The 230,686-nt window shown below is 72.2% G+C and carries 176 protein-coding genes and 3 pseudogenes; 90 read left to right on the plus strand and 89 right to left on the minus strand.

What is annotated here, in order from left to right; genetic code table 11:
* Window positions 1-2,994: type I polyketide synthase (locus ACF08W_RS19595; RefSeq protein ID WP_392279972.1), on the plus strand; the 2,994-nt coding region annotated here is incomplete at its 5' end.
* Between the two features lie 179 nt (window positions 2,995-3,173).
* On the opposite strand, the gene ACF08W_RS19600 is transcribed toward ACF08W_RS19595, so the two are convergent.
* Complete coding sequence (locus ACF08W_RS19600; protein ID WP_392279973.1) at window positions 3,174-3,854, minus strand: 4'-phosphopantetheinyl transferase; 681 nt, start codon at window positions 3,852-3,854, stop codon at window positions 3,174-3,176.
* Between the two features lie 400 nt (window positions 3,855-4,254).
* Here ACF08W_RS19600 and ACF08W_RS19605 point away from each other — a divergent pair, with 400 nt between their 5' ends.
* Complete coding sequence (locus ACF08W_RS19605; RefSeq protein ID WP_385217114.1) at window positions 4,255-4,899, plus strand: hypothetical protein; 645 nt, start codon at window positions 4,255-4,257, stop codon at window positions 4,897-4,899.
* Window positions 4,900-5,110: 211 nt separating this feature from the next.
* On the plus strand, window positions 5,111-5,554 hold the full coding sequence (locus ACF08W_RS19610) for a VOC family protein (protein WP_392279974.1): 444 nt from the start codon (window positions 5,111-5,113) through the stop codon (window positions 5,552-5,554).
* A gap of 387 nt (window positions 5,555-5,941) precedes the next feature.
* Here ACF08W_RS19610 and ACF08W_RS19615 read toward each other — a convergent pair whose 3' ends face one another.
* From ACF08W_RS19615 to ACF08W_RS19670, 12 genes are read right to left on the minus strand one after another with little or no spacing between them, the layout of a single operon-like run.
* On the minus strand, window positions 5,942-8,476 hold the full coding sequence (locus tag ACF08W_RS19615; protein WP_392279975.1) for an MFS transporter: 2,535 nt from the start codon (window positions 8,474-8,476) through the stop codon (window positions 5,942-5,944).
* Window positions 8,473-9,051, minus strand: coding sequence for a hypothetical protein (locus tag ACF08W_RS19620; protein ID WP_385217106.1), 579 nt, complete (start codon window positions 9,049-9,051; stop codon window positions 8,473-8,475). The genes ACF08W_RS19615 and ACF08W_RS19620 overlap by 4 nt, the downstream gene beginning before the upstream one ends.
* Complete coding sequence (locus tag ACF08W_RS19625; RefSeq protein WP_392279976.1) at window positions 9,048-10,751, minus strand: carbamoyltransferase N-terminal domain-containing protein; 1,704 nt, start codon at window positions 10,749-10,751, stop codon at window positions 9,048-9,050. The genes ACF08W_RS19620 and ACF08W_RS19625 overlap by 4 nt, the downstream gene beginning before the upstream one ends.
* Window positions 10,720-11,292, minus strand: coding sequence for a GNAT family N-acetyltransferase (locus tag ACF08W_RS19630; RefSeq protein WP_392279977.1), 573 nt, complete (start codon window positions 11,290-11,292; stop codon window positions 10,720-10,722). Before ACF08W_RS19630 ends, ACF08W_RS19625 begins: the two co-directional genes overlap by 32 nt.
* On the minus strand, window positions 11,285-12,064 hold the full coding sequence (locus ACF08W_RS19635; RefSeq protein ID WP_385217098.1) for an SDR family NAD(P)-dependent oxidoreductase: 780 nt from the start codon (window positions 12,062-12,064) through the stop codon (window positions 11,285-11,287). Before ACF08W_RS19635 ends, ACF08W_RS19630 begins: the two co-directional genes overlap by 8 nt.
* On the minus strand, window positions 12,061-12,801 hold the full coding sequence (locus ACF08W_RS19640) for a 2OG-Fe dioxygenase family protein (RefSeq protein ID WP_385217096.1): 741 nt from the start codon (window positions 12,799-12,801) through the stop codon (window positions 12,061-12,063). Before ACF08W_RS19640 ends, ACF08W_RS19635 begins: the two co-directional genes overlap by 4 nt.
* Before the next feature lie 23 nt (window positions 12,802-12,824).
* Window positions 12,825-13,463, minus strand: a complete 639-nt coding sequence (locus ACF08W_RS19645) for a 2OG-Fe(II) oxygenase (protein ID WP_392279978.1) — start codon at window positions 13,461-13,463, stop codon at window positions 12,825-12,827.
* 2 nt (window positions 13,464-13,465) lie between these two features.
* The gene (locus tag ACF08W_RS19650; RefSeq protein WP_385217091.1) at window positions 13,466-14,239 is read right to left on the minus strand and encodes a tyrosine-protein phosphatase; all 774 of its coding nucleotides are present in this window, start codon (window positions 14,237-14,239) and stop codon (window positions 13,466-13,468) included.
* On the minus strand, window positions 14,236-15,366 hold the full coding sequence (locus ACF08W_RS19655) for an aminotransferase class I/II-fold pyridoxal phosphate-dependent enzyme (RefSeq protein WP_392279979.1): 1,131 nt from the start codon (window positions 15,364-15,366) through the stop codon (window positions 14,236-14,238). The genes ACF08W_RS19650 and ACF08W_RS19655 overlap by 4 nt, the downstream gene beginning before the upstream one ends.
* Window positions 15,363-16,796: a B12-binding domain-containing radical SAM protein gene (locus ACF08W_RS19660; RefSeq protein WP_392279980.1), complete on the minus strand. Its 1,434-nt coding sequence runs from the start codon at window positions 16,794-16,796 to the stop codon at window positions 15,363-15,365. Before ACF08W_RS19660 ends, ACF08W_RS19655 begins: the two co-directional genes overlap by 4 nt.
* Complete coding sequence (locus ACF08W_RS19665) at window positions 16,789-18,195, minus strand: hypothetical protein (protein ID WP_392279981.1); 1,407 nt, start codon at window positions 18,193-18,195, stop codon at window positions 16,789-16,791. Before ACF08W_RS19665 ends, ACF08W_RS19660 begins: the two co-directional genes overlap by 8 nt.
* 54 nt (window positions 18,196-18,249) lie before the next feature.
* Entirely contained in the window at window positions 18,250-19,539 is a 1,290-nt protein-coding gene (locus ACF08W_RS19670; RefSeq protein WP_392279982.1) for an acetyl-CoA carboxylase biotin carboxylase subunit family protein, read from the minus strand.
* 329 nt (window positions 19,540-19,868) lie between these two features.
* Between ACF08W_RS19670 and ACF08W_RS19675 the strand changes: the two genes are divergently transcribed.
* Genes ACF08W_RS19675 through upp form a run of 4 tightly spaced genes read left to right on the plus strand, consistent with a single transcriptional unit; the run spans window position 19,869 to window position 24,627 of the window.
* Window positions 19,869-21,884 carry an amino acid adenylation domain-containing protein gene (locus ACF08W_RS19675; RefSeq protein WP_392279983.1) on the plus strand — a complete coding sequence of 672 codons (2,016 nt, stop codon included), beginning with the start codon at window positions 19,869-19,871 and terminating at the stop codon, window positions 21,882-21,884.
* A gap of 6 nt (window positions 21,885-21,890) precedes the next feature.
* The gene (locus ACF08W_RS19680) at window positions 21,891-22,751 is read left to right on the plus strand and encodes a thioesterase II family protein (protein ID WP_385217073.1); all 861 of its coding nucleotides are present in this window, start codon (window positions 21,891-21,893) and stop codon (window positions 22,749-22,751) included.
* A complete protein-coding gene (locus ACF08W_RS19685; RefSeq protein WP_392279984.1) occupies window positions 22,741-23,931 on the plus strand; it encodes a cytochrome P450 in 1,191 nt (396 codons plus the stop codon). Before ACF08W_RS19680 ends, ACF08W_RS19685 begins: the two co-directional genes overlap by 11 nt.
* 15 nt (window positions 23,932-23,946) lie before the next feature.
* A complete protein-coding gene (upp, locus tag ACF08W_RS19690) occupies window positions 23,947-24,627 on the plus strand; it encodes a uracil phosphoribosyltransferase (protein WP_385217065.1) in 681 nt (226 codons plus the stop codon).
* Here upp and ACF08W_RS19695 read toward each other — a convergent pair.
* The 11 genes from ACF08W_RS19695 to ACF08W_RS19745 all read right to left on the minus strand — a co-directional run bounded on the left by ACF08W_RS19695 (window position 24,606) and on the right by ACF08W_RS19745 (window position 49,170).
* The gene (locus ACF08W_RS19695) at window positions 24,606-27,806 is read right to left on the minus strand and encodes a BTAD domain-containing putative transcriptional regulator (RefSeq protein ID WP_392279985.1); all 3,201 of its coding nucleotides are present in this window, start codon (window positions 27,804-27,806) and stop codon (window positions 24,606-24,608) included. The genes upp and ACF08W_RS19695 overlap by 22 nt on opposite strands.
* Before the next feature lie 1,121 nt (window positions 27,807-28,927).
* Entirely contained in the window at window positions 28,928-30,079 is a 1,152-nt protein-coding gene (locus ACF08W_RS19700) for a hypothetical protein (RefSeq protein WP_392279986.1), read from the minus strand.
* Window positions 30,080-30,363: 284 nt separating this feature from the next.
* Window positions 30,364-35,517, minus strand: coding sequence for an AAA family ATPase (locus tag ACF08W_RS19705; RefSeq protein WP_392279987.1), 5,154 nt, complete (start codon window positions 35,515-35,517; stop codon window positions 30,364-30,366).
* Between the two features lie 1,469 nt (window positions 35,518-36,986).
* Window positions 36,987-38,510 (minus strand): aldehyde dehydrogenase family protein, encoded by a 1,524-nt coding sequence (locus tag ACF08W_RS19710; protein ID WP_352280335.1) that lies wholly within the window; start codon window positions 38,508-38,510, stop codon window positions 36,987-36,989.
* Between the two features lie 100 nt (window positions 38,511-38,610).
* Entirely contained in the window at window positions 38,611-39,858 is a 1,248-nt protein-coding gene (locus ACF08W_RS19715) for a GAF domain-containing protein (protein ID WP_392279988.1), read from the minus strand.
* A gap of 105 nt (window positions 39,859-39,963) precedes the next feature.
* Complete coding sequence (locus tag ACF08W_RS19720; RefSeq protein ID WP_385217049.1) at window positions 39,964-40,557, minus strand: N-acetylmuramoyl-L-alanine amidase; 594 nt, start codon at window positions 40,555-40,557, stop codon at window positions 39,964-39,966.
* A 101-nt stretch (window positions 40,558-40,658) separates the two neighbouring features.
* Entirely contained in the window at window positions 40,659-41,672 is a 1,014-nt protein-coding gene (locus tag ACF08W_RS19725) for an acetamidase/formamidase family protein (RefSeq protein ID WP_352280338.1), read from the minus strand.
* A complete protein-coding gene (locus ACF08W_RS19730) occupies window positions 41,669-43,156 on the minus strand; it encodes an APC family permease (RefSeq protein ID WP_392279989.1) in 1,488 nt (495 codons plus the stop codon). Before ACF08W_RS19730 ends, ACF08W_RS19725 begins: the two co-directional genes overlap by 4 nt.
* A 269-nt stretch (window positions 43,157-43,425) precedes the next feature.
* Complete coding sequence (locus ACF08W_RS19735) at window positions 43,426-44,775, minus strand: esterase-like activity of phytase family protein (RefSeq protein WP_392279990.1); 1,350 nt, start codon at window positions 44,773-44,775, stop codon at window positions 43,426-43,428.
* 160 nt (window positions 44,776-44,935) lie between these two features.
* Window positions 44,936-46,273, minus strand: coding sequence for an SWF or SNF family helicase (locus tag ACF08W_RS19740; protein WP_392279991.1), 1,338 nt, complete (start codon window positions 46,271-46,273; stop codon window positions 44,936-44,938).
* A gap of 5 nt (window positions 46,274-46,278) precedes the next feature.
* Window positions 46,279-49,170: a DEAD/DEAH box helicase gene (locus ACF08W_RS19745; protein WP_392279992.1), complete on the minus strand. Its 2,892-nt coding sequence runs from the start codon at window positions 49,168-49,170 to the stop codon at window positions 46,279-46,281.
* 301 nt (window positions 49,171-49,471) lie between these two features.
* On the opposite strand from ACF08W_RS19745, the gene ACF08W_RS19750 reads away from it, so the two are divergent.
* Window positions 49,472-50,578 carry a fatty acid desaturase family protein gene (locus ACF08W_RS19750; RefSeq protein ID WP_392279993.1) on the plus strand — a complete coding sequence of 369 codons (1,107 nt, stop codon included), beginning with the start codon at window positions 49,472-49,474 and terminating at the stop codon, window positions 50,576-50,578.
* 85 nt (window positions 50,579-50,663) lie between these two features.
* Window positions 50,664-50,846 carry a hypothetical protein gene (locus ACF08W_RS19755; RefSeq protein ID WP_385217027.1) on the plus strand — a complete coding sequence of 61 codons (183 nt, stop codon included), beginning with the start codon at window positions 50,664-50,666 and terminating at the stop codon, window positions 50,844-50,846.
* 73 nt (window positions 50,847-50,919) lie between these two features.
* On the opposite strand, the gene ACF08W_RS19760 is transcribed toward ACF08W_RS19755, so the two are convergent.
* Window positions 50,920-51,780, minus strand: coding sequence for a hypothetical protein (locus ACF08W_RS19760; protein ID WP_392279994.1), 861 nt, complete (start codon window positions 51,778-51,780; stop codon window positions 50,920-50,922).
* Window positions 51,781-51,949: 169 nt separating this feature from the next.
* On the opposite strand from ACF08W_RS19760, the gene ACF08W_RS19765 reads away from it, so the two are divergent.
* Complete coding sequence (locus tag ACF08W_RS19765; RefSeq protein ID WP_385217021.1) at window positions 51,950-52,852, plus strand: oxygenase MpaB family protein; 903 nt, start codon at window positions 51,950-51,952, stop codon at window positions 52,850-52,852.
* 332 nt (window positions 52,853-53,184) lie between these two features.
* Here the strand turns inward: ACF08W_RS19765 and ACF08W_RS19770 are convergent, their stop codons facing one another.
* Both ACF08W_RS19770 and tatA read right to left on the minus strand, forming a co-directional pair.
* Complete coding sequence (locus ACF08W_RS19770) at window positions 53,185-53,760, minus strand: TerD family protein (RefSeq protein ID WP_352280347.1); 576 nt, start codon at window positions 53,758-53,760, stop codon at window positions 53,185-53,187.
* Window positions 53,761-53,919: 159 nt separating this feature from the next.
* The gene (gene tatA, locus ACF08W_RS19775) at window positions 53,920-54,210 is read right to left on the minus strand and encodes a Sec-independent protein translocase subunit TatA (protein WP_385217017.1); all 291 of its coding nucleotides are present in this window, start codon (window positions 54,208-54,210) and stop codon (window positions 53,920-53,922) included.
* A gap of 194 nt (window positions 54,211-54,404) precedes the next feature.
* Here tatA and ACF08W_RS19780 point away from each other — a divergent pair, with 194 nt between their 5' ends.
* Window positions 54,405-55,889 carry an LCP family protein gene (locus tag ACF08W_RS19780; RefSeq protein ID WP_392279995.1) on the plus strand — a complete coding sequence of 495 codons (1,485 nt, stop codon included), beginning with the start codon at window positions 54,405-54,407 and terminating at the stop codon, window positions 55,887-55,889.
* Window positions 55,890-55,913: 24 nt separating this feature from the next.
* On the opposite strand, the gene ACF08W_RS19785 is transcribed toward ACF08W_RS19780, so the two are convergent.
* Genes ACF08W_RS19785 through ACF08W_RS19795 form a run of 3 tightly spaced genes read right to left on the minus strand, consistent with a single transcriptional unit; the run spans window position 55,914 to window position 59,567 of the window.
* Entirely contained in the window at window positions 55,914-56,465 is a 552-nt protein-coding gene (locus ACF08W_RS19785) for a GNAT family N-acetyltransferase (RefSeq protein ID WP_385217011.1), read from the minus strand.
* On the minus strand, window positions 56,462-59,218 hold the full coding sequence (gene mgtA / locus ACF08W_RS19790; RefSeq protein WP_392279996.1) for a magnesium-translocating P-type ATPase: 2,757 nt from the start codon (window positions 59,216-59,218) through the stop codon (window positions 56,462-56,464). The genes ACF08W_RS19785 and mgtA overlap by 4 nt, the downstream gene beginning before the upstream one ends.
* On the minus strand, window positions 59,202-59,567 hold the full coding sequence (locus tag ACF08W_RS19795; RefSeq protein WP_352280352.1) for a metalloregulator ArsR/SmtB family transcription factor: 366 nt from the start codon (window positions 59,565-59,567) through the stop codon (window positions 59,202-59,204). The genes mgtA and ACF08W_RS19795 overlap by 17 nt, the downstream gene beginning before the upstream one ends.
* Before the next feature lie 211 nt (window positions 59,568-59,778).
* Here ACF08W_RS19795 and ACF08W_RS19800 point away from each other — a divergent pair, with 211 nt between their 5' ends.
* The 3 genes from ACF08W_RS19800 to ACF08W_RS19810 all read left to right on the plus strand — a co-directional run bounded on the left by ACF08W_RS19800 (window position 59,779) and on the right by ACF08W_RS19810 (window position 61,952).
* Complete coding sequence (locus ACF08W_RS19800; protein WP_366297081.1) at window positions 59,779-60,192, plus strand: roadblock/LC7 domain-containing protein; 414 nt, start codon at window positions 59,779-59,781, stop codon at window positions 60,190-60,192.
* Between the two features lie 115 nt (window positions 60,193-60,307).
* Window positions 60,308-61,489 (plus strand): DUF6397 family protein, encoded by a 1,182-nt coding sequence (locus tag ACF08W_RS19805; RefSeq protein WP_392279997.1) that lies wholly within the window; start codon window positions 60,308-60,310, stop codon window positions 61,487-61,489.
* Window positions 61,464-61,952 (plus strand): GNAT family N-acetyltransferase, encoded by a 489-nt coding sequence (locus ACF08W_RS19810; protein ID WP_392279998.1) that lies wholly within the window; start codon window positions 61,464-61,466, stop codon window positions 61,950-61,952. Before ACF08W_RS19805 ends, ACF08W_RS19810 begins: the two co-directional genes overlap by 26 nt.
* Window positions 61,953-61,995: 43 nt before the next feature.
* Here ACF08W_RS19810 and ACF08W_RS19815 read toward each other — a convergent pair whose 3' ends face one another.
* Window positions 61,996-64,137 (minus strand): SpoIIE family protein phosphatase, encoded by a 2,142-nt coding sequence (locus ACF08W_RS19815; protein ID WP_392279999.1) that lies wholly within the window; start codon window positions 64,135-64,137, stop codon window positions 61,996-61,998.
* A 262-nt stretch (window positions 64,138-64,399) separates the two neighbouring features.
* On the opposite strand from ACF08W_RS19815, the gene ACF08W_RS19820 reads away from it, so the two are divergent.
* Entirely contained in the window at window positions 64,400-65,470 is a 1,071-nt protein-coding gene (locus ACF08W_RS19820; RefSeq protein WP_392280000.1) for an enoyl-CoA hydratase/isomerase family protein, read from the plus strand.
* A 76-nt stretch (window positions 65,471-65,546) separates the two neighbouring features.
* Here the strand turns inward: ACF08W_RS19820 and ACF08W_RS19825 are convergent, their stop codons facing one another.
* From ACF08W_RS19825 to ACF08W_RS19845, 5 genes are all read right to left on the minus strand, one after another.
* Entirely contained in the window at window positions 65,547-67,025 is a 1,479-nt protein-coding gene (locus ACF08W_RS19825; protein WP_392280001.1) for a rhamnulokinase family protein, read from the minus strand.
* A 16-nt stretch (window positions 67,026-67,041) separates the two neighbouring features.
* Window positions 67,042-69,087: a bifunctional aldolase/short-chain dehydrogenase gene (locus ACF08W_RS19830; RefSeq protein WP_392280002.1), complete on the minus strand. Its 2,046-nt coding sequence runs from the start codon at window positions 69,085-69,087 to the stop codon at window positions 67,042-67,044.
* Between the two features lie 69 nt (window positions 69,088-69,156).
* On the minus strand, window positions 69,157-70,323 hold the full coding sequence (rhaI, locus tag ACF08W_RS19835; protein ID WP_385216982.1) for an L-rhamnose isomerase: 1,167 nt from the start codon (window positions 70,321-70,323) through the stop codon (window positions 69,157-69,159).
* A gap of 264 nt (window positions 70,324-70,587) precedes the next feature.
* The gene (locus tag ACF08W_RS19840; protein WP_352280360.1) at window positions 70,588-70,815 is read right to left on the minus strand and encodes a hypothetical protein; all 228 of its coding nucleotides are present in this window, start codon (window positions 70,813-70,815) and stop codon (window positions 70,588-70,590) included.
* 107 nt (window positions 70,816-70,922) lie between these two features.
* Window positions 70,923-71,423, minus strand: coding sequence for a hypothetical protein (locus tag ACF08W_RS19845; protein WP_392280003.1), 501 nt, complete (start codon window positions 71,421-71,423; stop codon window positions 70,923-70,925).
* 174 nt (window positions 71,424-71,597) lie between these two features.
* Here ACF08W_RS19845 and ACF08W_RS19850 point away from each other — a divergent pair, with 174 nt between their 5' ends.
* The 4 genes from ACF08W_RS19850 (at window position 71,598) to ACF08W_RS19865 (ending at window position 75,199) form a co-directional block, all read left to right on the plus strand.
* Window positions 71,598-72,443, plus strand: coding sequence for a pentapeptide repeat-containing protein (locus ACF08W_RS19850; RefSeq protein WP_392280004.1), 846 nt, complete (start codon window positions 71,598-71,600; stop codon window positions 72,441-72,443).
* 146 nt (window positions 72,444-72,589) lie between these two features.
* Window positions 72,590-73,960 carry a radical SAM protein gene (locus tag ACF08W_RS19855; protein WP_392280005.1) on the plus strand — a complete coding sequence of 457 codons (1,371 nt, stop codon included), beginning with the start codon at window positions 72,590-72,592 and terminating at the stop codon, window positions 73,958-73,960.
* Window positions 73,961-74,145: 185 nt separating this feature from the next.
* Window positions 74,146-74,697: a GH25 family lysozyme gene (locus ACF08W_RS19860; RefSeq protein ID WP_392280111.1), complete on the plus strand. Its 552-nt coding sequence runs from the start codon at window positions 74,146-74,148 to the stop codon at window positions 74,695-74,697.
* 223 nt (window positions 74,698-74,920) lie between these two features.
* Window positions 74,921-75,199 carry a hypothetical protein gene (locus ACF08W_RS19865; protein WP_352280364.1) on the plus strand — a complete coding sequence of 93 codons (279 nt, stop codon included), beginning with the start codon at window positions 74,921-74,923 and terminating at the stop codon, window positions 75,197-75,199.
* Window positions 75,200-75,224: 25 nt separating this feature from the next.
* Here the strand turns inward: ACF08W_RS19865 and ACF08W_RS19870 are convergent, their stop codons facing one another.
* Window positions 75,225-76,529 carry a nucleotidyl transferase AbiEii/AbiGii toxin family protein gene (locus ACF08W_RS19870; protein ID WP_392280006.1) on the minus strand — a complete coding sequence of 435 codons (1,305 nt, stop codon included), beginning with the start codon at window positions 76,527-76,529 and terminating at the stop codon, window positions 75,225-75,227.
* 274 nt (window positions 76,530-76,803) lie between these two features.
* Between ACF08W_RS19870 and ACF08W_RS19875 the strand changes: the two genes are divergently transcribed.
* Window positions 76,804-77,985 carry a S1 family peptidase gene (locus ACF08W_RS19875; protein WP_392280007.1) on the plus strand — a complete coding sequence of 394 codons (1,182 nt, stop codon included), beginning with the start codon at window positions 76,804-76,806 and terminating at the stop codon, window positions 77,983-77,985.
* Window positions 77,986-78,048: 63 nt separating this feature from the next.
* Here ACF08W_RS19875 and ACF08W_RS19880 read toward each other — a convergent pair.
* Window positions 78,049-78,606: pseudogene (locus tag ACF08W_RS19880) on the minus strand (hypothetical protein).
* A gap of 287 nt (window positions 78,607-78,893) precedes the next feature.
* Here ACF08W_RS19880 and ACF08W_RS19885 point away from each other — a divergent pair.
* A complete protein-coding gene (locus ACF08W_RS19885) occupies window positions 78,894-79,352 on the plus strand; it encodes a hypothetical protein (RefSeq protein WP_385216955.1) in 459 nt (152 codons plus the stop codon).
* 82 nt (window positions 79,353-79,434) lie between these two features.
* Here the strand turns inward: ACF08W_RS19885 and ACF08W_RS19890 are convergent, their stop codons facing one another.
* Window positions 79,435-80,667 carry an MFS transporter gene (locus ACF08W_RS19890; protein ID WP_392280008.1) on the minus strand — a complete coding sequence of 411 codons (1,233 nt, stop codon included), beginning with the start codon at window positions 80,665-80,667 and terminating at the stop codon, window positions 79,435-79,437.
* Window positions 80,668-80,803: 136 nt separating this feature from the next.
* On the opposite strand from ACF08W_RS19890, the gene ACF08W_RS19895 reads away from it, so the two are divergent.
* Entirely contained in the window at window positions 80,804-81,733 is a 930-nt protein-coding gene (locus tag ACF08W_RS19895) for a LysR family transcriptional regulator (protein WP_392280009.1), read from the plus strand.
* A gap of 43 nt (window positions 81,734-81,776) precedes the next feature.
* Here the strand turns inward: ACF08W_RS19895 and ACF08W_RS19900 are convergent, their stop codons facing one another.
* From ACF08W_RS19900 to ACF08W_RS19915, 4 genes are read right to left on the minus strand one after another with little or no spacing between them, the layout of a single operon-like run.
* Window positions 81,777-82,934, minus strand: coding sequence for an XdhC family protein (locus tag ACF08W_RS19900; RefSeq protein WP_392280010.1), 1,158 nt, complete (start codon window positions 82,932-82,934; stop codon window positions 81,777-81,779).
* Window positions 82,927-85,092, minus strand: a complete 2,166-nt coding sequence (locus ACF08W_RS19905) for a xanthine dehydrogenase family protein molybdopterin-binding subunit (RefSeq protein WP_385216941.1) — start codon at window positions 85,090-85,092, stop codon at window positions 82,927-82,929. The genes ACF08W_RS19900 and ACF08W_RS19905 overlap by 8 nt, the downstream gene beginning before the upstream one ends.
* Complete coding sequence (locus ACF08W_RS19910) at window positions 85,089-86,081, minus strand: FAD binding domain-containing protein (RefSeq protein WP_392280011.1); 993 nt, start codon at window positions 86,079-86,081, stop codon at window positions 85,089-85,091. The genes ACF08W_RS19905 and ACF08W_RS19910 overlap by 4 nt, the downstream gene beginning before the upstream one ends.
* Complete coding sequence (locus tag ACF08W_RS19915) at window positions 86,078-86,635, minus strand: (2Fe-2S)-binding protein (protein WP_392280012.1); 558 nt, start codon at window positions 86,633-86,635, stop codon at window positions 86,078-86,080. The genes ACF08W_RS19910 and ACF08W_RS19915 overlap by 4 nt, the downstream gene beginning before the upstream one ends.
* Window positions 86,636-86,904: 269 nt before the next feature.
* Here ACF08W_RS19915 and ACF08W_RS19920 point away from each other — a divergent pair, with 269 nt between their 5' ends.
* On the plus strand, window positions 86,905-87,498 hold the full coding sequence (locus tag ACF08W_RS19920) for a TetR/AcrR family transcriptional regulator (RefSeq protein ID WP_352279987.1): 594 nt from the start codon (window positions 86,905-86,907) through the stop codon (window positions 87,496-87,498).
* 17 nt (window positions 87,499-87,515) lie between these two features.
* Here ACF08W_RS19920 and ACF08W_RS19925 read toward each other — a convergent pair whose 3' ends face one another.
* Complete coding sequence (locus ACF08W_RS19925; protein WP_392280013.1) at window positions 87,516-87,965, minus strand: SUKH-4 family immunity protein; 450 nt, start codon at window positions 87,963-87,965, stop codon at window positions 87,516-87,518.
* Window positions 87,966-88,280: 315 nt separating this feature from the next.
* Between ACF08W_RS19925 and ACF08W_RS19930 the strand changes: the two genes are divergently transcribed.
* Window positions 88,281-88,622, plus strand: a complete 342-nt coding sequence (locus tag ACF08W_RS19930) for a DUF5713 family protein (protein ID WP_392280014.1) — start codon at window positions 88,281-88,283, stop codon at window positions 88,620-88,622.
* Window positions 88,623-88,655: 33 nt separating this feature from the next.
* Here ACF08W_RS19930 and ACF08W_RS19935 read toward each other — a convergent pair whose 3' ends face one another.
* The gene (locus ACF08W_RS19935) at window positions 88,656-89,474 is read right to left on the minus strand and encodes an alpha/beta fold hydrolase (protein WP_392280015.1); all 819 of its coding nucleotides are present in this window, start codon (window positions 89,472-89,474) and stop codon (window positions 88,656-88,658) included.
* A gap of 225 nt (window positions 89,475-89,699) precedes the next feature.
* Here ACF08W_RS19935 and ACF08W_RS19940 point away from each other — a divergent pair, with 225 nt between their 5' ends.
* Window positions 89,700-89,912 (plus strand): DUF4287 domain-containing protein, encoded by a 213-nt coding sequence (locus ACF08W_RS19940; protein WP_366297054.1) that lies wholly within the window; start codon window positions 89,700-89,702, stop codon window positions 89,910-89,912.
* Window positions 89,913-89,929: 17 nt separating this feature from the next.
* Here the strand turns inward: ACF08W_RS19940 and ACF08W_RS19945 are convergent, their stop codons facing one another.
* The gene (locus ACF08W_RS19945) at window positions 89,930-92,242 is read right to left on the minus strand and encodes a hypothetical protein (RefSeq protein WP_392280016.1); all 2,313 of its coding nucleotides are present in this window, start codon (window positions 92,240-92,242) and stop codon (window positions 89,930-89,932) included.
* A 174-nt stretch (window positions 92,243-92,416) separates the two neighbouring features.
* A complete protein-coding gene (locus tag ACF08W_RS19950; protein WP_392280017.1) occupies window positions 92,417-93,586 on the minus strand; it encodes a hypothetical protein in 1,170 nt (389 codons plus the stop codon).
* 202 nt (window positions 93,587-93,788) lie between these two features.
* Here ACF08W_RS19950 and ACF08W_RS19955 point away from each other — a divergent pair, with 202 nt between their 5' ends.
* Window positions 93,789-94,355: an O-methyltransferase gene (locus tag ACF08W_RS19955; protein ID WP_392280018.1), complete on the plus strand. Its 567-nt coding sequence runs from the start codon at window positions 93,789-93,791 to the stop codon at window positions 94,353-94,355.
* Between the two features lie 12 nt (window positions 94,356-94,367).
* Here ACF08W_RS19955 and ACF08W_RS19960 read toward each other — a convergent pair whose 3' ends face one another.
* Window positions 94,368-94,895, minus strand: coding sequence for a CGNR zinc finger domain-containing protein (locus ACF08W_RS19960; RefSeq protein WP_392280112.1), 528 nt, complete (start codon window positions 94,893-94,895; stop codon window positions 94,368-94,370).
* Between the two features lie 104 nt (window positions 94,896-94,999).
* Here ACF08W_RS19960 and ACF08W_RS19965 point away from each other — a divergent pair, with 104 nt between their 5' ends.
* Window positions 95,000-96,235, plus strand: a complete 1,236-nt coding sequence (locus ACF08W_RS19965; protein WP_392280019.1) for an MFS transporter — start codon at window positions 95,000-95,002, stop codon at window positions 96,233-96,235.
* Window positions 96,236-96,267: 32 nt separating this feature from the next.
* Here ACF08W_RS19965 and ACF08W_RS19970 read toward each other — a convergent pair whose 3' ends face one another.
* From ACF08W_RS19970 to eccCa, 4 genes are all read right to left on the minus strand, one after another.
* Window positions 96,268-97,086, minus strand: coding sequence for a class I SAM-dependent methyltransferase (locus ACF08W_RS19970; protein WP_392280020.1), 819 nt, complete (start codon window positions 97,084-97,086; stop codon window positions 96,268-96,270).
* Between the two features lie 47 nt (window positions 97,087-97,133).
* Window positions 97,134-98,348 carry a S8 family serine peptidase gene (locus ACF08W_RS19975; protein WP_392280021.1) on the minus strand — a complete coding sequence of 405 codons (1,215 nt, stop codon included), beginning with the start codon at window positions 98,346-98,348 and terminating at the stop codon, window positions 97,134-97,136.
* A 526-nt stretch (window positions 98,349-98,874) separates the two neighbouring features.
* Entirely contained in the window at window positions 98,875-102,162 is a 3,288-nt protein-coding gene (locus tag ACF08W_RS19980; RefSeq protein ID WP_392280022.1) for an AAA family ATPase, read from the minus strand.
* 142 nt (window positions 102,163-102,304) lie between these two features.
* Complete coding sequence (gene eccCa, locus ACF08W_RS19985; RefSeq protein ID WP_392280023.1) at window positions 102,305-106,204, minus strand: type VII secretion protein EccCa; 3,900 nt, start codon at window positions 106,202-106,204, stop codon at window positions 102,305-102,307.
* 212 nt (window positions 106,205-106,416) lie between these two features.
* Here eccCa and eccD point away from each other — a divergent pair, with 212 nt between their 5' ends.
* From eccD to ACF08W_RS20035, 10 genes are all read left to right on the plus strand, one after another.
* Entirely contained in the window at window positions 106,417-107,799 is a 1,383-nt protein-coding gene (gene eccD / locus ACF08W_RS19990; protein ID WP_392280024.1) for a type VII secretion integral membrane protein EccD, read from the plus strand.
* A 7-nt stretch (window positions 107,800-107,806) separates the two neighbouring features.
* Window positions 107,807-109,297, plus strand: coding sequence for a type VII secretion protein EccB (eccB, locus tag ACF08W_RS19995; RefSeq protein ID WP_392280025.1), 1,491 nt, complete (start codon window positions 107,807-107,809; stop codon window positions 109,295-109,297).
* A 171-nt stretch (window positions 109,298-109,468) separates the two neighbouring features.
* Window positions 109,469-109,819 (plus strand): hypothetical protein, encoded by a 351-nt coding sequence (locus ACF08W_RS20000; protein ID WP_352279971.1) that lies wholly within the window; start codon window positions 109,469-109,471, stop codon window positions 109,817-109,819.
* Window positions 109,820-109,856: 37 nt separating this feature from the next.
* Entirely contained in the window at window positions 109,857-110,150 is a 294-nt protein-coding gene (locus tag ACF08W_RS20005; protein ID WP_392280026.1) for a hypothetical protein, read from the plus strand.
* A 13-nt stretch (window positions 110,151-110,163) separates the two neighbouring features.
* A complete protein-coding gene (locus tag ACF08W_RS20010; RefSeq protein WP_385217942.1) occupies window positions 110,164-110,598 on the plus strand; it encodes a hypothetical protein in 435 nt (144 codons plus the stop codon).
* A 49-nt stretch (window positions 110,599-110,647) separates the two neighbouring features.
* Entirely contained in the window at window positions 110,648-112,633 is a 1,986-nt protein-coding gene (locus ACF08W_RS20015) for a pentapeptide repeat-containing protein (protein ID WP_392280027.1), read from the plus strand.
* On the plus strand, window positions 112,633-113,163 hold the full coding sequence (locus ACF08W_RS20020; RefSeq protein ID WP_392280028.1) for a YbaB/EbfC family nucleoid-associated protein: 531 nt from the start codon (window positions 112,633-112,635) through the stop codon (window positions 113,161-113,163). The genes ACF08W_RS20015 and ACF08W_RS20020 overlap by 1 nt, the downstream gene beginning before the upstream one ends.
* The gene (locus ACF08W_RS20025) at window positions 113,156-113,497 is read left to right on the plus strand and encodes a hypothetical protein (RefSeq protein ID WP_385217933.1); all 342 of its coding nucleotides are present in this window, start codon (window positions 113,156-113,158) and stop codon (window positions 113,495-113,497) included. The genes ACF08W_RS20020 and ACF08W_RS20025 overlap by 8 nt, the downstream gene beginning before the upstream one ends.
* Before the next feature lie 46 nt (window positions 113,498-113,543).
* On the plus strand, window positions 113,544-127,916 hold the full coding sequence (locus ACF08W_RS20030; protein WP_392280029.1) for a hypothetical protein: 14,373 nt from the start codon (window positions 113,544-113,546) through the stop codon (window positions 127,914-127,916).
* Between the two features lie 53 nt (window positions 127,917-127,969).
* Complete coding sequence (locus tag ACF08W_RS20035; protein ID WP_392280030.1) at window positions 127,970-129,553, plus strand: hypothetical protein; 1,584 nt, start codon at window positions 127,970-127,972, stop codon at window positions 129,551-129,553.
* 81 nt (window positions 129,554-129,634) lie between these two features.
* Here ACF08W_RS20035 and ACF08W_RS20040 read toward each other — a convergent pair whose 3' ends face one another.
* From ACF08W_RS20040 to ACF08W_RS20060, 5 genes are all read right to left on the minus strand, one after another.
* Entirely contained in the window at window positions 129,635-130,561 is a 927-nt protein-coding gene (locus ACF08W_RS20040) for an RNA polymerase sigma-70 factor (RefSeq protein ID WP_392280031.1), read from the minus strand.
* Window positions 130,562-130,618: 57 nt separating this feature from the next.
* Window positions 130,619-131,830, minus strand: a complete 1,212-nt coding sequence (locus ACF08W_RS20045; RefSeq protein WP_392280032.1) for an NAD(P)/FAD-dependent oxidoreductase — start codon at window positions 131,828-131,830, stop codon at window positions 130,619-130,621.
* Between the two features lie 96 nt (window positions 131,831-131,926).
* Window positions 131,927-132,319, minus strand: coding sequence for a VOC family protein (locus tag ACF08W_RS20050; protein ID WP_385217919.1), 393 nt, complete (start codon window positions 132,317-132,319; stop codon window positions 131,927-131,929).
* A 229-nt stretch (window positions 132,320-132,548) separates the two neighbouring features.
* Window positions 132,549-133,082 carry a chloramphenicol phosphotransferase CPT gene (cpt, locus tag ACF08W_RS20055; protein ID WP_385217916.1) on the minus strand — a complete coding sequence of 178 codons (534 nt, stop codon included), beginning with the start codon at window positions 133,080-133,082 and terminating at the stop codon, window positions 132,549-132,551.
* A 165-nt stretch (window positions 133,083-133,247) separates the two neighbouring features.
* The gene (locus tag ACF08W_RS20060; protein WP_352279960.1) at window positions 133,248-133,901 is read right to left on the minus strand and encodes a ScbR family autoregulator-binding transcription factor; all 654 of its coding nucleotides are present in this window, start codon (window positions 133,899-133,901) and stop codon (window positions 133,248-133,250) included.
* Window positions 133,902-134,042: 141 nt separating this feature from the next.
* Here ACF08W_RS20060 and ACF08W_RS20065 point away from each other — a divergent pair, with 141 nt between their 5' ends.
* Window positions 134,043-134,888, plus strand: a complete 846-nt coding sequence (locus ACF08W_RS20065) for an SDR family oxidoreductase (RefSeq protein WP_392280033.1) — start codon at window positions 134,043-134,045, stop codon at window positions 134,886-134,888.
* A gap of 132 nt (window positions 134,889-135,020) precedes the next feature.
* Here the strand turns inward: ACF08W_RS20065 and ACF08W_RS20070 are convergent, their stop codons facing one another.
* Window positions 135,021-135,875 carry a ScbA/BarX family gamma-butyrolactone biosynthesis protein gene (locus ACF08W_RS20070; RefSeq protein ID WP_392280034.1) on the minus strand — a complete coding sequence of 285 codons (855 nt, stop codon included), beginning with the start codon at window positions 135,873-135,875 and terminating at the stop codon, window positions 135,021-135,023.
* A gap of 470 nt (window positions 135,876-136,345) precedes the next feature.
* Between ACF08W_RS20070 and ACF08W_RS20075 the strand changes: the two genes are divergently transcribed.
* On the plus strand, window positions 136,346-136,993 hold the full coding sequence (locus tag ACF08W_RS20075) for a ScbR family autoregulator-binding transcription factor (RefSeq protein WP_385217909.1): 648 nt from the start codon (window positions 136,346-136,348) through the stop codon (window positions 136,991-136,993).
* A 143-nt stretch (window positions 136,994-137,136) separates the two neighbouring features.
* On the opposite strand, the gene ACF08W_RS20080 is transcribed toward ACF08W_RS20075, so the two are convergent.
* Window positions 137,137-138,870, minus strand: coding sequence for an ABC-F family ATP-binding cassette domain-containing protein (locus tag ACF08W_RS20080; RefSeq protein ID WP_392280035.1), 1,734 nt, complete (start codon window positions 138,868-138,870; stop codon window positions 137,137-137,139).
* Between the two features lie 719 nt (window positions 138,871-139,589).
* Here ACF08W_RS20080 and pip point away from each other — a divergent pair.
* On the plus strand, window positions 139,590-140,549 hold the full coding sequence (gene pip, locus ACF08W_RS20085; protein WP_392280036.1) for a prolyl aminopeptidase: 960 nt from the start codon (window positions 139,590-139,592) through the stop codon (window positions 140,547-140,549).
* Between the two features lie 25 nt (window positions 140,550-140,574).
* On the opposite strand, the gene ACF08W_RS20090 is transcribed toward pip, so the two are convergent.
* Window positions 140,575-141,417: an alpha/beta fold hydrolase gene (locus tag ACF08W_RS20090; protein WP_392280037.1), complete on the minus strand. Its 843-nt coding sequence runs from the start codon at window positions 141,415-141,417 to the stop codon at window positions 140,575-140,577.
* Window positions 141,418-141,503: 86 nt separating this feature from the next.
* Here ACF08W_RS20090 and ACF08W_RS20095 point away from each other — a divergent pair, with 86 nt between their 5' ends.
* Complete coding sequence (locus tag ACF08W_RS20095) at window positions 141,504-142,184, plus strand: sigma-70 family RNA polymerase sigma factor (protein ID WP_392280038.1); 681 nt, start codon at window positions 141,504-141,506, stop codon at window positions 142,182-142,184.
* 70 nt (window positions 142,185-142,254) lie between these two features.
* Here ACF08W_RS20095 and ACF08W_RS20100 read toward each other — a convergent pair whose 3' ends face one another.
* From ACF08W_RS20100 to ACF08W_RS20120, 5 genes are all read right to left on the minus strand, one after another.
* Window positions 142,255-143,046, minus strand: a complete 792-nt coding sequence (locus ACF08W_RS20100) for an ABC transporter permease (protein ID WP_392280039.1) — start codon at window positions 143,044-143,046, stop codon at window positions 142,255-142,257.
* Complete coding sequence (locus ACF08W_RS20105; protein WP_385213253.1) at window positions 143,046-144,074, minus strand: ATP-binding cassette domain-containing protein; 1,029 nt, start codon at window positions 144,072-144,074, stop codon at window positions 143,046-143,048. Before ACF08W_RS20105 ends, ACF08W_RS20100 begins: the two co-directional genes overlap by 1 nt.
* Window positions 144,075-144,177: 103 nt before the next feature.
* Window positions 144,178-145,068 (minus strand): DUF4097 domain-containing protein, encoded by an 891-nt coding sequence (locus ACF08W_RS20110; protein WP_392280040.1) that lies wholly within the window; start codon window positions 145,066-145,068, stop codon window positions 144,178-144,180.
* A 179-nt stretch (window positions 145,069-145,247) separates the two neighbouring features.
* Window positions 145,248-145,778: a hypothetical protein gene (locus ACF08W_RS20115; protein ID WP_385213246.1), complete on the minus strand. Its 531-nt coding sequence runs from the start codon at window positions 145,776-145,778 to the stop codon at window positions 145,248-145,250.
* A 218-nt stretch (window positions 145,779-145,996) separates the two neighbouring features.
* Window positions 145,997-146,350 (minus strand): hypothetical protein, encoded by a 354-nt coding sequence (locus tag ACF08W_RS20120; RefSeq protein ID WP_385213243.1) that lies wholly within the window; start codon window positions 146,348-146,350, stop codon window positions 145,997-145,999.
* Window positions 146,351-146,572: 222 nt separating this feature from the next.
* On the opposite strand from ACF08W_RS20120, the gene ACF08W_RS20125 reads away from it, so the two are divergent.
* Complete coding sequence (locus ACF08W_RS20125) at window positions 146,573-147,241, plus strand: class I SAM-dependent DNA methyltransferase (protein WP_392280041.1); 669 nt, start codon at window positions 146,573-146,575, stop codon at window positions 147,239-147,241.
* Here the strand turns inward: ACF08W_RS20125 and ACF08W_RS20130 are convergent.
* The 4 genes from ACF08W_RS20130 to ACF08W_RS20145 all read right to left on the minus strand — a co-directional run bounded on the left by ACF08W_RS20130 (window position 147,217) and on the right by ACF08W_RS20145 (window position 150,549).
* Window positions 147,217-147,753, minus strand: coding sequence for a hypothetical protein (locus ACF08W_RS20130; protein ID WP_392280042.1), 537 nt, complete (start codon window positions 147,751-147,753; stop codon window positions 147,217-147,219). The two genes, ACF08W_RS20125 and ACF08W_RS20130, sit on opposite strands and share 25 nt — an antisense overlap.
* A 127-nt stretch (window positions 147,754-147,880) precedes the next feature.
* On the minus strand, window positions 147,881-148,645 hold the full coding sequence (locus ACF08W_RS20135; protein WP_392280043.1) for an SAM-dependent methyltransferase: 765 nt from the start codon (window positions 148,643-148,645) through the stop codon (window positions 147,881-147,883).
* Between the two features lie 221 nt (window positions 148,646-148,866).
* Window positions 148,867-149,403 carry a hypothetical protein gene (locus ACF08W_RS20140; RefSeq protein ID WP_352279945.1) on the minus strand — a complete coding sequence of 179 codons (537 nt, stop codon included), beginning with the start codon at window positions 149,401-149,403 and terminating at the stop codon, window positions 148,867-148,869.
* A gap of 141 nt (window positions 149,404-149,544) precedes the next feature.
* Window positions 149,545-150,549 carry a GlxA family transcriptional regulator gene (locus ACF08W_RS20145; protein WP_392280044.1) on the minus strand — a complete coding sequence of 335 codons (1,005 nt, stop codon included), beginning with the start codon at window positions 150,547-150,549 and terminating at the stop codon, window positions 149,545-149,547.
* 145 nt (window positions 150,550-150,694) lie between these two features.
* Between ACF08W_RS20145 and ACF08W_RS20150 the strand changes: the two genes are divergently transcribed.
* Window positions 150,695-151,285, plus strand: coding sequence for an isochorismatase family protein (locus tag ACF08W_RS20150; protein ID WP_392280045.1), 591 nt, complete (start codon window positions 150,695-150,697; stop codon window positions 151,283-151,285).
* Between the two features lie 110 nt (window positions 151,286-151,395).
* Here the strand turns inward: ACF08W_RS20150 and ACF08W_RS20155 are convergent, their stop codons facing one another.
* Together ACF08W_RS20155 and ACF08W_RS20160 are read right to left on the minus strand one after the other, a co-directional pair.
* Complete coding sequence (locus ACF08W_RS20155; RefSeq protein WP_392280046.1) at window positions 151,396-153,306, minus strand: alkyl/aryl-sulfatase; 1,911 nt, start codon at window positions 153,304-153,306, stop codon at window positions 151,396-151,398.
* A gap of 122 nt (window positions 153,307-153,428) precedes the next feature.
* Window positions 153,429-153,902 carry a carboxymuconolactone decarboxylase family protein gene (locus ACF08W_RS20160; protein ID WP_385213225.1) on the minus strand — a complete coding sequence of 158 codons (474 nt, stop codon included), beginning with the start codon at window positions 153,900-153,902 and terminating at the stop codon, window positions 153,429-153,431.
* Window positions 153,903-154,132: 230 nt separating this feature from the next.
* Here ACF08W_RS20160 and ACF08W_RS20165 point away from each other — a divergent pair, with 230 nt between their 5' ends.
* Both ACF08W_RS20165 and ACF08W_RS20170 read left to right on the plus strand, forming a co-directional pair.
* Window positions 154,133-154,543 (plus strand): VOC family protein, encoded by a 411-nt coding sequence (locus tag ACF08W_RS20165; RefSeq protein ID WP_385213221.1) that lies wholly within the window; start codon window positions 154,133-154,135, stop codon window positions 154,541-154,543.
* Window positions 154,544-154,621: 78 nt separating this feature from the next.
* Window positions 154,622-155,206 carry a GNAT family N-acetyltransferase gene (locus tag ACF08W_RS20170; protein WP_392280047.1) on the plus strand — a complete coding sequence of 195 codons (585 nt, stop codon included), beginning with the start codon at window positions 154,622-154,624 and terminating at the stop codon, window positions 155,204-155,206.
* 13 nt (window positions 155,207-155,219) lie between these two features.
* Here ACF08W_RS20170 and ACF08W_RS20175 read toward each other — a convergent pair whose 3' ends face one another.
* Window positions 155,220-155,681, minus strand: coding sequence for a VOC family protein (locus ACF08W_RS20175; protein ID WP_392280048.1), 462 nt, complete (start codon window positions 155,679-155,681; stop codon window positions 155,220-155,222).
* 123 nt (window positions 155,682-155,804) lie between these two features.
* On the opposite strand from ACF08W_RS20175, the gene ACF08W_RS20180 reads away from it, so the two are divergent.
* From ACF08W_RS20180 to ACF08W_RS20190, 3 genes are all read left to right on the plus strand, one after another.
* Window positions 155,805-156,866: a helix-turn-helix transcriptional regulator gene (locus tag ACF08W_RS20180; RefSeq protein ID WP_392280049.1), complete on the plus strand. Its 1,062-nt coding sequence runs from the start codon at window positions 155,805-155,807 to the stop codon at window positions 156,864-156,866.
* A gap of 538 nt (window positions 156,867-157,404) precedes the next feature.
* Window positions 157,405-158,091: a 4'-phosphopantetheinyl transferase family protein gene (locus ACF08W_RS20185; RefSeq protein ID WP_392280050.1), complete on the plus strand. Its 687-nt coding sequence runs from the start codon at window positions 157,405-157,407 to the stop codon at window positions 158,089-158,091.
* Window positions 158,064-158,843 (plus strand): SDR family NAD(P)-dependent oxidoreductase, encoded by a 780-nt coding sequence (locus tag ACF08W_RS20190; protein WP_392280051.1) that lies wholly within the window; start codon window positions 158,064-158,066, stop codon window positions 158,841-158,843. The genes ACF08W_RS20185 and ACF08W_RS20190 overlap by 28 nt, the downstream gene beginning before the upstream one ends.
* A 51-nt stretch (window positions 158,844-158,894) precedes the next feature.
* Here ACF08W_RS20190 and ACF08W_RS20195 read toward each other — a convergent pair whose 3' ends face one another.
* Both ACF08W_RS20195 and ACF08W_RS20200 read right to left on the minus strand, forming a co-directional pair.
* The gene (locus ACF08W_RS20195; protein ID WP_392280114.1) at window positions 158,895-159,260 is read right to left on the minus strand and encodes a hypothetical protein; all 366 of its coding nucleotides are present in this window, start codon (window positions 159,258-159,260) and stop codon (window positions 158,895-158,897) included.
* Window positions 159,261-159,324: 64 nt separating this feature from the next.
* A pseudogene (locus tag ACF08W_RS20200) lies at window positions 159,325-159,552 on the minus strand (DUF397 domain-containing protein); the annotation flags it as partial.
* A gap of 249 nt (window positions 159,553-159,801) precedes the next feature.
* Here ACF08W_RS20200 and ACF08W_RS20205 point away from each other — a divergent pair.
* From ACF08W_RS20205 to ACF08W_RS20215, 3 genes and pseudogenes are all read left to right on the plus strand, one after another.
* A pseudogene (locus tag ACF08W_RS20205) lies at window positions 159,802-160,056 on the plus strand (FAD-dependent oxidoreductase); the annotation flags it as partial.
* Window positions 160,057-160,252: 196 nt separating this feature from the next.
* Window positions 160,253-160,570: a DUF6191 domain-containing protein gene (locus ACF08W_RS20210; protein WP_385213202.1), complete on the plus strand. Its 318-nt coding sequence runs from the start codon at window positions 160,253-160,255 to the stop codon at window positions 160,568-160,570.
* Window positions 160,571-160,609: 39 nt separating this feature from the next.
* Window positions 160,610-161,440, plus strand: a complete 831-nt coding sequence (locus tag ACF08W_RS20215) for a M55 family metallopeptidase (RefSeq protein ID WP_392280052.1) — start codon at window positions 160,610-160,612, stop codon at window positions 161,438-161,440.
* Here the strand turns inward: ACF08W_RS20215 and ACF08W_RS20220 are convergent.
* The 3 genes from ACF08W_RS20220 to def form a co-directional block, all read right to left on the minus strand.
* Window positions 161,427-162,626 carry a HEAT repeat domain-containing protein gene (locus ACF08W_RS20220; RefSeq protein ID WP_392280053.1) on the minus strand — a complete coding sequence of 400 codons (1,200 nt, stop codon included), beginning with the start codon at window positions 162,624-162,626 and terminating at the stop codon, window positions 161,427-161,429. The genes ACF08W_RS20215 and ACF08W_RS20220 overlap by 14 nt on opposite strands.
* A gap of 51 nt (window positions 162,627-162,677) precedes the next feature.
* Window positions 162,678-163,349, minus strand: a complete 672-nt coding sequence (locus ACF08W_RS20225; protein ID WP_392280054.1) for an HAD family hydrolase — start codon at window positions 163,347-163,349, stop codon at window positions 162,678-162,680.
* An 88-nt stretch (window positions 163,350-163,437) separates the two neighbouring features.
* A complete protein-coding gene (gene def, locus ACF08W_RS20230) occupies window positions 163,438-164,103 on the minus strand; it encodes a peptide deformylase (RefSeq protein ID WP_392280055.1) in 666 nt (221 codons plus the stop codon).
* Window positions 164,104-164,236: 133 nt separating this feature from the next.
* Here def and ACF08W_RS20235 point away from each other — a divergent pair, with 133 nt between their 5' ends.
* From ACF08W_RS20235 to ACF08W_RS20250, 4 genes are all read left to right on the plus strand, one after another.
* Window positions 164,237-164,830 (plus strand): ArsR family transcriptional regulator, encoded by a 594-nt coding sequence (locus ACF08W_RS20235; protein ID WP_392280056.1) that lies wholly within the window; start codon window positions 164,237-164,239, stop codon window positions 164,828-164,830.
* A 207-nt stretch (window positions 164,831-165,037) separates the two neighbouring features.
* Window positions 165,038-165,463, plus strand: coding sequence for an ATP-binding protein (locus ACF08W_RS20240; RefSeq protein ID WP_392280057.1), 426 nt, complete (start codon window positions 165,038-165,040; stop codon window positions 165,461-165,463).
* A 1,355-nt stretch (window positions 165,464-166,818) separates the two neighbouring features.
* Window positions 166,819-167,397 (plus strand): helix-turn-helix transcriptional regulator, encoded by a 579-nt coding sequence (locus ACF08W_RS20245; protein WP_352281256.1) that lies wholly within the window; start codon window positions 166,819-166,821, stop codon window positions 167,395-167,397.
* Window positions 167,398-167,617: 220 nt separating this feature from the next.
* A complete protein-coding gene (locus ACF08W_RS20250) occupies window positions 167,618-168,628 on the plus strand; it encodes a 2,3-butanediol dehydrogenase (protein WP_385213185.1) in 1,011 nt (336 codons plus the stop codon).
* Window positions 168,629-168,745: 117 nt separating this feature from the next.
* On the opposite strand, the gene ACF08W_RS20255 is transcribed toward ACF08W_RS20250, so the two are convergent.
* The 4 genes from ACF08W_RS20255 to ACF08W_RS20270 form a co-directional block, all read right to left on the minus strand.
* Entirely contained in the window at window positions 168,746-169,537 is a 792-nt protein-coding gene (locus tag ACF08W_RS20255) for an SDR family NAD(P)-dependent oxidoreductase (RefSeq protein ID WP_392280058.1), read from the minus strand.
* Between the two features lie 434 nt (window positions 169,538-169,971).
* The gene (locus ACF08W_RS20260) at window positions 169,972-170,325 is read right to left on the minus strand and encodes a methyltransferase (protein ID WP_392280113.1); all 354 of its coding nucleotides are present in this window, start codon (window positions 170,323-170,325) and stop codon (window positions 169,972-169,974) included.
* 1 nt (window position 170,326) lies between these two features.
* Complete coding sequence (locus ACF08W_RS20265) at window positions 170,327-170,656, minus strand: methyltransferase (RefSeq protein WP_392280059.1); 330 nt, start codon at window positions 170,654-170,656, stop codon at window positions 170,327-170,329.
* A gap of 11 nt (window positions 170,657-170,667) precedes the next feature.
* Window positions 170,668-170,973 (minus strand): hypothetical protein, encoded by a 306-nt coding sequence (locus ACF08W_RS20270; protein WP_392280060.1) that lies wholly within the window; start codon window positions 170,971-170,973, stop codon window positions 170,668-170,670.
* 370 nt (window positions 170,974-171,343) lie between these two features.
* On the opposite strand from ACF08W_RS20270, the gene ACF08W_RS20275 reads away from it, so the two are divergent.
* The 8 genes from ACF08W_RS20275 to trpD all read left to right on the plus strand — a co-directional run bounded on the left by ACF08W_RS20275 (window position 171,344) and on the right by trpD (window position 182,226).
* Complete coding sequence (locus ACF08W_RS20275; RefSeq protein ID WP_392280061.1) at window positions 171,344-171,544, plus strand: acyl-CoA carboxylase subunit epsilon; 201 nt, start codon at window positions 171,344-171,346, stop codon at window positions 171,542-171,544.
* Between the two features lie 703 nt (window positions 171,545-172,247).
* Window positions 172,248-173,777 (plus strand): acyl-CoA carboxylase subunit beta, encoded by a 1,530-nt coding sequence (locus tag ACF08W_RS20280; RefSeq protein ID WP_392280062.1) that lies wholly within the window; start codon window positions 172,248-172,250, stop codon window positions 173,775-173,777.
* A gap of 377 nt (window positions 173,778-174,154) precedes the next feature.
* Window positions 174,155-177,139, plus strand: a complete 2,985-nt coding sequence (locus ACF08W_RS20285) for a BTAD domain-containing putative transcriptional regulator (RefSeq protein ID WP_392280063.1) — start codon at window positions 174,155-174,157, stop codon at window positions 177,137-177,139.
* A 245-nt stretch (window positions 177,140-177,384) separates the two neighbouring features.
* A complete protein-coding gene (sbnB, locus tag ACF08W_RS20290) occupies window positions 177,385-178,419 on the plus strand; it encodes a 2,3-diaminopropionate biosynthesis protein SbnB (RefSeq protein WP_392280064.1) in 1,035 nt (344 codons plus the stop codon).
* 12 nt (window positions 178,420-178,431) lie between these two features.
* On the plus strand, window positions 178,432-179,973 hold the full coding sequence (locus ACF08W_RS20295; protein WP_385213170.1) for an anthranilate synthase component I family protein: 1,542 nt from the start codon (window positions 178,432-178,434) through the stop codon (window positions 179,971-179,973).
* Window positions 179,970-180,602, plus strand: coding sequence for an anthranilate synthase component II (locus ACF08W_RS20300; RefSeq protein ID WP_392280065.1), 633 nt, complete (start codon window positions 179,970-179,972; stop codon window positions 180,600-180,602). The genes ACF08W_RS20295 and ACF08W_RS20300 overlap by 4 nt, the downstream gene beginning before the upstream one ends.
* Before the next feature lie 191 nt (window positions 180,603-180,793).
* Entirely contained in the window at window positions 180,794-181,087 is a 294-nt protein-coding gene (locus ACF08W_RS20305; RefSeq protein ID WP_392280066.1) for a hypothetical protein, read from the plus strand.
* Window positions 181,088-181,122: 35 nt separating this feature from the next.
* Window positions 181,123-182,226 (plus strand): anthranilate phosphoribosyltransferase, encoded by a 1,104-nt coding sequence (gene trpD, locus ACF08W_RS20310; RefSeq protein WP_392280067.1) that lies wholly within the window; start codon window positions 181,123-181,125, stop codon window positions 182,224-182,226.
* A 127-nt stretch (window positions 182,227-182,353) separates the two neighbouring features.
* Here the strand turns inward: trpD and ACF08W_RS20315 are convergent, their stop codons facing one another.
* The 3 genes from ACF08W_RS20315 to ACF08W_RS20325 all read right to left on the minus strand — a co-directional run bounded on the left by ACF08W_RS20315 (window position 182,354) and on the right by ACF08W_RS20325 (window position 185,890).
* Entirely contained in the window at window positions 182,354-183,670 is a 1,317-nt protein-coding gene (locus ACF08W_RS20315; RefSeq protein WP_392280068.1) for a cation:proton antiporter, read from the minus strand.
* Window positions 183,657-184,193 carry a flavin reductase family protein gene (locus tag ACF08W_RS20320; protein ID WP_385213155.1) on the minus strand — a complete coding sequence of 179 codons (537 nt, stop codon included), beginning with the start codon at window positions 184,191-184,193 and terminating at the stop codon, window positions 183,657-183,659. Before ACF08W_RS20320 ends, ACF08W_RS20315 begins: the two co-directional genes overlap by 14 nt.
* 83 nt (window positions 184,194-184,276) lie before the next feature.
* Complete coding sequence (locus tag ACF08W_RS20325; RefSeq protein WP_352280139.1) at window positions 184,277-185,890, minus strand: tryptophan halogenase family protein; 1,614 nt, start codon at window positions 185,888-185,890, stop codon at window positions 184,277-184,279.
* 257 nt (window positions 185,891-186,147) lie between these two features.
* Here ACF08W_RS20325 and sbnA point away from each other — a divergent pair, with 257 nt between their 5' ends.
* The 13 genes from sbnA to ACF08W_RS20390 all read left to right on the plus strand — a co-directional run bounded on the left by sbnA (window position 186,148) and on the right by ACF08W_RS20390 (window position 208,774).
* The gene (gene sbnA / locus ACF08W_RS20330) at window positions 186,148-187,197 is read left to right on the plus strand and encodes a 2,3-diaminopropionate biosynthesis protein SbnA (RefSeq protein WP_385213153.1); all 1,050 of its coding nucleotides are present in this window, start codon (window positions 186,148-186,150) and stop codon (window positions 187,195-187,197) included.
* Window positions 187,198-187,359: 162 nt separating this feature from the next.
* A complete protein-coding gene (locus ACF08W_RS20335; protein ID WP_352280141.1) occupies window positions 187,360-187,623 on the plus strand; it encodes an acyl carrier protein in 264 nt (87 codons plus the stop codon).
* Window positions 187,620-188,906, plus strand: a complete 1,287-nt coding sequence (locus ACF08W_RS20340; RefSeq protein WP_352280142.1) for a beta-ketoacyl-[acyl-carrier-protein] synthase family protein — start codon at window positions 187,620-187,622, stop codon at window positions 188,904-188,906. Before ACF08W_RS20335 ends, ACF08W_RS20340 begins: the two co-directional genes overlap by 4 nt.
* Window positions 188,907-188,941: 35 nt before the next feature.
* A complete protein-coding gene (locus ACF08W_RS20345) occupies window positions 188,942-190,036 on the plus strand; it encodes a beta-ketoacyl synthase N-terminal-like domain-containing protein (protein WP_392280069.1) in 1,095 nt (364 codons plus the stop codon).
* Between the two features lie 39 nt (window positions 190,037-190,075).
* Window positions 190,076-190,819 (plus strand): 3-oxoacyl-ACP reductase FabG, encoded by a 744-nt coding sequence (gene fabG, locus ACF08W_RS20350; RefSeq protein ID WP_385213142.1) that lies wholly within the window; start codon window positions 190,076-190,078, stop codon window positions 190,817-190,819.
* A gap of 76 nt (window positions 190,820-190,895) precedes the next feature.
* Window positions 190,896-191,618 (plus strand): 2-hydroxychromene-2-carboxylate isomerase, encoded by a 723-nt coding sequence (locus ACF08W_RS20355; protein ID WP_392280070.1) that lies wholly within the window; start codon window positions 190,896-190,898, stop codon window positions 191,616-191,618.
* Window positions 191,615-193,099 carry a condensation domain-containing protein gene (locus ACF08W_RS20360; protein WP_392280071.1) on the plus strand — a complete coding sequence of 495 codons (1,485 nt, stop codon included), beginning with the start codon at window positions 191,615-191,617 and terminating at the stop codon, window positions 193,097-193,099. The genes ACF08W_RS20355 and ACF08W_RS20360 overlap by 4 nt, the downstream gene beginning before the upstream one ends.
* Window positions 193,096-194,268, plus strand: a complete 1,173-nt coding sequence (locus ACF08W_RS20365) for an FAD-dependent monooxygenase (protein WP_392280072.1) — start codon at window positions 193,096-193,098, stop codon at window positions 194,266-194,268. Before ACF08W_RS20360 ends, ACF08W_RS20365 begins: the two co-directional genes overlap by 4 nt.
* 176 nt (window positions 194,269-194,444) lie before the next feature.
* Window positions 194,445-194,660 carry an MbtH family NRPS accessory protein gene (locus ACF08W_RS20370; RefSeq protein WP_352280148.1) on the plus strand — a complete coding sequence of 72 codons (216 nt, stop codon included), beginning with the start codon at window positions 194,445-194,447 and terminating at the stop codon, window positions 194,658-194,660.
* A gap of 72 nt (window positions 194,661-194,732) precedes the next feature.
* Window positions 194,733-199,808: an amino acid adenylation domain-containing protein gene (locus ACF08W_RS20375; RefSeq protein ID WP_392280073.1), complete on the plus strand. Its 5,076-nt coding sequence runs from the start codon at window positions 194,733-194,735 to the stop codon at window positions 199,806-199,808.
* Complete coding sequence (locus ACF08W_RS20380) at window positions 199,805-206,359, plus strand: amino acid adenylation domain-containing protein (RefSeq protein ID WP_392280074.1); 6,555 nt, start codon at window positions 199,805-199,807, stop codon at window positions 206,357-206,359. Before ACF08W_RS20375 ends, ACF08W_RS20380 begins: the two co-directional genes overlap by 4 nt.
* 4 nt (window positions 206,360-206,363) lie before the next feature.
* Window positions 206,364-207,341 carry an ornithine carbamoyltransferase gene (locus ACF08W_RS20385; protein ID WP_392280075.1) on the plus strand — a complete coding sequence of 326 codons (978 nt, stop codon included), beginning with the start codon at window positions 206,364-206,366 and terminating at the stop codon, window positions 207,339-207,341.
* Complete coding sequence (locus ACF08W_RS20390) at window positions 207,338-208,774, plus strand: MFS transporter (protein WP_392280076.1); 1,437 nt, start codon at window positions 207,338-207,340, stop codon at window positions 208,772-208,774. The genes ACF08W_RS20385 and ACF08W_RS20390 overlap by 4 nt, the downstream gene beginning before the upstream one ends.
* 82 nt (window positions 208,775-208,856) lie before the next feature.
* Here the strand turns inward: ACF08W_RS20390 and ACF08W_RS20395 are convergent, their stop codons facing one another.
* Entirely contained in the window at window positions 208,857-209,858 is a 1,002-nt protein-coding gene (locus tag ACF08W_RS20395; RefSeq protein WP_385213120.1) for a hypothetical protein, read from the minus strand.
* A 272-nt stretch (window positions 209,859-210,130) separates the two neighbouring features.
* Between ACF08W_RS20395 and ACF08W_RS20400 the strand changes: the two genes are divergently transcribed.
* The 11 genes from ACF08W_RS20400 (at window position 210,131) to ACF08W_RS20450 (ending at window position 222,844) form a co-directional block, all read left to right on the plus strand.
* On the plus strand, window positions 210,131-210,922 hold the full coding sequence (locus ACF08W_RS20400; protein WP_392280077.1) for a Tat pathway signal sequence domain protein: 792 nt from the start codon (window positions 210,131-210,133) through the stop codon (window positions 210,920-210,922).
* Window positions 210,923-211,270: 348 nt separating this feature from the next.
* Window positions 211,271-212,458 (plus strand): inositol-3-phosphate synthase, encoded by a 1,188-nt coding sequence (locus ACF08W_RS20405; RefSeq protein WP_385213114.1) that lies wholly within the window; start codon window positions 211,271-211,273, stop codon window positions 212,456-212,458.
* A complete protein-coding gene (locus tag ACF08W_RS20410; protein WP_385213110.1) occupies window positions 212,455-213,441 on the plus strand; it encodes an SCO3242 family prenyltransferase in 987 nt (328 codons plus the stop codon). Before ACF08W_RS20405 ends, ACF08W_RS20410 begins: the two co-directional genes overlap by 4 nt.
* The gene (locus ACF08W_RS20415) at window positions 213,438-214,316 is read left to right on the plus strand and encodes a sugar phosphate isomerase/epimerase family protein (protein ID WP_385213107.1); all 879 of its coding nucleotides are present in this window, start codon (window positions 213,438-213,440) and stop codon (window positions 214,314-214,316) included. Before ACF08W_RS20410 ends, ACF08W_RS20415 begins: the two co-directional genes overlap by 4 nt.
* Complete coding sequence (locus ACF08W_RS20420) at window positions 214,313-214,972, plus strand: EboA domain-containing protein (protein WP_352280158.1); 660 nt, start codon at window positions 214,313-214,315, stop codon at window positions 214,970-214,972. The genes ACF08W_RS20415 and ACF08W_RS20420 overlap by 4 nt, the downstream gene beginning before the upstream one ends.
* Before the next feature lie 54 nt (window positions 214,973-215,026).
* Window positions 215,027-215,884 (plus strand): TatD family hydrolase, encoded by an 858-nt coding sequence (locus ACF08W_RS20425; protein ID WP_392280078.1) that lies wholly within the window; start codon window positions 215,027-215,029, stop codon window positions 215,882-215,884.
* 12 nt (window positions 215,885-215,896) lie between these two features.
* On the plus strand, window positions 215,897-217,078 hold the full coding sequence (eboE, locus tag ACF08W_RS20430; RefSeq protein WP_392280079.1) for a metabolite traffic protein EboE: 1,182 nt from the start codon (window positions 215,897-215,899) through the stop codon (window positions 217,076-217,078).
* On the plus strand, window positions 217,075-218,451 hold the full coding sequence (locus ACF08W_RS20435; RefSeq protein ID WP_385213098.1) for an alkaline phosphatase family protein: 1,377 nt from the start codon (window positions 217,075-217,077) through the stop codon (window positions 218,449-218,451). Before eboE ends, ACF08W_RS20435 begins: the two co-directional genes overlap by 4 nt.
* 36 nt (window positions 218,452-218,487) lie before the next feature.
* Window positions 218,488-219,276, plus strand: a complete 789-nt coding sequence (locus ACF08W_RS20440; RefSeq protein WP_385213095.1) for a 4'-phosphopantetheinyl transferase family protein — start codon at window positions 218,488-218,490, stop codon at window positions 219,274-219,276.
* Window positions 219,277-219,491: 215 nt separating this feature from the next.
* Complete coding sequence (locus ACF08W_RS20445; RefSeq protein WP_352280163.1) at window positions 219,492-220,277, plus strand: ABC transporter ATP-binding protein; 786 nt, start codon at window positions 219,492-219,494, stop codon at window positions 220,275-220,277.
* Window positions 220,277-222,844 (plus strand): FtsX-like permease family protein, encoded by a 2,568-nt coding sequence (locus ACF08W_RS20450; protein ID WP_385213090.1) that lies wholly within the window; start codon window positions 220,277-220,279, stop codon window positions 222,842-222,844. The genes ACF08W_RS20445 and ACF08W_RS20450 overlap by 1 nt, the downstream gene beginning before the upstream one ends.
* Window positions 222,845-223,021: 177 nt before the next feature.
* On the opposite strand, the gene ACF08W_RS20455 is transcribed toward ACF08W_RS20450, so the two are convergent.
* Window positions 223,022-224,032 carry a TauD/TfdA family dioxygenase gene (locus tag ACF08W_RS20455; RefSeq protein WP_385213087.1) on the minus strand — a complete coding sequence of 337 codons (1,011 nt, stop codon included), beginning with the start codon at window positions 224,030-224,032 and terminating at the stop codon, window positions 223,022-223,024.
* Window positions 224,033-224,270: 238 nt separating this feature from the next.
* Between ACF08W_RS20455 and ACF08W_RS20460 the strand changes: the two genes are divergently transcribed.
* Together ACF08W_RS20460 and ACF08W_RS20465 are read left to right on the plus strand one after the other, a co-directional pair.
* Complete coding sequence (locus ACF08W_RS20460) at window positions 224,271-225,110, plus strand: 4'-phosphopantetheinyl transferase family protein (protein ID WP_392280080.1); 840 nt, start codon at window positions 224,271-224,273, stop codon at window positions 225,108-225,110.
* Window positions 225,107-225,655 (plus strand): hypothetical protein, encoded by a 549-nt coding sequence (locus ACF08W_RS20465; RefSeq protein WP_392280081.1) that lies wholly within the window; start codon window positions 225,107-225,109, stop codon window positions 225,653-225,655. Before ACF08W_RS20460 ends, ACF08W_RS20465 begins: the two co-directional genes overlap by 4 nt.
* Before the next feature lie 35 nt (window positions 225,656-225,690).
* Here the strand turns inward: ACF08W_RS20465 and ACF08W_RS20470 are convergent, their stop codons facing one another.
* Both ACF08W_RS20470 and ACF08W_RS20475 read right to left on the minus strand, forming a co-directional pair.
* Window positions 225,691-227,532 carry a BTAD domain-containing putative transcriptional regulator gene (locus ACF08W_RS20470; RefSeq protein WP_392280082.1) on the minus strand — a complete coding sequence of 614 codons (1,842 nt, stop codon included), beginning with the start codon at window positions 227,530-227,532 and terminating at the stop codon, window positions 225,691-225,693.
* 161 nt (window positions 227,533-227,693) lie between these two features.
* Complete coding sequence (locus tag ACF08W_RS20475; protein WP_392280083.1) at window positions 227,694-228,197, minus strand: MarR family winged helix-turn-helix transcriptional regulator; 504 nt, start codon at window positions 228,195-228,197, stop codon at window positions 227,694-227,696.
* 38 nt (window positions 228,198-228,235) lie between these two features.
* Here ACF08W_RS20475 and ACF08W_RS20480 point away from each other — a divergent pair, with 38 nt between their 5' ends.
* On the plus strand, window positions 228,236-229,174 hold the full coding sequence (locus tag ACF08W_RS20480) for a DMT family transporter (protein WP_392280084.1): 939 nt from the start codon (window positions 228,236-228,238) through the stop codon (window positions 229,172-229,174).
* A 76-nt stretch (window positions 229,175-229,250) separates the two neighbouring features.
* On the opposite strand, the gene ACF08W_RS20485 is transcribed toward ACF08W_RS20480, so the two are convergent.
* Complete coding sequence (locus ACF08W_RS20485) at window positions 229,251-230,558, minus strand: serine hydrolase domain-containing protein (protein ID WP_392280085.1); 1,308 nt, start codon at window positions 230,556-230,558, stop codon at window positions 229,251-229,253.
* Window positions 230,559-230,686 lie beyond the last annotated feature (128 nt).

The raw sequence follows: 230,686 nt of genomic DNA on the forward strand, positions 1-230,686 counted from the left end.
CACGTCCATACCGGTCTCGAGCCCGACTGGGACGCGGTCTTCGGCCCCGTGGCCGACCGCCGTACCGTCGACCTGCCCACCTACGCCTTCCAACGCCGCCGCTACTGGCTCGACACCCCCGCCGTGTCAGGCGAGGCCGCCGACCTGGGGCTGGGGGCCGCCGGCCATCCGCTGCTCGGGGCCGCGCTCGCGCTCGCGGACGGGCAGGGGCATGTGTTCACCGGGAAGCTCTCCCTGGCAGGTCACCCCTGGCTCGCAGATCACGCGATCTCGGAGAACGCCCTCCTGCCGGGTGCGGCCTTCGTGGAACTGGCCCTGTACGCCGGCAGCCACGTCGACTGCGATCAGGTCGAGGAGATCACACTGGAGGCGCCGCTGGTGATCCCCGAACACGGCACCGTCCAGATCCAGGTGGTGGTCGGAGACGCCGACGAGTCCGGGCGACGCCGGATCACCGTCCACTCATCCGAGGGGCCCGCGACGGGCGCGCGGGATTCGGAAGAGGCGTACTGGACCCGCCATGCCGTGGGGCTTCTGGCGGGATCGGACAAGACCCCTGGTGACCACCTCGGAGCGGCTTCCTGGCCTCCCGCCGGTACCACCGAGGTGCCGGTCGAGGAGCTCTACGCCCAACTCGCCGCGCGGGGCTACACCTATGGCGCGGCCTTCCGCGGGCTGCGGAACGTATGGCGTGGCAAGGACGCGCTCTTCGCGGAGGTGAGCCTGCCGGAGGAGTTGACCGGGGAAGCCGCGGGGGCGTGTGTGCACCCGGCTCTGCTGGACGCCGTGCTGCATCCGCTGGGCCTCGACCTGGCCAAGCCGGGGGTGGAAGTGGGGCCGCTGCGGCTGCCCTTCACCTGGGCGGGAGTGCGGCTGCATTCCGTGGCCGCCACCACCTTGCGGGTGAGGCTGGCGCCCACGGGGCAGGACACCGCCGCGCTCTCCCTGGCCGACGCCGAGGGGGCGCCGGTGCTGAGCGTCGAGTCCCTGACGCTGCGGCCGTTCGATCCGGCGCAGCTGCTCGGCCCCGGGGCACGGCACCGCGACACGTTGTTCGGTGTGGAGTGGGTTCCGGTCACGCCCGTCGGCGGTGACGGAACCGAGCCGATCTCCGCACATGTCGTCGTCGCCACGCCCGGCCCCGTCGCGGATCAGGACGCGGTCGCCGCCGCCCATCAAACCGCGCAACACGCGCTCGAACTCGTACAGCGGTGGCTCGGCGCGGAGCCGCCGCCCGCAGAGCGGCTGCTTCTCGTGACACGCGGTGCGGTGGCCGTACGACCGGACGACGCCGTGACCGACCTGGCAGGGGCAACGGTCTGGGGCCTGCTGCGCAGCGCGCAGTCCGAGCATCCTGGCCGGTTCATCCTGCTCGACGTCGAGCACACCGGTGTGACCGGTCAGGCCGATGCCATCGGCCACGTTGGCCAGACGACTCAGGAAGTCGGTCCGGCGTGGGAGGGGGCTGAGTCACAGGGCGCCGTGCCTGTCGAGGTGATTCAGGCGGTTCTCGCTACTGGGGCGCCTCAACTCGCCCTTCGAGACGGTGCGTTGCTGAGTCCTCGTCTGGTGCGGGCCACGGAGGAGAAGTCCGAGACCTCCACGCGGAGGCTGGACCCTGATGCCACGGTCCTTGTCACCGGCGGGACGGGTGCGCTGGGCAGGCAGGTGGCCCGGCACCTCGTCACCGAGTACGGGGTACGCCATCTGCTGCTCACCAGCCGTCGCGGGCTCGACGCCTCCGGGGCCGGCGCCTTCCGCGACGAACTGGTCGCATTGGGGGCGGCAGTGACCGTGGCCGCCTGCGACGCGGCCGACGGGGAAGCCCTGGCGGAGCTGCTGGCCACAGTCCCGGACGAACATCCCCTGGGTGCGGTGATCCACGTCGCGGGGGTGACGGACGACGGCGTGGTGGAGGCGCTGACCCCGGACCGCTTGGCCGCCGTGCTGCGGCCGAAGGTCGACGCGGCCTGGAATCTCCACATGGCCACACGAGAGAGCGAGTTGGCCGCCTTTGTCCTCTACTCGTCCTACGCGGCGACCATCGGCAATGCCGGACAGGCCAACTACTCGGCAGGCAACGCGTACCTGGACGCGCTTGCCGCCCACCGTCGGGCCCAGGGACTCAGCGCTGTCTCGCTGGCCTGGGGTCTGTGGGCCGACGAGGCGGAGCCGGCGGCCGGGACGGAGCCGCAGGAGGGCAGCGCCGTCACCGCGACCCTCGGTGCCGCGGACCGGGCCCGGCTCGCACGCAGCGGCATCGGTGTGCTGTCGCCCGCCGAGGGCCTGGAGCTCTTCGATGCCGGGCTTGCCTCGGACCGGGCGCTGCTGGTGCCCGTACGGCTCGAACCGGCCGCCCTGCAGGCGCGGGCGGCGTCGGGTGAACTGCACGACCTGTACCGGTCGTTGGTGAAGCAACCGCTGAGGCGAGCGGCCGTGCATGCCGAGGTCGACGCGGCCGAGGCGCTGCGGAAGAAGCTCGCCGCCGTCGGTGAGGGGCCGGAGCGGGCGCGGCTCCTGCTGGAGCTCGTGCAGACCGAAGCCGCCGTCATCCTGGGCCACTCATCGCCGGGTTCGGTGGAACCCGGCCGCGGGCTGCTCGACATGGGCTTCGACTCGCTGACCGCGGTCGAACTCCGCAACCGGCTGGGGGCGGCCACCGGACTGGGGCTCCCCACGACTCTGGTGTTCGACCACCCGACTCCTTCGGCGATCGCCGAACTGCTCCGTTCGGAGCTGGCCGGCTCCGGCGACGCACCCTCACGGGTAGCCGGTGACCTTTCCGTACTCGACACACTGGAGGCAGAGATCTCGGCAATCTCGGCGGACGAAGCGCTGCGGACCCACCTCCGGCTCCGGCTGGAGGCCGCGCTTGAGAGAGTCATCGGACTGGACAGAGAGGGAGGACAGGGCGAGGAGACGGATCTGACGGGGCGGCTGAGCGGCGCGACGGACGATGAGATCTTCGATTTCATCGACAGCGAGCTGGCCTGAGCCCACGGCACCGTCCCGTTCCTCTGGGAGGTGTGCCGAAACGCGACGCGCTCACCGCCGGCCCTGCGGCCGGCGGTGAGCGCACGCCGTCTTCCCGGAGATGTGAGATGGGAGACCCTCCAAGGGCGCCGGGCCCGGGAGCAAGATCAGGGTCCAAGGCCCGCCCGTCGCGGCATCGATCAGGTATGTGGAATGGCCACCGCGGTTGCGACCAGGCCATGGGAGACCACCCACCGTCCTTCGAAGTGTCTGATACGACGGAAGCCCACAACGGGACCGGGAACGAGGAGCTCCGCGCGAAAGCGGCCGTACGTCCCCGTCTCGGATTCCGGGTGGATCTCGATGTCGGCCTCCTCGAAGTCCAGCCGCTTCCCGGTCAGAGGAAACCATGCCTTGTAGACGGACTCCTTTGCGCTGTACAGCAGCCGATCCCAGTGAATCGCGGGCTGCCGGGCGTGGAGCAGGGTGAGGCGCTCCCGCTCGACGGCCAGCGCGACCGAGCGCAGGACGCTCTCCGGGAGTGCGGCGTGGGGCTCGGCATCTATGCCCAGGGAAGCCAGATCGGTGGCGCGGACCAGGGCTGCGGCGCGGTAGCCGGCACAGTGGGTCATGCTGCCGAGCAGGCCTTCGGGCCACTGCGGAGCGCCGCGCTCGCCGGGAAGTATCGGAGCCGGCGGCACTCCGAGCTTCGCCATGGCGCGACGGGCGCAGACGCGCACCGTGGTGAACTCGCGGCGGCGCCTGTCCACCGCCCGGGCCACGACAGCCCGCTCCTCAGGATGGAGCAGGGCCTGGTCGGCCTCGTCGTCGCCGTAGGCCTCCACGGCCACCACCGAGCGTGGGAGCAGCTCATCGATCACTCGTCGAACCTCCATCTGCGCCAGGCGGCGCGGCCTGCCCGGAGGGTGCGGGCGGGCGTGCCACCTTCGGAGGCATCCCACCGACCCGCGACCGCAGCCCGGACACGTCACTCTCAACTCACGGGCACGAGCGACGATGCGGACCACGCCGGCCACCGACCATACCCGCTCCGCTCCGCACCTGTGCCGCACTCGCCGCGCGCCCTGTGCCGCGTCTGTGCCGTGCCTGTGGCGAGTCTGTGTCATTCCCGCCTCAGCCTGAGATGGCGTCGCGGCGCGCCTCGTTGACGCACCGCTGTCGTCGTGCCGCGTCGCCGCGTCAGGTCACATGACCGGGCGCTTCGCCCAGTTGAACGTTCCGGTTGCCGTAGAGGCAGCCCTCACTGACAGTCAGGTCAAAATGATAAATAAGGTACGTACGGTCTCCGCAGTTGCCCTCACCACTGTGCTGCTCGGGCTCACGGCCTGCAACGACGGCGAGGACGCGGCACCGGCGCAGGACTCGCCGTCGGCCTCCGCCCCGGCGCCGTCCGACCCGGGCGGCAAGAGCCCGTCCGCGGACCCCAGTGACGACGCTGCCGCTCCTGCCGGTGGTGACGTCGCCGCACCGGGCACGAAGTTCAAGATCGGTGACCGAGCGGTCCTGCCGTTCAAGTACGGGACCGACAAGAAGGGCACCGTGGCCGTGACCGTCACGGCGATCGAGAAGGGCGCGGAGGCCGACATGGCCACCTTCGGCGACAAGGCGAAGGGCATGACGCCCTACTACATCCGGATGAAGGTGGAGAACGTCGGCGGCACCGACCTGTCGTACGCGTCGCTGAGGCTGCGCGGCAAGCTGGAAGGCGGCGGCCCCACGGGCGTCATCCTGATCGGCGACCTCCCCGGCAAGTGCGACAGCAAGACGGCACCCCGCGACTTCACCACCAAGGGCGCGTCGTACGAGACCTGCTCGCTCAGTGCCACGAAGACCGATCCCATCGCGGTTGCCTCGTTCGAGGAGGGTGACGCGTACAGTGCCAGCCCGGTCCTCTGGACCAGCTGATCAGCCGTTCAATGTCGGCGGGCCTGGCATCCCGTCCTTGACGGCATGCCAGGCCCGCGGCCGATTCCCCCGGGTGAAGTCGGGCGTGAACTCCGCCCGGCCCCAGAACGTGATCCAAGGTGCCTGCGAGGTGCATCGCACTCGGCGACGACGACCCCAAGGCCAGGCCGGCCGCAGCGCACCGGGCGATGCCACGAGACCTTCAGGGCTGATGGGGCGGGCCCCGTCCGTTACACGGCCACCGCGAAACCAGGAGCGACTGCCCGTGAATATCGACCTCGTCGTCATCTACACACCCCGGCTCGACGCCTGCCGGGACTTCTACACCGGCATCGGTCTCGAGTTCGTCCGAGAACAGCACGGCACCGGACCGATGCATTACGCCGCGCCCCTCCCGGGCGGGGGCGTCCTGGAGCTGTACCCGGCCACACGACACCCAGCGACCGGCAGCCTGCGTCTGGGGCTGACCGCGCCGGCAGATGCCGGATCGCCCCACCCCGTGGGCCGGCACACCCTGATCGACCCGGACGGCCGCACGGTCGTCCTCACCATCACGGGTGCTGGGGTCATGCGGCGAGCTCGACGTCCGCGCGGGCGGGCGGGTCGTAGAAGGTGCCGTTGCGGTACGGCCCTTCGAAGTCGCCCTGCGGGCTGAGCGAAAGGAGCCTGACGGCGAATGTCCAGGTCAGGCGCCTTTCCTCGTGCGCCTAGAAGAAGTCGAGCTTCTTCGGCGATTAGCTCACCAGCAAATTCTTCGAAAGGTCGTCGGATCACGGTGAATCGCCCACGCTGCCCATGCCTTCGCAGGCGGCGAAGCCGAAGCCGGTGGTGCCGGTGTGGCGCGCGGGTCTGGCCTGGTCGCCGTTCCGGAACAGTTGGGGAAGGACGGGTGCTGGCGTCTGTCCACGGACTGGCGCAGGACCCGGGACGGATGCCGGGGGACGTGCTGACCTCCTGCCGGTGGAAAGGGGCTGGAGTCTGGTGGCACGGCTCGCGGCCGGGGAGTGCGCGGGGCGCGGACAGCCCCGGCCGCGAGCGGTGGTCAGTGGTACAGCGGGTAGCGGTCCTTGTGCTCGTACCAGTACTCGAACTGGATGAGCAGCCGGGTGGGCGAGCCTCCCGTGGCGACGCGGGACACGGAGTGCCAGGACTTTTCGTTGGGCGGGAAGGCCAGGACCAGGCCCGGCTGCGGTGCGATGGAGAACACCGGCGGGGTGGCGTGGTCCCCGGAGACCCGGATCTCGAACTCGCCGCCGGAGTGCGCCGGCCACTCCTCGTTCAGATAGAGCAGCGCGGTGATGGCCTTGTCCGGCTTGTCCTTGTGGGCCGACAGGAAGTCGCCGTCGTGGTGGGTGTACACGCCGATGTCCAGTGACAGGCCGTCCAGTTTGATGCCGGTGCCCTCCGACAACCAGCGGGTGACCCGGCCGCCGCTGAGGTCGGCGTACAGCTCCTGCCACTCCTCGGGCAGCGACTCGATGATCTGGCTCTGCTGGTTGTTCACCATCAAATACACCAGGTTCATCTGGTACAGCTTCTCGTGGCGGGGGTCGGTCCGGGAGATGGCGGCCGTCCGGTCCATCGGCGCGGTCTCGTAGAGCCGGGCCACCTGCTCCCGGGTCAGGGTGTTCTGCGCCAGGTGGACCTCGTACGGGGACTCGACGCGCATGAAGCGGGTGTCGGTGTTGAACATGGCACCTTCCTTTTCCGTGGGTTCAGTGGAGTCCCGGGGGGTGCCCGGGATCCTTGGTTCTCGGGGGGTGTCGGCGGAGGGCACGTGCGGCAGTGTGCCGAGCCAGCGGCGCACCTCTGCGGGGCTGGTCAGCCGTACCGTCCGGGCGTGCGGATACCGGGCGAGGAACTCCGCCGTCTCCCGCTGCCGTTGCCCGTACCGGGCCCACACCAGGCGGACCGGATGGTGGGGGTTGAACAGCAGGGAACGCCAGGTCTCGACGTTGCCGTGCCAGAGCCGTCGGCCGGTGACGATGCGGACGACCGACCGCCGGACCACCCGGCGCAGCACGATGCGCCGGGGCAGGTCCAGCCAGACGAAGGTGTCGGCGCGGCTGCCGAGGATGTCGCCGACGACCCAGTAGTACGGGGCGTCGCAGACCCAGTCGGGCGCCTCGGTGACCGCCCGGACGTCGTCCGCGAACTCGTCCCGCGTCGACCAGGCCGGTCCGTGGTAGAGGCCGTCCAACTCGACGTGCGGGACGCCGAGCCGCAGCGACAGCCGGGCGGCCAGCGTGCTCTTGCCTGCCCCGGGGACGCCCGCGAGGACGATCCGGCGCGGCACCGGACCCGCGGACCGTCCCGGCTCGCCGGACGGAGGAGCGGCCGAGGAGGCCGAAGGGGCGGGCGGACGCGGCAGGGTACGGAGGACCGGGGGCACCACGAGGGTGCTCACCAGGGACAGCCCGGCCATGACCGCCCACAGCGTGCCGTTGCCCACCGCCAGCAGGGTGGTGAACAGGACCGGCCCAGCGGCACCCGCGAGCCCGAAGGCTGTCTGGAACAGCGCGCTGTACCGGCCCTTGAGGGCCGCGGGCGCCACCTCGTTCGCCATCGCCATCGTGACCGGCGCGTACAGTGCCTCGGCGGTGCCGCCCACCGCCGCCACGGCCAGCGCCAACGGCACCGCCCACCCGGCCGGCACTGCCCCTGCCGGCACCATCGCGAGGAACGCCACGGTGAAGAGCAGGCAGGAGAGCCGCAGGGCGTACGTCCGCGACCGGCGCTCCACCAGGCGCAGCGCCGGTCCACGGGCCAGCACCAGGCAGCAGCAGGCCAGGACGACCAGGGCGCCGGGCAGCCAGGCCGGGCCGCGCAGGACGTTCAGCGTCACGACCGGGAGGATCACCACGAGGCTCTGGGTGGCGAGGGTGAGCTGCACCTGGAGCAGGCACAACAGCAGATACGGCCGGTCGGCCAGCAAGGACCGCCATCCGCCGTCGGCCGTACCGGGGCCCGGCCCGGGGCGGTCCGCGCGGTACCGCCCGCTCCCCGCGGCCGACGCCAGCACGGCCGCCCCCACATAGCTGACCGCGTTGCCGTACGCGATCAGGTGCAGCCCGCCCGCGTCGCCGACGAGACCCCCGCCGAACGCCGCGCCCAGACCCGCCCCCGCCCCCAGCCCGACCAGCCGGGAGGTGCTGAGCAGGCCGAACGCCCAGGTGAGATCGGGCTCGGGGACCAGTGCGCCGAGCAGCGGGGCGTTCGCCGTCCAGAAGAGCCGCTCGCAGCCGGTGAACACGGCCGCGAGCACGCAGACCTGCCAGGCCGAACCGACCGCCGGGTACAGCGCGCAGATCCCCGCCCGTGCCAGATTGCCCAGCACTACGAACCGGGCCGGGCCCCAGCGGTCGACCAGGTTGCCGGCGAGCGGACCGGCCAGCAGCCCGAGCAGGCCGCCCGCGCTCAACGCGGCGCCGACGTCGTCGATCGGGAGGTGCTGGGCCCGGGTGAAGAAGATCAGCGAGAGCGGGGCCCACAGCCCCGTACCCACGTTGTCGATCAGATTGGCCAGCAGATAGCGGCGCAGCCTGTGGTCGAGGTGGCGCACCCGTCCTGTCCTCACGCTTCGCTCCCGGATTCCGGTCCGTCCTCGGTGCGGGGCCCGCCGTGGTCGTCCAGCCGGCACAGCTCGATCAGCAGCGCGTGCGGGACCCGGCCGTCCACCACCCGTGGCGTGCCCGGGACCGCCGCATGCCCCGCGTCCCGCCGCGCGGTCACCACGGCGACCTGGTCCGCGGCAAGCACGGCGGCGAGGGAGCCCGAAGGGCCCGCCGGATCGGGCGGCCCGTACAGGACCGGCACCCGGCCGCCGTCCAGCAGCGCCCGCACCGTGCCGGGGTCCGTGCCGAGCAGCCCCACGGCGGGCGGGCCGTGGGCGCTCACCCGCGCCGGAAACTCCTCGGCCGCCGCGCAGCGGGACGCGGTCCGCACGGCGACCCGCACGCCGACCGTCCGCAGGAAGGCCACGTCCTGGGCGAACGACTCGGCGAGCCGCCCGTTCCCCAGCAGGCCGAAGTCCATGTCCACGATCACGGTCCGGCCGGCCAGCCGCAGCAGCCCGGCCAGGGTCCCGGCCAGGACGCGCGCCTTCTCCGCGGCCTCGCGGTGGTGGCCGGGCCCACCGCGCGAAGTGCTCACTCCCATCGCCGGTAGAGGGTCCCCTCGCTCCAGATCCGGTCGACCCGGCCCCACTCCATGGCCGAGACCACGTCGGGGAAGAAGCCGCTGCCGTTCAGGTTGGCGCTGGTGTTGCAGAGCACCGGGACACCGCTGAGCAGGTGATACTCCGCCAGCACCTCGGCCAGCAGCGGGTCGTCCTCCTCCGCGACGGTCTGCAGCCGGGCGGTGCCGTCCAGGTGCAGCACGGCGGGGATCCGGGAGGTCCACTCGTCCCGGACCCGGTGGTCGAAGAGCATGTGCGGATCGGGGGTGCCGGGATCGAAGATCTTGGCCGCCTCCTCGACCCGGCAGATGGGCGCGACCGGACGGTAGGGCTCGCGGTCCTTGATCCGGTTGAGGATGTCCTTCGTCTCTGGGGCGACCGCCGCGGCCAGGATGCTCCGGCCGCCGAGAGCACGGGGGCCGAGCTCGGCCCTCCCGTTCAGCACCACCACCGGCTCGCCCGTCTCGTGCAGCACCCGGGCCAGTTCGCGGGGTGAGCAGCGGCCCGAGACCCAGCCCGCCGGGATGCCGACGGTCGGCGTCAGGGCCGGGCCGAGCCGGGGATGCCAGTCCAGCGGACGGATGCCGGTGTGCCGGTTCCTGCCGAGCAGGGCGGCGCCGATCGCGGAGCCGGAGTCGTTGGGGAACGGCGGCACCCACATCCGCCGGACCTCCGGCAGCGCCCGCAGCGCGCTGTTCCACTTGATGTTCAGCGCGCAGCCGCCCGCGAAGCACAGGTTCCACGGACCGTCGCCCTGCCAGCCTCGGGCCGTCGCCACCAGCCGTTCGACGAGCAGTTCCTGAAGGAAGCGGTGGACGGAGGCCAGGACGTCCTCGTCGGACACGCCCAGCCGGTCCGTCTCCTCGCGGACCGTCGCGAAGAACTCGTGCAGCGGCGGCATTGACGGCTCGAAGAGGCTGCCGTAACCGCCCACGGTCCGCCGGTACTCCACCGCCGCCCCGGCGTCGCTCTCGAACCGCTCGTGGAACGCCCGCCGCAGCACCGCCAGGACCGCCTCGTCCACCTGCCCCTTGGCGATGTACGCCATGAGCTTCCCGGCCACCGACAGGTCGTCCACCCTGGACGACTGGGTCGCCCGCCGGAACGGCCCGAAGTGGTGGCCGGCCGTGGCGTAGGTGTGCCCGATCAGCGGGAACAGCGCGCCGCCGCTCTCCACCCCGTGCTCCGGGCCGACCCGGTAGAGCCGGGGGAACAGGCCGCCGTCCCAGACCAGCACGAGGGCGGGCTCGCCGCTGCGGGCGAAGGGACTCGAACAGTAGGTGCTGAGCACGTGCCCGGCCGCGTGCGAGTAGCTGGTGTACGGGTGGACGGCACCCTCGATGCTCAACTCGCCCGAGACGTAGGACCGGTCCAGCTCCGGGCACGCCTCCGACTCCCGGTAGGGGCCGACCGGCAGCTCCAGGGCGGTGCCCCGGTCGGAGGTGTGCACCGAGCCCCGCGCGTCGCCGTCCCAGCCGTCGACCACCCACTCGTCCACGTCCGAGGGCCGGAACCCGAAGTCCGCGAGGACGGACCGGACGGCGCCCAGGTCGGGAATCGCGCTGTAGCGCGGGCTGTTGACCAGCTTCTCCATCTCGACGCTGAACACCAGCCGGTCGCCGTCCAGCAGCGCCACCGCACCGTCATGGGTGAGTTTGAGTCCGCAGATGATCATTGCTTGTCGCTCCTCCGAGTGTCTGTACCGACGCCTGCCGGGCGGGTCCGGCCGGCGGCACGTACCCTGCGACCGGCCGCACGTACAACCGCGAGCCCCGGTCCGGCGGTACGAGGCCGGGGTTCGCGTACGGCACCTGCCGCGAAGTGAGTTCGATGAATCCGCGCCGGACGAACCAGGCGCCGCTGTGCTTGGAGGCGGCGATCAGCAGGGCACAGCCGTGCTCCGCCCCGGTTCGGTCCGCGCGGTCGACCAGCCGCGCCCCGATCCCCTGGCCCTGCGCCTCCGCGGCGACGCACAGGTTGTAGACCAGCAGCCCCTGCGGCCGCCGGGACAGTCCGACACAGCCGAGGAGCCCGTCCGCGTCCACCGCGACCAGGAATTCGCCGACGCCGGCCTCGATCCGGTCCTGCGTCCGTTGCAGGAGCAGGTCCTGGGCTGCGTAGCGCCGGGAGAGCGCCACGATGGCCGGTACGTCCGCGGACCGGGCCGCCCGCAGGCGGACCGCGCGCCGGGTTCCGGGATCCTTCGCCCTAGGCACGGCCGGCGCTTCGCGGCCGGCCGAGGCCGAGCCCGAACGGCTGGTCGGTGGGCATGATCTCGACCAGGTTCACATTGACGTGGGGCGGGCGCGCCAGGCACCACAGGACGGTCCGTGCCACGTCGTCCGCGGTGAGCGGGGCCAAGCCGTCGTACAGCCGGTCGGCCTGGTCCCCGTCGCCGTCGTAGCGGACCAGCGCGAACTCCGTGCGGGCCATTCCGGGGGCTACACAGGTGACGCGTACCCCGGTGCCCTCCAGGTCGGTACGCATGCTCAGACTGAGCTGGTGGACGAACGCCTTGGTGGCCGCGTAGACGTTGCCGCCGCTGTAGGGGTAACGGGCCGCCACGGAGCCGACGTTGACGACATGCCCGGTGCCGCGTCCGACCAGGCCGGGCAGGAGCAGCCCCGTCACGTTGAGCAGGCCCGTCACGTTGGTGTCGACCATCTCCCGCCAGTGCTCCGGATCGGCGCCCTGCACCGGCCCGAACCCCCGGGAGAGTCCGGCGTTGTTCACCACGGCTGTGACGTCCGGCAGCTCGTCCAGGACCTTGCCGAACGCGGTCTCCAGCGCGTCCCGGTCCCGCACGTCCGCCACGACCGGGACGATCCGGCCCGCTGGCGCGGCCGCGGCCAGCTCCTCCAGCCGCTCCTCGCGGCGGGCGACGGCGGCCACCGTGTAGCCCTCCTCGGCGAGCAGCAGGGCCGTACGGAACCCGAACCCCGAGGAGGAGCCGGTCACCACGGCGGTCCCGGGCGTCCGGGGGCTCACGCGAGGTCCATGGGGTCGTAGCTCATCAGGAGCATGTCCCGGGTTCCGACGCCCAGGGCGGGATCGGCGATCGAGACGTCCCCGACGCCGTGCCGGATGCGTACGTCCTCCGCGAAGAGCGAGTCGAACGCCTCGGTGAACAGCGTCTCCACGACCGGCTCGCCCTCGGGGGTGTAGACACGGGTCTCGCCGCCGGTGACGTTGGAGCGGCGCACCATGTGCAGGCTGATGAAGGTGCAGCCGTCGCGGTGCATGCCCTCCGGGGTGGGCCTGCCGAGCGCCCCCGGCCGGGCGACGATCCGCACGCAGTGCGCCTGGATCTCCCACCACTCGACGTCCTTGGCGGGCAGCTGGGAGACGTTGAAGGCGAACAGCGAGGTGAGGAACGGGTTGTAGCGGACCGAGTCCTCCAACTCCTCGTACCTGCGCCACTGCCCGCCCGCGAAGGGGTTGTTCTCCAGCGACTGGAAGTAGCCGGGGTTCTCCTTCACCCGCATCTCGCCGGTGCCCACGTGGTACGCGTAGCGGGTGTGCCGCCGGTAGCGGTACCGGCCGCCGTCGGGCAGGTACGGGTCGAGCGGCATGTCGTCGTACGAGTCCACGAAGGGCTGGACGGCGCCGGCGATCGTCTCCGGGATGTGCAGCTGGTCGCCGCGGAGGAGGGCGAACCCGTCGCGGACGATGGTTCCGGGGACGTCGGTCTCCGTGGAGAGCGCCGTGTCGTGCAGGATGTGCATGACATTCTCCTTGTGCAGGGTTTTCACGGGCGGACGAAGTGCACGAGCAGCGCCCGGCGGTCGTCCGGGCACTCCGGGGTGACCGGGGGCACCGCGTGCCACGAGCGGTCGGAGGGGACGATCACCACGGAGGTGCCCAGCAGCGGTGGTACGCGCCGTACGCAGTCGTCCATGTCCGGCCCGCCCAGCACCCGCAGGTCGCCGGCCCATGCGTCGCGCCACGTCTCGTTGAAGTAGAAGAGCTGGGTGACGGCCTTGTCCGCGCGGTCGGTGTGCGGCTCGATCCAGCAGCCCGGCGAGTAGCGGGTGAGCCGCGCCTCGACCGCGCAGCCGTCCAGCCCGACGCCGGTCAGCGAGGCGAGCGCGGCCCGGTACCGGTCCGACAGCAGGTCCTCGACGAGCAGCCGCCACCGCTCGGACAGCGTGCCCGGGGAGGTCTCCCGCGGTTTCCCTCCGTCGATCACGGTCCGGTTGTGGTTCAGGTACTGCTTGCCGCGTTCGGCGGGGCCCCTCTCGGAGCGGACGAAGCCGTCCACGGCGAACTCCTCCCGCAGCGCTCGGGCCGTCGCCCCGTCCCGGAACGACCGCGGGATGACGGCGTACTCGTACGGGTCGTGCTCCAGCTCGGCGCGCTCCAGGGCGTCCAGATCGAGTACGGGCATGGTCACCTCTCCTCTCCAGGGCTGTTCTCCGCCGGCCGGAAGACCCGCCGGACCGCTTCCCGCCGGTCCGCCCGGCGCAGTCCGTGCCGCTCCAGGAACAGCGGGACGGAGCCGTGTTCGTTCTCGATGCCGGTGAGGAGGCTGCGCATGATCCACCCGGGGGAGGCCGTACGGGCCCGCAGGTCCGGCAGGGGGTAGGTGTACGTCCAGGCCGGGCGCGGGTCGTCCGGGCGCAGCGCTCGGTAGGCGCGGCCGGTGAGCGCGTAGTCGTTCACGATGTCCGCCAGGCGAACGCCGAGCCCGCGCAGGACGAGCGCGCTCACCACTCCGGTGCGGTCCTTGCCGACCGTGCAGCACACGTAGAGCGGCGCCAGGCCCGGGGCGGCGAGCAGGCCCAGGACCTCCGCCGCCACGGGTGCCGCCATGGCCAGCATGTCACGGTAGTTGTCCAGGTAGACGCTGGGCGGGGGCCGCCGCACGCCCCTGATCCGGGTCACGTCGCCGTACACCGGCCGTCGCAGAACCCGGGCCGACATCGTCCCCGGCCCGTCCTGCTCGGCCTGCTCGTCCGGGTGGCGCAGGTCCACCACCGTGCTTACGCCGACAGCCTCCAGGACGGGCGCGGTGTCCGCGCTCGGGGCCGGGCCCCGCAGCAGTACCGAGCGCCGCAGCCGGGCTCCGCCGGGCCCCAGCAGTCCGCCGCTGTCGCGCACGTTGGGGAGTCCGGGCAGGGCGATGGTCCGGGTGCGCAGGGCCTCCCGGTGGACCGGGGTCATGGCAGGCTCCGGGCCTGCCGCCAGGCGCTCAGCAGTCGGGAGACCTGGCGCGCGTTCGGCTCGTCGGTCACCGAGATCCGGACGGCCGCCGGCAGTCCCGGACGGCCCGACACGTCCCGTACGACGTAGCCGTGTTCGCGCAGGTACGCGGTGGCGCCGGCGGCCTGCGCCGGGTCGGGCACGTCCCAGGTGACGAAGTTGCCCGCGCCCGCTCTGGACCGCCAGCCCGGCAGCATCTCCTCGATCTCCCGGGCGAACCGCTCCCGCAGCATCCGGACCTCGGCCCAGATCTCCTCGAAAACCGTGTGCTGGGCCAGCGCGGAGCGCAGCAGGGCGAGCGTGACCCCGGACACCGGGGACTCCGGGTCGATGTCGAAGAGGTGCTCAGCGGTCGCGGGGTGCGTGACGAGCACCGCGGCCCGCGCCCCGGAGAGCCCGTAGCTCTTGGAGAAGCTGTTGACCCGTACGACGTGCGGACGGCCCGTCACGTCCCGCACCGTGTCCTCGCCGCCCTCCGCGAAGGCGAGGTAGGCCGTGTCCACCACCAGAAGGCTGCCGTGCTCAGCCACCGTGTCGGCCAGGGCGCCCAGTTCGGCGGCCGTGTGCAGCTGGCCGGTGAAGCTGTGCGGCTGCGTCACCACCACAAAGGCCGGCGGCCCCTGGCGCAGCCGGGCGGCGAGGTCGTCGAGCACGAACCGGCCGGTCCCGGCGTGCGGGCGGACGGTGTCGAGCGCGCAGCCGGCGATGTGGGAGAACTTCTCCCAGCTGTCGTAGTACGGGGTGTGGAGGACGATCCGGGTCGCGGCGGGGAAGGCGCGGGTGAGCAGGGAGAGCCCCGGGTCGCTGCCCGCCGTGAGGACCAGCCAGGAGGCGGGCACGTCCAGGCGCTCGGCCAGCATGGCGTACGTGGACCGCAGCACCGGGTAGGTGAGGATGTCCGCCGGGTCCAGTTCGTCGAGCGTGCGCCGGTGCACGTCGGCGGCGCGGGGGTGCAGCAGACCGGCGCTCTTGAGGTTGACCTCGCCGGGGCCGCGCGTGCGGGTGCTGCGGAACCGCCCGCCGGCGCTGGGCAGCCGGAAGGGCGACTGCTCCGTGCGGGGACCGGCCAGGGCCTCGCGGGCGCTCATGCGGTCCTCGGCAGACCGTCGACGGACGCGGCCGGCGGCGTGCCGGGGTCCGGTGCGCGTCGCGGGACATTCTCGTACACCACGGTCTCGTCGGTCTGGCGGCCGAAGACCACGTCGTACGCCTCGCGCAGTTCGTCCGGGCCCAGGTCGTGGGTGCCGGGGACGAACAGCTGGCGATTGAAGGCGGACATGGCGTGCTCGTCCATGCCCGCGCGCATGGCCTCCCAGGGCGCGTAGACCGTGGGCCGCGAACGGCCGCCCAGCTCCTTGACCTTGGCGATGGTGCGGCGGGTACCGGCCATCGTGGTGCCGGGCAGTCCGGCGATGACGAAGCAGTTCAGCTCCACGCCGGCGGCGGTGCACCAGGAGGCCAGGTCCTCCAGGTCCCGTTCCGACTTCCGCTTGGCACGGGGCAGCGCGTCGTGCCCCAGCGGGTCGAGGGTCTCCAGGCCGATGCTGATCCTGACGCAGCCCGCCTCGCCCATCGCCAGGACCATCTTCTCGTCCAGGTGGTGCAGGGTGGTGGCGCACTTCCACGGGTACGGCGAGCCCAGCTCCACCAGCCGCCGGCACAGCTCGCCGGTCCACTGCCGGTCGAGGGTGAACGTGGGCGCGTAGAAGGCGACGTACTCGAACGGCGCGGCGCTGAACGAGGCACGGATGTACTCAAGCGTCCGGTCCACCGTCAGTCGGCGTTCGCGCTTGCCGAAGATCGGGTGGACCTCGCAGTACGAGCAGCCGACGGGGCAGCCCCGGGCGGCGGGGACGACGAGTTCGCGCCGCTGCGGGATGCCGCAGAACTTGTTGGCGTCGTTGCGGTACAGCTCGTCGTAGCGCGCGTAGGGGATCTCGTCCGGGGCCGGCAGGTGCCACACCTCGGGCGGCAGGACGCCACCCGGGCCGTCCGGCGCGGTCCAACTCCCGTCCGGCCCGCGCAGGTGTACGCCGGGGGCGGAGTCGGTGCGGCCCTGGAATGCCTCGACGGCGGCCACCACACCGGCCTCGAAGTCGCCGTTCTCCACGACGGCGTCCAGGTCGAGCCGGCGGAAGTACTCGGCGTTGACGCCGCTGAGCCGGCCGAAGGTCACGACCCGGGAGCCGGGGCTCAGCGCCCTGATGTAGCGCAGCATGCGGCCGAGCCCGTCGACGCCGTCGAACTCGTTCATGACGGCGATGACGTCGTACTGGTTCTGGAAGAGGTCGTTGCCGATGTCCTTCCAGGTGGTCCGCTCGACACTGGCGTCGAGGACGGTGACCTCGGTGTCCGGCAGGACGGCGCGTAGGTAGCCGGTGACCTGGTAGAGCGCCAGGTGGTGGCCGGCGTTGAAGTAGCTGAGCACCTGCGGCGGCCAGACGACGAGCATCCGCCGGGGGCCGCCGCCGCGCGGCCGGTGGGTGATGGTCTGTGGCAGGAGGACGCGTTCAGGCATGGACCGTTTCCTTCTCGGTGACGGCGCTGCTGGCCTCGATGGACGTGATGTCGGCGCCGAGCCCGCGCAGGTCCGCGGCCAGATCGCGGTAGCCGCGTGCCAGGTGGTGGGTCTCGGCCAGGGTGGTGCGGCCGGGCACCGCCAGCGCGGCGAGCAGCAGCACGGCGGCGGCGCGCAGGTCGGTGGCGCGCACATGCTGTCCGGCCCGGTGCGGCGGGCGGGGCCCGTCGATCCGCAGGCTCCGCCCGTCGTGGGTGACGTGCATGCCGAGGGCGGCCAGGCCCGGCGCGTAGCCGAACCGGTTCGCCCAGACGGCGTCCGTGATGGTGGTGGAGCCGGTGGCGTACGCGCCGAGCAGCGCGAAGAAGGGCTGGTTGTCGCTGAAGACGCCTCGTGACGCGGCAGTGAAGTCCACCGGGCGCAGGGGGCCCTGCGCCGGATGCACGGTCAGCCCGGCTAGCGAGGTGTCCACCCGTACACCCATCCGTTCCAGGAGTTCGAACTCCGGCCCGAGGACCCCGACCGCCCGGTGCATGCCCGGCCCGGCGACGTGCAGCGGGCCGTCGGCGAGGAGCGTTCCGGCGCAGATCCAGGTGACGACCTCGATCAGGTCCGGCACGAGGGTGTGGCGGACGGGGGTGCGCAGCGTCCCGGGGCCGCGGCCCTGGATCACCAGCGTCTCGGGGCCGGTGATCTCGATGTCGGCGCCGAGCTCGCGCAGCACCACCATCAGGTCCGTGACGTCGCTCTTGCGGTAGGGGTGGTGGAGCGTGGTCGTGCCGTGGGCGACCGACGCGGCCAGCAGTGCCGTCTTCGTGGCCCCGCTGTACGTGGAGCCGGTGATCACGGCCCGGTTGGCGGTGTAGTCCAGCAGGTCGACGGTGCAGCCGGTCAGCCGCTCGGCGGTGAGCTCCAGACCGCCGTCGGGCAGCATCCGGCCCGTCGCGCCGAAGCGCTCCAGGACGCTCACGAAGTGCTCGGCGGGTCGGCCGTGCTGCCCCTCACCGAGCCGGCAGCCGCCGCTCGGCGGCATCCGCACCCGCTTCGCCCGGCTCAGCAGGGCGGGCAGCAGATAGGCGGAGCCGTGGATCCGGTGGGCCAGACCGGCCGGGAGGTCGGCCCCTGTGATGCCGGAGGCGTCCAGGACCAGCGTGCCGTCGCCGTGCTCGGCGGACCCGCCGAGCGCCCGGAACAGCTCGCTCAGGACGCTGGTCTCCACGATGTCGGGGCAGTTGTCGATGCGCACCGGCGCGTCGGCCGCCGCCGCTGCCGCGGCGACGGTGACGAGCGAGTGCTTGAAGCCGGAGGTGCGCACGGCTCCGGAGAGCCGGTTGCCGCCCCGCACCGACAGGCCGGCGCCGTCCTGCGGCGCGTCCCGGTGGGGCGTCAGTCCGTGCATGCCAAAGTCACCTTTCGGCTGGAGAGGGAGGAACTCGGGGTGTGCGGGCGGGGATCAGACCGGGATCCGCCGGTGGGTGAACTTCCAGCGGGAGGGAACGGGGTTCCGCCGCCCCTCCCAGACGACGTTGGCGTCCCACCACTCCTCGGCCTCGCGCATCTCGGCGACGATGTCGGGGCCGGAGAGGGAGAACACGAGGTCGGCCAGGGACGGCCCGAGGGCCGTCGACCCGTCGTAGGACCGCCCCTCCTCGCCGAAGGCGGCGTACCGCAGGGTCCGGGGCAGCGGGCATTCCCTCGGGAGCCGGCGCAGCACCCCCCGGGCGGGCGGGAACCGGGCGTAGCCCTGCCGCTGCCCCGAGGGCGAGATCCGGACCTGGTCGCCGCGGCCCGCCTGACCCAGCAGACTCGCCCCGTGCATGTTCACGCCGAGGGTGGCCTCATGGGTGTCGACCGCCATCGAGCCGCCCATCCGGGACGCCGTCTCGCAGACCACCAGCCGGTCATCGGGCGTGTGGAAGAACTCGACCTGGAAGGCGCAGACGGCGGGTACCGGCGGCAGCGCGCCGATCACGTCCGCGGCCGTCCGCCTGAGCCGGTCCGAGAGGCGGTGCTCCTCGGGCATCATCCCGCTCATGCCCGGTGCGTCGTAGGCGACCGAGAACCAGTCGGAGTAGGGGTGGTAGGACGGCTGGCCCAGCAGCACCTTGCCGCTGTCCATCAACCCGTTGATCTGGTAGAACTCGCCCTCCACCCACGCCTCGACGAGCTGCGGCCCGCCGGGCCGCCCGGGCGTCCACCCCCGGGCGAACTCCCGCAGCCCCGCCTCGTCCCACAGGACCCGGGTGCCGTTGGACCCGCCCGCGTCCAGCCGCTTGAGTACCAGCGGGAAGCCCGCCTCGGCGGCGAACTCCGTCAGGTCCTCGGTGCGCAGCAGCCGGCGCATCGGGGCCACCGGGATGCCGTGGGCGGCGAGCGTGGTCTTCATGACGTACTTGTCGCGGTAGGCGGTCGCGCACTCCAGGCTCTGCCCGGGAAGACCGAGCCGCTCGCGCAGCCGGGCAGCCCGCAGGAGATCGCGCTCACCGGTGGACAGGACCCGCTGTACGTCGAACTGGCGGCAGAGCGCGACCAGTTCGTCCTCCAAGGAGGGGCGGTCGAAGTCCTCGACGATGTGCAGATGACGGAAGAGCCGCGCCATGTCGGGGAAGTCGGCACCGTCGAGCGCCCCGCGGCTGCTGACCACGATGAGTTCCTGCGCCGCCTCGGGGAACCACTCGGGCAGCCGGTCCAGGATCTTCTTCGTGTTGAGGACCAGGAAGGTCGGGGCCGAACTCGATCGCACGATGCCTCCTTCGCGTGGTGCCGCCCGCCGCGCCGTACAGGAAATCCGGCTCCGGAAGCGGTGCACTGCCGATGCCGAGGAGCATGTGGGACGGACCCTGCGGACGGCTCGACAGATCGCTTGGACCTCCGCGACAAGCACCGGCGAGCGCGTCGCAGGCGGACCCACCGACGGGACAAGCGCGCCGTCGAGGCCCTCGCAGGGACGCGACCCCATGCTGGGCGGGCACGCCCCGGAAGCAGCGCCCGCCGCCTCTCTCGTGGGGCCTCCCCTCAGCACGACGCCGCTCCGTACGCCGCACATCCAGCACCCGAAGGGGACCGAGAACCGTGGCCAACCCGAATCCTGACGTCGACGGTGGATGCCTGGTCCTGGTGAACGGCGAGGGCGCGCACGCCCTGTGGGCCGAAGGCCCCGCCGCGCCGCCGGGCTGGCGCATCGTGCACCGGGCGGAGAACCGCCGGGAGGCCCTGCGGTACGTCGGCGCCCACTGGACGGACATCCGCCCCGCCGGGCCGCCGGACGACGGGCGGTCCCCGGGCGGCTGTCTGCACGACCTGTTCTCCGCCCAGGCCGCGCGCACCCCGCTGGCCCCGGCCCTGATCCGGGGCGACGAGCGGCTGACGTACCGCGAACTCGACGAGGAGTCCGACCGGCTGGCCGCTTACCTGCGGCGGCGCTCCATCGGGCCCGGGGCGTTCGTGGGGCTGTGCGTCGAGCGGTCACCGCTGATGATCGTCGCCCTGCTGGGCGTCCTGAAGGCCGGAGCGGCCTACGTGCCCCTGGACTCCGAGTACCCGGCCGGCCGGCTGCGCCACGTCCTGGCCGACACCGGGGCCCGGCTCCTCCTCACCCAGGAGCCCTTCCGGCAGCTCTTCCCCGACTACGGCGGCGAGATCGTCCGCCTCGACAGCGAACTCCCGGACACCGGCGCCGCGCCGGACGACCCCGGCCCGCGTCCCTCGGACGTCGCCTACGTCATCCACACCTCCGGCTCCACGGGCCGGCCCAAGGGCGTGCTGGTGACGCATCGCTCGCTGGCCAACCACAGCACGGCGGTGAATCGTCACTTCGCGTTCGGCCCCGGCGACCGCGTGCTCCAGTGCCGACCGCTGAGCTTCGACGCCGCCGCCGAGGAGATCTTCCCCCCGTTGCTGCACGGCGCGGCCCTGGTCCTCGGCGACGATCCACTGCGTCAGACCTTCCGTGCCTTGACCCAGCAGGTGATCGACACCGGCACGACCTTCCTGAGCGTCCCCACGGCCTTCTGGCACAGCTGGGTGGCCGAGGAGGACTGCCTGGTCCGGCTGGCCTCGGAGTCCGCGCTGCGCACGATGATCGTGGCCGGTGAGCAGGCACGGCGGCAGGCGCTGCTGACCTGGAAGAAGTGGGTCGGTGAGGACATCCGGTGGTTCAACGTCTACGGCCCGACCGAGGGGACCATCACCTCGACGGTCCACGAACCAGGACCCGACTGGGAGACGGACGGATACGCCTCCGTCCCGATCGGCCGCCCCGTCGAGAACGTCCGGACGTACGTCCTCGACGACGCCATGCGCCCGGTGGAGCCGGGAACCCCCGGCGAGCTGTACATCGGCGGGGCGGGTGTGGCCGTCGGCTACCTCAACGCGCCGGGGACGACCGCCGAACGGTTCCTGCCCGACCCCTTCTCCGGCGTGCCCGGCAGCCGGCTTTACCGCACCGGGGACCTGGTGCGGGCGGACGCCGACGGCTGCGCCGAGTTCATCGGCCGCCGGGACCACCAGGTGAAGCTGCGCGGCTACCGCATCGAACTCGGCGAGATCGAGTCCGTGCTCGCCGAGCACCCGGACGTCCGGGCCTGCGTCGCCCTGGTGAAGGGGGAGGACCCGGACCGCGCCCTGGTCTGCTTCGTCACCGCGGCCCCGGGCGCCGCGCCGGAGGCGGCCGGGCTGATCGCCCATCTCCGGCGGCAGCTGATGTGGTACATGGTCCCGACGGCCGTCCACGTCCTGGACGCGCTCCCCGTGACATCCAACGGAAAGACCGACCGCACCGCCCTGCTCGCCCTGGAACCGGACGCCGACGAGGCCGCCCACACGGCACCGCGCACCCCCGTGGAAGAGGCCCTGGCAGCCATCTGGGAGGAGATACTCGGCCAGCGGAACATCAGCGTCGACGCCGACTTCTTCCAGGCGGGCGGCCACTCCCTGCTCGCGGCGAGCCTGGTCTCCCGGATCCGTACCCGGTTCGACGTCGCCATGACGGCCCGCGTGCTGTTCGAGTCGCCCACCATCGTCGGACTCGCCGAGGCCGTCACCCGCATGTCGGGCGGCGACGCCGCGGACCGCCCGGGGCGGGGCTGACCGGCCGTGGCGGAGCGAGCAACCGCCGCCGCACGGCCCGGACGCGGACCGGGCACCCCGTGGATCCGCGCCTTCGGGCCGCCGGGCCCCGCCGCCCCGGTACGGCTCGTGTGCTTCCCGCACGCCGGGGGAGCGGCCGGCTACTTCCGGGACTGGGGTGAAGGAACCGGGGCGCAGGTGTGGGCTGTCCAGTACCCGGGCAGGGAGAACAGGATCCGGGAGCCGTTCTCCTCCGATCTGCACGCCCTGGCGGACCGGGCCGCGGAGGTGCTCGGCGGGCTGCTCGACCGGCCCACCGTCTTCTTCGGGCACAGCATGGGCGCCGTCGTCGGCTACGAGGTCCTGCGCCGCCTGGCGGCCGAGGACCGGGACCACGCCGTGCGCCACCTCGTGGTCTCGGGATGCGGCGCCCCGCACCGGGTGCGCCCCTTCGCGGGCCAGGAAGCGGCCCACCTCCTGTCCGACGACCGGCTCGTGGCCCTGCTCAGGAATCTGGGTGCCGGCAACACGGCCCTGCTCGACGACCCCGGCATGCGCCCGGCCCTGCTGCCCGCGGTCCGCGACGACTACCGGATCGTCCAGTCCTACGTCCCCCGCACCGGCGGCCCGGTCCTGCGGACCGACGTCACCGCGTTCGTGGGCCGCCAGGACGAGGTGGTGGGCGTCGGCGACGCGGGAGCCTGGGCCACCGTGACCCGGGGCCGCTTCGCGCTCCGTACCTTTCCCGGTGGCCACTTCTACCTGGGGGAGCCGGACGAGGTGCTGCGCGCCGTGCGCGAGATCCTCGGCCCGCCCGACCGGGGCGCCCACACGGCGCCGGCCGCCCCCGCCGGCACCACCGACACCGGGAGAACCGATGCACGTTGATCTGTCGGACCCGCTCCTCTACCGGGACTCCGATCCGGAACCGGTCTGGACGCGGCTGCGCGCCGAACACCCCGTGTACCGCAACCGGCGGGCGAACGGGGAGTGCTTCTGGGCGGTGATGACCCACGGCCTGTGCACGGACATGCTGACCGACCCCTGCCTGTTCAGCTCCGAGAACGGGATGCGGCTCGACTCCGACCCGCAGGTCCTCGCCGCGGCGGCCGGCCGGATGCTCAACATCACCGACCCGCCCCGGCACGACAAGATCCGGAAGGTCGTCAGCGCGGCGTTCACCCCGAGGATGGTGAACCGGCTGGAGACCAGCATGAGGGCGACGGCTGCCCGCGCCATCGACGACGCGCTGGCCGCCGGGGAGTGTGAGTTCACCCGGGTCGCGCAGCAGCTCCCGGTCTCCGTCATCTGCGACATGCTCGGCGTCGCACCGGCCGACCGGGACTTCATGGTCGAGCGCACCCGCTTCGCCTGGTCCTCCACCGCGCGGGACGAGGCGGAGGAGGCACGCAAGGTGCGGGTCCACACCGAGATCCTGGTCCACTTCCAGGAGTTGGCCGAGGAACGCAGGCGGGTACCGAGGGACGACCTCATGAGCGCCCTGGTCCACGGCGAGGTCGACGGTGCCCCGCTCACCGTCCAGGAGATCCTCTACAACTGCGACGCCCTCGTCTCCGGGGGCAACGAGACCACACGCCACGCCACGGTCGGCGGACTCCTCGCCCTCATCGACAACCCGGACCAGTGGTACAGGCTGCGGAACGAGCCCGGCCTCATGCCCACGGCGATCCAGGAGATCGTGCGCCACACCTCGCCCGTCATGCACGCGCTGCGCACCGCGACCGAGGACACCGAGCTCGGCGGAGCCCGCATCCGCGCCGGCGACCACGTCGTCGCCTGGCTGCCGTCCGCCAACCGCGACGAGAAGGTGTTCGACGACCCGGAACGCTTCGACATCGGCCGCGACCCCAACCGCCACCTGGGCTTCATCCAGGGCAACCACTACTGCATCGGCTCCTCGCTCGCCAGGCTGGAACTGACGGTGATGTTCGAGGAACTCCTGCGCCGGGTCGAGGTCGCCGAACTCACCGGCCAGGTCCGCCGCCTGCGCTCGAACCTGCTGTGGGGGTTCGACTCGCTTCCCGTGAAGTTCGTCCCGAGAACCTGAGGGAGACATACGTCCATGACCGCGCCGACCACCCCGTCGATCGAGAAGTACCTCGGCACGAGCGTCCGCCTGCTGCCTCAGACCGGACAGCTGCGCGCCCTGCACACCGTGATCCGCGACCGGGACGCCGGCCGGGAGGAGTTCGTCCACCACTCCCGCCGGATCATCCGCCTGCTGATCGAGGCCGGACTCGGCCTGCTGCCCTTCGCACCGCACGAGGTCCGCACCCCGACCGGGGAGGCGTACCAGGGGCTGCGCTTCGTCTCCGGGCTGTGCGGCGTGACCGTCCTGCGCGCCGGGGAGAGCATGGAGGGCGAACTGCGGGCCGTCTGCCCGGGGGTCAGGATCGGGAAGATCCTCATCCAGCGGGACGAGACGACCAAACGGCCCCACCTCTACTACACCTCCCTGCCCTCCGACATCGCCGAGCGGCACGTCCTGCTGCTCGACCCGGTCATGGCGACGGGCGGTACCGCGCTCTCGGCGCTCCAGGTACTGGGGGACCTCGGGGTGCCCGAGGAGAAGGTGGTCTTCGTCAACTTCATCACCGTCCCCGAGGGCATCGCCGCCGTGTGCGAGCGGCATCCACGCATCCGGATCGTGACCTCCGCGATCGAGGAGCGGCTGAACGAGAGCGCGTGGATGCTGCCCGGCATCGGCGACTTCGGGGACCGCTACTTCGGCACGGACAGATAGGGCTGCTGCGGCGGCAGCAGCCCGTTGAACGACAGGGTGGGACTGGCGTAGGCCCGTTCCCCACGGGACCTGATCTCCCGCCCCGCCCGGCGCAGCGTCTCCTGCGCGGTCCTGATGCCCCCGGCGCTGTGCTGGGCCTCCGCCAGCAGCCCGAGGTGCAGGGGCAGCCGGATCAGCACGCGGCGTTCACGCAGCTCCGCCACCGCGGACTCCAGCGCGTCGAGCGCGCCCGGTTCCGCCAGCTGCTGCTGCGCCCAGCTCCGGCACACCCGGAGCAGGACGGACCAGTACGTCAGTCCGTGGGCGGTGGCGACGTCGAGCCCCCGGCCGCTGGACGACGCGGCCGTCTGGGGGTCCCCGGCCAACGCGGCGACTAGCGCGTGGAAGTAGTGGGCGCTCGCCCGGTCCACCGGCGTACCGTCCTGGCCGGTCACCGGGAGCAGGTTCTCGCACACCTGCTGAGCCTCGTCGTCGGCGCCGAGGAGGCTCAGGGCGAGGGCACGGTGGTTCATGGCGATGTGCCGCAGGTCGTGGTGGAGGACACGGGTCAGCCCGACGCGGTCGGCGGAGGGGAGGTCCTCGGCGATGCGCGCCGCCTCGGTCAACGCGGTCAGGGCACCGTTCGCGTCGCTGGACAGCAGCTGGATCCCGCGGGCCAGGAAGGCGCAGAGCCGTGCCTTCGGGGCGCCGGACTGCTCCGCGAGGACCAGGAGCCGTTTGACGGACCGGGCGCCCTCCCGGTTCTGGCCGACGACGAGCTGGGTGATGCAGTGGCTGAACAGCAGCACCGACTGCTCCGCCGCGTCGGCCCGCGCGTCGGACAGTTTCAGCAGACGGCGTGCCTCGGACTGCACCGTGAGGTCGGCGTACCCGCGCGTGACGCTGGTGAGGTGCAGGAGCCTCCTGTCCAGGTCAAGGGTGTTCTGGACCGCCGTCCCGGTGGGCGACGGCAGGGTGGACACCAGGGCGCCGACCCGTCCGTACCACTCCTCGGCCATGGCATAACTCCCTTCGGCCGCCGCCTGGTCGCCACCCCGCATCAGATGGGGCAGCGCCTTCTCGGCGGGCAGCGCCAGCGTCGCCTGCCAGGCGTGACGGGCCCGTTCCCGGATCGCCTCGGGGGCGTCGGTGCGGCGCGCGTCGAGGACGTCGAGGGCGCGGGCGTGCAGGTCGGCGCGCTCCTGGGAGCACATCTCCGCCAGCAGCACCTCGCGTACGAGTCCGTGCCGGAAGACGAGCCGGTGGGGGGAGTCGGGAGCCTGCCGCAGCAGACCGGTCCGCAGCGCCTCTTCCACGGCGCGGTGGACCTCCGTACCGCCCAGCAGTTCCGTCAGTATCCGCCGCTCCGCGGCGCTGCCCAGCACGGCGCAGGCTCGCAGCGCCCGCAGGGTGTGCGTCGCCAGTCCGGCGAAGCGGTGGTGCAGCATGGTACGGACGCCCGCCGGGACCCCGGCGAGGGCGGCGTCCTCGCCGGGCCGGGCGGTCAGCTGCCGGACGTCTCCCGCCTGGGCCAGCAACTGCCCGAGCAGATACGGGTTGCCGCCGCTGCGCTCGTACAGTGTCCGTGCGACGGCCCTGTTCACCTCCGGCCCGGCCCGGCCCGCGATCAGCGCGTCCACCTGCTCCGCGGAGAGGGTGCCGAGATGGACGACCTCGGTGCGGGAGTCTGCGAGGAGCGTCTCCAGTGCCCCACCGCGCTCGGGCCCGGCGCCCAGCCCCGGCTCGCGGACAGTGATGACGAGGCCCAGCGGGCGGCCATGGGTACGGGCGGCGAGCATGCCCAGTACGTCCAGGGTGAGCCGGTCGGCACGGTCCACGTCCTCCAGCACGAGCAGTACGGGGGTGCCGTCGGTACGGTCGAGAACCGCCTCGCAGAACGCGTCGTTGGCCAGGAAGCGCAGCCGGGTACCGGGGTCGGTGGCCCCGGCGGGCCAGTCGTCCCGTTCCGACGGCGTTGTCATGGCCCTGGCATTGCGGGAATGCTGTGCGTCGAGGCGGCGCAGGACCTGGTGCCACACCCAGCCGGGCGGCATTCCCTCCGCGCTCCGGCAGTCGAAGCGGATCACCTGCGGGTTCCCTGGCAGGGGTTCCGGTCCGGCGACGGCCCGGGCCAGCAGCTCGGTCTTGCCGACCCCGGCCTCCCCGACGACGGCGGTGAGACGGCCGCTGCCCCGCAGGGCGGAGCCGAGGTACGACCGCAGGGCCGCGAGGGCGTGCTCGCGCCCCTGGAGCGGCGGGGCCGGGACCGGGGAGCCGCCCGGCCGTACCTCCGCGGCCTCCCGGTGGCGGCTCCCGTGCGGCCCGGGCCCGTCGGGGAAGCTGTGTTTCCCGGTACTTGAAACGGCGCTCGGAACAGTGCTTCGAGCGGCGCTCGGACCGATCTCGTGGCGAAGCACGGCCAGATGGACCCGGCGCAGTTCCTCGCCGGGGGCGACGCCGAGCTCCTCCGCAAGATGAGCGCGGGTCCGGTCGTGGAGGCGCAGGGCCTCGTCCTGCCGGCCGAGGCGGTACAGACCGGTCATCAGGCCGGCGACCATGTGCTCGTCGGTGGGGTGGCGGGCCACCTCGGGGCGCAGCGCCGCGACGGCGTCGGCGGTCTCCCCGAGGGCGAGCAGTGCGTCGGAGCGGGCCGCCACGGCGGCGGTCCGCAGTTGCCGTAGTCGCGCGCTCTCCTCCTCCAACGGCGCGTAGGCGGTCAGGTCCAGAAACGGGTCGGCCCGCCACAACTCCAGGGCGTCCCCCAGTAGGGCACGCGCGGTCGCGAAGTCCCCGTCGGAGAGTCGATGTTGACCGTCCATCACCATACGGTCGAACCTGTGGACATCGATCGCGTCCCGCTCCAGGCCGAGGATGTACCCGGGGGCCCGGTAGTGCAGGGGAGTGGCTGCCCTGTCCGCACCTCGGCCGGGCTCCAATGCGCGGCGGAGGTGGGACAGGTACGTCTGGAGGGTCGCGTGCGGTCGCCGGGGCGGGCGGCCCGCCCACAGCTCGTCGATGAGCTGGTCGGCAGGGACGATCCGGCCGGGCCGGAGCAGCAGCAGCCCGAGGACCGCCCGGTGCCGGGGCGGACCGAGGTGGACCGGCTCGGCACCGTGCCGGGCCCTCATCACTCCGAAGGCTTCGAGCTTCAGCTCCGACGTCGACGGGTGCCGCTGCTGCTCTTCCATGATGTACGTCATACCGAGTGCGTATGCCTTTCGAACGTGACGTGCGTGATGTCGCGGTCGAGCTCGGGCCGATTCTGCCGTGAACGCGGTACCGGCGGAATGGTGCACGAATCGCGCCGACGTGGGGCTCCTACCCGCCGAATGGGCGGGGCGCTCCCCTGCCCAGTGTGATCAATGTGGAGCGAATTCCTCTGCCTCGCACCTAAGTTGTCCGGATCTCTCGCTCCCCGGACAGCTTTCGGTCACCGGGGCGCCCTGGTGATGGGTGGTGCGGAACGGGCGGGCCGGTTTCGTCGGGCGGTGGCCGAAATCGGATGACCGTGTGGCAAAGGCAGCACATGCGAACCCCGATGTATCCGTGACGAACACACGCATGAGAAGGGCCTCCCGGCTGAAAGCCATCCGATAGGACAAGGCTTCCGTGCAAGCGTTCCGGAACGCACGGTAGAACCTCGCGAACGACCGGTCAAGAAGTCCGTTCGGGGACAGATGGCCCGCACAAGAACCCGGCGCATGTTCGACGAGCATCAGGTCCTGACCGGTGTGACCGCGTCCGGTCGGGTGGATGTGCTACTGCCCCGCCCGTCGGGCCGTCCTGTGGAACGGAGGTAAGGACCGTAGGTGGATGACGGGTGACGAATCCCGTACCAATGCCGAAGCGGAACCGTGGGAAGTCATGGATCGGCCTTTCCGGTGGCATTGCCGAGTGCTGCTCGGGAAAGACATGGGAATCCTCCTCCGGCACCCTCCGATTGGCCGCATCATCCGTTCCGGATAGAACTCACAGTAAAGCGGTGGGCATTTGTGCGGGCACAGGTTCCACGGGGGAGTCGGCGGGCGTCGAGTTCAATCCCCGTGGCGGGTGAAGTCCTGCTGACGTGTAGGTTTACCGTGCCCTACGGGCGTGTGCCGCACCTGCCGCACTGATTCCGGGGCCAGTCGGCCGGGCAAGGAAAGCCATGGCGGCGGAACGAATCGGAGCGGCGCCGAGTGGCCGTTCACGTTGCCCGGACGAGGCGCGCCGAACTCCGGCCCGGCCCCGCCGCCTCGGCCGCCCCTCCCGAGTTCTCCACCTTTTGTGCGCACGTGGGCGGTACGGCCGGAAGCAAGTCGGGTATCCAGGAGGCGCGACCTCAAGAGCACAGCACGTGCACCAGGGCTTCCAAGGCGGTGTTGTCTAGCGCGGTGCGGTGGGCGAGTTTGTTGCGGGACGCTCGCAGCGTACGCAACCGGTCGGCCTCCGGCTGGCTGAGCCGTACGTGACCCTGCAAGTGGGCGCGCCACATCGCGCCGAGTTCCATCTCTGCCTGTGGGCCGTAGAGGGCGACGAGTTCGGTTCGGCGGATTCGCGACCGGACCTTGATCACTTCGGTGAACTGCTCACGGGCCTCGTCGAGCAGAGGCAGCAGTGCGTGGTTCTGGGCCAGCCAGATGCGGGTGCGCACGCTGTGCTCGTGTTCGGTTCCGCTGTCGGGGCGGCGGCGCAGCCGCCCGTCCCACCTGTCGAGCGTGCCCTGGTCCCATTCAGGGCGCAGGGAGGCGTTCGGATGGAGCGGGGCCGCTGTGGGCTCCGTGGTCCGCGGGCCGGGCACGGGGATTCGGCCGGGTTCCGGTCCGGTCGTGAGCCGCAGCAGGTGGGCGGGGAGGCCGTCCGGGAGCCCGTCCCACTCGACCGCCAGCCGCGCCGCCAGATCGAGGAAAGGACCGCACACCTCGACCACGGTGGCCTGTGCCACCGCTTCGAAGAGTTGGTGGCGGGCGGCCGGGCCAGACGGGCGGGGCCGGGTCATGGCAACCACGGTGGCGGTGTCCAGCCGGCCGAGGGCACCCCACCACCAGTGCACACCGACGTCCTCACGTGCGATTTGCTCGGGCAGCTCCACAGGCAGCCCCGTTGAGGTGGCCAGCACCAGCAGCCGCGGGCGCCGACCCGGAGGCAGGCCCGCAGCCTTGACCGTGGCGGAGAGCCGCCGAAGCAGGTCGGTGGCAGCTGTTGGGGTCGGTTCCTGCCAGCCGCGCACCACGATCACCCGGGCCGCGCCGGGGTCTGTTGGGGAGACGGTGAGGCGATCGAGGAGTCCCTCGGTCCCGCCGTGCCACCCGTCCACGCCGGAGGCGAAGTCACCCAGTTCCTTGACGATCCGATCGGCGAGGGAGTGCAAGCCGCGCTCCTTCCGCCGCACTTCCGGTGCCGGGGCCGCGCGGGTCTGCGGAATGGCGGCGTTCCTCGTCCGCGCGCCGGAGAAAGCGGACAGCCCGTCGTCGTAGTCCAGGATCGGGTCCATGCCCCCCCATGGGTCCGAGCCAGCGGCAGGCGGCGGGGCCGGGGCAGCACCCCCGGAGGGTGTGCTGTCTGCGGGTGCGGGTACAAGGACGAAGTCCGCCAGTTCGTGGAGCAGTTCGTCAAGCAGGGCTTCGGCGGTGGACGGTGAACCGGTCAAATAGGCCTGCGGGAAAAGACAGAGACAGCTCCGTCCCGCCCGCAGGTCGCCCAGTAGCCGTCGCACCCACAACCGCGCTCCGGGCAGCGTGGTTACCTGGGTCCCGGCGATCGCGTGAGACATGGGCGTCACGACGGTTCCGACAGGACCTGGAGCGCCCGGAAGGTAATCCGGTCCAGCGAGCAGCCCTCCGGTCCGTCGTCCAGCACACCTTGGTCGAGCAGCCGGCCCACGAACGATCCGACCTTCTCGATCGGCATGCCGGTGACGGACGCGATGTCAGCGTAGGTGCATCCCTCGCCCGGCTCAACGTACTGGCTCCACTCGGTCAGCACCTCAGTCAGGCTGGTTTCGAGTCCGACCCGCTCCAGGTGCACACGAGCGAAGTCACGCTGCCCGATGAAGTCCCGGGCGTCTTCCAGCGCGGCTTCGAGGGTGGAACCCTCCCTCACGATGCGGTGCACGGTCCGCTCCAGCAGGTGGGGCCACCCACCGGTGAGCTCGATGACTCGCCGTCGCTTGTCCGGGGTGTCGAATGGACACTCCGGCCACGCGCGGAGACTGTCCGCGGTCCACCGCTCGGGGCGCACCACGTAAGTGATGAGTTCGTCCTTCTGGCCAGGCTCAGCCGGGTCCACCAGCAGGACGGCCGTCCGGTGGGGCACTCCGCCATCCGGCGCGGAGGTGTGGGCATGCAGGGTCTTGGCCCAGTCGGCGACCTCGGCGCTCCCGCGGCCCCGAACGTCGGCCAGGATCAGGAACGACCGTCCGTCGGCGTTCTTCACCAGAGCCGCAGGCGGGGTACCGGGGGCCACCTCCTGGAAGTCCAGCCCGCGCGCGGTGGAGTACGACTTCACCGCGCGCTTCACGAGAGCCGGTCCGTGGGCCTGGGTCAGGCAGACCGAGGCCACTCCGGGAGCCGTCACAAGGTGCAGCTGGTGTTCCGTGAGCGGGCTGTAGCGCGCGATGCCCCCGCCGTCCAGCCCGACGAAGCGCCTGGAGAACCGCGGGTTGTAGTCGTAAGGAAGGTCGAATTCAGTCTGCCGCAACTCGAGTTCGAGGTCCTCGCGGGTTCCCAGCATGCTGACGACGTTCGGACTGCGGACGGCGTACAGGCGGGCGTCGGCCAGCCGGATGAGCAGGCCCAGGCCGACCATCTCGTCCAGGTAGATCCGTACGTCGCTGGCGGTGAGCGAGCTGAACCCCTCCCGCCAGCGCTCCTTGGCAGCCCTCAAGAGCTCGTCGGCGTCGTATCCGTACCGGTAGCGGTCCTCCTGGCTACGCAGAGCGATCACCAGGGCGAGGACCCGATAGCGGTCCTCAAGGTTGATCGTGATCCGCAGCCGCTCCGCGATGTGCCGGTGGACCTGGGCGGATCCGGTCACGGACCGGACGTCTTCGTCCGTGACCGTGATCGGCCACTTCGCCGAGGCCAATGACTTCCCGCGCAGAGTCGCGACGAGTCGCTCGCAGAGAATCTGGACCAGACAGGCCTGGTAGTTCGTCGCGGCGAGCACCCGCCAGACCAGTTCGGGCCGCTCGAAGCGGTACCCGAAGGCTGCCATCGGCTCGACGACCAGGCGCTGTGCTTCGGCCGGCTTCAGCGTGCTGATCAGTACGTCCGGACCGCCGTGGGTCAGGGGCACATTGGACAGGTGGCTGAAGCGTTGAACCTGGTGCAGACCTGCAAAGACGATCTTGAAGCGGCGGTCGGTGCGGTCCATCAGCCCCTTGAGCCGGAGCACGTTGGAGAAGGTGGCCTCGCCGCCCCGCCCGCGCACGGCCTTGGAGTCGGCGGTCAGGAAGGCGTCGGCCTCGTCGGCGAGTACCAGCACACGCCTGTCGTGGCTCTCCTCCAGCCACCTTTCCACCCTGGCGAGCATCGCATCCGGAGTCTGGCCGGAATCCGCCGACTCTGCCAGGACGCCGACGCGCTTGAGCTCGTCCTCCAGTACTGCCCAGATGCGCTCGGCGGGCTCGGCCTCGCCCACGCCGCGCGCCTTGAGGTCGACGTAGATGGCCTTGTGGCCCGGGGCGCTGGGGAAGGACGCCTGCACCTTGCGTAGCAGTGCGGACTTACCCAACTGGCGTCCTCCGTAGAGGAACAGAGCGCCGAGCGGGTCCGTGACGGCCGCGATTTCCTCCTGGCGCCCGTAGAAGACCTCCGGTGGCACGAGCCCGGCCACAAAGGGCGTGTACGGATTGTAAGCCGTCCAGGGCAGGGTCACCCGCTGGGTGGCCCGGAAGGACCGCGGGGAGCGCGCCGCGATCCATCCAAACACGGCTGGGTCCACCACCAGCGCCTGCTGGGAGGCGGCAGTGCGTGCACGGGCCGCCATCTCCCGGCGTCCGTTCAGCCCGAGCGGGTACAGGTAGAGGATCACGCAGGCACCGGAGTCACTGCTGTCCAGCAGCTCCAGCGGGCTGCGTCCGCGCTGTTCGTCGGAGACCACCAGGATCGTGTACGAGGACGCCGCCGAACCCAGGGCCGCCACGTAGCCGGGAGCCGTTTCGCTCGCCCGTGCCCGGGCGGTGAGCCGCAGGACACCGCGTACCTCGTGCCGCTGGTCCCGGACGGGCGTCTGCGGGCATTCCAGCCCCAGCAGGCGCAGGACCGACGGAATGTGCCGCTGCCATTCCGATCCCCGGGTCGTGGGGCGGCACAGGGCGTCCCACGATTCCAATCCGCTTTTCGCGCCCTCGGTGAGGGGCTCCCCGTCCAGGTAGAAGTCGGCCCAGGGGCGGGCGGAGTAGCCCTGGGAACCTGCCTTGCGCACCCCGGACAGCTCGATGCCGACGGTGAAGCGCTCCAGCTCCGCCCCCGAGTCCGTACCGCTCCAGATGGGGAGGGGCTTGCCCTCGCGCAGCAGTGCCAGACACTCTTCGGCAGTGACCGTGTCTCCTGCGTTGAGCAGCGAGGTGAGGCGCTGCAGTTCCCCGTCCGGGGGGTTCAGCGCGGCCAGGCTCTCGTGGAGGCTCTCCACGTACTCGCGGACCTTTGCCCGCATCTCCGCTTCGAGGGCGGTGATGCTGGCGCATGCACGGCCGAACGCACCCTCCGGGGCGGGCCTGCGCAGTTCTTCGAGGCGGCCCACGAGCTCCCGCTCCGTCTGCATGTCGAGCTGCTGAGTGCGCAGTTCGGCAAGGAGTGCGCTTGCGGCGGCGTGGGCCTTGCGGTGGACGGCGTTCCAACGCGTCCACTCGGAGTCGCGCGACTGCCGCCAGTCGCGGGGCACGGCCCCGAGGCCCTCCGGGAGGGCGGGGACGAGATCCTGTTCCAGCGCCGAGACCAGAGCATCGGCGAGGTGCAGGTCGCCCCGCTCGAAGTACCGCCGGAGCACCGCACGGGGGTCGACCGGCTCCAGCAGCGTGAGCACTGCCTCCCCGAACCCCTCCTCGTCGGGCCGGGGCGCACCCTCGGCCGACCGGGGGAGTTCCGGAGCTGCGAGCAGGGACTCCGTCCGGGGCTGGTCCGTTGTGCGCACGGGGTCGGGGTCGTGTGCCGGCACAGCGGTGCCGGGCGAGCGGTCACCGTCGATCAGCCAGGTACGGAGACGCAACAGGGCGGCTCCTTCGATGCCCGGCGGAGGCGCCTCGTGACGTACCTGGTCCAGGGCGTGGCGGAGGCCAGTGGCGCTGTCCGCCCGCTCGTCGATGGCGGGAGCGGCCAGTGCCCGGGCCCGGGACAACAGGTCGGAGACCTGCTCGATGCTGCGCAACAGGGCCCGCTTGGCGGCGGCCTCGATCGGCTCCTTCGCCTGCTTCGGCGTCCGGATTTCGGCGTCGGCCTCCTCGATCATGCGCTCCGCAGATCCGCGCTTGCGGAAGAGCTCCCAGACACGGTCGAGGTCAGCCGCCCCGGAGTTGCCGGCCGCCCATGCGCTGACTCCGTCCAGGGCTTTCCCCAGGGGCTGGTCCGAGCCGATCAGACGGGTCCTGACCTGGGTCGCGCGGGTGTACCCGATGCGCTGACGCCGCAGGGCGTCACGCAGTTCGGCGGCCTCGGAGGAGAGCTGCTCCGGTGTAAGCCCCGTCATGTTGTCGGTGGTCAGGCGGGTAGCGCTGAGATCGAGCCGGTGGTAGCGGCGCAGCGCGTCGACGGCACGCTCGAGGAGTTTGCCCCAGTTCCCGGGAACGGTGGAGGAGAGGTCCGCCTGGATGAGGAGATCGTTGGGCCATCCTGCCAGCAGGCCGGCCCGCAGCGAGGCCACGGCGGCCAGCACCAGGGCGGGCCGGTCGGCCTGAAGCAGCTGGATCTCCGGGTCGAAGCCAGTCATTACGGCCACGGCCTCTCCCTCGTCGTCGCACGCGAAGGCGGCCTCGGCGAAGGCGAGGCAGTCCGCGCGGTGAGGGGGCTCGGCCGAGCCGACCGTCGCCCAGTAGGCCTCCTGGAAACGGCCCTGGCCGACCAGCCGGGTCACCGCGGCCTCGCCGTCACCAGGCGCCGGCGGCGGCTTCCAGGGCAGGAAGTTCGGATTGGCCGTGTCTTTCGCAACGACGGAGGCCTCCACGCGGGTCGATCCCGGCTGGGGGGCGGTTTCGGCCGCCAGAACCGGATGCGGAACGACCTCCGCTGCGGGCGTCGGGGCGCTTGCCACCTCCTGGGCAGGGGCGGATTCCGCCGCCGGTGCCGAGGGGGGTGCGGATGCCGTGGCGGGCTCGGCCTCCGGGGAGCGGCTCGTGGCCGACTCGGTGTGCGGAACCGCTTCGGGTTCGGGCTGCGCCGTCGAGTGCGCGTCCGGGCCTGAAGGAACGGCCGACGCCGCGGCCTCGGCGGCCGGCTCCGGGACCACGTCGGGTGCATGGTTCTCATCCGCTGTGGGAACGGGCTCCGGTTCCCCCGCCGGCTCGGCTCCCACGCCCGGGTCGATGGCCCGGGCCTGTTCGGGGACGGCGCAGGACAGGGGCTCGTCCGGCGGCACGGCGGCACGGGACGCCGCCGTCACGAGTTCGCCGATGCGCGCCTCCAGCACGGTCAGCGACTCCTGTAGCGGTATGCGGTGCGGAGCGTCGGGCGCGGTCCTCTCCAACAGGGCACGGAGTCCGTCGCGGTCCTCAACCAGCTTGCGTAGCTCCTCGGCGCGCTCCGCTGCGGATTCCCGCAGCTCCTGCACGATCTCGTCGATTTCGGCGAATCCCGCGCTTCCGGACCACTCTCGGCCGTTGCCGGCGAGCTGGTTCGCGATTCGGGACCGGGCCTGCCGCCATTCCTCCAACTGCACGGTGAGTAGCTCCGGAACGGCCCGTCCCGCCCGGACCTGGTCGAGTGTCTCCTCCAACACTCGGCCCAGTTCCTCCGACCGCTCACTCAGCACCTGCCGTGACACGAGCAGCTGCTCATCGGTGATACCTACGGGCAACGGGTTGTCCTTTTCTTCTGGTATGGCATCAGCATCGACGGCTTCTTCGCTGACGTCGCATCCGTCCTCGGCTTCGCCTGGCGGACGGCACTGCCCGTCGTCGCACTCGCACCTAAACGGACTCCCGGCGGTCGAGGCGGCTGCCCAGAGGTCGCCCCAATGGTCTTCGGCCAACCTGCTGTCAGCGCCGGGACTCATGGAGAGACCGTAGAGCGTGATCTGTGCGAGGACAGGATCGAGCTCTCTCAACATCTGCCGCAGGTGCTCGGCGGAGGACGCCTGCAACTGCTCCGGTGGGTGGACGTTGCACCGCTCCAAGCGGTGCAACGTCCAGTCGGACGCATAGTGTGCGATTGCCCCAAGGCTGCCCGTACTCGCACGGCTCAGCCACGCACGAGCCGCAAGGATCTCGCGGCGCCTCACTCGCTGCAGCCCGTTCGTGGCGTTGGCGATCCCCGGTATGCGCGCCAATATGCCTGGAATCATGAGAAGTTCTCGGAGGGAACGGTCGTCCAATCCGGTCACCCAGGCGCGGAGCCCGTCCCCCTCTACGTGCATGGCATGGATCTTGCCAGACGAGCGCGCCATTGTAGGCGCTTTCTGGCGAATCAGGCGGCTTCGTTGAGAGGCGCGAACTGTCCTGTCGAAATTCAGAGCGTTGGACGAGGCTATGGGGCCGATGTTGTTGCGCCCCTGAGTTCGCCAAGGTCGCCACCGACCTCCTGCCGCAGACGCTCTGTTCTTGCCTGGGGGGCTGGTGTACGCCTCGGAGGTCTTCATCGACGACCTTGTACGACGACGTGCGCACCGTCGCCGACGAGGAAGTCAACGCCGCGGAGCGCCAGGGCGAACGGTGGCCCCTTGACGTAATCTCGCTCCGTTCCGCGTTGAAGTGCGACGGCCCCTTCCTGGCGACGTCATCGCTCTGCCCCGGTTCACGGACGGCAGCTTCCAGCAGCTCGGTTGCCTCGCGGAAGAGCCCTCCTGGAGCAAGCACGCACATACGCCGCACTCGACCTCCACGATCTCATGGACGGCGCGAGTTGGCCGACGTTCTCGTCCGGTGCGCCGACGAGGTCCACGAGGATAGGGGCTTGGAGCGACTCTACGACGACTGAAAGGCTGGTTTGGGCGACGGGATTGACGAAGATGCGCCGACCACCAAGGCGCCATACCCGTGGCCTTGAGCGGATGGTTCACCCCGTTCAACGAGGACAGGCGCGTCCACCGCTACGCCGCCGACGAGGAACCGGGCCACGAGGAGCGCCCCCGGCGGGCTGGGACGGGACAGTGCCATCGGCCCAACCGACCGGCTCCACACTCTCCGCGCTCGGCCTTGCCAACGAGGCGGGCGATGTGATGCGGCTCCGAGCCGCCAAGGGCGAAGGCGCTCAGAAGAAGCCGAGCTTCTTCGGCGAGTAGCTCACCAGCAGATTCTTCGTCTGCTGGTAGTGCTCCAGCATCATCCGGTGGTTCTCCCGGCCGATCCCGGACTGCTTGTAGCCGCCGAAGGCCGCGTGCGCCGGGTACGCGTGGTAGCAGTTGGTCCAGACCCGGCCCGCCTGGATGGCGCGGCCCGCCCGGTACGCGGTGTTGGTGTCCCGGGTCCAGACGCCGGCGCCCAGACCGTACAGCGTGTCGTTGGCGGTCCTGATCGCGTCGTCGAAGTCGGAGAAGGACGTGACCGCGACGACCGGGCCGAAGATCTCCTCCTGGAAGACCCGCATCCGGTTGTCCCCCTCGAAGACCGTGGGCCGGACGTAGTAGCCGCCCGCCAGCTCCCCGTCGTACTCGATCCGCTCCCCGCCCGTGAGGATCTTGGCGCCCTCCCGCACACCGATGTCCAGGTACGAGAGGATCTTCTGGAGCTGGTCGTTGGAGGCCTGGGCGCCGACCATCGTGTCGGTGTCCAGCGGGTGCCCCAGCGCGATCTTCTCGGTGCGGGCGATGCCCGCCTCCAGGAACTCGCCGTACAGCCCGCGCTGGATCAGCGCGCGCGAGGGGCAGGTGCAGACCTCACCCTGGTTGAGGGCGAACATGGTGAAGCCTTCGAGGGCCTTGTCCCGGAAGTCGTCGTCGGCGTTCCACACGTCGTCGAAGAAGATGTTGGGCGACTTGCCGCCGAGCTCCAGCGTCACCGGCTTGATGTTCTCGGAGGCGTACTGCATGATCAGCCGGCCCGTCGTGGTCTCACCGGTGAAGGCGATCTTCGCGACGCGCGGGCTGGAGGCGAGGGGCTTGCCCGCCTCCGCGCCGAAGCCGTTCACGATGTTCACGACGCCGGGCGGCAGCAGGTCGGCCACCAGCTTCAGCCATACGTGGATGGAGGCCGGGGTCTGCTCGGCCGGCTTCAGGACCACGGCGTTGCCCGCCGCGAGCGCCGGGGCCAGCTTCCACGTCGCCATCAGGATCGGGAAGTTCCACGGGATGATCTGGGCGACCACGCCGAGCGGCTCATGGAAGTGGTACGCGACCGTGTCGGCGTCGATCTCGCTGAGGGTGCCTTCCTGGGCGCGCAGCGCACCGGCGAAGTACCGGAAGTGGTCGATGGCCAGCGGGATGTCGGCGGCCAGCGTCTCACGCACCGGCTTTCCGTTGTCCCAGGTCTCGGCGACCGCCAGCTCCTCCAGATGCGCCTCCATCCGGTCGGCGATCCGGTTGAGGACCAGCGCGCGGTCGGCCGCCGAGGTGGCGCCCCAGGCGGGTGCCGCGGCGTGGGCCGCGTCGAGGGCCAGCTCGACGTCCTCGGCCGTACCGCGGGCGATCTCGGTGAAGGGACGGCCGTTGACCGGGCTCGGGTTCTCGAAGTACTGGCCCCGGACGGGCGCCACGTACGCGCCGCCGATCCAGTGGTCGTAGCGGGACTCGTACGAGACGATGGCGCCCTCGGCACCCGGCGCGACGTAACGGGTCATCTCTGTGGCCTCCCGGATCCGGTGCCGCCCGCCGTTGGGCGGCCCTCGGCGCGAGCCTAGGAGGCCGTACGTTGCAACCCCGTTGCGCCGCGCCCGGGGATCAGCGCTGTTCGGCCTCCAGGGCGTGGGCCCTGGCGAGCAGGGCCGGGCGCTGGGCGGGCGGGGCGGCCGAGGCGAGCGCCCGCCAGACCGGGAGGTCGTTCTCGCCCCAGGGGCTGTACGCCCAGTCGGCCAGGAGCCCCGGGTCGCCCCGGGCGATCAGCGCGGCCCGCAGCTGGTCGTCGAGCCGACGCCGCAGGCGGATGACGGACGGCGACTGCGAGGCCGGGAGCAGCGGCCCGGAGTACGCGTTCATCGCCGCGGCCACCGCCCCCGACGCCAGCCTGCGCGCCACCGTGTCGAAGTCCGCGTCGACCGGGGCCGCCAGCCGGTACGGGCGGGAGAGCAGGAGGTCCGGCCCCAGCAGCCGCCGCAGCCGGGAAAGCTCGGCGCGCAGGGTCACCGGAGTGACCGACTCGTTCTCGTACAGCTCGACGAGGAGTCCGTCGCCGCCCAGGCCCTCGGGTCGGCGGGCGAGCGTCACCAGGATCTCGCTGTGCCGTCGGCTGAGCCGCAACCGGCGGTCACCCGCCACCAGCAGGGCCTCGTCCCGGCCCAGCGCGCTGAGCCGTACCCGGGCGTCCGGCGCCGGGGCCAGCAGCGCGAGCTGGCTCTCGGCGGCGCGCGCCACCGCCTGGACGAACGCCAGGCTGTGCGGGTGGGCGAGCCCGTCCCCGCCGGTGATGTCCACCGCGCCCAGGACCCGGCCGGTGTGCGGGTCGTGCAGCGGGGCCGCCGCGCAGGTCCACCGCTGCACCGGGCGCAGGTAGTGCTCGGCGGCGAAGACCTGAACCGGCCGGTCCACGGCCAGCGCCGTCCCCGGGGCATTGGTCCCGGCCACCGACTCGGCCCAGCGGGCGCCCTCCACGAAGTTCATCCGGCCGGCGGCCCGACGGGGTCCTGCGGGGCCCTCGACCCAGAGCAGCCTGCCGTGCGCGTCGCAGACCGCGAGCAGATGCTCCCCGTCGGCCGCGTACGCCCCCACCAGCTCGCGGATCAGCGGCATGACGGGGGCCAGTGGATGCCCGTCCCGGTACGGGCCCAGGTCCTCCGGGCCCAGCTCGACCAGGGGCGCGCGGTCCGGACCGACCCGGGCCCTGGCCGAGCGCCGCCAGGACTCACCGACGACCGGCCGCACCGGTCCCTCCAGTCGGCCGGCCGTGGTGAACGCCTCGTGCGCGCGGCGCAGTTGGCCGATCCGCTCGCCGGGGTCCACGCCGGCGGCCAACGCCACCCAGGGGTCCTTCAACTCACCCTCCGGTCCAGGGGAATCGTGCACCCCCATCGTCACCGCGGCGGGCCGCCGCGACAACCGCCGCGCACCGGAAGTACCGGTTCGGGTGGTGCGGCCGGATCAGCCCGTCGAGTACAGGTTGACGAGCCGGATGTAGCGCACCCAGTCCCACTGGGGGCCCGGGTCGGTGTGGTCGCTGCCCGGCACCTGGGCGTGGGCGAGGATGTGCGCGCGGTCCTTCGGGATCTTGTACCGGTCGCACACCGAGGCGGTCAGCAGCGCCGACCGTTCGTACAGGGCGTTGGTGAAGTAGGAGGGCTGGTCCACCCAGCCCTCGTGCTCGATGCCGATGCTGCGCGTGTTGTAGTCCCAGTTCCCCGCGTGCCAGGCGATGTTCTGCTCCCGGACGCACTGACCGACGTAGCCGTCCGCAGAGCGCACCACGTAGTGCGCGGAGACCTGCTTCGCCGGATTCTGGAAGATCCCGATCGTGTTTCCGTACGTCTCCTGGGTGACATGGATGATCACGTACTGCACGGGATAGGCCGAAGGGCGGCTCGACACCGTGTAGTTGGAGGTGGAGGCGGGCGTCCAGTGCGCGAGGGGGTAGTCCGTGTCGCCCGCCGTGGTCGTCGCCGCGGCGCGGGCGGAGGCGGGCAGCAGGGCGGCGGCCGCGGTGGCGGCGGCTCCCTGGAGAATCCTTCTGCGGTGCATGAGTGCTCCTGTTGTGTGTGGGGGGAGAGAGATGGACAGGGCAGGGGAGGAACGGACGGTACGGGAGGAGGGACGGGCAGGGTGGGGGAGCCCGGCCGGTGTCAGCGGTCGAACAGTGCCGAGGTCTCCCGCAGATGGCGGTGGAGGCCACGATGGGGGTCACCCGCGGGCAGCCACTCCTTGCGGATCTTCGCCACGCTGGTGTAGTTGGTGTCGCACACATTGGCCAGCGGTGCCTCGCCCGCCTGGCTGATCAACTGGTACGCGTCGAGCTCGGACAGGCCGTAGTCGCGCGACAGCCATTGCACCAGGTCCAGCTGGGAGATCCGGAAGGCGTCCTCCAGCGGACGGGCCGATCCGGTCGACATGAGATGGGTGTCGGACTCGATGCGCGGCCACGGCGTACTGACGCCCTTCAACAGCTCGACCAGCACCACCGTGTTCATCGCGCACTCCACGGCCACCCCACAGGTCTCGCCCTCGCCCTGGCGGGCGTGGCCGTCGCCCAGGCTCAGCAGCGCGCCCTCGACGTTGACCCCCAGGTAGCAGGTGACGCCCGCCCGCATCTCGGGCGTGTCCATGTTGCCGCCGTGCGCGTCCGGCACCAGCGCGGACCGGACCTCCAGATTGGCCGGGGCCACCCCGACCGTGCCGTGCATCGGGTCCATCGGCAGCTCCACCTGGATGTCACTGTCCCGGGCGCTGAACAGGCAGGTGCGGCGCGCCCGGTCCAGCTGCCACATCCACACCACCTCGGGCAGCGGGGCCTGCAACGACGCGGTGGTGTGGGTGGAGGTGAGTGCCCCGAAGAGCGGCACGGTCGTGGAGGCGGCCCAGTCCCTGGCCGGTTCGATCGAGACGAAATGGACCGCGACCGTGTCCCCGGGTTCCGCGCCCACCACGTGGAACGGGCCGGTCTGCGGATTGAGGAACGGGAACTCGCAGACCTCGGAGACCAGGTCCTTCTCGGAACGGACCCGCCCGGCGAAGCAGTCCTCCGTGTACAGGTCGAGGAAGGTGCCCGGCTCGATCCGGGCCACCGGGGCCGCTCCGCCGAACGTCCAGGCGTACTCGCCCTCCTGGGGCCGGACGGTCAGGACACGGGGGTCGCTCATCGCTGCTCTGCTCCTGTCGCAGTCGTCCCGGCCGGCGCCGGGTCGTCGTCGAGGTGGATCCGCCCGGTCTCCGCCACCCGCTCCGGATGCCGGCGCATCAGCACCACCAGCACAACGACCCCGATCAGCATCCAGACACCGACGACCGGCCCCGCGTACGACACGGGTGCGCTGAGCTCGGAGACGAAGTCGAAGGCGGGGATCCCGGCGGCGGTCAGCAGCGCGGGCACGAACGCCGCGATGCCCAGGACGGGGAAGAGAAGGTGGAGCACGGGGTTGAAGGCGTCGCGGCACCGGCGCAGGAAGTATCCGGCGCACGACAGGTTCACGACGATGTACACACCGATGATTACGGTGACGATCACCGTCGCCAACAGCGTGAACGCGGTCACCGGGTCGTAGGCGAACCCGAGCCCGAGCGTCGCGCCGACCGCGATCACGAACTGCGCCGCCACTCCCGTGACGGGGGAGCGCCGCCGGGGGTGCAGCCGGGCGAAGCCCCGCGGGAAGACCCCGATACGGCCGAGCGCGAACGCGGTACGGGTCGACACATTGGCACACGCGTTGGCGTTCGCCACGGTCGAGTTGACCACGGCGAGGAAGAGCAGCACCCAGAACAGCCCGAACGAGGCACGGGCCACCCCCTCCCACGAGGCCGCGCCCGAGCTGCCGAACCCGGCGAATTCGTCGGGCCCGAAGTACACCGACATGGCGTACGTGGTCAGCACGTACACCAGACCGATGGAGAGCGCCGCTCCGAGTACGGCCCGCCGCATCGTGCGTCTCGGGTTCTTCGTCTCCTCGGCGAGCGGGGCCGCGGCCTCGAATCCCGCGAAGGCGAGCACGGTGTAGACGGAACCGGCGAAGATCCCGCTCGTACCGCCGTATCCCTCCGCGGTGTGCGACGTGCCGAACACCGAGAGGGTGTTGTCGGAACCGGCCTGGCCGATGAGCAGCGCCGCGAAGACGACGAAGACGAGCACCTCGAAGATGCCGAGCACGGTCCCGAAACGGGCCGAGGCCCGGACCCCGAAGTACCCGGCGAGCGCGATGACCACCGCCCCCAGCAGGGACCACGGCCACCACAGGTCCGCCGGGTAGGAGGACCACTCCTGGTGCAGCGTGCCCGACACGGTGAAGCCGAGCTGGAGCAGCAGCAGCGCGGGCACCAGCGCCTCGACGAAGACATAGCCCCAGCCGACGAGGAAACCGATGGCCGGATGCAGCCCCTGGGCGGAGTAGGTGGCGACGGACCCGGCGGCCGGCAGTCGGCGGGCCAGCTCGGCGACGCACGACGCGGTGAACAGACAGGCGACCAGGGCCACCACCACCGAGAGCGGCAGACTGCCGCCCGCGAAGGCGGCTCCGGCGGGGATCGACGCGGCGATGGCCGCGGCGGGAGCCATCGCCGTGACGCTCTGGAACAGGACCTCGCGCAGCCCGACGGCATCGCGTAACAGTCCGTTGTTCGATTCCCCCGACATCCCTGGCTCCCTCTGTGTCCGATGACCGGAAGGCGGTGTCCGATGTGCGGCTCTGCGTCTCGCGCGCCCTACCGTACGGGGCGCCGCACGGCTCGCGGAAGACGGTGGGAGAGGGAATCGGTTCCCCCGCGCGGGGGAGGACACCGGCATGTACGGCGATGTCGGTACGGACGTCGCGGACGGGGTGGAGCGAGGATCCCGGTCCCCGGCGGGACGGGCCGCCGGGGACCGGGGCGGGGCGGCGCACACGGGCAGGCGCCGCGCTCCGGTCAGCCGCGCAGCGGGCGCGGCAGCTTGATCTGCGTCACCGATGTCCTGATGCCGCTGTCGACCAGACGGCCGGCGGCGTCGAACGCCTCGGGGCCGTCGGTCATCCCGAAGTCGTTGTCGTTGGTGACCGCGACGGTGTCCCGGCCGGTCACCGCGACCCCCTCGATCTTCCCCGGTACGCCGGGCACCTTGCCGAGGTCGACGACCAGGCTCTTGTGGAGCACCGGCACGCCCGCGGCGGCGGGGTCGCCGAGCTGCTCGTAGGACGGGGACGTCGTCGGGTCGTCCCAGGCGGAGCCGAGGATGCCCCGCCCCTGGGGGAGCGTCACCCGGTGCAGCCGGGCCGCCCGGTCCGTGCGCTCCTCGACCAGCAGGTCGTTCCCGCCGAGCGCGACGACCGAGGAGATCTTCAGCTCGGAGGTGTCGTCCTCGCCCGGGTCCACGACGTCCACCGGGTCGAACCGGTAGGCGTACTCCGCGGTGACGGCCTGCTTCTTCGTGGAGAAACGCAGCAGCCGCACATTGCGCGAGGACTCGCCCGCGCCCTGGTCGGGCAGCGAGAGCGGGCTCTGCACCGCGATCACCAGGTCGCCGCCGGGCAGGAGGGCCAGACCCTCGAAACCGCGGTTGACCTTGCGGTGCAGCAGTACGCCGGGCAGCGCCTCCACGACCGGGTAGTCCGCACCGGCCAGATCGAGCCCCCGCGGCACGTAGCGGGTGAGCACCCGGCCGCGCGGCGAGACGTGCACCAGCGAGGGTCCGTACTCGTCGACGAGCCAGAAACTGCCGTCGGCGGCGCGGACGATGCCCTCGGTGTCCAGACCGTCGGGGTTGTACTCCAGCGGCGTCGAGGCGTCGTAGGTGTACGGGGCCTCGTCGCGGCCCGACTGGTTGGAGAGCCCCGTCACCGGGGCGCCGGAGCGGGTGGTGACGGGGATCGCGTCCACCACCCGCAGGTGCTTCCCGCTGACCCGCACCTTGACGATCGACGGGTTGAAGCCGGGCACCGGGAAGGTGCGCCGCTTCTTCCCGCCGACCTTGATCTGCCCGTTCGGCCCCCGGTCGGTGACCGTCCAGAACTCGCCCGGGCGCTCCGCCGGATAGATGTCGCTGCCGATGCCGCCGAGCTTCACCCCGCGGTCGTCCGGGACCGTCCCCGGCAGCAGCCCGTTGCTGAACCGGCCCAGCGGTACGTCGCCCAGTACGGCCGTGCCGGTGACCCGGGCCTGGCGCTCCGGGCGCCCGTGCCCGTCCGGCGCACCGGTCGCCGTTCCGGCCACGCACACCGTCGCGAGCACGGCGAGCGGCAGCCCGGCAGCGAGGGAACGACGGACAACACGCACGGACATGGAACCTCCTGGAGAACGAACAGTCCTGACGGAACAGTCCTGACGGCCGTCAGGTTCCGTGTCCGTTCTCAACGGAAGGTGACATCGGGCTGAACGTGCGGGGGGAACGCGGCGGCGGCCCGGGGGAGCCCGGGGCCGCCACGTCCCGCGTCGTCCCCGCTCAGCCCTCCGCTGGGGCCGAACCGCCCAGAGCGGCCGCCGGATCGTCGTCCGCCGGACCGGCCGGTACCCACCGGCCGTCCTCCTCGCGCAGGGGCCACCACCGCCCGTCCGGCCCGAACCGGAGCTGGACGCCGCCGTCCGCCGAGGTCCAGCGGTTGCCCTTCTCCCGCAGTGCGGGCCGCTCGCCCTCGTCCCAGGCCGCCGCGATCCGGGCCCGCGCCCGGGCCATCGCCTCCCGGTCCGGTGTCCACTCCTCCTCCAGCACGCTGAGCCCGGCGACCCCTCCGTACCGCCACGCCCGGACCGCCGCGTCGAACTCGGCGGGGCTCCGCCGCGAGCCGACCGCCAGCCGCTTCGCGATCCACGGGGCGGGGCGGGCCTCGGCGGCCAGCCGCACGGCGTCCTGACATGGCGTCAGGAGCATGGGTGGCGGACGGTGTTCATGACCCGGCGCGAGCGCGTCGGTCAGCATCCGGTGGGCGCGCGCCGCACCGTCCGCCGCCAGCAGCTCCAGCGCCGCCGGATCGATACCGGCCCGCGGCTCGGTCTCGGTGTCCAGCGAGGGAGCCGGCCCGGGAGCGTCGGGCAGCGGCGGAGGAGCGGGCAGCGGGGGCAGGATGTCCCGGGCCGCGAACGCCTCGTCGGCCGGTACGCCCTCGTCGTCGGCCGGTAGAGGGGAGCCACCGGTGGGCCCGTGTCCCTCCGCGCGGACCGCGATGCGGATCTGGAGTTCGTCCAGGAGCCGCCGCTCACCGCGCCCCCGCATCAGCAGCAGCACGAACGGGTCCTGGTCCAGCAGCCGCGCCACCTGGTAGCAGAGCGCGGCGGTGTGCGGGCAGTGGTCCCACGCCTCGCAGGTGCACTCCGGGTCCAGGTCACCGATTCCGGGCAGCAGCTCCACCCCGGCCGCCTCGGCGTCCTCCACCAGATGCGGGGGCATCTCGCGGTCCAGCAGCGCCGCGATGTGCCCGGCCCGCTCGACGGCCATGCCCAGGAAACGGTCCCACTCCACCGCGTCCAGCTCCTGGAGCAGCACGTCGCTGCGGTACGTGGCGTCGCCGTCGCGGACCAGCGCGGTGATCCGGCCGGGCCGTACGGAGACCGCGCCCACCCGGCCCTCGCGGGCGAACCTCCGTCCCTTCTTGAGCTGTTGGCCGTCCAGCGCGGTGTCCTCCAGCGCCTTCAGCCAGGCCCGGCCCCACCACGTCACGGCGAAGCCCCGGCCCTGTGCGGGCGGCAGCGCGGCGAACGTCCGCTCCTGACCGGGGCCCGTCGCCTCCTCGTCCTCGCCCGGGTACGCGTCGCCTTCGTACGCGTCATGGTCGCTCTCGTGCATGCCGTTCATCGTGCGCCCCCTCGCAGCTCCACCAGCTCGGCCAGTTCCGCGTCGGACAGTTCGGTCAGGGCCGCCTCGCCGGAGCCCAGCACCGCGTCCGCGAGACCCTGCTTGCGGGCCAGCATGTCGGCGATCCGGTCCTCGACCGTGCCCTCGGCGATCAGCCGGTGCACCTGGACCGGCTGCGTCTGCCCGATCCGGTACGCGCGGTCGGTGGCCTGCGCCTCGACCGCCGGGTTCCACCAGCGGTCGAAGTGCACGACATGGCCGGCCCGGGTGAGGTTGAGGCCGGTTCCGGCCGCCTTCAGCGACAGCAGGAAGACCGATGCCTCGCCCGCCTGGAAGCGGCCGACCATCGCCTCGCGCTCGGCGACGGACGTGCCGCCGTGCAGGAACTGCGTACGGATCCCGCGTGCCGCCAGGTGCCGTTCGAGCAGCCGGGCCATCCGCACGTACTGGGTGAACACCAGCACGCTCGCCCCCTCCGCCAGGATCGTGTCGAGCAGCTCGTCCAGCAGCTCGACCTTGCCCGAGCGGTCCGCGACCCGCGGCTCCTCCTCCTTCAGATACTGCGCCGGATGGTTGCAGATCTGCTTCAGCGCGGTCAGCAGCTTGACGACGAGACCGCGCCGGGCGAAGCCCTCGGCGCCGGAGATCGCATCCAGGGTCTCGCGCACCACCGCCTCGTACAGCCCCGCCTGCTCGGCCGTCAACGACACCGTGCGGTCGGTCTCGGTCTTCGGAGGCAGCTCCGGCGCGATGCCCGGATCGGATTTGCGACGCCGCAGCAGGAACGGCCGCACCAGCGCGGCGAGCCGTTCCGCGGCCGCCGGGTCACCGCCCTCCACGGCGCGCGCATAACGGGTGCGGAAGGTGCCGAGCCGGCCCAGCAGGCCGGGGGTGGTCCAGTCGAGGATCGCCCACAGCTCGGAGAGGTTGTTCTCCACCGGGGTGCCCGTGAGCGCCACCCGGGCCCGTGCGCCGATCGTCCGCAGCTGCCTGGCCGTCGCCGAGTACGGGTTCTTCACATGCTGCGCCTCGTCCGCGACCACCATGCCCCACCCGGTCTCCGCGAGCCTCGCCGCGTCGAGCCGCATGGTGCCGTACGTGGTGAGGACGAACTCGTCGTCCCCCAGCGAGTCGAGGCTGCGCGCGGAGCCGTGGAAGCGGCGTACGGGGGTGCCCGGCGCGAACCGTTCGATCTCCCGCTGCCAGTTCCCCATCAGCGAGGTGGGGCAGACCACCAGCGTCGGCCCGGCGGCGGACTCGACGGTCCGGCGGTGCAGATGCAGCGCGATCAGCGTGATGGTCTTGCCGAGTCCCATGTCGTCGGCGAGGCAGCCGCCCAGCCCGAGCGAGGTCATGGTGTGGAGCCAGTTCAGCCCGCGCAGCTGGTAGTCGCGCAGGGTCGCGTCCAGGGCCTCGGGCGGGCCGATCCGCTGCTCGGCCCCGTCCGGATCGGCCAGGCGCCGGCGCAGCCGCTCCAGCCAGCCGGTGGCCTGCACCTCGACCCGGCGCCCGTCCACCTCGGCGGAGCCGGTGAGGACGGCACCCAGGGCGTCGATCGGGGCGACCTTGCGGTCCTGGGTCTCGCGGGCGCGCCGGGCTTCTTCCGGGTCGATCAGCACCCACTGGTCCCGCAACCGCACCACCGGCCGGTTCGCCTCGGCGAGGCGGTCCAGCTCGGCCCGGTCGAGCCGCTGATCCCCCAGCGCGAACCGCCAGTCGAACGCCAGCAGCGCGTCGGCGGAGAGCAAGGTGTCCGCCCCGGACCCCGTACGGGCCGCGCCGCCTCCCTCCTCGTCCCGCTCCTCGTCGGGCGGTCCGATCACGGCCCGTGCGGTGAGCTCGCGGGCCAGTTCCTTGGGCCAGTGCACCTGGACACCGGCCGCGGCCAGAGCGCGTCCGGCGGGGCCGAGGAGCTCGACGAGCTCGTCGTCGGCCGGGTCCACGGCGTCGGGGACCGAGGCGGACAGCAACGGCGACAGCGGGGGCCAGGCGCGGGCGGCCCGGCGCAGTGCCAGCAGCACGTCCATCCGGGCGCGCGGCCCGAACGCGGCGGCCGTGCGCGCGTCACCCGCCCAGACCTCCGCGGCGTCGGCGACCAGCGCGGGGTCGCTGACGCTGTGGATCTGGAGCACCACCCGGAAGGCCGGGCCGCCGGCCCGTTCCGCGTCGGCGCCGTCCGTCTCCGGTGCGGTGAGGCCGGAGACCTCCACCCGCAGCGAGAGGCGTACGCCCGCGTCGTGCCCGGCCGCGACGTCGGCGGCCCAGGCCCTGTCGCCGGGCAGCCGCTGGGGTTCGTCCGCGGCGAAGGCGGGGCCGCCGCCGGCCGCCACGGCCGCCGGGGTCCTGGGCAGCCCGTCCGCCACGGCGTCGAGGAACGCGCGCAACAGCCGTTCGGGCGCGGGGAGCAGAAGAGGCTGCCCGGCCGGACCGTCGATCGGCACGGCGTGGGCCGACGGCGGCATCGAGGCCGCGAGCGTCCGGATCAGCGCCTGGTCGTCGGCGGTCAGCGGGCCGACCCGCCAGGCATCGTGATCGGTGGCGCTCAGCCCCGGCAGCAGCAGCCCCCGGGCGGCGAACTGAAGGGCGAGGAGCGCGGCCGCGCCCCAGAAGGCGGCCGGGGCGGACGCGTCCGCCGAAAGGCGCGCACGCGTCAGTACCGGCAGCGACTCCCGGACCGGGAGGAGCCGTGCCGGTACGGCGTACAGCCGTGCGTCGGCGTCGACGACGGTGAGCTCCTCGACGGCACCGGGACCGTCGGGGGGAGGACTGCCGTCCGGATGCCAGAAGGCGATCCGGCCGGTACGGGCGGGGTCCCCCGGGAGGAAGACCACGGAGCAGGCGGAGAGTGCGGAAACCTCGGAGAGCGTTGCGGCAGGAAGTCTGTGCACAGCGAAGCCGAATTCCTCAAATTTGACTAGTGGGATGTCGGGGCGTCGGGGGCGCCGAGGGTACCCCACCCCCGCCCCGCGACGTGAGCGCGATCGCTGTGACATGCGACATGTTCCGGAGCCCCTGGCTGTGCCCTCATGCCGGAAGGCGCTGTTCCGGGACGCCGGGGGTGGAGGCAGCACCCCCTGGGGAAGGGGGTTTGCCCCCAGGGTTCCGGGGTGCTGGCGCCATGGTCGACGCATCGGTGACAGCCCTACGTTTTTCCAGGTCAACGCAGCTTTTCCAGAGACCGGAGACATCATGCCCCAGGCCATGGCCGACACGGCGGGAGCCACCCGCGACGGTGCGGCAAGCGCTGTTGCGGAAGATCCCGCCACCACGCCTGCGGCAACCGGCGCGGAGGAAACCGCCCCGCCCCGGGGCAGCGACTTCGCGCCCCTGCTCAGGGCGGTCAAGGGGCAGGGCCTGCTGGACCGGCGGACCGGCTGGTACGCGACCGGCATCACCGTCAACCTGGCCGCACTGGCCGCCGTGATCACCGGGATGTTCCTGCTCGGCGACACCTGGTGGACGCTGTTCCTCGCGCTGCCGCTGGCGGTCTTCTGGTCGCGCACCGCGTTCATCGGGCACGACGCCGGACACGCCCAGATCACCGGCGACGGCCGGGCGGGCCGGGCCATCGGCCTCTTCCACGCCAATCTGCTGCTCGGTATGAACGAGGCGTGGTGGAACGACAAGCACGTCCGCCACCACGCCAACCCCAACCACATCGACAAGGACCCGGACGTCGCCGTCGGGGCACTCGTCTGGACGCGGCACCAGGCCGCCCGGAGGGCCGGCTTCGCCCGCTGGCTCACCCGTCACCAGGCCCGGCTCTTCTTCCCGATGCTGCTCCTCGAAGGCATCGCGCTCAAGGTCTCCGGCTTCCAGTACCTGCGACGGCAGCCCGCCCGGGAGCGCCTGCTCTCGGCCCTGCTCCTCGTCGCCCACCTGGGCCTCTACGCCGCGCTCCTCCTCACCGTCCTGTCGCCGGGCAAGGCCGTCGCCTTCGCGCTCCTCCACCACGCGCTGTTCGGCCTCCATCTGGGCATGGCCTTCGCGCCGAACCACAAGGGGATGGAGATGCCCGACCCGGACGGCGAACGATGGGGCCACCTCCAGCGCCAGGTCCTCACCTCCCGCAACGTACGCGGCAGCGCCCTCACCGACTGGTTCCTGGGCGGGCTGAACTACCAGATCGAGCACCACCTCTTCCCGAGCATGCCCCGGCCCCATCTGCGGCTGGCCCAGCCCCTGGTACGGGCCCACTGCCAGGCGCTGGGCATGCCGTACGCGGAGACGGGACTGGTCGAGTCCTACCGGCAGGCGCTGCGGCACATGCACGAGGTCGGCGAACCCCTGCGCTGAACGTCCCTCACTCCTGGAACCGACGGACACGCACAGGCGTTCTCACAGCAGATGCGGCTTCGGGCCGTGAAGGAGGATACGGACGATGTCGAACAGCGCGAAGATCGCCATCGGGGGAGTGCTCGCCGCGGTCGTCCTGATGCCGTTCATCGGCTTCTGGCTGTCGCTGCTGGTCCTGGTCGGAGTCCCGGTCGTCGGCTATCTGCTGCTGGACCCCGGGCAGCGGCGCAGACTCCGCCGGATCACCCGCAAGGAGATAGGCCGCTGAGCCGGGGGAAGGGCCCCGAGCAACGCGTGGCCACCGACGCGGTCCCGCCCCATGGACGGCCGGCGGGGGCCGGTCAGGCGGGCCGGACCGCCAGCGCGTCCAGGGCCGACAGCAGGCCGGGCAGCTCGGCTCCCCGGCCGACCGGCAGCACCTCGCCCGGCTCCTCGTCCAACAGCACGAAGGCGATGTCGTCGGTCCTGGCCACCAGGGACCAGCCGGGGCCGTCGGCGCGCAGCATCCGCGCGTCCTCCGTGGCGAAGGAGGACCGGACGCGGCCGGGCGGCGGCGGGGAGTCGACGTACTCCCGGGCCTCCGCGAGCACCCGGCGCACCCCCGGGTGCGCACCGGACGAGGTCCCGGAGTCGGCCTCACTCTCACCCTTTACCTCAGGGTGAGAGTCGGGCGCCGCCGAGGCGGGGGCGAAGTCGGTCGCGTCGTCGATCTGCTGCCGCCACGCCGCCCACTGGTGGGCGATCTCGTCCGCTCCCATGCGCCGTTGGGCGGGCCCCCACGTCTCCGTGTCCGGCGGCGACAGCGGCGCACGATCGGCGCCCTCGGCCTCCGGATCCGGTGCGGGATCGTGGGGCGCGGCCACGCCCGGTGCGGCGACCGCCAGCGGGAGCGGCCAGCCCGGCAGCGCGCAGACCACCGACCGGTCGTCCGGGGACAGGTCGTACTCCATGCCGCAGTCCCAGGCCGCGATCGCCACGGCGACCAGCGACACGTCCTCAACGACGACGGTCCACCGCGCGCCCGCGCCGTCCTGCCCGAGCACCAGCCCGTACCCCTCGGCATACGGCTCGATGCCGAGCACCGCACACGCGGCCGGATAGTCGTCGCCGAGCGCGGTCGGGAACTGCGCAGGCGTCAGCAGCGCCGCGGTCAGCACATACAGCGCGTCGTCGTCGGCGACCGTGTCGTTCGGCGTGGCCACAGCACCCTCCTCGTCGGTCGTCCTCGGGTCGTCGGCGCACCTTAACGACTGAGCGCCCCGTGCGTCGAGGCCGCAGAGCCGGGTGAACGCGGGCCTCTCCGTATCCCCGTGAGAACCACCCCGCCGCGGCTAGAGTTGGATCTCCGGCCGACGAACAGGGGGCAGCGCGGTGAAGCGGTACGACCGGCTGAAGGAGATCCAGCGTCTCGACCCGGAGCGCGACTTCCTGCGCATCTACCGGATCACGGCGACCTACGAGTTCCCCTGGGACCTCGCCCGCGCCCTCGAACTGGCCCTCTACCGCACCTACGCCGTGCCCAGCATCGGCCGCCTCCTCGCGCGGACCGCCGAGCTGACGGACCGTTCACAGAAGCGCTACGACGACACCGCGCTGCTCCTCGACACGGTCCTGGAGCACGGCTTCGACAGCGGATCGGGCCGCACGGCGCTGCGCCGGATCAACCAGATGCACCGCAGCTACGACATCAGCAACGACGACATGCGCTATGTGCTCTGCACCTTCGTCGTGACCCCGAAGCGCTGGCTCGACAGCTACGGCTGGCGCAGGCTCTCCGACCACGAGCTGCGGGCCTGCGCCGCCTACTACCGGACCCTGGGCAGCCACATGGGCATCAAGGACCTGCCGCAGACCTACCAGGACTTCGAGCGAACCCTCGACGCCTACGAGGCGGAGCACTTCGGCTGGGACGACGGCGCGCGCCGGGTGTCCGACGCCACTCTGGACCTGATGGGTTCCTGGTACCCGCGCCCCCTGGCCCCCGTCGCCCGCAAGGCCGCGCTCGCGCTGCTCGACGACTCCCTGCTCCGGGCCTTCCGCTACCCCCGCCCCGGCTCCGCGGCCCGGAATCTGACCCGGGGCGCCCTGCGGCTCCGGGCCCGGGTGATGCGGCTCCTGCCCCCACGCACCCACCCGCACTACGCCCGGCAGAACCCTGAGGTCAAGGGTTACCCGGACGGCTACGAGGTCGCCGAGCTGGGCACGTTCCCGCGCCCCGGCGTCGGCGGCTGCCCGGTCCGGCACCAGCACCGCCCCGGCGCCCCGGCGGAATGACCACGAGGGTACGGGGAGAGGGCAGGGCGTCCGCGCGGCAAGGGCGAGGAAACCGCCGTCCTCGTCGGTGTACGCGTCGAGCTGGAAGCCCGAACGCGCCAGCAGCGGGCGGGGGTCGGGCCCGGCCCGCAGAGCGCCGTCGGTGACCGGGCGGCCGTGGCGCGCCGCGAGGGCGGCCCGCCCGATCGGGTGGAGGGGCGCCGGCCGCCCTCCCGGTCGCACCACCCGGGCGAGCTCGGCCAGGTCGTGACCGGGCGCGGAACGGCGGCCGTCACCGGCCTGGCCCCGAGAAAGGGGCGGGCCCGCGACGGCCGTCGTCCCGCGCCGCCGCCTCAGACGTTGACGCCGTAGTCCGACGCGATTCCTGCGAGGCCGGAGGCGTACCCCTGGCCGACGGCGCGGAACTTCCACTCGCCGCCGTGCCGGTAGAGCTCACCGAAGACCATGGCGGTCTCCGTCGAGGCGTCCTCGCTGAGGTCGTAACGGGCCAGCTCCACACCGTTCGCCCGGTTGACGACACGGATGAACGCGTTGCGGACCTGGCCGAAGCTCTGCCCGCGGCTCTGCGCGTCGTGGATCGAGACCGGGAAGACGATCTTGGCCACGTCGGACGGGACCGTCGCCAGGTCCACGTTGATGGACTCGTCGTCGCCCTCGCCCTCGCCGGTGAGGTTGTCGCCGGTGTGCTGGACCGAGCCGTCCGGGCTCGTGAGGTTGTTGTAGAAGACGAAGTGCAGGTCGGAGAGGACCTTGCCGGACTCCGAGCAGAGCAGCGCGCTCGCGTCGAGGTCGTGGTCGGCGCCCGTCGTCGTCCGTACGTCCCAGCCCAGGCCGACCGTCACTGCGGTCAGGCCGGGTGCCTCCTTCGACAGGGAGACGTTGCCGCCCTTGGCCAGGGTCACACCCATGAAACATCCTCCATTGATCCAGTGGTCCAGCGGTTCGGTGACGGAGCCTCGGCTGTCGTCACCAGGTCAACGACGGCATCGTGACCATGGTTCCCATGCTTGCGCAAGCCGTGAAGTGATCGTTCCGCGAGTTGCTTCCCGCGGGGGTGGTGCGGAGTGTTACGCGGTCGGTTCGGTGCGGGCGGTGCGCGGATCGGTGTGCGGCGTCGTTGTTCCACCGATGACCTGCGCGCCGGTGCGGGCGGTCTGCGGTTCGGCGTGAGGTGCCTGCGCATCGGCCCCCGGTGTCGGTGTGTCGGTCTCCTTCATGGCCTTCGCCTCACTCTTCAGGATCCGCATGGATTTGCCCAGGGCCCGGGCCGTGTCCGGCAGCTTCTTCGAGCCGAACAGCACGATCACCACAATCGCCACGATCAACAGGTGCCAGGGTTCGAGGCCGTTTCGCAACATGGGGGGTCCCACCCTTCCTTTCGGTTCTTTGGCCGGAGTTTCCGCCCCGCGCCGACTGACAGTGCTTCAGGCTGACTATGGGCAGGTCCGATGATCCACTCGGGCGCTGACACTTGCTACATTGCGCAACTGTACAACCATGAGGGGGTGGCGCACGTCCTCCCTCATGGAAACCGGACGGATGGGGTGGGCCGATGGCGGGACGTCGGAAAGCGGCAGCGAGCAGGGGCGCGGTGCGCCTGAGGCGCACGGCCCTGGTCGGGACATCGTTCATGGTGCTGCTCGTCGCGGGCGCCGGATGGGCCTACCTCAAGCTCGGCGGCTCCATCGACACCTTCAGCGCGGACGGGATCTCGGACAACCGGCCGCCCGGCTCCGCGCAGGGGCAGAACGTCCTGGTCATCGGGTCGGATTCGCGCTCGGGCGACAACAGCGGTCTGGGTGGTGGCACGGGCGAGGTGGGGCGTTCCGACACGGCGTTCCTCCTGCACGTGTACGGTGACCGCGAGCACGCGGTGGCGGTGTCCATCCCCCGTGACTCGCTGGTCGACATACCGCCCTGCAAGGGACGGGACGGCAAGTGGACCGAGCCGCAGCACCGCGTGATGTTCAACTCGGCGTTCACGGTGGGGGAGACCGCCGAGGGCAATCCCGCCTGCACCCAGAACACCGTGGAGCAGCTCACCGGTCTGCGGGTGAACCACACCATCGTCGTCGACTTCGTCGGCTTCTCCGCACTGACCTCGGCCGTCGGCGGCGTCCCGGTCTGCCTGCCCAATGACGTCTACCAGCGGGACCTGAGCCCGAAGCGCCCCACCCGGGGCGAGAAGATCTTCTCCAAGGGGCGGCAGACCGTTTCCGGACAACGGGCGCTCGACTACGTCCGGCTGCGGCACGGAATCGGTGACGGCTCGGACATAGGGCGTATCAAACGGCAACAGGCCTTCGTCGCCGCCCTCATCAAGAAGGTCAAGTCCAACGGGCTGAACCCCACCACACTGCTGCCGCTCGCCAATGCGGCCACCGACGCGATGACCGTGGACCCCGGACTCGGGTCGGCGGACAAGCTGCTGTCCTTCGCCCTGTCGATGAAGAACGTCGACCTGCACAACACCAAGTTCGTCACCGTTCCCTGGCGCTACGAAGGCCCACGTGTCGCGATCGTCGAGCCGGACGCCGGTGCTCTCTGGGCGGCGCTCAAGGCCGACCGCACCATCGACGGGAAGGACGCCAGCGGCAAGAAGTCCGACGGCGGCGACGGAAAGGGAGGCAACCCGGGGGCCGCCGCGAACGCCCCGGTCTCCGGCAGGGGTATCAGCGTCGCGGTCTACAACGGCACCACGACCCCCGGCCTCGCCGCGCAGGCGACCGAGCTCCTGCGCTCCCGGGAATTCACCGTCACCACCACCGGCACGGCGAGCAGCCAGGACCACGCCACGACCGTCGTCGAGTACGGGCCGGGCCTCCGGGAGCAGGCCGAGACCACCGCGCGGCTCTTCGCCGGAGCCAGGGCGGTCGAGTCGACCGCCCCTGGCATCCAGGTCATCCTGGGGACCTCGTACGCCCAGAACCCCACGGCCGCCCCCGGGGCGACGGCGCCCACCACCGTTCCCCCCACCGTCGCCGACGAGGGCCGGTCCGCCGACGACGACCCGTGCGCCAACCTCTCGTACGGCTGACGATCCCCCCAGGGACCGGCCCGGTCAGCGCGACGGCCCGGCCAGCCGGAGCCGCAGAACGGGGTGACGGGGCGGCGCGAAGCCGTACGACTCGTACAGCGCGGTCCCGTCCCCGGTGGCGTTCAGGGCCACCTCGGCGACGGAGGTCTCCGTGCGGAACCAGTCGAGCAGGGCGTCGAGACAGACCCGGGCGTGACCGAGGCGGCGGCGACGGGGGTCGGTGCTGACGTTGAAGACGTGCCCCTGGAGGCCGCCGAGGTTCGTCGGCCCCGGGGCACGCGCGTCGCACGCCCCTGCTGCGCCGGAGACCACACCGAGCTCGGGATCATCGACCAGGAACGCCGCGAACAGGCCGGGCCGCCCCAGTCGGTCGGTGAACCAGTCGGCCGAGGCCGCCCGCCACGGCGCGTCGGGGCCACCGGTCTCCACCCCCATGCCGTCCAGCATCAGCCCCCGCAGCCGCACCAGCGCCGGCACGTCGTCGAGCGTGGCGCGACGGGCACGTGTCCCGCCCGGGCCACCGCGCTCCGCATGGCCGCCGGGCTGCGTCGAGGGGTGGGTGTGCGGTGGGCTCATGACTGGCTCCACTTCCGTTCGTAGCGGTTGCGGGCCGCCCGCAACGCGGCCGCGTACAAGGTCAGCACCGATGCCAGCAGCAGGTAGTACAGCGGCGGCAGCGCGCTCATGCCCAGCAGTCCGCCGAACGGCGTGAGCGGCAGCAGCAGGCCGACCACCGCGAGGCCGCAGGCGGCCATCCGCAGCGGCCCCCCGCCGCGACCGCCGGCGGCCCGACCGCCCGTGCGGAGCAGCAGCATCACCAGGGCCTGGGTGAGGAGGTTCTCGGTGAACCACCCCGAGTGGAACGCCTCCTGCTCGCCGGAGGCCGTGGAGCCGTGCAGGGCGATCGCCAGCACCGCGAAGGTCGCCAGGTCGGCGGTGGCGTTGATCAGCCCGAAACCCGTGATGAACCGGAGGAAGTCGCGTGGCCGGAGCAGCGCGGGCCGGCGCAGCACCTCGGCGGCGGGACGGTCGAAGGCGAAGGCGAGCTGCGCCACGTCGAAGCAGAGGTTCTGCACCAGCACCTGTGCCGGAAGCATCGGCAGGAACGGCAGCATCAGTCCCGCCGCCAGCATCGCGATGACATTGCCCAGGTTGGACGAGAGCGTGATGCGCAGATACGTCGCGATGTTCCCGCTGGACCGTCGTCCCGCGGTGATGGCGTCGTCGATCGCGGCGAGGTCCTTCTCGGCCAGCACCACGTCGGCGGTCTCCCGCGCCACGTCGACCGCGTCGCGCGGGCAGATCGCGACATCCGCGGCATGCATGGCGGGCAGGTCGTTGACACCGTCCCCGAGGAACCCGGTGGTCCGCCCGGTGGTGCGCAGCGCGGAGACGATGCGGGCCTTGTGCTCCGGAGTGCACCGGGCGAAGACCGTGGCCCGCTCGGCGGCCTCGGAGACCTCCGCGTCCGACAGCGCGTCGAGCCGCTCGGCGGGTACGACCTCGCCCGGATCGAGGCCGAGGTTCCGGCAGGCCCGGGCCACGGTGCCCGGATCGTCGCCGGTCAGGACCTTGACGTCGACCCCCTGGTTCCGCAGCGCGTCCAGCGCGCCGGACGCGCTCGGCGCGAGCGCGTCCTGCAGCGTGACGAAGCCGAGGAAGACCAGCCCCCGCTCGTCGGACGGGGTGTACGCGCGCGCCCGGGCGGGCCGGTCGGTCCGTGCCACCGCGAGCAGCCGCAGTCCGCTCGCGGTCTCCCGCGCGGCGAGCGCCCGCAGCCGGCTCCGCTCGGTCTCCTCCAGCACGCACCGTTCCAGCACCGCCTCGACCGAGCCCTTGGTCACGAGGGTGTGCACCCCGAGCCCGCCGGGGCGGCGGACGACCGCGGTGGAGAGGCGGCGCGCCGGATCGAACGGCAGCGCCGCGACACCGTCGTACGCGGACCAGTCCTCGCCGCGTTCCTCGGCCGCGTCCAGCACCGCTTCGTCGAGCGCGTCGGGGGAGGGCAGGTCGGCGAGCTCCAGCGTCCACAGTGCGTTGACCGCGGCCCAGTGCAGTACCTCGGGGTCCTCCCGGCCCGAGGCGTCCAGCGCCTGCTCGACGACCGGGCGGTCCTGGGTGAGGGTCCCGGTCTTGTCGACGCACAGCACGTCGACGGCACCGAGATCGTGCAGCGCGGGCAGCCGTTTGACGATGACCCGGTGGTCCCTGGCGAGCAGCGAAGCGCCCCTGGCCAGTGCGGTCGTGACGATCACCGGCAGCATCTCCGGCGTGAGCCCGACGGCCACCGCGACGGCGAACGGAAGCGTCTCCAGGCCCCGGCCGCGCAGCGCCGCGTTGGCCATCAGGACCAGCGGCGGGGTCAGCAGCATGAAACGGATCAGCGTCCAGGAGATACCGTGCACCGACCGGTCGAAGGCGCTGGCCCCGCGCCGGCGCGCCGAACCGTCGTAGGCGGCGGCGAACCGGGTGTCCCCGCCCGTGGCCGTCACGACCGCCGTGGCGCTGCCGGAGGCCACGCTGCTGCCCTGGAAACAGAGCTCCGGCCGGGTGAACAGTCCCTCGGGGCCGACGTGCGCGTCCCTTGTGGAGCGCGGTCGTGGCACCGGTTCGACGGGATGCTTGGCGACCGGCACCGACTCGCCGGTGAGGGCCGACTGGTGGACGGTCAGCCCGCTCGCCCGCAGCAGCCGCACATCGGCGGGTACGAGATCGCCGGCGGCGAGCCGGATCACGTCGCCCGGGACCAGCTCCGCGACGGGCAGTTCACGGGCCTGCGGCGCCGCGTCCGGGCCGGTGCGGCGCAGGACGGTCGCGGTGGTCGCGACGAGCGCCCGCAGCGCGGCCGTCGAACGGTCGGCCCGGTGCTCCTCCACCGAGCGCAGCAGGCAGCTGACGACCACGAGCACCAGCGTGACGCAGGCCGTTCCCCAGGAGGACACGGCCGCCGAGACCAGGCCCAGGCACAGCAGCACGGAGGTGAAGGGGTCGCGCAGGCTCCGCAGGAAACGCCGGGGCCAGGAGACCGGGCGCCAGGCGGGCAGGACGTTCTCGCCGCAGCGTACGAGCCGGTCGGCGGCCTCTTCCTCCAGCAGCCCGCGCGGACCGCTGTCCAGTGAACGGAGCACCTGGAGAGAGGTGGAACCGGCTTCCGTCCCGGCGGTCGGGACGGAAGCGGCAGCGGCGGCGGGGGCCGGGGCTCTCCGTGTTCCCGGCAACGGCAGGACGACGGCGGACGGGCCGTCGTGACCGGCGCCGCCGGGGAGGGTGCTGGTGGGGTCTGTGCTGCCGGGACCTGCGGCGGCACTGCTCTCAGGCACCGAGTCCACGGAGGCGTGAGGGCGGTGCGGGGGCGTGCCCGGCGCGCTCGGCGAGCTGGCCGACCATCAGCCGGACGACGGTCACCACGTCGGGGTCGTCGACCAGGTACACCTGGCGGCGGCCTTCCCGCCGGGAGCGGACGAGTCCCGCGAGCTTGAGCTTGGTCAGATGCTGGCTCACCGACGGGAGCGTGCCGCCCACCCGGTCGGCGAGACCGGTCACATCGCTCTCCCCCTGGGCGAGAGCCCAGACGATGTGCAGCCGCGCGGGCGTCGCCAGCAGGCCGAAGGCCGCGGCGGCCTCCGCCAGCACCTCCGCGGGCGGATCCTCGAAACCGCCATCGGCAGCTGTCGGCACTCTTCGCTCTCCCTGTCCGCTTCCGCTCCGCGTGGCCCGGGCGACACCGTCGTCCGTCCGTGCGGTCCGTTCGTGTCTTCCGTTCCCGAAGCGTCCAGTGTAGGTGCCGGACCAAGCCACATGAGAGAGGAGTCCTTGCCCCCACGTGACCGGTGCGCAAGGCTTGTACCAACGGGGCACGGGGAACGTATGAGCGGGGAGGAGCGGGGAAATGGCGCTGAACAGGGGACTCGACTGGCTCCTTGACGATCTCACGAGCAGGGTCGAGTACATACGGCACGCGCTGGTGCTGTCGAACGATGGACTCGTCACGGGCGCGAGCGCGGGCCTGGCTCGCGAGGACGCCGAGCATCTGGCCGCCGTCTCATCCGGTTTGTACAGTCTCGCGCGGGGATCGGGGCGCCACTTCCGGGCCGGTAGGGCTCGTCAGACCATGGTGGAGTTCGACGAGGCGATGCTCTTCGTGACGGCGGCCGGCGACGGCAGTTGTCTCTGTGTGCTGAGCGATGCCGAGGCGGATGTCGGACAGGTCGCGTACGAGATGACGCTGCTGGTCAACAGGGTCGGCGAGCACCTGGGCGTCGAGGCACGGCAGTCGGCGGAGGAAGAGGACGACCGCGCCTGACCGGTGCGGCGGTATCCGGCCGGTCGTCGGAGTTATCCACAGGCCCGACGGGCGGATCCCCTTCGGGGTTACGGTGCTCACAGAGAGTAACCGAAACCTCATGGGGGAGAGCGACATGGCTGTTGCCGAAGAAGCGCGGACGGAAGCGGCCGGTCCGGGGGCGGGCGGCGCGGCCGCCGAAGGCACGATGACGGTGGGTGCGGCGGCGCGCGAACTGGAGCTGAAACGTGGTGAGTTCGTGATCGCCGCGCATCTCGGGCTGATCCGCTTGACCTCCTCGCGGGACGGCAGGCGGTCCCGGGTCGGCTGTGGCGAGGTCGAACGCCTCCGGTCGCAGGAGGGCTTTCCGGACGTCCTGCGAGCCAGGGTGCGCACGGTCGGCACGGCGCAGGGGGCCGAGCAGCTCGGGATCAGCCCGGACCGGTTCACCAAGCTCGCCCGCGCGGGATGCCTCACGCCCATCGCGTTCTATCTCAACCGGTACCGGGCGGTCGTCTGGCTGTATCTCGCCGACGAGATCGCGGACTTCGGCGCGCGGGAACCACGGCTCCTGGAAGGCCGGAGTCCGGCCTGGCTGCTCGGCCGGCTCGCGGACGGCGCCGACTGCCGGGCGCGCAACTGGCGTTCACGGCGGGTCGAGCGTCTGTGCGGTCTGACGGAGGATCCGTGGGCCCGCGCGGCCGTGCTCGCGGAGACGCTGGACCCGGTGCAGTTGGCGGAAGTGGTCGACGATCCCTACGAGCGCGCCTACCTCGCCAGGATCGGGCCCGAGCCGGTCTTCGGTCCGGTCGGGCCGCCGTGGGCGCGCGAGACCATGGCGCGTCTCATGCAGGCGGACGAGCCGGACGAACTGCTGTGGCGGCGGGTGACGCTGATCATGGAGTTGGACCATGCCAGGGATGTCCGGCCGGCCCCGCGCCCGGACGGTGCGTGGCGCGACCTCTTCCCTGTGGGCCCGGAAACCGGGGGCGGCGCACCCGGGCAGCATGCTCGGGCCGAAGCCGAAGCCGAAGCCGAAGCCGAAGCCGAAGCCGGTTCCGGGGCCGTGCCGTGTGGGGAGGCGGACCGGGGCGTGGTGGGCCCGGTGGCACCGGCGGGCGGTGGACTGCTCGCCCGGATCGGCCGGTTCCGTACGCGCAGGGCGGCCGACCGCCGGCGCGTCGGGCCACGGCGTGCGTCGGTGGGGCGGCCTTCGGGGGCGACTGCCGTCCGTGACCGCGGGGCGCGCAAAGCGCTCGCGTGCGGAGAGCGGGCACGGCATCCTGACCCGCATGATGATCAGGGAAGCCACACCTGAGGACTGGCCCGCCATCTGGCCGTTCTTCCATGAAATCGTCGCTTCGGGCGAGACGTTCACCTACCCGCTGGACCTCGGGCAGGAGGAAGCCCGCTCCTGGTGGCTCCTCCAGGCCCCCAACCGGACGGTGGTCGCGGTCGACGAGGAGGGTACCGTCCTCGGCACGGCCAAGATGAACAACAACCAGAGCGGCAACGGCGCGCACATCGCCAGCGCCAGTTACATGGTCGATCCGGCACACGCGGGGCGGGGCGTCGGGCGGGCCCTGTGCGAACACACCCTGGAGTGGGCGCGTACGGAGGGGTTCCGGGCGATGCAGTTCAACGCGGTCGTCGAGACGAACGTGAACGCCGTCAGCCTCTACCGTTCGCTCGGCTTCGAGATCCTGGGAACGGTGCCGGAGGGATTCGAGCACCCGAGGGAGGGATTCGTCGGACTGCACGTCATGCACCGCCGTCTGTGATCCGGCCGCGCCGACGGCGGCCCCGGGCGCTGCCGACGCTGGATCAGGGCCGCCCGGCGGTCGGGGAGGACGGCGGGGGAGTACCGGAGGGCCGGGCCGGCGGGCCGATCTCGCACCAGACCGCCTTGCCCTCGCCACGCGGCTCGATCCCCCAGCGCGAGGCCACGGCGTCCAGCAGGAGCAGCCCCCGGCCCGACGTCGCGGTCTCGCCGGGGCTGCGCCGCCTCGGCCAGGCGCTGGAGCGGTCCTGCACGGACAGCCGGACCCTGCGCACGGGCTCCGGCAGCACCTCCAGGGTGAGAACCGCGCCGCCCTCCGTGTGCAGCAGCACGTTCACCAGCAGCTCGCCGGTCACCAACTCGGCGTCGTCCGCGAGTTCGGCCATGTCCCAGTCGGTCAGGGCCTGGCGCACGATGCTCCGGGCGTCGGACAGCCCCTCCGGGTCCGCCTGGTGGATGTACTGATGCAGGCGGGGCGCCCTGGGCGACCCGGGGTCCGGGCTGCGGCGGAGCACCAGGAGCGCCACGTCGTCCCCCGAACCCCAGCGTTCCCAGAGCTGGTCCGAGAGGTGGTCGGCCAGCGCCTCGGCGCCCGCCGGTCCCACGCTCACCTCATGGATCAGGGCCCGCACACCCACGTCGATGTCGGCCCCCGGCTCCTCCACCAGACCGTCCGTGTACAGGACGAGCGTCTCGCCCGGCACCAGGTCCAGCCGGGTCTCGGGATACTCCTCGTCCCCGAAGTCCGTCGAAATGCCCAGCGGCAGACCTCCGCGCACCTGCGGGCTGCCGACCCGGCCGTCCATGTGCCGGATCAGCGGGCTGAAATGCCCCGCCCGTACCACGCGTACGGTCCCCGACGCGAGATCGACCTGGGCGTAGGTGCAGGTCGCGAACCGGTCCGTGTCCAGCTCCGCGAGGAAGCGCGAGGCGCGGGCCAGCACCGTGGAAGGAGGGTGCCCCTCGCCCGCGTACGCGCGCAGCGCGATGCGCAGCTGGCCCATGATGGCTGCCGCGTGCGTGTCATGGCCCTGCACGTCACCGACCACGATCCCGAACCGCTTGTTGGGCAGGGCGATCACGTCGTACCAGTCGCCGCCCACCTGGCGTCCGCTCCAGGCGGCGTGGTAGCGCACCGCGATCTCGCCGCCCTCGATCTCCTGGATCCGTCGCGGCAGCATCGCCGACTGAAGACCGGTGGCGAATTCGCGTTCCTCGTCGAAGAGCTTCGCGCGCTGCAGGGACTGCGCCACGATGGCGGCCAGTCCCAGGCAGAGGTTGCGTTCGTCCGCGTTGAACGAGGTGTTCTCCCGGTAGAAGAGGGCCAGGGTGCCCAGGGGGCGGGCCTGGGCGACGAGCGGGAGATAGGCGGCCGCCCGGAACTCCAGCCGGCCGGCGTGGGGGGCGAGTGCGGGGTAGCGCTCGATGAGCGCCGCGACGGAGGTCAGGAAGCGCGGCCGGCCGTCTAGCACGGTGTCCGCGAGTGGAAACCGGCGGTCCAGCCCGGCGTCCCCGACCCCGTCGATCGCCTCCACGGAGTCACCGCTCAGCACGAGGACGCTCAGCGAGGTGTTCTCGACCAGGGCGAGCGCCACGCCGTCCGCCCCGAGCCGGGTCAGCGCATCCGGGCCGGTGAGCGCCGCGGTGACGTCGTCGACGGTCACCGCCCGCGACAGCGCATTCGTTGTCCGTTCAACGATGCTGGTCTGGCGCTGGCGCTGCCTCTCCAGGTCGAGCATGAAGGCCGAATGGGTGACCTCCGCGGTGGCGTCCTGCACCACCCCGACGACCCGGTGCGGCCGACCGTCGTCATGGCGCAGGATGCGGGCCTGGATATGGGTCCACTGGTCCCGCCCGTTCTCCATCGGCACCAGGAAATGAACACTGCAGGAACTGCGCCCGCTCCGGACCGCTTCGTCGATCGCCATGTCGAGACGGGTCCGCTCCGACTGTTCCAGCAGGTTCAGCACCGTATCGGCCCGTGAATCGAAGGTCTGGGGGTTCAGGCCGAAGACGAGCAGCCCGGCGTCGTCCATGTCCAGCGTCCCGGCCTCCACGTCCCACTCGAAGCTGCCCGTCCGGTTCATGGCAAGCCGCTGCGCCGTCCCGATCTCACTGTTGTGCACCCTCTCGAACAGCAGATGCGACGGGACGGAGGTGCTCGGTTGCTGGTCGTGATCGGTCATACCTGCTCCGGAAGTCGCCGGGCGGGGCTGCCGGTCGGCGCGGCCCGAACGGGGTCACTCAATTGTCGAACCGGTCCCCGCAGGTTGCCACAGCGGGCACCGGGCGAATTTCTCCGGCCGGAGAACGGCGGCGGCCCCGCGTGCCCGGACCCCGACCCCCACCCCTGCCGCCCCGGTCCGCACCCCGCACCGGAGAATGGCGGCGGAAGGATCGCCCGCGGACCGCGAGCGATACGGCACAGGGGCTGACCGGAGCGCAATCATGAACCACGAAGATCCCGTTCTCCTGCACGACGAGGGGCGTGTCCGCCACATCACCCTCAACCGGCCACGTGCCCTGAACGCGCTGAACCACGAGATGGTGGCGCGTCTCGATGCGGCGCTGGCCGAAGCCGCGGCCGACGACACCGTCATCGCCGTCCTGATCACCGGCGCGGGCGGGCGCGGCCTCTGCGCCGGTGGCGACATCCGGTCGATCTACGAGGACGCCAGGGCGGGCGGCAGCGCGTCGACGGAGTTCTGGCGCGACGAGTACCGGCTCAACGCCCGTATCGCCCGCTTCTCCAAGCCCTACGTCGCAATCATGGACGGCATCGTGATGGGCGGCGGCGTCGGCGTCTCCGCCCACGGCGACGTCCGGGTCGTCACCGAGAACTCGCGCATCGCCATGCCCGAGACCGGCATCGGCTTCGTGCCCGACGTCGGCGGCACCCACCTGCTCGGCGCCGCCCCCGGCGAACTCGGCATCCATCTCGCGCTCACCGCGGACGCGGTCGGCGCGGCCGACGCACTGCTCTGCGGGCTCGCCGACCACTTCGTCCCGTCCGAACGCCTTGCCCCGCTCGTCGCGGACCTCGCCGGATGCGACACGGCAGCGGGGATCGAGGAGACGGTCCGCCGCCATGCCGCGCCCGCACCGGCCGGCGAACTGGCCGCGCACCGCGAATGGATCGATGCCTGCTACCGGGCGGACACCGTCGAGGAGATCGTCGACCGGCTCGACGGCAGCGGCATCCCCGCCGCCAAGCAGGCCGCCCAGACGATCCTCGGCAAGTCCCCGACCGCGCTGAAGGCGACCCTCTCGGCGGTCCGCAGGGCACGTGGTCTCGGCAGCCTGGAAGCGGTGCTCGACCAGGAGTACCGGACCTCGTGCGCGGCTTTCACCCGGCCCGACCTGGTGGAAGGCGTACGAGCGCAGATCATCGACAAGGACCGCACCCCGCGCTGGAACCCGGCGACCCTCGCCGAGGTCACCGATGAGGACGTGGCCTCCTTCTTCGCCTCACTGGGCGACCGGGAACTCGGCCTCGCCGCGCCCGCGACGACGGACTGAGCCCCGCGGCACGCCCGCATCCCGTATGCGGCGGTCCGGCCCGGCCGCACCGGGAGCGGGGCCGGTCGGCACCGGTTCAGCACGCGTGCAGCCGGGCGGCGGCCCCGTCCCAGGCCCCCTGGTCCCCCTGCGGCACGTAATGGCGCAACTCCTGTGTACGGGACACCAGTCGCCGCATCCCGGCCAGGTCGCCGACCAGCCCCCGGGCACGGGCCTGCACCAGGATGTTGCCGAGCGCGGTCGCCTCGGCCGGGCCGGCGGTGACGGGCAGACCCGTGGCATCCGCGGTCCACTGGCACAGCAGCTCGTTGCGCGATCCGCCGCCCACCATGTGGATCCGGGTCACCTCCTGGTCGGCGAGCGAGGCCGCCTCCCTCAGGGTCCTGCGATGGGCCAGCGCCAGGCTCTCCAGCACGCACCGGACGTACCCTCCCGGGCCGTCCGGCGCCGCCTGCCCCGATGCGGCGAGCCGCTCGTCGATGCACGACACCATGTCGTCCGGTGCGAGGAACGCCTCGTCGTCGGGGTCGACCAGAGCCGCGAACGGCCGGGCGCGCGCGGCGGCCGAAAGCAGCTCGCCCAGCCCAGGAGCCCCGCCCCGCCGCTCCCAGGACCGGCGGCACTCCTCCAGCAGCCACATCCCCATGATGTTGCGCAGGTAGCGCACGGTCCCGTCGATTCCGCGCTCATTGGTGAAGTTGGCCGCCCGGGACGCCTCGGTCAGCACCGGTGACGCCAGCTCCAGTCCCGCCAACGACCACGTGCCGCAGGACACATAGGCGAACCCCGGCCCGGTGGCGGGCACCGCCGCCACCGCCGACGCCGTGTCGTGCGAGGCGACGACCGTCACCGGCGTAGCGACCGGCAGACCCGTTTCCGCGGCGACATGCGGCAGCAGCGTCCCCGCCGGGTCGCCCGGCTCACGCAACGACGGGAACCAGGAACGCTCCAGGCCCAGACGGCCCATCAGCCCGTCCGACCAGCCGCCGGCCGAGGCGTCGAACAGACCGGTCGTCGACGCGTTGGTGACCTCGGCGCCCACCGACCCGGTCAGCCAGTACGTCATCAGGTCGGGGATCATCAGCACCGTCCGGGCCGCACCCCACTGCGCCCCCGTACGGTGGGCCGCGAGCTGGAACACCGTGTTGAACGGCAGGTGCTGCACACCGCTCACCGCGTACAGCTCCCGCGCCCCGCACACCGCGAGCACCCGCTCGGCCGCCCGCGCGTTCCTGCCGTCCCGGTAGTGGAACGGCAGGCCGAGCAGGGCCCCGTCCGCGTCGAGCAGACCGTAGTCGACCGCCCACGAGTCGATGCCGACGGAGGCCACCGGGCCACCGCGCGCGGCGGCCCGCAGCCCCTCCAGCACCTCCCGGTACAGCCCGAGCACGTCCCACCGCAGCCCGTCCGGCAGCCGCACCGGCACGTTGGCGAACCGGTGCCGCTCGCGCAGCGCCAGCAGCTCCGGGCCGACCCGACCCGTGATCACCCGGCCGCTGGTCGCGCCGAGGTCCACGGCGGCGAAGACCGCGTCGCGCTCCGGTGTCACAGCCATCGGCATCCCCGTCCGGTCATCGGAGGAAGGCCGCGGCCACACCGGCGTCGACCGGCACATGGACCCCGGTGGTGTGCGTGAGCTCTCCACCGGTCAGCGCGAACACGGCGTTGGCCACGTGCTCCGGAAGCACCTCGCGCTTGAGCAGTGTCCGCTGGGCGTAGAACTCGCCGAGCTTCTCCTCCTCGATCCCGTACGTCGCGGCGCGCTGGGCGCCCCAGCCACCGGCGAAGATCCCCGAACCACGCACCACACCGTCCGGATTGACGCCGTTGACCCGGATCCCGTGCTCGCCCAGCTCCGCGGCCAGCAGGCGCACCTGATGGGCCTGGTCGGCCTTGGTGGCCGAGTAAGCGATGTTGTTCGGGCCCGCGAACACCGAGTTCTTCGACGTGATGTAGACGATGTCACCACCGAGCCGCTGTCCGCGCATCACCCGGGCGGCCTCCCGCGAGACCAGGAACGAGCCACGCGCCATGATCGCGTGCTGACGGTCCCAGTCCTGCGCCGTCGTCTCCAGCAGCGGCTTCGAGACGGAGATCCCGGCGTTGTTCACCACCAGATCCACCCCGCCGAACGCCAACGCGGCGGCCCGGAACGCCTCGACGATCTGCTCCTCCCGGGTCACGTCGACCGTCACGGCGACCGCGGTGTCCGGCCCGCCGATCTCTTGCGCCACCGAAGCGGCGCGCTCCGCGTCGATGTCGGCGACGACGACACACGCCCCCTCCGCGGCCAGCCGGTGCGCGATCGCCCTGCCGATGCCGGACCCGGCGCCGGTGACCAGCGCCACCCGGGCGGCCAGCGGCTTCGCCCTCGGCATCCGGCGCAGTTTCGCCTCCTCCAACTCCCAGTACTCGATCCGGAACTTCTCGGACTCCTCGATCGGAGCGTAGGAGGAGACCGCCTCGGCGCCGCGCATCACATGGACGGCGTTGAGATAGAACTCCCCGGCGACCCGCGCCGTCTGCTTGTCCTTGCCGAAGGAGAACATCCCCACCCCCGGCACGAGCACGATCGCCGGATCCGCACCACGCATCGCCGGGGAATCGGGGGTGGCATGACGTTCGTAGTACGCGCGATACGCCTCCCGGTACTCCCCGTGCAGCTCCGTCAGCCGGGCCACCGCCTCCTCCAGCGGGGCGTCCGCCGGCAGATCGAGCACCAGCGGACGGACCTTCGTACGCAGGAAGTGGTCCGGGCACGACGTTCCGAGCGCGGCGAGCCGGGGATGTTCGGTCCGGGACAGGAAGTCGAGGACCGGCTCCGCGTCGGTGAAGTGGCCCACCTGGAGGCGGTCCGTCGAGACGAGGCCCCGGACCAGCGGGGCGAGTTCGGCCGCGCGCTCCCGGCGCCGCTCCCGGGGCAGGGGCTCCCGGCCCGCCCATACGGGGCCGAAGGGCTCGGCCCCGCCCCGTTCCCGGAGGAAGGACTCGGCGGTCCGGATCATCCAGAGGGCGTTCTGCTCGCACTCCTCGGACGTCGCGCCCCAGGCCGTGATGCCGTGGCCGCCGAGCACCACCCCGACGGCCCGCGGGTCGGCCGCGCGGACCGCGGCGATGTCCAGGCCGAGCTGGAACCCGGGCCTGCGCCAGCCCACCCAGGCCACCCGGTCACCGAAGCACTCGGCGGTGAGCCTCTCGCCGTCCGCCGCGCAGGCCAGCGCGATCCCCGCGTCCGGATGCAGATGGTCGACATGCGGCGCCTCCACCAGGGCGTGCATCGCCGTGTCGATGGACGGCGCCGCGCCTCCCTTGCCGTGCAGGCAGTAGTCGAAGGCCGCCACCATCTCGTCCTCGCGCTCCACCCCCGGGTACACGTCCTTGAGGGCGCGCACCCGGTCCAGGCGCAGTACCGCGAGCCCGGACTCGGTGAGTGTGCCGAGGTCCCCGCCGGACCCCTTGACCCACAGCAGTTCCGTCTCGCCGCCCGTGACGGGGTCGGTGCCGCCGGCCTTGACCGAGGCGTTGCCGCCGGCGTAGTTGGTGTTCCGGGGGTCGGAGCCGAGCCGGTGGGCGCGTGCCAGGAGCGCGGCGACTTCGGGGTGCGTCGCGGAGGCCATGTGATTCCTTCGTGGTCGAGGTCGGGCAGGCCGGTGGCGGCATGGGGGAGCGGGCGGGACGCCCGGGGCTCAGGCGCCCCAGCCGGCCTGCTCGCCGCCGACCCGGGCCGCGGCGATCCGCTCCTGGTTCCCCGAGGCCAGATAGGCGGCGAACGGGTCCCTCGCCAGCCCCAGCTCCTCACGGACCTCCGCGAGCAGCGGACGCACATCGGTGTTGTACGCGTCCATCAGGACCGCGTTCGCGGCCAGGACGTCGCCGGACCGCTGCGCGTCGCCCAGCGCGGCCCGGTCGACCAGCAACGCCTTGGCCGTCGCCTCCTGCACATTGGCGACCGAACGGATGACGGCGGGGATCTTCGCCTCGATGTTGTGGCACTGGTCGAGCATGAAGTTGACGTTCGTCTCCGGCCTCAGACCACCGTTGCCGATCACCTCGTGCATGATGCGGAACAGCTGGAACGGGTCCGCCGCCCCGACCATCAGATCGTCGTCCGCGTAGAACCGGGAGTTGAAGTCGAACGCGCCCAGCTTCCCCGCGCGCAGCAGGAACGCCACGATGAACTCGATGTTCGTTCCGGGCGCGTGGTGGCCGGTGTCCACCACCACCTGTGCCTTGGGCCCGAGGGCGAGGCAGTGCGCGTACGCCGTACCCCAGTCCGGCACGTCCATCGTGTAGAAAGCCGGCTCGAACAGCTTGTACTCCAGCAGCATCCGCTGGTCGTCGGCGAGCCTGCCGTAGACCTCGGCCAGCGCCTCGGCAAGCCGGTCCTGGCGTGCGGCGATGTCGTCCTGCCCGGGGTAGTTGGTGCCGTCGGAGAACCAGAGCTTGAGATCGGGCGAGCCGGTCTCGTCCATGATGTCGACGCACTCCAGCAAATGGCCGACGGCCTTGCGGCGCACCTTCGGGTCCGGATGGGTGACCGAGCCGAGCTTGTAGTCGTCGTCCTGGAACACGTTCGAGTTGATCGCCCCGATCCGCACGCCGAGTCCCTTGGCGTGCCGGTTCAGCGCGGCGTAGTCGTCGACCCTGTCCCACGGGATGTGCAGCGACACCTTCGGGGCGACCCCGGTGAACGCGTGCACCTGCGCCGCGTCCTCCAGCTTCTCGAAGGGATCGCGCGGCACCCCCGGCTGGGCGAACACCTTGAACCGCGTCCCCGAATTTCCGTATCCCCACGACGGGGTCTCGATGACCTGGGACTTCAGAGCTGCCTTGACGGCCGAAACATCAGACATGAACACCTCGTGGGTGGAGTCGCCGCCCGGCGGCCGGAGGAGACCGCGCGGATGCATGAAACGTTTCACTCGATACGTACGCTAGGTTTGCCGCAGAGGGACAGTCAAGAACCCCGCCGGGGACCCGACCGTCGTCCTCCGGATGCCCCGAACCGGCGGCGTCCTCGGCCGACGGCCCTGCGGCCCGCAGCCTTCCTGGATCAATTCACCGACGGATCCGGGGCACCGGACCGCGGTGCCCGAAACCGCCTCCGCCGCTCCCGTTCAGCGCGTGGCGCCCGGCGTACCCGGCCGCAGGGAGCTGACCAGGTCGAAGAACCGGGACTCGTTGCCGCGGAAGCCGGCCTGCCGCAGCGCACCGTCCGCCTCCGCGATCGGGCAGGCGAGCAGCGGCACATACCGAGGGCCGTCCGCCGGATCGGCGAGCGCCGCCCGAGTGGCCTCCAGCAGTCGGACGTAGGCCTGGGCCGCGGCGAGTTCGTCAGCACTCATCTCAGCATCTTCCGGTCAGAGGTGTCGGATCCACCAGCATCCCCCATGGGTACGACAACGGCCCTCAGACCGTGCCCGGCGTACCGGGACGGTGGTACCGGACCGGCCTATGACAGGACTTGACGACCGTCCGGCCCCCGCGCACCGGCCGGAGGCTCGACCTCCAGGAATCTTCGACGGCGCGCCCCCCGGTACAGCAGCACCGTCCATCCCGACTCGCGCAGCGCCGTCGCGCACCGCCCCAGCCCGTCCTCCTCCGTACGGGCGGCGCCGCTGCCCGGCGGCCCGAGCCATTCGACTCGTACACCGCCGACGGCCTCGCCCGGGCGCAACCGGTACCCCGTCGCCGTCCGCAGGCCCGTGGCGTCGGTGGCCGACGCGGGCAGGCCCGCCGCTTCCAGCGCGAGGGCGACCGCCCGGACCGGCCGGTTCGCCTCCCAAGGGGCGGGAACGCTCTCCGGGGCGTCATGACCGACGTTCGTCAGCCGACGGATCTGCAGCATGCCTTCGAACGCCGTTCGCACGGACGCGGCGCGCCTCCCGTCCGCCACCGGCGCCGGGCCGTCCCCGGTCGCCGGATCGAAACCGGGATCCTGCTCGGTGCTCATCGGCGTCCCCCTTCACCCGTGCCGTGTTCCCGACTCCTGCCAGTGTGCGACGCGCCACTGACAACGGCACCGGACACCCGGGCGTGGCCCCGAGCGTCAGTAAGGACGGCGAACGGGTGGCGGCTCCCGGTAGGGTCGGCCGTCCGCCCCGCTCATCCGAAGGATCCACCCACAGTGCCCCACAACGTCCAAGGCCCCGGAACCGAACGCGACGAGCTGCGCGCCGACTGCGCCAACTGCTCCGGACTGTGCTGCGTGGCGCTGACGCTGACCCGGTCCGCGGACTTCGCGGTCGACAAGGAGGCCGGGCAGCCCTGCCGGAACCTCCAGGAGGACTTCCGCTGCGGCATCCACACCGAACTGCGGACCCGGGGCTTCCCCGGCTGCACCGTGTACGACTGCTTCGGGGCGGGCCAGAAGGTCTCCCGCGAGATCTTCGCCGGACGGGACTGGCGCGGGGACCGGGAGACCGCCCGGCAGATGTTCCAGGTGTTCCCGGTCGTACGCCAGCTCCACGAGTTGCTCTGGTACCTCACAGAAACGCTGTCCCTCGCTCCGGCCAAGCCCCTGTACGGCGAGGCCCGGCGCCTCCTCGACGAGACGGAACGCCTCAGCCGACTGCCCGCCGACGCCAGTGCGGAGCTGGACGTGGCCGCTCACCGCGAGACCGTGGCCGAACTGCTGCACCAGGTCAGCGCACGCGTACGGGCGACCGCGCCGCGCCCGAAGAACGGGAAGAAGCGCGACCGCCGGGGCGCCGACCTCATCGGAGCCAGGCTCCGGGGCGCGGATCTGCGGGGCGCCGACCTGCGCGGCGCGTACCTGATAGCGGCCGACCTCAGCGGGGCGGATCTGCGCCTTGCCGACCTGATAGGCGCCGATTTCCGGGACGCGGACGTATCGGGCGCCGACCTCACCGATAGCCTCTTCCTCACCCAGGCCCAGCTCAACGCCGCCCGGGGCGACGCGGCGACACGGCTTCCGTCCGCGCTCCGCCGCCCCGCGCACTGGGACCGGTGAATCCCGGGGCTCCGCACACGGAGCCCGGCGGACGGTCCGGACCGTGTGGCCGAGGTCGGTGAGCCGGGCACTGCGGACGTGTCCGGTTCGTTGCACAGTGCGGCGTACCCGGACGCCGACGACGACCGGACCGAGGAGTTCCGCACATGCCCAGCACCACCGACGGCAGCACAGATCCGAGCCGCACGGACGGGAACCGCACCCGTCTCGTGGAGGGCCTCATGGAGCGGTTCCCGCACGTGCCCCGGGAAGCCGTCATCAAGGAGGACCTGCTGCGCGGCGGCGTGGCGTTCGACGAGTCCGCCCTCAGCGACAACGAGAACGGCGACGTCAAGCCGAAGTCCTACTTCATCTTCTCCTTCGACCACGGCACCCTCCCCGAGCTGGGAGCGGCCGCGCTGCGCCGCCCGCCGGAGGAGATCGTCCTCACCGGCGGCCCGTACGACCTGCGCAGGACCGTCGTGTCGGTGCGGGTCAACCCGTCGTCCCCGTACCGCGTCGCGGCCGACGCGGACGGCGTGCTCGGGCTGTACCTCGACGGCAGGCGGATCTCCGAAGTGGGCCTGCCCCCGATGCCGGACTACTACCGGCACACGCTGGAGAACGGCAAGTCCGTGATGGAGGTGGCGCCCACCATCCAGTGGGGATACCTGGTCTATCTGACCGTCTTCCGGGTCTGCCAGTACTTCGGCGCGAAGGAGGAGTGCCAGTACTGCGACATCAACCACAACTGGCGCCAGCACAAGGCGGCCGGCCGGCCCTACACCGGTGTGAAGCCGGTCGAGGAGGTCCTGGAGGCGCTCGCCATCATCGACAAGTACGACACGGCGAAGACGTCCACCGCCTACACCCTCACCGGCGGGGCCATCACCTCCCACATCGGCGGACGCGACGAGGCCGACTTCTACGGCCAGTACGCCAAGGCCATCGAGGAGCGCTTCCCCGGCCGCTGGATCGGAAAGGTCGTCGCCCAGGCCCTGCCCAAGGCCGACGTGCAGCGCTTCCACGACTACGGCGTACAGATCTACCACCCCAACTACGAGGTGTGGGACCGCCGGCTGTTCGAGCTGTACTGCCCCGGCAAGGAGCGCTACGTGGGCCGCGACGAGTGGCACCGCCGCATCCTGGACTCCGCCGACGTCTTCGGCGCGCGCAACGTCATCCCCAACTTCGTGGCGGGTGTGGAGATGGCCGCGCCGTTCGGCTTCACCTCGGTGGACGACGCCATCGCCTCGACCACCGAGGGCCTGCGGTTCTTCATGTCGCACGGCATCACGCCCCGGTTCACCACCTGGTGCCCGGAGCCCACCACCCCGCTCGGAAAGACCAATCCGGACGGAGCACCGCTCGAATACCACATCCGCCTGCTGGACGCCTACCGCGCCACGATGGAGGAGTACGGGCTCAGCTCGCCCCCCGGCTACGGCCCGTCCGGGCCGGGACGGGCGGTCTTCTCCGTGAGCTCGTTCATGGACAGCCTCCCGGCCGCCGCTGCCGCCGACGAGAACCCGGCTTAGCGTCCCGGGGCCGGGGCGTGCCGGGCCCGGCGGGGACGTACTCCGCCGCGCCCGGCCGGGGCCGGTCCGTCCGTTCCGGACGGGGGAAAAACGGTTCGTCCGTTGACCCCGAGGATGGGAGCAGATGTCGGCGGGCACGTAGAGGAGGAGAACGGAACCACCGATACAACGTGAAGGCGGTGCCCATGTTGCATGGCGTCGATGTCAGCTCCCATCAGTCGTCCTTCGACACGGACGGACTGGACTTCGTCTTCATCAAGGCCACCGAGGGCCGCTCGTACGTCAATCCGCATCTGGCGGAGCAGGTGAAGCGTGCGAGGGACGCGGCATGCGTGGTCGGCTTCTACCACTTCCTCTGGCCCGGGGACATCAACGCCCAGGCCGAGTACTTCGTGAACAACGCCTCGGAGAAGGACGGGGACCTGCTCGCGGTCGACTGGGAGCAGAACGGTGAGGGCACCAGGGCGAGCAATGCCGAGAAGGACAGCTTCATCCGGGAGGTCAAGCGGCTGCGGCCGCACAACAGGGTCCTGCTGTACTGCAACCGGTACTTCTGGCTGAACCACGACACCACCTCGTACGCCGGGGACGGCCTGTGGATCGCCGACTACGTCCCTCAGGGGAAGCCCCGTATCAAGGCCTCGTGGCGGATTCACCAGTACACCGACCAGCCTCTCGACCGGGACGTCGCCGACTTCCCGTCCAGGGCCGCACTGCTCGACTGGGCCAAGGGGTAGGCGGCGGGAGGCGGGCCGCGCGGCACCGATGCGGACACCGGCGTCCGCGGCCCGGCCGACGAGCGCCCCACCTGACCCGGGGCCCGGCGGTGGCCGCGTGGCGGGACCGGGAACGGGCCGGGTCGGCCACGCTGTTGACGCGGGCCTGTGCCCGGTACGGCCCGCGGAAGCCGCGCCCAGGTCGCTGACGGGTTCCCCGGTCCGGGTGCGGCACACTTCTCGGATGACCACAGCCTCGGCTCAGCCGCCTCGCGACCGCGCGCTCGGGCGCGGCATCACCACCCTCATCCCGCAGGCCGCCACCGAGCCCCCGGCCACCCCGGCCGAGCAGGCGGCGGCCGTGCTCACGGCGATGCAGAGCGTTCCGGTGCGCGTGGGAGTCCTTCAGGCGGCCGTGGTCCTCCTGGAGGAACGGGTACGGGCGACCGACGACCCGGCGGAGCGCGCCGCGGCCGCGACGACGGTCGCCATGCTGCGCAGCGCGATCGGCCGGGCCGGCTGAACCAGGGCCGGCGGTGGCGCCCGGCTCAGCCCAGATCGGCGAGGATCCGGGCGCACGCCTCCGGCCGGTCGCGCCAGTACGACCAGGGCTCCTGACAGGAGAACACCTCGGCGAGGGCCTCCTCCGGGCCGAGGCGCTCGGCCCCGGCTAGCTCCCGTACGACCACGACGGCTGCCATCAGGCCGTCCCGTCCGCCTTGCGACAGGTGGCCGAGCGCGGAAGCGGGATCGTCGGCGGATGTCGCGCGGACGTACTCCACCAGAGGCTGGAGCCAGTCGGCCCACTGCTGGTACCCGTCCGCGCCGTCGCCCACCACCTTCGCTTCGATCAACGGCGCCAGCACCCGCACGAGACGGGCGTGGTAGTCCTCCGCGCTCCCGGTGACCCATGGATGCTCGGCGACGAAGTCCTCCCATTCGCCGCGGCCCGGCACCATCTCGTCCAGCGACCAGGCGCCGATGGGGCGCAGGGCCTCGACGCCGCTGAGGACGAGGGCCTTGCGCAGCAGTTCGTAGCTCGGGGACGCGTACTCGGCGAGCAGCACGGCATCGTAGAGGTCCTTGCCCTGGGGGTACATGTCCGTGGCCAGCCACAGCAACTTCCAGGCCAGGGAGAGGCCGGGGGAGACGGCGCGTATCCGGCATCCCGGCCCGCGCCCCAGCGGCCGGAGCTCGGTGGGTTCCGCCGGTTCGGGGAGGAACTCGTTGAACACCACGTCGAGTTGCACGGTCCCGCCCGGCACCCGGTCGGCCGTCCACGGCAGCAGCATGCGGCGGCCGGGCACCCGGTCGTACGTCCAGATCTCCTCCGTCACCATGCCCGCCGCGTCGACACGCACGGCCCCGTGGCGTTCCGCTGCCGCCGCCGCGTCCCGGGCGATGGTGTCGAAGAGGGCGGCGCAGCGCGGGTCGTCCATGGCGCGGTCCCGGGGCGTGAAGAGGAAGTCCAGGTCCCCCGGATCACGGGCGGCCCTTCCGAACCACGTGGACATCAACGCGCTCCCGCGCAGCACCAGATGACCGCCCCACGGCCCTTCGGCGACCGAGGCGAGGACCAGGTCCAGGACGGTGCGCCGCGCCCGGTGCCAGGCCCGTCCCCGTTCTTCCTCCCCGGTACCGAACCGGGGCTCCCCGGACCGGAGGGCATTCGGGAACTGCTTGAGGGCGGGATCGAAGAGCAGGGGGTGGTCCATCCCGGCCGGTGCGGGCAGCAGCGTGGCCGGAAGGCCCTGCGCCCGCCGGGTCTCCTCGTCGAGCGGAAGCGCGGGGACGCGGCGTGGGCCCCGAACCAGTCCGTTCCAGGTCGGGATCTCGTCGGGAGAGGGTGCCATGGTGCGACTCCTGCGGGAGGGAAGGGTTCTGCTCGGGCCCGGGTGGTGGCGCGGAGGCCGAAGTGCCCGGTGTCCGCCACCGTCTGACGCGAGCATAGGCGGCGGGCGGTCATGGATTCCGGGGCTCCCGGAGGAACACGTCATTGGCATGGACCTGGCGTGCACCCTGCGTTACAGTCCGTCCCGGCACACTCTGAGAGCGCTCTCAGGAGAGCGTTCCCGGACGCCTGCTGTTCCTCCCCCACGATGCCGGAACAACAGAAGGGCCACTGCCTTGAGATACAAGAACGCGCTGCGCACGAGCCTGGCCGCCGCGCTGGTCGCCGGGGCCTGGGCCGCCGTCGGCCCGGCCTCGGGTCCGGCCTCCGCCGCTGCCGCGGACCGGGCTTCCATGCCGTCACCCTCGTCCGTGGTCGCGGAGGAACCCGCATCCGCGGGGATGCTCTCCGCCATGCGACGGGACCTCGGCCTGACCGAGAGCCGGGCCAGGGCGCGGCTGGCGGCGGAGAGGACGGCAACAGCCGTACAGGAGAAGGCGCGGCGGGCCGCCGGGCCGTCCTATGCCGGATCCTGGTTCAACCCGGCCGTGAACCGGCTCGTCGTGGCCGTCACGGACACCCGCGCGTCGAACGCCGTCCGGGCTTCCGGTGCGGCGGTCCGGCTGGTGCGCCACAGCGCGCGGCAGCTCGACGCCACGAAGGCGCGCCTCGACGGAATGCGGGCGCCGGCCGGGGTCAGCGGCTGGCACGTCGATCCGAAGGTGAACCGGGTCGTGGTCGACGTCGTCACCCCGGCAGCTTCTGACAACGATGTCCGCACCTTCGTCGACCGGGCCCGCGCCGCAGGTCCCGTGGTGGTGCACAGGACCCCGGGGGCTCCCCGTACCTTCTCCGCCGGCACAGTGGGCGGCGACCCGTACTACACGGGCAATGTACGGTGCTCGATCGGCTTCTCCGTGTACGGCGGTTTCGTCACGGCGGGGCACTGCGGCCGGGCCGGTGCCGCGGTGAGTGGCTGGGACGGTTCGGCCATCGGTGCCTTCCAGGGCTCGTCCTTCCCGGGCGACGACTACGCGTGGGTGAGCGTCGGCAACGGCTGGTGGACCGTGCCCGTGGTCCTGGGATGGGGCACCGTTTCCGACCAACTGGTCCGGGGCTCCGCGGAGGCGCCCGTCGGTGCCTCGATATGCCGCTCCGGGTCGACCAGCCACTGGCACTGCGGCAATGTCCTCGCCACCAACGAGACCGTGAACTACAGCCAGGGCGCGGTCCACCAGATGACCAGGACGAGCGTCTGCGCCGAACCCGGTGACTCGGGCGGCTCGTTCATCAGTGGCGACCAGGCCCAGGGCGTCACGTCCGGCGGCTGGGGCGACTGCACCGGCGGAGGAGAGACCTGGCACCAGCCCATCAACGAGATCCTGGGCCGGTACGGACTGACCCTGCACACGGCCTGACCCTCGCGGACGTCCGCCCGGCCCGCCCGTACGGAACGGCCGGGCGTGACGCTCCGAGAGGGGTCAGCCGCCGGAGTGCGCACGGCGCGCCGACCCCGCGAAGTCGGCGAGCCTCCCGAAGTCGTCCTCGCGCAGGCCGATCCGGGGATCGACGTGGTGCAGAAGCCCACGACCGGGGTGATGGGCGGCCAGTTACGCCTCGTCGGGTCCGCTCTGCTCGTCGTCCACCCAGGCGAAGGGCCGACCGGCCGCGTACTCCACCAGCGGAGCGGTCTTCCAGTGGACGCCGTCGGGGCGTTCCCGGAACAGGGCGTCGCCGAAGTCGACGAAGGGCAGCTCCGGAAGGCCGAGCACCGGGGCGATCCACCGGTTCGCCTCGCCCATCCATGTGGTGGCCCAGCACAGCTCGTAGCCGAGCCGGAGCAGGGTGGGTCCGTGCTCCGGGTTGAGCCAGACCCGCAACGGGCCGCGTCGGAGGCGGACTCCACCCCCGTTTCCCGTCGACGTCCCGCCGTCCTGGGGCACACGGATCGTGGTGTAGCCGGCGGGGCGCCTCTCCGGCTTGGCGGCGTAGGGGTTGAGCGGCCCGTCGACGTCGAGGAACAGCAAGGGCCTGTTCATGGGGTTCCCCTGTCGTGGATCCGCCGGTCGAGTGGTGCGGACAGCCTAGTCGCGACGGTGCGGCGGACCCGGACGCATGCGCGCCGTTCGTTCCCCGGAGGCGCGGCACCCCTGACCTGAATTGGCCGTAGCATGTCAATAAATCATGGCGATGTGTCTTGTTGCTTCGAGGGGCCCGTGCCTCAATGGGCGAGGCAGTCCCACTGACGATACGTCAGGGAATGTCGTGTCCGGCGCCGTGTGCCGGTTCGGTGCGCCGGATCCCCCCACAGGAAAGGCAGATCACCATGAGGCATGGCATACGGCGGATCGCCGTCTGTTCCGCCCTGGCGGCGGGCGCGCTCGCGCTCACGCCGACGGCCGAGGCGGTCACCCCCACCACCGCCACCATCTCCTTCGACTGCGGAATCTACGGCTCGGGCAGCGCGAACCTCGTCGCCACCCAGAGCGGCACGAGCGCGACCATCGAACTGTCGACCTCCGCCATCACCGCCCCGATCGACGTCGGCGCGAACACCGTCACCTCCACGCTCACGCTCACCAGGAACGGCTCCGGATCGGTGAACTTCACCGGCAGCGGCAATCCCGCCATCCCCGCCGGGAGCCCGGTTTCGACGGGGAAGCTCAGCGGGACCGTCGCCACCGGGGACAGCCTGGTGGCCAAGTCCCTCAAGATCGTGGTGATGGGCATCACCGTGACCTGCAACGCGACCTCCGCCCAGACACCCGGGCCGTTCGTCTTCTGACCGGCCGCAGAGCCCCGTGGTGCCGTGTCCGGCGCCGGACACGGCACCACGGGGTGGGACGAGCGGTGGTCCGCCCCGTAGCTCAGGCGTCCGCGAGGTCCTTCGACGGAGCGTTCGCGCGGCGGGGGAGCAGTACCGGGGTGGCGAGGAGAACGATCCCCGCGACGGCGATCGCCGTCCGGGTGCCGATCACGGAGGCCAGCGCCCCCCACAGGGCGGTCGTCCCGGCGATGGCGAGGCTGCTGCTGACCGACCAGGCGGAGAGGGTACGGGCGACCAGGCCGGACTCCGTGTGATCGAGCCGGTACGTGGCCAGCACCGGGTTGAACACCGCGCAACAGGTCACCAGGCCGAGCTGGACGGCCATCACCAGCACCATCCCCGGCACGCCTGGCCCGACGAACGCCAGACCGATGGGCCAGCAGGCCCGCAGGACACCGGCCGACATCAGCACCTCGCGCCGGCCGAACCGGGTCACGAGCCGACGTGCGAGGCGGGAGCCGACGAGGCCGCCGACGCACGGCGCCGCGAACATCAGCCCGTACTGCCATGGGGCGAAGCCGAGATCGCCCAGCAGCAGCACGGCGAGCAGCGGCTCGGAGGCCATGATCAGGCCGTTGACCACGATCGCGTTGAAGAGCAGCGGGCGCAGCGTGGGGTGGTCGAGGATGTGACGCCACCCGGCGAGCAGGTCACCCGCGCTCAGCCGAGCCGCCCCGGCCCGTTCGGGGCGGGGCTCCGTCCCGCCGATCGCACGGATGCCCAGGGCCGAGAGCAGATAGCTGCAGGCATCGGCGATCACGGTCGTCACCGGCCCGAACGCCGCGATCACGGCCCCGCCGAGCGGCGGCCCGACCATCGTCGCCGACCAGGTCGTCGACTCGAACCGGCCGTTCGCGACCAGCAGGTCCTCGGGCGGCAGAAGCCTCTTGAGGTACGCGCCGCAGGCGGAGTTGAAGGCGATGTTGGCCGCGGCGACCACGATCGACACGACCAGGAGCTGGGCGAAGCTCAGCCGGCCGAACCAGTACGCCACCGGGACGCTCAGCAGCGCCGCGAACCGCAGCAGGTCCGTCCCCACCATGACCGGCCGCTTGCGGCGGAACTCGACCCACGGCCCGAGCGGAACCGCCAGCACCGCCCCCACCGCCCGCCCGGCGGCGGCCAGCACCGCCACCTGAGTCGGCCCGGAGTCCAGGACGAGCACGGCGATCATGGCGAACGCGCCGAAGCCGAGCCCCGTCCCGTACGCGCTGACGGCGTACGCCGACCACAACCATCCGAACCGCCGCCCCAGGGACCGTCCGCCCGCCATTCCCCCACACACCTCTCGCGCACTTCTCGCCGACCTGGACAACCACACGCTGACCGACGGAATCAAAGCGAGTGCTGGGCGCTCGGGGCAAACAACTGTTCTGTGCGGAACTACAACCGATTGTTGTGCCGGTACGATGCCCGATGTGGATCTCGACGCTGTGCGCACCTTCGTGACCGCCGCCGACGCGGGGCGGTTCCAGGATGCCGCCACGGAATTGTCCGTCACCCAGCAGGCGGTCTCCAAACGCATCGCGACCCTGGAGAAGAACCTCGGTGTGCGGCTGTTCACCCGCACCTCCCGCGGGGCGAGGCTCACCATCGACGGGCAGGCGTTCCTGCCGCACGCCCGCGACCTGCTGCGGACCGGGGAGCGGGCCCTCGCCTCGGTCCGGCCCGGTCGCCGGGCACTGCGCGTCGACGTGATCGGCCGCCGCCTGGCCCCGGCCGACCTGCTGCGCGACTTCCACCGCGCCTGCCCCGAGGTCGCCCTCGACGCCGTGACCCTCTTCGACGCCGAAGCGGCGGTCGACGCCGTCCGGTCCGGCACGATCGACGCGTCCATCCGGGCCGTCACGATGCCCGGCCAGCGCTTTCCCGACGACATCAGGAGCACCCGGGTCCTCGACGAGCCGATCCAGCTCCTCACCGGACCGGGCCACGAGTTCGCCGACGCCCGCTCCCTCGCCCCCGGCGACCTCGCCGGGCACCGTATCTGGATGCCCGGCATCGTCCCGGGCACCGAGTGGGCCGCGTATTACGACGCCCTGGCCGCCGCCTTCGGGTTCACCATCGAGGTCACCGGCCCCGACTTCGGCGTCGAGCCCCTGCTGGACACCATCGCCGACTCCCGGACCCTGGCCACCCTCGTGGGCGAGCAGACCCGGTTCGCCTGGCCCGCCGACCACGGACTGCGCCGGGTCGTCCTGAGGGACCCCACCCCGGTCTACCCGCACTCACTGGTGTGGCACCACGACAATCCGCACCCGGCGCTCGCCGCGTTCCGGGACCACCTCCGCTCGGGCCGTTTCGACCACTCCGGCACCGGGACCTGGACACCCGCCTGACCGGCCGGTCAGCGGGGGGCCGGGTCCCGGCCCCGGAGGACGCTCACGCGGCCGACCGGGAGCGGGACCCGCCGTCCCCGCCCCGCTCCGCCCCGTCGACGTCGTGGTGGATGGGCATGCCCGCACCGGTCAGCGGAACCCCCGTGCCGCCGCGCCGCGCCGCGACGATCTCCGCCGCGATCGACAGCGCGGTCTCCTCGGGCGTACGGGCGCCGAGGTCGAGGCCGATCGGGGACCGCAGCCGGGCCAGCTCGACGTCGGTCAGCCCGGCCTCGCGCAGCCGGCGGTCACGGTCCGCATGGGTCCGGCGCGACCCCATCGCCCCGACGAACGCGACCGGCAGCCGCAGGGCGGCCTCCAGCAGCGGAACGTCGAACTTGGCGTCGTGGGTGAGCACGCACAGGACGGTCCGCGCGTCGGTGCCGGTGCGCCGCAGATAGCGGTGCGGCCAGTCGACCACCAGCTCGTCCGCCTCGGGGAAGCGGGCCCGGGTGGCGAAGACGGGCCGGGCGTCGCACACGGTCACGTGATAGCCGAGGAACTTTCCCGCCCGTACGAGCGCCGTCGCGAAGTCCACGGCACCGAACACGATCATGCGGGGCGGCGGCATCCTCGACTCCACGAACAGCGTCACCCCACCCGGGCAGCGCGAACCGCTCTCCGAGACCTCGAAGGTCCCGGTACGCCCGCCGTCCAGCATCGCGCGGGCCTCCGCCACCGCGACCCGGTCCAGCTCCCGGCCACCGCCGAGACCGCCCCCGAACGACCCGTCCGGGCGGACCAGCAACGCCCCGCCGAACAGCTCCGCCGGACCGTCCGCCACCCGGACCAGGGCCGCCGACTCCCCGCGGCACGCCGCCGCCACCCCGGCCCGGACCACCGGTGCGTCCTCACGCACCGGGGTGACCAGCACATCGACGACACCGCCGCAGGTGAGCCCGACGGCGAAGGCGTCCTCGTCGTCGTACCCGAACCGCTCCCGCACCGTGCGCCCGTCCTGGAGGGCCCGTTCGCACAGCTCGTACACCGCGCCCTCCACGCAGCCACCGGACACCGATCCGACGGCCGTGCCGTCGTCGGCGACGGCCAGGGCGGCACCGGGACCGCGCGGCGCGCTGCCACTGACCGCCACCACGGTGGCCACGGCGAAGTCCCGGCCCTCCTCGAACCACCGGTTCAGCTGCTCGGCGATGTCAAGCACGCGGCGCGCCTCCTTCCACCGCCCCGCCCCGGGCCTCCCGCGCCGCGCGCAGGACCCGGTCCGGACGGATCGGCAGTTCCCGGTGGCGGACACCGGTCGCATGCCACACCGCGTTGGCGATGGCGGCCGCCACGCCCACGATGCCGATCTCGCCGATGCCCTTGATCCCGATCGGGTCGCCGGGAATGGGATCGTCCACCCAGTCTGCCTCGATCCGGGGCACATCGGCGTTCGTGGCGTAGTGGTAGCCGGCGAGATCCGCGCCGACGTGGCGGCCGGTGGCCCGGTCCCGGAGCGCCTCTTCGTGCAGGGCCATGGACAGCCCCCAGGTCATACCGCCCACCAGTTGGTTACGGGCGGTGAGCGGGTTCACGATGGTGCCCGCGGCGAAGATGCCGAGCAACCTGCGCACCCGTACCTCGCCGGTGTCCGTGTCCACCGCGACCTCGGCGAACTGCGCCCCGAAGGAGTGACGTTCCTTCGCTGCGAGGGCCCCGACCGCCTCGGTCGTGTCCGACCGGGTCGTGACGCCCTCCGGCGGAACGCTGCCGCCCAGGGCCAGCCGTTCCCGCAGCTCGTTCGCGGCGACGGCCACGGCCCAGCCCCAGGAGCGCGTCCCCATCGAGCCTCCCGCGATCATGGCCGGCCCCAGGTCGCTGTCCCCGACGCGCACCCGGACCCGGTCCGGCCGCACCTCCAGGGCCTCCGCCGCGACCAGGGCCATCGCCGTCCGCGCCCCGGTCCCGACGTCCGCCGCGTTGATCCGCACGGTGAAGCTGCCGTCCGGCTCCGCGGTGACGGCGGCCGTGGACGGGCCGACCCCCGAGGGGTACGTGGCCGCCGCCGTGCCGGTGCCGATCAGCAGGCGCCCTTCACGGCGCACCCCGGGGCGGGGGTCCCGGCCGGCCCAGCCGAATCTGCGGGCCCCCTCCTCGAAGCAGGCCGCCAGATTGCGGCTGCTGAACGGCAGTCCGGACACCGGCCCGAGCTCGGGTTCGTTGCGCAGGCGCAGCTCGATCGGGTCCAGGCCGGACTTCTCGGCCAGCTCGTCGAGGGCCGACTCCAGGGCGAAGGACCCCGGCGCCTCGCCCGGAGCCCGCATCCATGTCGGCGTCGGCACGTCGAGGCGGACGAGCCGGTGCCCGGTGTGGTGCGCGTCGGCGTCGTACATCACCCGCCCCAGCACGGCACTCGACTCGACGAACTCGTGCACGGTCGACGTGACGCTCCGCGCCTGATGGTCGAAGGCGAGGAACCGCCCGTCGGCATCGGCACCGATCCTGATCCGCTGCGCGGTCGGGCTGCGGTAGCCGACGAGGGAGAACATCTGGCGCCTCGTCAGCACGGTGCGAACCGGACGGCGCAGGACCGTCGTGGCCATCACGGCCGCCACCAGGTGCGGGGCCAGCCCCTTCGAGCCGAAGGCACCGCCGACGTGCTCGGCCCGGATCCGTACCGAGGCCGGGTCCAGGGAGAAGAGCTGCGCCAGCTCGCCCGCCACCCAGGTGCTGCCCTGGTTGGAGTCGATGACGTCGAGCCGGCCGCCCTCCCAGCGGGCCGTCGCCGCGTGCGGCTCCATCGCGTTGTGGTGTTCTTCCGGGGTGGTGTACTCCTCGTCCACGACCACAGCGGAGGCGCCGAGCCGGGCCTCCAGATCGCCCTTCGCCGTCTCGGCCACGACCAGCGGGCTGTCCTGCGGGGTGTAGGCATCGGGATGCCCGGCCCGGAACTCCACGTCGTGCGGTTCGGTCTCGTACCGCACGACCAGGGCCTCCGCGGCCTCTCTGGCCTGCTCGGACGTCTCGGCCACCACCAGGGCCACGGGCCAGCCCGCGAAGGGCACGCGATCGTGCTGGAACAGGCCGATCACCGGATTCGGCCGATCCAGCATGCCGATGTAATCGAGATGGAGACGGGGCGCGTTCCCGTGGTGGAGCACGGTCAGGACGCCGGGCATCTCCAGGACGGGGCCGTCCTCGACGGAACGGATCCGGCCACGGGCCACGGTCGACAGCACCAGCCAGCCATGCGCCAGTTCGGGGAAGGGCACCTCCCCCGAGTAGCGGGCGGCCCCGGTGACCTTGGCGCGGCCTTCCAGCCGGGTATGGGCGGAACCGACGACTCCGGTCGGGTTCGCGGCGCTGGCGGTCGTGGTCATCGGGCGGCCTCCTCGGCGAGTTCCGTGAGTACGGCCACGACGAGGTTCCGTATCAGCGTCACCTTGTAGCCGTTGTCGGCAAGGGGCTCGGCGGCGGCCAGCTCGGCCTCGGCCGCCGCGGTGAACGACGAGGCGTCCGGCGGTCCCCCGATCAGTGCCCGCTCCGCCGCCCGGGCCCGCCACGGTCTCGAAGCGACGGCCCCGAACGCCAGGCGCGCATCGCGTACGACACCGTCGTGGACGGTGACGGCGGCCGCGACCGAGCCGAGCGCGAAGGCGTAGGAGGCCCGCTCCCGCACCTTCCGGTACCGCGAACGGGCGGCGACCGGGGCGGGCGGCAGCACGACGGAGGTGATCAGCGCGCCGGGCGGCAGGACGGTCTCGACGTGCGGGGTGTCGCCCACGGGCCGGTAGAACTCCTCGATCGTGGCCTCGCCCGGCCCGTCGGCCGACTCGTAGGCGACGACCGCGTCGAAGGCCGCGAGCGCGACCGCCATGTCCGAGGGGTGGACGGCCACGCAGTGCGCCGAGGCACCGAGGATCGCGTGGTTGTGGTGCTCGCCCTCGACGGCGGCGCACCCGCTGCCCGGTGAGCGCTTGTTGCACGGACCCGCGAGGTCGGTGAAGTAGCCGCAGCGGGTGCGCTGGAGCAGATTCCCACCGACCGTGGCCATGTTGCGCAGCTGCCCCGACGCCCCGGCCAGAACGGCCTGCGTCAACGCGGGGTAACGGCGTCGGACTTCCGGATGGGCCGCCAGATCGCTGTTGGTGACGGTCGCGCCTATGCGTAAACCGCCGTCCGGCGTGGGCTCGATCCCGTCGAGCGGCAGCCCACGTACGTCGACGAGCAGCGCGGGCCGCTCCACCCCGGCCTTCATGAGGTCGACGAGATTCGTGCCGCCGCCGAGGTAGCGGGCCTCCGGAACGGAGCCCAGCAGATCCACCGCCCCCGCGACGTCGAAGGCCCGCTCGTAGCCGAACTCCCTCACGCCGCAACCTCCTTGTCCTGTCCACCCGCAGCCCTGGCAGCCTGTTCCACCGCCTGCACGATCGACACATAGGCGCCGCAGCGGCACAGATTGCCACTCATGCGCTCGCGGATCTCGTCGGGGTCGAGCGCCGGAATCCCTGCCTCCGGCCGTACGTCGTCGGTCGCCGCGCTCGGCCAGCCCGCCGCGTGCTCCTCGATGACCGCGATGGCGGAGCAGATCTGCCCCGGGGTGCAGTAGCCGCACTGGAGTCCGTCGAGGTCGAGGAATGCCTGCTGCACGGGATGGAGCCGCTCACCGTCGGCGACGCCTTCGATCGTGGTGATCGCACGCTCCTCGGCCGCGACCGCGAGCTGTAGGCAGGAGAGTGTGCGACGGCCGTCGACCAGCACCGTGCAGGCACCGCACTGTCCGTGGTCGCAGCCCTTCTTGGAGCCCGTCAGATCGAGCCGCTCGCGCAGTGCGTCGAGCAGGGTGGTGCGATGGTCGACGGGCAGTGTGTACTTCTCTCCATTGATGTTCAGGGTGATGACACTGGACGTCGATGGGGTCATGAATCGGCCTTCTTTCGCATGGGTGATGCGCGTCGAGCGAGACGATCCCGGCCATGGCCCGGTGGGTCCGGGAGGGGCCGGAGGGAGAGGACGACGGAACGACAGTGACGGGATGAACCGCTGGCGGAGGGGTGAAGTCCGGAGGCGCCGACCCGATCTGCCACTATGGTGAATTCAGGCGGACAACTGTCCATTTGTTGTCGAACCTAGCGGACAGCTGTCCGCTCAGCAAGGACGGACTCGGCCGCGGTCCTTGGGGAGGAGGGCGAGTGCGGGACGGGAAGAACGTGCCGCTGCGTCCGGACGCGCGGCGCAACCGCGAGCGCATCCTGGAGGTCGCGCTGGCCGAACTGACGCGGGCGGCGGACGCCCCGCTGAGCGTGATCGCGAAGAAGGCGGGGGTGGGGCAGGGGACGTTCTACCGGAACTTCCCGCACCGCGAGGCCCTGGTGCTGGAGGTCTACCGCTACGAGATGCAGCAGGTGGCCGACGCGGCCGAACAACTGCTGCGGACCCGCGCGCCCGACCGGGCGCTCCGGGAATGGATGGACCGTCTCGCCCAGTACGCCATGGCCAAGGCGGGCCTGGCCGACGCGCTGCGCACGTCGACGGGCAGGCCCGGCGGTCTGGCCCCCTTGGGGCACGGTCCGGTCACCCGGGCGGTCGAACTGCTGCTGGACGCGAACGAGCGGGCCCGCACTATCCGCCCGGGGCTGACGTCCGAGGACTTCCTCCTGGCCATCGCCGGCCTCTGGCAGCTCGACCCGCACGGCGACTGGCGGCCGCGTGCGGAGCGCCTGCTCGACCTGGTCATGGACGGGCTGCGGGCGGGAGCCCCGGGAGTGGAACGGAATGGACCCTAGGGGGTGTCAGACACTCCCTAGGCGTTCATGCCGTATCCCAGCTCCTCCGCGGCGACGCACCAGAAGGAGTTCTCGTCGGTGACCGCCGCCGCGTCGAGCCCTTCGAACCGCGCGACGAGGGCTTCGGTGAGCGCGTCCGCCGCCTCTTCCGCGGCGTCCTCGGACCCCTGGTCCGACCCGGGGTGGGCATCGGCCTCCTCCGCGGCCTCCGTGTACGCGCGGGTGAAGGCCAGGAATGCCGCGATGTCGGAGTTCACCAGATGGGGCGTGCCGTCCTCCGGCAGCTCCCAGAGCGAACCGTCGGCACGGCGCACGCCGAGCGCGCTCAGCCCGGGATCGAGGGCCACCAAGGCGTAGCGCACCCCGTCGACCGTGCGGTCGGCGAAGGGGGCGTCCTGCCAATGGCCGGGGTAAGGGGCGCCGGTGCATTCCGCGAGGAGCGGAGCGAGTGTCATGTCGTCGTCCATGCGGGCAACGTAGCGCTCGGCACTGACAGGGCGACCGGCGGGGAATCGGTGGCCGGCCGGATTGGGGGTGCCCCAATTCGGTAACCATGGTTGCGCGCGATGGTCCGCCACCGGCGCCGACGGGACCCGGGAGGAAGGCGGAGACGTCGCACTTCGGGCGACGAAGGAGGAGGCCGCCGCTCACGCGGGCGCCTTTCTGCGGGCGCACGCCATCGACCGGCCGTAGCGACCGGAGCGCCGCTGACCGCCACGAGGGCACTGTCAGTGGGGTGAGGCATGATCGGTCCCACGATTCTTCGGGAGAGACGAGGGCCCATGCCGATCACCAACCAGAAGGTGGCAGAGCGCCCCTTTCTGCAGTCGCTGTACAGGGACGACTACTACCCGGACCACGTCCTGGACAAGGGCAGGGCGATCCTGCTGGAGCTGTGCGAGCGCATCGAGGCCGAGCGCCCGGCGGATCTGCCGGCCCTGTACGCGCTCACGGAAGTGGCGACCGAGCGGTTCAACCTGCTGGAGGTCGAGTTCGAGGCCGCCGGGAGCGAGATCGAGACCGTGGCCCGGGAGGGGATAGGCGAGGAGTTCTGGTTCGTGGCATCCGCGTACGGCTTCCCGGAGGCGGACGCGGAGGAGCTGATCGCGGCCCGGGAGTGGTGAGAGCGCCCGCGCGGCCGGGCGCGGAGCGGGCGGTCAGTCCTCCGGGGCCCCGGCCGGGAGGGCGTCGAGGAAGTCCGAGAGGAGCCGGTAAAGAACCTCGGGGCGTTCGAGGTGCACGTCGTGCCCCGTCCCGGGGATGCTGACGGCCAGTGTCTCCGGCCGGTCCTTGAGCATCCGGTCGGCGTCCTGCGGAGGGATGAAGCCGGACTGCCCGAGGACGGCCAGGGTGGGGCAGGAGATCTCGGCCCACCGACCCCAGGTGTCGCACCGGGCGTTCTCGGCCAGCGAGTCGACCATCACGTCCCGGTCGAATCGGGGCCACCACCCGTCCGCGCGTTCCTCCAGTCCGGCCGCCCACCCCTCGCCGACCGGGCCGCCGCCGAGGAAGCCGACGGCCTCCTCCCGCGTGGCGAACGGCACCGGCCAGCTGCCGAGCCATCCGCCGATCCGGGCGGGCAGTTCCGGATCGGGGCCGCCGGGGCCAGCCTCGACCAGCACGAGCGCGCGGACGAGCCCGGGGTGCGCCGCCGCGGTGAGCATGGCCGTGTGGCCGCCCAGCGACTGACCGACGAGCACCGGCCGTTGGAGGTCGAGCTGGTCGAGTACGGCGACGACATCGGCGACGTAGGCGGCCCGCGAGACGTCGCCGGGGCGGCGCTCGCTGGCGCCGTGGCCGCGCTGGTCGACGGTGACGACCCGGTGGGCGGGGCTGAGCCGCCGTGCCACGGAGTCCCATTCGCCCGCGTGACCGGCCAGGCCGTGCAGGAGGACGACGGGCGTCCCTGTTCCTCCGTGGTCACGACAGGAAAGCTGTACACCGTCCCGTACGACGGTGCGTTCGGCCCATGCCATGAGTCGTCCCTCCCGAGTGTCGGCCCGGGGGAGCGTATCCCGGCGGCGCCGCCTGCGAGGCAGGCCGTACTTCGGCCCGCCCGCAACGATTGAGTACTGGACAGTCCAGTTTTAGTTTGGGTACTGTACCGTCCAGTTCCATTGGTCGGCCGCTCGTGGCCGGGTATGCGCGAGGGAACAGTTCAAGATCGTCAACGGTGGACAGAAGGAAGAGGACAACGCGACATGGCTGAACCGGTCAAGGGCCCTGCCAGCTACTTCCCCTCGATCGAGAAGAAGTACGGACGTCCCGTCTCGGAGTGGAAGGACCTGATCCGTTCCTCGCCACTGACCAAGCACATGGAACTCGTCTCCTGGCTCAAGGCCGAGCACGGACTCGGCCACGGCCACGCCAATGCCCTGGTCGCCCACACCCTCGCCGAGGACAGCGGGAAGTGAGCGGTCCGCCGGGCGGCTCAGGCCCGGCCCGGACCCGTCGCCGGATCCGGGCGGAGCCAGTGGCGCTCGGTGGTCCAGCCGAGGAGGCGGCGCCCGCCGCCGCTCTCCGGGGACCGACCGGCCGCCGCCCGGCGCAGGCCGGTCAGCGCCGGAGTCAGCCGCGCCGCGACATGCCACGGGAAGCGGTCCGCCTCGGCGTCCAGCCGGGCGATCGCCCGGGCCTGTCCCGCGGCGTCGCAGAGCGACAGGTGGAACACCATCTGGCGCCACGCGTAGGCCACGTCCTTGATCGTGGACAGGGGCCGCGGGTTGCCGTGCACCCGGGCGGTCAGCGCGCACACGGTGGTGAAGGAGCGCAGGGCCAGATCCTCCCACCCGGGCTCCGGTTCGATCCCGACCCGGCCGACCAGGGTGGCCAGATTGTGCGTGGTCAGGATCTGGGCCTGCTCGATCACCGTGCCGTTGGCCGCCACGGAGAACCGGTCCCCGGCTCCGCCCGCCAGGGCGACGCACAGGGAGGCGAACCCCGGTGAGGTGCGCGCCCGGTGACCGCGGCTCAGCGACTCGCCCGCCTCGACGACCGCCAGATTGCGGACCGCCGCGTAGTCGATCGCGTAGTAGCGCTCGTACAGCGTGCCGCGGAGCAGTTCGGCGGCGATCCGTGCCGACGCCAGGAACTTCGGGGTGAAGGTGCCCATGAAGATGTCCGAGGCCAGCTCCTCGACGAACGGGGCACCCGCCTCCGCCTGCCGGGCCAGCACGCCGAGTTCGCGGACCAACGGGTTGGGCAGGATCGTGCCGGGGAACGCCTGCACGGCCAGTTCGCCGAGCTGACGCAGGGCCGTACGCGCCGCGTCCTGCCCCTCGTCGCCGGCACGGAACCGGGCCACCGCGGCCACCCACGGCAGTTCCTCGACCCGCACCTGCCGGGCGAGGTTCAGCAGGAGCAGCGACCGGCGGTTGCGGAACGCCCGGTAGTTCGCGGCCATGAGCGTACGCAGCGCCGGATCCTGGTATTCCTGGGCGCTGACCGAGGCGACGAGCTGCGGGACCAGCTCGGCCAGGACCTCGGCCGACGGCACCACCCCCCGCTCCACGAGCGTGCCGAGCGGAGCGCTCAGCGCGCCCTCCACGACGCGGCGCACCGCCACCGGCACCACCGCTCCCTCGGGCAGCGACGTCCCCGCGGCCTCGGCGGCCGAGACGTCCGCGACCAGCGGGGCCACATCGGGCGCCCCGGTCTCCTGGGGGAGGCCGGACAACCGGCTCAGCACCAGCCGCGCGAACGCGTGGTGCGAGGGCAGGGCCGCCTGAGCCGCCTGGCGGGCGCGCAACGCGCTGTGCGGCCCGGAGCCCGGACGGCCGCGCCGCCGGACCATGGACTCCACCGCGTGCCGCAACAACCCGAGCCGGCGCGCGGTCAGGGTCCGGCCCGCGACGGTCTCCTCCAGGGCGGTGCGCAGGATGCCCAGGTTCTCCTTCGGGTCGCGGTGCTTGGTGCAACGGGTGTGAGTGGCGGCCAACTGACGGTAGCGCCGCAGAAGTTCGGCACCCCGTTCCCGCCAGGCGTCGTCGGGGGAACGGTCCAGTACACGGCCGGAGCCCGCGGTCTCCAGCCAGTGCGACAACAGCTCGTCCCCGAAGGGCTGCCAGACGGCCATGGCCTCGCGCTGCGTCTCCACCGCGGCATTGGGCCGCCGCGCGGACAGGGTGGACGCGGCGTCGCCGACCGTGTTCCGGTGGAGCGCCCGGACGTCCGGCGCGGGCAGCTCGGACGGGCGGGGCGTGAAGCGCAGCCGCCCGGCCCACGGCTCCAGCACCTCGACGAGTCCCAGCGCACCGGCCACGTCCCCGGACCGCACCAGCCAGGCCACGGTCAGCAGCGCGGCCTCCTCGGGCACGGCGATCTCGTACCGTCCGCTGTCGAGCAGCGCGTACAGGCGCGCCAGCCCCGGTTCGGTGAGGCAGTACGCGAACAGGGCGCGGCGCTCGGCGGGGATGCCCGCCAGGGCGACGACCTCGTGCTCGTACGGCTGGAGCGGACCCTCGGCGCTCGCTGCGGAGGTCGCGAAACCTCCTCGTACAACCTCCGGGGTCACCCACGCGGGCAGGTCCGCGACCGGGGTGCGCGAGCCGATGGCCAGGCGGCCGTCGGCCATCCCGTCGAGCACGGCCTGCCAGCGGCCGACCCGGTGCGCGGCGCGCTCCCGGGTTCCGGGCTCGTCGTGCGTCAGCCAGGTCAGGAAGGCCCTGGCCCGCATGGTCCCGGCGTAGCCCGGGGAGGGATGCGGGGTCGAGGAGGAGTGCTGCTGCTCAGCGTCGTCGTTCATAAGCCGACGTGGCAGGTTCCGCCCCTGCGCCCTCCGGGTCTGAAGCCCGGTGCTCTGCTACTGAGCTACACGCCGATGGGCATGACATTAGAACGCCTTATCGAACGCGGGCAACGAGATTTTTCGGTCGGCGCGATGTGTCCAACCGTCGGGGCCCACGCCCGACGAGGCGTGCTACGCGTCCGTCGCGTGGGTGGCGGGCGCGGGGGATCCACCGTCCTGCGGGCGGTCGTGGCGGGCCGTGGTCCGCAGGAGGAGCGCGGCCACGGCTCCCGCCACCACCCCGAAGAGCAGGGCGGCCGGGACGTTGTTGCCCAGATCGGCCGCCCACCGCATCGGCCCCTGCCGGGAGTCGGCCTGGTCCACGGCCATCCGCAGGACCTGGCAGACCAGCAGGCCGAAAACCGTCGCGCACACCGCCACCGCCGCCATCGCCGGTACGGTGACCCAGGTGAGCAGCGAGGGAAGCCGCCTCAACGCCCACCACACCACGGCCAGCAGCAGCGCGTCGACGGCCCGGCGCAGCAGCCAGTCGCCGACCGGCGTGCCCGCCGGTCCCGACCACGCCCCGAGCAGGAGCCACTGGCGCAGCAGATCACCCGGCTCGGCCAGTACCCCGACGCCCGGGGAGACCTCCTGGATGCGGGCGGTGACCGGCTGGTACGAGAGGACCATCAGCGACACCGCGACCACCAGGGTCCCGGCGGTGGCGGCCATGCGGGCGGAGCGCGCCGGGACCACCGTTCGCGCCGGTGGCTCGGCCCCCCGTGCGGTGATCCGGGCCAGAAGCACGGCCGCGGCCGCCGCGACCAGCGCGGTCGCCACGACGATCTGCCGCCCGGAGGACATCGCGCCCGCCCACTGGGGCAGGAACCGGTAACTGCCGTGTCCCTGCGAGGCGATGAGCCAGGGGGCGGACACCGTCACCGCGAGCGTCCCGGCCACCAGACCCCAGGCCCACAGCGCGAGCACCGTGGCCGGGGCCCGGCCGCTCACCGGCGGCAGCCTGCGGATCAGGAGCAGCGCCCCGGGCACGAAGAACGCGAAGACCGCGGCGAACCGGATCTGCATCGCCGTCGTGTAGAGCGTGAGATAGCGGGAGCCGTCACCCCCGGCCGTCCCGGCGAGCCCGCCGGACGCCTCGGCGCCGAACCGGTACGCGGCCGGTGGGTCGTAGGACCAGGGGGTGAGCCAGTACCCCAGCTCGGCGGTGGTCCGGCCGCCGAGCACCCCCGTGGTCCCCGGCAGTTCAAGAGCCTGCGCACTCGACCCCGCCCACCACAGGAGCGCCGTGAGGAGCAGCCCCGCGACCACCGCCGGTAGCGCCGCCTGCCGATACGTCATCTTCCGCCCCCGTAGCAACCGTTCACCGTGTGCGTCCCCCGGCCATGGAGCGTACGAGCCGCCGGTCACGTACGGATCACAGCCGGACCTCGACTTGCCCGGAGGCGCGCCCGGACGTCCGGTTCCCGTCCGTCGGGGCATCGCGCGAGGCGGCGAGCGAGTCGGATAGCGTCGTGCCCGACGAGTACCGAGGGGGTTGCCGATGGCGGAACGTGTGGTGCCGGAGCGGGTGGTGGCGGCGGAGCGCATCGCCGCGGAGTCGGGGTTCAGGAAGAGCTGCACCCGGGACATGGGCCGGCTGCTCAGCACGGCCGCCGCCGCGAAGCCGCAGGGAGTCGTCGCGGAGAGCGGCACCGGGGCCGGGGTGGGCACCGCCTGGCTGCACAGTGGACTCGGCACCGGCGCGCGCCTGATCACCGTGGAACGCGACGAGGGGCTGGCCCGCCGGGCCGCCGGTCTCTTCGCGGACGACGCCAGAGTCCACGTGCTCACCGGGGACTGGCGGCTGCTCGAACGGCACGCCCCCTTCGACGTCTTCTTCTGCGACGGGGGCGGCAAACGGGACGACGGGCAGCGGGTGATCGAACTGCTCGCGCCCGGCGGGCTGCTCGTCATGGACGACTTCACCCCGTCGCCCCACTGGCCGCCCCGCTTCGAGGGCGAGGTGGACGAGCTGCGCCTCTTCTACCTCACGCATCCGGCTCTGGAGGCCACCGAGGTGCTCACCACGCCGACGAGTTCGGCCGTCCTCGCGTCACGGCGCCCGTAGGGCCGGGCGGCGTCAGCTCCCGTCGGGCCGCCGTTCCGCGCGGGAGCGGCGGTGGGCCGCCACACGTTCGCGGGTGGCGCACCGGCGGGAGCAGTAGCGGCGCTCGGGCCCGCTGCCCTGCCTGAGCAGGACGCTCCGGCAGGAGGCCGAGGCGCAGACCCTGCCGGGCGGCTGCTGCCGGTCCCAGACGAGGACCGCCAGGGCCACGCAGGACGAGGCGAGGAACCACTCCTCCCAGGGCGCGTCGTCGTCCCGGTCGAGATGGGGGTGCCAGGGTGTGGTGCTTCCGTGCGAGGTCAGCCGGAGCGGAACGGTGTGTTCCCGCAGAAGGCGGTTGAGGGCGGTGGCGGCCTCGTCGGTGCTCCCGGCGGCGAAGACCTCCCGCAACAGGGCGGCGGCCGTCCGCATCCCGTCGACGTCGTCAGCGGTGAGGCCGAGGGGGTCCGCTTCGCCGTGGGCGTGGAGCACCTCGGCGACGGCGGCCGGGTCCGGGGAGTCGCCGTCGAGCACGTTGACCAGCGCGGCCGTCCGCCGCGCCATGGCCAGCACGGAGTGCCGGGTGGACCAGTCGTCAGTAGGAGGGGACACCTCGGCAATGTAACGCATCTTGCTGAGTTTTGAGTTACCTGAGTAACGTTCCAGCCATGCTGAAGCGTTACCCCCTCCGGCTGTACCTGGCCGGAGCGCTGGCGGCCCGCGCCGGTGACGAGATGTCGGGACCGGCCCTGCTGCTGGTGGGTTTCACGGCGGCCGGGTCGCCCGGTGACGCCTCGGCGCTGCTCGCGGGCATCACGATCGCCGCCGCGGTGGGCGGGCCGGTGCTGGGGGTGCTTCTCGACCGGGCGGAGCGGCCGGGGCGCATGCTGGCCGTGGCCCTGGTGCTGTACGCGGCCGGTCTGGGGGCGGTGCTCGTGGCGCTGGGCCGGCTCCCGTTCGGTGTCGCGGTCCTGATCGCGGCCTGCGCGGGACTGCTGGGGCCGGCCCTCTCGGGCGGGTGGACCGCCCAGCTGCCCCGGGTGGCGGCGGGCGACCGCCTGCCCCGGGCGAACGCGCTGGACGCCATGACCTACGGCGCGGCGAGCCTGGTCGGCCCCGCGTTCGCGGGCGGCGCGGCGGAACTGGTGGGCGCGCCGATGGCCGTGGTGCTCGCCGCCGGGCTCATCGGGGCGGCGCTGCCGGCCGCGTGGCTGCTGCCCGCCGTCCCCGCCGGCGACGACCGGCCCCGGCCGACGGCCCGCTCCGGCCGGACGCTCCGGATCCGGTCGATCGGCACCGAGACGGTCGCCGGGGTACGGGCCATCGCCGGGCGGCCGCAACTGGCCCGGGCCACCTTCGGCTCGGTCGTCTGCTGTGCGGCGCAGGGCATGCTGGCGGTGTGCACCGCCCCGCTGGGCGAGCAGGTCCTCGGCGGTGCGGGACGCGGGGCGCTGCTGCTCGCCCTCGCGGCCGTCTCCGGGCTGGGTGCCAACGCCGTACTCGCACGGTTCCCGCACCGGGCCGCGCCCGCCACGGTGCTGGCGGCCGGTGCCCTGGCCCAGGCCGTGGCCCTGGCACTGGCGGCGTCGCTCCAGCCGGCCCCGCTGATCGTGGCGGCGCTCGTACTCGGTGCGGGCGAAGGCCCCCAGTTGACGGCTCTGTTCGCGGTCCGTCACCGCGAGGCCCCGGAACGGCTGCGCGGCCAGATCTTCACCACCGGCGCCAGTCTGAAGATCACCGGATTCGCCCTGGGGGCAGCGGCCGCCGGGCCGCTCGCGCACGGATCGCTCCCCGGCACGCTGCTGCTCGCCGCGAGTGCGTCGGTCCTCGGAGGCGCCCTGCCGATCGTGGGCGTACCGGGCAGATCACTTTCCAGGAGGGCGCGTGCCCGGGGCCGTCCCTGACAGGCGTTCACGTGCGGGTCGGGGGCCGGCGGTCAGGGGCGGCGCCCCCAGGCGGAGACCAGGGGTGCGGTGGCGAGGTCCAGGTCGCCCGAGGCCACGTTCGCCAGATGACGGTCGATCTCCGCGTCGGTGGCGAGCCCTTCCGACACCAGCAGACCGCGGATCTGCCGTACAGTCGCGGCCTCCAGAACCGCGCAGGCGGGCGAGGTGATCGGGAAGTACGCATCGGCCTCGACGCCGGCCAGCCCCGCCTCGCGCAGCAGCCGGGGCAGGGTCCTCCCGTACGCGAGATCCGCGCCGCGCGCCGCCATCAGAGAACGGAAACCGGCCCGCAGCCGGTTCGCCAGCCGCTGCTCGGGACCGGACTCGTCCGGGCACAGCAGCGGCTGCAGCCCGGGGTCGGCGTCCTCCAGAAGCAGCCGGCCACCGGGCCGCAGCGCCTGGATCATCCGGCGCAACGCCTCGGCGCGGTCGGTGACATGGACCAGGACCAGCCGGGCGTGGACGAGGTCGAAGCCGCCCGGCGGGGGAGGGTCGGCCGCCACGTCGTGCCGCACCACCTCGACCACACCGCCGAGGTCCCCGGTCCACGACACGTCGATGTCGGTGGCGACCACCGCGCCCGTCGGACCGACCCGCTCGGCCAGCCCGAGCGGCACCGACGGGGAACCGGCGCCGACCTCCCAGCACCGCATGCCGGTGGTGATGCCGAGCCGGTCGACATGCCGGAACGTCACCGGGTCGAACAGCTCGCCGAGGGCACCGAAGCGGACCCCGGCCTCCGACTGCCGGTTGTCCAGCAGATAACCCTGGCCGGAGGGGGCGGGCGCGGGGGCGTCGTGGTTGACCATGGGGCGATTCTGGCAGAGGGCCGGGGCCCGCACCGGGCGGGCGGCCGTCAGCCGGACTCCGGGGTTCCGGGGCGCCATCCCCGGCGGCGGCCCCGGGGCAGGGTGAACGCGACGAAACCCGTGACGAGGACGGCCACCCCGGCGGCGGAAGCGACGGCGATCGCCGCGGTCCGGCCGCCGTGCTCCTCGGGCGGCGGCATGCGCAGCGCGGCCGGGCCGGGCGGATCCGGTACGGCCGCGGCGGTGGCGAGAGGCGCGGTGACGGCTGCGACGGGGTCCACCGTGCCCGCGCCGACCAGCGCCTTTCCGGCCGGGATGTGGTAGGCCGTCGCGGTGAGCCGGTCGGTCAGCTGCGCGGGTGTCAGCTGTGGGTGTGCGGCGAGGGCGAGCCCGGCGGCCCCCGCGACGAAGGCGGTGGCCAGCTCGGCGCCGTCCCCCGTGAAACTGCCCGTGCCACCGGGGCCGATGCTCATCACGGCGGTGCCGGGCGCCGCCAGGTCGGGCGCGGTGCGGGGGGCGAGCCGCTGGTCGGGAACGCCCCCCGGCCCCAGCCCGGCGACGGCCAGGACGTCCGGCAGCGCCGCCGGGTAGGCGGCCGGTGCGGGGGTGTCCCCGGATCCGGTGAGCGATCTGTTCGAGGCGTACGCCGGAGCGATCACCAGCGCGCCGCTCCGCACCGCGCCGCGTACGGCCGCGGTGAGTGCCGGACTGCCCTTGGCCAGCGCGATCGGTACGTCAATGACACGCGCGCGGCGGGCGACGGCCGCGTCGATCCCGGCGGCGACGCTGTTCGCGGTGGCGGTGCCGTCCGCCGCCGTGGCCCGGACCGCGACGATCCGGGCCTCCGGGGCGACCCCGGCGAAGCCCGTACCGGAGCGCGGCGCGGCGGCGATCAGGCCCGCGACGAACGTACCGTGACCGATGCAGTCGGTTCCGGCCGCGTCCGACGCGGGCGTGACCCGACCCGCCAGGGCCGGGCTGTTCCGGGCGTCCACGCCGGTGTCGACGACGGCGACGACGGCGCCCGCGCCACGGGTGGTCTCCCAGGCACGGGACGGCGCGATGTACTGCTGCGGCCACGGGACATCGGCCGGACGCTTCTTCGACGGCTTGACACAGCCGCCGTCCCGCGGCGGGGCCGAGGAGATCCGGGGTAGCGCGGTGTCGGCGGAGGCCGGGGCGGAGGACACCACGACGAGCGGCACCGCCACGGCCAGGGCGGCGGACAGCAGCACGGGCACGGTTCGGGGCGGCCGGTTCATCGGGACGTACCCCCCTCCGTCGCCGGGGCCTCGGCCCTGCCCGGTGCCGCGGCCCCGGGGCGCGGGGCACGCCCCGGCGACGCACCGGGCGTCGTGGTGCTCCGCCGGGCCGACGCACCCGGGGCGGGGGCCGCCGCGCCCGGGGCCGGCCGGGGCGCGGCGCGCTCCTGCCACGGGGACGGGGCACCGGACGCACCCGCCCTCGGACGGCGCGGGTCGCGTACCGGGGCGGAACCGGACGGGGTCCCGGCGCCACCCGCCGGGGCGGCGGTACCCCGGGAACGGGGGGCGACCGGGGGCTGCGCCCCGACCCTCGGGGTGACCACGGCTCCTGGCACACCGCCCACCTCGGACCCGGCGGTGGTACGGGGCCGGGGCGCCGGCCGGACCGGCTCGGCCGCCTCCCGGGGCACCTCGCCCGTCCCCTCGTCGAGCACCGCCCGGGGACAGGCGGGGTTGAACGCCTCGAAGCAGGTGGCACACCGGCCGGTGTCCCGGAGCCTCGCCGTCAGTTTGCGCTCGTCCGTCATGCCGTCACATCCTCGGGAAGCAGTAGCCGCAGCTGGTCCGTGTCCGCGTCTGGGAGGGACGCGAGCCGTCCGGCCTGGCGGGTCATCATCTGTTCGAGCACGGTGCGGGCGTAGCGCCCGTTGCCGAAGCTCGGGCCCCGGTCGACACCGGCGAAGTGGCGGCGCAGCGCCTCCAGCGTGTCGGGCGCGCACACGTAGCCGTCCCGGGTGCTCTGCCGGTGCACGATCTCGACCAGCTCGTCCGCATCGTAGGAATCGAAGGTGACGGTGCGTCCGAACCGGGAGGCCAGACCGGGGTTGGAGCCGAGGAAGCGGGCCATCTCGCCCTCGTAGCCCGCGGCGACCACGACCGTGTCGTCCCGGTGGTCCTCCATCAGCTTGAGGAGGGTGTCGACCGCCTCGCGCCCGAAGTCGGAGCCCGAACCGCCTTCGGGGGTGAGGGTGTACGCCTCGTCGATGAACAGCACCCCGCCCCGGGCCCGGGCGAACGTCTCCTTGGTGAGCTGCGCGGTGTGGCCCACGTAGCGGCCGACGAGATCGGCGCGGGAGACCTCCACCAGCTGGCCGCGCGGCAGCACCGACATCGCGCCCAGGAGCTCGCCGTACAGCCGCGCCACCGATGTCTTGCCGGTGCCGGGCGGGCCGGTGAAGACCAGGTGGTGGGCGACGGCCGGGGCGGGCAGCCCGGCGGCCTTGCGGCGGCGCGCCGCCGACACCAGGTTGACGACGTCGCGGACCTGCGCCTTGACCCCGTCCAGGCCGATCAGGCCGTCGAGTTCGGCGAGCAGCCCGGTGAGCCGGTCGGACCGGCCGTCCGCACCGCCCTCGCCCGAGACGGCGGCCGCGGCCTCCTCGCCGACATCGGTCGGGAGCAGGACGGTCAGGTCCTCCTCCGTGATGTCCGGGGACTCGGCGAGGCGGAACGCCTGGCGGTCCACCATCTCCTCGAACACCTTGCGGGCGGCGCGGGCGTTGCCGAACGACTCGTCCCGGTGCATCTGCTCGAAGTGGTGGGCCAGCGCCCGCTCGGTGTCCTCGCGGAACGTGAATCGATTCTGCTCGCCCTGGCGCTTCACGATGGTGAGCAGCTCGTCCACCGAGTAGTTCTCGAACTCCAGCGTGCGGCTGAACCGGGAGCCCAGACCGGGGTTGGACTCCAGGAAGCTCCGCATCTGCCGCGAGTAGCCGGCGGCGATGACGACGACGTCCTCGCGGTGGTCCTCCATCAGCTTGACCAGGGTGTCGACGGCCTCCCGGCCGAAGTCGGGGCCGCTGCCGCCGTCCGCGGTGAGGGTGTACGCCTCGTCGATGAACAGCACTCCGCCGAGGGCCTGTTCGAAGACCTCGGTGGTCTTGATGGCGGTGCCGCCGATGATCTTCGCGACGAGATCGGCGCGGGCCACCTCCACCAGATGCCCGGAGCGCAGGACGCCGAGGGAGGCGAGGACCGAGCCGTAGAGCCGGGCGACCGTGGTCTTGCCGGTGCCGGGCGGACCGGCGAAGACGAGGTGGCGGGCGGTGGCCGGGACGGGCAGCCCCATCTCGCGGCGCCGCCGGGCCAGCTTGTTGAGGTTGACGAGCGTGGCGACCTGCTCCTTGACGGCCCGCAGCCCCACGAGCTCGTCGAGCCGGGCGAGCGGACCGGCCGGCCCCCCGCCGTCCGCGCCCCGGGCCTCCGGCTCGGCGGCGCCGTCGCCACGCCCGCCCAGGGCGTCGGGCTCGCCGTTGTCCTCGCTGGTCAGATCGTCCGCGGCGAGGCTGCCGCCCGGCGCGGTGTGGCGGACGCCGGCCCCGGCGTTGCCGGTGACGGTGCAGCCCGCGGCGCGTACGGGACGTTCGGTGGCGACCCGGATGCCGTCGGCCCTGCCGTCGGTGAACTCGCACCCGGTCAGCTCGGCGGTGGCGCCCGCGCCGATGAGCGCGCCATGGCTCCGGCTGCGCAGCACACGGGCGCGGACGGCGGTCAGCCCGGCCTCGTCGTCGGTGACCGTGATGCCCTCGGCGCCGGAGTCCTCCACGAGGGTGTCGACGAGTTCGGGGGCGCACTTCCCGGCGGCCGCGAACCCGGCGGCCCCGCTGCCCCGGACGGCGACGTCCTGGAAGGCGGGGCTCGCCCCGTCGATCCGGATGCCGCACTGCGCGGCGTCCAGGACCGTGGTCATCTCGATACGGCCGCGCGCCTCGTCGCGGGCGTGCAGCCCGTGGCCGCCGGCCTCGACGATCTCGACGTCCCGCAGCCGGGCCCGATTGCCGCCGGCGAGGACGATGCCGTGGCCGCCCGCCCGGTGCACGGTCACCCGGTCGATGCGGGGTGCGCTGTCGGCGTCGAGGAGGATTCCCTCGGCCTTGCCGCCGGTGACGAGCGTGCGCTGGACGGTGGGCGCGGCGCTGCCGCGTACCAGGATTCCGGCGGCGAGGGAGTTCTCCACCAGGCAGTCGGAGAGGGTGCCGCGGGCCTGCTCGATCGCGACGATGCCGTTGCCGCCCGAGCCCCGGGCCTCCACGTTGTTGAGGGCGGGCGCGGTGGTGGCGGAGAGCAGCACTCCGTGGGTGGTGCTGTCGACGGCGGTGCAGCCGGTGAGGACGGGCAGCGCGGTGGAGGAGATGTGGAAGCCGATGGTGCAGCCGACGGCGTGCACGTCGGTGAGCCGGGTGGTGGCCTGCTCCTCCAGGGCGACCCCCGGTTTGGGGGTGCCCTCGACCGTGAGGCGTTCGACGGTGCCGCCCGCGCGCCCGTTCGCGAGGAGGCCGTTGCCCCGGGCACCCCGGACCGCGCAGTCGCGGATCGAGGGCGCGGAGTCGTCACCGAGCACCAGACCGGAGCTGCCGAGGTCCTCGAAGACGCAGTCCTCGACGACACTGGATTCGGGGGAGAGGTCGACGAACCCGGCCCCCGACGGGTTGGTGACGACGCAGTCGCGCATGGCGAGGGAGCCGCGCTCGCGGGAGAGCAGCGCGGTCCACGAGTGGGCGTGCACCCGGCAGTTCTCCAGGGCCGCCTGGCCGCGCGGTACGTCGACGACGGGGGCGTCCTCGTCGCCGCCGCGCAGGATCAGCCCGGAGAGCTTGACGGCCTCGGCGACGACCTGCACGGCGCTGCCCGCGCGCGGGGATATCTCGGGCGGGTCGTCGGGGTCGTCGGCGACGATCGTGACCATCTTGGTGATGACCAGGCATTCGTCGTAGTGGCCGGGGCGGAGTCGGACCACACCTCCCGGGCGGGCGGCGGCGAGAGCCGACGCGATGCCCTGGTACGGGTCCGCGACGATGGTCTGGCGGGCCATGGCGTTCCTTTCTGCGTCGTCGTGGTCGGGCCCTTCGCCGGTGCCCCGGTGACCGGCCCCGCGACGGCCGCCCGCACCGTGGCGACGGTACGGGCGGCTCGGGTGCGCGGGGCCGAGTGGGCGGCGGGAGGGCGCCGGGCCGTCAGGACCGGTGTGCCGTCTGGATCTGCACGGTACGGCGGCGGGTGATGTACAGGCCCCGTCCCGCAGGCAGGATACGTGGCTTCGTACCGGCCACCACCTGCCCTTCCGCGGGCGGGCAGCTCATCATCAGCACCGGGGTGTTGGCCTCGACCATGCGCCGCAGCAGCTGGTCGGACATCATCGCCCGGCCGGAGCCGTTCGCGCTGCGGGCCACGACGATGTGCAGACCGATCTCGTCCGCCTGGGCCAGGAACTCGTGGAGCGGCCCGAACGGGTCGCCGCCGCTCATCCCGCCCGTGGAGACCAGTTCGTGGTCGTCGACGAGGAGGAAGAGCCGGGGCCCGCTCCACCAGTCGCGCAGCCGCAGCCGGGCCGGGGCGATCTCCGGACCGGGCACCCGGTCCTTCATCGCCCGCGCCACCCCGTCGACCATCTGCGCCAGCAGGTTGGCGCCGGTGGCGTAGCCCAGGCGGTGCGACTCGGGCACCGCCTCGGAGAGGCCGCGCCGGTAGTCGACGAGCACGACCCGGGCCTCGGCGGGGGAGTAGCGGGTGCAGATCGCGTCGGCGACATGGGCGAGCAGGTTCGACTTGCCGGACTCCACGTCACCGACGACCACCAGGTGCGGGTGCTCCTCGAAGTCGTGGTGGAACACGTCGAGCCGCTGGTCCTCCAGGCCGAGCGGGACACGCAGGTCGCCGTCGGGTGCCGGGAGTTCGGCGGCCGGGAGGCTCATCGGCAGCATCCGGACCTTCGGGGCGACCGGCCCGTCCCATCCGGCCGCGACCTCCCGTACGAGCGCGGCGACCCCGTCCGCGATGTTCTCCGTGTCCGGATCGCCGTCGTTGCGGGGGAGCGCGGTGAGGAAGTGCATCCGTTCGGCGGTCAGACCGCGGCCCGGGATCGCCGGAACGGTCCCCGCCGCACGCATGTTGACCATCGAGTCCACCGGGTCGCCGAGCCGCAGCTCGAAGCGGGTGCCCAACTGGTCGCGCAGCGCGGCCGAGATCTCCATCCAGCGGCCGGAGGCCACGATCAGGTGCACCCCGAAGTTGAGGCCCCGGGAGGCGATCAGGTTGAAGGTGGGGGCGAGGTCCATGAAGTCCTGGCGGATGGTGTTCCAGCCGTCCACGACGAGGAAGACGTCGCCGTGCGCCTCGTCCGGGAACTCGCCGGCCGCCCGGCGGCGCCGGAAGTCGGCCATGGACTCCACGCCCCGCTCCGCGAAGAGGAGTTCGCGACGGGTGATGACCCCACTGACCTCGGCGATGGTACGGGCCATCCGCTCGGGGTCCAGACGCCCGGTGACACCGCCGACATGCGGCAGCCCGGTGAGCGAGGTGAGCGTGCCGCCGCCGAAGTCCAGGCAGTAGAACTGCACTTCGCGCGGGGTGTGGGTGAGCGCCAGCGCCGTGATCAGCGTACGGACCAGGGTGGACTTGCCGGACTGCGGACCGCCCGCGATCCCGACATGGCCGCCCGCTCCGGACAGGTCGGCCACCAGCTCGTCGCGGCGCTGGTCGAAGGGGCGGTCGATGACACCGACCGGCACGGAGAGGAACTTGCCCCGGGGCATGCCGGGCGGCGGCAGCAGGAGATCGAGCGTCGGGGGCTCGTCCAGCGGGGCCAGCCACACCTGGTGGGCGGGGGGTCCGGAGCGCTCCAGCTTGTCCACGGCGACGGTGAGCAGGCTCGGCCCGGAGGTGTTCTCCTCCTCCGGCTCGGTCTCCGGCTCCGTGTCCGGGGCGGCGGGCAGGTCGCGGGGCGGGACCCAGCCCGCCTCGAACGGCACCACCTGCCCGGCGACCACCGCACGGCGCATCGCGGGGCGGGAGGCCCGGTAGCGGCCCGACACGTAGGCGGCCTTGAAGCGGGTGAGCGAACCGACGTCGTTCTTCAGCAGGCCGCTGCCGGGCTGCGGCGGCAGTTCGTAGGCGTCCGGCACACCGAGCACCCCCCGGCTCTCCATCGCGGAGAACGTGCGCAGCGCGATGCGGTAGGAGAGGTGGCCCTCCAGCTGGTTGATCCGGCCCTCGTCCAGCCGCTGCGAGGCGAGCAGCAGGTGGACGGAGAGCGAACGGCCGAGCCGGCCGATCATCACGAAGAGGTCGAGGAAGTCGCGGTGCGCGGCCAGCAGCTCGCTGAACTCGTCGACCACCACGAACAGGGTGGGCAACGGGGCGAGGTCGGCGCCGCCCGCCCGGGCCTCCTCGTACTCGCGGACGGACGAGTAGTTGCCGGCCTTGCGCAGCAGCTCCTGGCGGCGGACGAGTTCGCCGTGCAGGGCGTCCTTCATCCGCTCCACCAGCGCCGCCTCGTCCGCCAGGTTGGTGATGACGGCCGAGGTGTGCGGCAGCCGGTCCAGCCCCAGGAAGGTCGCGCCGCCCTTGAAGTCGGTGAGGACGAAGTTGAGCGTCTCGGAGGAGTGGGTGAGCGCCAGCGCGAGCACCAGGGTGCGCAGCAGCTCCGACTTGCCGGACCCGGTGGCACCGATCAGCATGCCGTGCGGGCCCATGCCGCCCTGCGCGGACTCCTTGAGGTCGAGATCGACGTGCGCGCCGTCCGAGCCGATGCCGATCGGCACCCGCATCCGCTCCGACGCGGCCCGGGGGCGGTGCAGCTCGGCCGCCTCGGTGGCGTGCAGATCGCGGATGCCGAGCAGGTCGGTGAGCTCCATGTCCTCCTGCAACGGGCGTTCGGCCCGCGCCGCGGCACCCAGCCGGAAGGGCGCGAGGACGGTGGCGAGGGCACGGGAGGCGTGCGGACCGAGCGCGTCCGGCCGGCCCAGCGCGGTCTCGGCCGGCTTGCCGTCCGGTGCGGTGGACAGCAGGGTCAGGGCGTCGGGCGCGACCCGCAGCCGCAGCGTGCCGCGCGTCTGGCAGGCGCCCTCCAGGGTCCCGCGGACGTCGACGACGACCGTGTTGCGGTAGCCGGTCTCGGCCAGCCGGGCCCCGGGGGGCACGGACGCGGTGTCCAGGACGACGACGGTGAACGGCTCGTCGCGGCTCGGCTCCGCGCCGGGCTCGAACGCCGGCCGCCCGGCGAACTCCTCACCGAGCAGCGGCTCCAGCTCCGAGACCGTCTCGGCCACCAGACGGGCCGGACCCGCTCCGTCGACATCGGCCTGGTGCTGGACGTGCGGCAGCCACTTCGCCCAGGACCAGGACGGCAGCGCGTCGCCGTCCGCTACCACGGCGATCGACAGGTCCTCCGGGGCGTGGGCCACCGCGAGCTGGGCGACCAGTGCCCGGGCGGCGGCCCGGGAGACCGCGCGGTGCTCGTCTGCGGAGACGAGCAGCACCCGGGCGAACGAGCGCAGCCGTACGGCCACCGGCTGGTCGCCGACCGTCGAGTAGGCGTGGATGAACCGGCGCAGGGCGTGCGCGGAGAGCGGCTCCAGGTCCTCGACCGGCTTGGTGGACAGCGGCAGGAGCGTGAGGGCGAGCTGCTGCTCACCGGTCCCGATCCGCGCCTCGCCGAAGTCGTCGTGGGTGGCGCGCCGTTCCCACAGGCGCCCGGTACGGGCGACCGACCACAGGGCCTGGGGCAGCGGGTGGCGCCACTCCTGGGCCTGCCGCTGCTGCTCGACGACCTTGCGGATGCGCCGTCGGCTCGTCGTCAGGTACCGCAGGTAGTCCCGGCGTTCGGCGCGCAGCTTGCGCTTGCGGTCCCCGGCGGCCCGGAGGAACTGGGCGACCAGCATGCCGATGGCCGAGGCGCCCATCATGCCGACCGACACCCACATCAGCACCCCGTTGCCCTGGCCGGGCCGGATGAAGATGAGCACCATGCCGAGCGAGCTCAGCGCCATCGGCAGGTAGGTGATGATCCCGCCCATGGCGCCCTGCGGCTCCGGCAGGGACGGCGGCTCCTGAAGCGTCAGTTCGCCCTCGGGCATGCGGGGGCCGACCCGACGCGGGGGCCGCCGAAAAATGACCGTGCTCAAACCGGCTCCCGACTCGAAGTGTCGACGACTCGAAAACCGCGGCCCACACCGCCGATTTTCGGTTGGTCGCACGAACGTACAGTCATAACGAACTTCACGATAATGTGCACTCGTTCTCGGGTCGAATCCCGAACGGAAATACAGGCGGGAGTGAATCGCGCACCGTGGGCGACAAGACCGCCGGACTCTGCCGGATAACCGTCAGAAGTCCGGAGAAAACCTTCGAACTAGGCATACCCGTCGATGTTCCGCTCGCCGATCTGCTGCCGGTACTGGTCGAGTACGCCGGCGGGGACCTCGACGAACAGGGCCTGGAGCACGGCGGCTGGACGCTCCAACGGCTCGGTGCCGCACCCCTCGACGAGGAGCGCACCCCGGCCGAGGCGGAACTGCGCGACGGCGAGACCCTCTATCTGAGGGCCCGTCATGAGACGTTGCCGGAAGCCGACTTCGACGATCTGGTCGACGGCATCGGGGAGACCCTGCGGGCCCGGCCCGACACCTGGCGGCCCGAGCTGACACGTCGGCTGCTCATCGGATTCACCGTGACGGCGCTGGCCGCCGGGCTGATCACCGTGCTGCTGCCGGGCGCCGCGATGTGGCGGGCCGGGGCGGCCGGTGCCGTCGCCCTGCTGCTGGTGGCCGGCGGGCTGGCCGCCTCCCGGGCGGTCGGCGACGCCGGGGCCGGCGCGGCGCTCGGCGTACTGGCCGTTCCCTACCTGGCCGTCGCGGGCGCGCTGATCCCGGCCGCCGGGCACGGCGAGAGCCTGCTGGGCCCGAGGCTGCTGGCCGGAGGCGCGGCCGGGGCCGGTGCCGCGATCCTCGCGCTGGCCGCCGTCGGGGCGTTCGCCCCGCTCTTCCTCGGGGCGTTCGTGGTGGCCCTGTTCACCGCGATGGCCGGTGCGGTCGCACTGTCCGGGATGCCGATCGCCCAGGTGGCCGGGTGGCTGGCGGTCGTGGTCGTCCTCGCGGGCGGCTTCGTGCCCAGCCTGGCCTTCCGGTTCGCCGGGATGCGGATGCCGCCGCTCCCCTCCAACGCGGGCGAGCTCCAGGAGGGCATCGACCCGTTCCCCGCCGCCCAGGTCCGCGAGCGCGCCGAACTGGCCGACCGCTACCTGACCGGCATGTACGTGGCGCTCGGACTGCTGGCCGCGGCCTGCGAGACCGCGCTGCTCGCCACCGGCGGCGGCTGGACGGCCGAGCTGCTCGCCGTGGTGCTGGGCACGCTGCTGCTCCTGCACGTGCGCGTGGTCGGCGCCGTCCCGCACCGGCTCGCGATGGCGGTGCCGGGGGCGTACGGAATCGCCCTCGCGGGGGTGCTCCGCGCCATCGACCTGGGCCTTCCCGGGCGCCTGGAGATCACCGCGGCCTTCGCCGCGGTGGCGGCGGTCACCGCGATCGCCGCCTGGACCGTGCCGGGACGACGGCTCGTCCCCTACTGGGGCCGGATCGCCGATCTCCTGCACACGCTCTGCGCGCTGGCGCTGCTGCCGCTCGCGGTGCTGCTCGCCGGGGTGTTCGGGGCGCTGCGCGGGATCAGGGGGTGAGGGGCTGATGGCGGTGCAGTCGCGCAAGGACCAGGTGCAGGCGCATCTGTACGTGATGGGCCGGCTCTCCAGCGGACTGCTGCGGGACGACCCCGACTCGCCCGACACCCCGACCGCGCGGACCTGGCGGGGCGTCCGCTGGGGGGCGCTGATCGTGGCGCTGGCCTGCGTGGTCACCGTGCTCTTCGGGCTGATCAAGCCGGGCGGGGGAACCTCCTGGCAGACGCCGGGCGCACTGGTCGTGGTGAAGGAGACCGGTGCCCGATACCTGAACGTCGGCGGGGTGCTGCACCCGGTGCTCAACCAGGCTTCCGCGCGGCTGGTCGCGGGCGGCCGGATGGCGGTGGAGGAGGTCGCGGAGGGGTCCATCGAGGACGCGCCGCGCGGTACCCCCATCGGGATCGTGGGCGCTCCGGACGGGCTGCCGCAGACGCCCGGCGCCGGGGCCTGGGCGGTCTGCGCCGGTGTGCAGCCGTCCGGGCCGATGAAGACGAAACCGCTGACCAGCGTGGTCGTGTCCGGTCCCGCGGACGCGGAGGACGGGCTCGGCTCCGACCGGGGCGTGCTGGTGACGGCCCCGGGGGAGGGGCGGCAACTGGTCTGGAACGGCCGCCGGTTCCGGATCGACACCGAGCACGGTACGGAGGCGGCGCTGGGCTGGGCGGGCGTCACGCCCGTACTGGTCGACGCGTCGTTCCTGACAGCGCTGGACGCGGGGCCGGGGATCGCCCCGCCGGAGATTCCCGGGCGGGGGCGCCCGGGACCGCGTCTGGCGGGTGAGGACACCCGCGTCGGCCAGCTCTTCTCGGCCGGTGGACAGCACTATGTGCTGCGTACGGACGGGCTGGCCCCACTGACCGGCCCGGCCCGCCGGCTGCTGCGCGGCGACCCGCGCACCCAGAAGCAGGCGTACGGCGGGAAGGCCGTGACCGAGCGTCCGGTGGGCCCTGCCGACCTGGCGGCCCACCAGGCGCCGGCGGCCGCGGCGCAGCAGCTGGCGGCGGGGCTGCCGGCCTCGGTGCCCCGGGTGTCGGCGGTGGACCCGGCCCAGGAGCAGGTCTGCGTCCGGGTGAAGCCGTCCTCCGGCGGTCACACGACGACGGTGTCCCTCCTGCCGGCGGACGAGGTCCCCGGCTCGCCGCCCGACCGGCAGCCGGGGGTGAGAGCGGCGTGCGTGGCGGTGGACCGGATCTGGGTGCGCCCGGGAGCGGGGTCGCTGGTGCGGGCCCGGTCCTCGGCAGGCACCGGCAACTCCCTTTATTTGGTGACGGATTCGGGCGTTTCCTATCCGGTGACGGAGGCCGGACTGAAACAGCTCGGGTATTCCGCGGGCGCCGCCGTGGATGTTCCGGGGCGATTGCTGAGCCTCCTGCCGAGTGGTCCGGTACTGGATCCTTCGGGGGTTTCGAGGAACGGGGTGGTGGACGCGGATGCCCGGGAGGAAGGGAAGGTTCCGCAGAAGAGAACACAACTCCGTGAACAATGCGGCGCGGGTTAGTGGGGGATGCTCAAGAAAAGCTCAAATAGCGGTGAACTACCCACCTCCACTGCTGACATCAATCTCATTGATCGGATAATCTCCCCGAGGTAGATGGGGTTGGGGAGGACCCTGCGACGGATGGGTCGCGCCTTCCCGTAACCGATCAGGTTCCGACTGGAGGGACACAACGTGTCAGAGCTCGTCAAGGATGCTGCGGCGGCACGGAAGGCCATCGTCGCGCTCGACACCCACTTCGGCTTCATGAAGCAGGCCGGTGGCGCCGCCGAGAGCATCAGGAGCAACGTCGCGACGCACTACAGCACCTCGGACGGGTCGGCCGCGACCTTCCAGGACAAGTTCGCGACGTGGCAGCAGGGCTACACCAAGGCGATGGCGGCCGTCGACGACGTCTGGAACAAGCTGAACGAGCAGCAGAACGTCCTCGACGCCGGTGAGCAGGCCGCTCTCCAGCACGCCAAGACCGGCTTCGAGGGCTCCGCCGTCTCCGACGGCATCACGAACGTCCTCAACAACAACTGATCCGTCCTCATCCGTCGCAGGAAGAAAGGGGCACACCGTGTCCGGCGACATCCAGATCAACTGGGGCGGTCTCGGCGACGCCACCAACGACATGCAGCAGCTCACGGCCAATATGCGCAACGCGCTGGAGGAGCTGATCGCGGGCGTCCAGGAACTCGCCAACACCGCCCAGGGCGAGAGCGCCACCCAGTGGCGCGAGGTGCAGACGAGGCTGAACGCCTCGATCAACGAGATGGACAGCGCGTTCAACCAGGGTCACCAGACCCTGAACAACATGGGCAACACCCACCACGAGCATGACGGCCTCGGCGCCAAGCTCATGGCCGGCTGACGGAGGCTGACCCATGGCTGAGGACGGCGGCACCTACAAGATCTCGTCGGACTTCCTGCAGGGCTTCGCACGGGACAGGATCAACGCCCAGTTCGTCGAGCAGTTCGACAAGCACCCGGACATCGTGAGGCTGCGGCTCTACGCCGCCGACGACTCCCTGCTCGCGGGCAACCCGAAGGCGAACATCCAGCAGACGGCGATGCTGCGGAAGAAGTTCAACTCCTTCGCCGCGGGCATGGTGAAGCTCCTGGACGAGATGAAGGAAGGGATGCTGAAGCTCTCCGACAACCTGGTCGGCGTCGATCACATCACCCAGCAGGGCGAGCAGGACGCCAAGGACATCGCACTGCAGACGATGATGGACGACCTCAAGGTTCCGCTGAGCATCTTCGGTGGCAGTGGGGCCACTCAGTCGACCACGGAGAAGACGCCGACCACCGGCGTCTGATCCTTCGGCGACACCGCGGTGGGGCAGGGCCGAGAGAGGGATTGACAGCATGGCGGTCACGAAGTGGGAAGAGGCTCTCGGCCTCGTCTCCGACCAGGAGGGCGGCCCGGTCGACCGGGCGGAGGTCACCAAGCTGAAGTGGCTCGGTGACACCTTCGTCGCTCCCCACCACCTGGAGGGGGTCGCGGGGACCGGTGGCGCACCCGGTGGCTACGACCTGGGCTGGAACAAGCGCTGGTACAACGGCGCCTTCTACAACTACCAGGTCGGATTCAACGTCAGCGCCGACCTGAAGGACCCGCTGCCCCAGGACCAGGCGATCTACAAGTGGCACTTCGGCGCCAGGGAGCTCCTCGCCACGGCCCTCGGCGAGGTCGGCAACACCGTCTTCTCCCTGCACAGCTTCGACGACGCCAGCTGGACGGTCAAAGGCGTCCAGCGGTTCTTGGACGAGTGGTTCCACACCGTCAAGGGCTGGTCCGAGGAGATCGACGTACCCGACTCCGAGATGCAGGGCACCGCCGCGGGACAGTTCCGCAGCATGCTCATCGGGGTGGCGAACCAGTTCGGCAATCTGCACACCCAGATGACCAACCCGCGGGACTTCTCGAAGGAGATCGACGACGCCCGCCAGGAAGCGACCAAGCAGCTCCAGAGCCTGTACCAGGTGATCTTCGCCTACGGGACGGAGAACAACGCCTGGCCCGCCCAGATCCTGAGCGACCTCTTCCACGAGGAGTTCGCCGAGGGCGCCTACTCGTTCGACAACGGTTGGCTGAAGACGTCGCTCGGCGACCCGCACGGGTCGGGATACTGGGAGGCGTTCGAGGCAAAGGCCAAACAACGCTGGCTCGACCAGGTCGGAGCCAGCCTCGACGGCCCCGCCAGGGACGCGGGGAAGGCCATCGGCTTGGCCTACGGCCTGACCGAAGGGGCCATCCGTGTCCCGACCAAGCCACCCTGGGACGCCCCGGCCGGCACCGACAAGGGCGGACTGAACCCGGACGGATCCACCACGTCCGACACCATCGCCGATCTGCTCAAGGGGCTGACGAACCCCACGGGCGACGCCAATAACCTGCCCGGCGGGGACAACACCGATCTCCAGAAAGAGGATTCGCCCGGAGCGTTCAGCGACGGCGACTCCTCCGGACAGAGCGGCCTGGACAAGGACGGCCCCGGCTCGACGCTCCAGGACCAGCTCAAGAACCTGAACGCCTCGGGCCCGGGGAGCTTCGGCACCGACAACGTCACGGGCAACGGCAGCTCCGGACTCGGCAACACCGGCCTGGGCAACACCGGCCTCGGCAACACCGGAACCGACACCGACCAGAACACCAGCGGCCCGGGGTCGTTCGGCCCCGGCGGCCTGATGAACATCCCGCCCGGCTCCACCCTCAACAAGAACGGCACCGTCACCGGCCCGGACGGAAAGCCCCTCAGGAACTCCGACGGCTCCCTCTACAAGACGACACCCGGAGCGTTCCAGCAACAGCAGAAGCAGCAGAGCCAGCAGGAGACGCTGCGTCGCCAGGCCGAGGCGGAGCAGAAGGCCTACCAGCAGCAGGCCAAGGAACAGCAGGAGGCGCAGCGGCGGGCCGAGCAGCAGCGGAGGGAGAACGAGAAGGCGTTGTCCCGCCTCCGCGAGACCTCCCGGCTCTCCAGCGACCACTCCGGGCTCCGCACCGGCGGCGAGGGCGGATCGCAGCAGAGCAAGGGCGTGTTCAAGGTCCGCAACCCCGACGGTACGTTCTCCGAGTACACGAGCGGCAAGGGCGGCAGGACCAGCATCGGTGTCGAGCCGACCGGCAAGGTCCGGACCACCTCCGTCGACCCCAGCGCCAAGGTGGTCGAGGAGGCGGCCGCGAACCGGCGCACCTCCTCCCAGTCGCCGATGATGCCACCGCCCGGCGCGGGTGCGGGAGGCGGTGCGGGCGCGGGGCAGGACCAGCACCGGGAGCGGAAGAGCTATCTGGACGAGGACGAGGAGACGTGGGGCACCCAGGAGTGCACCACCACGGGAGTGATCGGCTGATGGGGTACCAGAGTGGCGGGACGGCCCGCGACGGCGGCGGCACACGCGACGGGGGTGACAACCGGCCCTCGATGTCCGCGCGCGAGCAGTTCGAGTCGATCCTCGGCTCGACGCTCCAGGAACAGTTCGGAGAGATGCAGCAGCAGGTCCGCCAGCACGCCGAGCGGCTCGCCGCCGTCCAGCGCGAGCTGGCCGCCCGTACCTCCACCGTGCGCTCCAAGGACCGCTCCGTCAGTGTCACGGTGGGTGCCCGGGGCGACGTCCGCGAGATCAAGTTCCACACCGAGGACTACCGGCAGATGGACCCGGTCCGTCTCGGGAAGACGCTGGTGGATCTCATCGGCAAGGCGCAGACCGAAAGCGGCGATGCCGCACGCGAGGCGTTCGAGCCCCTGCGCGGCAAGGGCGACGAGATGCGCCGTTCGATGCTGGCCGGCACCCCCGTCGAGGAGTTCCTGGCGCCCCTCCGCGAGATGGCGAAGGGCGCCGCGGAGGCGTCCGGGCCCCGGAGAGGGAAGCACGATGACTGAGGGGAACGAGCTGAAGGCCGGCGCCGCGACCTGGAAGGGCATCGACGAGTACGGGAAACTCGGCAAGACCCTCGCGGACACGCACGCCCACCTCGAATCCATCAACGGCCTCAACACGCGGGGCGGCGGCGACGGCCAGGACGACTCCTCGAAGCAGTACCTCGATGTGATCGGGACGGGCATGCCGCCGCTCACCGACACCCTGAAGATGCTCGACTTCCTGATCACCCGGCTGGGTGAGGACGGCCAGGACGTGAAGAAGCTCTTCGCCGGCGCCGAGGACCTGGCCACCCAGATCGCCAAGGACTGGAAGGCGGCTGGAGGGGACCAGTGACGCGCACCACCACCGGCCCGGCTCGGGCGGAACGGGCGGGACGCCCGTGCTGACCCCGTCGCCCGAGGCGCAGACGCTGCTCATGGTCTTCTCGGGCGAGAAATGGCCCTCCATCAACGAGGACCTGCTGCGCGAGGCCGCCGGCTACTACGACAAGCTGATCGACGACTTCAAGGACCTGCAGACGTATCTCGTCGCTGTCCAGAACTACGTCGGTGAGAGCTTCTCCGGGCAGAGCGCGGAGGAGTTCCAGAAGTATGCCCAGTACCTGTCGGGCGGTGGCGACGCCTCGATCCTGATGGCCTGCGCCGATCAGGCCAAGAACCTCGCCAAGATCGCCCGGGACACCGCCAACCAGGCGGAGTACTCGAAGTGGATGATCCTGGGCCAGGTCATCCAGCTGATGGCCGAGATGGCGTTCGAGGCGGCGGTGAGCTGGATTCCCGGCCTGAACGCGGTCGCGCACGCCAACACCGTCGCCGCGGAGATCACCCTTCGGATCGTGGCCCAGCAGATCATCAAGGCCCTGATCAAGAGCATCATGATCCACACCGCCATGAGTGTGGTGATCGGCGAGGCGATGGACGTCGCCATCCAGCTGATCCAGAAGGGCATGGGCAACCGCACCGAATGGGACCTGGACGCGACGAAGAGCGCTCTCGGGTTCGGCGCGTTGCAGGGCTTGTTCGGCGGCGTCTTCAGCCCGATCGGCGGCGCGCTCGGCAAGAAGATCGCCAATGTGGTCGGCAGCGACGCCGCCAAGTGGCTCGGGTCGCAGATCGGTAAACACCTCGACGACCTGGGCGTCAAGGCGGGGGCGAAGGCGGGCGCGGGCAAGGGGCTGGCGAACTCGCTGGGCAGCATCCTCGGCGGGACCGAGAGTGAGTTGGTCAAGAGCCTGAACAAGAGCGCCGGGAAGGCGGTCACGGAGAGCTTCGTCGACAAGGTGGGCAACGCCTTCGCGAAGTACGGCTTCCACAACCTCCAGGGCGACGCGGCACGCAGCCTGGGCAAGGCATGGGCGAGCTCGCTCAACAAGCACTGGGGGGCCGGCGCCGCCTCCGACGTGGTGTCCGGCAACATCGCCAAGGACCTGGCGGCAGCCGCCAAGGCCCTGGCCAAGAACGGCGGCACCCAGGTCGACGACGCCGCACTGAACGTGCTGTCGCACACCATCACCAAGGATCTGTCCACCTCCCTCAGCGCGAAGGGGATGTCCGAGGCGCTGACGAGGACGCAGAAGTTCGGCTACGCGGCGGGCGTGTACGGAACGTCGACGCTCATCGACGCGGGCGCGCAGAACCTCGCCGAGGGCACGTACAACTCGATGACGCAGGGCGAGTTCACCACGAGCTGGCAGACGTTCGTCTCCGGCGTCGCGCCGACCATGTTCAGCCATGTGATGCGGCACACCGTCGTGCACCCGCTCATCGCCCAGTCCGACTCCGGCATCGCCAACCTGATCAAGGGCCTCCACACGAAGCTCGACACCCTGGACAGCCCGAAGGGAGAGTTCGGGCTGAACGACGCGGCCAAGAACTCCGTGCCCGGGGGCGGGGTGAGCGAAACCGGGGTGCCGCCCGCGCCGAACGCGGGAGACCTCGTGACGTCCACGTCGGAGAACGGCCCCACACCGAAGGCCGACCCGGAGATCGAGGCGGCGGAGGGCCAGCAGCAGAACGAGCAGCAGTCGACCGTGCCGCCCGTCACACAGTCCGCCGCACCGGTCGTGACGCAGACACCGATCGAGACACCGACGGCGAAGGCGACCGGAACGCCCTCCACGACGACTGCGACCACGCCGCCGAACCCGACGAACCAGCCGGGGACGTCCCGGACGGTCACGCAGACGCAGACGCAGACGCAGACGTCCGTCTCCAACACGACGGCGAACAACACGGGTTCGACTCCACCGATCCAGAACGTCCAGCGCCGCACCGTATCGACCCCGTCCGGCCCGGGAACCAGCGAACTGCACTACGGCGCGGTGAACTCCCGCCCGACGCAGTCGGACGGGACGCCGTTCGCCGACCGGAACGCCACCGTGACCGATTCCCTGATGCTCTCGGCGGAGCCGGTGACGACGACGGCCGACAACGACACCCGGAACACCGTTCGGGCCGTCGTCGACGAGGGCATCGACGACGTCCGGTCCAACACCGAGGACGACCAGCCCCTGGCCGTCACCAGTGACCACAACGAAACGTCCGAGATCGTTCCGCCCGGCAACGGCAACAGTAACGAAAACAACGACAACGTCGACAACAGCGTCCAGGACCAGGGGAACACCCAGCACATCCCCGGACCGAACGACAACACCACCGCGCCCCCGACCATCGAGGTGACCGATTCCGAGGGCAAGAAGAAGACCCTGAACATCCCGGGCTTCCTCCACGACGTATCCACCTACGAGAAGGACGAGCCGATCCCCTTCAAGGGTGCGGTCGGCGGGCATCACGCCGTCCAGCTGACCCACGAGAAGGACTCCCAGCACCTCGCGAACGAACTGGCCGGGAAGGCCAAGGTCACTCTGGACGACCCGTCGGAGCTCTCCTTCGCCCTGGCGAACCAGGCGAACACCTTCCTCGGTGACGGCCGCCGCTTCGTCGTCATCGACGGCGGGCGGAAGCGGGAGCTGCGGGTCAAGGCGATTCCCGACGCGAAGAGCTGGGAGGGCACCCCCGGGGACGCCGGGAAGCTGGACAGCGTCGCGCGCAACCAGCAGACCGAGGGCTACTCCGTCTCCGACTCCAGCACGGTCCAGGCGGCAGTCACCGCGGCGATCACCGGTGGGGGAGCGGCGGTGAAGCTGACCGTCGCGCCCGCGATGGGTACCAGCCGGGACTCCAACCTCAACACCCAGCAGCTCTCACAGCACGAGACCCGCAGCCACGGTCCCTCCGTCAAACTGACCACCGACGTCGTCTACGAACTCTCCCTCCACGACCTCCCCGCGACCGGCACCCGGAGCGCTTCCCAGGCGCCCGTCACACCGGAGCCCGTCAGGCACACCGTCCCGAAGGGCCTGGTCGTCCAGATCCCCGAGTCGCACACCACCAGCAGCCGTCCCGATCCGCGAAAGGACCGGGTTCCGCTGAAGTTCGAGACCGAGTCCGGCGAGCGGGCGGACATCGAGCACACCGAGTCGTACTTCAACATCGACCCGATGACCGACTGGGTGCTCCAGCACACCGACTCCCCGATCGGCAGCGCCAACTACAAGGCTGTCGTCAACCACTTCTCGGCCGAGCACTTCACCCGGATCGACGGCCGGGATCCCGTGCCGCCGCTGCGTCTGCACAACAAGGACGGATCGACGGCCGGGACCGTCACCATCGGAACGCCGGTGCCCAAACGCCATTGGGTCATCGATTCCGCGACCGACTTCGAACTGCGCGACACCAACCAGTTCAGCGAGAAGAACGAAAGCAGCACCACCAGGACCCACACGCTCGACATCTCCGTGTTCGCGGGTGCGACGACCGACATCACCGGATACTCCGAGGCGTTCGCCACCCCCCGTGCCCAGGCGGGTGGCACGATGGGCTACAACCATTCCTCCACCAACACGTCCAACCTCGGTGGCACCGCCGGAGCCAAGAACGCCGTGCGTTCCCCGAAGGACGTCCGCACCGTGCTCGTGATGCGCGAGTCCGAGGTGACGGTGGAGACGCCGGACGGCGGGAGCGAGACCTTCACCGTCGGCAGCCTGGTGCGGATGCCGGTCGGCGAGGCCCAGCGGCTGGCGGGCTGGGACAACCAGGAGCAGCTGAGGGTCGGCACGAACGAGCCGAACAAACCCGCCTACTGGAACACCGGGAACGACGGCGACGGCAAGGTGACCATGCTCGGTCCCGGGCGGCCCGGCGGGATCAGGCTCGGCGAGGAGACGTCAGGCCAGGCGCCCCTGAACGAGACCGACGTGAACCGGAACGCGCGGGACGACGACGCGCAGAACGAGGTCCCGCCGAGCGCCGACGCCGAGAACCGGCCCTCCGCCACCGAGGACGCGGCGAAGGAGAACTCCCACGAGGCCGAGGAGAAGCTGGTCGACTCCCTCCTTGAGGACCTGAGGAAGAAGGACCCCACCCTTCCCCTCGCCACCCGGGAACAGGTGAAGGAGGCCGATCAGCACCGCCGCTGGTTCAACCGTATCCTCCGCCGCGACAGGGCCTCCGTCCTGGCGGTGGCGAACACCCAGTCCCTGATGGCCGCGGTCGCCAAGGAGGGGTTGGAACAGCGCATGCACCAGGCGGCCTCCAAGGAGGGAATCCGGGTGCAGCTGCGCGGTTCGTCGTTCACCCGGGAGCGTGGCTACACCCTGACGATCCGGGCCGACCTCGATCCGCCCACGTACCTCGGCAGCGCCCGCCGCACCACGACCCAGGCGTTCAGCGGAGGGGAACGCTTCGACACCGCGCAGCAGGTCACGCACACCGGCAGTGGTGGCGTGGAGGCGACGTTCTCGGCCCTGCGGAACGAGAAGGACTCGCTCGGCGCACCCGTCGCCACCGGCTCCGGAGGCGTCAACGCCCGTGGGACGTACCGGACGTCGCGGCAGACCAAGTCCGGTGGCACCGCCACCCGTGAGGACCTGTTCGCGCCCGGTCCGGGCACCGACTACTACGACTTCGTCGGCAACCTGAACTTCGAGCTGCAACGCTCGTCCTTCCCGCAGCCGCTGATCCAGGCGCTCACACTGGGCGGCTGGCGGGCACTGGCGCGGTACGGCGACGCATCGAAGTTCCCGGCAGTGAGATGGCTCCACGAGAAGAGCGGGCTGGGCGGCATCGGCGAGATGCGGGAGGACGGGAGCAGGTCCGTCTTCCTCACTCCGCACCCGATCAGGTTCACCTTCGGCGTACCGGACGGCCTCTCGAAGACCGCCGAGATACCGAGGGCCGACCAGGACGTGATCGCCGGAAGAGCCGAGTCCGAGGTGCTGGCGGCGGACGTCGTCCGGATCGCGGACGAGATCTCCGCCCAGGGGTTCACCACCGTCACCCTCGCGGCCCGTTCCGACCAGACGCTGTTCGGCTCGGTACGCGATCTCATCAAGAAGACCTCCGGGAACGCCTGGCGGCTGACGGACGCGGGCGCGTTCATGTCGGAACGGGTCCGCCGGATCTTCGGGCAGCATTCCTTCACCTCCCTCTCCGACCAGGTGTTCTCGCCGGGCGGCCACACCGTCGGGAACCTGCACGACAAGGGGACGCTCTTCGCGGGGGAGGAGTCGCTCTCGATCACCGGGACCCGGCACAACCTGAAAGTGGTGGGCGAGTCGTTCACCGCGTCGCCCGAGACCAACACCGCTCTGGAGCAGGCGTTCGGCTTCAACAAGGGCTCGGCCGCCGGCTTCAGTGTCGGGACCAGCGGGGCGGGCGGTGGCCTGCAGGGAACCGGCGACGTGAACTTCAGCGGCCAGGGCGGTGTGTCCCACAACTGGCTGCAGAAGATGTGGAGCTGGGGCGACACCTCGTCCGCCACCTCCATGCGCGACCTCAACCAGGTCCTCGGCAGCGACCGCTGGGTCATGGTCGTCGCCGACACCGACTACCAGGTCGCGGCCCACCACAAGCCCCTGGGCCTCTTCGGCCGCCCCTTCGGAAGCTCCAGCGACGCCCGGACGCACGTGATCCGCAAGCCGGGCGGCTGGGTCGGGCTGATGCGGGAGAGCGACGCCGTGAAGGCGGGGCTCATCCAGGACGGCCTGGACAGGGCGCCCGAGGGCGCCCTCAAGAACGTGGAGTGGCGGGACCGCGAGGGCCTCGACAAGGCGAGACGAGGCGACTTCGCGCACACCGCCCCCCAGGACGCCGCCCAGATCAAGAAGCTCAACGAGGAACTGCGGAAGGCGGGGGTGGCGGAACAGACCCTGCACACCGTCAACGGCATGGTGTCCGCCCGCTCCGGCCGGTCGGCCATCCAGAGCGGTTCCGCGCTGACCTCCCGCGGCCGCACTTCGGCGCTGACCCACGTCAAGAAGCTGAACATTCTGGGCAAGGACGTGACGATCAACGTCGAGCACCGGCGCCGCTCCTCCAAGGTCGTCGACACCCTCTTCGCCGACCACGAGTTCGGAGCGGGGCGCAACACGGCCGACGACCACGTGCAGTCGACGACGGCCTCTCACACGCACTCCGTCAACGACGGCGAGACCGTGCGGGGACCGGGCGGTGCGGGCGGGATCAGCGGAACCGGCGGGGGCGGGCTCGGCGACGCCTACTCCGCGACGGACTCCGCCAGCGGTGTGGTCACCCAGGTCACCACGATCCCCGGGCCCAAGGCGGTGAAGGAGACCGAGTGGGAGACCGTCGTGTCGGTCACCTACGGCGACGGCACCGACGTCATCGAACCGGTGAAGTGGACCGCGACCGTCACCACGACGGAGTCGTACCTCTTCATGGAACCGAAGGCCGAGGGCGACACGTCGCGGAACACGCCCGCGAACCCGCCGTCGAAGCCCGCCATGAAGATCGAAGCGCCGACGGCGGACAAGGACTTCACCGAACTCCTGAAGAAGACCGTGGAGAAGAACGAACCGGCCGCCCGCAAGGGCGACGGAGGGTTCCACATCCACGAGGTCATCGGCGCCGACCAGGTACAGAAGCTCGGCAAGCTGCTCGTCGCCAAGTCCCGCAAGAACGATCAGGAGGTCAAGGAGTACACGGACCAGGAAATCGCCAAGATCATCGGTGCCAGTGACACGGTGAGGCCCGGCAAGCTCGGGGCCGACGCGCTCGACACCGCGCTGAACGACATCTCGCTCACCGGCGCGCTCTCCTCGGGGCACGCCCAGGCCGGCCTGCACACCGTCACCGTCACCAACAACAGCGTCATCGGCGGCGTCGACACGACCCTCGCGGTCGCCACACACCTCGACTTCAAATCCCCGAAGGTGCGCCGGCTCGCCGTCACCAGCCAGATCCGGTTCGACGATCTGACCGGCTCCGGCACCGGCAGCGAACTCTCCAACACCACCAGCACGAACTCCGGGGGCGGCCCCGGCACCGCCGAATCCGTGGCCAAGAACGGTGTGACCATCGCGCCGGGCATCCCCGTCGCCGGAGTCAACAACACCAGCGGCGAGACCCACAAGATCGCCCAGGCCGAGCAGTCCCGGCTCAACCTCAAACCCCCCGCCGGGCACGGACACCTCTACGAGGTCCCCGCCACCTTCCACCTGGCCGCGGGCTCACAGCACCGCGTCAAGAACAACACCCTGGGCCTCCCGCAGAGCCCACTGCAGTCCGGGACGACGGAGGCGACCGTACTCGTCTGGCTCAGCGACGAGCGCGTCAAGGAACTGGGGCTCCACGAGCTGACCACGGAGGAGAAGGACGCGGCCAAGGCCGTGAAACAGGCGGAGGAGGCGTGGGAGGCCAACTACAAGGAGTACTGGGAGCAACGCCGCAGGACGAGAGGACTGGCACAGGGGACCCCCGAGTACCAGGAGGCCAAGGACCAGCTGGAGCGCCTGGGAGAGAAGATCACCGAGGCCGGGGAGGAGTACCTGAGGCTCCGCAAGCTCACCGACCCGATGTTCCGCACCCCCGGGGCGACGGCCACGACCCCCGTCACGTTCAAGGAAGAGGTCCGTCACGACCACGGCAAGCCGAAGGTCGAGGGCGACGTCGAGGAGGTCACGGGCGCGGACGGAGATCCGATCGCCGTCACGATCGACGGCACGACCCATCCGCTGACGGCCATCGAGAACGACGGCAACGGCTTCTTCAACGCGCTGGCCGAAGGGTTCAAGGAGATCGGTGACCCGGACCTCCCGCAGCGCGACGGGCCGGAACTCCGCCTCGATCTGGCCGGGAAACTGCGCGCCCAGACGGACGAGAGGGACGGGAGCGGGGAGACGCCCACGAGTGAGCACTTCTCGGAACTGGCGAAGTGGCTACTGCCCGACCTCACGGACCGGTTCGGCCGGGACGACGTCCGCAAGGCCGGGCTGGACCAGCTCATCGACGATCCCACGAGCAAGGCCGCGAAGGAGTTCGACGACCGCGGAGCCGTGCCACCGATGAAGGACGCGCTGACGGAGAAGCAGCGCCGCGAACTCACCACCCTGTCGGCCGAACGGGAAGGCGACGGCGAGAACCGGGAGAGAGACCGCGAGAAGCTGACCGACCACGGAACGGCGGACTACTACCCGGCGCTGGCGGCCGCCCTGTGGAAGGTGCCGGTGACAGTGGCGAGCGGCAAGAGGCTGTTCACCTTCATGCCGGACGGCAGCGAGGCGAAGCCCGAGGACGTGCAGAAGGGCGTCCTCCTCCACCTCAAGGACGGGACCTACCGGCACGTCGACCGGAGCAGGACCCTCCAGACGCGGACGACGGGCGACGACGGGGCGACACGGACGAACACCGGGGCCACGGAACCGGAAATCCAGCAGGAGACCCAGCACCCGAAGACCCCGCACCAGCCGGAGACACCCGCCGCGAGTTCCCAGGTCACCGAAGCCGAGGAGCTGAACGACCCGCTCGGCGCCAGCAACCTCTCGCAGAGCATCTTCGAGACGCTCAGGCCGGCCGCGACCCCCGAGATGGACGTCGAACTGACCGATCTGGCCGCACAGCTGGGGATCGCCCAGGAGAAGACGGCCGACCTGGAACGGAACCTGAAGAGCCTGGGCATCACCCGCGCGGACTGGTACGCCCTCGACGGCCACCTGGCCCGCAACGGCTCCTCGCTGTCCGCGCTCGCCGCGTCCGCCGGTGCGGCGAGCGTCCGCGAGGCGGTCGTGGACTGGCTCGGCGAGCCCGTCCACATACCGTCGGACTCGGTCGTCGGCGTGGCGCAGGAGTTCGAAGGACTGTCCCCGCATCACCTGGAACGGCTGCTGCGCGCACACCACCTCCACGATGTCGACGGCCTCGTGGAAGAGATCCGGAACAGTACCCCGCAGAGCTCCGTCACCGAGGCCGCCCACGTCGTCCAGTGGTTCGCCACCCACCCCGACGACATCGCGCGGCTCCGGGACCAGCAAGACGCCGAACGGCTCGCGGCCACGCTGAACGACCTCTCCCTCACCGCACCGGACACCGGAGCGCCCCACGCCACGGCGGACGACGCGGCGCGGCTCGCCGCGTTCCGCCACTGGTCCAAGGAGAACGGGGGCGGCGAACACCTGGCGCTCACCACCGATGCGCGACTGCGGGACGCGGTCGCGCGCTGGAACCTCGAAACGCGGCACGGGCTCCGGGACCTCCCCGCCGACGTCGACGTACACGCACTGCTCCGGCTCGGCCGGGCCGCCGAGGCCGCGGGCGCGACCACGCGGTTCCAGGAGAACGTCGCCCACCACGTCGGCGAGGGCGACCTCGCCGATGCGGTCGAACTGGCTGACACGATCGGCCACGGCGCGGGACTCCACGAGGCCGACGCGCTCGCCGACGCGCTGGGTACGAACGTCTCCGCGCTGAGGCCGTTCGGGAAGATGCTCGGCCATCGGATCGCCCAGCACGCCGGGGTGCCCGGGGCCATCCAGGCGACCGCCGACTCCTTCCGGGTCGATCTCGCACACCACGGCTTCGGCACCATCGACCTCGCCACCTTCACCATGGAGGTGGCCGGACACACGAAGGTCGGCCCCATCGGGCCCGAGGAACTGGACTCCTTCGCCCGCTACCTCGCCCACCAGCGGATTCTCGGCACCACACCGCACGCGGCGATCCGCGGATGGCGTGAGCTGACCACCGAGGAGGCGGCAGCCTACGTCGAGACCTGGCGCGGGAACGACACCGCGGCCGGCAAGGTCCTCGGCACCATCGACGTCGTGCCCCCGAGCTTCCAGGAGTACCAGGCCCTTGAGAAGCTCGGTCCCAACAACCTCCGCGCCTTCCGGGTGCAGCGCGTGGAACTCCCCAACGGCGACATCCGCTCCGACGTCGTCATCCCCATCAAGCTGGTCCACGAACCCGGCCAGGAGCACTTCGCCGACGCCGCCCGGAAGGTGGCCCGGACCTCTCTCGACCAGTACCTCAACGCCCCCGGCTACCGGCTCTCCAACGGCGACCTGCTCCATGTCTCGGTGGAGTTCGTCGACGACGCTCCCGTGGAGCGCTGGCCGAACGGTGTGCTGAAGAGCCCCCGCGACGGTGTCCACCTCGTCGACCTCTCCTACGGGCCCGGCAGCCGCATGGAGGCACGGAGCTGGAAGCTGCCCAGTGACCACCTCTCCGTGTTCGCCCATGAGATGACCCATCTGCTCGGCCCGTGGGACTACTACCGTGAACACGCGAACACACTGCGCCCCGTCTACACCGACCGGGCCCTCATGGGCGGCCCGGTGTACGGGGACCACTTCGGGAACGTCGCCGTGGGCTCTCTCCATCCGCGTGGCGACAGGCTCCACAACCAGCGGATGATGCCCCGTGACCTGCGGCTGCTCGGTTCGGCGATCGAGAGGACGTGGAAGAGCGCCGGGCACCCGCCCGCTCCGCACGACGGACTGAAGTCCAAGGTGCCGCTGCACGTCGCCGAACGGGTCGTGCGCGGCGATCCGTCCACCGGCAGGGCCGGGCACCTGGCGCCCGTCGGCACCGCCGGACGCGTCCGCCCGGTGCCGCTCGGAGACATCAACCCCAACGGCACCTACCGCGCGGCCGGCGGCGGCCACTACGACGCGCCGATCATGATGTTCCCCGACCACTGGTCGCTGGAGGAGGTCACCGAAGCGGCCGTCCACGTCCACCGCGACCAGTTGCGTCACGGGAACATCGGCCCGGACGGTGCGTTCGAGGGCGTCCATCACGGGGTACGGATCCGCGGCCACGCGCGGCCCGACGGCACGATCACCGACTTCGAGCCCTCGGACCGGCAGGACGACCTCGCCCCCCGCCCGCTCGCCGACCCCGCCTTCGAGCCGAAGGCGCGGCCCTTCACCGAGACCGGGAACCCCGCCTCCACCCACCGGCTGTGGGACTTCCTGGAGATCGGCGACCGCTCCAACGGCACCGGCGGGCACGTGCTTCCCCCGCCATGGGCCGAGCAGGAGGCCGACACAGCGCCGTCCAGGAAGGCCGTCATCCACGACCTGTTCACCGACGAGACGTCCCGGGGCGGAGCCCGCCGCGGGGCCGCGTACTCCCTCGAACTCACCCAGGACGGGGGGTACCAGGACATCCGCTCCCTCCTGACCTCCCCGGGGCCGGCCGTCGCCTTCTCTGACGGGGTGAGCGGCCTCAACACCCTCTTCCCGGAGGAATGGGACGCTTTTACCCTGGAAGACGCCATCGAGGGAGCCCACCGCGGCGCCCTGGAATCCGGCAACTTCACCGTGCTGCCGTCCGGTGGATACATCTGGCACGGCCTCGTCATGGGCGTACTGATGCACGGGCAGGTCCTCGACGGCGAGCACCAGTGGATACGCCCCTCCACGTACCAGCTGAAGCAGGCGGCGCCGGGAAGCCACCAGCAGCTCGCCGTCGCGGACGGCATCGAGTTCCACACCGCCGACGGCGCCCACTACCGCATGCGTCGCATTCTGTACGGGAACGGCGAACAGGAGACCACGCTCTTCCGCATCCTGCATCTGTCGCCCGAGGACAGCGCGAGCATGACGGCCGAGTCACTGCGGGGCACCCAGATGATGCTCGGCCCGGTCCCCGGTCTCGGCCTGGTCCGCGTCGTCATCGAGGTCGGGGAGAACGCCACGGGGCACGGCAACGACACCGATCTGCTCGACAGGGCGGGGAACGGGGCGCAGGACGCCCGGTCCCTGCTCGGCTCAGGGTTCGACATGATGACCCTGTCCGCGCCGCGCGGCCTCACCGCGGACCAGTGGTCCGCGCCCGCCGGAACCACCGACGAGGTGGCCTGGCGCGCCCACGTCACCGCGGTGCTCGACCGCTACGGACCGAACGCGCTGACCCACGAGCCCGGTGTCGACGCGCTCGTCCGACTGCACACCGCCGAGGGACTCGCACCTCACGCCGACCGCGTCCACAGCGAACGGCAACTGGTCGCCGCCACCGACCGCCTGTTCCGCACAGGCGCCTGGAACGACCTGGACATCCCCGAGGCCCTGCGGGGCGACTGGACGGCTGACCGGGTGCGTCTGGCCGCGCTCCAGTACTCCTCGCACGGCCACCCCGTGGCGGAGCGGTCGGGCCCCGGCACGCTGGTGACCGAGGCGTTCCCGGAGCCGGGCGTCCTCCTGGAGATCCGTCACGAGCTCGGCGAGGACGGACAGTGGAAGATCGCCGACTACACGATCCGGACCCACGACGGCACCGGAGCGGAGCCGCTGTGGCAGCCCGACGAGGGCGTGGCGCAGGCGGCGGCCGACATGGGTGTCCACCCCGGGCACCTTGCCGTACTCGGCGGGGAGTTGCGGCTGAGCGCCCAGGAACTGTCGAGCGCGGCGGCGCTCCTGCGCGGACTCGGGGACCCGCAAGCCGTCGTCCGGGAACTGCGTCTGATGGCCGACAGGCTGGGCATCGGCGACGCGCGGACCCTGACGATGCACATGAGCGCGCTCGCAATCGGCGCCGAGCACTGGTGGGACCTCGCCGCGCACCTGCAGAACAGCGGACACACCCTGCCCGAGCTGATCAACACCGGGCCCGGCGGCGACCTCCACACCGCGTGGCAGGAGCGCGAGCAGCTGCCGGTTCCTCCGGACGTGGTGACGAAGGCGCTCGCACTCGGTGTTCATCCGCGTCGGCTGGAGATGGTGATGAACGCCGCGCTGATCAGCGACCTCGACCTGCTCACCCGCAACGTCCCGTGGGCGTGGGAAGGGGGACTCACCCCGCACCAGACCGCCGAGCAGCTCTTCGGGCAGGCGTGGGTCCGCGACTTCGACCCCATGGCGGCCGGGCTCGGCATCTCTTCGGACAGGCAGAGCCTGAGGAACATCTTCACCCAGTGGCTCACCGAATCCCAAGCCCCCGAGCTCCGTGGTTTCGAGGACCTGACACGTGCCCTGGCGCTGTGGCGGATCGGGCGGCAGGGCCCGGCCGACGGGCTCCCCGACGGCTCGGACCCCCGCCCGCTCGCCCTCGTGGTCTCGGCGCTCGGGATGTCCGCCCAGCACGCCAACCTCTTCATCGAGGGACCGGGCCGGGAGTCCGGCCCCCTCCCGATGGCCACGCACCTGGAACAGCGTCACCGGGCCGCCGAACAGGCCGGCGGCCAGCTGCTGCACCCGGTGGAGAGGGTGCCGATGCACGGGATGCCGGTGCTCCAGGTGGCCGACGCCCTCAACATCGACCCCCACCTCGTGCCGAGCCTCTCGGAGCTCGTCCTGGCCGGCCGGGAGACCTTCCGGGACTTGCTCTGGGACGGGGCCGACCCGTTCGCCGTGGCCGGACTGGTGATCGGCCGCCTCGACGGGCTCGGGCTCGATCCCGATGAACTGGCCTGGTTCCAGGGTCTCTCCGTGACACAGGAGAGCGTCACAGGGTTCTGGGAGTACGTCGCGGAGCACCGGGACACGGACCCCGACCTGGCAGCCCTGTTGACCGGCGACCGGCAGAAGGGGCCGGAGGCGGTCCGCAAGTGGGTCGCGCACCACGGGATGGAGCCGCCCGCGACCACGACGGCCCCTGCGACGCAGCAGGAACCACAGGGACAGAACGCCATGGCCCACCACACCTCCGCGCCGAACGGCCCGCCCGTGACCGGTCCGCACACCGGCCAGGGCGACCCACTGCCCGACACCCTGCTGGCCCTGGCCGGACAGCTGAGCACCGCCAGCGGCACCGACCAAACCGGACTGGCCGACGCGGAACTGTTCCAGGGGTCCACGCCCGTGGCCCGGGAGGCGAAGCTCTCCGCCTTCCGCGGCATGGTCGAGCGGACCGCGGCCGTCACCGACCTCGACGAACGGGCCGCACGCATCGCCTCGGACATCAAGTCGAGCCAGTACTTCACCGACGGCAACACCAGAACGGCGACCACCGCCGTCTTCCTCACCTACGCGGCGGCGGGCGCGGGCCTCGGGGCGACGCCCCTGGAGGTCTTCGCGGCGATCGGCGAGGCCGAGGTGAACCCGCGCTTCGACCTGACCGAGTGGCTCCGTGAGCACCGTACGGACGACGGTCCCGCGACGGTCCCGTCCCTGGCGGAGCTGGAGAGGATCAGCGTCGTCGCGGGGCAGCTGGCGGTCATGGAGAGGGAGCTCCAGCGCATCGGCGGATACTGGCGCGAGTACCTGAGCAAACACCTGGACGAATCGGCGGAGACGGCCGAGGCGGACTTCCTGGGGGACCTGCTCGCCGAATCCGAGCCCGACTACGACCTGTGGACGGAGCGGGCCGAGTTCGCGCGGGCGATCGACCTCATCCGCCCCGGCGGCAAGTCGGAATTCCTGGGCACGGTGTCCGGCCAGCGGGCTCCGGAGGAGGGCGAGACCTTCATCGAGGAGATCGAGCGTCTCATGGAGGAGCTCGGATTCGACGACTGACCGGCACACCCCACATCAGTACGCAGCGACAAGAGCAACGAGGAGAGGCAGCAGTGGCAGTCACCCAGACGCAGGGCGGTACCCCGGACGGGCCCGGACCGGAGGAGACCGGCGCCCCGGCGGCGGCACGTGCCCGCGCCACGGCGTCCGTCAACGGCGGCGTGATCGGCGCGGATCCGGAGGAACCGCAGGCCGCCCCGGAGAAGACCTCCGAAGCCGAATCCGAGGCCGGAGCCGAGGGGGAGACGGCGGTCGCGGTGACGGAAGAGGCCGGCACCGGAGCCGGGTCCGCGACGGAGGGGGAGACGGCCGAGGGCGTCGCCTCCGCGCTGCGCGGCAGCGGTACGGCCGAAGCGCCGAAGGCGGAGGCGGAAGCCGAAGCAGCGGCGACGGGGACGGGGCCCGCCACCGAGCCCCGCACCGGGTCGGCAACCGGTGCCACGGAGCCCACCGGGGCGGCTTCGGCCACCGAGGAGTCCGCCGAGCCCGCGACCACAGTCACTGCCACTGCCACTGCCACCGCGACCACGGCCGCCGCTCCGGCTGCGACGTCCAGCGGGCGCTTCTCCTGGCTGCGCGCCGGACGTACCGCCACGGCCGCCGCGGCCGGCGGCTCGGGCGACGGCGGTGCGGACGCGGAGGGCGCGGGAGCGCCGGGCAACCCCAACCGGATATCCCGCCCCATGGTCGCGGCCGCCGCGATCGGCGGCGTGGTCCTGCTCGCCGCCCCGTTCATCATCAGCGCCACGTCGGGCGACGACCCGAAGGACGGCAAGGAGCGGGCCGCGGCCGCCGGATACGACGGCCCGAGCACCTCGCCGGACGGCTACGTGCCCAGTGCCGAGCAGGACGGCGGAAAGGCCCCCGGCGGCAAGACCTCCGGGAACACCGCACCGGCCGGCAAGAAGGACGCCTCCGGGAAGATGCCGGACGGCCCGGTGAACGACTCCGTCGCCGACGCCGGTGGAAAGGTCCGGGCCGACGACGAGCCGCCCTCCGACGAGAAGGGCAAGGCCCCCACCAAGACGAAGTCCGGCGGTTCGTCCTCATCGTCCTCCTCCTCGTCCTCCAGCACCGGAGGGAAGGCGACGGACACCACCGCCAAGTCCGCCACCACCCAGAAGTTCTCCGGTTACGCGGGACCGCACTGCTCGGGCACCGGTGGCTTCTACACCGAGTACGGCTCGTCGAAGGTCGCCAACGACGACGACCTGTGGACGACGGCCGTCGGCGGATACGCGTCCAACGGCTGCACCGGCCGGTACCGCTCCATCCCGATGTCCGGCGACAACAGTGACGCGGGCAACTACGCCACCTGGTCGTTCAACACCGGTGCCGTCACCTCGGGTACCTGCCGCATCAGCGTGCACGTCCCCGGATCCGGTGACATCCGGCATGTCGGCGGAGCCCCGTCCTACTACACCATCCATGCCGGAAGCAGCGCCTCCGGAGCACAGCTGACGAGCTTCACCGTCAACCAGGTCGGCAGCCGGGGCCAGTGGGTCGCGGCCCCGAGCGTGAAGATCAACGGCGGGCGGGTGTCGGTGGTGCTGCACGACCGGGGCAAGGACTGGAACTCCAAGGGACCGACGGACGCGCACCACGCCGCGGACGCCATCTACGCGAGCTGCAGCTGACATCCGGGCACACGCGCCGGGACCCGGGCCGGACCCGGGCCCCGGCGCGTGTCCCCCGTACCGCGGTCCGCCACCTACGGCCTATCGAAGGGTCAGCGGCGTCTCGGACTCCACACGGTGCAGTTTCTCGGGATTGCGGACGTAGTAGAGACCGGTGATGCGACCGTCCGACACATGGGCCGCCAGCACGCCGTCGATCTCGCCGCCCCGCCGGACGAGCAGCGCCGGACTGCCGTTGACCGAGGTGGGGGCGAAACTCGGCGGAACGTCGTTCTTGCCGAGCGCCCCGATCATGAATCGGGCCACCTTGTCGGCCCCGACGGTGGGCCGCCGCGCGGCCCGCCTGATTCCCCCGCCATCACCCACCAGCACGACCTCCGGGGCGAGCACGTCGAGCAGACCCTGGAGATCCCCGGTCTCCAGCACCCGCTGGAACGACTCAAGGGCCGCCCGGGTCTCCGTCGCGGAGACCGCCTTGCGGGGGCGGCGCGCGTCGACGTGCTTACGTGCCCGGTGCGCGATCTGCCGTACGGACGCTGCGTTCTTGCCGACGGCGGCCGCGATGTCCTCGTACCCGACGTCGAAGACCTCACGCAGCACGAAGACGGCACGCTCGGTCGGCGACAGCGTCTCGAGGACGAGCATCATCGCCATCGACACGCTCTCGGCCAGCTCGACCGCCTGGGCCACGTCCGGCGTCGTGGCCAACGGCTCCGGCAGCCAGGGGCCCACGTACGTCTCCCTCCGGCGCTTCATGGCACGCAGCCGGTTCAGGGCCTGCCGGGTCGTGATCCGCACGAGGAAGGCACGGTGGTCGAGCACCCGGGCCAGATCGACCTCGACCCATCGCAGCCAGGTCTCCTGGAGCACGTCCTCCGCGTCGGCGGCCGAGCCGAGCATCTCGTACGCAACGGTGAAGAGCAGAGGCCGATGGGCGACGAACGTATCGGTGGCCGGGTCGGCGATCCGCTCGCCGTCCACCTCTGTGCCCTCGGCGCGCGAATCCACGTCGACTCCCTTTCGTTCTGGTGTTGTTGCGTAAACGGATGAGCGCGAGCAAACCGCTCAGGAGGCCCGCTCCGCCGTGCGCCGCGACGGTACCCCGCTGCTCCCGGCGCGGAGCAGCTGACGATGCCTGGCGTTGCCCGGCAGGCGGTGCAGCCGGTACGAACCCGGCTTGCCCGCCTCCCCGGCCAGATGCTTGATGATGCCCTCGCACACGATCTCCTTGACCTTCGCCCCGGAGCGGCCTGCCAGGTGCAGCCACAACGCGACATCGTCCCGGCGCGCGAACTGGAAGATGCCGTCGTCGCGTCCCAGGCTGACGCACTGGGCGGCGAACGCCTGGACGAGCGGCGAGGGCCGCTCACCCGCGATCCGGCTCAGCACCGTGTCGGCGGCCCGCGCACCCATGGGGATCGCCGCCTGGCAGCTCATGCGCAACGCCACGTCCGACGGTGCCGCCGAGTCGCCCGCCCCGACGATGCGCGGGTCGTCCACGCTCGTCAACGTCTCGTCCGTCAGCAGCCGGCCCTCTCCGTCGGTGCTCAGTCCGCTGCGTACGGCCAGGTCGGGCACGCCGAACCCGGCGGTCCAGACGGTCACCCCGCCCGCGACCCGTCGGCCGTCGGCGAGCCGGACTCCGTCCCGGAACACCTCCGTCACCCGACTGGCCGGGCCGTCGAGCACGGTCACCCCGAGGCGGGCCAGCCGCCCAGCGACCGAACGGCGGCCCCGCGGATGGAGATACGGGCCGAGCGAGCCGCCACAGAGCAGGGTCACGTCCCGCCCCGTCCCCGCCAGTTCGGCGGCGATCTCGATGCCGGTCGGGCCGGCCCCGACCACCGTCACCCCGGCCGTCGCGGGCGCGGCGTCGAGGGCGGCCCGCAGCCGGTCGGCCTCCTCCATGGTGGCGAGCGGGTGGCCGAACTCGGCGGCGCCGGGCACCTGCGGCGCGGCGCTCCCGCTGCCCACCGCGTAGACCAGATAGTCGTAGCCGACCGTGCCCCCGCTTGCCAGCACCACGCCGCGCCCGGCCGCGTCGATCCGGGACACGGTGTCGGTCACGATGCGGACCCGTTCGCCGAGGACCTCGCCGTAGTCGACGACCGCGTTCCCGGTGCCGCCCACCCACTGGTGCAGACGGACCCGATGGACGAACCGGGCGCGGGGGTTGATCAGCGTCACGGCCACGCCGTCGTGCTTCGTCAGTCGATTGGCCGCCATGACACCGGCGTATCCGCCGCCGATCACGACCACCTCGATGTGCTGAGCCATGGTGTCTCCTCCGGATCCTCAAGGTCTCGGCCTCAAGACACCGGCTGCCCGGCGACTGTGACACCCTGTGACGCGGATCACGAAGGGAGGCGGTCCTCAGCGCGGCTGTGTCGCGATCTGGATCAGGTTCCCGCAGGTGTCGTCGAGGACGGCGGTGGTGACGGGCCCCATCTCGGTCGGCTCCTGAACGAAGCGGACACCGAGGGCGCTCAGCCGTTCGTGCTCCGCGCGTACGTCGTCGACGGCGAACTGGGCGAGCGGGATGCCGTCCGCCACGAGCGCGTCACGGTACGTCCTGGCGGCCGGGTGCCCCGCAGGTTCCAGGAGGAGCTCGGTGCCGTCGGGGTCCTCGGGTGAGACCACGGTGAGCCACCGGTCCGTCCCGCCCACGGGGACGTCGTGCTTCTTCGTGAAGCCGAGGATCTCGGTGTAGAAGCGCAGGGCCCGTTCCTGGTCGTCGACGAAAACACTGGTCAGATGAATTCTCATCGGTGTTCTCTCTTTTCGCTTCGAAATATTGAGGGCGGTCGCCCATTTTACTTCGGCCGATCAGATATGAGAATTCATCCGTGGGTCCATCGATGGAACGTGGCGATCGGGCTGGACGGGTCTCGGCTGCGACGGTTCGAGAAACGGTGAGAGGCTGGCGGTATTCCAGTGAAATGCGCCCGGATATTCGCGGACGGGCAGGCGGGCGGGCGCTCGGAGAGTCGGTCGGTCAGCCGACGCGCGCGGCGATGGCCCGTGCGCACTCCATCGACTCGGTGTGCGTGGTGTCCACCTCCAGGTCGTAGGCCATGCCCCGGTGGACCACGTCCGCCTGGGACGCCGCCATTCCGCCGATCCGGTCACCCCGGGCGACCTCGCGGCCCGCGGCGACCGCACTGTCGCACCGGACTCCGACCCACAGCACGTCCAGTCCGTCCAGGGCCCTCTGCCACCGCTTCTGTGAGTCCACTCCACCGAGGAAGACCTCGTCGACGACGATCCGGGCGCCCGCGCGCGCCATCGCGGCGACACCCTCGATCCATGCCGCCTCCAGCGCCCGGAACTCCGGCCCGACGGTCACCTGCCCGTCCGGGGCGATATCGATCCCGGCATCCGATTCCTGCATGGACGCGGGCATCGCCTCGATCAGTGTGTCCGTCCCCAGTGTCAGCCACGGATCCGGCAGACACGCTTGCAGACAGCGGGCAATGCCGGACTTCCCCGAGCTGGAACCACCATTGAGAACGATCACGTCGACTGTCATCGCGCCACAGTAACGGCACCATGCCGGTGCCGCGACCACATACCCGCGGAGCCCGCGCGGACCGTCGCACTTCGTCGAGCCCTCCCCGCTACGCGTTCAACGTCCGCTGCCCGATGTGCTGTTGCCTCATGGGGCCGGGCGTCGAAGCGGGGGCGGGGCGACGCGTCACCGCACGGGCTGTGGTGTTGCCATGGTCTCGGCCTGCACGGCCGCCCCGCGGCCCTCGGTGAGGTCGAGCGTGGTGAGAATGGCGGGGGTGACGGTGCTGGGGAGGATGTGGCGCATGAGGGCGGACACCCGTGTGGTGAGGTCGCGGTATTCGCAGAGGGCCTGGGACATGGATTGGATACCGGCGAAGGAACCTACGATGATGTCGGCTGTTTCGGCGGGGTCGATATGAGGGAGAAGCTCGCCCTGGCTCTTTGCCTGCTGGAGAAGGGTGATGCCGACATTGCTCCAGCGGAGAAAGGGGCCGCTGCGGTCGAGGTTGCGCGCTGACTGGTCCATGGAAAGTCGTACACCGGCGCGGACCATGGGGTCGGTCTGAAGCCGGTGGGCGTGGAGCATGACGGCGTCGACGACTTCTTGGACCTTGGAGGTGCGGCTGGGGGTGGTGACATGTTGGTCTTGTTCGGAGAGAACGCCCTGGGCGAGGTCTTCCTTCGACTGGAAGTGGAAATACAGGGCGCCTTTGGTGACTCCGGCCTCGGCGAGAATCTGGGAGATGGTGGCTGCCTGGTAACCGCGCTCTTCGAAGATTTTGGCTGCTGCGGTGAGAATGGTCTGGCGAGTCCGGATGGCGCGTTGCTGTTCAGCCACTTTGTCTCCTTCCTCCTCGGGGCGATGGGGTGTCGGGAGGGCGATGAAGAAACCGTCCGGTTCGTATCTTACAGGTTGCGTTCAGGGGCGTTCCGTTCGTCTTTGTGCGTACGGGAGTTGCAGGCAAGGGGTGAGGGGTTCGTGATTCTGGTGACCGGCGCGACGGGGACGGTGGGGAGCGAGGTGGTGCGAAGTCTCCCGGCGGGGGCGGAGGTTCGCGTGATGGCGAGGAATCCGGGACGGGTCACGGGGGCGCCCGAGGGGACCGAGGTGGTGTGGGGGGACTTCGGCGTGGAGGGTTCAGTGGTGCGTGCTCTGCGCGGGGTGCGTGAGGTGTTCTTGCTGACGGTTCCCGGCGGGGGTGACGACGGTGCGTTCCTGAGGGTGGCGCGGGAGGCGGGGGTGCGGCACGTGGTGAAGCTGTCCGCGGCCGCGGTGGGGGACAGCGGGGCGGTGGATCTGATCACCCGGTGGCAGCGACGTAATGAGGAGTTGCTGCGGGAATCGGGCATGGAATGGACGCTGCTACGGCCGCGTGCGTTCATGTCAAACACGCTTTCGTGGGCGGAGTCGGTGCGTGCGGAGGGCGTGGTGCGGGCGCTGTACGGGGAGTCGGCGAACGCGTGCGTCGACCCGCGCGATGTGGCGGAGGTGGCGGTGCGCGCTCTGACGGAGGACGGTCACGGTGGCCGGATCCACACGCTGACGGGGCCGGAGCCGCTGAGCGCGGTGCGGCAGACGGCCCTGCTCGGTGAGGTGCTGGGGCGGCGGCTGCGGTTCGAGGAGCTGGAGCCGGAGCAGGTGCGTGCCGCGTGGGGTGCGCGCTACCCGGCGAAGTTCGTCGAGGCGCTGTTGGAGAGCGCGGAGCGCGGCCGGGCGGGTTCGAAGGTGGAGGTCCACGGTACGGTGCCCGCGCTGCTGGGCCGGCCCGCGAGGGCGTTCCGGCAGTGGGCCGAGAGCCATCTGGAGGCGTTCGGCGCCGCGTGAGCGAGGTGCGGTGTGCGCCCGCCGGCCGTGCGGCCGGGCGAGGACACGTGGACCGTCGGCCCCCTCGGACCTCCGCCCGTCGTCGCTCTGCCGGGGACGTCCGAGGCCGCGGGCAGTACACCTGACGATGCGTCAGAGGTGATGCGTTCCGGCGCTGATGGTGGAGCGGAAGACGGGTTCCCCGCTCTGGTGGGCGGTGACCAGGACGGACTGTGTCTCGGGCAGCGGGGTGGCCTGGACGGTGCAGGGGGCGTCGAGTTCGACGTAGCGGGCGAAGGTGTTGGTGATGCGGAGGGGGAGGTAGGAAGCGCGGCCGAGGGAGGCCGCGGTGGCCTGGCGCGCGGCTTCGATCAGCAGCATGCCGGGAACGTGGTCGCCGGGGTGCTCGAAGAGTACCGGGTGGCGGGTGTCTGCCCGGAGCAGCCAGTGATCCGTTCTGTCGGTGGGTGAGAGGACGACGTCGTGGGGCGAGACGCGTCCCACGGCCCGGGGGTCGGCGGGGCGGGGCGGGAGGACATGGTCCTGGCTGGGCAGACGTCCCTGGCGTACCCGGTGGTAGGCCGCGGGGGAGATGCAGGAGAGGCTGCCGCCGCCCGTCGCGACGGTTTCGCCGTCGCGACGGATGTCCATGGACAGGCGCAGTCCGGCCAGGTTTCTGCCGCGCCAGTGGATCTGTGTGCAGTGGGCGTCGGCGGTGAGGACGGTGGGGCCGGGGCCGCGTCCCGTCGCCATCTTTTCGGGGTGCACGGTGATGTCGAGGTCCCAGACGACGAACTGGTGGCCGAGCGGGACTCCGTACGCCGCGTGCCCCAGGAGTATGCCGGTCTGGCGGATCGTTTCGCAGCCGAGGAGCGGGTCGTGGTAGCCGCCGGCGACCGGGGTGAAGAAGGGGTGGTCGTGCGGCCACCGGGCGGTCACGGTGAAGCGGTCGTCACCGGTCCGGGCCCAGTCCATGATCATGACCTCGGCCGCGGAGGACCGGTGCACGAACTGCCGGGGGACCCTGGCGGGTTCTCCGGATGCGCTGGAGCGGGGAGCCGACGGTTCGGCGTCCCGTCCGTCCCTGCCGGGCAGGGGGAGTCCGGTTCGGAAGGCGCTCGTGGACATTGCTCCCCCTGGGTACTGGTGCGGGACATGCGTGGTCAAGGGCTGACTCTGGCCCGAAAGTACATACCAACCGGTTTAATTTCTAGTGCCTCCGGGGCCCCTTTTGTCTCATGGCCCAGAAGGGGACAGTGTGGCGGGGGGTGCTTTCCGGGGATGCGGGTGCTGGCGTTCCCGGGTGCGTCCCGCCCTCCGCGCAGGTGCGTGCGAGGCGTACGGCGCCGGGGCGCGGATCGTGCGGGTGCGGGCAGGAGGCGGTAAGAAACCGCACGGGCGGTTGGTTTATAGTCATTGCCTGTTCTCCGGCAGGCACAGCGGTTCCCGGTAATCCCCCGGCAGTATCGGAGCAGTTGATGGTCAAGCAGGAACGTGCGGCACGCACGCGGGACTCCCTGATCCAGTCCGCGGCCGAGGTCTTCGACCAGGGCGGTTCGTCTGCGCCGTCGCTCACCCTGATCAGTTCACGGGCCGGGGTGAGCAACGGCGCGCTGCATTTCCATTTCGCGAGCAAGGCCGCTCTGGTGGACGCGGTCGGCGAATCGGCGCTGGTCCGGCTGCTGGCCGTGACCAACGGCGCGCGACGGCCGGGCCAGGGCCAGGTGCAGCTTCTCGTCGACGCGACCCACGCACTGGCCGGCGCACTCCGCGCCGATGTGGTGCTGCGGGTGGGATTCGCGCTGAGCGGGGATGCGTCGCGCTCGGCGGGGACGGATCTGCGGCAGCACTGGAGGAGCTGGGTCGAGCGGACGGTGCGGCAGGCCGAGGCCAGGGGCGAACTGCGCCGCGGGGCCGGGGTGCGCGAGACGGTGATGGCCGTGGTGGCGGTGACGATGGGGTTCGAGGTGCTCGGAACCCGGGACGCTGCGTGGCTCTCGTCGTCGACGGTCGCGGGGTTCTGGCAACTGCTGCTCCCGACGCTCGTGTCCGCGGACGTTCTCGCCGCGACCGACGCCGACGGAAGCCATGGCGTCCGGGCCCTGTACGGGTTCGGCGAGCGGTGAGCGGCAGGGACCGCTGAGAAGGGCGCGAGGTTCTCCCCCGGGCCGTGCCGGCCCATGCCCGGGAGGACAGGGGTACCGCCCCCGCCGCGCCGCCGTCGCGCGGGAACGGCTCCTGTCCAGGCTCCCGTCCGGTCCGGAAGAGGCTACGCCCGGCCCTCGACGGTCGTGCTGTCCACCGTGCCAGGGGCTTCGGTGGGCTCCGCTCCGGCGGGTGCCCGGTGTGCGGCGGAAGGGTCGGGGAGGTGGAGTTCGTGGTTCCGCCAGCGGGCGCGGAGCCAGCGGTCGTGACTGGCCACGACGACCGCGCCGGGCCCGGTGCCCAGGGCGGCCTCCAGTTCGTCGCACAACCGCGGGGACAGGTGGTTGGTGGGTTCGTCGAGGAGCAGGAGCTGCGGCGGGCGTGCCACCAGCAGGGCCAGGGCCAGCCGACGGCGTTGGCCGGCCGAGAGACGGCCGACCGGTTTGTCGAGGTCCGTGGTGTGCAACAGGCCCAGTGAGTCCAGCGGGAGAGCCTGGGCCCGGTCGGCGCCCAGGGTGTGCGCATAGGTTGTCCGCGCGGTCCGTTCCGGTCGGGCGAAGACGGTGTCCTGGGCGAGGAGTCCGACGGTCAGCCCGGTACGTCGTTGAACGGTACCCAGGGCCGTGAGCTGTCCGGCGAGCACGGACAACAGTGTCGATTTGCCGGTTCCGTTGTCGCCCGTGACGAGGAGGCGCCCGCTCGCGGTGATGTCCAGATGGCCGAGGGAGAGTCGGCCCGGCACCCGTACGTCGCGCAGGGAGACGAGCACACCCTCCGGGAGGTCCTCGCCGGTCGGAGCCGGGGCGGTGACGGTGGCGGTGGTGAGCGCGGTGGGGTGGAAGCGCAGCGGCCGCGGTGGTTGTGGGACCTGCTCGCGCCGGAGCGTCTCCAGCCTGCGGGCGGCGTTGCGTACCCGGCGCGAGACCTGGCTCTGGACGCGGCCGCCCCGGTGGCCGTAGCCCATCTTCTCGTTGTCGCGCCGCTCCCGGTCCGGTGCCACCCGGTGCGCGGTCACCTCGGTCGCGTGGCGCAGTGCTGCCAGTTCTTCCTGCTCCTCGGCGTAGCGGCGTTCCCAACGCTCCCGTTCGGCGTGCTTGTGCGCGAGGTAGGCGGTGTAGTTGCCTCCGTAGCGGACCGGGCCGTCCACAGCCGGGTCGAGGTCGATCAGGTCGGTGCAGACGGCATCGAGGAAGGCCCGGTCGTGGCTGGCGATCACGACGACTCCGGGCAGGGCGCGTACCTGTTCTTCCACGAACGCGGCGGCACGGTCGTCGAGGTGATTGGTCGGTTCGTCCAGCAGCAGGGCCGGAGGACGCCGTACCAGCAGGGCGGCCAGTGCGAGACGGCCCCGCTGGCCCCCGGAGAGGGAGTCGAGTCGCCTGCTGTGCGCGAGCGCGCCGAGGCCGAGCCCGTCGAGTACGGCAGCGGCGTGCCGGTCCGCGTCCCAGGATTCCCGTTCCTCGGCCTGCTCGAGCCGTCGGCCGTAGACGTCGAGGAGTCCGGCGAGGTCGGGAGAGTCCTGCGGGGCCAGGGCGATCCGGTCGGCGAGGCGCTCGAGTTCGGCGAGGTCCTCGCGGGCCTCGCGCAGCGCGTCGTCCAGGACCTCGGTGATCGTCGACGCGGGGTCGAAGGGAAGTTCCTGGTGCAGGAAGCCCGTTCCGGGCGGTCGGACGACGGTTCCGGAGTCGGGTTCGTCGATTCCGGCGAGCAGTCGGAGCAGGGTCGTCTTGCCGACACCGTTCTCCCCGATCAGGCCGATGCGGTGGCCGGGGGAGGCGGTGAGGGTGATGCCGTCGACGACTCGCCTGGTGCCCAGGGTGCGGACGAGGTCGGTGGCGGTCAGGGCTGGTCGGGACATGGTGATCCACCTGAGGTGAGGGGGTGCGGCCCGCCGGGCGGTTGTTCCGCCTCGGGCGCGGGCCCGGTCGCGGCCCGTGTTCACATGCCCGGCGCCCCCGTCCCGGCCCGCCCGCCGTGGTCGATGCGCGGCCGCCCGTCCACTCCGGACCGGAGGACCGGTCGTGACCGCGGGCGACGGAACGCGCGGGCGGCAGAGCTTCCGGCGCCGGTGTCTTCCCGGCAGCCGGAACGGCCGGTACGGGCAACGGAGGAGAGGGAGCCGACAGCGACCGGACAGGCGGAAGGCACGGCAAGGACAGCGGACACGGGGAGACCTCGAAGAACGTACGGGCAGGCGGAAACCGCTGCCCGGGACACGGACAAGAGCGAGAGGAACGACTGAACGGCCGCGGCGACGACGCTCCTGGGCATCGGCCGACGGCCCGACCGTTCGGGGTATCACCCCGAGATGTCGTCGTCGCCCACCATGTCTGGTCTCCTCGAATCCGGTACGCTGTACGGCCGGTTGTCCCTGTGGACGGCCGACACCGGGCGAGCCTAACAGCCCCGGCACACGAGACACCGTTCCACGGCCACGGGCGGGTCCCGCCCCCGCGCCCGGCCGGCCCGCTTCCCTTTCCGTCCCGGCCTGCCGGGCGCCCCCGCGCGCACGCGGCACGCATCCAGACGTACTTCAGTACCTCCGCCTCCCGCGGACCCGATGAAGGAGACCCGGACATGGCAGCCCCCTACGCGCCGAACGACCCCTACGACCACGGCATGCTCGACACCGGCGACGGCAATCTCATCTACTGGGAGACCTGCGGGAACCCCGACGGCAAACCCGCCCTCGTCGTCCACGGCGGCCCCGGTTCGGGCTGCTCGGCCGGTCCGCGCGGCTACTTCGACCCCGCGTACTACCGGACCGTCCTGTTCGACCAGCGCGGATGCGGCCGCAGCACCCCCCATGCCGCCGACCCCGCCACCGACCTGACCCACAACACCACCGACCAGCTGATCGCCGACATGGAACGGCTGCGCCGTCACCTCGGCATCGACAAGTGGCTGCTGTACGGCGGCTCCTGGGGCTCGACGCTCATCCTGGCGTACGCCGAGCGCCACCCCGAACGGGTCTCGGAGATTGTGATCGCCTCCGTCACCACCACCCGCCGCAGCGAGATCGACTGGCTCTACCGGGGTTCGGGTCGCTTCTTCCCGGAGGCGTGGCAGCGCTTCAGGGACGGGGTCCCCGAGGCCGGGCAGGACGGCGACCTCGTCGCCGCGTACGCCCGCCGGGTGAACAGCCCCGACCCCGAAGTACGGGCCAGGGCCACGGCCGACTGGTGCGCCTGGGAGGACGCCGTCCTGTCCGGCGAGCCCAACGGCGCACCCGATCCGTACAGCGGCAGGCCGCCCCGGGCCCGGCTGGGCCTGGTGAGGATCTGCTCGCACTACTTCGCCCACGGGGCCTGGCTGGAGGAAGGGCAGCTGATCCGCGAGGCGGGGCGGCTGGCCGGCATTCCCGGCGTCCTGATCCACGGCCGCCTCGACATCAGCAGCCCCCTCAGCACCGCCTGGGACCTCGCCCGTGCCTGGCCCGACGCGGAACTCGTGGTCATCGAGGACGCCGGGCACAAGGGCAGCGCCGCCATGGACGCCGCGGTGCTCACGGCACTCGACGGATTCGCCCGGCAGTAGGCCGCCCGAACGCCCCGCCCCGACATCAGCGGGCGGCGCGTCGCTCCAGGAACGCCGCGACCACCGACGTGAACCGGTCCGCGTCGTCGACCCACGGGCTGTGACCGGCCCCCGGCTGCACCGCGAACACCCCGTGGGGGAACAGCCCGGCGGCCTCGGCGACCGCCTTCGGCGGGCTGTTCAGGTCGAACTCCCCGGCCAGCAGCAGGACGGGGGCGTCGAGAGCGGTGAGTGCCGCGCGGGTGGCAGGGGGCGCGAAGGCGCCCTCGGCCCCGAAGTACGCGACGGCCTGCGTGTTGACCGGGCGGCTCGCCGCACGGTGCTGCCGTGCTGCCTCGTCCCACCGGCCGCAGAAGAACGGGTCGACGGCCGCCCAGTCATCACCGGTGCCCGCCATGACCGCCTCCAGGGCGGCGAACGCCGAAGGGAACCACGGCTCGTCCCTCCGCAGCCGCGCCAGCGCGCGCCGGTCCTCGGCGGTGACCGTGATGCCCAGGGCCCGGGCGCCGGGGGTAACCAGGACGAGCCGGCCGACGTTCTCCGGGCGGCGCGCCGCGTATCGCGTCACGACGTCCGCCCCGGCCGAGTGGCCGAGCAGATCGACCGTCGCCAGACCGAGATGGACACGGAGCGCCTCGATGTCCTCGGTGAGACGGTCGCAGCGGTACGAGGAGACGTCCACGGGCGGCGCGGACCGCCCCGTCCCTCGCAGGTCCAGGACGATCAGCCGGCGGTGTGCCGACAGCCCGCCGAGATCACCGAGGTAACGGGAGTCGGCCGGGCCGCCGGGTACACAGACGAGCGGAGCGCCGTCCCCGAGCACACGGTAGGCGAGCAGGGTTCCGTCGGACGCGCGAAATGTTGGCATGACACGGACCCTGACAGCCATAACCATGTTGTACAACCTGGTTATGGCAGGGCAGGGTGCGGAAGAGTGAGGGAGAGGGGCAGGGCATGACGGACGGAGGAAAGCGCCGGACCGGCGGGGAGCCCGCCGGCGACCGGGCCGGAGCACGGATCGGGGAGCCGATGGGAGAGCATTCCGGGGAGCGGGCCGGCGAACTGACGGAGGAACAGGCCGGGTTGATGCTCGCCGGGATGAACGAGGCCGTCCGCGCGGGCGAGGAGGCGCGTCGGCAGCGCACCGCGTTGATCGCTCTGCTGACCGGTCTCGGCTGGACGCAGGAACGGATCGCCCGCCTCGCGGACATGAGCCAGCCCGCCGTCTCCAAACACGTGGCCAAATCCCGGGCGAACGGCCTGAGCACCCCGATGGACCTCTCCCCGGAGCAGAGCGACGTCCCCTGGCTCGAAGGGCGGCTGTGGGCCCTGGCCGAGACGGTTTCGGACATCCTCGGAGGCGCCGCCCGCTGCACCCGGCACACCGAGGCCCTCGCCCGCGGCCGGAAGCACTTCACCCCCGAAACCGTCGACGAGTTGCGCCGACTCGTCGAGGAGGACCTGCGTCTGCACCGCGACGCACTTCCCACCGAATTCCGGAGCCTCTACGACCGCATCGGCCGCGCCCTGGACGTCCCGCCGAAGACGGCCCCGGTCCCGGCCGCCGCCCAGCCCTCCGTACGCCGCGTCCTCGCCCACCGTATCCAGCGGGACCTGCTCGCGGGTACGGCCTGAACCCTTCCCGGCGGCCCGGTACGGGGCGGGAAGGGTTCGGACCGTACCCGCCCGTGGGGGCGGGCGGTGGTTACCGTGTGGCGGCGGCCTTGAAGGCGCGACGGGCCCAGATGTAGCCGATGAGGGCGAGAGCCAGGCACCAGGCGAGGGCGACGGCCGCGCTGGAGCCGATCCCGGTGCCGAGCCACAGGCCGCGCAGGGTTTCGATGACCGGGGTGAAGGGCTGGTGCTCGGCGAACCAGCGCAGTCCGGAGGGCATGGAGTCGGTCGGCACGATGGCGCTGCCGAGGAACGGCAGGAACGTGATCGGCATCGGGATGTTGCTGGCGCTCTCCACGGTTTTGGCGGCCAGGCCGATGGCGGCGGAGAGCCAGGTCAGCGCGGTGGTGAGCAGGGTGAGCAGGCCGATGGCGGCGAGCCATTCGACGGGGGTCGCGTCGGGGCGGAAGCCCAGGAGGAGGGCGACACCGATGACCAGGGCGATGCTGGCCATCGTCTGGATCACACCGCCCACGACATGACCGGTGAGGAAGGACCCCTGGGAGATCGGCATCGTGCGGAAGCGGCTGACGATGCCCTCGGTCTTGTCGACGCAGACGCTGATCGCCGCGGTCAGGGAACCGGAGGTGGCGGCCATCAGGATGATGCCGGGCGCCACGTAGTCGATGTACGAGCCGCTGCCGGTGGGCAGTTGGCTGATCCCGTCGCCCAGGGCGTTGCCGAAGGCGTAGTTGAACAGCAGCAGCATCATGAGGGGCATGATGACGACGGTGAGCGTCAAGGACGGGTAGCGCAGGGCCTTCTTGAGACTGCGCCGCAGCATCGTCCGTGAGTCCCGGACGGCGTAGGACAGGGTGGCCATCAGACGTTCTCCTTCGGCGGCACGGGAACGGCGGTGGTGGTCGCGGGTCCCTCCGCGAGGCGGGGGCGGCCGGTGAGGGTCAGGAAGACGTCGTCCAGGTCAGGGGTGTGGACGGTGAGGGACTCGGCCGGAACGCCGGTGGCTTCCAGGGCGTCCAGCACGGCCCGCAGGCCGGTCACGGAGCCGTCGCCGGGGATCCGCAGGGTGAGGGTCTCCTCGTCGCGGGCGGCGGTGCCGAAGACGGCCGCGGCGGCCGCCAGGTCCCGGGGCCCGGCGAACCGTACCTGGATGTGGCCGCCGGGGACGAGCCGCTTCAGCTCGTCGGCGGTGCCTTCGGCGATCAGCCTGCCGTGGTCCAGTACCGCGATGCGGTCGGCGAGCTGATCGGCCTCCTCCAGGTACTGGGTGGTCAGGAAGACGGTCACGCCCTCGTCCTTGACCAGGCCGCGGATGATGTCCCACATGGTGCGCCGGCTGCGCGGGTCGAGTCCGGTGGTGGGTTCGTCGAGGAAGATGACCTGCGGGTCACCGACCAGCGTCATCGCCAGGTCGAGCTTGCGGCGCATGCCGCCGGAGAAGGTGGCAGCGGTCCTGCCCGCCGCCTCGGACAGTTCGAAGCGGCGCAGCAGTTCCGCGGCCCGCCGCCTGCCCTCGGGCCGGGCCAGGTGGTACAGGTCGGCCATCAGGAGCAGGTTCTCCTCGGCGGTCAGCAGGTTGTCGACGGCCGAGAACTGGCCGGTGACGCCGATCGAGGAACGCACGCCCTCGGTGTCCTGGGCCAGGTCGTGGCCGACTATCCGGGCCGTGCCCGCGTCGGGGCGCAGCAGGGTGGACAGGATCTCCACGGTGGTGGTCTTGCCGGCACCGTTGGGCCCGAGCAGCGCGAAGACGGAGCCTTCGGCGATGTCCAGGTCGATGCCGTCGAGCACGAGTTTTTCGCCGTAGGACTTGCGGAGTCCGGTGGCGCTGATCGCCGGGGGCTTCGCGGTCGCCGTGATCGGCGCGGATGTTGTCTGGGCAGCGGTCATGCCGCTCTCCTTCCGGGAGGGGCGGGACGAGCAGGACGAGTGGAACAGACGGTGCGGGTGGTGCTGCTGGAACAGGCAGTACGGGTAGGGGTGTTGCGAAGGATCAGGCGCGGCGGACCACGATGTTGCCGACCGAGGTCCTTGCGTGGATCTCGGCGGTCTCGTCGCTGTCCGCCGGGCCGGAGGAGGCCGTGAGCGAACTGTGCACCGTGCCGTACTTCGCGTTCAGGTCGAGCCAGGCGGCGGTGCCGTCGTGGATGCCGATCTCGAGGTCGCCGACGGTGGCGTGCAGGTCGACCCGGCCGCGGACCACGTCGCCGACGAGGATGCGGCCGTTGGCGGTCGTCGCGTCGACCCCGGCACGGGCGGTGCCGATCTCGATCCGGCCGTTGGCGGACTTCGCGGTGACCGTGCCGTGTGCGGTGCCCACGGAGACGTCACCGTTGGCGGCCTGGCACTTCAGGGCGCCGGTGACCTCGCCGATCCCGGTGGCGCCGTTGCTGTTCTTCACGGTCGCCGCGCCGGTGACCGTACCGATCTCGATGCGGCCCGAGCCGGTGATCTCGATGTCCCCGGACGAGCGGGTGAGGCGGATGTCGCCGTGATCGGTCCTGAGAGCGGCGCCCGCCGCCTCGTCGGCCCGGATGTCGCCCAGCGAGGTGCGGAGCGTGACGTTCCCGAGCGGGCCCGCGCAGACGAAGTCGCCCATGCCGGAGGCGCCCTGGACCTCGGACCCCGAGGGAAGCTCGACGGTCACCTCGATGGCACCGGGCTTCCCGAACAAGGACCGCCTTCTCGGAGTCCGCACGGTGAGGCGGCCGCCCTCGCAGGTGACCCGCGTCTGCTGCACGGCGCGTACGTCGTTGTCGTCGGACCCGTCACGCGGCAGCACCTCCACGACCGTGTCGGTGCGCTTGCCGGCGGTGATGCGGGCGGTGCCGACCTCCAGTTCGAGGTCGGCGAAGATCGGTTCGGGGGTTTCGAAGGAAGGCATGGCTGTCCCGTCCTAGTGGCGTGTGCCGGTGAACCCGCAGGTGGGGCGGGTGAGGTGTGGTCGCGTCGGTGGACCGTTGATCCGTCTGTGCGGAGCTGGGAGAGACGAGGGAGGAAGCGGTGGCCGGGTGCCTTCGCGTGTGTCGGCCATGACCCGCCGGATACGCCCGGGGGCAGGTCCTAGCGGACCCAGCCGGTGAAGCCCCGTCCGCTCGGGGTGGTGGTGCGGGTGGCCGGGCCGGTGTTCCCGGCACCGTCGAGCGCGAGGGAAACGGCGCGTACGAGCCAGGCGTTGACCGACAGGCCCTCCGCCGCCGCGGCGCCCTCGGCCCGGCTCTTGAGATGGGCGGGCAGCCGGAAGTTGATCCGCGCCATCGCACCGTCGTCGGCGTCCGCGGGCGACGGGGGCGGTGCGATGGCGGCGGTTGCCGCGACCGGCTCCTCCGCTTGCTGGAGCGGTTCGGGCGCGGGCGGCTGCGTCACGACGAACTCGGGGTCGAGCCCGCGCAACCGGACATCGACCGAACCGGGCGCCAGCTCCCGGGTGACCTCGCCCATGGCCGCGGACAGCGCGTTGAGCAGGGTCAGCCGGGCGGCTGACTCCAGCGGGGCGGTGAGCCGCTCGGCCAGGGCGCGGGCTTCGTCACCACCGGCATCCGCTGCCACGGCAAGTTCTCGGCGGAGGTTGTCCACGTAGGGCGTGAGGTCCATGACGCCATGATGGCACATGGATGGCGCCATGGCGAGCCAATGCGGCGCCTTGATGGCACCAGCATCGATGACCTGCGGATTCTTGCTCTCCAGGATGCGTCTGGCAGCCTGTGGCGCCCTCCGGTGTCACCGTGGCAGCAGTTTGGCGCCATCTGGTGTCATGCGTGCGCCATGGCGCGGGTGTGATGGCGCCGCGGGTGGTGCGGTGTGGCCCCGGATCAGGCGGCGGCCCAGGGGACGCGGCAGACATGGGCCGTGTCCGCCGGGCACAGGGCGCCGGTGACCGCCTTGCGGACCGCCCGCCAGGTCCGCAGGGAGCACTTCATGCGGACGCGCAGCTCGACCGGCTCCCGGGCACCGCTGTCCAGACCGGGGTTCTCCCAGGTCCACTGCTCGGCCAGGAGGTCGTACGCCTCGGCGGTCGTCAGCCCACTGCCCGGCAGCGTGCGCACCACCGCGATCTCGTGGGCCCGCACGGCCCGGGAGGCCATGGCCTTGTCGACGATCCCCCGGACCCGGGCCAGTCCCTGTTCGTCCGCATAGAGGCCGAATCGCATCACGCGTGTCCTCATCGTCGTACTCCTTCCGTTCCCGGTCCTCGCGGTCCTGTCACCCCCGCCGGTCCGCGCCCTGCGGTCCTGTTGCGCGGGCGATCGTCTCCGCCCCGCGTCCGCGTCGATCTCGCCCCGGTCCGCGTGGAGTGCCGTGAACACGGGCGTCGGCTGCGCTCCGCTTCCGCGTCCATGGCGTGAAGCGGCCGCCGGCACGGCGCGAAGGCCGTAGGGTCCTCGTCCATGACCGACCTCGCTCCCTCCTCCTCGTACCTGGCGACCACGGCGGACGCCTACGGCGCCGTCGCCTCCCTCTACGCCGACCTCGTCCAGGACTCGCTGACCGCGCTGCCGCTGGACCGCTCGTTCCTGGCCGTGTTCGCCGAGCTCGTGACGGCCGCGGGCGGCGGGCCCGTCGCCGAGCTGGGATGCGGTCCCGGATACCTCACCGCGCATCTGCGGGACCTGGGGCTGGACATGTTCGGCGTGGACCTGTCGCCGACGATGGTCGACCTCGCCCGCGAGACATACCACGACCTGCGGTTCGAGGTCGGTTCGATGCAGGCCCTGGACCTGCCCTCCGGTGAGTTGGCCGGGATCGTCTCCTGGTACTCGGTCATTCACACTCCGCCGGGCGAGCTTCCGCCCTACTTCGCCGAGTTCCAACGGCTCCTCGCCCCCGGCGGCCATCTCCTGCTCGCCTTCTTCGAATCGGAGGGCGGGCCGGTCACCGCGTTCGACCACAAGGTGACGACGGCCTACCGGTGGCCGGTCGACGGCCTCGCGGACATGGCCAGCGAGGCCGGGTTCACCGAGGTCGGCCGGATGCTGCGGGAGCCGTGCGAAGGCGAACGGTTCCGCCGCGGCCACCTGCTGATGCGCCGCGTCTACGGCGAGGGGAACGAGAAGTAGAGCGCGTCGCTGTAGAAGGAGGCGAAGTGCTGCTCCCAGTCCTTCCGGACGGAGGCCAGCCACGCCTCGTCCCGGCCGGACACCGCCGCCTCGGCGCGGGCCACCGCGTCGGGTATGTCATGGGCGACCAGGGACTCCACCGCCGCCTCGGGATCCTTGTCGTGGAGGGAGACCATCTCCCCGGTCTCCAGCACGAAGAACCGGTCCCGCTGCTTGTCCAGGTGTGCCGTGGTCCGGGCGACGCACTCGGCGAAACCGCCGTCGTCCTCAAGCCCCTGTCCGACGACGCGCAGGAGGCCGAGGAGCAGGTCGGCACCGCCGTCGAAGTCGGCGGCGATGCCGATCCGCGGGTTCCAGATCATGGAAGGGACCACGGACGTGCCGCGACCGACGAGCAGTTGGTGCGCCAGCGGAATGCTCCAGTTGTGCTCGGAGACGCAGCGGATCCTCTGCGGGACCGCGTCCGCGGTGGGCGGTGTGTTCGTGGAGTAGAGATAAGAGCGGTTGGCCATGACGGCGACTCTAGCCCCGGGGTCTGACACCGCCTCATGCGTGCGGCCGTCCCGCCCCGGTGCACCGCTGTGAGCAGTGCGAGTGTCCAGGGGCGGCACGGCCGTACCGGGCCGCGTACCGGGGTGTTCAGTCCACCGGGACCAGGGTCAGGTAGGCCATGCCGAGCACGCCCCGGTAGCCGCGCAGCCAACTCTCCCGGTGTCGGTCGGCGCGTTCACGGGTCTCCTGTGCCAGCGGGTGGCCGGGGTGGGCGGCCAGCCACTCCTCCACGTCCGCGAGGTAGCCGGACTCGAAGTGCTCCCACTCGTCGTCGCCGGCCGTCTCGATCCACGCGGGCCGGAACCCGGCGGACACCGCGAGATCGGCGATCCCGGCCAGGTCGTGGTACTCGTCGGCACGGGCGTCCGGCCACATGACGGCCAGTTCGGCGCTGGTGGGGGTGCGCTGCCAGAATCCTTCGGCGAGCAGGACCCGGCCCCCCGGCCTGACGCATCGGCGCAGGGCGGCGAGGGCTTCCGCGGTGTGGGGCGGGGCGGACGCGTCGCTGAAGACGTGGCTGGCACCGAGGCACAGGACGACATCGGCGGGCTCGTACCCGGCCTCGGCGGCGGACTTCTCGATGAACTCCACCCGGCTCTCCAGCCCACGGGCCCTGGCGTTCGCCCGTCCCCGGGCAAGGTCCTCGGCGTTGAGGTCGATCCCCACCCCGCGCGCGCCTGGCACGGCGTCGAGAACGCGGAGCATGAGTTCGCCCCAGCCGCATCCGATGTCCAGCACCCGCGCGGGAGAGGCCCGGGCGAGTCGGCCGACGATCTGTTCGGCCCGTGCCTCGGAGAGGGGTCCGCAGAAGGTGAGTTGGGTCAGGCGGGGAGGGGTGTCGGTTCCGGTCATGCGGAGCATGTTAGATGCGTCCGGCAGGCGTCCACGGGGTCGTTGGGGCCGACGCGCACGTCTGTGGTATTCCCGGAGCGTCCACGTCGCTCCCGGGCTGCGGTCGAGCGGGGAGACCTCGCCCGCCGGGCGCGTCCCGGCGCCGTCGCTCCGGCCGCTGGCACCGGTCCGGTCCGGTCCGCCCGCGCGCCGGCCCGTCCTGTTGTCGGTCGCCGACGGCGCTATTCGTGATCGGCCGCGGACAGGGCTTCGGTGACCATGCGGGTGGCGAAGTCGTGGTCGTCGGTGAGGCGGTTGATGTGCTCCGCGAGCAGCAGCGCGGTGGCCTCCAGCGCGGTCAGCTCGTCCGGGGCCCAGTCACCGTACTGTTTGCGCCACAGGGTCGGGCTCAGCCCGATGCCGGCGGAGATGACCAGCCCGGCCATGGTGGGGATCACTTCGGGGCGCACGCTCCTGGTCATCATGCGCATCGAGCCCACGAGGCTGGGCACCACGTACTCGATGACGTCCCTGTCGTGCGCCTCGTAGGTCTGGCGGAGCCACTGCATGAACACGTAGACGAGCGTGCATGCCCCGTCCACCACCTCGAAGGCTTCCTCGGGCTCCATCGACGCGGTGAACTGGTCGGTCAGTCTCTGCTGCTCGGAGTCCGTCCCGGTGGGGCCGTCGTAGATGGACTTGAGCCGGGAGTCGATCGCCAGGATCGCTACGCCCACGTCGCCGACGGGGGCGTACTTGGGGTCGCAGGGTGATGACACAGGAATCCTCCTAGGAGACCGTGGGCAACGCGCCGTGTACGTACGGTAGCTGCTGGGAGGGTGCATGTAGTACGGATCCCGCCGAAGTGGGCGGCTGTTCACGCCGACCGGGCTCGGGTGGCCGCCGGGAACGGTGCGCGCTCACGTCCCGGCGGCGCCCAGACCGGTGCGGAACCGCATCCGGTACTCCGTCGGGGTCGTGCCGAGCTTGCGCCGGAACGCCCGTACGAGGGTGTCGGTGGTGTTGAACCCGAAGGCGGACGCGATCCGTTCGAGGGTGTCGTCGGTGGACTCCAGGCGGCTGCGCGCCCGTTCGACCCGGACCGACTCGATGTAGGAGCTGGGGGTGGTTCCCAGCTCGGACTTGAAGATGCGGGTGAGCTGCCGCTCGCCGACATGCGCGTACGCGGCGAGGTCCGCGACGGTGAGCCGCTCGCCGATCCGGTCCATGATGTGGTGGCGCAGGTCCTCGATGCGCCGGGTCGTGGACGGCGGCTCCAGCGGAACGCTGAACTGGCTCTGCCCGCTCGGCCGCTTCAGGTACATCACGAGCTGCCGGGCCACGCGCAGCGCGGCGGCCTCGCCGAAGTCCTCGGAGACCAGGGCGAGCGACAGGTCGAGGCAGGAGCTGATGCCCGCGCCGGTCCACACCTCGCCCTCGCGGATGAAGATCGGGTCGGCGTCGACCCGTACCCGGGGGTGCTCCTCGGCGAGTTGGGCGGCGGTCGACCAGTGGGTGGTGGCCCGTTTCCCGTCCAGCAATCCGGCGGCGGCGAGGATGTGCGCCCCGACGCAGACCGACGCGATCCGCCGGGACGCTGTGGCCAGTTCCCGTACCCGTGTGACCACGGCCGGGTCGGTCAGGGCGCGGACCCGGCCGTCGGCACCGGTCTCGACCGAGCCGGGAACCAGCAGGGTGTCGATGCTCCGGCCCGCCACCTCCCCGAAGGTCGCGTCGGGCAGGACCCGGACCCCGGCGGAGGTGGTGACGGGGTCGTTGGTCTCGGCGGCGAGGAGAACGGTGTAGCCCGCCGCGGCGTTCTGGTCGCGTCGGTGGAGGGCGAACACTTCGGGCGGCCCGGTGACGTCGAGGAGGTCGACGCCGTCGAACAGGACGATGACGACGAGTCGTTCGGTGGTGTGCATGGGGTCTCCGTGGCGCTCGGTTGCCGTCGGCGGCCGGGCCGATCGGCGATGTCGGTTTCTGCATGTTAGACGGCATTGCCGACACGTGCGGGTGGTCGTAGCGTTCCTTGCGTATCCCTGGAACACGACCTGAGGCGGATCTTTCATGGCCACGAAGACGTTGCGTGAGCTCACCGGTCTCGACGAGACCCCCGCGAAACTCGCGGAGTCGACCTTGATCCTGGTGGACTACCAGAACACCTACACCCGTGGTGAGTTGGAGCTGGAGGGGTGGCGGGCCGCGCTCGACGCCGCGGCCGAGCTCCTGGCACGGGCCAGGGAGGTGGGCGCGGAGGTGATTCACGTCGTCCACGACGGCGGGGAGGGGAGCCTGTACGACGTCGAGGCGTGGACCGGCGGGATCCATCCCGATGTGGCGCCGACGGAGGGTGAGCGGGTCGTGCGGAAGAAGGCTCCGGACGCCTTTGTCGGTACGGACCTGGGCGACCATGTGGACGCCGCCGGGCACCAGGACATCGTCGTCATCGGATTCATGACGCACATGTGCGTGACGTTCACCGCGCAGGGGGCGTTCCTGCGCGGCAACCGCCCCACCGTGGTGGCCAACGCCTGCGCGTCGCGAGGATTGCCGGTGCTGGGTGCGGAGTTGGGTGCCGATCAGGTGCACAGCAGCGGGCTTGCTGTGATTCGTGATCTCTACGGTGTTGTGGTGGCGAGTGGTGACTCCCTGGGCTGATCCGCCGGGCTCCGGGCGGGCGGGCGTGCAGGTCCGTGGGGGTCTGGTTTCCGGGCCGCCACGCTGTCACGCCCGGCCCGCCGGTGGGGGAGGCGCCGGGGCAGGCGGCGTCAGGGGGTGACGAGGGGGAAGTTCCGGTCGCCGGGGTCGAGGAGTGCGGCGAGACGGGTCAGCGCGGACAGGTCGCCCTCGGCCCGGATCCCCGCGCTCTCCAGTTCTTGTGGGTCGAGTCCTTGTCCCACGAGGGTGGCCAGTGAGGCGGCTGTCGCGGAGAGGGTGACGCCCGGGGCGGATTTCTGGGGGGCTGTGGTGTGGGTGAGGACTCCGTTGGCCAGGCGCAGGCGGTAGCGGTCGCGGGTGTCGGTGAGATGGATGTCGATGGTGATGTGTTCGTTCCAGGCTCTGGGGCCGTCGACCCGGACGGCGAGCGCGTCGAACAGCATCGGTGGGGTGAGGTTGGCGACGATGTCGGGTGACGCCACGAGGGTCGGTGTGCCGAACCGCCCTTCGCGCAGTTCGGCGGCGCCACAGAGGTAGAAATTGCGCCAGGTTCCGTTCTCCGCCCCGTAGCCGAGCTGTTCGAAGGTGTCGGCGAGCAGTTCCAGGGCCGCGGTATGTCCGGGTTCGGCGAAGACCACGTGGCTGAGGACTTCGGCCGTCCAGCGGAAGTCGCCCGCGTCGAACGAGCCGCGTGCCTTCTCGACCACGGTGTCCGCACCACCCATGAACGCGACGTAGCGCCGTGCCGCCTCGGCCGGGGGGTGCTGCCACAGATGGGCGGGGTTGCCGTCGAACCAGCCCATGTAACGCTGGTAGACGGCCTTGAGGTTGTGGCTGACCGAGCCGTAGTAGCCGCGTGTGTGCCAGGCGTTCTCCAGGGCGGGCGGCAGCTGGAGGTGCTCGGCGATCTCGGCGCCCGTCCAGCCCTTGTTGATCAGGCGTAGCGACTGGTCGTGGAGATAGCCGTACAGGTCGCGCTGGGTTTCCAGGAACGTTACCGCCCTTTCCCGGCCCCAGACCGGCCAGTGGTGGGACGCGAACACGACATCGGTCGCGTCGCCGAACAGGCCGATCGTCTCGGTGAGCGCCTTCGACCAGGCGTTGGGGTCGCGGACGACGGCCCCGCGCAGGGTGAGGAGGTTGTGCAGGGTGTGGGTGGCGTCCTCGGCCGCGCACAGGGCCCTGGAGGCGGGGAAGTGGATGAGGAGTTCGGCCGGTGCCTCGGTGTCGGGGGCCATCTGGAAGACCATCCGCACCCCGTCGACGGTCTCCTCCTGCCCGGTCGTGGTGACGGGCAGGGTCGGCGGGATCAGGGTGACGGTTCCGGTGGACGTCGTCTGGCCCAGGCCGGCCCCCACCTGGCCCCGTGCCCCGCGTGTCAGCGCCGCCCCGTACATGTAGGCGGCGCGCCGGGCCATGGCGGTGCCCGCGTACACGTTCTCGGCGACCGCGTGCTCGGTGAACCCCTCCGGCGCGATCACCGGGACCCGCCCCGCGTCCACGTCCTCCTGCGTGGTGACTCCCTTCACCCCGCCGAAGTGGTCGACGTGCGAGTGGGTGTAGACGACCGCGCTCACGGGGCGTTCGCCCCGGTGTTCGCGGTACAGGGCCAGTGCCGCGGCGGCGGTCTCGGTCGAGATCAGCGGGTCGATGACGATCACGCCGGTGTCGCCCTCGACGAACGTGATGTTCGACAGATCCAGGCCGCGTACCTGGTAGATGCCCTCGACGACCTCGAACAGCCCCTGTTCGGCGACCAGCCGGGACTGGCGCCACAGGCTCGGGTTCACCGTGTCGGGGGCCTCGCCGTCCAGGAAGGCGTACGTGTCACCGTCCCATACCGCCGTGCCGTCCGCCGTGGTGACGGCCCCCGGCACCCGTCGCGCGATCAGTCCGCGCGCGGCGTCCTCGAAGTCCTGCGTGTCTCCGAAGGGGAGGCTCTCCAGCAGTTCCTTGTGCCGGCGGACGACGGACGGGTGCGGGGGCTTCGGCGCGTGCGCGGGAACCGGTGTGTGCGTCATACGGAAAGGATTGTCCGGTTTCCCGTGAAACGCTCCGAGGCTCGCCCGGCCTGCGGCAACCCTCACCCGGCCCCCGCGCCCCCGTGTCACTGCTTGCGCGGGTGCGTGTGGGCGAACCCGTCTCAGTGGAGCTGGCCGGGTTCGTAGGAACCGGCCGGCTGACGGGAGAGGACGTTCAGCCGGTTGACCGTGCCCATGAAGGACACCAGGAGGACGAGGGCGGCGAGCTGCTCCTGATCGTAGTGCGCGGCCGCCTTCGCCCACACGGCGTCGGTGACTCCGTCGGCCCCGTCCGCGATGCGGGTGCCTTGTTCCGCCAGTTCGAGTGCGGCCCGCTCGGCTTCGGTGAAGACGGTGGCCTCCCGCCACGCGGCGACCAGGTTCAGTCGTACCGGGGTTTCGCCGGCAGCGGCGGCTTCCTTGGTGTGCATGTCGATGCAGAAGGCGCAGCCGTTGATCTGGCTCACCCGCAGCGCGACGAGTTCCTGCACCGCCGCGGGAAGCGGCGACTGCCTGAGGATCCTGCCCACCGCGGTGACGTGCTTCAGGGCCTTGCTGATGGTCGGGTCGGTGAAGTAGTCGATTCGGGCGTCCATCGTCGTGCTCCTTCGTGTGTGTCCGTGTCCTCACTCCTGTGACGGGACGGGCCGCCCCGATGTGACAACCCTGGATGTGATCTGGGTCTCGCCACCCTGGGTGTGCCGGGCCGACGCGGACCGGCACGGTCGCTTCCGCCCACCGTTTGCCGTCCATGTCCGGTGGTCCGTCATATGTCGTGCGTGGTGTCCGGCGCGCGGGACGAGAGGCAGTCCTTAGCATGATCGCCATGGACATCACCATCCACACGAGCGTTCTCCCGCATGACGATCCGGAGCAGTCCCTCGTCTTCTACCGCGACGTCCTCGGATTCGAGGTCCGCAACGACGTCGGCCAGGGCCGGATGCGCTGGATCACGGTCGGTCCCGCCGGTCAGCCCGGCACATCGATCCTTCTGGCCCCGCCGGCCGCCGATCCCGGCATCACCGAGGACGAACGCCGCACCATCGCCGAGATGATGGCCAAGGGGACCTACGGCTGGATCCTGCTGGCCACCCACGACCTCGACACCGTCTTCGGACAGGTCGAGTCGCGCGGCGCCGAAGTCGTCCAGGAACCCACCGAACAGCCCTACGGCATGCGCGACTGCGCCTTCCGCGACCCAGCGGGCAACCTGGTCCGCATCCAGGAACTCCGCTGACCCCTCCCGGCCGCACGACCGGGAACACACGCGCCCCCGTCCACGCGCACGAGGGGCTCCACACGGACGGGGAGAACGATGGACCGCACCCACGGTACGGGCGATGGATGGGTGGGCGAACGGATACGCCTGCGCGGGGTCGAGCCCGAGGACTGGGAGGGCTTCCGGGACCTGGCCCGCGACACCGACGACGCCCGCGCCGCCGGCCCCGTCGACCCCCCGCGCTCCGCCGCCGGATTCCGCGCCTGGACCACCGAACGGGCCCTGCGCCCGCCGGGAGGCGACACGTTCCGCCTGGTCGTCGAGACACTCGACGACCAGGACTTCGCCGGATCGGTGACCGTCGCCCACACCGACACCCGCGCCGGCCGGTTCATGACCGGCATCGAGATCGCCCGTGGACACCGCCGCAAGGGCTACGCCACCGAAGCGGTGTGCCTGGTCCTGGCCCACATGTTCACCGAACAGCGCTGCCACAAGTGCGAAGTGGAGGTCTACGCCTTCAACGACGCCTCCCTCGCCCTGCACCGCGCACTGGGATTCTCCGAGGAGGCACGGCTGCGCCGGCACGAGTTCATCGCGGGCACCTACCACGACGTCGTCCTGCTCGGCATCACCGCGGCCGAGTTCCAGGCCGCCCGCCCCCGCCCGGAACCCCGCTGACCCCCGGGGCGGATCAGTCCAGACAGAACTCGTTGCCCTCGGGATCGGCCATCACGATGAACCCGGCGCTCAGCGGGGGAGCGGGTTCGTCACGACGCACCCGGCTGGCCCCCAGGGCCACGAGCCGGGCGCACTCGGCCTCCAGCGCCGCCATCCGCTCGCCGCCGGCCAGCCCCGGTGCCGCACGGACATCGAGATGGACCCGGTTCTTGGCCTCCTTGCCCTCCGGCACCCGCTGGAAGAACACCCGGGGACCGAGCCCCCGCGGGTCCTCGATCGCCGACCGCGCGTTGCGCTGCTCCTGCGGTACCCCGATCCCGGCAAGGAAGGTGTCCCACGCCGCCAGCGGGTCACCGCCCTCGGGCACCTCCACCCCGGGCGGCCCCGGGTGGACGTAACCCAGCACGTCGCGCCAGAAGCACGACAGCGCACGCGGGTCACGGGCATCGAAAGTGACCTGGATGTCACGGCTCATCGGAGAACTCCGTTCACAGCGAACTTGCCCGCCGGCACAGGACCGTGCCGGCGGGAGGACCAGGAACACCTTGACATCGAAAAAGGACAGAACCGGTCCGCTTTTCCTGGCAGAGTGATCCGCATGGACGCGACCGACAGCCCCGAGCGAGGGACGACGGAACGGGTGCTCGCCCTCCTCGGCCTGCTCCAGCAGCAGAACACCTGGACCGGCCCCGAACTGGCCGCGCGGCTCCACACCACCCCGCGCACCGTGCGGCGCGACATCGGACGACTGCGCACACTCGGCTACCCCGTACACGCCGCCCTGGGGGTCCGGGGCGGGTACAGCCTGGGCCCCGGACAACAGCTCCCACCTCTCCTTCTCGACGACGAGGAGGCGATCGCGACCGCCGTCTGTCTGCTTCTCGGCGCGGAGAACCCCGCCACCACGGACACTGCCGGGACCGGAGCCGGGGGCAGGGAAGGGAGAGGGGGAGGTGATGCGGCGCTGCGTGCGCTGACCAAACTCGACCAGGTCCTGCCCGCCCGGCTGCGCGAGGAGGTACGGGCGCTGACCGTGTCGGTGGAGTCCTTCGGCCAGGGGCGCGCCCCGGCCGATCCCGAGGCGCTCATGACGCTGGCCCGGGCATGCCGCGACCGGACCGAGGCCGGTTTCGACTATCCGTCCAGGGCCGGAGTGACCGCGCGCCGTGTCGAGCCCTACCGCTTGGTCGCCTCCGACCGGCGCTGGTACCTGCTGGCGTGGGATCTCGACCGTGATGGCTGGCGCACCTTCCGCGTCGACCGGATGTCCGGGGTGACCGCCCGGACCTGGCGCTTCGTCCCGCGCCCCGCTCCTGACGCGGCGTCCTACGTGCAGGAGGGCGTCGTGAGCCGCGTCTACCCGCACCGGGCCCGTTTCCTGGTGCACGCCCCCGCCGCGACGGTCCGTGCGCAGGTCCCGGTGTCGGCGGCCGTGGTGCACCCGCGGGGCGAGGAACGCTGCGAGGTGGTCAGCGGTGCGGCCGACCTGGACTCCGTGATCCTGCATGTCCTTCTGCTCGGACACGAGTTCCAGGTACTCGATCCGCCGGACCTGGGCGACCGCTGCCGTGCCCTGGCCGGCAGACTGCTGGCCGCCGCCCATCCTCCACCCGCACCCCCGGAGGGGGGACGGCCCCGCCCGGATCTCCCGAAACCATGAGCAACACCCCCGCTCTGCAACGGGGTTGTCCGGGCGGGGGCCGCGGCCGTTGGGCGTCATTCCCGCCGCGCCCGGGGCGCACCGGCTCGGGCGCACCGGGCGCCCCCGCTCCTGCGCCCGCGTACAGGGTGGTGGTGCTCCGGTTCCGGGCGCTTCTTTGTCATCCGTGTGGGTGATGACCACGGGCACCGCCGAACCGTACGTTGACTGTGCGTGTGCGGGGTGGCCCCACACACGTCCCTTTCTCCTCGTCCTGGCACCATGCCCCGGTCGGCACAGCGCCCCGCTCCGCTCCCTCCTGGTCCTGTGCCGCTGGATCCGACAGTGCGCGCCGCTGCCCCCGTCCACGCGCCATGGAACGGGGCCACCCCGCACTGCCCTCCCGGGCCCGGGCCTTCCCGGAAACCGCCGTGCACCACACCCTGCGCAGAGGAGTCGCCTTGGCCGAGTGCCGTGCCGTTCTGCCCCCGGGGCAGAACCCCCGTCCTCCCGGCGGACGTGCGTCCCGAACCGCCGCCCGCACCCGGATCGACACCCCGTGACCCCGCCCGCGCACACCCTCACCGGTGCCCGCCATCGCCGGATACCCGCCGCGGCGGGCCCCGTCGATCTCTGGTGGTACGTCGCCCCGCACGGCCGCCCGCTGCCCGGCCGGACCCTGCTGCGCCACGCCGTCGCCTTCCGCCAGGCACGCCCCGTCACCTCCGTCACCGTGGTCCGCGACCCTCTCGGCCGGCCCGAACTCGCCCCGGGACAGAACCTGCTGCCCCTGCGCCTGGCCGCCGCCCACTGCGGCCCCGTGACCGTCGCCGCCCTGCTCCCGTCTCCCCGGGACACCACCCGCATCGGTATCGGCATCGAGCACCTCGTCTCCATGCCCCCACCGCACCTGCTGCGGTCCGCGCTCCGGCCCGGGGAGGACACCGCGGCCCCCGGCCGACCCGTGGCCCTGCGCAGGGAGGAGTTCCTCACGCTCTGGACGGCCCGGCAAGCCGTCGCCAAGACCCTGGGCTGGTCCCTCCTACGGGCACTCGTCGACACCGAGATCGCCCTGCGTCCCCGCCTCTGCCTGGCCCGCATCGGTCACGACACGACGCCGCGCGGCTGGCAGTTGATCCCCTTGACCCTGCCCGGAGCGCCCCACACGGTCACCCTCGCCCTCCACCAGCCCCCGCCCCGCCCACGACGGGAGACCCGATGGACCTCACCGGCAGGACGGCACTGATCACCGGCGGCACCCGGGGAACCGGCCTGGCCATCGCCCACACCCTCCACGCCCACGGCGCCCGCGTCCTCATCACCGGCCGCTCCCGGGACAGCGGCCGCACCGCCCTCGCCCGCCTCGGCCCCGGCGACGACATCGCCCTGTGCGTGGCCGACGCCACCGACCGGGCCGACGCCGAACGCGCCGTCGACGAAACGGTCGAGCGCTACGGACACCTCGACATCGTCGTCAACAACGTCGGCGGCGCCCCCGCCCCCACCCCCGTCACCGAAACCACCGACGAAACCTGGCACCACACCCTCGCCCGCAACCTCGACCCGGTCCTCTACACCACCCGCCACGCCCTGACCCACCTGATCCCGCAGCGCTTCGGCCGCGTCATCACCATCTCCTCCGTCGAGGGCCGCGACCCCGATCCCGGCCTGTGCGCCTACGCCGCCGCCCAGCACGCCCTGATCGGGTTCACCCGCGTCCTCGCCAAGGAGACCGGCCCGTACGGCATCACCGCCAACTGCGTGTGCCCCGGTGCCGTGGAGACCGCCCCGCCCACCGGGCAGGCTTCCCACAGCAGCCACCACGACCGTTTCGAGCACCTCGCGGGTCCCGGCCTGGTCCGCCACTTCACCGACCGCACCGCCACCGGCCGCCTCACCCGCCCCGAGGAGGTCGCCGCCGCCGTCCTGCTCCTGGCCTCCCGCACCGGCTCCGGCATCACCGGCGCCTGCATCCCCGTCGACGGCGGCGCCACCTGACCGGACATCAACCACCCGAGTGAAGACGGGGGAACCACCGATGCACAGCCCTCACGCGCAGATGTACCGGGGCAGGTCCCGACCGATGACCTCGTGGCGGAATCGGGCGTCCCATTCCCGCCAGAGGCCCCGCGTCAGCACCCCGGCGACCTGGAGTCCCGAGGGCTCGACCGAAGCCCACAGATGAGGGTCCCGGTCCTCCGTCGCTGAGAACCAACGCGCGCCGTCGCCGGACAGCAGCTGCCAGCCGGGCAGCCCCTCGTATATCTGTCGCAGCGTTTCCCAGTCCGCAGGCGTGAACCTCCGCCAGGCCAGTCCGTAGACCCGTTCCACGACCGCCCTGTGCTCCACGTCGCCCGCCGCCGGGGCTCCGGGCAGTTCCTCGCCGTTGTCGTAGTACCAGCCGTCCTCTTCCACCCGGACAGCGTGCCAGAGAACGGGCGCCTCGGACGGTGTCGAAGTCCTCGGCCTTCACTCCGGCCACGAAGGAGGCGAACGACGCGGTCGGCACGTTCGGTGCCGTGGCGGCGGGGTGCTTGGAGTCGCGTACGGGGACGATGCCGCGCTGCTTGATCACGGCCACGGATTCCGCCCGGGAAAGTGATTCAGCCTGCAACTGGTGGGAGGCGGTCGGTAGAGGCACCACGGACAGGCTTTCCCGTTCGAGCTGCCCCCGCTGCGCGGACCCTGCGTAGGAGAGGAAAAGCATGCCGACAGCCGGACGTCGGACTGCTGTCGGCGGCTTGTCGGTCGGCCGTCGGAGCTGTCGGGTTGTGGTCGGCGATCCGTCGGAGGTTCGTCGGCGGGGCCCGGCACCTTCGAAGACGGCCGCCCCTCCACCGGCGGTCCGATACCGAAGGAACCATGCACACACACGTCACGGTCATCGGCGCGGGACTCGGCGGACCCGTCCTGGCCCGCGTCCTGCACCTCCACGGCATCCCCGTCACGGGGCACCCGGTGGGACCGAGTTCCCGGGGTGACCCTGCTCGGCGATGCCGCCCACCTCGCGGCCCCCAACGGCGAAGGCGCCAACCTCGCCCTGATCGACGGCGCCGAACTCGGCCGGACCCTCGCCGCCGCCCACCCCGGCGACACCGAGGCCGCGCTCACCGCGTACGAGCGGGACATGTTCCACCGCAGCAGCCAGGCCCCCGCCTTCGACCGCGCCGAGATCCAGGAGATCGCCCACGACGACAACCTCCACCCCTGATCAGCAGGATGACCGGGAAGGACCATTGAGCCGACGCACGGGGAGACGGTTGCGACCGCCGCTTCCCGCGCGGGCCTTCCGGCCGCCGTGTGGACCCGGCCGGTGGAACGGCCACCCCGGCCGGGTCCAGCGGGAACCCCGTACCCAGCCCGAGCACGTCTTCGCCCGGCGGGGGAGGGGCGGTGATACTGGCCCGATGGGATTCCTCGTCTTCATGACACTGCCGGGGCTGGTCCTGCTGCTCACCGCGCTCGCCCTGGTGGACCAGGTGCTCCTGCGGGCGGGCCGGGCCGGGCTGTTGCCCTGGCGCAACGGCGCCCGCCAGGGGCAGGTCTCCGCGACCGGCTTCGAGCAGCTGCACGCCACCTTCTCGGCGGGCAAGCAGAACGAACTCAAGGAACGGCAGACGGCCCTGGTCCTGCGGGACGACGAGGAGGACGGTGCCCCGCCCCACCGCACCGAGGTGGACCTGGAGCGCGGCTCGGCGGTGATCCGCCTGCCCCGAAACCCCTGACCGGCCCCGCGTACGCGGGCACGCACATAGGCTCCCGGCATGACGAACGTGCTGATCTCCGTCGACATGGAGGGCGTCTCAGGGGTCGTGCACCCCACCGAGACCAACCCGGACGCCTACGACTACGAACGCGGCCGCGCACTGATGACGGCCGAAGCGAACAGCGTGATCGCCGGCGTCCTGGACGCCGAACCCACCGCCACGGTGCGGGTCGCCGACGCACACGGCCCGTTCCGCAATCTGCTGCCCGAACAACTCGACCGGCGCGCCCGGCTCGTCCGGGGCAAACCGCGCCCGCTGGGCATGCTCGGCGGCCTCGACGAACACACCGACGCGGTTCTCCTCATCGGCTACCACGCCCGCTCCGGCGGCGGCCCGGCCGTCCTCGCCCACACCATGAACGACGGCATCCTCGACGTGCGCGTCGCCGGGCGCTCCATGGGCGAGATCGGTCTCAACACCGCCATGGCCGGCCACCTCGGCGCCCCGGTCGTCCTGCTCAGCGGCGACGACCGCGCCTGCGCCGAACTACGCGACCTGGTCCCCGCCGCGGCCACCGTCGCGGTCAAGGAAGCCCTCGGCCAGGCCGCCGCCGTCACCCTCCACCCCGAGGAGGCCCGGGAACTCCTGCGCCGTACGGCCGCCGAAGCCCTCGCACGCCGCGCCCAGGTCCTCCCGCTCGCCCTCACCGGACCGCTGGACGTCGAGGTCGACCTCTATTCGCCGGTCACCGTCGACCTCGCCGTCCTCGTGCCCGGTGTCTCGCGTACCGGGGACGGCCGCACCGTCGCCTTCACCGCGGCCGACTTCGCCGAGGCGTACCGCCTGGTCCTGCTGCTCGCCCAGCTCGCCACCATCAAGGCCCGGTAACGCCAACGCCGTTCGGGCGGGCCGGGAGGTGGCGCCGCACCCTGCCGCCGGGGTCGCCGGTCAGCAGGGCGGCCCTGCGCTCCAGTTCCCGGGGGTCCAGGATGCCCAGGGTGCGCCATGCTTCCGCGCGTACGAGCACCCTGGGGTGGGCGAGGAGGTCGACGACCCGGGGCACGTCGTCGGCCGTCCCGAGGTCGGACAACCCGCCCAGGGCGCCGATGAGGACCGCGTCGGGCGGGGAGGCGGCCTTGAGCGCGTCGCGGTAGACCTGCGGTGCCAGGTCCGTATGCCCGAGGGTGTACAGGGCGGCGCGGGCGTGGTGGCGGGCCCGGGCGTCCTTGTCGAGCATGGACCGGCGCAGATGCGGTTCCCCGTCCGCCCGGCGGGCCCGGGCCCGCAGCCCCCGCAGACGGATGCGGGGGCTGCTGCTGTGCTCCAGGCAGGGCAGGACCGCGTCCTGATCGGCCGGTGCGAGCCGCTTGGACGTGGCCGTGCGGGCGGCCCACTGCCACAGGGCCGGGTCCCGGGTCGCGAAGGCGGCGGTGACGGCCGGGACGGGATCGGTGCGGGCCAGCCAGCGCAGACACGACGCCCGGAGCGGGGCGTCACCCGACCGTACGCCCTCCCACATCGCCTGCGTGCCGGACCGCAGCAGAAGATCCTCCACCACGGTCAGCAGGCGGCCGGCCCTGTGGCGTCCGCGCAGCTTGTCCAGGAACGGCAGCAGCTCGACGAGGAGCCCCACGTGCCCGGGGCCCAGCCGGGCGGTCACCGCGTCCCGCGCGAGGTCCCGCACGTGTCCGACCGGGTCGTTGAGGCGCAGCAGGAGGAACGGAATGGGGAAGGAATCCTCTTCGGGTGCCTGCGCGAGCCGGGCGACACCGGCCTCGCGCAGATATCCGGAACGGTCGAACGACATCAGGGCCGCCACCGCCAGGGCATGGTTCCCGGGAACGGTGCCGTCCCCCGTCAGGTCTGGTGACGAGACGCCTCCGAGGAAGCCGAGACCGTAGTGTCGGCCGCGGTAGCCCGATTCGAGGCGCATCAGCTCGGCCGGTGTCGCCGCCCGCAGCAGACCGTCGAGGCGGTGCGCAGCCAGGGCGGGGTCGTCGGCCCAGGTGTGCACCACCCGGACGGTGGAGTCCAGCAGCGGCGACGGGGAGAACCCGTCCGCGTCCCTCGTCATCTCCGCCCGCACCTCTTCCTCGCCCTGCGGCCGTTCCTGAGCCGCCGCCTCTCATTGTCGGCCTCTCCCGGGTGCCCCGGAGAGGCCGGGGCAGATGCCCAGGAGGTAGCCCAGTGGTCCGTGCAGGTCGGCCGGTTTGCGGTAGTGGAGGCCGGTCATCCCCAGCGCCGCCGCGGCCCGGACGTTCTCCGACCGGTCGTCCACGAACAGGCACCGGTCCGGGTGGGCCCCCGCCCGCAGGGCCGCGATCTCGTAGATCCGCCGGTCCGGTTTGGCCACCCCCACCCGGGCACTGCTGACGACGTGGTGTGCGAGCCCTGCCAGGCCCATGGCCGTCAGGTCCTCCTCCAGCCGCACGGTCGCGTTGGTCACCAGTACCAGGGGAAGGTGCTCCCGTACGCGGCGCAGCAGGCCCACCACGACACCGTCGGCCCGGAACGGGGCCCCGGCCAGTGCTGTGGCCAGCCCGCGCGCCCGGCCCTCCGGTATCCGTTGCGCGAGACGGGCCGCGACGGAATCCACCCACTGCTCCTCGGTGATCGTGCCGAGGAGCAGCGGCAGGTCGAGCTCCGGAGCGTACGCCACCTGCTCGGTCGTGCCCTGCGGGAGCCCGGCCTCGCGTTCCAGACGGGTCAGCGCCGACGTGTCGTAGAAGCGGATCACATTGTCGAGGTCGCACAGCACCGCGTCGAAGGGCCCGGGGGCGGTCGGGGGAGAGATCATCGCCCTTGCATAGCACGGGGGTGGCGGAGTCGGGCACGGGGCAGGGGCCGGGCCACCGGTGGCGGATAAGCGGCTGCCGGGGAGCGGGTCAGCCCCGTACCAGTCGGGCCAGCCGCTCCGTCCGCCCGACGAAGACCTCGTCCTGGCGGTCCATCATCTGTCGCAGCGCGTCCTTCCGGTCCCGCCGGGAGAGGCGGTCGAGGTAGGTGTGCCCGAAGAGATGGTCGGTCTCGTGCTGCAGGCACCGGGCGAAGTACCCCGTCCCCTCGACGACGAGAGGGGCCCCGTCCTTGTCGAACCCGCGGACCACGGCTCGGTCGGTGCGGGGGACCACCTTGGCCGCGCCGGGCACGGACAGGCAGCCCTCGTACTCCTCGACCAGCCGGCGGCCGTCCGGACCGTGCAGGTCCAGGACCGGGTTGAAGACATGGCCGACGTGGCGGACTCCATGGTCGTCCAGACAGTCGTACACGAACAACCGCAGCCCGACCCCGACCTGATTGGCCGCCAGCCCTGCCCCCTCGGCCACGTGCATGGTCAGGAACATGTCGTCGATCAGCGTGGACAGCTCCGGCGTCCCGAACCCGGTCACCTCCTGGCACGGGCGCCCGAGAACCTCCTCGCCCGTCACCGTGACCCTGCGGAACGAACCCCGCCCCGCCTCCGGCGGCAGCACCGGATACGTGTCGACGGGGTGGCCCTGCACGCGGACACGCCGGTCGTCGGGACGGAAACGCTCGGGGCGGACAGACATGGCCGACTCCTCTTCTCGTACACCGCCCTTCCCGCGCACACCGCAGGAGAGGCGCAGGACCCTCACGGGGGACGGCGGCTCGGGCAGGGGACACCGCTTGCCAACTGCTTTGCAAAGTAGCAGACTTTGCAAAGTGACAGTGGATGATCAGAACGCTCCGAACGCTTCGACCGGCCGGAGCGTTCGCGCCGACGCGGTGTTGCCCGAGCACGAAGTCCGCACGGCCCTGCTCGCCCTGCTCGCCGAAGTCGGCACGGCCACGGCGACCGAGGCCGCCGCCCGGCTGGGCCACAGTTCCGGCCTCTGCTCGTTCCACCTCCGCCAGCTCGCCCGGCACGGGCACATCGAGGAGGCCCCGCATACCGGGGGTCGAGCACGCCCCTGGCGATTGCGACGGGAAGCCCCGGACACCCCGGACCCCGACGGCAACGGTGGCGGCTTCGGTGATCTGGCCCGGGGGCTGGAGGACGAGAGCTGGCAGCGGTGGCTGGACCGGCGGGAGACCGTGCCGCCCCGCTGGCGCCACGACGAGGCATTCAGTGAGGTCGCCTATCTGACACCAGAGGAGATGGGCCGGGTCGCGGACGCGGTCCGGCAGGCACTGGCGCCCTACCGGGACCGCGAGCAGCGCCCCCTGGCCCGGCCCGGTGACGCCCGGCCGGTCGCCCTCATCACCCGTCTGTTCCCCCTGCTGCCCCACCCGGAGGACCGGCCACCGACGCCCTGAGCGCACCTGGTCACCGCACCTCGAACATCCGACCACGCACTCCGGTGCCGTGACCGGTCGGTCGGCTGTCGCCGTTACGTCTGCAGAGTTCTGCAATTGGTGACTTCGCCCAACCGGCGCCCGGCCGGCGGCGAGGGGACGGGGGACAGGCATGAGGGGCACGGGGGACCGGCTGCTGCGCTGGGGCACCGGGGCGGGGTGGGCGTGATGCCGTGTCTGCCCGCGCCCCGCACCAGTCTTTTCTGGGACCTGCCGCCGGTCCGCGGGTCGGTACGGGTGGCCCGGAACCGCAGTGGGCGATGGCTGGCCGGGGCCGGGTTCGTGCCGGGCTCCGCGCTCTTCGGCGCGGCGCTGCGGGTGGTGGCCGAACTCGTCTCCAACGCGGTGCTCCACGCGGGCTGTTCGCCGGATGTGCGTGTCGGCCTGGTCCTGGAGGGCTACCTCCTCACGATCACCGTCCGGGACAGGGACCCGCGCCCAGTGCCCCTGACCGGTCTCGCGCCCCGGCAGGGGCTCGCGGTGGTGACGGCTCTCGCGCACGACTACTGCGGCGACGTACGGACCGTCCCCGCCGCCGACGGGCCGGGCAAGAGCGTCGTCGTACGGTTTGCGCTGCTTGGCGCTGTCGAATGAATTGAGACCTGGTTTGGGTGGTTCCGGATTTGTGTGTGGTTCGCGGGCGTTGGTGTGGGTAATCGGTGCGCGGTGTTCTGGTCCTGTTCTTTATGGGTGAGTTTGGTGTCTTGATTAAGCGTGGGGTTGAGGTGAGGCTTGGCGGCGTTCGTTCTCCGGTTGTGTGTTGTTGTGAGGAGTGAAGGATGCGCGTTCAGGGGCTGAGGCGGGTTGTTGCTGGTGTCGCGGTGATGTGTGGGGTGTTGCTGGGCGGGGTGTCGGGCACTGCGTCGGCGGCTCCCGGCCCGTCTGCTCCCGGTGTGTCGGTCGGGGTGGATGTGTCGGAGTGCGGGGCCGTGGGGAGTTTGTGCGTGTGGGAGGGGGCTTTTACGGGGCGGTGGGTTTTGTATGAGGGTTTGAATGGGGGTTGTGTGAATGTGCCGTTCGGTGTGCTGGCCGATATGAATATGACGGATCGGCGGGTGGAGTTCTTCCGGAGTGCGGATTGTTCGGGTACTCCGGTGCACAGTGAGCCTTCTCTGGGGTTTCATTCCTGGGTGAGTAAGGGTGCTCTCTACAGTTTCCGGGCTGTCTGACCCGGCTGTCCTGTACCGGCACTGTTCCGCCGGCGCTGTCGCACTGGTCCCGCACGGGCGGAATGCCCGACGGCTTCCCCCACTTGCCGTCTGTGCGGGCGCGGTGGCCGGACGTCCCCCTGCTGTCCGCGGCTGTTCCCGGTCGCGGGCATGTCCGCCGCCCCCACCCCCCCCACACGTGTGCACTGGTGTTGGTGGGGGTGTTTTTCATTTGTGCCGCTTGCTGTGTCGTTCGGGGTGATCGGAGGGGTGCTCCCCGGGCGTCCGGTTGGTGGTCTCTGGTAGGGCGACGGCCCCGGGCAAGGGGCGGGTCGGGGGAGTGGTGCCGTGGGGTGCCGCCGGGTTCGGGGGGATATGCGTACGGTGCGTCCGTTGCAGGATCTTGGTCTGTCCGCAGGTGCGGAGGCTGTTTATCTCGCGTTGGTGGAGCGGGGGCCGCGGACCGCGGACGAGCTCGTCGGGGCGCCTGGGCCTGAAACGGGGCCTGGGTCGGGGTCGAGGCTGGTGGGGGTGTCGGCGGGTGCGTTGTGGGACGCGGTTGCCGAGCTGGGTGCGATCGGGTTGGTGTCGTGTGTGGGGGGCAGGTTGGTGGCGCAGCCGCCCCGGGCGGCGTTGGAGGCGGTTGCGGAGCGGCGTGCGCGTGAGGCGAGGGTCGCGTACGAGAGTGCTGTGGCTCTGTCGCGGTACTGGCTCGATCACACGGTGGGGTCGGGTTATGTGGAGGTGGTCGATACTTCCGAGCGACGTGGGGAGGTTCAGTCGTGGGTGCACGAGGGGGCTGTGTCCGAGGTGCGCGCGTTGTCGATCGGGCCGGTGGGTGGGGGTGAACGGTTGCCGGAGGTGGGTCCGGGGGTGTGGGACGCGTTGGGGCGGGGGGTTGACTACCGGGTGGTCTACAGCGTCGATGTCCTGCAGGATCCGAGGGCGTTGGACGTGGCGCACGCGTGTGTCGCACGGGGGGAGCGGGCCCGGGTGTTCCCGGATGTCGCGCTGAATCTCCTGGTCTGTGACGACCGGTTCGCGGTGGTGTCCGTCGCTGCTCCGAACCGTGTGGGGCATCACAGTGTGGTCGTGCAGCAGTCGGGGCTCTTGGACGGTTTGGTGGGCGTGTTCGAGTCGTACTGGCAGCTCGCTGTTCCGCTTCCGCCGGTGGGGGCGGCCGTCACGAGCGGGGCGGGCCCGGAGGAGCGGCAGTTGCTGAGCTGTCTCAGTGCGGGGCTGACCGATGAGTCGATCGCCCGTGAGTTCAAGGTGAGCGAGCGTACCGTGGCCCGGCGCATCGCCCGTCTGCAGGAGATGCTCGGTGCCAAGACCCGTTTCCAGCTCGGTGTCCAGGCCAGCCGTCGCGGCTGGCTGTGACCCCGCAGCAGAGCCCCGTACCCGGGCACCCTCTCGCCCGTGGCCCGTGCTCTGGCCTGTGCGCTGCCACGGCGTGCGGCCGGGCGGGCGGGACCGTACCGTTGATCCAGGGGTGTGGACACCTCGGTGGGGTGGGGGTGGTGCACAGTTGAAGGAGTGATTCCTGGTGAAGGCTGCACGTTATTACGACCGTGGTGATATCCGTATCGAGGATGTGCCGGTGCCTGCCGTTCTGCCAGGTACGGTGGGGATCGACGTTGCGTATTGCGGGATCTGTGGTACTGACCTGCACGAGTACCTCGACGGGCCGATCTTTGTCCCGCCGGCCGGTCATCCGCATCCGGTCTCCGGCGAATCCGCGCCCGTCACGCTCGGCCACGAGATGTCGGGCACGGTCTACGCGGTCGGCGAGGGCGTCGATGATCTGGAGCCGGGCGACCGCGTTGTCGTGGAGCCCTACATCCTGCGCCCGGACGTCGACACCAGCGAGAACAACCCGACCTACCACCTCTCGCCCGACATGAACTTCATCGGACTCGGCGGCCGGGGCGGCGGGCTCGCGGAGAAGATCGTCGTCGAACGCCGCTGGGTCCACCCCGTCGGCGACGTCCCTCTCGACCAGGCAGCACTCATCGAACCGCTCTCGGTCGGTTACCACGCCTTCCAGCGGTCGGGCGCGAAGACCGGCGACTTCGCCCTCGTCGGCGGCGCCGGCCCCATCGGCCTGCTCACCTGCGCGGTACTCAAGGCCATGGGCATCCGCGTCGCGGTCACCGAACTCAGCTCGCTGCGCCGGCAGAAGGCCCTGGACACCGGGGTCGCCGACCACGTCATCGACCCCGCCACCACCGACGTCACCGAAGAGGTGCGCCGCCTCACCGACGGCAGGGGAGCGGACGTCGCCTACGAGGCCACCTCCGTCAACGCCGTCCTCGACACCCTGATGGATGCCGTCCGGCCCGGCGGCGTCATCACCGTCATCTCGATCTGGGGCAAACCCGCCTCGCTCGACATGCAGAAACTCGTCCTCAAGGAGATCGACCTGCGCGGCACCATCGCCTACGTCAACTCCCACCCGCAGACCATCGAACTCGTACGGGAGGGCCGCGTGGACCTGGCCCCGTTCATCACCAGGACCATCGGCCTGGACGACCTCGTCACCCAGGGTTTCGACACCCTGATCCACCACAACGAGACGGCCGTCAAGATCCTGGTCGACCCCCGCGCCTGACACCCCACGTGGGTGCCGGTTGGTCGGTCGTCGGTGGGGCCGGTCCGTGGTGATTGCGGGTCGGTCCGTGGGCGGGGTCGTGGGGCTGTGTGTGTGGGTGTCGTTGTTTGGGGTGTTTTATGTGGCGAGGATGCCGCCGTCGACTGCGATGTGGCTGCCGGTGGCGAAGGAGGCGTGGTCGCTGAGTAGCCAGAGGGCTGCGTGGGCTATTTCGTGTGGTTCGGCCATGCGTTTTTGGATCTGGCGGGTGATGAATGTTTCTTCGGGGGTGGGGTCTTTCTCGATGGCGGTGTTGATCATTTCGGTGCGGGTGGTGCCTACGATCAGGGAGTTGACTCGGATGTTGTGGTCTCCGTATTCGGCGGCTGTGGCTTTGGTGAGGCCGAGTACGGCGTGTTTGGCGGCGATGTAGGGGGAGGGGGCGCCGGTGGCGATGAGTCCTGCGGAACTCGCGGTGTTCACGATCGCTCCGTGTCCGCGTGTGAGCATGGCGGGGATCTGGTGGCGCAGGCAGTTCCATGTCCCGCGTACGTTGATGTCCATGACGTGGTCGAAGTCCTCTTCGGGGAGTTCGTGGGTCCGGCCGAAGACGGAGCCGGCGTAACCGGCGTTGTTGAAGGCGCCGTCGAGGCCACCGAAGTGCTCGAGGGCGGTGGTGACGGCGCGTTCGACGTCGTGGGCCCGTGTCACGTCGCCGGTGCTGTGGGCGGCCCGGCCGCCGGTTGCCGTGATCTCCCGGGCCAGGGTTTCCAGCCGGTCCTCGCGGCGGGCCATGAGGACGACGGCCGCGCCCTCGGAGGCGAACAGCCGGGCTGCGGCCTCGCCGATGCCGCTGGATGCTCCGGTGATCATCACGGTGCGGCCGGTCAGCAGGCCGGTGTTCTGTATGGGGGACGTCCGTTCGTTCATGTACGCGAGTAAACCCGAAGCGGCCGGCCGCCATACGCGCTTTTCCCGGACCGATGCCCCGGACCGGGACCCGCGGGTTCTGGGGCGGCCGGTGTCCACGGTCAGGCGGGGATCGACGCCCGGGCGGTCGGCGGCGTCTACCGGCCGTATGCCCGGATGCCACGGTGCCCGGGGGTCGGGGTGCCGGGTGCTCCGGGGGCTGGGTGCCACGGTGCCGGAGTGGCCAGGGCGCTCGGATGCCGGGGGTGCCCAGGGGCCCGGATGCCCCGAGTGCCGGGTGCCGGGGGTCATGGGGGCTGGGTGCCCAGGGTGTTCGGGTTTCGGGTGCCCAGTGTGCCCGGGGGCGGGTGTCCCGGTGCCGGGGTGTCCGGGGGGTGGGGGTTTCGGTGGCGGGGTTTTGGTGGGGTGGTGGTGTTCTGGGTGTCAGGTGGTGCTCACTGCCTCGAGGACGGACAGCATGGTCGGTGTCGGCGCGATGCGTCGCAGGTGCAGTCCGGCCGCTGTGAAGAGCCGGGGGTGAAGTCCTTTGCTGTGCGTTCCTTTCCGGTGAGGGAGGCCGTCATCATCAGGTCCGTGGTCTTGGACTGGTGGGGCAGGTTCCCGGGTGGTACGACGGCGTCGATGACGAGGACGCGGCCGCCGGGTGTCATGGACCGTCGGCAGTTGTGCAGGATCGTGGCCGAGTCGTCGTCGTTCCAGTCGTGGAGGATCCGTTTGAGGAGGTAGAGGTCTCCCGCCGGTACGGACGAGAAGAAGTCGCCGTGTGGCAGCGTCCAGCGGCCGGTGATGTCAGTCCGGGTGGCCCGGGCGGTGGCCGGCCAGGTCGTGTTCGCGGTCGTGGAGGATTTGGCGCAGGCCGGGCCGGCGGCGGAGTACTTCGGTGAGCAGGCCGCCGTGGCCGCCGCCGACATCGATGACGGTGCCGTCGGACGGGAAGTCGTAGGCGGTGGCGACGGGCCGGTTCTCGGGGTCCGACATGGCGGTCATGCTGACGTGGAAGACGGCGGCGGTTTCCGCGTCGCGGGCGAAGTGGTCGAAGAACGGTGTCCCGAAGATCCCGGTGAGGGCGGGGCCCCCGTCGGTCAGGCAGCGGGTCGTCTCCCCGGCGGGCCGCCACATGGTGGGGTCGGTCAGTATGAGGACCGCGGCGCGGGCGGAGTGGGGGCGTCGGAGTGCAGGGTTCGGCCGGTCGTGGTCAGCCGGGAACGCCCTTCGTCCGTCTCCTCGACCACCCCGCGGGTGGCGAGGAGCCGCGGGACCCGGCCGAGGTTGCGGGTGTCGGTGCCGGTCGCCGCGGCGAGCCGTTCGACGCTCTCGGCACCGTCCGCCAGGTGGTCGGCCACCCCCACGGCGGCCGCGGCGCGCAGCGCCGCGGGAAACAGGAATCCCAGGCTCTCGTCGATCAGCCGGGCGGCGGACTGCCGTGCCGTGCTCATGCCGTTGCGCCTTCTCGTTCGCCGGTGCCCGGGTTCCCCGGGCGGGGCCAGGATGGCGCACGGGGCGGGGCGGGGGCGGTCACCTGCAGACCGCCCCGGCCCGGTCTTCGGGGGCCGGGGCGGGGCCGCCCGGCCCGGGAGCCGCTGGTCGCAGGTGTCCTGCCCGGCCGGGCCGCCTGGTGGGGGGTGTCCGGCCGTCTTCACCCGGACGTGGGTCTGCGGGAGGTCCGGGAGGCGCCGCCCGGCGGGGCGCCGTGCCGTCGGGCGGCGCCCGCATAGGGGCCGCGTAGTACCCCGCAAGGGTCCTGTCGTTCCCTGGGTGGGCCCGCGGGGTTCCGCGCGGTCCACTTGGGAGTCACGGGAGGGTGAGATGAACGGTCCGGACAGTCCCGGGGTCGCGCTGAACATCGAACGGGGGCAGGCGACCGACGAGGAACTGGCCGCGCTCACCGTGGTGCTGTTCGCGCTGCGTGCCGGCCGGGCGGACCCACCGGCGAACCGGCGGCCGGCCGCCGGTTCGCGGTGGTGGCGGCACATGGACCGCTACGACGCCCCGATCAGCTGGCAGTGAGGAGGACGACATGACGACAGCGATCGACCCCCAGACCCCCACCCACACCCCCGCCCCGGCCCCTGCCGCTGCCCCGGCTTCCGCCCCGGCTTCGGCTCAGGCATCCGCCCCCGCCCCGGCTCCAGCCCCTGCCCCGGCCCCTGCCCCGGCTCAGGCATCCGCCCCGGTTCCTGCTCCGGCCCCCGCCGCAGGCCCGGCGCCAGTCCCCGCCCAGCCTCCTGCCGCTGCCGCTGCCCCGGCTCCAGCCCCGGCCCCTGCCCCGGCTCAGGCATCCGCTCCCGCCGCGGCCTCGGTTCCTGCCCCGGCCCCCGCCGCAGGCCCGGCCCCTGCCGCGGTCCCCGCCCGGGCTCCGGCCCCCGACGCGGCCCCGCGCCCCGCCGCGGGCCCTGCTCCGGCCCCCGCCCCTCCCGCTGCCCCCGCCCCTGCTTCGGCTCAGGCATCCGCCCCCGCCCCTGCCCCGGCTCCAGCCCCCGCCGCAGGCCCGGCCCCTGCCGCGGTCCCCGCCCTGGCCCCGGTTCCTGCCCCGGCTCAGGCATCCGCCCCCGCCGCGGCCCCGGTTCCTGCCCCGGCCCCCGCCGCAGGTCCGGCCCCAGTTCCCGCCCAGGCTCCGGCTCAGGCCCCCGCCCAGACCCCAACCCCGGCCCACACCCCCGCCCCGGCCCCGGCCCCGGCCCCCGTCCCGGCCGATGTCCGGGGCCGTGTCGTGGAGCTGCACGCCCTGCGCGAACTGGCCCGCGGCGGACCGAGCGAGGAAGCGACCCGGGCCCAGCACGCCAAGGGGAAACTGACCGTGCGCCAGCGGCTGGCGCTCCTCTTCGACGAGGGCACCTTCCACGAGGTCGAGCAGCTGCGCCGGCACCGGGCCACCGGCTTCGGCCTGGAGGACAAGAAGCCCTACACCGACGGTGTCGTCACCGGCTGGGGGCTCGTGGACGGCCGGACCGTCTTCGCCTTCGCGCACGACTTCCGGATCTTCGGCGGTGCGCTGGGCGAGGCCCACGCCACGAAGATCCACAAGATCATGGACATGGCCATCGCGGCGGGTGCCCCGCTGGTCTCGCTGAACGACGGCGCAGGCGCCCGTATCCAGGAGGGCGTCAGCGCGCTCGCCGGCTACGGCGGGATCTTCCGCCGCAACACGAGGGCCTCGGGCGTCATCCCGCAGATCAGCGTGATGCTCGGCCCGTGCGCGGGCGGCGCCGCCTACAGCCCCGCCCTGACCGACTTCGTGTTCATGGTCCGCGGGACCTCGCAGATGTTCATCACCGGCCCGGACGTCGTCAAGGCCGTCACCGGTGAGGAGATCACCCAGAACGGGCTCGGCGGCGCCGACGTCCACGCCGGGACCTCGGGCGTCGCGCACTTCGCGTACGACGACGAGGAGACCTGCATCGCCGAGGTCCGCTACCTCCTGTCGATGCTGCCCTCCAACAACCGCCAGGACCCGCCCGCCCAGCCGGCCCGCGACCCCGCCGGCCGGCGCGGCGAGACCCTGCTCGACCTCGTGCCCGCCGACGGCAACCGCCCCTACGACATGACGAAGGTCATCGAGGAGATCGTCGACGACGGCGACTACCTCGAGGTCCACGAACGCTGGGCCCGCAACATCGTCTGCGCCCTGGCCCGCCTCGACGGGCACACCGTCGGTATCGTCGCCAACCAGCCGCAGTCGCTGGCCGGGGTCCTGGACATCGGCGCCTCCGAGAAAGCGGCCCGCTTCGTCCAGTTCTGCGACGCCTTCAACATCCCCGTCATCACCCTCCTCGACGTCCCCGGCTTCCTGCCCGGCGTCGACCAGGAACACGGCGGGATCATCCGCCACGGCGCCAAACTCCTCTACGCGTACTGCAACGCCACCGTCCCCCGTATCTCCCTCGTCCTGCGCAAGGCGTACGGCGGCGCGTACATCGTCATGGACTCCCAGTCCATCGGAGCCGACCTCACCTACGCCTGGCCCACCAACGAGATCGCCGTGATGGGTGCCGAGGGCGCCGCCAACGTCATCTTCCGCCGGCAGATCGCCGCCGCCCCGGACCCCGCCGCGGCACGCGCCCGCATGGTCGAGGAGTACAGGAGCGAACTCATGCACCCCTACTACGCCGCCGAACGCGGACTGGTCGACGACGTCATCGACCCCGCCCGGACCCGCGAGGTCCTGATCACCTCCCTCGCCATGCTCCGCAACAAACACGCCGCCCTGCCCTCCCGCAAGCACGGCAACCCCCCGCAGTAGACCCCCCGCCCGGGGCACGGAACACGACAACCACCACACCCCCCACCGGGCCACCCCCCGCCGGGCCACCCCCCCCCACCGGGCCACCCCCCACCGGGCCACCCCCGCCGGGCCACCCCCGCCGGGCCGTCCCTCCCACCGTGCCCCGGGTGGTCACGGCCGCCCGGGGCCCGCACGGATGTGCCCGCATATGACAGACAGCCGGCCCCCGCAGGTATGCCCGCGACCGGCACCGGGAACCAGCCACCGAGAGTTCGTCCCCGATCACCCGTTTCGAACTCCTGGCCGGGTAATCTGGCCCCCGGAATTGCCTCGGGGTGGGGGAAACGGGAGGCCCGGTGGGGGAACGGTTCTTGTTCAAAATCCTAGGCCCACTCATGGTGACATCGGGTGAGCGGAAGGTGGTCATCGGCGGTGCCCGCCAACGGACCACCCTCGCCCTGCTGTTACTCAACCCCGGCCGGACCGTGCCGGTGGACACCCTGGTCCACGAAGTGTGGAACGGGAACCCGCCCGCCACCGCCCGCACCCAGATCGCCATCGTCATCGCAGCCCTCCGCAAGACGTTCAAGGCCCAGGGCGCCGCCGACGACACCATCGTGACCACCCACCCCGGATACCTCCTCGACGCCGAGAGCCACTACATCGACTCCGTGGAGTTCACCGACCTCGTCGCCCAGGCGGAGACCGACGTACGCGAACAGCGCCTCAAGGACGCCGCCCGCCACTACCGCCGCGCCCTGGACCTGTGGCGCGGACCCGCACTCGCCGGAGTGTCCGGACTGCTCGTCGAGGAAGAAGCCGGCCGGCTCGGCGAACACCGCCTCAACGCCTACGACGACGCCACCGCCGTCCAGCTCGCCCTGGGACGCCACTACGAACTCCTGCCCGAACTCCGCGGGATCGTGCAGGACAACCCCCTGCGCGAACGGACCCGCTACCACCAGATGCTCGCCCAGTACCGGGCCGGCCGCCGCGCCGAGGCCATGGAGTCCTACCGCGAGGCACGCGAGCGGTTCATCGAGGAACTCGGACTCGAACCCGGACCCGACCTCCAGGAACTCCACGACCTGGTCCTGCGCGACGACCCCTCGCTGACCCCCGCCGACGGACCCGTCCTCGTCACCGACACCACCCCGCCGGACGTCGCCGTCGTCCCCTCCGAACTCCCCCCCGACGTCCCCGGATTCACCGGACGCGAAAAAGAACTCACCGCCCTGGACGCACTGATGACCGAGTCCGGGACCACCCTCCAGACCCCCACCGTCGGCCTGATCACCGGCGTCGCCGGAGTCGGCAAGTCCGGCCTCGCCCTGCGCTGGGCCCACCGGGCCGCCGACCACTTCCCCGACGGACGCCTCTTCGCCGACCTGCGCGGCTACGACGGCCAGCACGAACCCGCATCCGTCTCCGACGTCCTCGGCCGCTTCCTGCGCTCGCTCGGCGTACCCGGCCAGCAGATCCCCGAAGCCCTCGAAGAACGCATCGCGCTCTACCGCAGCCTCCTCGCCGAACGCCGCGCACTGATCGTCCTGGACAACGTCCGCACCCACGCCCAGGTCGCCCCCCTCCTCCCCGGCAGCGGAACCAGCTGCGCCCTGGTCACCAGCCGCGACCAACTGGAACAACTGGTCACCTGGCCCCAGGAGGCCCGCGTCCACCTCGGCGTCCTGCCCCCCGACGCCGCCGTCGCCCTCGTCGCCCGGATCGCCGGCGAAGAACGCATCACCACCGCCCGCACCGACACCGACCAACTCGTCGAACTCTGCGACCGCCTCCCGCTCGCCCTGCGCATCGCCGCCGCCCGCCTCGCCTCCAAATCACACTGGTCGGTACGCCACCTGGTCGCCAGACTCAGCGACGAACGACGCAGACTCGACGAACTCAGCCAGGGCGAGTCCCGGGTACGCGCCGGATTCGAACTCAGCTACCGCTACCTCTCCACCGACGCCGCCCGCCTCTTCCGCCGCCTCGGCCTCGCCCGCGTACCGGACTTCACCTCCTGGGCCGCCGCCGCACTCCTCGACACCGACGTGATCGACGCGGAACTCCTCCTCGAAGACCTCGTCGACACCCAGTTCCTGGAAGTCGTCGGCGTCGACCCGACCGGCCGGCTGCGCTACCGCTTCCAGAACCTGCTGCGCCTGTACGCCGCCGAACGCGCCCGCGACGAGGAATCGGACGAAGACCGCCGCGACGCCTGCCGGCGCGTCTTCTGCACCGCGCTGACCATCGCCCGCGAGGCACACCGCCGCGAGAGCGGCGGGGAGTTCGGCATCGTCCACAGCACCGCCGCCCCCGCCGCCGTCGACACCGACCTGCTGGAAGAACTCCTCGCCGACCCCCTCGCCTGGTTCGAGGCCGAACGCCTCTGCCTGGTCGGCATGGTCGAACAAGCGGCCCGGACCGGCATGGCCGACCTCGCCTGGGACCTCACGGCCTGCGCCTCCGTACTCTTCGAGACCCGCAGCTACGTGGAGAACTGGCAGAGCTGCGCCGCACACGCCCTGGCCGCGGCACAAGCCGCCGGCGACCGCCTGGGCCAGGCCGTCATGCTCCACCACACCGGAGCCGCCGCACTGATGCGCCAGAGCATGGACGAGGCCAGGGCCCGCTTCGAGGAAGCCCTGGCACTCTACGCGGACCCGGACGGACAACTCGGCCGCGCCCTGGTCCTGCGCAACCTCGCCGTCGTCCACCGCCTCCAGGGCGACCCCGACGCCGCGGCCGGCCGGCTGCGCGCGGCCCTGCCCATCTTCCGCGAGGCCGGCGACCTGTCCTCGCAGTCCTCCGTCCTGCAGAACATGGCCCAGCTCGAACTGGACCGGGGCAACTACGAAGCCAGCCTCGCCCACGCCCAGGACGCCGTCCGGGTCGCGGAATCCATGCGGCCCGTCGCCTCACGCAGCCTCGCCCAGTGCCTGTACCGGCTGGGCAGCGCACAGCTCCTGTCCGGACGGGCACAGGAGGCCGAGGACACCTACCTGCGGGTGGAGGAACTCTCCCGCGCCAAGGCCGACACCCACGGCCTCGCCCACGCCCTGTACGGACTCGGCCAGGCCCGGGTGGCGCTCGGCGCCCTCGAATCGGCCGAGACCGCCTACGTCCAGGGCCGCAAGGTCGCCCGCGGGCTCGACAGCCCCGTGGTCGAGGGATCGATCCGCCTGAAACTCGGCGTACTCCTGAGGGAACTGGGCCGGGAGGAGGAGGCCCGCACCGAACTCCTGGGCGCCAGGGAACTGTTCACCCGCAGAGGGGCCACACACTGGCAGGACGAGGTCGCCCGGGAACTCGGCGGCTTCCCGGAAACACTCCCCAACCCCGTGCCGCACCTCCCCCCGAACACCCCGGCCACCGAATAAAAAACAGGGGGCCGTCCCACACCCCCGCCGGAACCGAACGGGGCCGCCCCCAACCCCCGGCCACAACCCCGCCGGGGGGGGGCGGCCCCCTTGAAAGAAAAAAAGGGGGACGGCCGTATTCCAGGACCCGCCCCCCAGGCCACGGAACGGGGCCCGCTTAATCCGCCGATAGCACGCCGATAAGCCGGATGCCTAGCGTCATCACAGAAATTCTGTTCCCCCCTTCAAGAGCTGTGGAGTCAGTGATGCCGCCCAACCCCGAGGTGCCCTCGTTCGCCGTGATACCCGGCGCACAGGTGCACCGAGTCCTCGACGGCCGGCACGAGGAAGTGGTCCGGCTGGTCGAGTCGGCCTACCGCGCGCACGGCGCGGGCGACACCGTCAACCCGCCCTCCTCCTTCCTGCGCTTTCCCGACCGCCCCGCCTCACGCATCATCGCCCTGCCCGCCTCCCTCGGTGGCCCCGCACCCGTCGACGGCATCAAATGGATCTCCAGCTTCCCCGGCAACACCGCAGCCCACATCCCCCGCGCCTCCGCCGTCCTCATCCTCAACGACCCCACCACCGGCTACCCCCTGGCCTGCCTGGAAAGCTCCATCATCAGCGCCGCCCGCACCGCCGCCTCCGCGGCCCTCGCCGCCGACCGGCTCAGCCAGGGCCGCGACCGGCCACGCCGCATCGGCTTCTTCGGCACCGGCCTGATCGCCAGATTCATCCACCAGTACCTCACCGGCACCGGCTGGACCTTCGAAGAGACCCACATCCACGACCTGTCCGACGAACACGCCCACGGCTTCACCCGACACCTCGAACACGAGGGCCGAAACGGCACCATCACCCTCCACACCGACCCCGAACACCTCATCCGCTCCAGCGACCTCGTCGTCTTCGCGACCGTCGCCGCCGCCCCCCACGTCACCGACCCGGCATGGTTCACCCACAACCCCCTGGTCCTGCACGTGTCCCTGCGCGACCTGTCACCCGAAGTGATCCTCTCCGCCACCAACATCGTCGACGACATCGACCACTGCCTGAAGGCCGAAACCTCCCCCCACCTCACCGAACAGACCACCGGCAACCGGGAATTCATCGACGGCACCCTGTACGACGTACTCACCGGCGACCTGAAGATCCCCCACGACCGCCCCGTCGTCTTCTCCCCCTTCGGACTCGGCGTCCTGGACCTCGCGCTCGGCAGACACATCCACGACACCCTGCGCGCCGACGGCCAACTCGCCGTCGTGGACGGCTTCTTCCACGAGACACGCCGGTACGGCTGAGAGGAGACGACCATGACCACCCTGCTCGACAGCCCGCCCCGCCCCACCGGCCCCGGCCCCCGGCCCATCACCGTACGCGTGGAGGAGACCGCCCTCACCCCCCACGAACCACTCGACCTGTACGCCGCACTGCACGCACGACCCGCACACGACGTCTTCCTCCTCGAAAGCCGCGAAGGCCCCGGACAGGACCCCGGCGCCACCGTCGTGGGCCACGGACTGCTCGCCGAGATCCGCGTCCACACCGACCACATCGCCGTCGACGGCACCGACACCCTCGTCACCGCCACCCTCGCGGCCGCCGACACCCTCGGCCTCACCCCCCGCCCCGGCAACGAACGCGGCCTCCTCCACCGCGACCAGCTCTGGCACCTGCTGCGCACCGTCCAGAACCTGTTCACCGTGGAGACCACCCGCCCCCACGACAGCTACGCCTTCGGATTCCTCGCCACCCTCGGCTACGGCTCCGCCTGGCACATGGAAACCCTCCCCGACCGCGGGGAGCGGGACCACGACGAACCCGACATCGTCCTCGCCCTGTTCCGCGAGACCATCTGGTACGGCCCCCAGCCCGGCACCGTCCGCAGACTCACCGCCCACAGCGACGCCTTCCCCGACCCCGACCCCGACCCCGGCCCCCAAACCCCCGCCGCAGCAGCCGCCCCGCCCCCTGCCGGCCCGGCCCACCAGCCCCCGCCCCGGGCACCCCGCCCGCACTCCGTCCGGGACACCTGCGACGAACAGACCTTCCTCGAACGGACCAGGCGCTGCCTGGAACACATCGGCGTCGGCGACATCTACCAGATCCAGATCGGCCACCGCATCGACGTCGAGACCGACCTCGAACCCTTCGACGTCTACCGCCGGCTGCGCGAGCGCAACCCGTCCCCGTACATGTACCTCCTCCCGCGCGGCCCGCGCACCGTCATCGGCGCCAGCCCCGAAGTCCTCTTCCGCACCCAGGGCGGCAACGTCGTCATGCGGCCCATCGCCGGAACCGCACCCCGCAGCGGCGACCCCCGCACCGACGCCGCCCGCGTCGCCCGGCTCGTCGCCGACGAGAAGGAACGCGCCGAACACGTCATGCTCGTCGACCTGTGCCGCAACGACATCGGCCGGGTCTGCCTGCCCGGCACCCTGCGGGCGCACGACCTGATGACCGTCGAGACGTACTCCCACGTCTTCCACCTCGTCTCCACCGTCCAGGGCACCCTCGCCCCCGGCCACGACACCTGGTCCGTGCTGCGCGCCACCTTCCCCGCGGGCACCGTCACCGGCGCACCCAAGATCCGCGCCATGGAGATCATCGAGGAACTGGAGAGCGAACCGCGCGGCATGTACGCGGGCGCCGTCGGCCTCATCGACCTGCGCGGCTGGAGCCAGCTCGCCCTGTGCATCCGCACGATCGTGCACGACGGCCGCACCAACACCTACTCCACCCAGAGCTGCGCGGGCATCGTCGCCGACTCCTCGCCCCCCTCCGAATGGCGCGAGACCCTCCACAAGATGGGCGCGGCCTACTGGTCGCTGACCGGTCAGGAGCTGCTGCCGTGAAGGTCCTGCTCGTCGACGCCTACGACAGCTTCACCCACATCATCGACCAGTACCTGCGCACCCTGGGCGCCGACACCGACGTCGTGCGGTCGCACACCCGCACCCCGCACCAGCTCGCCGCCCTTGGGCCGGACGCGGTCGTCCTGGGCCCCGGCCCCGGCAACCCGGCCGACTCGGGCCACGTCGAACTGGTACGCACCTTCGCCGGGGTTGTCCCCCTGCTCGGCATCTGCCTGGGCCACCAGGCGATCTGCCTGGCGTACGGGGGCCGGGTCCGGGTGGCCGGGCGGCTCAAGCACGGCAAGACCAGCCCCGTGCGCCACGACGGCGCCGGAGTGTTCGAGGGACTGGAACCGGTGATGACCGCCACCCGCTACCACTCGCTGATCGCCGACGAACCGCTGCCGCCCCCGCTGACCGCCACCGCGCACGCCCAGGACGACGGCTACGTGATGGGGCTGCGGCACCGCACGCTCGCCGTGGAAGGGGTGCAGTTCCACCCCGAGTCCATCACCACCGCCGGCGGGATGCGGCTCCTGGACAACTTCCTGACGGCCGCCTCCAGGGCCGCCCCCGCACGGGATGCGGCCCAAATACGCAACGCGTTCACCGGCCCGCCCGGAAAATGAGACCAACCCCCTTGACCGCACCCATCGAACGACTGGAATATCCACGTCCGCAAGGCGCTGAGCAGCGGTTATATCGAATATATTGCTGTGCCTGGTAAGGGGAAGTCCTCGCGATAATGATTCGAAGCAGGCCCTTCCTAATGTTCTGGATGTCGGAACGAACCGCAACAGTTCATAGGGGGAAAAGAATCATGAAGCTCGACGCGATCACCAAAAAGACCCGGCGGACCCTGGCCCTCGCCCTCGCCTCCGCGGCGGTCCTCGCCACCGTGCAGGCCACCGCGCAGGCCGCCGCGGAGGCCGGCCGGGCACCGCACACCGGATCGGCCGTCACCGCCTCCGCCACCCCGCTGGACGACCCCTGGCACCCGAACACCGCGTCCGTCCGAAGACTGGTCGCCGACGACCCGTGGCACCCCGCCCCGGTGTCCGCCCAGGACCGGGTCACGGACGACCCGTGGCACCCGGCGCCCAGCGCCGCCTGACCCCAGCGCCGCCCGACCCCAGAAGGAGAAGACCAGTGAGCGCCACACCACCCGAACAGGAACGTTCCTGGCCCCCGTTGCTGGGACAGGTGCTCGACGGCCGGGACCTCACCGCCCTCGACACCGCCTGGGTGATGGACCAGGTGATGCGGGGCCGGGCGACCGACGCGCAGATCGCCGGCTTCCTGGTGGCCCTGCGGGCCAAGGGCGAGACCGTGGGCGAGCTCGAAGGACTCGTCCACGGGATGCTGGCCCATGCCGTACACATCGACGTGCCGGGCAGGACCGTCGACGTGGTGGGCACCGGGGGCGACGGGGCACGCACGGTCAACATCTCCACGATGGCCGCGATCGTCGCCGCGGGGGCCGGGGCACGGGTCGTCAAGCACGGCAACCGGGCGGCGAGTTCGGCCTCCGGCTCCGCCGACGTCCTGGAGGCCCTGGGCGTCACCCTGCGGCTGCCGCCCGAACGGATCGCCGCCGTGGCCGACGAGGCCGGCATCACCTTCTGCTTCGCACCGGACTTCCACCCCGCGATGCGCCACGCGGCCGGCCCGCGCAGACAACTCGGCATCCCGACCGTCTTCAACGCGCTGGGCCCGCTGACCAACCCGGCGTCCCCCACCGCGCAGGCGGTCGGGGTCGCCGACGCCCGGCTGCAGCCGCTGATCGCCGGAGCCCTGGCCGGGGCCGGCGGACGGGGCCTGGTCTTCCGCGGCGACGACGGCCTCGACGAACTCACCGTCACCACCACGTCGACCGTGCTCTGCGTCGACGACGGCGCCGTCCGCCGGGAACGGTTCGACCCCCGCGACCTGGGGATCGCCCGCGCCCCCCTTAAGGCACTGCGCGGGCAGGACGCCGCCTACAACGCGTCCGTCGCCCGCCGGGTCCTGGACGGCGAACGCGGACCGGTCCGCGACGCGGTGCTGCTCTCCGCGGGCGCCGCGCTCGTGGCGGGCGAACCCGCCGGGGGCCGGACCGTCACCGAACGCCTGGGCTGGGCGGTGGAAGCGGCGGGCCGGGCGATCGACTCCGGCGCCGCGGCCGGCACCCTCGAGCGGTGGGTACGGGCCACCTCGGCCCCGTGCACCCCGGCCGGCACGGCCCCGGCCGCCCGGGTCGCCACCGCGGCATGACGCGGACACCCAGGGGGCGGGAGCCGGGGGCGGACGGTGCCGTGGCACGGCCCGCCCGGGGGACCGGCAGGGGCACGGCCCGCCCGGGGGGGCCGGCAGGGGCGCGGCCGCGACCCCGTCCGCGCGGTCACCGGGCGGTGGTGGCCCCGAGCGCCAAGGACCGCTCCCGGTCCGCGTCGCCCGTCCCCGGCGGCCCGGACTTCGCGCGCCGGGAGCCGCCGAGCCTCTCGCGCCGGATCCAGGAGAGGGCCGGCGAGGTGAGGCCGGTGGTGACCAGCGCCATCAGCACCAGCATGGTGAACAGATCGGGGCCGATCACACCGAGTTCGAGCCCCAGGTTCAGCACCACCAGCTCGGTCAGGCCCCGGCAGTTCATCAGCGCCCCGATCGCCAGGGAATCGCGCCAGGACCGGCCCGAGAGCCGGGCCCCGCCCGTGCTCCCACCCCATTTGCCGAGGACCGCGACGGCCAGGACCGCCAGCGCCCACAGCCACTGGACCGGGTCGCCGGCCAGCAGTGAGACATCGGTGTGCAGCCCGGTGGAGACGAAGAACAGCGGCAGCAGCACCGGTACCGAGAACGCGCGCAGCCGGGCCGCGCAGTGCTCGATGACCGCCGACCCCCGAGGAGTGACCAGACCGAAGACGAAAGCGCCGAACAGGGCGTGCACACCGATCCGGTCGGTGGCCAGCGCGCAGAGGCACAGGCCGCTGAACAGGACGACGAGGACCACCCCGTCCACGGCCCGTTCGGCCCGCCCCGCCCAGCGGGCGAGCAGCGGACGCAGCACGCAGACCATGACGGCGAGGAAGGCCGCGGCCAGCGCCGCCGTCGTCAGCGCCTCGGCCGGTGAACCACTCGTCGACACCGCGACGACCGCCGCCAGCAGGCACCAGGCGGTCACGTCGTCGACCGCCGCGCACGCCATGGCCAGCGACCCGATCCGGGTACCGAGCAGACCGCGGTCGGTGAGGACCCGGGCGAGCACGGGGAACGCGGTGATGCTCATCGACACGGCGATGAACAGCACGAACGGCAACCGCCCCACGCCCGGCGGCGCGAACGTGCCGAACATCGCCAGGGCCAGCAGCGAGCCCAGCACCAGCGGCAGGGCGATGCTCGCCTGACTGACCACGACGGCGGTTCCCCGATGCCCGCGCAGCGTGCCGAGATCGAGTTCGAGACCGATCAGGAACATGAAGGCCAGCAGGCCGAGGTTGCCCAGGGCGCCGATGTAGGGCAGCACCGACTCGGGGAACAGCCAGGCCTGAGCCGCGGGCGAGACCCAGCCCAGCAGCGACGGCCCCAGCATGATGCCCAGGGTGATCTCGCCGATGACCGGCGGCTGGCCGAACCTGCGGAACAGCTGGGCCCCCGCCTGGCACACCAGGATGACGACCGGGACGGCGATCAGCAGATCGGGCAGCGGGTCATGTGCCGACACGGCCGGCTCCTTCCCTGGCCGGCGCCGTGGCGTGCGACCAGCGTGCGTAGCGGCGCCGCCCGTACAGCAGCGGCTGGGCACTCTCGTCGGCGGTGAACCGCCGCACCCGGACGAAGACGGCGGTGTGGTCCCCGACCTCCCGGGTACCGGCCACCGTGCAGTCGGCGACGGCGTGCGCGGCCTGCGTCAGATGCGGTCCGCCCGCGCCCAGCGGCAGCCGCCACTCGCTCAGCGCGAACCGGTCGGGGTTGCCGGAACTGAACAGGTCGGAGGTGGCCTGCGCCTGCTCGTGCAGCAGATTGAGGGCCAGCTGCCCACTGGACAGCACGGACTGGGTGGTGGGGCTCGCGGTGCGCAGGCAGATCACCAGCGTCGGCGGACCCAGCGCCACGCTCGCCAGCGAACTGCAGGTCATCCCGCGGGGCGTGCCGTCGGCGCCGAGCGCCGTCACCACGGAGACACCGGAGGGGAAACCGCCCATCAGCGGGCGTATGTCGGCTTCCGGAACGGGCCGGTCGGTCATGGATTCTCCTTCGAGGGTGTGCCGCGGGCCCGGCAGCCGGCCGGAGAGGGGACCCGGCTGCCGGGCGACGCGGAGCGGCACGGCTACTTGCCGTGCAGCCTGCGGAGCGCCTCGTGGGTGCTCGGCAGCGAGTTGAGGAGCTCCTTCTGCTCCTTCTTGACCTGCGCGAACATGGCCTGCGCGGCGGCCACGGACTCCGGCTTGTGGGCGAGGATCGGCAGCGGCGCGTCCGGCTCCAGACCGAGACCGGCGAAGATGCAGTAATAGCGCTCGTTGGTCCAGAAGTTACGGAACTCCGCCTCGAAATTCCCGTAGTACGTCGTGTCGTCGGTGGCCGCGGGATTGACCGGGAGCCCCGCCTTGTACGCGTCGATCTTCTCGCGGATGCTCTCGGGGAGCTTCAGCTCCTTGTTGGCGCGCCAGAACGGCGAGTCGGTACGCGGCGCGAAGTAGAAGTGGGTCTGGATGAAGTCACGGGTGTCGTCGAACATCACCTCGATTTCCTTGTTGAAGTTGTCGACCAGGGTCTGGTTGAACGTCTTGTCAGGGAAGTGCTTCGCCAGCTGGTAGGCCGCGGCCGTGATGAAGTAGATGCCGGTCGACTCCAGCGGCTCCAGGAAGGCACCGGACAGGCCGATGCCGACGACGTTCTTCACCCAGGCGCGGCGGTTGCGCCCGACCCTGAACTTCACGTGGTTGAACTCGGTGGTCTCGGGGTCCAGGCCCCACAGCTCGCAGAACTCGGCGGTGGCCTCCTCCTGCGTGGTGAACCGGCTGGAATAGACGTAACCGGTCCCGAAACGGCCCGGCATCGGTATCTTCCACGTCCACCCCGACGACATCGCGATCGCCGAGGTGTACGGCTCCACCCCGTGGGCGTCGTCGTCGTGCGGGACGGCCGTGGCCACCGCGCGGTCGCACAGCAGCTGGTCGCTCATGTCGACGAAGGGCTCCTCCATCGCCTGGTTCATCAGCAGGCTGCGGAAGCCGGAGCAGTCCACGAACAGGTCCGCGTCCAGGACCCGCCCCTCCTTGGTGTGCAGGGCCTTCACGAAGCCCCGCCCGTCCTTCTCGACGCGCGTCATCTCGTCCTGGACGTGGTGCACACCCTGCTTCCCGGTCGCGAACCGGCGCAGGAAGTCCGCGACGAGCGCCGCGTCGAAGTGCCACGCGTACCGGGTGGGGGAGGTGCCGTCCAGGAACCGCGGCGCCTTCTTGGCGTCCATCAGCGGCGCCTCGCGGAAGCAGGCGTAGTCGTACGGCTCCTTTGTCCTCCCCTCGAACCTGTTCTTGAACCAGTAGTGCGACATCGGAATGCCGTCGTGCTCCGGGCTGATGCCGAACGGGTGGTAGAAGTGGTCGGAACCGCCCCCGTCGAGCTCGCGCGGACCGCTCTGACCCCGGCCCGGCGTACGCCAGTTGATGAAACGGACCGCCATCTTGTAACTGGCGTTGCACTCACGCATCCAGTCCTCCTCCGCGATCCCGAGGAAGTCGAAGAGAACACGGTGCAGATTCGGCACGGTGGCCTCGCCCACACCGATACGCGGAATGGAGGGCGCCTCCAGCACCGTGACGTCGACCGTGTTGTGGAGGGCCTTGCCGAGATAGGCGGCGGTCATCCAGCCGGCCGTACCGCCGCCGAGGATCACGACCTTCTTGATGGCGTTGTCTGTTGCGGTGGAGGTGCCCGTCATATCGAATTCCTCTTCTGGCCGGAGTGGTGGTGGCGGAACTGTGGGGATGGCCAGAATCGGCAGAATATCTACGGCATTTCTATAAGCCGGAGGAAAAGGCTGAATGAGATCGCTGGGCCCCCGCATTCGACGCGCCCGGCGGCCGGCCCCGCACCGTGCGCCGCCCGGCGCCCTTATGGAGGGCGTATAGCGCGCGGGCGCAGTCTGGCCCTGTTCATTCCGCACTCGTATCTCCCAGCAGAGGATGGCCGCATCACATGGCGCGCACAGAACGGGAGCCGGAGACGGGGCTGAAAGGCATCCTTTCCACCGTGGGAGGAACCCCGCTCGTAGAGCTCGAACGGTTGGTGCCGGGGTCCACCTCGCGGGTGTTCGCCAAGGTGGAGCGCTTCAACCCCGGCGGCAGTGTCAAGGACCGCTCCGCACTGAACATGGTGGCCACGAAGATCAGGTCCGGGGAACTCGTCCCGGGCCGGTCGACGGTCATCGAGTCCAGCTCCGGAAACCTCGCGATCGGGCTCGCGCAGATCTGCGGCTACTACGGCCTGCGGCTCGTCTGCGTGGTGGACACCCGCACCACCCGGCAGAACATCGCGATCCTGCGGGCCTACGGGGCCGAGGTCGAGATCATCACCGAACCCGACCCCGCCACCGGACAACTGCTGCCCGCCCGGCTGCACCGGGTCGCCGAACTCGTCGCGACCACCCCCCACGCCTACTGGCCCGACCAGTACGCCAACCCGCTCAACCGGCGGGCCCACGAGACCACGATGGAGGAGATCACCGAAGCCCTCGACGGCAAGGTCGACCAGCTCGTCGTGGCCGCCGGCACCAGCGGCACCCTCGGCGGCTGCGCCCAGTACATCCGCCGCCACCGCCTGGGCACCACCGTCAACGCGGTCGACGCCCTCGGCAGCGTGCTGTTCGGCCCACCCGTCGACTGCGCCCGCCTGGTGCCCGGCCACGGCGCGTCCGTCGCACCGAAACTGCTGCGGCGCTCCGACGCGGACCGGGTGGTGCACGTCGGCGACCTCGACTGCGTGGTGGGCTGCCGCACCCTGGTACGCCGCGAGGCGATCCTCGCCGGCGGCTCCTCGGGCGCGGTCGTCGCGGCCCTGACCCGCCTCGCCCCCGGCATACCGCCCGGCTCCAACGTGGTGATCGTGCTGCCCGACGGCGGCGACCGCTACCTCGACACCATCTACGACGACACCTGGGTACGGCGGCACTTCGGCGACGTCGCCCACCTGTGGGACGGGCCGGACGACGCCCGGGCCGTGGGCCAACTGGCCGATATAGCCCAGTAATAGCGTTCTGCCGCAGAATTTTTTCCATCGGAGGGAACGGCACCGGGACGAAAGTCTCCCGAAAGCCCGGCACCACCTGAACAGAGAAATCCCGTCCCGGGCAAATTCCCTCCCCGCGAGATCCCGGACAGGGACATCCGAACCGAGAACCGGAGGCACCACATGACCGCCCAGATCACCGACCTCGACACCGCGCGCAAGGCCGAGATCAAGGACATCGTCTGCGACATCCTCGAACTCGAACTCGACGAGGTCACCGACACCAGCCTCTTCAAGGAGGAGCACGACGCCGACTCCCTGCGCACCATCGAGATCCTCGCCTCCCTGGAGCGCAACTTCGGCCTCGTCCTGGAGCAGGCCGAGCTCAGCCGCATGGTCAACCTGGCGGGCGTGTACGCCGTGGTCGCGGAGGCCGAGGGAAAGTGAGCGGGGCGACGGACGGCACGGCGCCGCGCACGGCCGCCCGCCACCGGGTGGTGATCACCGGGCTCGGCGTGGTGACCAGCATCGGCATCGGAGTGGACGCCTTCGCCGCCGGCCTGCGCGCCGGACGCAGCGGTGCCCGGCCGATCGGCGCCTTCGACACCACCGGATTCGCGTACTCCAACGCCTGCGAGGTCACCGACTTCGACCCCGGGCAGTGGCTGCGCGACCTGAGGGCCGACGAGCTCGGCCGGGCCGCGCAGTTCGCGGTGGCCGGCGCCCGGATGGCGGTCGCGGACGCGGGACTCACCGAGGACGACGTACGGGCCAGACGCACCCTGGTCTCGGTCGGCACCACCGACGGCGAGTCCCGCGACCTGGACCATCTCATCGGCCTCCAGGTCGCCGAGGGCGAGGACCGGCTCGACGCCACCGTCGCCCGCCGGGTGTGGCCCGGCCGGCTCTCCGCCGGCATCGTCCGCGAACTCGGCCTGGAGGACGTGGAGACGGTCACCGTCCCCACCGCCTGCGCGGCCGGGAACTACGCGGTCGGCTCCGGCTACGACGCCATCAGCTCCGGCGACGTCGAGATGGCGCTCTGCGGCGGGGCCGACGCACTGTGCCGCAAGACCTTCACCGGCTTCTACCGGCTCGGCACCATCGCCCCCGACGTCTGCCGCCCCTTCGACGCCGACCGGCAGGGCATCCTGACCGGCGAGGGCGCCGGGATCCTCCTCATGGAATCCCTGGAGTCCGCACGCGCCCGCGGCGCCCGCATCTACGCCGAGGTCCTCGGCTACGGACTGTCCTGCGACGCCAGCCACCCGGTCGCACCCGACCGGGACTCCATCGCACGCTGCATCACCGCCGCCCACCACAACGCCGGCATCGAGGCGTCCGACGTGGACTTCATCTCCGCCCACGGCACCGGCACCAGGGCCAACGACGTCACCGAGGTCGGCGCGATCCGGCAGGTCTTCGGCGACGACCTCCCGCGCACCGTGTCGATCAAGTCGATGATCGGCCACACCATGGGCGCCGCCAGCGCCCTGGCCGCGGCCGCCTGCTCCCTGGCCCTGCGGGAGGGATTCATCCCGCCCACCATCAACCACCGCACCACCGACCCCGAGTGCGCGGTCGACTGCGTACCCAACCAGGCGGTCGAGGCCCGGCTGCGGGTCGTGCAGAACAACGGCCTCGCCTTCGGCGGGAACAACGCGGTCCTGATGCTCGGCCACTGGGACGGACCCCCCGCCCAGACCCCGCCCGCCCGCACAGCGGCGTGAACCGGCCCGACGCGGCCTGAGAGGAGTCGAACGCAATGTCAGCCGACGCGGTCACCACCGCGCAGGACCTGGTCGTCTCGGGCTGGGCCGTGTCCTCGCCCTACGGACTGGGCCGGGACGCCTTCACCACCGGACTGCGCGAGCAACAGCGCGCCGTCCACACCCTCGACACCACATCCTGGCCGGTCCCCTACGACGAGGCCGGACTCATCCCCGGCTTCGACATCAGGGCCGTCCTCGGCCGCAAGGGCACCCGCTCCATGGACCGGGTCACCGCCATCGCCGCCACCACCGTGGGCATGCTCCTGGACGAGTACGGAACGGGACTGGCCGACACCCCCGAGAGCACCGGCCTGGTCCTGGGCACCTCCGGCAGCGTCCAATCGATCATGGACTTCACCCGGGACGCCCTCACCGGCAAAGCGCCCTACTTGGTCGACCCCGCCAGATTCCCCAACACCGTGATGAACTGCCCCACCGGACACAGCGCCATCCGGCACACGCTCAAGGGCCCCAACGTCACCGTCTCCGGCGGCGCCGCCACCGGACTCCTCGCCCTCAACTACGCCTCCCGGCTCCTGCGCGGCGGCCACGCCACCGCACTCCTGGCAGGCGCCGCCGAGGAGTTCTCGGTCCAGCGCGCCCGGCTGGAGCACGTCGCCGACCACGGCGGCACCGCCCCCGAACCGCTCGGCGAGGGCGCGGCACTCTTCCTCCTGGAGAGCGGGGCCGCGGCCCGCGACGGCGGACGCACCGCCCTCGCCACCGTGCTCGGCTGCCGCTTCCGGGCCTTCCGCGACACACCCCGTGCCTCCGCCGTGCTCAGACACTGCGTCGAGGAGGTCCTGGCCGCCGCCGGAGCCACCCCCGACGACCTCGCGCTCATCGCCCCCGGCACCCCGCCCGGCGTCTTCGGCAAGGAGGAGACCGCCGCCCTGGACGGCCTCACCGCCCCCCGCACCGCGATCCGCCCCCTGGTCGGCGACGCCACCGCCGCCGGCGCCGCCTTCCAGCTCGCCGCCGTCCTCGCTGCGGCCGACACCCGCCCCGCACTCGCCAACCGGCTCGCCCTGGTCACCGCCGTCGACCGGGACGGAACCGTCGGCGCCGCCCTCCTCCGCCTCGGCTGACCCACCACCCGAACCGCACTCGCAGAAAGGGCACCCACCATGTCCGACACCCCCAGACCGGTGGCCCTCGTCACCGGCGGATCGCGCGGCATCGGACGGTCCGTCGTGGAGGTCCTGGCCCGCGACGGATACGACGTGGCCCTGTGCTACCAGTCCCGCGCCGAAGCGGCCGAACTCGCCGCGAAAACGGCCCGGGAACACGGCGCCCGGACCCTGACCGGCCGCCTCGACGTCACCGACCGCGACACCGTACGCGCCTTCGTCGCCGAGACCGAGGACACCCTCGGCCCCGTCGACACCCTCGTCACCGCCGCCGGAATCGTCCGGGACAGCAACCTCGCCACCCTCACCGACGACGACTGGGACGCCGTGGTGCGCACCAACCTCGACGGCACCTACAACTTCGCCAAGGCACTCGTCTTCCCCATGATGAAACGCCGCCGCGGCACCGTCATCACCCTCTCCTCGATCGCCTCCCGGGGCCAGGCGAGCCAGACCAACTACTCCGCCTCCAAGGCCGGGATCATCGGCTTCACCAAGGCCCTCGCCAAGGAGGGCGGCCGCGCCGGACTGCGCGCCAACACCGTGGCACCCGGCTTCATCCGCACCGACATGACCGGCACACTCTCCGAGAAGTACGCCAAGGAGATGACCAGGAACATCCCGCTCGGCCGGTTCGGGGAACCCGAGGAGGTCGCCGAACTCGTCGCGTTCCTCGCCTCCGACCGCGCCGCGTACATCACCGGACAGGTCTTCTCCATCGACGGCGGCCTGGTCGTCTGACCCCGCCCCCGCGCCCCCGCAGCGCGCCCGGCACAGACCACCGCCCCGCCCCGCCCGCCACGCCCAGGAGCCCGCCGTGACCGCCCGCACCGCCAAGCCGCCCCGCTTCTACTTCAACCTGCGCAGCCCCTACAACTTCTTCGCCCTCGCCGACCTGGAACGCGACCACCCCGAACTCCTCGACCGCGTCCAATGGCGCCCGTTCTGGGAACCCGACCCGACCAGCGAGAAACTCCTCGCCCAGGCATCACCCGGCGCCGCGTTCCCGTTCCACCCGATGTCCCGGGCCAAACAGTTCTACATCCTGCGCGACGTCCGCAGACTCGCCGCCGACCGCGGCCTGGAACTGACCTGGCCGGTGGACCGCACACCCTGGTGGGAGCCGGCCCACCTGACCTGGTTCCTCGCCGAACGCGAAGGACTGGGCCGCACCTGGGTCGAACGCGCCGGCCGCGCCCGCTGGCTGGAAGGACGCGACATCTGCGACCCCGACGTGGTGCGCGAACTCGCCGAGGAGATCGGCCTGGACGCAACGGAGGCCGCCCAGGCCCCCCACCACCCCCTCCTGCGCGAACAGGGCGTACGCGCCCTGCTCGACGTGCACCGCGACGGCGTCTTCGGCGTCCCCTACTTCATCAACGGCGCCGAACCCTACTGGGGCCTGGACCGCGTCACCGCCTTCGCCGCCTCCTTCACCCCCACCCCCACCCCCACCCCCGCCCCCGCCACCGCCGAGCCGCCCGCCGCGCCCGCCGCGGGCCGCACCACCGACATGAGCCACGCGGGAGGCTGCGGATGAACACCACCACCACCCAACCCGCCACGGCCGGCAGCACCCTCCCGCTCACCGCCGTCCAGGAAGCCATGTGGACCGCGTACCGCGTCGCACCCCACAGCGCCTCCTACAACATCGTCATGCCCCTGCTGCTGCGCGGCCCCCTCGACCCGGCCGCCATGGCCCGGGCCGTCACCGCCGTCGGCGAACGCCAGGAACTCCTGCGCTCCGTCTTCACCGAACACCACGGCGCACCCGTCCGCACCCCCGCCGAACACGCCCTGGTCACCATGGAGTTCCACGACCTCGGCCCCCTCGACGACGAAGCCCTGCGCCAGGCCGCACAGGAAGCCGGCGCCCGCCCCTTCCGCCTGGAATCCGGCGCCTTCCGGGTCGTCCTGCTGCGCCGCACCGACCACGAGTGGGTCCTGGTCACCGCCGCCCACCACATCGTCAGCGACTTCACCTCACGCTGGCTCCTCGTACGCGACCTGCTCGACGCCTACACCGCCATCGCCTCCGGCACCGCCCCGGCCTGGCGCCCCATCCCCGGCTCCTACACCGACCACACCGCCGAGGAACTGCGCCACACCGCCTCCGAGGCGGGACGGCGCGGCGCGGACCGGTGGCGCGAATCGGTCGCCGGGGCACCCGCCGCACAGCTCCCGCCGGACCGGCCGCGCCCCGCGGTCCGCTCACTCAGCGGCGGCACCGTCGTCCGCGTCCTGGACCCGGCCTGCGCCCGCGGCATCGACCCCGCCGCCGACGCCGCCGGCGTCACCCCGTTCGCCTACCTCCTCGGCGTCTTCCAGGCCCTCACCCACCGCTGGACCGGCCAGGAGGAGTTCGTCCTCGGAGTACCCGCGACCAGCCGCATGGGCAAGGCACAGCGCGACGTGATCGGCTGCTACCTCAACACCATGCCCGTACGCGCCGAGTTCGCCCCCCACAGCACCTTCCGCACCACCGCCGCACTGGCCGGCGAACGGGTCATGCGCGGCATGGTCAACGTCCGCTACCCCTGCGCCCTGGCCTTCCCCCAGGCCACCGTCTTCCGCACCGCACTGTTCCTGGTCCAGATGGACCGGATGGACCCACCGGTCCCCAACGTCCCGCCCGGACAGACCATCGGCCCGTCCATCACCTACAAGGGACTGGACATCGCCCTGGTCGACGTCCCCCAGCAGGAGGGCCAGCTCGACCTGCTGCTGCGCATCGAGCAGACCCCCCACGGCATCACCGCCGTCTTCTCCTACGACACCGACCTCTTCGACCACGCCACGGTCGAACGGTTCGCCGACGGATACGAGCGGATGCTCACCGCGGCCGTCACCGACCCCGACACCCGGATCACCGACGTCGAACTGACCGGACAGGACGAGACGGCCGCCCTGCTCGCCCTCGGCACCACCCCCTTCGACGACACCGACGACTTCACCGGATTCGACGACTTCGACGCCTTCGAATCCTTCGAGTCCTTCGAGAACCCCCGGGACCACCGATGACCCCGCGCATCGCGATCGCCGGCGCGGGACTGGGCGGCCTGACCGCCGCCGCCGCCCTCCACCACCGCGGCCTGGACGTCCAGGTCCACGAACGGGGGGAGGAACTGCGCGAACAGGGCGTCGGCATGCACCTGGGCCCCAACGGCACCCGGCTGCTCCAGCGCCTGGGCCTGGGCCCGCAGCTGGCCAGGAGCGCGGTGCGCCCCGAGGCACTGGAGATACGGGCCTTCCACAACGGCGCCCTCGTCGCCCGCCAGGAGATGGGCGAGGCATGGCAGCAGCGGTTCCGCGCCCCGTACTACACCGTGCACCGCGGCGACCTGCACCGGATGCTGGCCTCACAAGTCCCCGCCGAGCGCGTCCACACCGGCAGGGAACTCGTCCGGTACGAGGAGACCGGGCACGGCGTCGTCCTGCACTTCGCGGACGGCACCGACGCCCACGCCGACGTACTGATCGGCGCGGACGGCATGCACTCGGTGGTCCGCCGCACCCTCGCGGGCGACGACACCCCGGTCTACTCCGGCAACAGCGCCCTGCGCGGCCTGGCCGACGCCGCCGACCTGCCCGCACTGGACCCCGCCCTGATGTACATGTACGCGGGCCCCGGCGCCCGCGTCCTGCTCTACCCGGTCGCCGGCGGACAGCAGTTCACCTTCGTCGTGGTGACCCCGGCCGCCGAGGGCGCCGCCGAGTCGTGGACCAGCGCCGGCGACCGCACCGACCTGGCCGCCGTCCTGACCGGCTGGGACCCGGCCGTACGCGCACTGGCCGACGCGGCGGGGGAGGTACGCCGCTGGGCGCTGTACGACCGCGAACCGCTGAAGCGGTGGAGCACCGCCCGCACCACCCTGCTGGGGGACGCGGCCCACCCGATGCTCCCGCACCACGGACAGGGCGCCAACCAGGCCGTCGAGGACGCCGTGGCGCTCGCCGTCTGCCTCCAGGAGGCGGCGCCCGGCGCGGACGGCATCACCGCCGCACTGCACCGCTACGAACGGGCACGCCGCCCGCACACCACCCGCGTGCAGCTCGGCTCCCGGACCGGGCAGCAGCCGGGGGACGCCGCCCGGCGCCGCCTCGACGCCGAGAACGTCGACTGGGTCCTCGGCCACGACGCCGAAGCGGCCCTGGCCGGGACACCGGACCGCCTTCCCCGGGCGGTGTGACCCGCACACCGCAGCACCGCCCACCCGGACAAGGGGCCCCTGGCGCTCTCCCCGCGCCAGGGGCCCCCGGCGTTCCCCCACACCCCGGGCCCGGCCAATACATCGTCGGCATAGGGCCCCGATAGCTCCCCCTTCAACCATGTCCATAACCGACCACACAGAGGGACGTCGAACTGATGAGCGAGAAGCAGACCGAAGAGACCCTGTACCGCGTCGTGCTCAACGACGAGGAGCAGTACTCGATCTGGTGGGCCGACCGCGCCCTGCCGGCCGGCTGGCACACCGAGGGCACCCAGGGCACCCGCGAGGAGTGCCTCGCGCACATCGCCGGGATCTGGACCGACCTGCGCCCGCTGAGCCTGCGCCGGCGCATGGACGCCACCGCCGCCTGACCCAACTGGCCGCCGGATCCGAGGCCGGGCCCGACCCCCACCGCGCCGCCCGATCCCGATGGAGGAGAGACTGTGAACGACCGCACGCTGTCGGGCCCGGACGCCGGTGCGACCACCGCCCGGCCCAGGACCGCACCCCTGCTGCCCGCCCTGTTCGCCGCCCAGCGCGCCCGCACACCCGACGCGCCCGCGGTGATCGGCCCCGACGGGACCACGGTCACGTACGCCGCACTCGGCGCCCGCGCCGCACTGTTCGCCACCCGGCTGCACGCCCTGGGCGTACGCCCCGGCGACTTCGTGGGCGTGTGCCTGCACCGCGGACCCGACCTGGTCGCCGGACTTCTCGGCGTCTGGCTGGCGGGCGCCGCCTACGTACCGCTCGACCCGAACCACCCCGCAAGCCGCATCGCCCTCGTCCTGGACGACGCGCAGGCCCCCGTCGCCCTCGCCGAACGGGCCACCGCCGGCCAACTGCCCACCGGCATCCGGACCCTGCTCACCGACGACACCACCGGCGACCCGGCCCCAACGGCACCGGAGACCGCGGCCGACCCGGCCCGGCCCGCCTACGTACTGCACACCTCCGGCTCCACCGGCCGCCCCAAGGGCGTCCTCGTCCCGCACGCCGGCATCGCCAACCGGGTGCGCTGGCTGGCCCACCGCCACCGCCTCGGCCCCACCGACCGGGTCCTGCTCAAGACCACCGTCGGCTTCGACGCCGCCGGACTCGAACTGTTCTCCCCCCTCATCAGCGGCGCCGCCCTCGTCCTCGCCCCCCAGGGCGCCGAACACGACCCCGCGACCCTGCTCGCCGCCGTCACCGACCACGGCGTCACCGTCCTGCAGGGCGTCCCCTCCGTCTACCGGCGCCTGGTCGACGAACCCGGCTGGGAACGCGCCACCGCCCTGCGCCTGGTCTTCAGCGCCGGCGAACCCCTCCACGCCGACCTGTGCCGCCGCATCCTCGAACGCGCCCCCGGCGTACGGATCTGGAACACCTACGGCCCCACCGAGGCGTCCGTCGACATCACCGAGCACCCGTGGGACCCCGACCGGGACACCGGCGCCGTCCCCATCGGACGCCCCATCGGCAACACGCGCGTCGTCGTCCTCGACCCGGCGGGCCGGCCCGTACCCGTCGGCGTCGCCGGCGAACTCCACGCGGGCGGCATCCAGCTCGCCCACGGCTACCTGGGCCGCCCCGACCTGACCGCCGAACGCTTCGTCCCCGACCCCCACCACCACGGACAGCGGCTCTACCGCACCGGCGACAAGGTGCGCTGGCGCGCCGACGGCGTCCTCGAATACCTCGGCCGCCTCGACCAGCAGGTCAAGATCAACGGCGTACGCATCGAGCCCGGCGAGGTCGAGGCCGCGCTCGCCGCCCACCCCTGGGTCCGCACCGCCGTCGCCGCCGCCGTCCCCGACACCACCACCGGCGGCCACCGCCTCGCCGCCTGGGTCCAGCCGCGCGGCGAAGCACCCCGCCCCGACGAACTGCGCGCCTTCCTGCGCCGCACCCTGCCCGACGTCCTGGTGCCCTCCGTCTTCGTCACCGTCGACGCATGGCCGCTCACCCCCAGCGGAAAGATCGACCGCGGCGCCCTGCCCGACCCGGCCGCCGGCCGCACCGAAACCGCCCACGTCCCGGTACGCGACGCCACCGAACGCGCCGTCACCGAGATCTGGGCCCAGCTCACCGGCGTCCCCGCCGGCCAGATCGGCGCCACCCACGACTTCTTCCAGCTCGGCGGCTCCTCCCTGATGCTGACCCGGCTCTCCGAACTGCTGTCCGCGTCCGCCGGCACCCGGATCCCGCTGCGCGCCCTGTTCACCGCGACCACCGTCCAGGCCCAGGCCGCCCTGATCGCCCGCCCCGGCGACCCGACCGCCGACACCCACCCGGCAGAAACGGTTCTCCCCTTGCCCCGCAAGCCCGAGGGAATGCCCCTGTCACCCGGCCAGCAGGGCATGTGGCTCCTGGACCGGCTGCGCCCCGGCAGCAGCGAGTGGAACGCCCCCGTCTTCCTCACCCTGCCCGCCCGCTACAGCGACGCCACCGTCGCCACCGCCCTCACCGCCCTCGCCGACCGGCACGAGATCCTGCGCACCCGGTACGTCCTGCACGGCACCGAACCCGTCCAGACCATCGACGCCCCCCGCACCCGCCCGCCCCAGACCCGCACCGCGACCGCCACGACCACCGACGAGCTCAACGCCCTGGTGCAGGAGGAGTTCGCCCGCCCCTTCGACCTGGCCAACGGCCCCGTCTGGCGCGCCCTGACCGTACGCCGGGGGAGCGGCCACCTGCACGTGGTCCTCTCCCTGCACCACATCGCCTGCGACGGCTGGTCCTCCGTCGTCCTGGAACGCGACCTCAAGGCCCTCGCCGAGGCCGCCCACACCGGCACCGACGCCCGCCTGCCCGCCCTCCCCGTGCAGTACGCCGACCACGCCGCCCACCGCCGCGCCCGCCTCACCGACACCTTCCTCGCCCGCGAACTCGACCACTGGAAGCGGGCCCTGGACGGCATCGCCCCGCTCGACCTGCCCGCCGACCGGCCCCGGCCACCGGTACGCGACGCCCACGGCGCCGTCCACCTCTTCACCGTCCCCGCCGCGCTCACCGAACGCGTCGCCGCCCTCGGCCGCAGCTGCGGGGCGACCCTCCAGCAGACCCTCCTCACCGCGTTCGCCACGCTCGTCGCCCGCCTCACCGGCCGCTGGGACGTCCCCGTCGGCATCCCGGTCGCCGGCCGGGAACGGCCCGAGACCGCCGACGTCGTCGGGTTCTTCCTCAACACCCTCGTCCTGCGCTGCCAGGCCACGGCCCACGACACCTTCCACGACGCCGTCCTCAAGGTCCGCGACACCGCCCGCACGGCCTTCGCCCACCAGGAACTGCCCTTCGACCGGCTCGTCGCCGAACTCGACGACAGCCGCGACACCGCCCGCACCCCCCTCTACCAGGTCATGTTCGACCTGCACGAGGAGGGCCGCACCGGCACCGCGACCTCCTCCGGCGACCTCGACGCCTTCCGGGGAGCCTGGCAGGCCGCCCGCACCGACCTCACGTTCGTCGTGCAGCGCCAGGACGACGGCTCCCTGCTCGGCATGGCCGAGTACGCCACCGCCCTGTTCGACCCCGCCACCGTCGAACGGTTCGCCACCTGCTGGACCCGGCTCCTGGAGACGGTCGCCGACGACCCGTGGACCCCCCTGGGCACCGCCGACCTCCTGCCCGCCGCACTGCGCACCGAACTCCTCGCCCACGGCCACGGCCCGGCCGGCCCGGGGGAGACCCCCACCCAGGCCTGCGACGGCGCCGTGCACACCGCCGTCGCCGAGACGGCCCGGCGCTCCCCGCGGGACCCGGCCGTCGTCTGCGGCGACGAGACCTGGACGTACCAACGGCTGACCGGCCGCGCCGCCCACCTCGCCCACCGGCTGCGCGCCCTCGGCGCCGGCCCGGAGACCACCGTCGCCGTGCTCCTCGGCCGCACCCCCGACCTGCTCGCCACGATCCTCGCCGTCTGGCAGGCGGGCGCCGCCCACGTCCCGCTCGACCCCGGCGCCCCCGACGAACGCCTCGCCCATGTCCTCACCGACTCGCGGGCGGGCGTCCTGGTCACCGACACCGCGGGCGCCGCACGCCTGGCCGGCCTCCACCACGGCGCCGTCCTCACCCTGGACACCGAACCGGGCACCGCACCACCGGCCGACGCCCCGCCACTGCCCGCCGCGGACGGCACCCGCCTCGCCTACCTGATGTACACCTCCGGCTCCACCGGCCGCCCCAAGGGCGTCGCCGTCGAACACCGCACCCTGCTGCCGGCCCTGCGCGCCTTCCAGGCCCACCTGGACTTCGGCCAGGGACCCGACGACGCCTACCTCGCCCTGGCCCAGCCCACCTTCGACATCTCCTGGACCGAACTCCTCATGCCGCTCGTCGCCGGCGGCCGGGTGGTCCTCGCCCAGGACCACGAACTGCGCGACCACCGCGCCCAGCTCGCCCTCATCGACCGGCACGCCGTCAGCCACCTGCAGGCCGCCCCCACCCACTGGCAGATGCTGATCGACGCCGGACTCGGCCACCGCCCCCTGGTCGGCAAGACCGGCGGCGAGGACTGCCCGCCCGCCCTCGCCCGCGACCTCTCACGCCGACTGTGGCGGTTCATCAACGAGTACGGCCTCACCGAGACCACCATCGCCTCCACCCGGTGGGACGCCCACGACACCGCACGCTCCGTCCCGATCGGCCGCCCCTACCCGCACTGCACCGTCCGGGTACTGGACGAGAACCTCACCCCCGTCCCCTACGGAGCCACCGGCGAACTGTGCATCGGCGGAACCACCCTCGCCCGCGGCTACCACGGCCGCCCCGACCTGACCGCCGCCGCGTTCGTACCCGACCCCCACGGCGACCCCGGCACCCGCCTCTACCGCACCGGCGACATGGCCCGCATGCTGCCCGACGGCACCCTGGAATTCGCCGGACGCGCCGACGGCCAGGTCAAGATCCGCGGCCGGCGCGTGGAGACCGGCGAGGTCCAGAACGTCCTGGCCGAACACCCCTCCGTCGCCCAGGCCCTCGTCACCGTCCACGGCACCGGCCCCGACGCCGCACTCATCGGCTACTGGGTCGCCGCCGACCACATGCCCGTCCCCGCCGACAGCGCACTCCTGGACCACTGCGCCCGCAGACTGCCCGACTACATGGTCCCCGCACTCCTCGTGCCGATCACCGCCGTACCCCTCACCCGGCACGGCAAGGCCGACACCGCCGCCCTGCCCGTACCCGACCTCGCCGCCGCCCTCGCCGACGAGCCCTACACCGCACCCGAAGGCCCCGTCGAGGAGATCGTCGCCGGGATCTGGGCCGAGGTACTGCTCGGCCCCGACGCCGTCGCGGGCCACCGGATCGGCTCCCGCCAGGGATTCTTCCGCAGCGGCGGGAACTCCGTACGCGCCGCCCAGGTCATCGCCCGCATCCAGGAGGAGTTCGACGTCGAACTGCCCCTGCGAGCCGTCTTCGAACGCCCCACCGTCGCCCGGCTCGCCGAAGCCGTGGAAGAAGCCGTGACGGCCGAGATAGAGACGCTCACCGAAGCCGAACTCGCCCTCGCCCACAGGGAGTACCAGCCGTGACCGCACCCACCGCGCCGACGCGGCCCACGCAGCAGGAACTGCGCGCCGAACTCCTGCGCCGCCGCCTCGCCGGCCGCGCCGGGCAAGGCACCCCGACCACCGCCAGGGCCGCCACCATCCCCCGCGCCGACCGCACCAAACCCCTCGAACTCTCCTCCGGACAACGCCAGCTGTGGTTCCTGCACCAACTCGACCCGGCAAGCCCCGAATACCTCCTGCCCATGGCCCACCGGCTCCACGGCCCGCTCTCGACGGACACCCTCCGCCAGGCGTTCGACGCACTCGCCGCCCGCCACGAGATCCTGCGCACCCGCTACGTCCTGGACACGGCCGAACCCCGGCAGGCCATCGACCCGGCCGCCCCCGTCGACCTCACGGTCACCGACCGGCCCGGCCTCGACCCCGCCGCCCGCGACACGGCCGCCGTCACCTTCACCGAGACCCACGCCACCCAGCCCTTCGACCTCGCCACCGACCACCCCCTGCGGGTACGGATCCTGCGCCTGGCCCCCGACGACCACGTCCTGCTCGTCGTCATGCACCACATCGCCTGCGACGCACTGACCCGCCCCCTGCTCCTGGCCGACCTCGCCGCCCTCTACCGGGGCGAGGAACTGCCCGAACCCCCCGTCCAGTACGCCGACTACGCGGCCTGGGCCGCCCGCCGCCAGAACGGCCCCGACGCCGACCGCGGCCTCGACCGGTGGCGCCGCGAACTCACCGGCGTCGAACCGCTCGCCCTGCCCACCGACCGCCCCCGCCCCGCCACCCGCACCTGGGACGGCGCCTCGCACGGCTTCGACGTCCCCGCCGCCACCACCACCGCGCTGCGCCGGACCGCCGACCAGGGCGACGCCACCCTCTTCATGGTCCTGCTCACCGCCTACCAGGTCCTCCTCGGCCGCTACACCGGCAAACAGGACATCGCGGTCGGCACCGCCGTCTCCGGCCGCACCCGCCCCGAACTGCGGCAGATGGCCGGATACGCCTACAACACCCTGGTCCTGCGCGCCCGCTGGGGGAGCGACCCGGCCTTCACGGACCTCCTCGCCGCCAACCGCACCACCGTCCTGGACGCCTTCGACCACCAGGACACCCCGTTCGACCGGATCGCCGACGAGCTGGAGCCCGAACGCGACCTGTCCACCACACCGCTCTTCCAGGTCATGTTCGACCTCGCGTCCGGCGAGGGAACGGACGGACCCGAACTGCCCGGCATCACCGCCCGACCCGTCCCCGCCGCCGGCTCCATCGCCCGCTTCGACCTGACCCTCCACCTCACCGAACGCGCCGACGGCACCCTGCACGGCAGCCTCGAATACGCCACCGCCCTCTTCGACGCCACCACCGCCGCCCGGATCGCCGGCCACTACACCCGCCTCCTCACCCAGATCGCCACCGCCCCCCACACCCCCCTGTCCGCCCTCGACCCCATCGGCCCCCAGGAACGCGCCCTCCTCCTCGACGGACCCGCCACCCCCGTCGGCACCGACCACCCCCTGGACGCCACCGCCCTGCGCCCCGTCCTGGAAACCATCCTCCACCAGGCCGCCACCACCCCCGACGCCACCGCCCTGCGCCACGACGGCACCACCTACACCTACCGCCGGCTCGCCGAGGAATCCGAACGCCACGCCCGCCGGCTCACCGGACTCGGCATCGGCCCCGAGGACACCGTCGCCGTCCTCCTGGACCGCTCACCCCGCCTGATCACCGCCCTCCTCGGCATCTGGCGCGCCGGCGCCGCCTACGTCCCCCTCGACCCCGGCTACCCGGACGACCGCATCGCCCACATGCTGGCCACCACCGACACCCGCACCGTCCTCACCGAGACCCGCCACGCCGGCCGCTTCGCCGACGGCAGGGGCCGCACCGTCCTGGTCACCGACGACCCCGCCGAGCAGGCCGCCCGCACGGCCGCCACCGCCGCCCTGCCCACCACGTACGACCTCGACGCCCTCGCCTACGTCATCCACACCTCCGGCTCCACCGGCCGCCCCAAGGGCGTCCTCGTCACCCACCGCGGCCTGGCCAACTACCTCGGCTGGACCGTCCAGGCCTACGCCGACGCCGGCCCCGGCGGCGCCCCGCTGTTCTCCTCGATCGCCTTCGACCTCGGCGTCCCCGACCTCTACGCACCCCTGATGACCGGCCGCGCCGTCGACCTGCTCCCGCAGGACTTCGACACCGCCGACCTCGGCGCCCTGCTCACCGCCGGCGCACCCTACGCCTTCATCAAACTCACCCCCGGCCACCTCGACCTGCTCCAGCAACAGCTGACCGACGACCAGGTCCGCGGCCTGGCCGGCCTCGTCATCGCCGCGGGCGACTCCTTCACCGCCCGCCTCGCCGAACGCTGGACCGCCGCCGCGGGCCCCGACGGCCCCCGCCTCGCCGCCGAGTACGGCCCCACCGAGATCACCGTCGGCAACTCCGCCTACTTCCTCGACGAACCCCTCACCACCGAACTCGTCCCCATCGGCCGCGCCGTCCCCCACACCACCATGTACGTCCTGGACGAACACCTCGCACCCCTGCCCGTCGGCGTGCCCGGCGAGGTGTGGATCGGCGGCATCGGCGTCGCCCGCGGCTACGCGGGCCGCCCCGACCTGACCGCCGAACGCTTCGTCCCCGACCCCTACGGCCCGCCCGGCACCCGCCTCTACCGCACCGGCGACATCGCCCGGGTCCTGCCCGACGGCAACCTCGACTTCGTCGCCCGCGCCGACCACCAGGTCAAACTCCGCGGCTACCGCATCGAACCCGGCGAGATCGAGTCCGCACTCACCGCCGACCCCGCCGTCGCCGAAGCCGTCGCCCTCGTCCGCGAGGACACCCCCGGGGCCAGAGAACTCGTCGCCTACCTCGTCCCCGCCGAAGACGCCCGCCCCGACGACCTCACCCCGGCCGCCCTGCGCGCCCGCCTCGGCGACACCCTCCCGCCCTACATGGTGCCCGCCGCCTACCTCACCCTCGACGCCCTGCCACTGACCGCCAACGGCAAACTCGACCGCCGCGCCCTGCCCGCCCCCGGCCGCGCCGCCACCGCCGTCGGCGCCTACGTCGAGGCCCGCGACGCCACCGAAGGCGCCATCGCCGCGATCTGGGCCACCGTCCTGGGCCGCGACACCGTCGGCGTCCACGACAACTTCTTCGAGCTCGGCGGCGACTCCATCCGCGCCGTCACCCTCGTCGGCGCCCTGCGCGAGGCCGGCTGGGAGACCAGCGTCCGCGACATCTTCGCCCACCGCACCGTGGCCCGCCTGCGCGCCGCACTCGGCGACGCCGACGCCGACGCCGAGGGCACCGGACCCGGCACCACCGTCGCCCGCTTCGCCCTCATCGGCGACGACGACCGCGCCGCCCTGCCCGCCGACGTCACCGACGCCTACCCCGTCTCCCTCACCCAGGCCGGGATGCTCGTCGAGATGCACGGACGCAGCACCGAGAACCGCTACCACAACATCACCTCCTTCCGGATCCGCGACGAACTCCCCTTCGACCCCGACGCCTTCCAGCGCGCCGCCGACCTCATCGTCGAACGCCACGAGGTCATGCGGACCTCCTTCGCCCTCGACGGCTACTCCCGGCCCCTCCAGCTCGTCCACGCCGCCGCCCGGATGCCCTGCGTCTTCCACGACCTGCGCCACCTGCCCGCCACCCGACGCGAACAGGCCCTGTGGGAATTCGCCGACCGCGACCGCGAAGAACTCTTCGACCTCACCCGCGCACCCCTCATGCGCATGGCCGTCCACCTCCTGGACGACGAGAGCTGGTGGCTGTCCATCACCGAATGCCACCCCGTCATCGAGGGCTGGAGCTACCACTCCCAGCTGATGGAAATGGTCCGCGCCTACCACGCACTGCGCTCCGGCACCCCACCCGAGCCCGCCCCGCCCCTGCCCGCCGTCCGCTACGCCGACTTCGTCGCCGGCGAACTGCGCTCCCTGGACGACACCGCCGACCGCGACCACTGGCGCCGCATCGTCGACACCTACGAACGCTTCAGCCTCCCCACCGGCTGGCAGGGCGACGACGAGAGCGACGAGCGCTACCGCATCGACATCCCGCTCGGCGACACCGAACCGGGCCTGCGCGCCCTGGCCACCGCCGCCGAGGTCCCCTACAAGAGCGTCCTGCACGCCGCCCACAGCAAGGTCCTGTCCCTGCTCACCCGCGCCACCCGCTTCCGCGGCGGCATGGTCGCCGACGCCCGCCCCGAGGAAGCCGGCGCCGAACGCGTCTCCGGCATGTACCTCAACTCCGTGCCCTTCCCCTACGAGCGCACCGCCAGGACCTGGGGCGAACTCGCCCAGCAGGTCTTCGCCCACGAGGTCGAACTGTGGCCGCACCGCCGCTACCCCATGCCCGCCATGCGCGTCCCCGGCGGCGAGTCCCACCTCATCGACGTCCTCTTCCACTACCTCGACTTCCACCAGGTCGACACCGAACTCATCGACATCATGGCCAGCCGCGACGACAGCCCCAACGAGTTCCGGCTCGTCGTCGGCACCCCCGTACGCGGCCACCTCTCCCTCGCCTCCCGCACCGGCACCCTCTCCCGGGGCCGCGCCAAACGCCTCGCCGCCCTCTACACCGCCGTCCTCACCGACATGGCACGCACCGGCGCCGACGGCGACGCCCGCGGCGCCTACCCCGACGCCCAGGAACGCGCCACCCTCATCGCACCCGCCCTGCCGCACTCCGACACCCCCGCCGACGTCCTCGGCGCCATCGAGGCACAGGCCGCCCGCACCCCGGCCGCCCCCGCCCTCTCCCACGGCTCCACCACCCTCTCCTACGCAGCCCTCGACGCCCGCGCCGAGGCCGTCGCCCACCGGCTGCGCGCCCTCGGCGCCGGACCCGAGACCCGCGTCGCCGTACTCCTGGACCGGGGCCCCGACCTGGTGGCCGCCCTCCTCGGCGTCTGGAAGACGGGAGCCGCCCAGGTCCCCCTGGACCCCTGCACCCCCGACCCCCGCATCGCCGCCGCCGGCATCACGCTCGCCGTCACCGAACGCCGGCACGCCGCCCGCCTGGGCGACGTCCCGCTCCTGGTCACCGAGGACATCGACGACACCCCCGCACCCACCCGGCCCGCCACCGCCCACGACCCGGACCGCCTCGCCTACGTCCTGCACACCTCCGGCTCCACCGGCACCCCCAAGGGCGTCGAGATCAGCCACCGCTCCCTCGCCCACTACCTCCACTGGGCGGTCGAGCAGTACGCCGCCGCCGGCACCGGCGGCGCACCATGGTTCACCTCCGTCGGCTTCGACCTCGGAATCCCCGCCCTCTACGCCCCCCTGATGACCGGCCAGACCGTACGGCTGCTCCCGCAGACCTACGAACCGGGGGAGTTCGGCACCGAACTCCTCAAGGGCGCGCCCTACTCCTTCGTCGGACTCACCCCCGGCCACCTGGCACTCCTGGAGACCCAGCTCACCGACGCCGAACTCGGCTCCCTGGCCGCACTCGCCGTCTGCGCCGGCGACGCCTACCCGGCCGACCAGGCCCACCGGGTCACCGCCCGCACCCGGGCCGGCGGCATGGCCCTGGCCGCCGAGTACGGCCCCACCGAAGCCACCGTCGCCGCCACCGCCCTGCGCGTCCTGCCCCGGCACCGCCCCGCACCCCGACCCGCCCCGGCCGCCTCCGGCGTCCGGACCGGACTCCAGCACGCCGCCACCCTGCACGCCCCCGAACACCCCCGCGACCCGCGCACCCTCGTGGCCCTCGGCTCCCCGCTCCCGGGCGTCACCCTGCGCCTCCTGGACGACCTGCTGCGCCCGGTCCCCGACGGCATCACCGGCGAGGTGTACCTCGGCGGCGACGGACTCGCCCGCGGCTACGCCGGACGCCCCGGCCCCACCGCCGCCGCGTTCCTGCCCGACCCCTACGGACTGCCCGGCGCCCGCCTCTACCGCACCGGGGACCTGGCCCGCCGCCTGCCCGGCGGCGCCCTGGAGTTCCTCGGCCGCGCCGACGACCAGGTCAAGATCCGCGGACACCGCGTCGAACCCGGCGAGGCCGAGGCCGCGCTCGCCGCCGACCCCGCCGTACGCGAAGCCCTCGTCGCCGCCGTCGACGCGGCCGACGGCGGCAAGCGCCTGGCGGCCTGGGTGGTGCCCGCCGAGGGACACACCGTCCACGTGCCCGCCCTGCGCGAGAGGCTGCGCGCCGTACTGCCCGCCGCCGCCATCCCGGCCACCGTCACCGCCCTGCCCGCGCTCCCGCTCGGCGACAACGGCAAACGCGACCGGTTCGCCCTGGTGGCCCGCGCCGCCACCGCCGCCGACACCCCCTACGAGGAGCCGCGCAGCGACACCGAACGGCGGCTCGCCGCCGTCTGGGCCGAGGTGCTCGGCCTCGAACGGGTCGGCGTCCACGACGACTTCCGCGACCTCGGCGGCGACTCCCTGCTCGTCCCGCCCCTGCTGCTCGCCGCCCGCAGGGCCGGGCTCCCTCTCGACCTCGCCACCGCACTGCGCCACCACACGGTGGAACACCTCGCCGCCGCACTCGACGCCCGTACGGCCCAGGAAGGCTGACCCCATGCGCCATCTGATCTCCATCGACGACCTCACCGACGCGGAGCTGCGGCGGATCGTGGACCGCGGCGCCGAGTTCTCCGCCGGCCCCGCCCGCCGGGCCCTCCCGCTGGACGGCCAGGTGGTCGGCGTCTACTTCGCCAAGACCTCCACCCGTACCCGCACCGCCTTCTCCTCCGGATCGCTGCGACTGGGCGGCTCCCTCGTCTCCTACGGGCCCGGCGACCTCCAGCTCAACACCGGCGAGACCACCGAGGACACCGGCCGGGTGCTGTCCGGGATGCTCGACGTCCTCGTCGCCCGGACCGCCGGGCCCGAGGCCGAACTGCGCGGCTGGGCCCGCCAGGGCACCATGTCCGTGGTCAACGCCATGACCGCCGAGGAACACCCCACCCAGGCACTCACCGACCTCACCACCCTGGTGCGCCACTTCGGCCACGTCGAGGGCCTGCGCATCCTGTACACGGGCGAGGGCAACAACACGGCGGCCGCCCTCGCGCTCGCCCTCACCCGCTTCCCCGGCGTCCACTTCGAGGTCCGCACCCCGCCGGGCTACGGACTCGACGAGACGATCGTGCGCCGGGCCCGCGCCCAAGCCGCCCGCACCGGCGCCACCCTGACGGAGCGTCACGACATGGAGGAGCTGGCCGGCGGCTACGACGTGATCTACACGACCCGCTGGCAGACCACCGGCACCAGCAAGCCCGACCCCCACTGGCGCACCCTCTTCGCCCCCTTCCGGGTCACCCCCGCCCTGTGGGGTACCAGCCCAGACGCCGTGTTCATGCACGACCTGCCCGCCCACCGGGGCGAGGAGGTCGTGGCCGAGGTGCTCGACGGGCCGCACAGCATCGCCTTCGCCCAGGCCACCAACAAGATGCACAGCGCGATGGCGGTCCTGGAGTTCGTCCGCACCGCGAACGGGCCCCAGGCACCCGCGACGGCCCCGGCCGCCGGCCGCGAGCTGGTGGCCGCGCGATGAAACCCGCGACCGACCCCGCGCCCGCCCCCGCCGACCCGGCGGTGGTGCCCTGGCTCCTGGCCGAGCAGCCCACCGACACCGACACCGACACCGGCACCGTTCCCGTCGCCGGCACCGGTCCCGGTCCCGGTCCCGTTCCCGGCACCGGCACCGGTGCCGGTGCCGAGGAGCGGCCCGCCGGGACGGCCGCGCCCGCCCCGGCCGGGAAGGACACCGCCCCGCCCGTACCGCTGCGGCGCAACCGCGACTACCGCCTGCTGTGGGGCGGCGCCGGACTCTCGCTGCTCTCCGGACGCGCCACCGCCGTCGCCTACCCGCTGGCCGTCCTGTGGGCGACCGGGTCGCCCGGCGACGCCGGACTGGTGGGGACCGCGCTGCTGCTGCCGCAGCTCGTGGTGCAGCTCCCCGGGGGCGCGCTCGTCGACCGCTGGGACCGCCGGCGCGTCATGCTCGCGACCGGGCTCGGCCAGGCGGCGGTGGCCGGCGCGGTCGCCGCGCTCCTGCTCAGCGGGCAGATACTGCTGTGGGCGCTGCTGGCCGCCGCGTTCGTCGAGGGCACCCTCGGCGTGCTGTTCCAGCTGGCCGAGCGGGCCGCCGTGCCCGCCGTGGTGCCGCCCGAGCAGATCGGCGCCGCGATGACCGGCAACGAGGCCCGTACCCGGGGGGCCGCCATCGCGGGCCAGCCGCTGGGCAGCGGACTGGTCACCCTGGGCTCCGCGCTGCCGTTCGTGGCGGCCGCCGCCGGTCAACTCGCCGCCGTGGCCTGCCTGTTCGGGGTACGCGGACGGCTCCAGCAGGACCGGGCCCCAGCGCCCCGCACCGCGCTGGCCGCCGAGGTCCGCGCCGGACTCGTCTGGATGTGGCGCCAGCGCTTCCTGCGGGCCGTGATGGCCGCCGTCGCCGTCTCCAACATCCTCTTCCAGGGCCTCAACCTGGCGGTGATGTCCGGCATCCAGTCGGCGGGCGGCACCGAGTTCCAGGTGGGCGCCGTGCTCTCGCTCAGCGGGGCGGGCGGCCTGGTCGGGGCGCTCAGCGGCGGCCGGTGGACCGAACGCCTCTCCATGCGCGCCCTGGTCATCGGAGGGCTGGCGGTCTGGGCGCTGCTGATGGTGCCCGTCGCCGTGCTCCGCGACCCCTACGCCCTGGGCGCGATCTTCGCGCTGAGCGGCTACGTGGGCGGTGTGTTCAACGTGGCGGGCAGCGTCTACCTCGTGCGGATCGCACCGGACGAGATGCGCGGGCGGGCCAACTCCCTGGCCATGCTGGTCGGCGGCGGCGCGATGGCCGTGGGACCGGTCGCGGCCGGGTTCGCCCTGGAGGGCCTCGGCCCGACCCGCACCATCCTCGGACTCAGCCTCGCGATGGCCCTGACGGCCCTGGCCGCGCTGGTCTCCCCGGCCCTGCGCCGGGGCCCGTTCGCGGCGAACGGCTGACCGGCCCCGACCCGGCCCACGAAAGGAAGAAGGGGGGCACCGCGGACGCGGTGCCCCCCTTCCCCGTGCCCGCCGGGAGGTGTCATCTCCCGGACGGTTCACCCCGCCCGCGCGCCGCCGCGGCGAGCACCACCGCGACGGCCACCACGACCGCGCCGACGAGCCACGCGGCGACGGTGAGCGTGAGCCGGTCGGGCCGGAGCAGCGGCTGTCCCCGCTCCGCCTGCCAGAGCAGCAGCGCGGTGACCCCGGCATGGCCGGCGCCGACGACGGCGACCAGGGCCGTGCGCGTCCCCTCGCCCCGCAGCAGCCGCACCCGTCCCGCGAGCATCCCCAGGCCCAGGGCGACGAGCGGCAGCAGCTGCAGCGCGTGCAGACCGACGAAGTGCGCGACCCGCAGGTCCCCGCCACCGGTCGCCCAGTGGGTCAGCGGCAGACCGGAACCGCCGTCCAGCACCCCGACGCCGTGCGCGCCGACCGTGCCCGGATGCTCCCCGGCGTCCACGGCCCGCTGCTGCGCCGCCGTCGGACTGGTCATCAGGTACCCGATCGACATGCCCGCCAGGGAGACGGACACCCCGATCGGCACGGCCCAGGCCAGCGGCCGGTCCACCGTGCGCTGCCACAGGAGGAAGACCCCGAGCAGCAGCGTCATGGTCCAGCCGACATAGGCCGCGCCGCCCATCGCCTTGACCAGCACCTCGTCGAGCACGGACGACACATTGAAGTGGCTGCGTTCGCCCCGTGCCGCCTGGAACGCGATGATCGACATCTCCGGAACGACGAACAGCACCACGGTGGCGGTGCCGAGCCGGCCCAGGGTGCGCCGCCAGCGTTCCGTCCGGCCGATCATCCACGCCAGGGTGATCGTGTACAGGCCGAAGGAGACCGCGAACTTCAGGGGTTTGAGCCACACCCCCTCACCCAGCACGGTGCGTCCGTCGAGGAACAGACCGCCGGCGGCCGTCGCCGCGAGCAGTGCCATCGCCCCCGCGCACCAGGCGAGGGGGCCGTGTAATCGGGGGAGACCCCCGTTGTCCTCCGTGTCCTTGTCCCGGACCCGGGTGGTGGTGAGCGTGACCACAGTGACTCCTTCACTGGTGGGGGCAGTGACCGGTACTGGCCGCTTACTTGGCCGGAAAACGATGTAGTGATACGTACATCCGCTTTCCGGAAGAACGTAATCCGTGGCCCTATCGTCCAGACATCACGGCGGCTTCGGTACCCGCCGATCCCCCACGTGACCAGGCAATACACCCCACCGGTCCGGTATAGGACGCACATAGCGCGCCCTGTGAGAGTCGTTGCATCACCGAAGTCCTCCGCAACGCGCCCACTGACGAAGGAGAACCACCGATGCCGCAGAACACCATGGACCGCCGGGGCGTCCTCAGGACCGCCGTCGGCATCGCCGGGGCGGCGGCCGCGGTGACGGTGGCCGGCGCCCCGCCGGCGGCCGCGCACGGCCGGCCCCGCAGCGAGTTCCCCGACGTACCGGGCATGGTCGGCGACCGCCGCGCCAACGAGTTCTGGTACGAGTACGACGAGCGCTTCTACTTCAACCCGACGCCCGAGGCGTCCGAGGCCGTCGCCGCCATAGTCAAGCCGCTCGGCGGCTTCACCAAGGTCGACACGGCCTGGGCCGAGACCCGCTCCGGCGGCCGCTACCCGCGCAGCTTCCTGGAGCTCGTCACCCCCAACCGCGACGCCTTCGTCCTGCTCTCCGACCTCCAGCGCGACGTCTACCGCGAGTTCTACGGGGACGACCCGCGCGGCCTGGTCCGCGCCTTCCAGGACTTCGGCCAGGGCGTCCTGTTCGACCCGCGCCGCGCGCCCGGCGAGAAGGTCCACATGATGAACTTCACGCCGCCGGACTTCACCCACGCCTACCACCGCTGGCAGCCCTTCCTGGCCGGCTTCCGCCTGCTGGGCATCGACGTCACGTGGTGGACCCACATCAACCGGCTCGCGGGCCTCGCCTGGGAGCTCCAGTCCCTCGCCCAGCCGGCCATCGACGCGAACGACAACAAGCGCCTGCCCCGGCGGACCGTCGACGGCCTCACCCGCAAGTGGCTGCACCGCACCCCCGACCAGCTCGACCGGGCCTTCGACACCTACCCGTACCCGGCCGACATGGGCACCTTCTAGGGCGTGTTTCGAAAGTCCCGTCTGCCCGGAGGCGCCCGGCCCGCACGCTCGCCGCGTTGTCGGGACCACCCCGATACATCCAGTATCGGGGCGACCCTCCGCCTTGCGATCGCACGCACCGGACACCCCCGGGCCTGCCCTCCGGGCAGACGGCGCTACTTCCGAAACACGCCCTAGGCCCTGCCCCGGACCTGCCGCCTGCCGTGCGGTGCACGGGGACGACCCCGGCGACGCCCCCCGCGCGCCGGCACCGCACGGCGGGCGGCACCCCAGGACGGGCCCCAGGAGGCCGCCGCACCCCCCGGACCGCGCACCCCACCCCGCACGACACAGGAGGCACAGCCCACCATGCCAGCCACGACCGGAACGTCCCCCCGCATCGGCGTCTGGATGATCGGCGCACGAGGCTCGGTCGCCACGGCCGCGACCGCCGGCGCCGCCGCGATCGCCGCGGGCAGCGCCCCCAGTGACGGATGCGTCACGGACCTCCCCCCGTTCCGCGACGCATCACTCCCGGCCCTCGCCGACCTCGTGTTCGGCGGACACGACCTCGTGTCCGTCCCCCTCACGGCGAGGGCCGGGCAACTCGCCCGGGCGGGCGTCCTGCCCGCCACCCTCCCGGACGACGTGCGCGACGCCCTGGAAGCCGCGGACCGCGAGATCCGCGACGGCTCCCAGCGGCCCGGCGAACCCCAGGCCCGGGCCGCCGCACGCTTCACGGCCGACATCGTCTCCTTCCGCGAACGCCACGCCCTGGAACAGGTCGTCGTCGTCAACGTCTCCTCCACCGAACCCCTGCCCGACCCCGACCCCGCCTTCCTCGACCTCACCGAACTCGACGAGGTCCTGACCACCGCCACCGACCTGCTGCCACCCAGCTCCCTGTACGCCTACGCCGCCTTCCGCGCCGGCTGCGCCTACGTCAACTTCACCCCGTCCGCCGGTGCTTCGCTGCCCGCCCTGGAGCAGCTCGCCCGCGCCTGCGGGGTCCCGCACGCCGGGCGCGACGGCAAGACCGGCGAGACCCTCGTCAAGAGCGCACTCGCCCCGATGTTCACCCAGCGCGCCCTGCGCCTGCGCTCCTGGTCCGGCACCAACCTCCTCGGCGGCGGCGACGGCGCCACCCTCCAGGACCCCGAGGCCGCCCGCAGCAAGACCGAGTCCAAGCAGCGCAGCCTGGAGGAGACCGTCGGCCACCCCGTCCAGGGCCAGGTCCACATCGACAACGTCCCCGAGATGGGGGAGTGGAAGACCGCCTGGGACCACATCTCCTTCGAGGGCTTCCTCGGCGTGCGGATGTCCATGCAGTTCACCTGGCAGGGCTGCGACTCCGCCCTCGCCGCCCCCCTCGTCCTGGACCTCGTACGCCTGGCCGCCCACGGCCGCCGCCGCGGCGAGCGCGGGGCACTGACCGCGCTCGGCTTCTTCTTCAAGGACCCGGCCGGCTCCCGCGAACACAACCTCACCCTCCAGTACGAGACCCTGACCGCCTGGGCCAACGCCCCCGTCCCGGTCACGACGGGCAGCCCGCGATGACCACCACCTGGCGCACCTACGCGGAACTGGTCCGGGCCCCCGCCGCGATCACCGTCCCCGGCGACGTCCTCGCCGGAGCACTCGCCGCCGGCCGCCCCGGCCCCGCCCGCACCACCGGCCTCGCCGCGTCCTCCGTCGCCCTGTACTGGGCCGGCATGGCCCTCAACGACTGGGCGGACCGCACCCAGGACGCCACCGAACGCCCCGAACGCCCCATCCCCTCCGGCCGCCTCACCCCGCGCGCCGCCCTCGCCACCGCCACCGCCCTCACCGGCGCGGGCCTCGCCCTCGGCGCCCTCGCCGGCGGCCGCCGCACCCTGCTGCGCCGCACCCTGCCCCTGGCCGCCGCCGTCTGGGCCTACGACCTCGGCCTCAAGGCGACCCCGCTCGGCCCCGCCGCCATGGCCGCCGCCCGCGCCCTGGACGTCCTGCACGGCACCCGCCCCGGACACGCGGCCGCCGCACTCCCGGCCGCCGGCGCCGTCGCCGCCCACACCTTCGCGGTGACCCGCCTCAGCCGCCACGAGGTCGAGGGCGCACCCCCCGGCGAGCCGAAACTGTCCCTGGCGACCACCACCGCGATCACCGCGGCCGGCACCGCCCACCTCCTGGCCACCACCCGCCCCCACACCACCGCCACCGCCAGACTCTCCTCGGCGGCGGCCGCCGGCGCCCACCTCGGCGCCCCCGCCGCCTCCTCCGCCGCCGCACTGCTCGCCGCCGAGACACCCCCCACCGCCACCACCCTGGTCACCGCGACCGCCCTCGCCACCTACGCGGGCACCTGCACCCGCGCCCAGACCTCCGTCGCCCGCGACCCCCGCGCCCCACGCGTCCGCGCCGCCGTCGGCGCGGGCATCCACGCCCTGCTGCCCCTCCAGGCCGCCCTGGTGGCCCGCACCGGAGCACCCCTGCTCGCCCTCCCGCTCGTCGCCGCCCTGCCCCTGGCGGGCCGCCTCGCCCGGAAGGTGTCCCCGACATGAGCCACCCGGCCCCCACCGGCCTGCGCTTCGCATACGGCACCAACGGCTTCGCCGACCACCGCCTGCCCGACGCGCTGCGCGTCCTGGCCGACCTCGGCTACCAGGGCGTCTCCCTCACCCTGGACCACCAGCACCTCGACCCCTACGCCCACGACCTGCCCCGGCGCATCACCGAGACCCGCCGCGCCCTGGAGACCACGGGCCTCGCCGTCGTCGTCGAGACCGGCGCCCGCTACCTCCTCGACCCCTGGCGCAAACACCGCCCCACCCTGCTCTCCGCCGAACCCGAGGGCCGCGAACTGCGCCTGGGACTGCTGCGCCGCGCCCTCGGCATCGGCGCCGAACTCGGCGCCGGGGCCGTCCACCTCTGGAGCGGCACCCCGGACCCCGGCACCACCCCCGAACAGGCCTGGCAGCGGCTCGTCGACGGCTGCGCCGAGACCCTCGCCCACGCCGACGCCGCCGGGATCGACCTCGCCTTCGAACCCGAGCCCGGCATGCTCGTCGCCGACCTCGCCGGCTACCGCAGACTCCACCACGACCTCGGCCGCCCCGACCGCCTCCGCCTCACCCTGGACATCGGCCACTGCCAGTGCCTGGAACCCCACACCGTCACCCACTGCATCGAACTGGCATCCGACCGCCTGGCCCACGTACAGATCGAGGACATGCGCCGCGGCGTCCACGAACACCTGCCGTTCGGCGAGGGCGAGATCGACTTCCCGCCCGTCCTGCGCGCCCTCGCCACCGCCGGCTACCGGGGACTGGTCTCCGTGGAACTGCCCCGCCACAGCCACGCGGCCACCGCGACCGCCCGCCACAGCATCGAATTCCTGCGTACCGCAGCCCTGCCGAAGGAGGCCGAACCGGTATGACAGCACCGACGACCACGGTGGCCCCGGCCACCGTGCACCACCCCCTCACCCTGCGCGCCCTCGCCGAAGGACTCGGCTCCGCCCTCGGCCACGACCACCGCGCCCGCCTCGCCCGGGACCTCGACGCCGTCACCGAACAGGGACCGGCCGCCCTCGACACCCGCTTCCCCGCAGCCGGCCGCGTCTACGGCCGCGGCCGGCTCTCCGGCTGGGCCGGCTGGAGCATCGAGGACGGCGTACGCACCCGGCTCCTCACCCGGCTCGCCCTCGAAGGACCGCGACTGGCCCACGAGCTCACCGACCGCTACCGCACCGGCGACGCGGCGGAACGGCGCGGCGTCCTGTGCGCCCTGCCCTTCCTGCCCCTGGGACCACACGCCCTCCACCTCACCGACGACGCGCTGCGCACCAACGACAACCGGCTCATCGCCGCGGCCCTCGGCCCCTACGCACACGCCCACCTCGACCAGTACCGCTGGCGCCAGGCCGTCCTCAAATGCCTCTTCACCGGGATCCCGCTGGCCAAGGTGGCCGGACTGCACGAACGCCGGGACGCCGAACTCGCCCGCATGGCCGCCGGCTTCGCGGCCGAACGCCGGGCGGCGGGCCGCACCGTCCCCGCCGACCTGTGGCTGATCGCCACCCACCCCAGCTGAGCACCGCCCCGGCCCCCCGAGGGACCGGGCCACACACCCCGACGGAGATCGGCCATGCGCATATTCGACCCGCACATCCACATGACGTCCCGGACCACCGACGACTACCGGGCCATGTACGGCGCAGGCGTCCGCGCCCTGGTGGAACCGGCCTTCTGGCTCGGCCAGCCACGCACCCACCCGGCCAGCTTCACCGACTACTTCGACGCCCTGATCGGCTGGGAGCCCTACCGCGCCGCCCAGTTCGGCATCCGCCACCACTGCACCATCGGACTGAACCCCAAGGAGGCCAACGACCCGCGCTGCACCCCCGTGCTCGACCTGCTGCCGCGCTACCTCGCCAAGGACTCCGTCGTAGCGGTCGGGGAGATCGGCTACGACACCATGACCGACGCCGAGGAACACGCCTTCGCCGCCCAGCTCGCCCTCGCCGTCGAGTTCGGGCTGCCCGCACTGGTCCACACCCCGCACCGCGACAAGGCCGGCGGCACCGCCCGCTCACTGGCCGTCATCCAGGAATCCGGCATCCCGCCCGGACACGTCGTCCTCGACCACCTCAACGAGGTCACCGTCACCGAAGTGATGGGAACCGGCTGCTGGATGGGGTTCTCCATATACCCGGACACCAAGATGACCCCGCAGCGGATGGTCGACATCCTCAAAAAGTACGGAACGGAACACATGCTCGTGAACTCCGCGGCGGACTGGGGCCACAGCGACCCCCTGCTCACGAGGACCACCGCACGAGCCATGCTCGAAGCCGGATTCGACGAGGATGATGTCGACCGCGTCATGTGGCGCAATCCGATCACGTTCTACGGGCAGTCGGGCAGGCTTGACCTGGACGGTTACAACGATGTGCAGGCCGCGGGGCTGTACGCCGGAAACTCGATTGCCCGCGGCGGCAGTTGAGGTCGATACATCATGCGTCTGCACCACTCGGACTCCACCACCATCCACCTCGCCTACTGCACCAACGTGCACCCGGCGGAGACCCTCGACGGAATCACGGCCCAGCTCACCGACCACGCCCAACAGGTACGCCAGCACCTCGGCACCGACCTCGTCGGCCTCGGCCTCTGGCTCCCCGCCGACGTGGCCCACCACCTCGCCGACCACCCCGACGCCACCGCCGCACTCCGCCGGGCCCTGACCACCCGGGGCCTGGAGACCGTCACCCTCAACGGCTTCCCCTACCGGGGCTTCCACAGCCCCGTCGTCAAACGCGGCGTCTACTTCCCCGACTGGTCCGAGCCCGCCCGCCTCACCTACACCCTCAACCTCGCCAAGGTGCTCGCCGCACTGCTCCCCGAGGACGCCGCCCACGGCTCCATATCCACCCTGCCCCTGGCCTGGCGCACCCCCTGGACCGGCGTGCAGCGCTCCGCCGCCGCCCGGCACCTCGACGACCTGGCCGCCGGACTCAAGCGGATCGAGGCCGAGACCGGCCGCACCATCCGCGTCGGCCTGGAACCCGAACCCGGCTGCGTCGCCGAGACCACCGCCCAGGCCGCCCAGGCCATCGCCGGCGCCGACCACGACTGGATCGGCCTGTGCCTGGACGCCTGCCACCTCGCCGTCCAGCACGAGGACCCCAAGAGCGCCGTCGCCGCCCTCGTCGCCGAAGGCGTCCCCATCGTCAAGCTCCAGGCCTCCTCCGCCCTCGTCGCCGACACACCCGCCGCCACCGAGACCCGCGCCGCACTGCGCCCCTTCGCCGAACCCCGCTTCCTGCACCAGGTCCGCGAACAGGGACCCGGCAACACCCTGCACGGCTCCGACGACCTCGCACCCGCCCTCGCCGGCGCCCTGCCCGCCGACGCCCCCTGGCGCATCCACTACCACGTCCCCCTCCACGACCAGCCCGAGCCGCCACTGCGCACCACCAGCGACTCCCTCCAGGAGACCCTGCGCGCGACACTCGGCGGAGAACGCGCCCTCACCGACCACATCGAGGTCGAGACCTACACCTGGGACGTCCTGCCGGCCGGACTCCGGCCCACCGGCGCGGCCGGCATCGCCGCCGGGATCGCCGCCGAACTGGAATGGACGCACGGCGAACTGATCCGCCTCGGCCTCACCGAGCACGGGGGAGACACACCATGAACACCCACCAGGTCGCGGTCCTGTGCACCGTGGGCCTCACCCCCCGCCTCCTCGGCGAGATGCCGCACGTCGCGGCCATCGGCCAGGAAGGATTCACCGCCCGCCTCGACACCGTCTTCCCCGCGGTCACCGCCACCGTCCAGGCCACCCTCACCACCGGCCTGCTGCCCCGCGACCACGGCGCCGTCGCCAACGGCTGGTACCACCGCGACCACGGCGAGGTCATGATGTGGCGCCAGCACAACGCCCTCGTCGCCGGCGAGAAGGTCTGGCAGGCCGCCCGCAACCGGAACCCGGACCACACCACCGCCTACCTGTGCTGGTGGTGGGCCATGGGCGCCGACGTCGACACCGTACTGACCCCCCGACCCGTCTACCACTACGACGGCCGCAAATCCCCCGACTGCTACACCAGACCCGCCGCACTGCGCGACGAACTCACCACCCGCCAGGGCGAGTTCCCCCTCTTCAACTACTGGGGACCGACCGCCTCCCTCGCCTCCACCCGATGGATCGCCGACGCCGCCCGCCACGTCGCCGACACCCGCCGCCCCGACCTCTCGTTCATCTACGTCCCCCACCTCGACTACGACCTCCAGCGCTACGGACCCGACAGCCCCCAGGCCGTACGCGCCGCCCGCGAGGCCGACGCCGCACTCGCCCCGCTCCTCGGCGACCTCCGCGACCGCAACACCACCGTCGTCGCCCTCAGCGAATACGGCATCGGCCCCGTCTCCCGCCCCGTCGACATCAACCGCGCCCTGCGCCGCGAAGGACTCCTCTCCGTCTACACCCAACGCGGCATGGAGTACCTGGACCCCTGCACCTCCCGCGCCTTCGCCGTCGCCGACCACCAGGCCGCCCACGTGTACGTCGCCGACCCCGCCGACATCCCACGCGTCCGCGACGTCCTCAAACACACCGACGGCATCGACGAGATCTGGGACCGCACCGAACAGGCCGCGTACGGCATCGACCACCCCAACGCGGGCGAGCTCGTCGCCGTCACCGAACCCGACGCCTGGTTCACCTACTACTACTGGCTCGACGACACCCGCGCCCCCGACTTCGCCCGCGGCGTCGAGATCCACCGCAAGCCGGGCTACGACCCGGCCGAACTCTTCTTCGACCCCGCCGACAAGGCGGTGAAGGCGAAGGCAGCACTCACCCTGCTGCGCAAGAAGGCCGGAATGCGCGCACCACTCACCGTGGTACCGCTCGACCCGGCCCACGTCAGGGGCAGCCACGGACGGCTGCCCCAGGACCACCGGGACGGACCACTCCTGCTGTGCTCCGACCCCCGGCAAGAACGGGACCGCTACCACGCCACCGAGGTCAAGGACCTGCTCCTGCGCCTCAACAACCTGGCCTGAGACCGGCCGTATCGACAAGGATCGAGAGGAGGCCAGATGACACCTCGGCGGAACACCGCGATCAGCGAGGTGCGCATACCCCGCCCGGCGCTCGAAGCGGTCGCCCGGATGCGGGAATCGGGAGAGACCCACGTGTGGTGGTGGCCGCTCGGCGCACGGACCGACCCGGCGGACTACGCCGTCCTGGACGAGGTGGAACGGGGCCGCGCCCAACGCTTCCACGCGGAGGCGGACGCCGCCGCGTTCACCGCGACCAGGGCCGCCGCCCGACGGGCCGTCGCCGGGCTGCTCGGCGTGCAACCGCAGGACGTCGCCTTCGGCCGGCGGATCTGCCCCGGCTGCGGCGACCCGGAACACGGCCCGCCGGCCGTCACCCGACCACCGGTCCCGCTCGCCGTCAGCCTCTCCCGCACCGCGGGAGCCGGAGCCCTCGCGGTACGGGCGGGCACCTGGGTGGGGGTCGACGTGGAGGCCCTGCGCCCGGTCGAACCCGCGGGCCTGGCCGAAGTGGTCCTCACCGCCCCGGAGAGCGCGTACATCCTCGGCCTGCCCCCGGGCCCGGCCAGGGACGCCGCCTTCCACCGGGCCTGGACCCGCAAGGAGGCCGTGGTCAAGGCAGTCGGCCTCGGCCTGCTGGGCATGCCGCTCAACACACTGGACGTCGCCCCGGCCCAGGACGGCCCCGTCCACGTGGTGCACCGCTACCGCGGTGAGGAAACCCACTGGCAGGTCACCGACGTCGACACCGGCGGCCCCTGGGCGGCCGCCGTGGCCCGCCCCAGGACCGGACCCCCCGGCCCGGTCCGCATCCACACCCCGGCATGACACCGGGAACCCCGCGCCGCGGGAACCCCTTCCCGCGGCGCGGACCCATGCCCGCACCCACCCCGCCACCCGGCCGAATCCCTGGTCAACTGCCCCGAAAAGAAACGAAGTAGATCGAATATAGAAGTACGGACCATGCTCGACGCGACGCCCTATACGCTCGAAATCCATCCCACGAACCCCGGAACCGCACTACCGAGAGGACAGGTCGCAACATGGTGACCGAGACGAGCCGCCCCTCACTCGACAACGGCTACAACACGGTCAACCGGGGGTACGCCCTTCGCCTGGCCGACGTGACCAAGGTGTACGGCAGGAACGACCGCGGCGTACGTGCCCTGGACGGGGTCTCCGTGGGGATCGAGAGAGGCTCCTTCACCGCGGTGATGGGCCCCTCCGGCTCCGGCAAATCGACGTTCCTGCACTGCGCGGCCGGCCTCGACAAACCCACCACCGGCCAGTCCTACATCGGCGACACCCAGCTCAACGACATGAACGAGACCCAGCTGACGAAGCTGCGCCGCCGGCGCATCGGCTTCGTCTTCCAGGCGTTCAACCTCATCCCGTCCCTGTCGGTCCGCGAGAACGTCGAACTGCCCCTGCGCCTCGCCGGCGAGAGCCTCGACCGCAACTGGCTGGAGGAGATCCTCGCCCGCGTCGGCCTGGCCGGCCGGGCCTCCCACCGGCCCGCCGAACTCTCCGGCGGCCAGCAGCAGCGCGTCGCCATCGCCCGCGCCCTCATCACCCGGCCCGACGTCATCTTCGGCGACGAACCGACCGGCGCCCTGGACACCGTGACCGCCAAGGAGATCCTCTCCCTCCTGCGCGACTGCGTGAACGAGACCGGCCAGACCGTCGTCATGGTCACCCACGACCCGGTCGCCGCCTCGTACGCCGACACCGTCCTCTTCCTCGCCGACGGCAGGATCGCCGGAAAGATGGACGCCCCCACCGCCGACCGCGTCGCCGAGCGCATGACACACCTGGGAGCGTGGGCCTGATGCTGCGCTACGCACTGCAGACGCTCAGGGCGAGGAAGGGCGGCTTCATCGGAGCCTTCCTCGCCCTGTTCTGCGCCGCCGCCCTCGTCACCGCCTGCGGCATCCTCCTGGAGACCGGCCTGCGCGGCACCATCGCCACCGAGCGCTACGCCGCCGCACCGGTCATCGTCGGCGCCGACCAGAACGTCCACCAGACGACCGTCAAGAAGAAGAAGGGCAAGGTCAAGGAGAAGCACAAGGCGAAGCCGCTGGCCGAGCGGGTCTGGCTGCCCGAGGGCACCACCGCGACCCTCGCCGCCTTACCCGGTGTCCGCAAGGCCGTGCCCGAGACGAACTTCCCGGCGTACGCGGTCGGCCCCCAGGGCCGCATCGTGCCCGGCGTCGACGGCAAGCCCTCCTACGGGCACGCCTGGTCCTCCGCCGCCCTGACCCCGTTCGAACTGATCGACGGCAAGGCACCCGTGACCACCGACGAGGTCGTCCTCGACCGGGAGCTCGCCGGCCGCACCGGACTCAAGACCGGCAGCAGCCTCGTCGTCCAGTCCACCGGCGCCCCGACCACGTACAAGGTCAGCGGCATCGCCGCGGCGAAGGACGGCGACCTGCACCAGCAGACGTCGCTGTTCTTCTCCGACGAGACCGCCCGCACCCTCTCCGGACGGGCCGGCCAGGTCGCCGTCGTCGGCCTGCTGCCCAAGCCCGGCGTCTCCGCGAGCCAACTCGCCGACCAGGCCGGCAAGGCCCTCGCCGACGACGGCCGCAAGTACGCCGTCGCCACCGGCGGCGAGCGCGGCCCCGTCGAGTTCCTCGACGCCGGCAAGGCCCGGGTCAAACTCGTCTCCATGGGCGGCGCCATGGGCGGCACCTCCCTGCTCGTCGCGATCCTCGTCGTCGTCGGCACCTTCGCCCTCTCCATCCAGCAGCGCTACCGCGAACTCGCCCTGCTGCGCGCCATCGCCGCCACCCCCAAACAGGTCCGCCAGCTGATCGGCCGCGAGGCCCTGATCATCGGCGGCCTCGCGGGCGCCCTCGGCTCGGCCGCGGGCCTGCCCATCGCGTACTGGCTGCACGGCAAGTTCATCGACTTCAAGGCCATCCCCGACACCCTCGAACTCACCTTCAGCTTCGTGCCGTTCACCGCCGCGATCGGCGCGGCCCTGCTCGGGGCATGGGTCGCGGCCCGCATCTCCGCCCGCCGCACCGCCCGCATCCGCCCGGCGGAGGCCCTGTCCGAGGCCGCCATGGAACAGCGCCACTTCGCCTGGGGCCGCCTCGGCGGCGGCGTCCTCGTCCTGGCCCTCGGCATCGGCGTGGTCGTCCTGCTGGGCTTCCTGCGCACCGAACCGGCCTCGCAGCCCGTCACGTTCCTGTCCGTCGTGGTCCTCGCCGTCGCGGTCTCCCTGCTGGGCCCGGTCATCGCCCGCATCGCCGTCGCGATCCTCGGGGTCCCGCTGAAGTTCTCCCGCGTCGGCGGCCACCTCGCGACCGCCAACGCCCGCGCCAACGCCAAGCGGATGGCCGCCGCCGTCACCCCGCTGGTCCTGCTCATCGGCATGGCCTGCACCGTCCTGTTCGTCCAGACCACCATGGGCGACGCCGCCTCGGCCCAGGCCAAGGCGGGCAACAAGGCCGACTGGGTGGTCGCCTCGAACGGCCCCGGCGTCCCCGCCGGGGCGACGAACGCCCTGCGCGCCGTACCGGGCGTCACCCAGGTCACCGAGATCGTCCGCACCCAGGTCCGCGTCGGCCTCGACAAGTACCCGGCACAGGGCATCTCCGCACAGGGCCTCACCACCACCTGGGACCCGGACGTCTCCCGCGGCAGCCTCAAGGGCTTCGGGGACGGCAGCATCGCGATGAGCGACGTCTCCGCCGACCACCTCGGCAAGAAGCCCGGCGACACGCTCCAGGTGACGCTCGGCGACGCCACCGTGGTCCGGCTGAAGGTCGCCGCCGTCTACGAACGGGGCCTGGGCTTCGGCGACCTGACCATGTCGCACGACCTGATCGCCCGGCACGTCGACAACCCGCTCGCCTCCTCCGTCCTGGTCAAGACCGCCGGCGACGGCAAGGCGGGCCGCGAGCAGCTGGCCGGCGCCCTCAAGAACTACCCGGGCATCGGCCTCCTCGACCGCACCCAGGTCGACGACGTACAGGCCGAGGTCCAGCAGTCCAACGCCGAGGTCAACTACCTCGCCATGGGCCTGATCATCGCGTTCACCGCGATCGCCGTGGTGAACACCCTGGCCATGTCCGTCTCGGACCGCACCCGCGAGTTCGCCCTGCTGCGGCTCGTCGGCACGACCCGCCGCCAGGTGATGTCGATGCTGAGGATCGAGACCGCGCTGATCGTCCTGGTCGCCGCGGTACTCGGCACGGCCATCGCCCTCGCGGTGCTCACCGCCTTCAGCGTCGGGATGACGGGCGCCGCCCAGCCCTCCATCGACCTGCCGATGTTCCTCGGGGTCCTCGGCTTCGCCGCGGTGCTCACCGCCCTGGCGACCCTGGTCCCCGGCCGGTTCGCGCTCGGCGGCCGCCCGGCGGACGTCATCAGCGCCCGCCAGTAGCCCCGCACCGCACCACCACCCCGGAAGGGGGTACGGGAGTCCGCTCCCGTACCCCCTTCCCCGTTGCCGCCGCACCGCTGGCCGCACGGGAACGGCCGAGGGGCCGGCCCCCCCTTTCTCGCGGGGGCCGGCCCCTCGGCCTGTCCGGCGGACCCGGACGTCGGGTGCGCGGCCCGCTCAGCCGAGGACCGCGCCGTTGCCCGCCCGGTCCACCCGGCTGCGCCGGTGGTCCAGGTGCGCGTACACCCGGTGCAGCCAGCGGTCCGCACCGTTGTAGGCCGGGGTGAACGAGGTACGGCCGTGCACCGCGAGACGGTTGTCGACGACGGCCAGGTCGCCGACGCGCAGCGACAGCGCCGACATCGTCGCCATGAACGCGTCCCGCAGCTCGGCCATGGCCCGGCGGGCCTCGTCGTCCAGCGGATGGGTGGCGGAGAAGTCCACCAGCACATTGGGGTCCTCCGGGGCGCCGTTGAGCACCGCGTGGGCGGGCGTCACGCTGTCCAGGGCGCCGAAGGACGGCGGCGGCTCGGTCAGGAACCGCGGCTCGGACAGCACCGTCCGCGCCCGCTCCGAAAGCAGCGGAAGCGCGCGGCGGATCGAGGACGTGCACAGCTTCGCGTCGCCCGTCGGGTCCTCCCGCACACACAGCAGACCCACGAAATCCGGGCGGTTGTCGTGGAACGCGTTCTCGGTGTGGAGTTCGAGAAGAACGGAACCCGCATTGCTCTGCGAGGACTCGCTCCCCGGAACGGGAACGACATTCTGCACGAGCGCACCCGTCTTCTCGTTACGGAATGCTATGACCTCCCCGAGATGCAGCATCGCGGTGGTGATGACGGAGGCGGCGACCGTGGGAAGACGCTCCACCGACCCCTTCACGGCCGGCGTCGGAAGCAGCGGGACCTTTGCCACCACCGGCAGGTTGCGCAGCAGCAGGACCCCGTCGGGGCCCGCGTCGTGACGGAACGCGCGCAGCGCCGACAGCAGCCGGTGCGGAAGCCGTACGGAGGCCTCGCGCGCCGCGTCCAGCCAGCGCGGATCATCGATCCTGCCGTTCGCGGAGCCCTTCGGGGTCAGCTGTTCGGCGACGGCGACGAGCGCGTTTTGCTCGGCCTGCGAAAGCTCCACGACGGTGCCGGCCGCCACCGCGGAGAGCGGCAGGGAAAGCGTATGGGTCTCGGACATGGGGACATCCTCGGATCGCTCGGACTTTACCGGCCCAGTTTCCGAGGAGGTGCTATCGCGGCCCTACGGGGAATTCGGGGCCGGATCACCGCCCGGGCACATATAGGCGGCCCGTAGCCGCCGGGCGGACGATCGCACCGTGGCATTTCTGTCCGCCCGTCCGGGCGGAGGAGACGGAGGCCACGGGAATCACGGGAGCCCGACCGGGCCTCGAAAAGAAGAGGAATGGGGGCAGTCCATGGCGTTCGTACCCGGAACACCGAAGAACACCGGGACCCGGCAGCCGTCCCGGGCCGCGCCCGGGACGCCGGATCTCGCCGGTGCGGTCCACGTCTGGTGGTGGCGGCCGCCGCACCGGGTCGTCCCCGACGACCTGGCGCTGCTGGGCACCGACGAATTCCACCGCGCGCTCACCCTGCTGGCCGAGCGGGACGCGGCCGCCTTCGTGCACACGAGGGCCGGGGCGCGCCGCGCGCTGTCCGAACTGCTGCTCGTGGCACCGCACTCCATCGAGCTGGGCCGGCGCCGGTGCCCCGGCTGCGGGGACCTCGGTCACGGCCCGCCGGTGATCGAGCGCCCCGAGGTGCCGTGGGCGGTCAGCATGTCCCGCACCGCGGGATGCGGCGTCTTCGCGGTCGGCGAGGGCCACGCCCTCGGGGTCGACGTCGAGGCGGTGCGGCCCATGCGCCGGGCCTCGCTGTACGACTCGGTGCTGACCGACAACGAACGCGCCCACCTGGGGTCGTTGCCGCCCGGACCGGTGCGCGACGCGGGATTCCACCGCGTCTGGACGCGCAAGGAGGCCGTCGTGAAGGCGGTCGGGCTGGGGCTGGTGGGCACCGAGCTGAACCGGCTGGAGACCTGGCCGGCCCGGCAGGGGCCGGTCCGCGTCCTGCACACGCACTCGGGCCGGACCACCGTCTGGTCGGTGCAGGACCTGCGGCTCGACGAACGGGTGGTCGCCGCCCTCGCCCGCCCGCCCGGCACGGACCCCTCCGGCCCCGTCCACATCCACTCCGTACCCGGCCCGCCGGACGAAACCGGCCGGCCCGACACCGAAGGAAGCCGCCCGTCATGACGACGCATCCCCCGGAGACCGCCCCGCTGCCCCCGGCCGTCCCGGCCGCCCGTCCCCGCGGCCCGCGCGCCGACCGCCCCGGGGAGCCCGACGAGACCGGGCTGGCCCGGTACTTCGCCGAGCTCGCCGCCGCCGTCGAGCAGGCGGACCCCGGTCCCGCCGCGCGCGGCGGCTGGGAGGAGCGCGAACGCGTCCGGGTCTCCTCCTGGGTGCGTGCCGTCTACGAACACCCGCTGTCCCCGGCCGTGTTCGGCCACCCCTACGGCCCGGTCGCCCACGAGGTGCGGGCCGCCCAGGCCGCCGAGCTCGGCTTCCGCATCGACGTCGGCCGGGGGCGCGCCGTGCCGGCCAAGCCCTCCGCCGAGGTGCGGGCCGTCGCCGCGGTCGCCGCCATGTGGGCGGTCACCGCGGCCGCCTTCGGCCCCGCCGCCCGGCCGCCCCGCGAACGCGTCGTCGCCGACGCGTGGACCGTGGTCCGCGAGACCATCGCCCCGGCGCTCGTCCCCGAGATCCCGACGTACTCCTGGACCCGCGGCACGTGGTGACACCGCGGACGGCGCGGACCCACCGGCCACCGCGGTCATCCGACCGCGGTGGCGCTGTCGTGCGCGGCGGGCCGGCGCCGGGCCGGGACGACCGGTCCGGCCTGCGCCGGGTCCAGCGACGCCGCGTACAGGAGCACCAGTTCATGGCACCGGTACAGCGGCAGCCCCTCGGCGTCGAGGCCGGAGAGGTCGAGCAGCGCGGTGTCCACCAGCGACTCCAGGACCCGCTCGGCCTCGTCCTCCGACACCGCGAGGCGTTCGGCGGCGTCCCGGGCCGAGAACGGCCCCGTACCCGCGCCGGACAGTGCCCGCAGCGCGGACGGCCCCCTGGCGGCCATGCGCCGCACCGACGGCAGCAGCGCCTCCCGCACGTCCAGATCGCCGAAGGACAGCTCGGCGAGCCGCTCGGCCGGATCGGCGAGCCGGTCGGCGAACCGGCGGGCCGGCCACGAGGGCCGCGCCGCGAGCCGGGCGCCCACCACGGCCAGCGCCAACGGCAGCCCCCCGCAGTAGGCGACCAGGTCGTCGGCGGAGTCCGGGTCGCTGTCCAGCCGCTCCGCACCGGCCGCCTCGGCCAGCATCGCCAGGGACGCGTCGTCGTCCAGGGGCGCGAGGGCCACGGTGTCCGCCCCGGCCACCCGGGCCAGCCGGGCCCGGCTGGTGATCAGCACCGCGGCCTGCGGGCCCACGGGCAGCAGCGGTGCCACCTGGAGGTCGCCGACCGCGTCGTCGAGGACGACCAGAAGCCGTTTGCCGGAGGTCCGCGCCCGGTAGAGCCGGACCAGCTCGTCGCGGTCGAGGCCGGGCGGGGAGCCGCCGTCGAGACCCGGCTCGCCCAGGGCCCGCAGCAACCGCACCAGCACCTCGCCGACGTCCTTGGGCGTGCCGTCGCGGTGGCACAGCTCGGCGAAGAGCTGACCGTCGGGGAACCGGTCCGCGCTCTTCTCGGCGGCCCGTACGGCGAGCGCGGTCTTGCCCACCCCCGCCATCCCGGTCACCAGCAGGCGCCGGGGCCGGTCCGTCCCGGCCGCCAGCCGCGACGTCAGCAGGGACAGCTCCCCGGACCGGCCGACCAGCGCGCCCTCCGCGGCCGGAAGCATGGCGGGTGCATCGGACCGCCCCCGCGCTGCCCCTGCACCTCGCAACCCCAGCTCCCCGCCCAGCACGGCCTGGTACGTCGCCCCGAGCACCTCGCCCGGATCCACCCCCAGCTGGTCGACGAGCACCTTGCGCCCCTCGTAGTACGTCTGGAGGGCGTCGGCCTGCCGCCCGCACCGGTACAGCGCGGTCATCAGCTGGGCGCGCAGCCGCTCGCGCACCGGATGCTCGGCGACCAGGCCCGTCAGCTCGGCCGTCACCTGCTCGTGCATGCCCAGCGCGAGATCCGCCTCGATGCGGTTCTCCAGCGTCAGCATCCGCGCCTCCTCCAGCTGCGGCAGCTCCGCCTCCAGAAGGAACTCGGTCACGTTCGACAGCGCCGGACCGCGCCACCACCCCAGCGCCCCGGCCAGCAGCCGCTGGGCGTCGGCGTGCCGCCGCTCCCGCAGCGCCTCCCGGCCCAGCCGGTCGAGCCGTTCGAACTCGACGACGTCGATCCGGGCACCGGGCGCCCGCAGCACGTAGCCCGGCTGCCGCCGTACGATCTCGACCCCGTCGCCGAGCAGCTTGCGCAGCCGCGACATGTACGTGTAGATCTGCGCGCTGGCCGTGACGGGCGGGTCCCACCCCCACAGCAGCGCGCCGAGTCTGGAGTCCGAGACGACCCGCCCGTGCGCGAGGAGCATCGCGGCGAGGACCGTGTGCACCTTGGAGCCGGACAGCGCGATCCGGTCTCCGTCACGCCGGGCCTCCACCGGCCCGAGAATCCGGAAGTCCATGCGGCAAACCCCTTTCAGGTCTGAGCCTCCTGCATGCCGTCCGAAGGTAGGCGGCGCCCTTATCCATGGGTTATCGCCATCGGCCGGATGCCGATACCGGACGCCGGCACCACCCCGGGACGCGGCCGCGTCCCGGGGGAGGGAAAGGGGGGCGGACCAGGTCACCGCGGCGGTTCGACCCGTGCCAGCCAGGCGGTGAGCAGCGCTTCGAGGTGCGCGGCCTCGTCGGGGGCGAGCTCGTCGAGCATCCGGCGCTCGTTGCGCATGTGGTCGGTGAAGGCCCGGTCGAACAGCTCCCGTCCCGCACCGGTGAGCGCGATCACCCGCCCCCGGCCGTCCTCGGCCGACCGGCGGCGGGTGACCAGCCCGTCGCGTTCGAGCCGGTCGAGGCGTTTGGTCATCGCCCCCGTGGTCACCATGGTGAACGCGGCCAGCTCGCCCGGGGCGCGCTCGAAGGGCTCCCCGGCCCGCCGGAGCGCCGCCAGCACGTCGAACTCGCCCTCGTTCAGCCCGTGCCGCCGGTAGACCAGGCACAACTGCTCGGTCAGCAGGGCGGCGAGGCGGTGGAGCCGGCCGATCACCCCCTGGGGACCCACGTCCACGTCCGGGCGCTCCCGCGCCCACTCGGCCTGGATACGGGCGACGTGGTCCTCGTAGTCGTTCACCGCACCAGAATAGCTTCCAGGGAAGTTATATTTCTTCCGTGGAAGCTACCGTGCGATGGACCCTGGTGACGGCGATCGCCCCGATCGCCTGGGGAACGAACTACTTCGTCACCCACGAATACCTGCCCGCCGGCCACCCGCTCCACGGCGCGGTGCTCCGGTCCCTGCCCGCCGGGATCCTGCTGCTGGCCCTGCGCCGACGGATGCCCCACGGGTCGTGGTGGTGGAAGTCGCTGGTGCTCGGCACCCTCAACATGGGGTCCTTCTTCACCCTGGTCTACCTCGCGGCCCAGCTGCTGCCGACGAGCATCGCCTCCACCGTCATGGCGGCCTCGCCCCTGGTCCTGATGGTGTCCGCCTGGGCGGTGGTCGCCGAACGCCCCCGGCCCCTACCCCTGCTGGGCGGCACCATCGGCCTGGCGGGCGTGGGCCTGATGCTGCTCACCGGCACCGCGCGCCCGGACGCGCTCGGCGTCCTCGCCTCGGCCACGGCGATGGTGCTGTCCTCCCTCGGCTACGTGCTCGCGAAGCGGTGGAACACCGGGACGGACGTCATCGCCTCGACGGCGTGGCAGCTGGTCGCCGGGGGACTGGTCGTGCTCCCGCTCGCCCTCGCCGTCGAAGGAGCGCCCCCCTCCCTCGACACGGGCGCGGTCCTCGGATTCGCCTACGTCTCCGTCGTCGCGACCGCCATCGCCTTCGTCGCCTGGTTCGCCGGGCTGCGCCGGCTGCCGGCGGCCGCGGTCGGCCTGGTCGGGCTGCTGAACCCGGTCACCGGCGTGCTGCTCGGCACCGCCGTCGCCTCGGAGACCCTCACCCCGCAGCAGCTGTGCGGACTGCTCCTCGTCCTGGCCGGGATCGTGCTCGGCCAGCCCGTCGCCGCCACGGCCGCCGCCCGGATCCGGGCCCGGGCCGGCACGGCGGACCCCCGCCGCACCGGCCCCCCGGCCCGCACCGGACGGCGGGACACCGGCTGAGCCGCACGGGCGCGGCACCGTCCGGTGCGCCCGCGCCGGCTTCCGTGCGGGTCCGGCTCCCGCCGGGGCGGGCGGATCAGCGAAGGACCGCCGCCCAGGGCTCCGCGGAGAGGTCGGTACCGGTCAGCACCGAGGGGGCGGACGCCGGCGACAGCGCCGCGGACCCGGCACCCGCCGGGCACAGGGCGCCGACGACGTAGCCGTTGAGAGCGTCGTCGATCGGGCTCGGCTCGAAGCCGGTGCCGTCCTCGTTGATCCGCTGGTACTTCATCAGGTTCCAGCCCGTGGCCACCTGGCGGCTGCCGTCCGCACTGGACAGCGCGAGCGTCCCGGCACCGAACACCGCCCCGTCGTGCCCCCAGAAACGCCCGCAGCCGGGAATGTCGACGGCGTACAGGCCCAGGCCGTAGTCGATGCCGTCCACCGACACCGTGCGCTGCATCTCCCCGAGCGCCGCCGGACCGATCAGACGACCGGTCAGCAGGGCGCGGTAGAAGCGGTTCAGATCGTCGGTGGTGGAGACGACCGCACCCGCCGTGGAGGCCCAGGACATGTCGTAGACGCTGTAGTCGCGGGGCGGGTCGATCAGCCCGTAGAAGCTCTCGTACATCCGGGAGTGCGGACCCCGGACGGCGGGGCCCTTTGGGTAGGAGGTGTGACGCAGCCCGGCGCGCTCGATGACGTTCCGGGTGATGTACGACTCCGCGCTCCGGCCGGTGACCTTGGCGAGGAGCAGCCCGGCGACGACGTAGTTGGTGTTGGAGTAGTGGCCGGGCTGCGCCCCGGGTGCTCCGGTGGCCGGGGCCGCGAGCCCCAGACGGACCAGCTCCTTCGGGGCGATGGAGCGGAAACGTCCCTCGTCGAGGCTGGCCGGCGAGCCCTGGGCCAGGGACGGGAAGGCGCCGACGACGTAGTCACCGATGCCGCTGGTGTGGTTCAGCAGCATCCGCACGGTGATCAGGCGGCCGCGCTGCCCGGGTATCAGGCCGGGCAGGTAGTCGCCGATGGGGGCGTCCAGCCGGATGCGGCCGCGTTCGACCTGCTGGAGCACGGCGACCGAGGTGAAGGTCTTGCTGATGCTGCCCACCCGGTGCCGCATCCCCGGCTCCACCGGGCGGCCCGTGTCCACGTCGGCCACGCCCGAGGCCCCCTCCCAGCTCCGGGCGCCGTCACGGACGCTGGAGTAGACCCCGTACATGCCCGCCGCGTGGACGGCGTCCAGGGAACCGCCCAGCGCCGCCGGGTCCAGGCCCGCCCCGGACAGGGACGGTGCCGGGGACACGGCCGCAGCCCGGGGCCCGGCATCCGCGAGGGCCACGGGCGCGGCGGTGGTCACCAACAGGGCGGCGGCGACCGCGGTCGAGGCTGTCCGGAGGATACGCAAAGGGAAGTCCTTTCCTTCGTGCCCGAAATACGTCCCGGCCATCCTGATCGGTCATTCCCGTGGCGGCGTCCTTCCCGGGGACGAACCGGCGCCGCGCCCCCCTGGCACCGCGAGGTGAAATCACCGTG

Source organism: Streptomyces sp. NPDC015144 (genome assembly GCF_043079735.1).
Classification (GTDB): domain Bacteria; phylum Actinomycetota; class Actinomycetes; order Streptomycetales; family Streptomycetaceae; genus Streptomyces.

Coding starts and splice junctions, on each gene's coding strand:
- ACF08W_RS19605 (WP_385217114.1), top strand. CDS start 4,255: ATGATAAATAAGGTACGTACGGTCTCCGCAGTTGCCCTCACCACTGTG.
- ACF08W_RS19610 (WP_392279974.1), top strand. CDS start 5,111: ATGGGGCGGGCCCCGTCCGTTACACGGCCACCGCGAAACCAGGAGCGA.
- ACF08W_RS19625 (WP_392279976.1), bottom strand. CDS start 10,751: ATGATCATCTGCGGACTCAAACTCACCCATGACGGTGCGGTGGCGCTG.
- ACF08W_RS19640 (WP_385217096.1), bottom strand. CDS start 12,801: ATGCACATCCTGCACGACACGGCGCTCTCCACGGAGACCGACGTCCCC.
- ACF08W_RS19645 (WP_392279978.1), bottom strand. CDS start 13,463: ATGCCCGTACTCGATCTGGACGCCCTGGAGCGCGCCGAGCTGGAGCAC.
- ACF08W_RS19650 (WP_385217091.1), bottom strand. CDS start 14,239: ATGACCCCGGTCCACCGGGAGGCCCTGCGCACCCGGACCATCGCCCTG.
- ACF08W_RS19655 (WP_392279979.1), bottom strand. CDS start 15,366: ATGAGCGCCCGCGAGGCCCTGGCCGGTCCCCGCACGGAGCAGTCGCCC.
- ACF08W_RS19660 (WP_392279980.1), bottom strand. CDS start 16,796: ATGCCTGAACGCGTCCTCCTGCCACAGACCATCACCCACCGGCCGCGC.
- ACF08W_RS19665 (WP_392279981.1), bottom strand. CDS start 18,195: ATGCACGGACTGACGCCCCACCGGGACGCGCCGCAGGACGGCGCCGGC.
- ACF08W_RS19685 (WP_392279984.1), top strand. CDS start 22,741: ATGCACGTTGATCTGTCGGACCCGCTCCTCTACCGGGACTCCGATCCG.
- upp (WP_385217065.1), top strand. CDS start 23,947: ATGACCGCGCCGACCACCCCGTCGATCGAGAAGTACCTCGGCACGAGC.
- ACF08W_RS19695 (WP_392279985.1), bottom strand. CDS start 27,806: ATGACGTACATCATGGAAGAGCAGCAGCGGCACCCGTCGACGTCGGAG.
- ACF08W_RS19700 (WP_392279986.1), bottom strand. CDS start 30,079: ATGGACCCGATCCTGGACTACGACGACGGGCTGTCCGCTTTCTCCGGC.
- ACF08W_RS19710 (WP_352280335.1), bottom strand. CDS start 38,510: ATGACCCGTTACGTCGCGCCGGGTGCCGAGGGCGCCATCGTCTCGTAC.
- ACF08W_RS19720 (WP_385217049.1), bottom strand. CDS start 40,557: ATGCACCGCAGAAGGATTCTCCAGGGAGCCGCCGCCACCGCGGCCGCC.
- ACF08W_RS19725 (WP_352280338.1), bottom strand. CDS start 41,672: ATGAGCGACCCCCGTGTCCTGACCGTCCGGCCCCAGGAGGGCGAGTAC.
- ACF08W_RS19730 (WP_392279989.1), bottom strand. CDS start 43,156: ATGTCGGGGGAATCGAACAACGGACTGTTACGCGATGCCGTCGGGCTG.
- ACF08W_RS19735 (WP_392279990.1), bottom strand. CDS start 44,775: ATGTCCGTGCGTGTTGTCCGTCGTTCCCTCGCTGCCGGGCTGCCGCTC.
- ACF08W_RS19740 (WP_392279991.1), bottom strand. CDS start 46,273: ATGCACGAGAGCGACCATGACGCGTACGAAGGCGACGCGTACCCGGGC.
- ACF08W_RS19750 (WP_392279993.1), top strand. CDS start 49,472: ATGCCCCAGGCCATGGCCGACACGGCGGGAGCCACCCGCGACGGTGCG.
- ACF08W_RS19755 (WP_385217027.1), top strand. CDS start 50,664: ATGTCGAACAGCGCGAAGATCGCCATCGGGGGAGTGCTCGCCGCGGTC.
- ACF08W_RS19770 (WP_352280347.1), bottom strand. CDS start 53,760: ATGGGTGTGACCCTGGCCAAGGGCGGCAACGTCTCCCTGTCGAAGGAG.
- tatA (WP_385217017.1), bottom strand. CDS start 54,210: ATGTTGCGAAACGGCCTCGAACCCTGGCACCTGTTGATCGTGGCGATT.
- ACF08W_RS19780 (WP_392279995.1), top strand. CDS start 54,405: ATGGCGGGACGTCGGAAAGCGGCAGCGAGCAGGGGCGCGGTGCGCCTG.
- ACF08W_RS19785 (WP_385217011.1), bottom strand. CDS start 56,465: ATGAGCCCACCGCACACCCACCCCTCGACGCAGCCCGGCGGCCATGCG.
- ACF08W_RS19800 (WP_366297081.1), top strand. CDS start 59,779: ATGGCGCTGAACAGGGGACTCGACTGGCTCCTTGACGATCTCACGAGC.
- ACF08W_RS19805 (WP_392279997.1), top strand. CDS start 60,308: ATGGCTGTTGCCGAAGAAGCGCGGACGGAAGCGGCCGGTCCGGGGGCG.
- ACF08W_RS19810 (WP_392279998.1), top strand. CDS start 61,464: ATGATGATCAGGGAAGCCACACCTGAGGACTGGCCCGCCATCTGGCCG.
- ACF08W_RS19815 (WP_392279999.1), bottom strand. CDS start 64,137: ATGACCGATCACGACCAGCAACCGAGCACCTCCGTCCCGTCGCATCTG.
- ACF08W_RS19820 (WP_392280000.1), top strand. CDS start 64,400: ATGAACCACGAAGATCCCGTTCTCCTGCACGACGAGGGGCGTGTCCGC.
- ACF08W_RS19825 (WP_392280001.1), bottom strand. CDS start 67,025: ATGGCTGTGACACCGGAGCGCGACGCGGTCTTCGCCGCCGTGGACCTC.
- ACF08W_RS19830 (WP_392280002.1), bottom strand. CDS start 69,087: ATGGCCTCCGCGACGCACCCCGAAGTCGCCGCGCTCCTGGCACGCGCC.
- rhaI (WP_385216982.1), bottom strand. CDS start 70,323: ATGTCTGATGTTTCGGCCGTCAAGGCAGCTCTGAAGTCCCAGGTCATC.
- ACF08W_RS19840 (WP_352280360.1), bottom strand. CDS start 70,815: ATGAGTGCTGACGAACTCGCCGCGGCCCAGGCCTACGTCCGACTGCTG.
- ACF08W_RS19845 (WP_392280003.1), bottom strand. CDS start 71,423: ATGAGCACCGAGCAGGATCCCGGTTTCGATCCGGCGACCGGGGACGGC.
- ACF08W_RS19855 (WP_392280005.1), top strand. CDS start 72,590: ATGCCCAGCACCACCGACGGCAGCACAGATCCGAGCCGCACGGACGGG.
- ACF08W_RS19860 (WP_392280111.1), top strand. CDS start 74,146: ATGTTGCATGGCGTCGATGTCAGCTCCCATCAGTCGTCCTTCGACACG.
- ACF08W_RS19865 (WP_352280364.1), top strand. CDS start 74,921: ATGACCACAGCCTCGGCTCAGCCGCCTCGCGACCGCGCGCTCGGGCGC.
- ACF08W_RS19870 (WP_392280006.1), bottom strand. CDS start 76,529: ATGGCACCCTCTCCCGACGAGATCCCGACCTGGAACGGACTGGTTCGG.
- ACF08W_RS19885 (WP_385216955.1), top strand. CDS start 78,894: ATGAGGCATGGCATACGGCGGATCGCCGTCTGTTCCGCCCTGGCGGCG.
- ACF08W_RS19890 (WP_392280008.1), bottom strand. CDS start 80,667: ATGGCGGGCGGACGGTCCCTGGGGCGGCGGTTCGGATGGTTGTGGTCG.
- ACF08W_RS19895 (WP_392280009.1), top strand. CDS start 80,804: ATGCCCGATGTGGATCTCGACGCTGTGCGCACCTTCGTGACCGCCGCC.
- ACF08W_RS19905 (WP_385216941.1), bottom strand. CDS start 85,092: ATGACCACGACCGCCAGCGCCGCGAACCCGACCGGAGTCGTCGGTTCC.
- ACF08W_RS19915 (WP_392280012.1), bottom strand. CDS start 86,635: ATGACCCCATCGACGTCCAGTGTCATCACCCTGAACATCAATGGAGAG.
- ACF08W_RS19925 (WP_392280013.1), bottom strand. CDS start 87,965: ATGGACGACGACATGACACTCGCTCCGCTCCTCGCGGAATGCACCGGC.
- ACF08W_RS19930 (WP_392280014.1), top strand. CDS start 88,281: ATGCCGATCACCAACCAGAAGGTGGCAGAGCGCCCCTTTCTGCAGTCG.
- ACF08W_RS19935 (WP_392280015.1), bottom strand. CDS start 89,474: ATGGCATGGGCCGAACGCACCGTCGTACGGGACGGTGTACAGCTTTCC.
- ACF08W_RS19940 (WP_366297054.1), top strand. CDS start 89,700: ATGGCTGAACCGGTCAAGGGCCCTGCCAGCTACTTCCCCTCGATCGAG.
- ACF08W_RS19945 (WP_392280016.1), bottom strand. CDS start 92,242: ATGAACGACGACGCTGAGCAGCAGCACTCCTCCTCGACCCCGCATCCC.
- ACF08W_RS19950 (WP_392280017.1), bottom strand. CDS start 93,586: ATGACGTATCGGCAGGCGGCGCTACCGGCGGTGGTCGCGGGGCTGCTC.
- ACF08W_RS19955 (WP_392280018.1), top strand. CDS start 93,789: ATGGCGGAACGTGTGGTGCCGGAGCGGGTGGTGGCGGCGGAGCGCATC.
- ACF08W_RS19960 (WP_392280112.1), bottom strand. CDS start 94,895: ATGGCGCGGCGGACGGCCGCGCTGGTCAACGTGCTCGACGGCGACTCC.
- ACF08W_RS19965 (WP_392280019.1), top strand. CDS start 95,000: ATGCTGAAGCGTTACCCCCTCCGGCTGTACCTGGCCGGAGCGCTGGCG.
- ACF08W_RS19970 (WP_392280020.1), bottom strand. CDS start 97,086: ATGGTCAACCACGACGCCCCCGCGCCCGCCCCCTCCGGCCAGGGTTAT.
- ACF08W_RS19975 (WP_392280021.1), bottom strand. CDS start 98,348: ATGAACCGGCCGCCCCGAACCGTGCCCGTGCTGCTGTCCGCCGCCCTG.
- ACF08W_RS19980 (WP_392280022.1), bottom strand. CDS start 102,162: ATGGCCCGCCAGACCATCGTCGCGGACCCGTACCAGGGCATCGCGTCG.
- eccCa (WP_392280023.1), bottom strand. CDS start 106,204: ATGCCCGAGGGCGAACTGACGCTTCAGGAGCCGCCGTCCCTGCCGGAG.
- eccB (WP_392280025.1), top strand. CDS start 107,807: ATGGCGGTGCAGTCGCGCAAGGACCAGGTGCAGGCGCATCTGTACGTG.
- ACF08W_RS20010 (WP_385217942.1), top strand. CDS start 110,164: ATGGCTGAGGACGGCGGCACCTACAAGATCTCGTCGGACTTCCTGCAG.
- ACF08W_RS20015 (WP_392280027.1), top strand. CDS start 110,648: ATGGCGGTCACGAAGTGGGAAGAGGCTCTCGGCCTCGTCTCCGACCAG.
- ACF08W_RS20020 (WP_392280028.1), top strand. CDS start 112,633: ATGGGGTACCAGAGTGGCGGGACGGCCCGCGACGGCGGCGGCACACGC.
- ACF08W_RS20025 (WP_385217933.1), top strand. CDS start 113,156: ATGACTGAGGGGAACGAGCTGAAGGCCGGCGCCGCGACCTGGAAGGGC.
- ACF08W_RS20045 (WP_392280032.1), bottom strand. CDS start 131,830: ATGGCTCAGCACATCGAGGTGGTCGTGATCGGCGGCGGATACGCCGGT.
- ACF08W_RS20050 (WP_385217919.1), bottom strand. CDS start 132,319: ATGAGAATTCATCTGACCAGTGTTTTCGTCGACGACCAGGAACGGGCC.
- cpt (WP_385217916.1), bottom strand. CDS start 133,082: ATGACAGTCGACGTGATCGTTCTCAATGGTGGTTCCAGCTCGGGGAAG.
- ACF08W_RS20075 (WP_385217909.1), top strand. CDS start 136,346: ATGGTCAAGCAGGAACGTGCGGCACGCACGCGGGACTCCCTGATCCAG.
- ACF08W_RS20080 (WP_392280035.1), bottom strand. CDS start 138,870: ATGTCCCGACCAGCCCTGACCGCCACCGACCTCGTCCGCACCCTGGGC.
- pip (WP_392280036.1), top strand. CDS start 139,590: ATGGCAGCCCCCTACGCGCCGAACGACCCCTACGACCACGGCATGCTC.
- ACF08W_RS20090 (WP_392280037.1), bottom strand. CDS start 141,417: ATGCCAACATTTCGCGCGTCCGACGGAACCCTGCTCGCCTACCGTGTG.
- ACF08W_RS20095 (WP_392280038.1), top strand. CDS start 141,504: ATGACGGACGGAGGAAAGCGCCGGACCGGCGGGGAGCCCGCCGGCGAC.
- ACF08W_RS20100 (WP_392280039.1), bottom strand. CDS start 143,046: ATGGCCACCCTGTCCTACGCCGTCCGGGACTCACGGACGATGCTGCGG.
- ACF08W_RS20105 (WP_385213253.1), bottom strand. CDS start 144,074: ATGACCGCTGCCCAGACAACATCCGCGCCGATCACGGCGACCGCGAAG.
- ACF08W_RS20110 (WP_392280040.1), bottom strand. CDS start 145,068: ATGCCTTCCTTCGAAACCCCCGAACCGATCTTCGCCGACCTCGAACTG.
- ACF08W_RS20115 (WP_385213246.1), bottom strand. CDS start 145,778: ATGGACCTCACGCCCTACGTGGACAACCTCCGCCGAGAACTTGCCGTG.
- ACF08W_RS20120 (WP_385213243.1), bottom strand. CDS start 146,350: ATGAGGACACGCGTGATGCGATTCGGCCTCTATGCGGACGAACAGGGA.
- ACF08W_RS20125 (WP_392280041.1), top strand. CDS start 146,573: ATGACCGACCTCGCTCCCTCCTCCTCGTACCTGGCGACCACGGCGGAC.
- ACF08W_RS20130 (WP_392280042.1), bottom strand. CDS start 147,753: ATGGCCAACCGCTCTTATCTCTACTCCACGAACACACCGCCCACCGCG.
- ACF08W_RS20135 (WP_392280043.1), bottom strand. CDS start 148,645: ATGACCGGAACCGACACCCCTCCCCGCCTGACCCAACTCACCTTCTGC.
- ACF08W_RS20145 (WP_392280044.1), bottom strand. CDS start 150,549: ATGCACACCACCGAACGACTCGTCGTCATCGTCCTGTTCGACGGCGTC.
- ACF08W_RS20150 (WP_392280045.1), top strand. CDS start 150,695: ATGGCCACGAAGACGTTGCGTGAGCTCACCGGTCTCGACGAGACCCCC.
- ACF08W_RS20155 (WP_392280046.1), bottom strand. CDS start 153,306: ATGACGCACACACCGGTTCCCGCGCACGCGCCGAAGCCCCCGCACCCG.
- ACF08W_RS20160 (WP_385213225.1), bottom strand. CDS start 153,902: ATGGACGCCCGAATCGACTACTTCACCGACCCGACCATCAGCAAGGCC.
- ACF08W_RS20165 (WP_385213221.1), top strand. CDS start 154,133: ATGGACATCACCATCCACACGAGCGTTCTCCCGCATGACGATCCGGAG.
- ACF08W_RS20170 (WP_392280047.1), top strand. CDS start 154,622: ATGGACCGCACCCACGGTACGGGCGATGGATGGGTGGGCGAACGGATA.
- ACF08W_RS20175 (WP_392280048.1), bottom strand. CDS start 155,681: ATGAGCCGTGACATCCAGGTCACTTTCGATGCCCGTGACCCGCGTGCG.
- ACF08W_RS20180 (WP_392280049.1), top strand. CDS start 155,805: ATGGACGCGACCGACAGCCCCGAGCGAGGGACGACGGAACGGGTGCTC.
- ACF08W_RS20190 (WP_392280051.1), top strand. CDS start 158,064: ATGGACCTCACCGGCAGGACGGCACTGATCACCGGCGGCACCCGGGGA.
- ACF08W_RS20210 (WP_385213202.1), top strand. CDS start 160,253: ATGGGATTCCTCGTCTTCATGACACTGCCGGGGCTGGTCCTGCTGCTC.
- ACF08W_RS20215 (WP_392280052.1), top strand. CDS start 160,610: ATGACGAACGTGCTGATCTCCGTCGACATGGAGGGCGTCTCAGGGGTC.
- ACF08W_RS20220 (WP_392280053.1), bottom strand. CDS start 162,626: ATGACGAGGGACGCGGACGGGTTCTCCCCGTCGCCGCTGCTGGACTCC.
- ACF08W_RS20225 (WP_392280054.1), bottom strand. CDS start 163,349: ATGATCTCTCCCCCGACCGCCCCCGGGCCCTTCGACGCGGTGCTGTGC.
- def (WP_392280055.1), bottom strand. CDS start 164,103: ATGTCTGTCCGCCCCGAGCGTTTCCGTCCCGACGACCGGCGTGTCCGC.
- ACF08W_RS20240 (WP_392280057.1), top strand. CDS start 165,038: ATGCCGTGTCTGCCCGCGCCCCGCACCAGTCTTTTCTGGGACCTGCCG.
- ACF08W_RS20255 (WP_392280058.1), bottom strand. CDS start 169,537: ATGAACGAACGGACGTCCCCCATACAGAACACCGGCCTGCTGACCGGC.
- ACF08W_RS20265 (WP_392280059.1), bottom strand. CDS start 170,656: ATGTGGCGGCCCGCCGGGGAGACGACCCGCTGCCTGACCGACGGGGGC.
- ACF08W_RS20270 (WP_392280060.1), bottom strand. CDS start 170,973: ATGAGCACGGCACGGCAGTCCGCCGCCCGGCTGATCGACGAGAGCCTG.
- ACF08W_RS20275 (WP_392280061.1), top strand. CDS start 171,344: ATGAACGGTCCGGACAGTCCCGGGGTCGCGCTGAACATCGAACGGGGG.
- ACF08W_RS20285 (WP_392280063.1), top strand. CDS start 174,155: ATGGTGACATCGGGTGAGCGGAAGGTGGTCATCGGCGGTGCCCGCCAA.
- sbnB (WP_392280064.1), top strand. CDS start 177,385: ATGCCGCCCAACCCCGAGGTGCCCTCGTTCGCCGTGATACCCGGCGCA.
- ACF08W_RS20295 (WP_385213170.1), top strand. CDS start 178,432: ATGACCACCCTGCTCGACAGCCCGCCCCGCCCCACCGGCCCCGGCCCC.
- ACF08W_RS20305 (WP_392280066.1), top strand. CDS start 180,794: ATGAAGCTCGACGCGATCACCAAAAAGACCCGGCGGACCCTGGCCCTC.
- ACF08W_RS20320 (WP_385213155.1), bottom strand. CDS start 184,193: ATGACCGACCGGCCCGTTCCGGAAGCCGACATACGCCCGCTGATGGGC.
- ACF08W_RS20325 (WP_352280139.1), bottom strand. CDS start 185,890: ATGACGGGCACCTCCACCGCAACAGACAACGCCATCAAGAAGGTCGTG.
- sbnA (WP_385213153.1), top strand. CDS start 186,148: ATGGCGCGCACAGAACGGGAGCCGGAGACGGGGCTGAAAGGCATCCTT.
- ACF08W_RS20335 (WP_352280141.1), top strand. CDS start 187,360: ATGACCGCCCAGATCACCGACCTCGACACCGCGCGCAAGGCCGAGATC.
- ACF08W_RS20345 (WP_392280069.1), top strand. CDS start 188,942: ATGTCAGCCGACGCGGTCACCACCGCGCAGGACCTGGTCGTCTCGGGC.
- fabG (WP_385213142.1), top strand. CDS start 190,076: ATGTCCGACACCCCCAGACCGGTGGCCCTCGTCACCGGCGGATCGCGC.
- ACF08W_RS20360 (WP_392280071.1), top strand. CDS start 191,615: ATGAACACCACCACCACCCAACCCGCCACGGCCGGCAGCACCCTCCCG.
- ACF08W_RS20365 (WP_392280072.1), top strand. CDS start 193,096: ATGACCCCGCGCATCGCGATCGCCGGCGCGGGACTGGGCGGCCTGACC.
- ACF08W_RS20370 (WP_352280148.1), top strand. CDS start 194,445: ATGAGCGAGAAGCAGACCGAAGAGACCCTGTACCGCGTCGTGCTCAAC.
- ACF08W_RS20385 (WP_392280075.1), top strand. CDS start 206,364: ATGCGCCATCTGATCTCCATCGACGACCTCACCGACGCGGAGCTGCGG.
- ACF08W_RS20390 (WP_392280076.1), top strand. CDS start 207,338: ATGAAACCCGCGACCGACCCCGCGCCCGCCCCCGCCGACCCGGCGGTG.
- ACF08W_RS20400 (WP_392280077.1), top strand. CDS start 210,131: ATGCCGCAGAACACCATGGACCGCCGGGGCGTCCTCAGGACCGCCGTC.
- ACF08W_RS20405 (WP_385213114.1), top strand. CDS start 211,271: ATGCCAGCCACGACCGGAACGTCCCCCCGCATCGGCGTCTGGATGATC.
- ACF08W_RS20410 (WP_385213110.1), top strand. CDS start 212,455: ATGACCACCACCTGGCGCACCTACGCGGAACTGGTCCGGGCCCCCGCC.
- ACF08W_RS20415 (WP_385213107.1), top strand. CDS start 213,438: ATGAGCCACCCGGCCCCCACCGGCCTGCGCTTCGCATACGGCACCAAC.
- ACF08W_RS20420 (WP_352280158.1), top strand. CDS start 214,313: ATGACAGCACCGACGACCACGGTGGCCCCGGCCACCGTGCACCACCCC.
- ACF08W_RS20425 (WP_392280078.1), top strand. CDS start 215,027: ATGCGCATATTCGACCCGCACATCCACATGACGTCCCGGACCACCGAC.
- eboE (WP_392280079.1), top strand. CDS start 215,897: ATGCGTCTGCACCACTCGGACTCCACCACCATCCACCTCGCCTACTGC.
- ACF08W_RS20435 (WP_385213098.1), top strand. CDS start 217,075: ATGAACACCCACCAGGTCGCGGTCCTGTGCACCGTGGGCCTCACCCCC.
- ACF08W_RS20440 (WP_385213095.1), top strand. CDS start 218,488: ATGACACCTCGGCGGAACACCGCGATCAGCGAGGTGCGCATACCCCGC.
- ACF08W_RS20445 (WP_352280163.1), top strand. CDS start 219,492: ATGGTGACCGAGACGAGCCGCCCCTCACTCGACAACGGCTACAACACG.
- ACF08W_RS20450 (WP_385213090.1), top strand. CDS start 220,277: ATGCTGCGCTACGCACTGCAGACGCTCAGGGCGAGGAAGGGCGGCTTC.
- ACF08W_RS20455 (WP_385213087.1), bottom strand. CDS start 224,032: ATGTCCGAGACCCATACGCTTTCCCTGCCGCTCTCCGCGGTGGCGGCC.
- ACF08W_RS20460 (WP_392280080.1), top strand. CDS start 224,271: ATGGCGTTCGTACCCGGAACACCGAAGAACACCGGGACCCGGCAGCCG.
- ACF08W_RS20465 (WP_392280081.1), top strand. CDS start 225,107: ATGACGACGCATCCCCCGGAGACCGCCCCGCTGCCCCCGGCCGTCCCG.
- ACF08W_RS20470 (WP_392280082.1), bottom strand. CDS start 227,532: ATGGACTTCCGGATTCTCGGGCCGGTGGAGGCCCGGCGTGACGGAGAC.